This is a genomic window from Micromonospora sp. NPDC049903, assembly GCF_044460945.1.
Taxonomy (GTDB): Bacteria; Actinomycetota; Actinomycetes; order Mycobacteriales; family Micromonosporaceae; genus Micromonospora.
In genome coordinates, this window is sequence record NZ_JBITKL010000013.1 from 1 (window position 1) to 172,550 (window position 172,550).

Genomic DNA, 172,550 nt, shown 5'->3' on the forward strand with positions numbered 1-172,550 from the left:
CCGGCGGCGGGGTGGGGCGGGGCGCGCGCCCCCCCCCCCCGGGGGGCCCCGGGCGGGCGCCCCCCCCCCCCCCCCACCACCCCCCCCCCCCCCCCCGGGGGGGGGGGCCCCCCCCCCCCGGGCCCCCCCCTCGACGGCGTAGCGGCCGAGTCCAGTAGGGTGATCGTCAGCCGATCGGGATGGTGCCGATAACGCGCAACCTGAGGTGGGAATCGGTTCGTGTAAATCATCGGGCACTCCCGCGTAGCAGCTATGCGACGCACGACGTACCGGTGGTCGAGCATCCTCGACCACCGTTGGTCTTTCTCCGGCAGCGAGCCCCGCACTGCTCTGCGCAGCGGCAGGATGGAGCGTGAGCTGTGACCTCACGTACCGGCTCGTCCTGGTCCCCGCCGTCGTCCCGCCGCCGCTGCGTCCGGTGCTCCCGGCCGTGCTGCGGTGGCACTCAACCGTGGTTGGCGGCGTCCGCGAGCGGCTGCGGGCCGCTGGTGCGGTCGACCTCATCCCCGGGGTACGCCTCGCCGCCACCCTCGCGTCCACCACCGCGACCGCCCTCGCCGGCATCTGGACCACAGCCGAGACCATCGCTGGTCAGCTGCCCTGTGACCAAAGGCCAACGTAGCGAGGGCAACGCCGCCGCGGTCCCGAACGAAACGGCCGCCGGTCAGTCGAGGTGGGACTCGATCTCGGCCAGTTCCTCGGAGGTGAAGTCCGGGTTTTCCAGGGCAGCAACGTTCGCCTCCAACTGGGCGACGCTGCTCGCGCCGATGATCAGGCTGGTCATGCGCGGGTCGCGCAGCGCCCAGGCGAGCGCGAGCTGGGCCAGGGACTGCCCGCGCCGCGCGGCCACCCCGCCGAGCGCCCGGATCCTGGCCATCTTCTGCTCGTCGAGGCTGCTCTCGTTGAGGAAAACGCTGGTGCGCACCCGGGAGTCGTCGGGGATACCGTCCAGGTAGCGGTCGGTGAGCAGCCCCTGGGCGAGCGGGCTGAACGCGATGCAGCCGGCCCCCACCCGCTCCAGCGTGTCCAGTAGGCCGTCGCGCTCGGTCCAGCGGTCGAGCATCGAGTACGCCGGCTGGTTGATCAGCAGTGGCGTGCCGAGGTCGCGCAGGATCGCAGCAGCCCGCTCGGTCTGCGCCGAGTCGTAGTTGGAGATGCCGACGTACAGGGCCTTGCCGGAGCGGACGATCGCGTCCAGCGCCCCCATCGTCTCCTCGAGCGGGGTGTCGGGGTCGAACCGGTGGGAGTAGAAGATGTCGACGTAGTCCAGCCCCATCCGGCGCAGCGACTGGTCCAGCGAGGCGATCAGGTACTTTCGGGAGCCGCCGTCGCCGTACGGGCCGGGCCACATGTCGTACCCAGCCTTACTGGAGATCACCAGTTCGTCCCGGTAGTGCTTGAGGTCCGTGGCGAGCATCCGGCCGAAGTTCTCCTCCGCTGCCCCGGGCGGCGGGCCGTAGTTGTTCGCCAGATCGAAGTGGGTGACGCCGAGGTCGAAGGCGCGTCGGACGATGTCCCGCTGCCGCGCGAAGGGTCGGTCCGGCCCAAAGTTGTGCCACAGCCCGAGCGATACGGCCGGCAGCCGCAGCCCACTGCGCCCGCTGCGGCGGTAGGTCATCGTTCGGTAGCGCTCGTCCGAGGCAGGATGGGTCACGGTACCGACCCTATCCAGCGCGCCTGACCGGGTGGCGGTGGTGCGAAGGTTGTCTGTTCCAGACGTGCCGGCGTGGCCGAGCCCGCCGACGGGCGGTAGTGCAGCGGCTACCGAAGAGCTCGGATTGTCGCCCGCCTCGTGGTGGGGCTCACCGTACTCACCGACGTGCAGGATCCTGGCGACCTCGTGAGCCCATGCGTCCAGGTCGTGCATCCAGATCAGCGCACCCTTTCCGGTGTAGACCAGATCGGCGCTGGAGTCCGGTAGCGGTACGTGCGGCACGGTGGCGACGATGTACCGGCACGCGACGCCGAGCTCGTCGGCACGTCGATGCGCCGCCGTCACGGCTACCTCGCTGTAGTCGACGCCGACGACGGATCTGGCCCCGGCGTGGACGCAAACCGAGGGATCAGGACGCGAGTCACCAGACGGGCGGGGCGTGGGGGCGACCCTTCAGCTCGTGGAATCCATCGGCCTCAGCGACCAAGAGCGTGCCGTCCCACAGCCGGCCCGCCGCCTCACCGCGCGGCACACGCGACATCACCGGCCCGAACCAGGCGATCACCCGCCCGTCCTCGGGTGCCACCACGGTGATGGGGGTCCCGACGTGGGTGCCGATCTGGCGGATCCCGGCTGTGTGTGAGGCCCGCAGCACCGCGTCGTGCTCAGGCGAGTTCCAGGCGGTCGCCAGGTCCGCGGGTAGCCCAGCGGCGGCCAGCACCTCGTCGAGCGAGGTCCAGTCGCCGCTCACGGCCATCGCGCCATACCGGTCATAGAGGCGGCCCACCGCCTCGGCACCGTACCTGTCTTGGACAGCGGCGAACAGGCGAGCGGGCCCCCACAGGAATCCGTCCGGATCGTTCTCCGGATCGTCGTCGCGGCCCTCGTTCAGCACGGACAGGCTCATGATCTGCCACACGACACGTACCGGACGGACCTTCTCCACCTCACGCAACCAGCGGGAGACGAGCCAGGTGTACGGACAGCTCGGATCGAACCAGAACGTCGCGGTCAGCGGAGCCATGGCGCCAACGTACCGCGATCATCACGCCCGGCCAGATGCCGCAGCGAGTGGTCGATCGTGCTTACGGACCCGTGTCGATCCGGAAGCTGGCAGTTCAGGCACCTGACAGGAGCAGCGCGAAGGGCTCGTCTGGGGCCTCGTATCGCGGACACCCCCAAACGAGCCCCCGATGCCTTACCCAGCCGAGCCTCCAAAAGACCGCCGCTGTATACCGCCACCGGCGCCGGACTCAAGGTGAGCCTCAACCGACGCATACCCGGCGAGGACCGGTGCCCGATCCAACCTTCGAATCATCTGGAGGCCCCTCCTGGCAGTGACATCGGCATCCAGATTCGCCGGATGGGGTGCACCCGACTACGTATCGTCAGCGAGTCCATAGCGGATTTCCGGCTGCGCAGTCCCGAGGGGCTGCATGCGGCGGCGGCGACGCTGACATTGATAGCCGATCATCCGGTGTCCACGATCGGGGCGGGATCACCACGATGGAACGACCGACGGCGGAGGGAGCGATGAGCAGGTGATCGACCGACCTCCGGGCCAACCTGATCCGGGCAGGGCGCGTCGGGCCGCGGGGTGGGGCGGGGTGGCGCTGCTGATGGCGGCAGGGGCGTTCGCGGCTGTCGCCAACTTCGTACCGTGGTCCGTGGCGGCCGGGTTGGGTGCGCTGTCCGGTGCCACCGGCGTGGTGGGTGGGGTGCGGTGGCAGCGGCGGGCCGACCGCCGGTCGCGGGAAGCCGTGTGGGCGGCGGCCGTCAGCCACGGCCCGGCTGTTACGCACACCGCCGGCGTCGACGAGGACAGCGTGCTCCAGCTGCTTCTGCCCGAGCACCAGCTGGTCACGTACAGCGTTCGCCACCAATCACTCCTGCGCGAGCTGCTGCGGTGGGCCGACAACCGGGCAGAGATCAGTGATCAGGTGCTGTACGTGGACGGCCATCCAGGGTCCGGCAAGACCCGACTTCTGGTCGAGTTCACCGCGCGGGTGTCGGCACGGTGCGGCTGGGTCCCTGCCGGTGGTGGCGAAGCGGCGGTGGTGGCCGCATCGGCACTGACGGAACCGGTGGTGTTGATCGTCGACGACGCCGATACCCGAGACGATGTGCCCGCACTGCTGGCAGCCCTCACGAAAACCAGTCGGGGCGTGGTGCGGGTGGTGCTGACCGCGCGCACGTCGCAATGGTGGCCCACCGTGCGAGCCGCCCTGCCCACACACACGCTGACCGACCTGCCCTACCGGGCACAGCTCACCGTTACCCCGATCGTTGGTGGTGCCCACAATCAGCGGCAGGTCTTCGACCAGGCGCTGAGGTCCTTCACCTCGGAAGAGACCACTCCGCCATCGGCGACGCTGACGCCGCAGAACCCGCCCCCATCGATCATCCTGGTGCACGCCGCCGCAGCGTTCGCACACCAGCAACAACAGCACGGCGCGGTAGACCTCGACACCGTGGCCGCTGACGTGTTCGCGCACGAGCGGACGCGGTGGCAGCCGAGCATCCACCAGGCGGGCCTGGCTCACCTGCCGGGCGTGACCCTGCACGAGGCACTGCTACTGGCGGCGCTGGTGGGTGCCGTGGACGAGGCGGCGGCAGTGAGGCTGTTCGACTGTCTGCCCACGCTGTCCGGCCGAGCCATGGTGGACACCCGCCGCCGGGTCGCGGACTGGCTCCGGAGCGCATACCCGCAACGGAACCCGGACTGGCTGGCCCCGCACCTGCCCGCCGTCCTGATGGAACGACACGCGGCATACACGGTGGCGAACGATCGCGCCCTGGCGTCCACCCTGGCGGCGGCGACGTCCGGCGATGAGGACCGCGCCCGCCGCCTGTTCACCACGATAGGCCGCGCGCGGACCCACAGCCCGCACGCCGATGACGCGTTGGCCGCGATCATCGACGCCGACCCATACCCGATGGCTGCCGCGGCAATCACCGCCGCCGCAGCCACCGCTGTTGCCCTGGACCACGTCCTGGCCGCGAGCCTGACCAAGACCGGTACGACCCTGACCGCCGACCAACTCCAAGACCTGTACCGCCTCATCCCCACACGAGCACGGCGGCATCTGCTGGCGGCCACCGCCGTCACCCTGCTCCGCACCTACCTGAACCACCACACCGTCGACCTCAACCACCCGGACACCCTGGCCGTCCGCCACAACCTGGCCGACGTGTTGTCACATCAGGGTCGGTACGACGAGGCGGCCGACGGGTTCCGGGCAGTGTTGGCCATCCGTGCCGAGGTGCTCGGTCCCGACCACCCCGACACCCTGTCCGTCCGGCACGACCTGGCCGACGTGTTGTCAGATCAGGGTCGGTACGACGAGGCGGCTGACGAGTTCCGGCCTGGTGCTGGCGGCCCGTGCCGAGGTGCTCGGTCCCGACCACCTCGACACCCTGCGGTCCCGCTACGGCCTGGCGGTGGTGTTGGCGGAGCAGGGTCGGTACGACCAGGCGGCCGACGAGTTCCGGGCGGTGTTGGTGGCCCGTGCCGAGGTTCTCGGTCCCGACCACCCGGAGACCCTGGGTACCCGCCACGGCCTTGCCGGACTGTTGGCGGAGCAGGGGCGCTACGACCAGGCGGCCGAAGAATGCCGGACGGTGTTGGCCATCCGTGCCGAGGTGCTCGGGACCGAGCACCCCGACACCCTGGTCACCCGCCACAACCTGGCCGGCATACTGGCCCTGCAGGGCCGCTACGACGAGGCCGCCGACGAATACCGGTGGGTGTGGGCCACCCGTGCCGAGGTTCTCGGCGCCGATCACCCGAACACTCTGCAATCCCGTCACAACCTGGCCAGCGTGTTGGCGGACCAGGGCCGCTACGACGAGGCAGCCACCGAGTTCCAGGCGGTGCTGGCCACCCAGATCGAGGCCCTCGGCCCCGACCACCCGAACACTCTGCACTCCCGCCACAACCTGGCCAGCGTGTTGGCGGAGCAGGGTCGGCACGACGAGGCGGCCACCGAGTTCCAGGCGGTGCTGGCCACCCAAACTGAGGTCCTCGGCCCCGACCACCCCGACACCCTGGGCACCCGCCACGGCCTGGCCGGACTGTTTGCAGCCCAGGGCCGTTACGACGAGGCAGCCGACGAATACCGGTGGGTGTCGGCCACCCGTGCCGAGGTTCTCGGCGCCGATCACCCGAACACTCTGCAATCCCGTCACAACCTGGCCAGGATGCTGGAGGAGCAGGGTCGGTACGACGAGGCAGCCACCGAGTTCCGGGCGGTGTTGGCCACCCAGACCAAGGTCCTCGGTCCCGACCACCCGGACACCACCCAGACACGCAAATCCATAAATCTGCTCACCAAGTACCAGAAGTAGCGACCCACCAAAGACGGATGATCAACAGTCCGACGAAGCGAGCCCTGCTGAATCCCGTCCCGCTTGGATACCGCCGACTTCTGCTTTGCCCACGACAGCGAGGTCAATCCTGGATCCCGCGCCCGAGAATCGTTGATCATCGCTGCCCGTCGGGGGCTATCATCCCTGGTGATGGCGGAGTTCGTGCACGTTACCGGGGTGCGGTCGGCGCGCGGCATCCAGCGTTCGGGAATCGCGGCGCGTAGCCATGGGTGGGCTGGTGGGCGTGGCGTGTACTGCATGCCGGTGCTGTCGTCGTTCACGCTGACCTATCAGTGGGTCCGTGAGCTGAGGCGCTGGCATGCGGGCGTGTTGGTCGCGGTGCAGTTTCGGCTGTCTGACGATCAGCCGGTGACTGTCGGGCGTTTCGGTGTCCCGCCGCGTGAGGCCACCGCTTCGCAGGCTGTTGCGGCGGTGCGTGAGCTCGATGATCCGCGTGGTTACGAGGTGTTCGTGCCTCGCGCGATCAGTGTCGGTGAGGTACGTCGGGTCCGTGACGTGCCGCAGGGGGTGGGGTGGCGGTACGTGCCGGCAGCCCATGGTCGGCGGCCCTGCCCGTGCCCGGCCTGTCTGCCGCGTGGGGCGTACAAGGTGGCCACGGTGCGCCGCCGGTTCTCTGACGACGAGCCTGTCCGGCCGAAGAGCGAGTTGATGACGCGGCTGCGCGCGGCGGTCACCGTTGACGACATCATCGAGGTGCTCGTTGAGCTTGGTCGAGGTCGACGTGGCGGTGCCGAGGAACTGGCGTACCTTGCCGATCATCCCGACCCGGACGTCCGCGACACCCTCGCAGGTGTCCTGCGGTCCTACCGCGGCCGCGAAGCGCGGCGGCTCCGCGAGCAGCTACAACTCAGCGCTCCATCAGCGGCGCACCCCGACCACCGCTGATCGAAACCGCCGACCCGGGACGGCTGCACGCGGGCCTGGCGAGTCGAACACGCTGTCGCTGAACCCCGCCGACTGAATCACGATCTACCACCACAAAGCCCTGGCAGAGCCACGAGTCTGCACGCCGACAAGGCACGGGCAGGACGAGCGACCACCGGGACAATCACATGAGCCGATCACACCTCAACAGGATAATCGGGCACCGAGACCCGCAACGAGGACAGGCACGATTCACGTCGACACCGTACCGAGGCAACGTCCTCATCCAGCTGCTGAGCGAACGCTCATGCCGATGAGAGGGCGTCACGGTCGCTGTCATCCCGATGTGAGTTCGCCGAGAAGTGGCCGTTGAGTGCCGGCCTGGCCGCGCAGGTCTTGCATGGTGACCGTACTTCCCGATGATGTTCGGACCTGCTGGCGATGCTGATCGTAGGCGGGCTACAGATTGTTGATTCGGGCCAGCAGCTCTGCCTCGGTCAGGTTTTCCAGGACCGCGTCCTGCTTGCGGCCCAGGACCGCCAGCAACTTGTCCTTCTCCAGCTTCTTGGCCGCCGCCGCCTTCGCCGCCTGTTCCTCCGAGAGGCGGACGGCGATGACGTGCTTGACGACCTCCAACTTGGTCTCCAAGGTCGCCTTTGCCGGATTGGCCTCGGTAGCTACGAACGACTCGGTGTCGACGGCCTTGAGTTCTGCGTTGACCGCCTTGGCCACATCATCGAGGCTGAAGCCGGACTTGGCGGTCAGCGGAAGCTCCCACAACTGTTCCGTGGTCAGCAACCCCTTGGTCGACGGATAGCGGAAATTCTCCCGCGTGGCCTTCTCGAAAATGGTCACGGAAGCCTCTCTGAAATATCTGGTTAGGGAGTCAGAACTGGATACTGATCAGGCGGCGCCGGCCGCCGGTCATGGTCACCTTGGCGACCACAGAGCTGCGGACCGTGGAGCTGAAGCCGAGGCCGGACAGCTGATCCGGAGACGGTTCGCACTTGGTGCGGTCGCCGAGAACCTCGAACACCTTGCGGTGCGGTTGCAGGTCGCCGCGGAGGAACTCGTTATAGATCCCTCGCGTCGGCTGGTCGTTCACGCACCCCTTCAGGATGAAGAAGTAGTGCCGGTTGCCGACCTCGTTGTCGTCGAAGTAGTTCGGGGAGTACATGATGGTGGACACCGGTACGAACTGTTCGGTGGTGATTCCCCACAACTCCTTGCCCGCACTGCCCGGCTGTACGTCCTTACCCGGCCGGAAAGCGGTGATCATCCCGCCGGTAACCGTCATCCGGCCCACCTCGACGGTCTCCTTGTGGCCGACCGCGCGCTCGTGGCTGTAATGCTCGACCTTCCCGTTGCTCTCGGTCTCGATCACGAAGCCGACCTGGCTGCTGTCCCGCTTGTGGTACTGGTTCACCTCGATCCGGTACTCACCGTCGGGGACACTGTCGGTCCAGGTAACGTTCTCCACCGGCTCGCGGGAGAGCGTCCCGCCCGCGTTCATGTCGACGTCCAGCTTGTTGCGCTTCTCCTGGTACCAGATGTGGTCGCCGTTGGGTTCGAACACGTGCAGGTCGAGGTCGTCGTGGTTGAACCAGGACAGGCTTACCCGCAGCTTGCCGGTGACGTTGCCGCCGGCCCGCTTGACCTTCTCCCTGATCGAGTCGGTGACGTTGCCGCCGTACGACCAGCCGAAATCGTTGTCCCACTTGAACAACCGCGGAGCCGCAGGGTGCCGGCCGGTCGTGAGACTGACGAATTGCGGCTCGTGGGTGTTGGCGACCCACAGGTCCATGGCGGTGGCGCCGGGCAGGATGTCCTTCATGAAGGAGACCACCGGGATTTCCTCCGGCTTCGCGTCACGAAAGCGCGCACCTGCCGACTTCACGGTGGCCGCCTGCATGAGCAGCCCTTCGATGCTGTCCTTCATCTGCGGCTGTGTGTCGTTGTCAACCCACAGCACGTTGGTTACCGACACATCGGACAGTCGGGCGAACCGTCGCTGCAATGACTCCTCGATGCCCAACACGTCAATGGTCTTCATGGCAGCCTTGACCATGGCCGGGGTGATCAACGCCCTGGAACGCTGGTAATTCTGCGGTGCAACCTTCGACTCGAACGACCGGACCGCCTGCTCTAGGTCGACGCCCGCGGAGAGGTCCTGAACGAGGGTGCCGATCACCGTGTTGCGGAATCGTGCCGCCGGGTTCATGGCGTTGGCGAAGACGAAGGCCTGTCTGTCGGTCGCCTTCGCCCACCGGTTCTGCAGCGACCGGAACTCGGTCACCGCCCGACGATGCTCCGCGCCGCGGTAGAGGGCGTTGTCGTCGATAAGGTCGACGAGGGTGTCCAGAGCGTGCTGGGTCAGCTCGGCCAGGCCGCGCTGAAAGACCTGCACCGCGGCGTCAAAGTTGCCCTGTGCGGCGCCGACGTCTTCGCTGCGATGCCGCTTCTCCACCCGGCCGTGCAGGTGGTGCCACACCTCGACCTGGCCGTCGCGAAGCGTTCGGGTGGTCTTCGTCCCGTACTGCGCCTGAGTGGACCGGAAGATGGTGGACAACGGCAGCGAAAGAACGAACTCGTCCAGAGCGGCGGCGACGACGGAGAAGACCGGGTCAGAGGCCGACACCCCGGACCAGACAGTACGGACCCGTCCGGCGTGGATCTCGACGACGTTGCCGAAGTGCTTGATGAAGCCGCGGCAGGTCGAGCAGTCGTACTCGGATCGCTCGCGGAATCGCAGATTGGTGCCGGCGGGGAAGGAATCGAGAAAGGTGAGCCAGAGTGAGTCCCGGTCGAGGCCGTCGCCGACGGCGTACAACTCACCCTTGGACATGGTGGACAGACGCAAAGTCACATCCGTCACGAAATGCTGGAAATCGCCCACCGCTTCATCCCCCTTGATCGCCGGAGATCTTAACGGAGCGAACGCCAACCGGAGAAACACGTTTCCGGCTTTCCGCAGGTCACAGACGGGCGCCGGTGGCCGGCGGTCAGTCGACCGGAGCGCGTACGGCGGTCGGGTGCCGGGCCGGCGGTCAGCAATTTCGGCCAGTTGGCCGGGGGCGCTGTCGAGTACATCCCGGCTCACGCTGTGGTCGCCTTCTCGGGCACCGGCAGGCACGGGTGGTCGAACAACTTCCCAGGCACACCAGGCTCGCAGCGAGGGACCGGGAGAACGCGCGCCCGCTCGTGTCGCCGGGAGTTGTGCGAGGGCGGGTCCTTTGACTTCCCGTTGAGCGGGGGTGCCCTGTCGCGTTGCGGACGAGGCGGTTGCGCGACGATCGACTGGTGCAACGTTTCGACAGCGTCGCCGGTGATCTGGTGTCAGGCATCGCCGTCCGCGCGACGATCGTCAGTCACGAGCCTTGGGGGGTCATGGCCGAGGTTCTCGGACATGAGTCGGTGGGCGCGTCGGCCGCCGCGCGATTCATCGACAGCTCGTCGGGCTCGTCTCGGGCGTTGACTGCGGAGTACCCGCCAGTCGGCGAGCAGGTCGACGCGGTCGTCCTTGAGATCGAGCGGTACGACCCGCCCGCCTGGATACGTCTTACGACGCGTGCTGCAGATCTACGTGAGTTGCGCTGGCCGTGTGGATGCTGCGGTCAGCCCACGAACCTCAGCCCCGGCGGCGACGGCGTCACCGTCGATGTGCGCAGCAGCGACGGGCCGGGATGCGCATCGTTCGCAGCGCACCGTTCCTGCTTGGCCGAGCGTCTCGATCCGGACTTCCCGGGCGACCGCGCACGGGTCAATGCGGTGGGGCGCGTCCAACCGCCGTACCCACCGACCGGAAACTGAGTGCTCGGACAGCAGCTACGCTTCCGGACGCACATCAGGTATCCGCTCATGCCGCTGAGCGCGCGCTTGAGCTGAGACGAGCGTGTTGCCCGCTTCTGGCCAGTCGGCCACGATGACCAGCGGTATGTACTCCGGTGCCCGGTAGCCGTCTCCAGGAAGGTACTCGATGTGCTGATGCCGGTTGACTGCTCGGTCGTCGGCGGTCTCGGCTTGCTCAGCGACGCCATCGAGTGCAGCCCAAACGATGTCGAGACACTCACGACCAACGGAGAAGTGCAGTGCGGCACCGTCCAGGCTGACGAGCAGCGGGCCGACGGTTTCCGTTTGAACGACGACTCCGCCCGTGATCGTCGCCTCGACGGGCTCGGCAGGTGCACGTAACAGGCCATAGCTGAGCACCGCCAGGCCGGAGAAGTGCGCAGGGGAGAGCTCTCCTTCACCGTCCGCATCTTGACTCTCGGTGCGGTATCGCACCGGGTCCTTGGACGCGGCGTACTGTCACCGCCGACCATTCCCAGAGGCCGACACGCCGTTCGGTACTCGGGATCCTGCCAACGCCAGGCACATGTGTGCGAGGTCTCGTAGGCCGGCAGGGTCGCCGAGGATTTCGACCGATCCGTTGATGATCTCGATGGTGACGGTGCCGCCTTCGGTCGGCACCACGACGCCTACGGAGGCGTCGTACGCGGGCACGATCAGCGAGTTGTCGGTCATGGCGGGCATCTTGCCTGAGGGGATGGCTGCCGCTCATGCCGCTGACACCGGACTCGAACGACGCTCGGGAGCCCAGTTGCGTGGGTCAGCCGGATAAGACCATCGCTGGATCTGGACCGGTGGCAGAGCCGGGTTATTGCAGCACTCAAAGTCGTGGGCCGGGCACGCACGGGCGACTTGACGGTGTGTTGAGGCCGCTGCAGTGCGATGTTCCGCCGGGGCTTCACATCCCTCCGGTCCGCCGTCGTCGGATGCGCGCTCATGCCGCAGTTGCGCGCTACCCGACGGGGCACGGCCTGTTTGGCGGCCAGCGCAGGTTCCTGCCGAGTCGAGTCTGCTGCTGGAACAGCGCCGGGACTGACCGTGCCCTGAGCGTCACCCGAGTGGCTCGCCTTCACCGTCCTGCAACGAACCCGCGGCTGCGGCTAGACGCCGGTAGCGGCCACAGCTACTGAACATGGCCGTTACCAGGCGGTCTGAAGTCAGCCGCTTCGACGGTTGCCGTACTGGCGAGGACTCTGCACCGTGCCGGAACGGCCGTGAGCGCGGCTCGGGGTACGCCCGGTGTGGTTGGCGGTGGCCTTGCCCTTGGACCGGCGTGCCGCCCGGTTCTCGAAGGGCTGTGGCTGCTCCTCGGCTTCCGCTTCGGCGTCAGCGGTGGGATCGTCGCCGCTGGTGGCGTCGGTCATCGGTGTCTCCTCGTTCTGTTCAGGACTGGCTATTCGCGGCGGATCTGAAAGCGTGGCCGCCGCGATACGCAGACGGTAGCGGGCAGGCCGACCCGAGTCGGGACCGACTGCCCGGTTAAACCATCCAGTCACGCCAGAGCCCTCGCCAGGGGGATCCAACCACGACGCCGTCCGAGCACCTGGATTTGCCGCGATCGGCGTGCGGAGTGGTGCTCCACCGCTCACAGGCTGTTGGCGTGTGGCTCCGTCGATTCGATCGCGCCCAGTGTGGTCAGCCGGCCAGGCGAGCAGCCGCATCTCGGCAGGCGCGCCGAGGATTTCGCTACCAGTCAGCGCGTCGACAGTGTGCCTCCTCGGACGATGCGCAGTCACTGCGTGTGCGGCGAGCGGCGCAGGAGCATCTTGAAGGCGGGGCCCGGCCGGGAGGACTGCCAACCGGTGGCCAGTGCCTGACGGACACCGAGAGCTACCGTCCTGGGTAACACGGGTTGGCTCGGCAATCCGAACCAGTTGCCGGGATGGGCGCAGGGCAGCGATGCCACCAACAGAGCGCCTGGTTGTTCCGCCTGCTCGGCGACGAAGGTCAGCGGCGACCAGCCGTTGGCTTGGCAGTAGGTCGGTCTGCGGCGAACCGCCCAGCGGAAGGTGACGCCATCTACGGTGATCCGTCGTGAACCTTTGATAGCCAGTGTCATCCGTACCTCTGCCGGTTTCAGCCGCACGTCCGCGAGCACCGTAGCTGGGATCCGACGCCATCGCGCTATCGATTTGCGGGATCACGACGACGCTCAGGTGTCCGGATCTCCCGCGACCCGCAAACGAGGGCGAACGGTGGGAGAGCAGACTGAGCAGCATGAACCTCGTGGAGTTGACGCGTTGGTCGAGCCGCTGCGTCAGAAGTCGGTGGCCTCGTTAGCCGAGCACGGCTCAGCGCTCCTCGAGGGACGCGCCGCCACCGCCGCGGGTGCAGGTCCGCGCACATCCGAGTTCCTGACCTGTGCAGGTCAGGGTGTCGAGCGTGTTTCCAGTGCGTCGGCACGGTTGGTCAGCTCTGCGGCGATCCCGTCCCAGTCGGGGCCGTGCAGCCAGAGGTTCTGGGCAGCCTCCCGCATCAACACCGGGTCGTCGGGTCGCTGCAGCAGCGCGAGCCGATAGGCGAGGTTACGCACCCATACCGGCAGGAGGCCGTCAACGATCTGCGGGCACAACTCGTGCAGCATGGCGAGAATCGACTCCGCGTCGGCGAAGGTGAGCTTCTCGATGAAGTAGCGCTCGTCATGATCGGCGCTGCAGCGAGGCGAAGCGGCCCGGTACTCGTCGCCATAGAGACACCGCGCGTGGTCCGTCAGACTGCTGTGCACCCTCGGACCCTACGGCGTGATGAAGGTGTGGCGGGACGCCGGATCCTCATCGCCGATAACTGGTCCGCCTTGCGACGTTGCCGCGCGTGTCCGTCGACGTCATCTGCCGATCACCCCGGGCAGCGACCTGGCGTTGCCGGCTGTCGTCGCTGGCTTCGATACGTGGTGTGAAGGCCGTCGGCACCATGTTGTCGTCCCCGCCGACGGCCAGGTGGCGGTATGGAGCACGAGGGGCCCCCAGCGGCTACCGGATCTGGGACAACACGGCCCGCCGCTGGTGGGGCGACCTCTATCAACTGTGTGCGGATAACGCCAGGACATCGCCCGGATATACGTGAGCAGCGCGTCGAGGTCGGCGTGGTTGAGGGCACCGGCCCAGACCTTGCACTCCGGGTTCTTCCCACCGCCCCACTGTTGGGACTCGGGATCGGTCAACGACCGTAGCGCGCCGATCCCTCGGGCTTCGTCGCCGTACGCGTTCGGGCTGGCCTCGGCCTGCCGCGGCGCCTCGCGTTCCAGCCAGTCACTCAATGACCGCACCGCGCTGTGATCTGCCATATCCGCCTGCACCATCAAGTCCGCCACCCAGCTCACCCCGACATGCTCCTGGAACGGCGGCACCACACATGCCCGGCCGAGCGAAGCGGCATTCGTCAACCTCACACGCCGTCGGCGAGGCTGGCACGGCGACCCCGCGCCTGGTGGGCGGCAGGCGCTACCGATGTGCTGGAGATCCGGTACCACGCTGCGGTAGACAGAGCCGGAGTTACCGTCTGCTACGCACACGGCCGGTGGCGCGGCGCGATCCGTCGCCCAGCAGGCACGTTCATCAACGCCGTCGACCCAGCGGCGCTCGCCCGCCACGACATCGAGACGGCCCAGCCAGTTGGTGGTTTGGTCCCGCAAGGATGGTGCTGGCGCATTGCAGGTGCCTCAGCCTGCCGTTCGTGCGGCGGGTGGAAGCAGCGAAGCCGTCTGCGGGGTCGATGATCGGGCCGAATCGAGTGCGATCACATGTGCTGGCTCGGGCAGGATGTCGGGGTGATCTGGGGGAGACGGGGCAGCGGGGTTCAGCGGTCGACGGTGGGAGAGGACTGGCCTCTCGGGAGGGTGCGAGTCGCGGTCGACGACGCTGCCGGTGCGGGCCGGTGGGAGGCGTTGAACCATCTCGTCGGGGTTCTGCTCGAGGTCGATGCTGCCGGCGATGAGGTGACGGCGGGGTCGGCGTTGATGTTGGTGGCTGGCGCTGCGGGGTTGGTGGTCCGGCTGGACCGGCACGCGCGGCAGGCGCCGTGGTATGGCCCGTACCAGGAGTCCGCGTTGTGGCGGGTCGGGGCGCGTTTCTCGGTCGCGTCGTCGGGGCCTGTCGCGATGGCGCTGGCGAGCATGCATGGGGACGGGCGGATCCGGGAACGCGCGGTCGCGGCGATGGTCGGTCGGCCGTGCCCGGAGGTGATGCCGTTCCTGGTGCTGCGTGCCGGTGATTGGGTCAAGCCGGTACGGGACCGGGCGCGGGCCGGGCTGGCGTTGTTGCTCGCCGATGATCCAGGTCGCTACCTGCCGGCGGTGCTGCCGATGGCGTTGCGCCTCGACGCGCGGCTGCGTGGTGGCTTCGCCGTCACCCAGGTACAGGCGGCGTTGCTGTCGAGCCCGGCGGAGGTGTGGCGCGGGCTGCTGGGATCGGGTTGCCGCAGGCAGCGGCGGTTCGTGTTCGACATTGTCGTGGCTCAGGGCTGGCTGCGTCTGCCCGACTACGTGGCCTGCGCCGAAACTGATGCGGATGTGGGGATTCGGGTCCGGGCAGCTGAGGCGGCCTGTCGTGAGGCGGTCTGGACCCGCCGGCATGACGTTCTGCATCGTCTGGCCCGGTCGGTTCGTGCTGAGGTACGGGTGGTGGCGCTGACCGGGCTGGTCCGGGTTGGTCAGGACAGTCAGGTTGCCGCGTACCTGGACGATGACGCGCCGCTGGTCCGGGCGGTAGCGCGGGACGCGGCGCGTCGGATCGGCATCGACGCCCGGGCGCATTACCGGACTGCGGTCAGCGCCGGAGAGCCGGCGCTGGGTGTGATCGTTGGGCTTGCCGAGGCCGGCTCGGCAGCGGATACCCCGCTGCTGCGTCCGCTGCTGAGTCACCCGCACGCCAAGGTCCGTACCCAGGCGGTACGGGGCCTGCGCCTGCTCGATGCAGTTGTCGCGCAGGAGATGCTTCCGCTGCTGTGGGATCCGTCGCCGGCGGTGGTCCGGGAGGTGACCGCCGCGCTGCGGCCCTTGACCGGCGCCCTGCCGCTGGGCTTGCCGTGGGAGCTGCTGGCGGATGGCCGGGTGGAGTTGCGTCGGGCCGGCTATCGCCTCCTGCGTGGCCACGGCGTCGACGTCCAGTTGCGTGCTGCCCTGATGCTCACCCTCGACCCGGACCCACGCCTGGCCGAACGTGGCAAGGCCGACGTGACCTGCCTCGCCCGCGACGGCGCACGAACCACCTGGCGCCGCACCCCTCGGCCACAGCTGTCGGTCACCGCCGCCCAGCACGACGAGCTCGCCGCATTGGCGGCACAAGCGGTGTTGGCACTCGGCGAGGACACCAGCCGGATGCTCACCACGTGGCTGGCGGATACCCGCCCCGACACATGAGTGCGCTCACCGCCTCACAATGGTCAGTGACCGACCCTGGGCTGGCGGATCTGCTCGTGTGCGTTGGGGGACTGCACGAGGAAATCGCCGCCGTTGGATACTCGATGCAGATTCCGGCCGCTCGGCCAGACCACGCGCGACTTGCGGCATGTCCGTGCGTTGCCACCGCCCTAGACTCATTCCCGTCCTCGCCCAAGGCGCGTTGGCTCCGGATGACCGTGCCCATGATCCAGCAGGAGAGGGTGGCAGCCCGTTCGAGCCGGGCCGAGTCCGGAGGACGCCTTGCCGTTGGCGGGGCGTCCTCGAGCCCTTTCCAAGCGGACAGCGGCAGATCCGTGCACTTCGTCATCACCGTCCGCATTCACGGCGGTGAGGCTTTGAAGTCCGGCCCGTCGTCCGGCACGACGAACGGTGAATGCCCTGCGCGGATGATGTCAACGGCTAGGTCGGCGAAGACGAGTGAGAGGTTGTGCCCGTTTGTCTCGATGGCCGCTTCGTGGAACGGGATGCCGATGGAGCGAGACCAATGGTCGGCGTCGGTCGACTCCGTCACGAGCCTCATTCCCGGGTACAGGTTCTGCCATTTCACACCCCATACGTATCCGTCGAGGTCACGGCCGTGGTCATAGTCGATGAGCCGGTCGTCGAGCGACTCGCGCCACACCTGCGGCGGGACGGCGGATACAGCCGTGGCACGGACGCAGTACGTGAACCGGTACCGAAGGTGCTGTGAGGCGATTCCGGTACGCGGGTCGGCGGTCGCGGAGATGAAGACGTCGTAGTCGCGCATGTGATCGGCGAAGCCGTGGAACACGATGGCTTGGTCGAACACCTCGTCAAACGCGGTCTGGATGCCGGTGGTGTCCACCACCAGATCTTGCACCGACCGTCACGCTGGTGGGAACACTCACCCGGCGTTGAGGTCGGTGACGAGGGTACGCAGCCAGGACTGCGCGAGGGCCGGTTCCCGACCGATCGCGCGGGCCAGGGCGTGCCGGCCGGACTGGCTGCGGCCGTAGGCGACCAGCGCCGCAGCCTCCGCAAGAGCCTGCCGGGTGCGTTCGTCACGGCCGGGACCGTCGACCTCGGCCAGCCAGCGGTCCGGCCGTAACGAACGGGTCAACTTGGTCTGGTGGTCGCCGAAGTACGACCAGACGGCACCATCGAGGGACACGTTGACGACCGCTTGCGCCGGCAGTTGCCGCGTCCAGGCGGCTTCCTGCTGCCAGCGATAGGTGTTCGGGCTGGTCTTGCGGCGGACGGTCACGCCAACGAACCGCAGCTTGCGCCGGATCACCGGCCACGGTTCGCGCTGCTCGTCGATCCAGTCTCGTAGCAGGTCGAACAGGTCGGCGAAGGTGTTACCGCCGTCGACCACATCCACGAACGTCACCGGCCGGCGCCGCCGCGCCAGGCTGCGCGGCGTCACCTGTATGCCCGTCAGGATCTCCCGGGCCCGGGCGTGCTCGGCTGGTGTCAACGCGCGCCGTCGCCACCGGCGCCCGGTGCCGGTGGCCGCGCGCTGGAAAGACAGCGGCAGCCGCCACAACAGGCGCCTGCTGTCGCTGGCGAGAGCACCGCTGAACAGGTCGAACATCGAGTCCAGGGACCTACCGACGAAAACCAGATCACCGTTGCCGCTGCGAGCCAGCACCTTTCCAGCGCAGGCCACCAGGTCATCGAGAAACCACAGATCCGGCGTGCTCGTGCCGGCCAACAGCGAACCGAGATCGTCCGGCGAGACAAGGTTCCACCGGAACGGCACAAGACTCCTCGCTTCGGACATGTCCGCGATACTGCCATGATCAACGGCGAACATCCGAGTCCACCGGATTCCAGACAGCCTGAGGTCCAGCGGCGCATGCGCTCGTCCCCGGGCAACTCGCGTTCTGCGGCAGAAGCGGATGGCTGGCTATCACGAACTCGGCGCCTGAAGGACGAGGCGTACTGGCCGGTTGACTCTTGAGGGAATGCGTGCGAGTTGCGAGGCTTACTCGCTATGAGTGCTAAGGGGCGCAGGCGCCCGGGTCAGCCGAGCGATGAGGTCGCGGCACGACGCGAGCGACGCGACGTGCGGATTCGCGCGGAACGGATCGAACTCGCGATGGCAGAGATCGACGACAGGCCGCCGACCGACGACATCGAGTTCGGGCCTGGCCGCGATACGCGCGTTCGGCGCGGCGGGCTGCCTGGCCTTGGTCGAGGTCGGTGACCCGTCCGCCGAGTTGCTCTGGGTAAGCCCTGCCGGGCTTCGTTGTTGGCGACTCGATCGCAGGAGCCGGGGCCAGGGCGATGTCGGCCGGGGCCTGTTACGTGGTCGACGTCGGCCGTGGTGACGAGAACTTCTCCTTGAGCGGGCTCGCTGGCGCCATGATCGAGGGCGGCCTGGACGGAGCGTTGGCGGGTGGTCTCAGCCGGTTCACCGGCGGTAGCCGTCTGCTCGACGGGGTTGGCGGCAGGACTCGAGGTGGCAGCGTGAGCGGCTGCCGGTTTCGGGCTGGGATGCCGATGGGCCGGGCCGCAAGGCCCGGCCCATCGGGCGCGCGTCAGGTCGACGCGCTTATCTGTTCCGTCAGCTCAGCCGGTGGGCGAGGCCGGTGGTGGCGTCGCCGTGCTCGTAGGAGACGAGCAGCGACGTGCCGGCCGGCAGACGCCCGTTCAGTGGCAGGACAAGGGTGTGGCTCTTGCTCAGGGTGGCCGTGGTCTGTGCCAGGACCCGCTCCCCGTCCCAGATGAAGACGCGGGCGGTGCCGCGTTGCTTCACCTGGACGTCCACCGAGACCTTCGAGGAGGTCTGGACGACCTTCTTGATCTTGACCGTGTTGCCCGGTAGTGCTGCGTAACCACCTGGCGCCACTCCGTCCGAGACGGACTGCAGGATCGTCTGCGGTGATTCGACGCTCAGCGCAGCGGTGTCGGGCATGACCGGAGCCTTCGGTGCCGACGGCAGCGCCGGCAGACCCGGCAGGGTCGTGATGCCCCACCGCCACGGGTCGGCCCGCACGCCGCTCCAGGTCGACCAGCCGACCCGGGTCTGCGCGGTCAGGTCCTGCGTGTCCGAGTCGTTGACCAGGATGTTCAGGCCCATCCGCGCCGGGTCGACGGCGTCCGGCAGCACGTCGAACGGCACCTTGACCTCGATCCGGTAGCCGGTGTACGGGTTGCTGGTGACGACAGAGGCGATCTCGAGACCCGGTGCGGTCTCCGGGCCACCCTGGTGGTTGTCCCGCTCCCGGGCGAAGCACGGCGGGTTGCCGTTGGCCGGGTCGTCGGTCGTCGGGAAGAGCGCCACGTTGAACACCGTGGAGGTGTTCGCCGAGTTGCCGCGCGGGTCGATGCCGAACTCGATGTTGTCGTTGCGGCGCGGACGCTTGCAGTCCTCCGGAGGCAGCACGGTGCCGAGTACGTCGTCGGTGATGGTGAAGATGGCGTACAGGGCGTCGTCGGTGTAGGTGAGCTGCGCGGTGCCGGAGATGTCCTGCGGCGGTGCGGCGGTGCCCTCCCAGCGGGTGGAGATGTCGATGACCTCGCCGGTGTACTCGCCCGGGGCGGCCGTGCCGTCGACGGACGGCGCGGTGGTGGCCCTCGGGATCGTGGTGACCGGCACCAGGTTGAACGCCCCCGGCTCGCTGGCGCTGCCACCGTTGTAGCTGGTCTCGATCCGCACCCGGTACGCGCCGTTGTCCGGTGCCCGGTTGGCGGTCGGCAGCGAGGCGTCGGTGTTGGTGACCGTGAAGGTCACCGCACCGCGGGCACCCGGCTGCAGCCCGGTGTACGGCAGCTGCTGCTCCGCCACCGAGAAGCCGGCCGGCACGTGCAGCTTGACGGTCCCGGACTGGACCTGGGTGCTGTGGTTGGTCAGGTCGACCCGGACGCTGCGAGTGGCACCACTGGGGATGCTCAGCAGGGACTCGATGAGCGCGTTGAGCTGCTGGTTCTTGTTGCGCACGGTCCACTCGCGGAAGTCGGCGATCTCCGGCAGCGGCTCAAGGGTGCCCCGGACCGGAGCGGTCGCCTGCACCCGCGCGCTGCTGGTGCCGCTGCCGTCCTTCCGGCTGGTCATCGTGGCCTCGATGCGGAACCGCGTACCCACCTCGAGTTGCGCGGGCGGGGTGACCGTGAAGCTCTTCACGACCTGCTTGCGCGGGGTGAGCGTGCCGACGTCGCCGTTGCCGCTCACCGTCCAGCCGGCCGGAACCTTCAGGGAGACCTTGGCGCCCGGGACGGCCCGCTCGGCGTACAGGACCGTGTCCACGCGGATGGGCTGTCCGGCGAGGACCTCCCAGTTCTGCGGCCGTACGTGGATCTCGGTGCCGAGCGGCAGCCCACCGGGGGCCCGCAGGGTGGCGCCCTGCAGCGCCCCGATGCCGGCACCCACGTTGGGGTTCGGGTACGGGGTGCGGCTGTCGATCAGGTTCAGCCGGTTGCAGCCGATGCTGGCCGGGTCGGTCGTCGGGAAGGCGCTGTTGCCCCAGCCCTGCGACACGTACTCCCGGCGGGCGAAGGTCTGGACCGTGTTCCACCGCTCGCCGTCGTGACGCGCCGACTCGTAGCCCTGCCAGGTGCCGAAGATGACGTCGCTGGACTCGGTCGGCGTGAAGGTGGTCTCGCAGGCCGGGCCGCTGCTGCCGGTGCCGCTGCCGCCGGTCTGGAAGATCCGGGAGACCCGCCAGGGCTTGAGCCCTTCCTTGGTGATCTGTTCTGGGAAGGCCTTCGGGTCGGCCGCGGCGTAGAAGGCCTCCACGGCCAGCATGGCGGCCTTCTGGTGGTTGCCGTGGTTGCCCTGGGTGGCCGAGGGGTTCATCGTGAGGATGACCTCGGGCTTGGTGGTGCGCAGGACCCGCACGATCCGGGACAGGGTCTCCTCGTAGCCCCAGACCTCCTCGGTCAGGGGGGCGCTGGCGGTGTACCAGAAGTCGAGCGCGTCCAGGTTGTAGATGTGGTCGATACCGGACCAGGCCACCGCCCGCCGCTCCTCGGCCTCCCGCAGGATGCCGAGTGCAGGGCCTTCCTCGAGGCCGACGGCGTTCCCGCCGCCCTCGCCGCGGGTGGTGGTGATGACGCCGGCCTTCATCCCCTGGTACTCGTTCCAGTACCCGAGCATGCCGAGCTGGCTGGCCTCGTCGTCGGGGTGCGCGCCGATGAACATGATGTCCAGGTCGACCGGCTTGTCGGACTTCTTGGACGGGCTCTTCGAAGTGGACGTGGGCGATGAGCCCTCGGAATGGGCCTGAACCGGACTGGCCAGGCCCAGCGACAGCAGACCGCACATGGCGATCGTCGCTGTGGTGCGCCATCTCATGGGCATACCTCTCCCTGTGGGGACGAGTACTGCGTCTAGGGCGGGTACCGGCGGGCCGAAGGTCGACAGACGCTTGACTCGCGCCGGGCCTCGATCGCGGACAGCTGTCCGCTGGAGACCGGAAACGGCCTCCGTGCGTCGTGGTTGCTAGACGGTGGTGGTGCGCGTGCCGTCGCGGACCGGACGGTACGCACGATGGGGATAGCGGCTGGTCCACCGTAGAGGTTGATCAACCGGAAGGCCTTCGGGCCGTAACGCTAGGGATGCGTCAGATACATAGTCAAGAGTTTCCAGGGACTTTCTTCCTTCTCTGAATAAAAGATCGCGCTGGTGATGATGCCTGCGGCAGTCCCGCCGCGTGGGTTGATAAGCAAGTTTTGCCCGTATTGAAACCCTTTGATCCTGGGCTGATGCTCGATACGCTGTCCAGGCTGGCCGCGCGTCGAGACAATCCCGTTACTTGACGCCGCCTTTTCTTCTCAGTAGGAAGGAAGGCGTGTCCAAGGAAGCGCCGACCAGCCCGGTCAGCCGCGAACGCTCCCGGGAGATCAAACGCCTCTCGGTGATCGTGGCCGCCCGGCAGGCGCGACTGCTGTCCCGAGTGGACCTGGCCGAGACGACCGGCCTCCCCGCGGCCACCGTGACCGCCCTCGTGCGGGAACTCATCGCCGAGGGTTACCTCATCGAACGGGGGCCGGGTGCTGCCACCACCGGGCGACCCCGGGAGATGCTCGCGTTCAACCCGCGCGCCGAACTCGTCGCCGCGGTCTCACTCGAACCTCCGCGGATCAGCTGCGAGATCGCCGACAGCGAAGGCGTCCTCATCGCGCACCGCACCGCGCGGCTCGGTGACGACGTGGTCGACACCATCTGCGCGTTCGTTCTCGAACTGGTCGGCAGCAACCTGCCGGCGCTGCGCGGGGTCGCGATCGCCGTGCCCGGGGTCTCCACGAACGGTGCGGTACGACTCGCGCCATCGGTGGGACTGGTCGATGCGTGGCCGATCGGCGAGTCGGTGCAGCGGCGGCTCGGCGTACCCGTCGTCGTCGACAACGACGTCAACCTCATGGCTGCCGGCGAGTGCGTTGCCGGCGCCGGGGCGGACGTCACCGACCTGCTGCTGATCCACGTGGCCGACGGCATCGGCGCGGGGCTCGTCCTCGACGGCAAGGTCCGCCGAGGCGCCAGCGGCGCGGCGGGCGAGGTCGGCTTCCTACCCCTGGACAGCGCACCGAGACGCAGTAACCGCGGTGTCGGCGAGTTCGAGGCCCGGTGGTCGGCGAACGCCATCGCGGAACGGGTGGTCGCCCTTAATCCGGGACGCCGACCCGACTCGCCGGTACGAGAACTGATCCAGCTGGCCGCCGCGTCCGAACCGGCCCGCGACTATCTCGACGAGGTCCTCGACGCCTGGACCCGGCTCATCCTCTCCTGCGCCTGTGTGGTCGATCCCGGGCTTGTGCTGCTCAGCGGTGCTGCCGCCGACCTTGACGACGCGCGGCTCGCACAGATACAGAGCCTCGTCTCCGCCGGGACCCCGGCTCCCACCCAGGTACGCCGAGCCACCCTCGGCGACCAGGCGGTGCTGCATGGAGCGATCAGCTACGCGCTGTCGGCCGCGCTTCCCCTGCCCGCGCTGCCCTGACTGGGAGCCTCCAACGTCTCGAAGCCGGAAGGACGCTGGTGGCGGGTGCCACCCGGAGTTTCTTGAGCAGACCTGGCGCGTGCAGGTAAGGCGAAAGGACGTGCTCGCCCTGCACCTCCCGGCGACGGAGCTGCGCCCGAAGGCCGCTGAACTCTGGTCACTCGCACCCGGCGTTGCCGCACTCACCACTGGAGCCAGCCTCACCCACGTCATCGATCCCGAGCACATCGCGCAGATGGCGGCCAGCGTCGCCGCAGCCTCGCAGTCTCGTCTGGTGGCGATCCTTAGTCGGTGTCGGTGTGCGACGAGTGTTGCCGGGGCCAGCCGTTCCCTGCGGGCACGGAGCTACCCGATGAGGGTGCGATGTCGTCGGGTTGGGCTATCCTCGCCGGCGTGGATGACGGCATCTGGCACCAGGACTCCGACGCTTCCCTGGTTATCCGTACTGACTTCTCCCGTTCGCAGGAATGGGCAGAGATTCAGGCAGCGATCGCTGAACCGCAGACCAAGGAAGGGTTCACGGCGTTCGTTGCATTCGTCGATGATCGCGCCTTCGAGAACATCACGCCGCCGCAACTGGTCGAGATGGTGCCCGCAGACAGCGATCATGTCGTCGCTTTCCTCGTCGACGCAGAGACGCTGACCCACCCGGACCGCCCGATCCTGGTGGTAAACCTCGACGACGACGAGGACGACGAGGACGACATGGAGGAACAGGGCGAGGGGCCTCAGCGCAGTGCCACGTTCCGGGTCGTGCCGTCAGAGATGTGGTCGGTGCAGAACAATCTCACGATCGCGAACATGGACTGGGAGGAGTTCGCCGACAACGTGGACGGCGAAGGCATCTTCCGCGGCTTCAAGTAGCACCCACTCTGGTGCGGGCCAGGGCGATACACCAGCAGTTCTTGGTCGATGTCGACGCCAGCGGCTCGCACACGGACCCTCGTACCCGACGCCGGGGGATCTGGCCTACGGAAACGTTGCCCAACGGGCATCAACAGGTCGTCGAACAACATCCGCCATCGTTGGGCGTCTGCCTTGTGCCGGTAACCACCGCTGCGTCATGAGCTGAGCGCGGCGGTCGGTGGTGTGCGAGCTGCCCGCAGCGCGGGGTACAGGCCGGCGATGGTGCCGACCGCGAGAGTGGCCCCGATAGCGACAACGATGGCGATCGAGGGGAGAGCGAACGGCCACCCATTGAAATACGCCATGATGATCGTTGCGCCGGTGCCGAAGGCGCTGCCGAAGATTCCGCCGAGGGCGGACAGGAGCAGCGCTTCGCCGAGGAATTGGACGAGGATGTGGCGGCGGGTGGCGCCGAGGGCTCGTCGCAGTCCGATTTCCCGACGGCGTTCGATAACGGAGATGATCATGGTGTTGGCCACGCCGATTCCGCCCACCAGGAGTGCGATGGAGCCGATGCCGAGCAGCAGACCGGTGAAGGCCTGGTTCGCGGCGTGGCGCGCCGCGAGCGCGTCCGAGGGTCGGGAGACCTTCACTTCCTCGGGTGCCTGGGGCGAGATGGTCGGGGCGAGGAGGTCGCGGATGCGGTCGACGGACGCGTCGTCGGAGCGTTCGTACACTGTCGTCGGGCTGCCGTCGAAGCCGAACAGGGAAGTCGCGACCGCTTCTCCGACAAGCGCGGCGGTGTCCAGTTCGGGCGCGAGAGCGACGGGTTCGAGGATGCCGACGACGGTGAAGTAGCTGCCGCCGAGCCAGACCTGTGTGCCGGGAGTGACGATGCCGAGCCGTTTGGCGGCGGTATCGCCGAGGGCAACGGTCGGGAAGCTCCCGGTGGCGGGATTGAGCCAGGCGCCGGACCGCACTCCTCCGGAGACGACGTCGAGGAGGTTCTGCTCGGCCACCATGGCGGAGATCCCGCCGGTGGCCGCAGGGTCGGACAGTTCGCTCCGGTAGACGGACTCGGTAAGGAGAGCGGTCGAGCTCGCGTCCAGGACGTCGTCGATGAGACGGAGCTTGTCGACGGTGTCCACGGGGAGCCTCGACTGCTCTCCGGTCAAGCTCGTCCCGGCAGTGGCGGTGAGCAGGTTGGTGCCGAGGCGGTTGAGTTCGTGGTTCAAGCGGGCCTGGCTCGAGGAGGAGATGCCGACCACGGCGATCATCGCTGCGATCCCGATCGCGATCCCCAACGCGGACAGGATGGCTCGGGTCGGCCGGGCCCGGAGGCCCGTCGCGGCCAGCGAGAGGACGTCACGGCCGCGCAGGGCGGAGCGTAGCGGACCCGGGTCGCGGGGCGGGGCAGGTGGCCGCTGGGTCTCGGTGGTGATCATGAGGTGACTTCGTTCTGGTCGTTGCTGAGAATCCGTCCGTCGCGAATGGCGATCCGGCGGGGAAACTCCGCGGCGAGTTCGTTGTCGTGGGTGATAACGACGACGGTGGTGCCTTGCTGGTTCAGTTCTCGAAGGAGTTCGACGATCGCGCCGCCGGACGCCGTGTCGAGGTTTCCGGTGGGTTCGTCGGCGAGCAGCAGCGGGGGCTCTCCAAGAACGGCGCGGGCGATGGCGACGCGTTGCCTTTCGCCGCCGGAGAGCTGGTGCGGACGGTGATCCAGACGGTGCCCCAGTCCCACGCGTTTCAGTGCGACGACGGCACGTCGGCGGCGTTCGGCTCTGGGGACACCGACGTAGAGGAGTCCATCTGCGACGTTGTCGACCGTGGTGGTGCCCTCCGCCAGATGGAACTGCTGGAAGACGAATCCGATGCGGTGCGCACGCAGTGCTGACAGGGAACGGTCATCGAGTTCGTTGACGTCGACCCCGTCGATGCGGACGATTCCCGAGGTGGGTGTGTCGAGCGTGCCGATGAGGTTCAGCAACGTTGACTTGCCCGATCCGCTGGGACCGACGATGGCGACGAGTTCTCCGCGATGGATGTCGACGGTGACGCCGGCGCACGCCTGTACGGGCGGGTTGCCGTAGGAGCGATCGACATCAGTGAGGGACACGAGCGGGGTCATCGCTGCGGCACCACGACACGCTGGCCGGCCTCGATATCATCTCCGCTGATCTCGACCCGACCACCCGCAAACAGTCCCGTCTTGACCGGGGCCTTGGTCGTCGATCCGTCGGAGTCGACGATTTCGACACCGAACTGCTGCGGGGTGATCGCGATGAGAGCTTCGACCGGGACCGACAGCACACCTTCTCGCTTCTCGCTGGGGATGCTCACCGACACGGACGCCTGCTGGAACGCTGCGGCCGTGGCCGGGTTGTCCAGCGAAACCACGATCGGGATGACCGTCTGTTTTTGCCCGTTCGCCCCGTCGATCTCGGTGGGGGTACCCACGGAGCTGATCTTCCCCGTCGTGCTTCCCCCTCCGGGCAGCCGCACGGTCACGGGGGTGGCCGGCACCGCGAGCTGCTGATCGCCAAGCTTGACGCTCGCCTCGACCACCTGTGTGGTGGCCGTGGCGTCGTACAGCGTCGTGCCGGGCCCTACGCGCGTTCCTGTGCCGTTGCTGATCTCGCCTACTCGCAGGTCACCGTTGGCGAAGACCACGGAGCCCAGCGGGAGGGCGCCCGTTCTCGGCAGTCCGTTCGCCTCCTGCCACTTCATGATCGCCTCGGCCGTGGCCCATCTGAAGTGCTTGTCCGGTTCGTCGCTGAAGTGGCTCAGGTCGCGGAGGTTCTGTTCCAGCTGTGTCACGTCGGGCCCGTCCTCCATGCCGCTGGCGAAGTCACGCCAGGCCGGTAGCGCGCCGCTCAGGAGAAAGGACGGCACGTCGTCGATGGCGTACAGGCGGTCGCCGCGTTTCAGCACCGAGCCCGACTGGGGAAGGGCGGTCACCGTCCCGTCGGCGTTCGCCTGAATCGAACGCGAGCCGGAGAACTTCAGCGTGCCGGTGACCGTGGTGTCGCCCTGCAGATCGCCCAGGACGATCTCGTCGGTGGTGCGGGTGGAGGCGTGACCGTTCGCACTGTCGTCGTTCGTGGTCGCGTTGGCGGAGTACATCCAGAGCACCCCTCCGGCGATCAACGCGACGGTCGCGACCAGGCCGAGGGCGACGAAGACGCGCCGTCGTCGTGAGCGAGGCGGAGGGTGTGCGGTCTGAGTATCGGTTGCGGCGCTGCTCATCGTCAGTTGCTTCCGGTCGCGGCACCGCCAACGCCGTTGGGCGCGCAGGTCTCGAACGCGTCTACGGGCACATCGCTCGGAATCGCGAGGTCCTCGCCGGGCGCAGGGTCGGCAACGTCCACGCCGTGCTCGCGCAGGCACTTGGCGATCTTCAGGTGTTCCTCGCGCAGCGTGTCCGCCGGGTCGCCCCCGTGGCCGGGGTCGCCCTCGCGGGCCGGCGGCCGGCCGATCTCCGACTGGCAGGCCTTCGCAGCTTCCAGGAACCCATCGTCGGCTTGACTGATCGACTGGCCGCCGTTGTTCGGGTCTGCCATGTCGATGCCTTTGCCACGCATGCAGTTCGAGAACGCCAGCTGGTACTCCTCGAACGAATCGAACGTCTTTGTCTGGTTTCCCCTCGGGGCGGGAGCCGACCCGGTGTCGGCAGTGCTGCAGGCAGTCAGCCCTGCGATCAGCGGCGCGGTCAGTAGCAGGGCGGCGATGTGGCGGGACTTCTTCGAGGTCAGCACGGGTGGCCCCTTGCGGTGTAGCGCCACGGACTCTCCGTGGGCGAACACCAGTGCACCGGCCCCTCCGTTGTCAGCGCGTTCAAGGTTTCTTTTACCTTTTCCCAACGCTCGGTGTGCTTCCCTGGACGGCAGACCGGCGACGAGAGGAGCACCCGTGCGCGTCCTGATCGTCGAGGACGATCCGTACATGGCCGATGCTGTCCGGACCGGTCTGCGGCGGGAGGCGATGGCCGTCGACCTCGCTTCGACGGGCGAGGAAGCACTCGAACTGATCGCCGGGAACGGGTACGATCTGGTGGTCTTGGACCGAGACCTGCCCAGCATCCACGGCGACGATGTCTGCAGGGTCATCGCAGCAGATCATCCCCGCATACGGATACTGATGCTCACCGCAGCCCGAACCCTTGATGAACGTGTGACAGGGTTCGAGATCGGCGCAGACGACTACCTCTCCAAACCGTTCGAATTCCCCGAACTCGTCGTGCGTATCCGGGCTCTGGAACGCCGGACCGAGCCTGCGCGCCCGCCAGTCCTCGAAGCACACGGGGTGCGGCTAGACCCGTTTCGGCGAGAGGTCTACCGCAGCGGGCGCCTGGTTCGCCTCTCCCCGAAGGAGTTCGCCGTCCTGCACATCCTGATGGCCGCTCAAGGCGGCGTGCTGAGTGCGGAGACTCTGCTGGAGAAGGCGTGGGACGCCAACGCAGATCCCTTCACCAACACCATCCGCGTCACCATCTCCAACCTCCGCAAGCGGCTCGGCCGCCCCTGGATCATTCAGACCGTCCCCGGTGCCGGCTATCGATTCGGCGACTGACATGCGCGGCAGGAAGACCGATCGCAACGGGGCCCGCCGGCGGCTCACCCTCCGAACCCGCCTCACCCTCAGCTACGCCGGACTCATCACCGGCTCCGGCGCCGTACTGATCACGCTCGTCTACCTGTACATGAGGTTCGTGCCGAGCTACCACATCGTCAACGACCATGCCTCGACTCTTCCCGAGCAAGGGTCCACCGGTGCTTCCCAGCCGACCAGCGGGATCGCCGTTGCCACCGCCGACGATTTCCTCGACAACCTTCTCATCGCATCGGTCCTCGCGCTGCTCGTGATGGCGCTGATCGGCGGCATCGTCGGATGGCTGATCGCCCGACGCATCGTCAAGCCGCTCAGCGAAATCGGAGACGCCGCGCGACGTGCGACAGAAGGATCGCTCGATCATCGGGTAGGACTCAGTGGTCCGCCGGACGAGATTCAGAATCTGGCGGACACGTTCGACCAGATGCTCGCCTCACTCGAACGCTCCTTCGCGGCCCAGCGCCGATTCGCCGCCAACGCCTCCCACGAATTGCAGAGCCCGTTGGCGACAATCAAGACGATGATCGATGTCGCTCTGTCCGGGCCGGCGCCTGACGTCGACGAGTTCCGCACCGTGATCGCTCGCATTGGCGAGGTGAATCAGAGCAGTATCGAGACCGTCGATGCTCTGCTGGATCTCGCGACGGCAGAACACGCAACCGTCCTGCCAGAAGCCGTTGACCTCCGTGCGATCGCGTCGGAGATCGTGGCCAACCTGCGCGGGGACGCCGCCCGCGCCGGAGTCGAGATCGCCGGCCCGGATGGACAAGCCGTGGCGTGGGGGAGTCGCGTCCTCGTACGACAGGCCGTATCGAATCTCATACGCAACGCGATCCAGCACAACCATGAAGGCGGACGAGTGTCGATCACTTGCTCGTCGACGGAGAAGCACGCCTCCCTGACCATCATCAACAGCGGCGCGGTTCTGTCGCCGGCCGATACGCACATGCTCACCGAGCCCTTCACCCGCGGCACGGGACGCTCCTTGACGCGGGGCAGAGGCCATGGCCTCGGCCTCGCCATCGCTCGGGCGGCGCTCGAAGCTCACAGCCGCGACCTGCTGCTCGCACCGAACGCCGAAGGCGGACTCACCGTGAGGGTGGAGCTGCCAGCCACATCCGACCCGGACCGCGACAGACTGGCTACGTGACCACGATTCACTGAAGGCAGTCCGTCCGATGCCGATAGCTGGCTGCACCTCGCTCGAAGTGCGAGGCCGCCGGATTCGACGTCGTACTCGTCGCCTCATCCTGGCTCGGCGGCCTCGCCCTTCGTCGCTCTCGCGGCCGCAGCGGCCGTCACGTCGACGATCGGGCCCGGCTCGTACGTGTCCAACGCCGTGGTCCGCGAACCGATCCTGCTCGCGGCCGATGTCGCCACGCTCGACCTGGTCTCCGGCGGACGCGCCCGCCTCGGCCTCAGCGCCGGCCACGCCCCGGGCGAGTGGGAGACCATCGGGCGGCCTCGTCCCGATGTCGCCGGGCGGGAGATGACGCCGACGTCGTCGGACTCACCGGATTGACTGGCCACGCGCTTTGTGTTGATCGGCACCGAGGCAGCGATCAGGTCCGCTTGCGGCTCGCGATCTCGTCAGCGAGCTGCTGCACGCGGGCGGGGTCCGCATCCCGGGCAAGGGCGACGTAGTGGTCCATGACGGCCGGCCGGTAGCGCACGGGCATCGTCTGTCCTGGGGAGAGTCGGGCGAGCTCGGTGATCGTGAGGTCTTCGTCTGCGATGCCGCGGAATGAGGAGCCGTCGGCGGTCTCCACGTCGAACATCAGGACCACGCGGGGGCTGCCGTCGCTGCTGACCTCCCGCCAGTCGACGAGTACGCCGAGCGCAAGCGCCCCCGTACGCAGTTCCGCATTACGCTTCCGTGCAGCTCTGCTGAGGAGCGGGTTCGGCGCGACGCCCGGGAAGTCGGGCCCGACGCCGAGCGATTCCCGACTCAGGTCGGGCCTGAGCTGCGCCACCAGGTCGTTGAGCTTCTTCCGACCGAACACCCTGACACCTCTCTCACACCGGTGCCGAAATCCCGGCCTCGCGCTTCGCCCGCACCGCGATCCTAACGTCGCCGGCCATTCCCTGTTGGAGCGCGACGCGAGCAGCCTCCCGTACGCCCCGAACCCGCCACGGTGGTAGGCGCCCTCGTCCTCGGCGCATCAGGCCTCAGCCGCTGCGCATGCCCCGGTCTCGGGGCGGGATCCGATCGTTGTAGGCCCCCGGCGGACCGGAGTAGCGCCTGCCGTCGAGGTACGGCAGTCCGTTGGCCGTGCAGCCGTGCAACCCCAGTGTCTGCTGCTGCATCACCGGAGCCGGTCGGCCACGTCCCGGGCACAATTCGTGACCCATGCCGAGGCGGTGACCGACCTCGTGGTTGACCACGTACTGGCGGTAGCCGTCGATGTTCTTGCCGAAGCCGGGCGCTCCCTTGACCCACCGGGCCACGTTGAGGACGACCCGATCGCCGTTGCGGCAGGAGGTGTAGCCGTCGGGCGTGTCCTGGCACCACACGTCCCGGGTGACGGGGGTGGCCAGGTAGACGGTGAAGTCGGGCTGGCGGCCGGGGCCGACGCGACGCAGTTGCCACCGTCCGCCGGCGGTCCAGCCCTGCGGGTGGGCGAGGGCCTCGGTGACCTGGTCGGCAAACTCGGCTAGCGGAATGCCCTGGATGCCGCGTTCCATCGCGACCTGGTAGCGCAGCAGCTGCCCGGCGCCCCGCCGCCCCGAGGCCGGCTCGCCGTGGGCGATGTCCCACGTGTTGTCGCCCCTCGCCGGATAGCTGACCGGCGGCGGGGGCGGTTGCGCGAGGGAATCGGCGGTCACCGCCGGTGCGGCGGTCACCGTCGGCCCGGGGGATTCGGCGGCCCGCGCGTCCGCGTCGGCGGTCGGGGCGCATCCGGCCAGCAGTACGGCGATCAGCGGTACGGCCAACGGCGGAAACGGAATCCGGCCGGTACGCACCCCGGTGTCGAACGAGCTCATGGTCCTCCGTCCATGTGCCTGCCGCTGGTCGTGGCAGGTGGGAGAAGGACGGCCGACGATCCCGGAAAGTTGATCCGCCGGCGGCTCAACCTTTTCGCGGTCCCGTCCGTCAGAGACGTCGTGAGGCAGCATGGCCAGGGGTGACGCGGAGTTCGTCGAGTTCGTCCAGGCGGCATCGGGACGGCTGGCACACGCCGCATACCTGATGACCGGCGACCATCACCAGGCCGAGGACGCCGCGCAGGCCGCTCTGGTCCGGACGTACGCCTCCTGGTCGAGAGTGCGACGCGACGACCCCTATGCCTACACCAGACGGGTGATGACCAACTACATCGTGGACGGTTGGCGGCGTCCGATCCGGGAGCATCCCACCGACGAGGTTCCGCACCGGCATCGAGATGACGTCGCGGACGAGGTCGCCGCCAGACGGACGTTGCAGCACGCTCTCGGCACGCTCACCGCTCGTGAACGGGCGATCGTCGTGTTGCGCTACTTCTTCGACCTGCCGGAACTGCAGGTGGCCCGCGAGCTGGAGGTCTCGGTGGGCACGGTGAAGAGCACCAGTTCCCGCGCGCTGGAGAAGCTGCGCCAGACCCTTGTCGAGCTTCCGGACACGCGGGGAGGGGATCGATGACCGAGGCAGACCGCCTCCGTGCGGCCATGCAGGCGAACGAACACGCCGAGTGGGGCCGGTTCGACGTCGAGGCCATCATGCGCGATGGCCGTCGGCTGCGCCGTCGCCGCTGGGCGGTCCAGGGCGGCGCCATCGTGCTCGCGATCGTGCTGGTCGTCGGCGTCGCGGTCGCGTGGGACCGACCTCGCCCCCCGGAACCGGCCTCGCCACCGGACCCGACACCCAGCGCGACCGCCACCGCATCGACTGAGGCGACACCCACCGCCGCCGCGACACCCCCGCCGGTGATCGGCGAGGTCGTTCGGACCGGCATCCGGTACGGCGACGAGGAGCGAGTGTTCTACGTCGTCCCGGTCAGCGTGCCCCGCGCGCCCGAGGTGACGATCGGGTTGGGCGCCGGCCGGCGTACCTCCACCGGTCGATTGATCCTGGATTTCCTGGTGAACGACGTCGAGGGTGCCGACCGCCGGCCCGGTTTCCACCAGATCGGGTACGAGCCGTCGGGTGAGGTGCTGCCGGACGACCCGGTGCCCACCTTCGGATACTTCGTCGGTCCCGCCGCGCGGATCGAGGGCACGGCCGGCGGCCAGACGGTCACGGCGCGGTTGGCTCGCTGGAGCGAGGACACCGACGTGGTGATCTTCTGGTTTCCTCCGCAGGCGCTACGGCCGGGGCAGCGCTTGGACGGCATCCGCGCCTGGGACGCAGGCAACCGACGACTCCGATGATGTGCTCTGGGGTCCATATCGGACTCCTGGCGTCATAAGTACACGGATCGGGTGTGACCCTTGCCTCTTCATCGACCGTTCTCTATGGTTGTCGGAAAGCGCTTTCCCGTCCCATGTAGCAACGTCTGAAAGGTGACATCCGATGAGACGCAAAGTCGCCACACGGTGGCTGGCCGGCGGTGCCACTGTGGTCGCAGGTGCCGTCATCGCGCTGGCGCTGCAGGTCCCCAACGCTTCGGCCGCCACGAACCTGAGCCTCGGTGCCGGCGCCGACGGCTCCAGCAAGGCCAGTGGCACCAGCTATGGCAACGTCATCGACGGCAACGCCAGCACCTACTGGTCGCCGAGCGGCTCCACCGGCACGGTCTCGGTCAAATGGGGCAGCGCCACCACGGTGTCCTCGGCCGTCATCGTGCAGGCCTCGGGCGGTGGTTCGATCAGCGGCTGGCAGCTCAGAAACCACGACACGGGCACCGTCCTGGCCAGCGGCAGTAGCGCCCCGAGCACCATCAACTTCTCCTCGACGTCGCTGAAGAAGATCTCCTTCGTCATCACCAGCGGGTCCGGCACCCCTCGGATCGCCGAGTTCGAGACGTACTCCAGCGGCGGGTCGACCCCGACCTCCAGCCCCACCAGCGGTCCGACGGCCGGCCCGACCGGCAACCCAGGCACGCCGACCGGCGCATGGCCGTCATCGGCTGGCTCGGCGAGCATCTCGGGCACGGTCAGCGTCTCCGGCACCTTCGACGGCGGGATGAAGACCTACTGCTGCATCGGTGACGGTGGACAGGGCGAGTCGCAGGACCCGATGTTCAAAATCGCCAACGGCGGCACGCTGCAGAACGTCATCCTCGGTTCGCCCGCAGGCGACGGCGTGCACTGCGAGGGCACCTGCACGCTGCGCAACGTGTGGTGGAACGACATCGGTGAGGACGCCGCCACCTTCAAGCAGACCAACGGCGGCACCTCCTACGTCATCGGTGGCGGCGCGCGCAACGGCAGCGACAAGAACTTCCAGCACAACGGCAACGGCACGGTCAACATCTCCGGCTTCTACCTCAAGGGGACCGGCAAGCTGTACCGCGCCTGCGGCAACTGCTCCACCTCGCACACCCGCCACGTGCGTATCGACAACGTCCTCGTCGACGACATCGACATGCTCGCCGGAATCAACAGCAACTGGAACGACACCGCGACGATCACCCGCGTGGTCGTCATCGGCTCGGCCACCATCTGCGGCAAGTACAGGGGTGTGCCCAAGGGCAGCGAACCCAGCTACCTCGGTGAGGGCTGGAACGACGCCAACTGCAAGGTCAACAGAAGTGACGTCACCTTCCGGTAGTCACCAGACACGCTTGTTGACGAAGAGGCACCCGCCGGCCGGCGGGTGCCTCCCAGTATCTGCTGCACCAGTAGGGGAGCGGCCGGGGCGACCGGTGCCGGCGTACGCCGGTCAGCCCGGCCGTACACAGGGATCGGGGACCGTGGTGGCCGAGGTCCGAGCGGCCTGGCCGTCCACACCGGTTGCTTGTACCCACCACGTCACCGTCGCCGTCCGGAGCCGCCGCACTGTGGCCTGCGCCGAGGTTCCCTGTCCGGTCATGGCCCGACTCGCCGTACGGCCACCCGCTGGCCTCCAGTACACCTGCGCCGCCTCGACTGTGGTGCTGCCGGTGGCCTGGACGACCAAGCTGTAGCTGTCCGCGCCGCAGCGCATGTGCGCGTCGGCCGAGACTGTGAACGGCGCGACCAACCGCGCCGTGGCCGACGGTCGGGGCGCTGTCGGGCGTGGGGTGGTCGGCCGGACCGGACTCGGCCGCGCCGTGGTCGGCCGTACCGTGGTCGGTCGGAGTGCTGTCGGTCCTGCGGTGGGCGGCGTGCTCGGCGCGGGCGGCGGTTTCGCACCGACGGTTCCGCCGTCCTGCCGGGGCGGAGGTGCACCGCCGGAGAGGCCGTCGGCGTCGTCCCCTCGACGGCCCGCCGGGTCCGCAGCCCCGGCAGTCCCCGTCGGCCCGTCGGCCGGTACGCCGGCGACAGTCACCCGGTCACCGGTGAGCGGACCGGGCGTCAGCGCCCAGACACCGGATCCGACCAGGAGCGCCCCCAGGAGGGCGGTCGCGGCCACCCGACGTCGCCGACGCGACCTCGCGGACGCCTGACGACCGGAAGACCCTGCGGTACGCGCCGCCCTCCCGCCTCGGGCCGGCCCGCCGCTACGGGCCGTCGGCGGGTCCGTCTCGGCGGCGGTGTCGTCGCCCGCTTCCACGCCCTGCCCCGCCCCACCGACAGACCCCCCGGACCGCACCGCCACCTTCCCCGACGAGCCGTCCTCCGCCACGTCCCTGGAACCGTCCCCCGACGGACCCTCCGGGGAGACGTCCTCCGACGAATTCCCGGACGAACCGTCCCCCGACGGACCCTCCGGCGAGACGCCCTCCGAAGGGTCCCCGGACGAACCGTCGCCCACCGGATCGCCCGGCGAGACGCCCTCCACCGTCTCCCCGGACGAGACCGCATCGGTGCGGGTCTCGGCCGTCTCGGAGGTGGTCGGGCTCGGCCACGTCGCGTCGACGGCGACGAGGAACGCCGGTGCCGTGTAGGCCGACAGCAGTGCCGCCGGATTCAGCTGGTCCCGCCGGAGCAGCCCGCACCGCCCACAGTCGTCGACGTGCCGGGCGACCCTTTTCCGCAGGGTCGGGGTGAATCGGCCCTGCCAACCCGCCACCAGGTCGGCCAAGGCCGGACAGTCCCGGGCGCCGCTGCGCGCGACGAGCAGGGCGCCGAGCGCCCGTTCCAACTGCGAGCGGGCCCGGGACAGGCGGGCGTGGGCATGGTTGGCGGGCAGGCCGAGGGCCGCGCCGATGTCGGCGGACGACAGGTCGTGGCGGATCGCCAGGTGGACCACCTCGCGGTCACCGGGGCTGAGGGACGCCGCGGCGGCGTGGACGAGGGCGCGCACCTGGTCGGCGTTGACACCCGCCCCCGGGTCGGGAAGGTCAGCGACCGGGTCGTCGGTCTCGCCCAGCGGCCTGGAACGGGCCCCCTCGCGAAGGTGCCGCAGGCACTCGTTGCGCACGATCGCGTACAGCCAGGGGCGGAGCCGGTCGGGGTCGCGTAGTTGATCCATGCGCCGGCCGGCGACGAGGAACGCGTCGTGCAGGGCGTCGGAGGCGGCCTCCGGTTCGTGCACCATCGCCCGGGCGTACGTGTGGAGCCGGTCGGCGTAGCGCCGGTACACGCCCTCCAGCCCGGCCGGGTCACCTCGTCGTACCGCCTCGACCAGGCTCCTGTCGTCCTGAAACGCCGTATCCATCCCTGCTCCCGCCCCCGTCGACGATTCCATTAGAGCGAAGGGGAAAAGTTTCTGAACTTTTCTGTTGGCATCCCGACCTTCGGCTGCTCCTACCGGTGTCACCGCATCACCGACATCGAGGAGACACCGATGACACCGACACGTTCCGTCCACCGACGGGCACCCGTCCGCCGCCTGCTGGCCGCCGCCGTGGTGGCAGCACTCGCCGGTGGGCTCGTCACGTCCACCCCGCTGGACGCCGTCGCCGCGCCCACCCCCGACGGCCCGGCTACGGCCTCCGGCACCACCTCGGCGCAGCCCCTGGCCTTCCGGGTCGACCCGGCACTGTCCGCGCCCCGGTCACCGATCGACCCGGTGGGTCGGCTCGGCACCGACCGGGAGGTCGGGGTGGTGGCGGGGCCGAGCGGGTCCCCCGCCGGGCTGGTCCTCGACGAGGTGATGGTGCGGATGGCCGACCAGGCCGAGTTGGACGCCTTCCTGACGCGCTGGGGTGGCCAGGTCCTCGACTCGTTCGCCCCCGACGACCAGGGGCAGGACCACCTGGTCCGGGTGGACGCCGACCGGGCCGACCCGGCGGCGTTGGTCGGTGACCTGCTCGCCGCCGAGCCCCGACAGTCGGGGGTGTACCGGGTCGGTGACGAGCGGGCGCTGCGGCTGCTCGCACTGGCCGCAGCCGAGTGGCGGGTCGGCACCGAACTGGTCCTCGACTGGCTGGTGGAGCCGACCGGCATCGCCGACGGTGAGGTGTTCGAGGCGCCCGACTTCGGGCACAACGTCTTCGACTGGTCGTTCATGCGGGCCGGGGGCGCGATGGACACCGGCGTCGCGCCTGCCTGGCAGCTGCTCCAGTCCAAAGGCCGGCTGACCAAGCAGGTGAAGTACCTGGTGCTCGACGGCGGGTTCACCCACAACCCCGACTTCCCGGACAAGGTGTCGCTGCACACGGTGGAGTGGGGCAAGGCCAACACCAACGACTGCACCGGCGGTACGCCCTGCCCGTGGCACGGCACCGACGTCGTCCTCGCCGGGATGGGCCGGGTCGACAACGACTACGGCACCGCCGGACCGGCCGGACCCGTGGTGAAGGAACTCGTCGCGGTCCGCAACGGCATCGACTATTGGACGGTGCTGCGCCGGCTGGAGAAGGCCGCCGAGGCGACCCACCCGGACGTGGTCAACCTCAGCTTCACCCGCGACGTCGACCTCGGCAAGTCCCACGCGCGGACCTGGACCGACCGGCGGATGAAGCACGTGCGGGACACCGGCGCGTTGATCGTCGCCGCCGCAGGGAACAACGGTGTGGACATCGACGGCGACACCCTCTACGTGCCCTGCGAGAGCACCCACGTGATGTGTGTGGGGGGCATGCGGGACAACGCGGCGGTGGCGGGCGGGTCGAACTACGGCACCAGCGACCACACCCGCTCGGTGGAGATCTACGGTCCGATGTGCGTCAGGGGCCTCGCCGACCCCGGTACGCCGGGGAACAACACGACCCGCTCGAACGCCTGCGGCACCAGTGTCGCCGCACCGTTCGTGGGTGGGGTCGCCGCCCTGGTGCTGGCCGCCGACCCCACCCTCACCGCCGCCGAGGTCCGGGGCATCCTCAACGACACCGCCCACGTCGGTGGGCTGGGCGCCAAGGTGACCGGCAGCCAACGCCGGATCAACGCCCTGGGCGCGGTCGCCGAGGCGCTGGGAGTGAAGGTCGGCAAGCCGACGGTGACCATCAGCACCCCGAAGACCGGCCAGCAGTTCTGGGTGGGGCAGACGGTGGACCTGTGGGGTTCGGCGACCGACTTCCTCGGCAAGGAGATCCCACTGACCTGGACCAGCAGCGTCGACGGCCCGCTGGCCCAGGGGTCGCAGACCTTCGCGTCGCTGTCGGCCGGTACCCACGTCGTCACCGCCACCGCCACCGACAGCCTCGGCCGCACCGGCTCCGCCGCGGTGACCGTGACGGTGGTGGACAGCCCGACGACGGTGGCGATCATCTCGCCGCCGGTGGGATCGACCCTTCCCGCCGGGCAGTCGGTCGGCCTGGTCGGTACCTCCCACGACCCCGACGAGCCCGGGTCGGTACCCGACTCGCAGGTGTCGTGGACGGTGCGGCGCGGCAACACCGTGGTGTTCCAGAAGAGCGGACACCAGGCACTCCTGCCGGCGGCCACTGTCACGCCGGGGTCCTACACGGTGACCTTCACCGCCGAAGGCGTCAGCGCCCACCGCGCCTTCGCAGTCGTGGCGGCACCGGCCGGCAAGACCGCTCCCACGGCCACGATCACCGCACCGGCGCAGGCCCTGACGCTGACCACTGACGACGGCACTCCCCGGTCGGTCGCCTTCGCCGGTACCGGCACCGACGCCGAGGACGGGGCGATCAGCGGGATGCGCCTGCGGTGGACCGCGTACGGCGACGGAGGTGTCAAGAAGGTCCTCTGCCAGGGCAGCGGAGTGCCCACCGGCGGTCCGGTCGACGACGTCGTGCAGCCGAAGAACTGCTCCGGTTTCACCGCCCCGCTGGGCCTGTTGAACACTGGGACCACCGTCACCACCTGGGTGGTGTGGCTGGAGGTGTTCGACTCCTCCGGTCTGGTCGGGGCGGACTCCGTGCCGGTCCGGATCGAGTCGGTCACTCCCTGACCCCGGCTGCGACACCACCTGCTCCCGGTGGCGTGTCCCGTGTCGCTCCGGCGGCACGGGACACGTCCGGTACGGCCCGGGGGAGGCGTGACGTGGACGTCCACCGGCGCAGTCCAGCGCCGACCGCGACTTCGACCGGGCAAGCCACCTCAGATGTCACCTATCGGTGCAGCAGGCCCCTTTCCTGCGTGCCAAGCGAGAGCAGGCACAGCGGCTGTCCCGCGGCCGTTGTTACAGATCCGATCAACAGCGCCCACCGACGCCGAACTGCCGTAGATATGGCCCTGACCGGGCTAACGCCCGAGCTGACGGTTGAGTTCCTCAAGCAGGTCGACGATCTCCAACCTGCTGGTCGGGGCAGGCAGGACGTGTGTGGTGCCGTAGGCGAGCTCGACCAACGCCGAGCGTAGGGCCGCGAGTTCATCTGCGGTGACATCCGCCTGGTACCACGATGCGTTGGGAGCCGGGACGACCTCGGTGCGCAGTCGCGCGGCAACGGCCCGCGCTGTTCCGGCGTCCGTACCAGTCCGAGTTGCCCACTCGTCGTCGCCGAGGTCGTCCAGAACGATGTCGATGACACTCGCCAACAGGTGCAGCATCTGCGGGTCACCGCAAAGCCGGACATCGGTCGGAGGGATTCGGACGGCGGTGCGGGTGATCGGCACGTCGTCCAGGCCGGCGCTGTTCTCGCCTAGCATGAATTGGACGTTCTGACGTTGCCAGCCGCGCGCCAGCTCCAGCGCGGTCATGCCGTCGGCGCTGACCGAGTCGATAGCGGCACCGGCCAACAGCAGGGCGGCGATGACCCGTTGTTCGTTGCGTTCGACCGCGTGCATCAACGCGGTCCGCCCTTGCTGGTCGAGGGCGTCAACGGCGGCGCCGGCCTGCAGGAGTACGTCCACTGCAGCATGATCTCCGCGCCGGGCAGCTATGACGATCGCTGGCGTACCGTCGGAGCGCTGCTGGTTGACGTCCGCGCCGTTCGTCAGGAGGAGGCGCAGGACCGCGGGTGCGACAGGTTGCATGACCGCAGCGATCAGAGGTGTCTCCTCGTCTGGGTGTGGTGTTGCTCCCGCTTCCAGCAGCACCTGCAGCGTGGAAAGGGCGGCCGGTCGAGGACGGTGCCTTGTACAGGACACGGCCTCCGTCAAGACGCTCCTTCTTGTAGCGGATTCCGCCCGAAGGGCCCCGTGGGAGATGAGGTACTGCACCACGTCCGTGTGGGCTTCGAGCATGGCAACGCGCAGCGGCGTCACGTGGAAGTGTCCGAAGGGTCCGATGCGTGCGCCGGCGTCCACCAGCAGGCCGACGACTCCCAGCCTGCCGCTGCGAGCTGCTCCGATGAGCACCGATCCTTGGTACCGGTTCACCTCGGCGTTCGGGTCCGCCCCGCCAGCAAGAGCCTGTGCAACGGCCACTTCGTCACCGGCTTGCACCGCCTCGACGAGTTGCTGATCGGCAGCATGGTTCATCGATTATCACCTCCCGTCTGGTCAGCAAACGCGCGCAGGCGCAGTCGCGCCGCCACGTGGCCGGTAAACCAATCGAAGAAGTTGCTGTTCAGGCCATGGCCCTCACGGACCGCAGCGCGCCATTCCGGCCGGTCGAGTACGGCGAGGTACTGCTGCACGATGTGGTCCCGTTGTTCCGGAGTACAGCCGTACCGGTTCGGAGGCTTGGTCGTCAGATAGTCGGCGATGATCGCGGCATCGACGTATCGGTTCGCTGCCGGCGGTTGCTGGGCGAGGTGGGCAGCATGCGCGGCCATCACGGCAGGTGCCGGTGGGTAGTGCTCGAGGGTCATGCCCATGCCACCGCAGTCGGCCATGATCCTCAGTAGTCGGCCGGTGTGATCGACCAGGTCGTCGTCGACATCGGTGCCGGTGATCGCCTCGTGCAGGTGCGCTGTGGTGGCAACCTCGCCGGCGAAGTAGCCGTTGAGGTAGTCGCCGTCGCAGGCATGGCGCAGTAGCCATGCCCGTGAACTGGTGGCGCCTTGTCGGCATAGCGCCTCGACGACGTAGACCCGTCCCCAGCTGGTGACGCGCTGGGCGAGCCATATCAGCGCTTCTGCACCTCCACGGCGGCGGTGCAACGCTTCGGCGGCCAACGGCCCGAAATGGTCCGACAGCAGACCGATGGTTTGGATCAGCGGGATGTCGTCCTCGGCCCAATCGGCGGCCAGCAGCGCGAGCCCGACCGTGGCTGCATTGCGATCGATGCCGTGCCGCACCAACCACCGACCGGTTTGCCGCATGCGCCGCCGATCCGCACGCAACGCCGCGGCAACGATGTGGTCGTTGCGCTGGATCGGGACGTAGACCTCGCGAAAGGCGTTGACGAGTTCACTCGCCGTTGCGTCGGGTCGGCTGAAGTGTTCGTCGAGGATGACTGCGACATCGGCCCCATAGAGGCGTCGATCCCTCACCCGCCGGTATGACGGCTGCGTGCGGTGACGGTCTCCGTCCGGATACGGCTTACCGTTGCGAGGTAGAGCAGAGTCGGGATGTTGCTGATGAAGACGCAGAGCGTGTTCGAACAGAGCGATCTGGGGTCCGAGCAGTCCAGGCTCGGTCGTCGCGCTCACCGGCGGACGGAGGACTCGATTCTTCCGATCATGATCGCGATGATCCCACCCTCGCGCGCCCTTCAGCAAGCGGCAGCCCCGTCGAGCGCCCCTGAGCCGGTACCCCTGACGTCCGAAGAAGGCGCAGATAAGCACACGGGACCTTAACGACGTCGCCCACCTTCGGTCACCACCGAAATGCGAGACAGAGTCGAAATCTACGCAGTCCTACCACCCCGAGGCGTACGGCGGGTGCTTGGTGGATTTCGCGCTGTGTCGGCGTGGGGAGAACCGTTTCGCCGACAGATGCGTCCTAACCTGCGTGATGGACGTGGGCGATGAGGATCTGTTGCGCCTTGTCGGTGAGGGGAACTGCGAGGCGTTCGACGCGTTGTATGCGCGTAACGCGTCGTGGTTGGTGCTGCGTCTGCGGAGGCGGTGTCGCGATCCGGAGTTGGTCCGGGAGGTGCTGCAGGAGACGTTCCTGACGGTGTGGCGTGCTGCGGCCGGCTACCGAGGGGACGGTACGGCGGCGGGCTGGCTGTGGACGATCGCCGCTGGTCGGTTGATCGACGCGCGACGTCGCGCGTCGGTCCGTCCGCAGAGCGCGGGGTTGCCGGGCGAGGACGTGCTGGCGTGGTCGCCGTCGGCGGAGGACGAGGTCCTGGCCGGCATGTACGACGAGGAGTTGGCAGGTGCGCTGCACCGGCTGTCGCCGCAGTTGCGAGCGGTGTTGCAGGCGACGGTGCTGGACGGCCTGACAGTGCGTGAGGCGGCGACGCTGCTGGGGGTGCCCGAAGGCACGGTGAAGACCCGGGCGATGCGCGCCCGCCGCGAGTTGCGGGAGGCGTTGTCGTGAACGACTTTCACCCCGAGGCCGAGGTACTGGCGGCGTACGCCGAAGATCGCCTCGCCGACGTCGACGCGTGGTCGGTGGAGGCGCACCTCGACCGCTGCGAAGCCTGCCGGAGGAGCATCACACCGGACGCGACCACGGCCCGGATAGTCGAGGCGGTCGCGATGTCCCTGACTCACCGGCCGTCGGCACCGGGCCGAGTGCGGCGGGGGAGCAGGTGGCGACGCGTACGTGTGTTGGCGGGTGCGGGGCCCGCGGCGCGGACGGCCTGGTTGCTGTCGGTGGCCGTGACCGGAGCGCTCGCCACCGGTACGGCGGTCAGCTCGATGATGGTGCCGTCGTGGCTGCTCCTGCTGATCGCGCCGGTGCTGCCCGCTGTCGGGACGGCCCTGTCGTATGGGCCGAGGACCGATCCGTTGCACGAGCTGATCGCCGGGACACCGCAGGGCGGCCTGCGGATCGTCCTGTGGCGCACGCTGACGGTGCTCGCGGTGGCGGCACCCGTCGCAGTCCTGGCCGGCACGGTGACGCAGATCGGTGCCCCGGTGACGTGGCTGCTTGCCTGCGTCGCGTTGACCGTCACGACGCTGGCGCTCGGCTCGTTGATCGAGCCCACGTACGCCGCGCTCGTGGTGGCGGGGGGATGGGCGGCGGTGGTGCTGGCACCGACGGTCGGGGACCTGTCGGTCGTGTCGGCCCGCGGTCCGGTATGGCTGGGCGTCACCGCGGTCGCCGCAGTGGTGGTGTACGTGCGTCGGGACCAGGTGGGGAGACAACCGGCATGACCATGGTGAACGTCGACGGCCTGCGCGTGGGGTACGGCAAGCGGGTCGTCTTCGACGATCTGGACCTCGACTTGGGGGTGGGCGTGCACGGGTTGCTCGGTCCGAACGGCGCTGGCAAGACCACCCTGATGCGAGTCCTGGCCACGGTGCTGCGCCCCGACCGGGGTGACGTCCGGCTGCTGGGTCACCGCATCGGCGACCCCTCGGGGTTGCGGCAGGTACGCCGCCAGGTGGGCTACCTGCCCCAGGCATTCGGCTTCTACCCGCGCTTCACCGTCCGGGAATTCGTGGAGTACTTCGGCTGGCTGCGGGAGATGCCACCGGGCAGGATTCCACTGGCGGTGGATCGGGCGATCGAGCGGGTCGGTTTGCTCGACCGGGCTGACGACCGGATGAAACACCTCTCCGGTGGCATGCTGCGTCGTGCCGGCATCGCGCAGGCCATCGTGAACGAACCTCGGCTGCTGTTGTTGGACGAGCCGACTGCGGGTCTGGACCCGGAGCAGCGGGTGGAGTTGCGGGCGTTGCTGCGGGAGGTGGGGCTGGACGCCGTCGTACTGGTCAGCACCCACCTGGTCGAGGACGTCGTGGCGGCATGCTCCCGGGTGCACCTGGTCGACGGGGGGCGGATGGTCTTCACCGGACTTCCCGACGAGCTGATCGCGGCCGGCGGCGACGGCGACAGCGGCGACTCCCCGATCGAGCGGGGTTACACGGCGGTGCTGCGCGGCGCGCGGACGGCACCGCGGTGAGGCGCGTGCTGGGGGTGGAGCTACGCCGGGGTACGGCACCCGCCGCCGCGCTGGCGATGTTCGGCATCGGAGTGTGGCTGCTGGTCATCCATCCGGACGACTGGGGCGGCCGGTGGGCGGGGCTGGCGAACTACCTGCGTATGTCGATGCTGGTGCTCTGTGCCCTCATGGTCGCGGCCGGAGCGTGGCAGTCCGGTCGGGAACGGCGGCGCGACATGGACGAGCTGATCGCCTCCACCCCGCGCCCGAGATGGCAGCCGCTGGCGGTGGCCTGGCTGGCCGTGACCCTGTCCGGTACCGCTGGGCTGTTGGCCGCGTTCGCCGGGGCGGCGGTGCTGGTCGCCCGGGTCGCGACATACGCCGGTGGAGGCTGGTGGTGGACGCTGATCGTCGGTGTCCTGGCCCTGGCCGCTGCCGGTGCGCTCGGTGTCCTCGTCGGACGGCTCGTCCCCCTGCGGGTGGCGGCGCCGATCGCCGCGCTCGCCAGCTACCTCGGCCTGGCCGTCGTGGCGTACGGCGACGGCACGGCCTGGGCGTGGCTCTCGCCCCTCTACGGCGGCTGGGCGGCGCACTCCCTCATCCCCGCGCGCATCACCGTGTTGCAGGCCGCCTGGCTGGTGACAGTGACGGCTCTGCTGCTCGCCGCCGCCGCGCGGTGGCGCCGAGCCGCCCTGCTGGCCGGCGTCCTCGCCATCACCGTCGCGGTGCCGATCGTCATCGGGCGGGACACCCGCCACCTCCCGGCCGACCCGGCGGCGCTGGAGCTGGTCTGCACCAGCAGCGGCCCCCAGGTGTGTCTCTCCAGGATCAACGCCTTCCTGTTCGATGACGTCACCGCGGCCGTGCAGCCGGTCCTGGAACGTCTCGACGGGATACCCGGAGCACCTAGCAGGGCGGTCGACGAGGCCGCGAAGCCGATCGGCCAGGCCTTCGGCGAGGACGACGACACGGTCTGGCTCAGCCTCGGCCACCAGTCGACCGCGCTCGGCGGCCTGGCCAGCCCCGACCATCTGCGGGCCGACCTGCGGCAGATCACCCGCGCCGTCTGCGCGGATCCCACCGGGGTACGCAGGATCGACCAGCGGGTCTACTGGACCGACGAGCTGGCCGCCGAGTGGATGCTCGACGAGTCGGCGACCATCGCCGACGCACCCATCGCCAGGCTCCGCGCGATGCCGGAGCACGCGCAGCGAGCCTGGTTCGCCGACTACCTCGCCGCCGCTGACCGATGCGACGAGCAGACTCTGATCCGGCTCGGCCAATGGCCCTGACCCGGCGGTTTCTCCGGCTGCACCTGGCCGCCCGAGGCGCATCGACCTTCGCGGTCGGCCTCGGCGTCATCACACTGCTGGCCGGTGCCGGCGGCACGTGGCTCGCCAGCAGGACCTACTTCGACGGGGCCAACGCCCGGATCCCCATGATCGCGCTCGCACCGCTGCTGGCCGCACTACTGCTCGGGCCCACCCTCAGCGGCGCCGACGAGAACCTCGAACGCAGCACCTCCCTGCCGTGGAGAGCCTGGCGAGCCGGGCACCTTCTCGTCGCCACCCTCGTGACCGCCATAGCACTCAGCCTGGCCGGGCTACGAGAACCCGACACGTACGGTGCATACGCACTGATCCGCAATGCGCTCGGCTGTATCGGACTGGTCGCCGGCGGCGCGGCGCTGCTCGGCGTGCGGCTGGCGTGGCTGCCAGCCTTCCTCTACGTCTGCGCCGTCTACGCTGCCGCTCCGCGCCACACCGGCGGCATTGTGGGGGTCTGGGCCTGGCCGATCCAGACCTCCACCTCGCCAGCGGCGTGGCTCACCGCCATCATGATCTTCGCCGTCGGTGCCACCACCTACCTCCACCGCGGATCCCGCGCCTAGGGTGGAAACCCTCTGCGCCTCGCATTGGGCGAGCGGCCGGGCGTGGTGGCGGAGGAGTCTGGCTCGCCAAGCTCCGGCCGCCAGCTCGGCACCGGTGCGCAGCACGATGCCCGCTGCATAACCCCGAACAACTCACGACCGGGATCACCTAGCGGTCGACCGCTGCCGTCACCGACTGCTCCAGAATGTCGAGGCCCTCGGCCAGTTCCTCATCCGTCAGGTTCAGGGGCGGCATCAGCTTCACCACCTCGTCGGCGGATCCGGACGTCTCCACCAGCAGCCCACGGGCGAACGCCTCCCGGGCGACCCGTCGGGCCAGCGGCGTTTCCCGGAAGGCCAGACCCCACAACAGGCCCCGGCCGCGTGACGTCACTGCGTGCGCCCGGTGCCGACCGGCGAGTTCCGCCAGCCTCGCCTCAAGCAGGATGTCCCGTTCCGCTGTCTGCTTCTCCAGTTTGCTGTCGACCCAGAATTCCTTGAGCGCGGCCGCCCCGGTGACGAAGGCGAAGTTGTTGCCGCGAAAGGTTCCGTTGTGTTCGCCGGGCTGCCACACGTCGAGTTCGGGACGGAAGAGCGTCAGGGACATCGGCAGGCCGTACCCGCTGATGGACTTGGAGAGGCAGACGATGTCGGGAGTGATTCCGGCGTGCTCGAAGCTGAAGAACGGGCCGGTGCGACCGCAGCCCATCTGGATGTCGTCGACGATCAGCAGCACCTTGCGGCGGGCGCACAGCTCGGCGAGGTCGGCGAGCCAGATCGCGCGGGCGGGGTTGATGCCGCCTTCGCCCTGCACGGTCTCCACGATGACGGCAGCCGGTAGGTCCATTCCGCTGCTGCTGTCGGCGAGCATGGTGTCGAGCAGGGTGAGCCCGGAGACCTGGCCTCCGGCGAAGCCGTCGTACGGGACGCGCCAGGTGTTGCCGAGTGGGACGCCGGCACCTGCGCGCAAGGTGGCGTTTCCGGTGACGGCCAGTGAGCCCAGTGACATGCCGTGGAATGCGCCGGTGAAAGCGACGACGGTGTGGCGTCCGGTCACTTTGCGGGCGAGTTTGAGTGCCGCCTCGACGCTGTTCGTGCCGGTGGGGCCGGTGAACTGCACGCGGTAGTCCAGGCTGCGGGGGGCGAGGACCTGCGATGCGAACTCGGCGAGGAAGTCCTGCTTGGCGGAGGTCAGCATGTCGAGGCTGTGGGTGACCCCGTCCCGCTCCAGGTAGTCCAGCAGGGCTCGCTTGAGGACCGGATGGTTGTGACCGTAGTTGAGGGCACCCGCGCCGGCGAAGAAGTCAAGGTAGGCGCGGCCGTCGTCGGCGAACATTCGGCTGCCCCGCCCGTGGCCGAACACGATCGGCCAGCTTCGGCAGTAACTACGGACCTCTGACTCGATAGTCGGCGCCATCATGATGTCTCCTCGGAGTTGGAGCTGCCCGTCCATTACGGTTTCGGAGCCGCGTCGATGTAGCTGCCTGCGTCCACGGCCTGACCTGCCGGCCCTCGGCGACGGGACGCGGTGCTGCCGCCCCGCCGCATGCCATGTGTGGCGGGGCGGGGCGGCATGAAGGCTGGTGCGGTACGGACTTCGGCCGTCAGGCCCGGGCCATGTGCTCCCGCAGGCTTCGCGGCCGCATGTCCGACCACAACGTCCCGATGTGGTCCAGGCACTCCTGCTTCGACCCGGACGTCCCCTCGGCGGTCCAGCCGAGCGGCAGCTCCCGGTCGGCCCACCAGATCGAGTACTGCTCCTCGTCGTTGCGCACGACGCGGTAGACACCGTCGTCAGTCATGACCCCTCCGGCGTGGTCGGGTGATCCGAATAGCTGAGCCCGATGGTGCCGGGCCCACGCGTACCGCCCATAGAGACGAACACGCAGACGCGTCGTGCAGCTCCGTCCCTGTTCGATCGTCCGCACCTCGCGCAGGCTCTCAGGTCACGGCCGATCGCCACCTGGAAGGGGGCTCGGCATGACCGAGCGACGCCATCTGATCTCCATCGAGGACCTCTCCGACGACCAACTGCGCTGGATCGTGCAGCGCGGCGCCGAGTACTCGCGTGGTTCCGCGGGAGCCGACCAGCCCCTGTCCAGGGCGGTCGTCGGCGTGCTGTTCCGCAAGACCTCCACCCGTACCCGGACCGCGTTCTCCGCCGGTGCGCTGCGTCTCGGTGCTCGCCTGATCACGTACGGTCCGAACGACCTGCAGCTGGCCACCGGCGAGTCGGTGGAGGACACCGGCGCGGTGCTCTCCGGCATGCTCGACGTCCTGGTCGCCCGCACCGTCGGGCCGGAGTCCGAGCTTCGGGCGTACGCCGCCCAGAAGCGCATGTCGGTGATCAACGCGATGAGTGCGGTCGAACACCCTACTCAGGCCCTCGCCGACCTCACCACGATCGTCCGGCACTTCGGTCGGGTCGAGGGCGTACGGGTGCTGTACGTGGGGGAGGGGAACAACACCGCCTCGGCGCTGACCCTTGCGCTGTCCCGGTACCCCGGCGCCGAGCTGCACCTGCGTACCCCGCCCGGGTACGGCGTGGAGCAGCGGTACCTCGACCAGGCGGCGGTGTCCGCCCGGCGTAGCGGCGCGCGGGTCGAACAGCGGCACGACCTGTCGGGTCTGCCACCGGTGGATGTCGTCTACACCACCCGCTGGCAGACCACGGGTTCGACGAAGCCGACGCCCGATTGGCGTGACGAGTTCGCCCCGTTCCAGGTCAATGAGGCTCTGATGGCGTCCTGCCCGGGCGCGGTGTTCATGCACGATCTGCCGGCACATCGGGGTGAGGAGGTGACCGGGGCGGTACTCGACGGGCCCGACAGCATCGCCTTCGCCCAAGCCGAGAACAAGTACCACAGCGCCCGGGCGGTCCTGGAGTGGTGCGCCGCCGACCAGCCGAGCGGCGGAGCGGGGCTGTGACCACGTTTCTCGACGACATCCTGACCCACGCCACGACCCGACCCGACGCACCGGCGATCGTCACCCCGGACACCGCCCTGTGCTACGAGGACTTCGCCGCCCGGACGGACCGGCTGGCCCGGGCGCTGGTCGCCCAGGGCGTCGGACCGGAGCAGGTCTGCGCGGTCATGGTTGACCGAGGCCCGGAGGCCGTCATCGCGATGGCGGCCGTGCTTCGGGCCGGCGGCGCCTTCCTCACCCTCAACACCGAGCTGCCCGATCAGCGACTGGCGGCGATGGTCCGCACCGCCCAGGCCCGGTTCCTGGTCACCACACCGGCCCGGGCCGGGCAGCACGACCTCGCCATCGACGGCCCGACCGTGCTCGTCGACGCGCCTGACGTGCCGGCACGCCTGCGACCGTTGTCGCCACGATCGCTGGCCTACGTCAGTCACACCTCCGGTTCGTCCGGGCCGCCGAACGCGGTACTGCTGGAGCACCTCGGCGTCACCAACTACCTACGGTTCATCGTCGACGACTACCACCTCGGTCCGGACACCGTGGTGCTGCAACTCGCGCCGTTCGGGTACGACGCCTCGATCCGCGACACGTTCGCCCCGCTCGTCGCCGGCGGGCAGGTGGTCCTGGTGCCGCGCTCCACCCTGTTGCGCGCCGGTGAGTTCGTCGCGGCCCTGGGCAGGTGGGGGGTGAACACGATCCTGTCGGCCACCCCGACCTTCCTGACGTCGCTGCGGCGCAGCGATCTGCCCGACCTGCGGCTGACCGTGTCCAGCGGTGAGTCGCTGCGACCGTTCCTCGTCGCCGATGGCCGCAACCGGGTGCCCGGACGGCTGATCAACCAGTACGGCCCGACCGAGACCACGATGACCTCGACCCGCTTCGCCGTGCCGCCGGTCCCGGACACGACGCTCGACCTGATCGGGACACCGATCGACGGTGTGAGCGTGCATCTGCTCGACGACGAGCTGCACGCCGTGCCGGACGGCGGTGTCGGCGAGGTGTGGATCGGAGGATGTGGTGTCGCGCGCGGCTACAGCGGCCGACCGGGGTTGACCGCGGACCGTTTCCTGCCGGACCCACACGGCGCGCCCGGCGCGCGCATGTACCGCACAGGTGACCTGGCGCGTCGGTTGCCCGACGGTGGCCTCGTGTATCTCGGCCGCATCGATCGGCAGATCAAGGTCCGGGGCTACCGGATCGACCCGGCCGAGATCGAGGGCACGCTGCTGGCCCATCCCGCCGTCACCGGCGCGATGGTCACCGCGGGTACCGATGCGGGCGGACGGGTCTTCCTCATTGCGCACGTCGCCGCCGCGTCGGCGCAGGTGACCGACGCCGCGCTGCGCGCCCACCTGGCGATGACGTTGCCCCACTACATGATCCCGCGACGGTTCGCCCGGATCGACCGCCTACCGACGACGGTCAGCGGCAAGACCGACCGCAGGGCGGTCACCGTGGACGGGCCATGAGGACGACAGGTGTCGGGCCCACCCTCGCGGACGTGCGCCTGGCCGCCGCCCGGATCACCGGCCTGGTGGATCGCACTCCGGTGCTGCCGCTGGATTCGCGGGTGCTGGTCAAGGCCGAGCACCGCCAGCGCGGCGGCTCGTTCAAGATCAGGGGAGCGGCGAACGCGATGCTCACCCGGTACGCCGACGAGGTGGTGGCGGGTTCCTCCGGAAACCACGGCATCGCCGTCGCCATGGTCGGTGCCGCGTTGGGCATCAGGGTGACGATCGTGATGGCTGCCGGGGCCAGCGACGGTAAGGCACGCACGATCCGGGCACTCGGCGCCAGCGTGGTCCAGGTGACCGGCGGCGTGGTCGAACGCGACCGCCGGGCCGCGGACATCGCCGCGGCGACCGGGGCGGTCCTCGTGCCGTCCTCCGACGACGAGCTGGTGGTGGCCGGGGCCGGCACGGTCGGGCTTGAGGTGCTCGAACAGGTGCCGGGCGTCACGACGATCTTCGTACCGACCGGCGGTGGTGGCCTGCTGGCCGGCGTCTGCCTGGCGGCGTCGGCGCTGTCCCGGCGGCTGCGGGTCGTCGGGGTGGAGCCGATGTCCGCACGCCGCTACGCCGTCTCCGTTGCCCAGGGTGCGCCGACCGAGCTGCCACCGTCCATGACGATCGCCGACGGCCTGCGCGGGCAACGACCCGGTGCGGTTCCCTGGCCGATCATCCGGCACCGGGTCGACGACCTGATCGGCGTGACCGACGAGGCCGTCACCCACGCGATGGGTGTCCTTCGCCGAGCCGGTGTCAGCGCGGAGCCAAGCGGTGCGGTAGCGCTTGCCGGCGCGCTAGGGCGCGGATCTGCCGGCCGTGCGGTGGTGATCGTTTCGGGTGGAAACGGCGCGGCCGGCGGCAGCAGTACGAAGAAGACAGAAGAACCTCCGGCAGAACTGCTGCCGGCGTCAACCGGTGAGTCTGCATGTTCTTCCCTGCGCTGTCTCGATGGTGCGGAGGAATCTCGTAGTAGGCGCATCGCGGCGGAGGCAATTCGAGGAGCGGCTCTATGACCGAACAAACCCCCACCGGGTCAGGAGTGCTGGCGACCATCGGAGCGACACCGATCGTCGAGCTGGTGAAGCTCGACCCCGAGAGTCCGTTCAGGACTTTCGCCAAGTTGGAGTCGCACAATCCGGGCGGCAGTATCAAGGATCGCTCGGCGCTGGAGATGCTGCGAGAACGCATACACGACGGGCGGCTCGTACCCGGCAGATCGGTGGTGATCGAGTCGAGTTCCGGCAATCTCGGAATCGGGCTCGCGCAGGTCTGCGGATACTACGGAATTCGCTTCATCTGTGTGGTGGACCCGCGCACCAACAAGGACAACATCGCCATCATGCGGGCGCTGGGCGCGCAGGTCGAGGTGGTCACCGATGTCGATCCGGCCACGGGGGAGTACCTGCCCGTCCGTATCCGTCGGGTGCGTGACCTCGTCGCGACGATCGATCACGCGTACTGCCCGGACCAGTATTCGAACCCGCTCAACCCGCGAGCACACCATACGACCGTACGAGAGATCGTTCGCGCCCTGCCGGACATCGACTACCTGTTCTGTGCCACGAGTTCCTGCGGCACTCTGCGGGGGTGCGCCGAATACATCCGGACGCACCAGCTGCCGGTGACCATCGTGGCGGTGGACGCGTTGGGCAGTGCGATATTCGGCCCGGCGGTGGGGTGGCGGATGATTCCCGGCCACGGCGCATCGGTGCGTCCGAAGCTGTACCGCAGCGATCTGGCCGACATCGTGGTCCGAGTCGACGATCTCGACGCAATTGTGGCGTGCCGTCGGCTGGCCGCCCGCGAGGCGATTCTCGTCGGTGGCTCGTCGGGTGCCGTCGTGGCGGGCCTGGAGCAGATGCGCGATCAGATCCGACCCGGGGCCACCTGCGCGATGGTCTTTCCCGACCGCGGTGAGCGGTACCTCGACACCATCTACGACGACGACTGGGTCATGACGTACTTCGGTGACGTGTCGCACCTGTGGACCAAGCCTGACATGGAGGTGGCACCATGTTGATTCTCGGAGCAGGTGAGGTCCGTTCCGTCCTCGACGGGGCCGAGCGCGATGTGGTGTCCGCAGTGGAGGCGGCGTACCGGTCGCACGCGTTGGGCCGTACCCGGGTACCGCAGTCGGTCTTCCTCCGCTTCCCCCACGCAGAGCGCGAGCGGATCATCGCGCTGCCGGCCTATCTGGGAGGTGAGACGCCGACCTGCGGGGTGAAGTGGGTGTCATCCTTCCCCGGCAACCTCGACCGGGGGATACTCCGGGCCTCGGCTGTGATGATCCTGAACTCGGTCCACACCGGCGTGCCGGAGGTGATCCTCGAAGCGTCGGCGATCTCGGCCGGGCGTACGGCCGCGAGCGCCGCCCTGGCGGCGTCCACGCTCTCCTCGTCCAGCCCGGAATCCGCGGTGACGCTCGTCGGCTGCGGTCCGATCAACTTCGAGGTGCTGAGGTATCTGCGCACCGTGCTGCCGACGCTGGACACGGTGACCCTGTACGACCTCAGCGCCGAACGGGCGCAGTCCTTCGCCGCCGAGGCACGGTCGGTGTGGCCGACGTTGAAGATCGACGTGGCCGAGAACGCGGCCGACGCCATGTCCCGCCACAAGCTGGTGTGCCTGGCAACGACGGCGAGCGCCCCGCACCTGGGTACCGAGCATTGCCGCCCGGGAACGCTGGTGCTGCATCTGTCCCTGCGTGACCTCACCACCGACTCGATCCGATCCAGCGTGAACATCGTCGACGACGCGGACCACGTGTGCCGGGCCGCTACCTCGCTGGACCTGGCCCAACAGGAAGCCGGCCACCGCGACTTCATCGCCGCCTCGCTCGGCGAAGTCCTGGTGGCCGGTGAGCGATTCGTCAGAAGCGACGAAGCCGTGACGGTGTTCTCCCCGTTCGGACTCGGCTGCCTGGATCTGGCAGTGGCCGACCTGGTCCGCCGTACGGCATCCGGCCGCGGCCTGGGCACCACATTGGACGACTTCCTACCGATGAAGCAGCAGGTGTGCGCATGACTGACATCCTCGAAACCGGCAACCAGCTCCGACTGTCGTTCGAGCAGGAGCAGCTGTGGTTTCTCGACCAGGTCCGGGCCGGCACCCAGGAGTACCTGTTGCACTGGGGATTCCGGCTGCGCGGGCCGCTGGACCGGGCGGCACTGACCGCGGCCTTCACTGACATCGCCGGCCGGCACGAGATTCTGCGTACCCGCTATTCGACGGTCGACGGACAGCCGGTGCAGATCATCGACGAGCCGGCGGCGGCCGACCTCACGGTGGTGGACCTCACCGGGTACCCGGCCGCTGAACAAGACCGACGGGTACGGGAGATCGCCGAGGCGGCGGTGACCACACCGATCGACCTGCGTGCATCAGCCCCTTGGCGGCTGACCCTCGTGCCGCTTTCCCCCACTGACGCGATCTTGATGCTGGTGGTGCATCACATCGCCTTCGACGGCCCGTCGCTGGGCATCCTCGCCCGGGAACTGGGCGCGCTCTACGCGGTCCATGCCGCCAACGAAAAGTCGCCACTGGCGCCGCTTCAGCTCCAGTACGCCGACTTCGCCGACTGGCAACGCCACCGATGGGACGCGAACGACGCGGCGTTCGTCCGGCACCTGGACTACTGGCGTGAGCACCTGGCCGGACTGCCGTCACTGGAACTGCCCACGGACCGGCAGCGCCCCGCCGCCTGGGAACCGGCCGGCGACGTGGTGGCGTTCGCGGTGCCGGCCCCGTTGGCGGCCCGGATCAGCTCCGTGGGACGCGCCGCCCGGGCGACCCCGTTCATGGTGTTCCTGGCCACCTACCAGCTCCTGATCAGCCGTTACGCGGACCAACTCGACTTCGGTGTCGGGGTGTCGACCAGCGGGCGGAACCGGGTCGAGCTGGAGCCGATGATCGGCTCGCTCGCGCAGACGGTGGTGCTGCGAACCGACCTGTCCGGCGATCCCACCTTCGTCGAGTTGCTCGGCCGGGTCCGCGAAACCGCCCTGGACGCCTTCGAGCACAAGGACGTACCCCTGCAACGCCTGGCCGCCGAACTGTCGCCGGACCGCGGCCTGTCCCGCAACCCGCTCTTTCAGGTCGGGTTCGCGGTCCTGAACGGCCAGGGGGAGCCGCTGAGTCTGCCCGGCATCGAGGTCGACTGGGCGCCGACCCCCGTACGCAGTGCCACCTTCGACATGTCGCTTCAGATGACCGAGGAGCCGGACGGATCCTGGGCCGCCCGCATCACCTATCCGACCGCGCTCTTCGACCGGGCCCGGATCCAGCGGATGGCCGACAACTACGTGGCGCTGCTGGAGAACCTGGCGGAGGCGCCGGAGACGCCGCTGCGCGACGTGCCGACCGTGGCCCCCGCGCAACAGCGGCAGTTGCTCGGCTGGCACCCGGCACCGCGGGAAGCGACCGACGCGCTGCTGCCGGACCTGTTCCGGGCGCAGGCCGAGGCCACGCCGGACGCGGTGGCCGTGGTCTGTGGTGACACCGAGCTGACCTACGCCGAGCTGAGGGCCAGGGCGGACAACCTGGCCAGCCTCCTGCGCAGTCGCGGAGTCGGCGCGGAGACCGCCGTCGGCGTCGCCCTGCACCGCGGTACCGATCTCGTGGTCGCGCTGCTCGGCTCGCTTACCGCCGGCGCGGTCTACGTCCCGCTCGCACCCGACCTGCCCGACGAGCGACTCCAGTTCATGATCGAGAATGCGGGCGTCGAACTGGTGCTCACCGACACGGCGCTGCGACAGCGGATGGGGCAGCAGACCCCGGTGGTGGTGCTCGGCGAGCAGTGCGAGGACATCGCCTGCGCCACGCCACCGCCGCCGGTGGCGCTCGACGCCGCCAACGCCGCCTACGTCATGTACACCTCCGGCTCCACCGGTCGCCCCAAGGGCGTCGTGATCAGTCACGGCGGGATCCGGAACCGGGTGCTGTGGGCGGTGGACCGGTTCGGGCTCACCAGTACCGACCGGGTACTCCAGAAGACGACCATCGGGTTCGACGCGTCGATGTGGGAGTTCCTGGCGCCGCTGGTGTCCGGCGGTTGTGTGGTGATGGCGCCGCAGGACGCGCACCGCGACACCGCCGTGATGGTCGGTGCCCTCGCCGCGTACCGGATCACCGTGGTGCAACTCGTGCCGTCCGTGCTGCGCACCGTGGTCGAGGAGCCGGAGCTGGCCGCCTGCGACGGGTTGCGGCTGGTGTGCTCGGCCGGCGAGCCGCTGCCGACCGAACTGTGCGAGCGACTGCTCGGAGTGCGGGAGGTGGAGCTGTACAACACCTACGGGCCGACCGAGTCCTCGATCGACGTGACCGCGTGGCGCTACGCGCGTGGCGAGACCGACGGTACGGTTCCGATCGGTGCCGCGCTGCCCGGCGTCGACCTGTACGTGGTGGACTCCGCCGGCCGGCTCGCGCCCATCGGCGTACCGGGTGAGTTGTGTATCGGCGGTGTCGGCCTCGCCCGCGGCTACGCCGGACGCGGCGACCTCACCGCCGAACGCTTCACCCCGAATCCCTTCGCCACCCGGCCCGGCCAGCGGTGGTACCGCACCGGAGACCTCGCCCGGTGGCGTGACGACGGGGTCCTGGAGTTCGTCGGCCGCCTCGACGCGCAGGTCAAGATTCGGGGGGTGCGTGTCGAACCCGGTGAGGTGGAGGCCGCGCTGCGGGCGCATCCGTCGGTCGCGGCGGCCGTGGTCACCTCCTACCGGTCCGTCACCGGTGACCTGGAACTGGCGGGCTACGTGGTGCCGGCCGCCGGGGCGATGGTGGAGACCGACGAGTTGTCAGGATTCCTCGGCACCCGGCTGCCCGCCGCGATGGTTCCCGCCAGCATCGTCCCGCTGGCCGCGCTGCCGTCGCTGCCCAACGGAAAGGTCGACAGGTCGGCGCTGCCGCCCCCTGGCAGTCGCCCGCCCGGCGACGACCCGGATCACGTCGAGCCCGATGACGTAGCCGCCGGTCACGTCGCTCCACGGACGGAGACCGAGCGGGCCGTCGCCACCCTCATGGGCGAGCTGACCGGGGTCGAGCGGGTCGGCGTCGCCGACGACTTCTTCGTGCTGGGTGGACATTCGCTGCTGGCGATCCGGCTCGCGCACCGGTTGCGTCGCCGGTTCGGGCTGGAGCTGACGGTGGCCACCCTGTTCGAAGGACGGACCGTGGAGCGGGTCGCCGCAGCGATCGACGCGGGCACGGCACCCGACAGCGGGCCGCAGATCGTGCCCGTACCCCGCGACGGCGCCCTGCCGACCTCGTTCGGCCAGCAACGGCTGTGGTTCCTGGACCAGCTCGAACCGGGCAGCGCGGAATACCTGATCCCGATGGTGTACCGCCTCACCGGAACGCTGGACACCGCGACGCTGCGCCGCGCAGTGGAGCAGGTCAGCGACCGGCACGAGGTGCTGCGCACCCGCTACGTCGGGGACAGCGGTGTTCCGCTGCAACTCGTGGATCCCCCCGGCCCGGTGCCCTTCGACGTGGTGGACCTGACCGGCACCGCGGACGCCGCGCAGCGCGCCAGGACGATCGTCGAAGCGGTGAGCGCCCGGCCGTTCGACCTCACCCACGAGCGTCCGCTACGGGTCACGGTCGTGCACACCTCGGCCGACGAACACCTGGTCGCGATCACCCTGCACCACATCGCCTTCGACAACTGGTCGCTGGGCATCTTCCTGCGCGAGCTGAACGAGGCGTACGTGGCGGGGCTCGCCGGTACCCCCTGGTCGACGCAGCCGCTTGCGGTGCAGTACGCCGACTTCGCCGCCTGGCAACGCGAGCGGCAGGCCGACGGCACCATCGGCAACCAGATCGAGCACTGGCGACACCGGCTCGCCGGGCTCGTACCGGTCGAGCTGACCCCCGACCGGCCCCGCCAGCCCGGTCGTGACCTGCGCGGCGAAACGCTGATCGTTGATATCCCGCGGACCACCGGAACGGCAGTGCGGGAGCTGGGCAACCAGACCGGCGCAACCCTGTTCATGGTGCTGCTGGCCGCCTTCGACGTGCTGCTGAGCCGCCACACCGGCCGCACCGACGTCGCGATCGGCACGCCGGTCGCCGGTCGGACGCGGCCGGAGACCGAGGACCTCGTCGGCTTCTTCGTCAACAACCTCGTGGTCCGGGCCGACCTGGGCGGGAACCCGACCTTCCTCGACCTGGTCGACCGGGTCCGCCGCAGCGCCCTGGAGGCGTTCGCCAATCAGGAGGTGCCGTTCGAACACCTCGTCGACGCCCTGCAACCGGACCGTGACCTGTCCCGCAACCCGCTGTTCCAGATCATGTTCGAGGTGCAGCACACCGGCGCCGGTAACGCGGTGTCCACCCTCGCCGGGTGCACCGCCACCGGCCTGGACAGCGGCCTGTCGGTGGCCAAGTTCGACCTCACCCTGTCGGTCATGGAGCAGCCGGACGGCCGGCTGGAATGCTGGTTCGAGTACGCCACGGCGCTGTTCGACCGCTCGACGATCGAACGCCTCGCCGGCCAGTACCTACGCCTGCTGGGCGGCGTGACCGCCGCCCCGCAGGCTCGGATCAGCGAACTGGATCTGCTGTCGGCCGACGATCGCCACACGATCGTGCACCAGTGGGCGGATCCCGACGCGGACCGGCTGGACCTGCTCGACCCGCCCGGCGAACGGCACCTCTCGGTACCGCAACTGTTCGAACGCTGGGCGGCCCGGACTCCGGAGGCGACCGCCGTGGTGTTCGGCACCGAGCGGCTCGGCTACGCGGAGCTAAACGCCCGGGTCAACGAGCTGGCGCACCAGCTCCGTGCGATGGGGGTCGGTCCGGAGGTCGTCGTCGGCTCCTGCCATCAGCGCGGGATCGCCCCGGTCGTCGTGCTGCTGGCGGTACTCAAGGCCGGCGGAGTGTACGCGCCGTTCGACCCGGAACATCCGCCGGAGCGGCTGCGCTACATGCTCGCCGACGCCGGAGCGCACCTGGTGGTGACCACCAGCACGTTCGCCGACCGGTTCGCCGGGCACGACCGGCCGGTGCTGGTCGTCGACGACGGGGCCCGGGCGAGCGGCCGGCCAACGGCCGAACTGGCATCGGTCACCGTGCCGGACAACCTCGCCTACATCATCTACACGTCCGGGTCGACCGGCCGCCCCAAGGGCGTGATGATCTCGCATCGGGCGTACGCGCACCACTGCCGGGTGGTCGCCGACCAGTACGGCATCCGCCCGGGCGAACGGGTCGTGCTGCTCTCGGCGCTCACCTTCGACGTCGCGATGGATCAGATCGGCGCCACCCTGGCCGCCGGTGCCACGATCGTGGTGAGCGATCCGGTCTTCTGGACGCCCAGCGAACTGCCGGCCAAGCTGGCGCAGTACGGCGTGACGATCATGGAGATCACCCCGGCGTACTACCGGGAGATGATGGAGTCCGGCGTGGACCGGCTCACCGCGATGAAGACCGTCAACGTCAGCTCGGACGTGGTGACCGTCGACGACGCCCAACGCTGGGCGGCGACCGGCCTACCCGGCCGGTTCCTCTGCACCTACGGGCCGACCGAGGCGACCGTCACCTGCATGTTCAACCCGGTGTCGGGCGATCTCGCCGACGAGCGCAGCACGGCCACCCTGCACATCGGCCGCGCGGCCGCCGGTACCCGGGCGTACGTGCTCGACGCGGAGCTGCGTCCACTCCCGGTGGGGGTACCCGGCGAGCTGTACCTCGGCGGCGTGCGCCTGGCCCGTGGCTACCACGACCGGCCGGAACTGACCGCGGAGCGGTTCGTGCCCGATCCGTTCGCCACCGAAGCGGGAGCGCGCCTCTACCGCACCGGCGACCTGGTACGGCTCCGGCCGGACGGCGCTGTCGACTTCCTCGGCCGCCTGGACACCCAGGTGAAGATCCGGGGTTTCCGAATCGAACTCGCCGAGATCGAAGCCGTGTTGGCCAGGCACCCCGCGGTGTCCGCGGCTGCCGTCGTCGCGAAGGACGTCGGGCCGGGCGACAAGCGGCTCGTCGCCTACCTGGAATGGCCTCACGACACCGGACCCGACCTCGACGAGCTGCGGGCCTACCTACGAGAGTCGCTGCCGTCGTACATGATCCCGTCGGCCTGGGTCACCGTCGCGGCCCTGCCGTTGTCACCGAGCAAGAAGGTCGACCGGGCGGCGCTGCCAGATCCGAAACCATCCGAACTCGACGGCGCCCGCGGGTACGTGGCACCGCGGGACCCGGCGGAGGAGACCATCGCCGGAATCTGGTCGGACATTCTCGGCGTCGACCGGGTCGGCGTCGACGACGACTTCTTCGGGCTCGGTGGCCACTCGTTGCTGGCCACCCGGGTCCTGGCCCGGCTGCGGGCGGCCTTTGCCGTGGAGGTCCCGCTGCGCTGCCTGTTCGAGGTGACCACCGTGGCCGAGCTGGCGGTGGTGGTGACCGACCTGATCACGGCGGAACTCGACGAGTTGACCGACGCCCAGATGAGCGAACTGCTTTCCCAGGATGGTGCCCTGTGACTGAGACGATCGATCGAGCCGGTTTGCGCGCGGAGTTGCTTCGGCGCAGGCTCGGAGGTGCCGCCACCGCCGTGCCGGAGCAGGGGATCACCCGGGTCTCGCGTGAGACGTCGCCTGCGTTGTCGTTCGCGCAGCGCCGGCTGTGGATTCTCGACCAGGTCCGGCCGGGCGGTACGGAGTATCTGGCCAGCGCCGGCCTGCGCCTGTTCGGGCCGCTGGAGCCCGGCGCGCTGCGGGCGGCGCTCGACGCGATCGTCGCCAGGCACGAGGTGCTGCGCACCCGCTACGTGGTGGTCGACGGTGAACCGGGCCAGGTGATCGACCCTCCGCAGCCGGCCACGCTGCGCGAGCTGGACCTGCGTGGCCTCGACCCCGCCGCACAGGACGAACGGATCGCCGGCTGGATGACCCACGACCGGGCACCCGTCGACCTGGCGACCGGCCCGGTGCTGACCGGAACCCTCGCGCGGCTGGCCGACGAGGAGCACGCGCTGGTGGTGACCCTGCACCACATCGCCTTCGACGGCTGGTCCGAGCAGGTGCTGTGGCGTGAGCTCGACCGGTTGTACACCGCCGCGCTGACCGGCGGGCCGTCCCCGCTGGCGCCCCTACCGGTGCAGTACGCGGACTTCGCCGCGTGGCAGCGCGATGCGATGTTCGGCGCCAAGCTGGACCGTCAGCTCGACTACTGGCGGCAGGCGCTGGCCGGCGCCACCGCGGTGGAACTGCCGCTCGACCGGCCCCGCCCACAGGTCCGAGACAGCGCCTGCGGCGTGGTCCCGTTCGCGCTGTCCGCGCCGGACGCCCGAGCCCTGCACGAACTCGCCCGCCAGTCCGGCGCGACGCCGTTCATGGTGCTGACGGCCGTGTACGCGATCACGCTGGGCCGGTTCGGCCGGAGCAACGACATCACGATCGGCACCCCGGTGGCCTGTCGCGACCGGGCCGAGGTGCAGGACCTGATCGGCCTGTTCCTCAACACGCTGGTGCTGCGCACCGACCTGTCCGGCGACCCGTCCTTCCGCGAGGTGCTCCGGCGGGTCAAGGAGATGGCGCTCGGCGCCTACGCCCATCAGGAACTCCCGTTCGAACGGCTGGTGGACGAGCTGGCCCCGGTGCGCGACGCGTCCCGGACCCCGCTGTTCTCGACCATGTTCCTCTGGGCCAAAGGGGACGCCACGGCCCGCCGCGTCGGCGAACTACGCGCCGAGGAACTCCCGGTCGGCGAGAGCGACGCCAAGTTCGACCTGACCCTGGTGGTCGTCGACCAGCCCGACGGCACCCTCACCGGCTTCCTGAATTACGCCACCGCGTTGTTCGACCGGGACACCGTCGAGCGGTTCGCGAGCCACTTCACCACTCTCGTCGGCAGCATCGCCGCCACGCCGGACACACCGATCAGCCAGCTGGTCGAGTCCCCAGCGGCGGAGCGGGAGCTGGTGGTGCGGACGTGGAACGAGACCGGGGTGGCGTACCCGACCGGCACCCTGCCGGAGCTGTTCGCGCGACAGGTGGCCCGGACCCCGGACGCCGTCGCCCTCCGCTTCGAGGGCGAGGATGTCTCCTACGCCGAGCTGGACCGGCGGACCGACCGACTGGCGCGGTACCTGGTCGACGCGGGCGTCGGGCCGGAGTCGATCGTCGGCGTGTGCCGCCGACGCAGTGTCGAGCTGGTGGTGGCCCTGCTGGCGATCCAGAAGGCCGGCGGCGCCTACCTACCGCTGGACCCCGACCACCCGGCCGAGCGCCGGGACTACATGTGTGCCGACGCCGGCGTCACCATCGTGCTCACCGACGACGAACCGGCCATCACCGGCAGCGGATCGGCACCGGCGAGCACGACCCCGGCGGGGCCGGACCACCCGGCGTACGTGATCTACACGTCCGGCTCGACCGGCCGGCCCAAGGGCGTCGTGGTCACCCACCGCGCGATCGTCAACCGGCTGCGCTGGATGCAGGACGCCTACCGGCTGGACGACTCCGACCGGGTGCTACAGAAGACCCCGTACAGCTTCGACGTCTCAGTGTGGGAGTTCTTCTGGCCGCTGGTCACCGGGGCCACGCTGGTGATCGCCCGGCCCGACGGCCACCGCGACCCGCACTACCTGGCCGACCTGATCGCCACCGAGCAGGTCACCACCCTGCATTTCGTACCGTCGATGCTGCGGGTGTTCCTGGCCGAGTCGTTCGAGCCGCTGCCGTCGGTGCGCCGAATGATCTGTAGCGGCGAGGCGCTCCCCGCCGACCTGGTCGTCGCCGTCCACCAGCGGATCGGCTGCGAGCTGCACAACCTCTACGGGCCGACCGAGGCGGCCGTCGACGTCACCGCGGTGCGGTGCGTGCCCGACACGCCGGTCACCATCGGACGGCCGATCGCCAACACGCGCACCTACATCGTCGACGACAACCTGCGACCGGTCCCGATCGGAGTGCCGGGTGAGCTGCTGCTGGGCGGCGTGCAGTTGGCCCGCGGATACCTCAGCCGCCCGGGACTCACGGCACTGCGGTTCGTTCCCGACCCGTTCGAGGAGTCCGGCGGTGGAGGGCGGCTGTACCGCACCGGCGACCTCGCGCGGTACCTGCCGGACGGCCGGATCGACTACCTCGGCCGGCTCGACGACCAGGTCAAGATCCGTGGGCACCGAGTCGAACTCGGCGAAATCGAGGCGGTGGCGGCGGAGCACCCGGCAGTGTCCGCGGTCGCCGTCGCGGTACACGACGGCCAGCTCGTCGGCTACCTCGTCGCCCGGTCCACGGACGCCGGCGTCGAGGTGAGCGACGTGGCGTCGTTCCTGCGCGGTCGACTGCCCGAGGCGATGATCCCGAGCCACTGGCAGCTGCTGCCCGCGCTGCCCCTGACCACCAGCGGAAAGACCGACCGGCGTGCGCTGCCGGCCCCGACACCTGGCCGCGCCTGGGCGGCCGGAGCGTACGTCGCCCCCCGCACCGAGGCCGAAGGCGTCGTCGCCGAGGCGCTCGCGGCGGCGCTGGGCATCGAACGGATCGGTGTGCACGACCGGTTCTTCGACGTCGGCGGTGACTCGATCCGTGCCATCCGCGCGATCGGAACCCTGCGCCGGGGCGGGCTGAACCTGTCGGTGCAGGACATCTTCACGCACCAGACCGCGGCGCAGCTGTCGACGCTCGCCGACCGGCCGGCGACCGGTGCCGACGAGCCGCCGGTCGGCCCGTTCGAGCAACTCGACCCGGCCGACCGTGACCGGCTCCCCGACGGCCTGGTGGACGCCTACCCGATGGGCCAGGTGCAGGCCGGCATGGTGTACGAGATGCTGGTCAACGGCTCACACCCGGCATACCAGAACGTCACCAGCTTCGACATCGTCGACGACGGCCCGTTCTCGCCGGCCGCGTTGCAGCAGGCCGCGCAATGGCTGGTCGACCGGCACGAGATCCTGCGCACCACGTTCAACGTGTCCGGCTACACCGAGCCGATGCAACTCGTCCACGCGGAGGCGCGGTTCGAGGTGGGCTTCGACGATCTGCGCGAGCTCCCGGAAGCTGAGCAGCAGGACATCCTGGAGCGGTACCGGGAGACGATGAAGCTGGCGATGCTGCCCATCGATCACGCCCCGCAACTGCGCTGGCACGTGCACCGCACCGGGGAGCGTACGTGGGTGCTGACCCACACCGAATGCCACGCCATCCTGGACGGCTGGAGCCACCACTCCCTCATCGCCGAACTGCGGGACACCTACCGGGCGATCCGGGACGCGGACCCCGATGCGCGCAAGCCACCGCCCCCGGGGCGGTACGCCGACTTCGTCAGGTTGGAACGGCGATCGCTGTCGGCCGGGCCGGACGAACGGTTCTGGCGGAGCCGGGTCGGCGAGTACGACCGGATCGCGTTGCCGGCGGACACCGCCCCGGCCGGCCACGGCGCGGTGCCGGAGCTGCGGATGTCCTGGCGGCATCTCGAACCGGGGCTGCGTGCGCTGGCCGCGCGGACGCAGACCTCGCTCAAGGCCGTGCTGCACACCGTGCACCTCGCGATGATCGGCGCCATCACCGGCCAGCGGCGGTTCTTCAGTGGTCTGGTCGTCAACGGCCGGCCCGAACTGCTGCGGGGCGACGAAGTGATGGGGATGTACCTCAACACGGTGCCGTTCGCGGTGGACCTGCGTACGCCCCGGTGGCGCGACCTCGTGCGCGCCGTGTTCGCCGAGGAGCTTGCCGTCTGGCCGCACCGGCGCTACCCGATCCCCGCGATGCAGCGCGCCTGGGGCACCGGTACGCCGCTGATCAGTAGCATCTTCTCCTACCTCGACTTCCACGTGCTCGACGCACAGCAGGACGTGTTCGGCACGGTCGTCGACGACAGCCCCAACGAGTTCACCCTGGTCACGTTGACCTTCCCGGGCGAGCTGCGCCTGGAGTGCCGGGCCGGCTGGGCGACCCAGGAGCGGCTGACCGCCCTGGGCGAGACCTTCCTCGAACTGCTCGCCGCGATGATCGCCGACGACGGCGCGAACCCGATCGACCTCAGCTCGACCCCGGCGCACCGGTTCACCGAGCCGCAGCAGGACTGGCCCGCCCTGCCCGAGGCGTGCGTCACCGACCTGTTCACGACCCAGGCGCAGGCCCGGCCGGACGCCGTCGCACTCGAGTGCGACGACTCGCGCCTGACCTACGGCGAACTCGACGCCCGGGCCAACCAGCTGGCGTGGGCGCTTCGTGAGCACGGCGTCGGCTTGGAAACGCCTGTCGCGGTCTGCATGGACCGCGGGATCGACACGGTGGTCGCGCTGCTCGGCATCCTCAAGGCCGGTGGCTGCTACCTGCCGCTCGACCCCAAGTATCCGGGCGACCGCATCGAGTATCTTCTCGACGACTCCGGCGTCCGGGTCCTGGTGAGCGGACCGAACCACGCCCACCGTTTCGCGACGCGTCCCGGGCTGACCACGCTGAACCTGGACTCCGACTGGTGGTCGGACGGCAGCCGACCGACCACCGCGCCACAGGTGACGCTGTCACCGGAGAACCTCGCCTACATCACGTACACGTCGGGCTCCACCGGACGCCCGAAGGGCGTGCTGGTCCCGCACCGCGGCGTCGTACGGCTGGTGCACGGCCAGGACTACGCGCCGCTGGACGCCGACCAGGTCATGCTGCAAGCCGGCACGCTCGCCTTCGACGCGTCGACGTTCGAGGTCTGGGGCGCGCTGTGCAACGGGGCGCGGCTGGTCGTCTCCCCGGAGACGCCGACCGCCGACGAGCTCGACGAGCTCCTGCGCCGGCACGGGGTGACCGTGCTGTGCCTGCCCACCGGCCTCTTCACCACCATGATGGACGTTCGGCCACAGGCCCTGGCCGGGATACGGGAAGTGGTGGTCGGTGGCGAGGTGCTGCCACCGCTGCAGGTGCGCAAGGCGATGGAACACGGCGTGCTGGTGAGCAACGGGTACGGCCCGACTGAGAGCACCACGTTCGCCACGGTCCACCCACGGATCCCACTGCCGGCGCTCACCGACGTCATTCCGATCGGGAAGCCGATCCACCACACCTACGTGCACGTCGTCGACGAGAACCTCGACCCGGTTCCGTTCGGCGTGCCGGGTGAGCTGCTGCTGGGAGGTCCGGGCGTCGCGCGCGGATACCAGAGCCGTCCGGACCTGACCGCCGAACGCTTCGTACCGGACCCGTCCGGACACGCGCCGGGAAACCGGCTCTACCGCACCGGGGACATGGTCCGCCAGGATCCGGACGGCACGATCCACTTCATCGGGCGGCATGACCACCAGGTGAAGATCCGAGGGCACCGCGTCGAGTTGGGCGAGGTGGAGGCCGCGATCGCCGAGCTGCCCACGGTGCGGGCTGCCGCGGCGGCGGCGTACCAGGGCGTGGACGGCATCCGGCAGCTCGTCGGGTACGTCGTGCTCGACGAGGACGGCCCGGCCGACCCCGCCCGGCTCGGTGACGTGATGCGCAGCCGGGTGCCCGGCTTCCTGGTCCCGACGGCCTGGGTCCGCCTGGACCGGCTCCCCTTGAACAACAACGGCAAGCTCGACCGGGCCGCGTTGCCCCGACCGGTGGCGGGAACGTCGGTACGGGAGTACAGCGCGCCGCGAACGCCCACGGAGCTGGCCGTCGCCGAGGTCTGGACCGAGGTCTTCCACCTGCCCCGGGTCGGCCGTGACGACGACTTCTTCGACCTCGGCGGGCACTCGCTGCTGACGTTGCGGGCGATCGCGATGCTGCGGGACCGGCATGGCATCGAGACGACCGTTCGCACCTTCGTCGAGCACCGCACGCTCGCGGCGCTCGCCGCGTCGATCGACGGCGAGCGGCAGCCGGTCACGGCGTTGCTCTGGCTGCGCCGGACCGGCGACCAACCGCCACTGGTGTGTGTGCACCCCGGCGGCGGCAGCGCGCACTGGTACCGGCGGCTGGCCGAGCACCTCGATCCGAATCTGCCGGTGGTCGCCTTCGAATGGCCGGGCCGCGACCCGGCGACCGGCGCAGTGCCCTCCACGGAGGACATGGCGACCCGCTACCTCGCGGAGTTGCGCGAGGCGGTCCCGCAGGGGCCGTACCGGATCTTCAGCTGGTGTGGCGGTAGCGGGGTGAGCACCGAGATGGCCAGCCGACTGATGGCCGACGGCGAGCAGGTCACCTTCGTTCTGCTCGACCCGGGCCAGGACGCCTGGCAGAAGGAACACCTCTGGTCGGAGTACGGGCTGATCAAGCAGTGTGTGACGAACCTGGAGCGGCTCGACGCGGCGCCGCCGGACGAGGACACCTCGGTGCTCCGGCAGGAGACGCTGGCGCTGCTCGAACACATCGTGGACGACATCGTCGGCAACGACGGGATCACGCTCCCCGAGCGTGGCGCGGGAACGATGTGGCTGCCCGCCGCGCGGATGTGGGATGAGGTGATGGAGATGGTGCTGTCCTACCGGGACCGCCCGTACCCCGGTCACCTGGATCTGATCGTCAGCGACGAGCTGGCGCTGGGCGAGCACGAGGTCGTCAGCTCCGGAGAGAGCTACCACGACTACCTCCAACGGTGGCGCGAGCGGACCGCCGGGCTCCAGGTACACCGGGCAAAGGGTGAGCACTTCTCGGTCATGAAGGAATACGTGGCGGACCTCGCCGGCATTCTGACGGGGCTGATCGACAAGCCGGCCGGCCGACGGTGAACGGTATGTCGACCGCGCCATCTCCCGCACCGAGCACCACCAGACGGGCCCTTGCGGCGGTGTATGCCGCCGGCGCCGGGTCCGCCGTCGGGACCCAGATGACGACGCTCGCGCTGCCGTGGCTGGTGCTGGAGAGCACCGGCTCGGCACCGCGGGCGGGCCTGGTCTTCGCCGTGTCGGTGCTCCCCATGGCGGTGCTCGGATTCGCGGGCGGCGAGGTCATCCAACGGTACGGTGCCCGCCGCACCATGGTGGTCATCGACCTCGCGCAGTTCGTGACCATCGCGTCGATACCTGCGCTGGCCGCGGTGGGCCTGCTCAGCTTTCCCCTGCTCCTGACGATCGTCGCGGTGATCGGCGTACTCGGAGTGCCCTACTTCGCCGCACAACGCGACCTGGCCACCGAACTCGCCGGTCCGGACCCGAAGGCGCTGATGCGGGCGAACAGCGTGCTGGAAGGATGCTTCAACATCGCCGCGTTGGCCGGCCCGGCCATCGCGGGCGTGCTGATCGCGACGCTCGGCGCGGAGAAGGTGCTGTTGTTCGACGCCGTGACCTCGGCGGTGTCGGGTCTGCTGTTGTGGTGGTTCGTCCCGCGTGCGCGGCGGACGGAGCCGGCGACGCCGGCACCGCAGGAGCGACAGAACCCCGACCACTCGGGAATCCTGGCCGGGGTACGCGCATTGCTCCGGGACGACTTCCTGCGACGGGTGATGGTCACGACCGTCAGCTTCGGCTTCCTCATGCGGGTCCTGATGCTCGCGCTGCCGCTGCTGGCGTTCGCCCGCTTCGCCGGCGATGCCAGGGTCGGTGGGCTGCTGCTCTCCGGCTTCGGTGCCGGCGCGATTGCCGGGGCGGCCGTCAGCTATCTGATCGGCAGCCGGTTGTCCCCGACGATGGTCTTCGGGCTGGCCGCCTTCCAGCTCGTCCTGCCCTGGTGGGTGCTGCTGTTCGACGTGCCGGTGCCGGTCCTGGTCGCCGCGCTCGCGGTGTCCGGTGCGGCGCTGCCGTTGTCCAACGCTCCGTTCTTCAGCATCCTGGCCACCCGGTTCGCGGCAGACATCCGGGCCAAGGTGATCCAGGCGGTCATGACCATCAGCAACATCGCCGGCCCGCTGGGCTTCCTGGCCGGCGGGATGGCGATCGGCCGCTTCGGCGTGACGACGACCCTGCTCGTCCTCGCGGCCCTGTCCACCCTCGCTGCGGTCAACCTGGTGGTGGCACTGCGGCACTTCAGTCCGGTGGCGCTGACCAGCCCGCAGCGCGAGCCCGCGACGGCAGCTGCGCGGTAGCCCGCTCGGGCGCGGTGCCCGCGAACCAGGGTCGGGTCCTCGCGCAACGGTTCACCCGACATACGTGAAGGATGTGATGTCCGGGCCGACGTCGGCCCGGACATCACCGTGTGACGACGCGGCGGAAGCGTCCTTGTGCCTGGTCCTCCGACGACGATCGCGCGGGCGTAGCTCAAAGGAGCGGCCCACCCCGACCGCAGGCCAGCTATGCACTGATGGGCGCGGTTGCAGGTTCGCAACCGCGCCCATCAGGGTGGCCGGTGGGGTGCCGGCCGGGCTCGCAGTCTGTCGGGTCGACGCCGTCCTCAGACCGGCGTCGACGGGGTTTCCGTCTCGATCGCCGCGACGGCCAGCAGCCGACCGCCGGCGTAGTCGCGCAGTTCCAGGTCGGCGATCTCGGAGAGCGGGTCGGTGACGTTCTGCCATCTCCGGACGGTGACGGTGAACAGCGAGCCCAGGTCGGCGTTGCCGAAGAAGCCCACCTTCTGATCGATCACCCGCCGCTGGAGAAACTGCCGCTCGGTGCGGCCGAGCCCACGCCACAGACGCAACAGCGCCGTGTCGAAGATCGAGAAGTACGAGGCGAAGTAGACCAGCCCGGCGCCGTTGATGTCCCGTACGGCGTCCAGTGCGTACTCGAAGGACAGCTCGGCCCCGGCGACCGCGAATCCCGGCGGCGCCGGTGTGAGGAAGCTGCCCGCACCGCGGGCGCGGCCGACGAGCGTACGCGGTGAGAACCGATTGGGCAGTCGCGGCAGGTCGGCGTTGTCGAAGCCGTCGGGGACGGTCTCGGAGAGAACCCGGTTGCTGCCCGGATTGCCGCGCGCGATCCACCGGTTGAGCGTCTCCGCGTACATGCACTCCGGGTCCGGCGTCTCGTAGACCTCCGCCGGATCGAGGAACGCGGTCCCGAGGCCGGAGCCGGCGGGTGCGAGCCGGTGCAACGTCAGAACCGAGCCGCCGCCGAACTGGAAGACCCTCGACGTCACCTCAAGCTCGTCACCGAAGGCCAGGCCGTGCGGATGAACGGCCTTCCCGCCCAGGACCCGGTAGTAGTAGAACGAGAGGTAGGTCGGTTGGCCTTCGGCGGTACGGGCGGCGTGCACGTTGGTGCGGCAGGTCTCGGCCACCGATTCCCACGTCCAGTCGCCGATCCGCCCGAAGATCAGAGAGCCGCCGCTGCACATTCCCGGCGCGACGATCACCTTCCGGTGAAGGGCTGTGTTCTCGGGCATCATCTCAGCGCTCCAGTCGTGAGTGGTTCCGGTGCGGTGCGGACGCGCCACTGGTGTACCGCCGCGAGGAAGGCGTCGTTGTCCGAGGGCGAACCGAGCGACACCCGGACGCCCTCCCCGTCGAAGACCCGCAGCTCGATTCCGACCCGGGCACACCACCTGCCGAACGGGCCCGCGTTCTCGCCGAGCCCGAGCCACAGGAAGTTGGCCTGGCTGGCCGGGACCGCGAAGCCGTCGGCCAGCAGGGCAGCCCGCAACCGGGTCCGCTCGGCGATCGTGTGCCGGACCCGCGTCAGGAGCACGTCCTCAAGGGCGAGGGCGGTGACCGCCGCGTGCTGGGCCGGCGTGCTCACCGCAAAGGGCAGCGTCATCTCGCGCAGCGACGCCACGACGCGCGCCGCGCCGATGAGATAGCCGACCCGGAGCCCGGCCAGGCCGTACGCCTTCGAGAACGTGCGCAGGACCACCAGGTTGGGATACCTGTCGCACAGCGCGAGACCGCCGGTTCCCACCGGCTCGTCGACGTACTCGAAGTACGCCTCGTCGAGGGCGACCAGGCAGGTCGGCGGGACGCGATCGAGGAACGCGCGCAACCGGTCCAGGCCGAGCAGCGTACCCGTGGGGTTGTTGGGGTTGCAGATGACGACCAGCCGGGTCGTGGCGGTGATGCGGTCGGCCATGGCGGCGAGGTCGTGCACGTCGTCGGCGAGTGGCACCCGCTCCGAGCGGACCCCCAGATGGTCGGCGAGGACCGGGTAGTACTCGAAGGAACGCCAGGCGTAGACGGCCGTCGCACCCGGCCCGGCGAGCTGGAACACCGCCTGGAGCAACGCACAGGATCCGGCGCCGACCGCCACCCGGTCCGGTTCGACACCGTGCCGCCGGGCGAGCGCCGCGGTCAGCTCGGTACACGCCGGGTCGGGATAGCGGTTGACGTCCCGGCTGCTCGCCGCGACCGCGGCGACGATGTCCGGCATCGGGCCGTGCGGTGACTCGTTGCGCGACAGGGCCCGGGTGACGGCATGGGACGTTGCGGCGGTCGGCTCTGCGGCCTCACGCACGACAGCGCTCCGCGACCAGCTCGGCGATATCGCCGACCGTCGCGAGTTCCAGCAGTTCGTAGTCGGAGACGTGGATGTCCAGCCGCCTGCTGAGCAGGTCCGACAGCTCGACCACGGCGAGGGAGTCGAGGCCGACCTCGATGCGGTCGGCCGTGGCCACGACGTCCTCGGTGCGCATCTGCAGATCCTCGACCAGGATGGTCTTGAGTTCGTCAAACATGACGTGCCGTCCGTTCGAGCTGACCCGTGGACCCGGCACGCAACGCGAGCGCCACGTCCTCGATGAGGTCCTCCTGCCCGGCCACCGCCTGTAGGCGGCCCAGTTCGAAGAAGACGTCGCGTGGGTCGACGCCCTCGCGGGCGGCGACGTCCAGCACCCGGTTCTTGAACCCGGAGAACACTCCGGCCAGACCACTCACCACACTGATCGAGTCGATGGTGGGCGGTGCGGGCATCAGCTCCCGCTCGGCGATGTCCGCCGCGTCCAGCAGCCGATAGAGATCGATGCCGGTGTCATAGCCCAGCCGTTCGAGCACGGGTGCGAGAACTTCCAGCTGTGTGTTGCCGGCCCCCGCGCCGAACCCCCGGGCGCAGGCATCCAGGATGGTGGCGCCCGCCTCGGCGGCGGCGATGGAGTTCGCCACCGCCATGCCGAGATTGTTGTGTCCGTGGAACATCACCGGCACGCTGACGGCGGACCGGATGGCCGCGATCCGCGTGCTCACGTCCTGCGGCAGGTAGTGGCCGGAGGAATCGAGGATGCCGACGCCGGTCGCACCGAACTCGACGAGCCGCGCGCACTCCTCGGCCAGGCGCTCGGGACTGGCCATATGGCTCATCAGCAGCACGCCGTGTGCGTCGACGCCCGCGTCGCGCAGCAGCCCGAGGTGCCGTTCGGCCAGGTCGCTCTCGGTGCAGTGGGTGCCGATACGGACGAGGTCGACGTCGTACGAGGCGGCCAGCCGGATGCTTTCGGTCGTGCCCCAGCCCGGCAGCATGAAGACGCCGAGCTTGGTGGTGGTCAACGCATCCCGGACCACCGACAGCATCGCCTCGTCGCTGAGCAGGGCTCGGCCGGCTTGCAGGGACGAGGCCCCCAGGCCGTTGCCGTGTCCCACCTCGACGACGGGTACCCGGGCGGCGTCGGCGGCGGCAGCGTACGCCCGAAGTTGCTCCCGCCCGAGCTGGTGGCGGACGGCGTGGTGCCCGTCGCGCAGCGTCGGGTCGTGGATCAGGATGCGTTGTCTCGGCGAACCTTCCGCAGCCTGCTGGCTCATGACACGACCTCCATGGCCTCGATCGGTCGGCGTTCCACCGCACAACGCTCGGCGACCCGGATCGCCGCCGAGTTGATGATGTCGAGGTTGCCCGCGTAGGCGGGTATCTGGTCGCCTGCGGAGGTCACCTCCACGGCGATGAACGCCTTGTTGTCGTTCACGATGCAACTCGTCACGGTGTAGCCGGTGGCGAAGGCACGCACGTCGGCGGCGGCGGACGCCACGAGCGGGTGCACCGACTCGTGGGTCAGGCCCTCGCCGACCAGCGACATGGCCACCCTGAAGGTCGCCGGAGGACGAGCCGGGCTGACGTTGAGGATGGCCTTCACGTCCCCGACACCGGTGAACTCGCGGAGCGCGTCCTGAGTGGTCTCCACGTACTCGTCGAGGTTCAGCCTGGTCCCGCGGCCGACGCTGAGCGTCGCGGCGGTCGCGACCACCTCCACGTAGTCGATGCGGTGCGCTCGGGTGATCGCTCGTACGATCGGCACCGATGCCTGCCCACCGCAACTCACCATGTTCAGGTCGCGGTGAGCGGCGGCCTCCGCGCCGTTGACGGTCGGGACGACCATGCGCCCGATCCGGCTGGGTGTCAGGTCGATCAGCAGCGTGCCGAGCGGTGCCAGCGCCTCGGCGTGCTCGGCGTGCGAGCCGGCGTTGGTGGCGTCGAAGACCACGTCGAGCGGTTCGTCGAGGTCGGCAAGTGATGACAGACCCCGGCTGGTGGCCGGCAGCCCCAGTCGGGCGGCCCGCCTGAGGCCCGGGCTGTCGGCCGTCCGGCCAGCGACGAGGCGAAGGTCTAGTGCAGCGGACCGCTCGACTTTCACCGCCAGGTCGACGCCGATGAGCCCGGCGCCGAGCACCCCAGCTGACAGCCGTCGTTCTGAATTCATCGAGGAGATCGCCTTCCTATCCGCGTCGGGACTACGTATTGGTGACGTGCAGAGTGACCGAGCCCAGATGATCGAATTCGGCGGTGTAGGTGTCACCGGAACTCAACGGGACCGCGGCGTGCAGGGCACCGGTCATGATCAACTGGCCGGCCTCCAGCGTGACGCCACTTTCGCCGAGCAGGTTCGCCAGCAGCGCCACCACCGCCACCGGGTTGCCCAGGGCGTCAGCGCCCTGACCGGACGCGACCAACTCCCCGTTGCGACGGAAGGCCATTCGCACGAGCCGGTAATCCAGCTCCGCGCCGGCCGGGATCGAGCGTCCCAGCACGGCCGCGCCGTTCGAGGCGAGGTCGGCGACCGTGTCGCCCAGCCGGATGCGCCAATCCGTGATCCGCGAGTCGACGATCTCGAGACCGGCGATGACCTCTCCGATCGCCGCATGGGCCTGCTCCACGGTGACGCCAGGACCGGTCAACGGCCTCGCCAGCCGAAAGACGATCTCGGCTTCCACCTTCGGCGAGATGAACTCGCCGCGAGCGAAGCACGCACCGTCCGCGCGGACGGTCGAGGCGAACACCGGGCCGTAGTCCGGGGCGTGGACCCCGAACATCTCCTGCATCGAGGCGGAGGTGAGCCCGGCCTTGTAGCCGACCACCCGTTCGCCGTCGGCGATCAGCAGTTCGGTCAGCCGGCGCTGGACGGCGTATCCGCCGGCCGCGTCGAGCGTCGGGCAGGCGTCGGTGAACGGAGCGATCGGCACCCGGTTGCGCCGCGCCTCGTACAGGGCCATGGCCATGCGCTCGGCGTCGTGCTCCGCCAGCGTCGATGCTCCGCCGCTCCGGCTCATCGCGTGGCCACGAAGAGGCGGCTGCCGGGCATTCCCAGGGCGGTACTGGCCACCTCGGAGAAACCGGCCTGCCGGAAGAGTTCGCACCACCGGTCCTCGGTCGGCAGCCGTACGCCCATCGAGCTCTCGTGCAGGTAACTGAAGAGGGCGCTGAAGGCGCGCTCGCCCGGCGTGTCCACGTACGGCACCGCGTCGGTGACCACCAGGGCGCCGCCGTCGGCGAGGTGCTCGCGGCAGGCCCGCAGGACGCCTGCGAAGACCTCGGGATGCGCAGCGACATCGTGCATGACGAAGCCGGCATGGATGATGTCCGCGCCGTCGAGTGGAGCGGGGTCGTCGACGAGGGTCTCGACGGACCGGTTGACCACCGTGAGCCGGTCGTCCACCTGGGCGTGACGCCCGGCGCGTTCGGCCTCCTCGCACGCTCCCGGGCTGAGGTCCAGGGCCACGCCGGTGCTGGTGGGCAGCTCGGTCAGCAGCCGGATCAGCAGCGCGCCCGCGCCGGAGCCGAGATCGACGATGTGTCGGGGCTTGCGGCTGATGATCTCGGACAGCACTCCCGGATAGAAACCGCGCGAGCCGATCCAGCGGGACGACACCGCCACTTGCCTGCCGTCGCGCTGGTGCTGGCGGCCGGCCGCGTCCGGCTCACGCAGAAACCGCTCCGCGTGATCGATGTACGGCCGGTTCGCGCTGAGCGACCAGGAGAGGTAGCCCGCCTCGTACCGCCGGCCCGCGAGCTCCGCGCAGGGCGTGAACGGCCCGGTCTCGGCGTCGCGCTCCAGCAGCCCGGCGGCGGACATGGCGCGCAGGAAGAGGAGAGCGCGAGCTTCGGGAACGCCGGTCGCGGTCGTTGCCTCGGCCAGCGTGAACGGCGTCCCGCGATCGAGTAGCGGCGAAAGTCCCAGATTCTCGGCGATCTCCAGAAGAGTGGCGTTCGCCGCAAGGTCTGCGGCGATGTCACTGACGTCAGAACTAATCACTGGTTCACCCACGTCCTACTGATTCGGCGATCTTTCGGGTACCGACCCTTGCTTTTCCGGTTCCTGTCCGTCCAGTTGGGAGGGCCGGCGACGAGATGACGGCCTCCATCAACCGCTCCTTCCGTAACGGCGGGAATCGACGTTCTCGGCACGGACCCACAACGGTTGTCAATGTGCCACGGAAACACGAATCGCCCGCAGAGAAGAGTCGGCAGACATACGGGAAGGCTGCCGCCACCGGGTCGGCCGCCGGCGCAGCCGGCCGTCACCTCACGGTCAGGACGACCGGCTCTGACGCGACGATGGCGAGTCGACGCTGCGCTATCAGGCTGCGCCGGCGGCCGACAGCGAGTCGACAGCGAGTCGACAGCGGCCTGTTAGTCCGTCGCGGAACCATCCGCCCAGGACATTCCGACGCCACGCCACGCCCCGGCGTGACGACGAAGGAGGCGTGATGGGCGAACCGATGTGGGTCAACGTCATGGCGACCGACCCCGTGCTGGAGGCGGGCGTGACGAGCGTGATGCTCGGGTGCCCGGACATCGTGGTGGTGACGACGCGGGAGAAGGCGGCGGTCACGGTCCTGGTGGTCGACCATCTGGGCCAGGACGCGCTGGATTCGGTGCGGGCGGTCCGCACCAGCGCGGACCGCCCCGAGGTGGTGCTCGTCGTGCCCGAGGTGGAGCCGGCTGACGCGCTGCGAGCCATCGCGGCGGGTGCGCGCGGCCTGCTTCGGCGCCGGGAGGCGACCGCGGAGCGGCTCACCCGCACCGTGCTGGCCGCCGGTGAGGGGGACTGCACGGTGTCGCCGGACATGCTCGACCGGTTGCTCGCCGTGCCGGCGGTTCCGGCCGGCACCCTGGCGTCGAACATCAGCGACCGCGAGCGCGCGGTGCTGCGGCTGATCGCCGAGGGCCGGGAGACCGGTGAGATCGCCAAGGAGCTGTGCTACTCGACGCGAACGGTGACCAGTGTCGTGCATGACATCACGCGACGATTCCGGCTGCGCAACCGGGCCCACGCGGTTGCCTTCGCTCTGCGGGCCGGGATGTTGTGAACGGCGAACAGGAGATCGTGATGGCATCGACTGCACACGTGGTGGCCCCGAACGCCACCATCCGGGCCGAGGTGCTGGCCGCGCTGCGGCGTGCCGGCGTCACACCCGTGCCCGACCCGTCCGAATCACCGGACACCGTCATCGTCACGGCGGTCGACACGGTGCATGAGGCGCTGACGGCGTACGCGGCGCGGCCACCGTCCACGGCGCAGCGGACGCTGCTGGTCGCCGACCGCTTCTCACCGACGGACGTGGTACGCGTACTGCGTTCGGGGACTCTGGTGATGCTCCGCTTCGCCGACGTCACACCGAGCCGGCTGGCCGCTGCGGTGCAGGCCGCCCGGGACGGGGAGGTCCGGCTGCCGCACGAGGTGCTGGTCGGGGTGCTCGGTGGCACCGGTACGCCGAACCAGGCCGAAACGTCCTGGGCGGCCGGCCGGTCGCCGCTGACGCCCCGTCAGACCAGGGTGCTCGCGTTGATGGCCGAGGGCCAGGACAACGCCATGATCGCCCGGTCGTTGCTGTGTTCCAACCACACGGTGAAGAACGTCATCTACGACATGATGGCGCGGATGCAGGTACGCAACCGTGCCCACGCCGTGGCCTGTGGGGTAGCGGCCGGGTTGATCTGAGTCCAGTCGTCCGTGGTGCACACCGGCGTGCAGCCACGGACGACGTGTCACTCGGGTGGGGTTGGTCGTTCCCACGGTCGGCAGCGCAGCAGCGGAGGCTGCTCGGGCGAGGCGAGCGTGCCGTCGTCACCACTCGGCTGGCCGACGGCGGTCAGCGGCCGGCATCCGGTCACCGATGACCCGCAACAGATCGGCCGGCTCGGTCGCATAGCTCAATCCGGATCCGGGCAACTGCACCAGATCGGTGTCGCCGTACGCCGACCAGCCGGCCACTCCTTCCGCCTCGATGCCCTGGTCCAGCCACCGAATCGCGGTCAGCGGACAGCGCAGCGGCGCCGGGTGGGGCACTTGATAGGCCCGCAACGCGGCCAGTTCGGCCCGGAGCGCCCGTGCGCCGGCCGCGACGATCGACGGCAGCGGGATGGTGCCCATGGCCACTGCGGCCGCCAGCACCCGCTCGGTCAGTTCGTCGTCGGTCGGTTCGGTGTGCGCCTCGCCGGCATGGCGACTGAGGTACTGGGGTGCGGGACAGCCCGAGACGAACAGGCGCAGCGGTGCCGGCGCGCCCCGCCGGTCCAGCTCGACCGCGACCTGGTAGCCGAGCAGCGCGGCACCCTCGTGGCCGAACAACGCGAACTTCTCGACCCCACGGCGCTTGAGGTCCGTCACGAGTTCCGCGGCCCGCTCCGGCAACCCTGACGGGAGCTGGGCCGCAGACCGCGTTCCGGGTGCTTCGCCGCGCAGGTCGCCCACGATCGGCGGGCGGACAACGCACCATGGGCCGACGGTGTCGGGCCATCGGTCGAACTGGAAGTCACCGTTACCGGCGCTGGGTATGCAGATCAGCGTTGCGGTGCCGGCATGCGGAGCGGTCCGCTGGTCCAACCATGAGGCCATGAGGAGGGTCGCCTTCGTTGACGGAGAGTAGGCAATTCTTGCTCAACCGTCGTCCCGGGCACCTCCACACCGCTATCGCCGATCGGGTGGGCAGCGGCCGGCGAGGAAAGCGTCGTGATGGGGAGCCGAAAACGGCCGGCCATAGCTTCGTTCCTGTCGGCGGCTGCCGGCACAAGACCCGAAGCAGACAAGGGGTACTGAGTTGCGAGTTTCGATGGTTTCCGGTCCGCGCCTGATCGTCTCGTCGGCCACGTCGCTGGTCGCTGTTGCCGGCGACACGCCGTGGGGCTGATCAGTCTCTCCCGGGCAGTCCGACGGAGGGCCGCCGCAGCGGTGTCCCTCCGTCGGTCAGGTGCCACCTTCCTCACGAAGCCGCAAATGGTTCGGCCATCGCCACGGCTATCTTGCGTGGCCCGGTGAACGGCTCACGGGCGTGAGCCGCAAGCATGTTGTCGACGATCAGTACGTCGTCGCGCTCCCAGTCGAAGCGGCGCTGGGCGGCTCGGTAACAGTCGCGCAGGTGCGCCACGACCTCATCGGGGATTCGCCCGCCGTCGCCGTAGTACGTGTTGGTGGGCAGGTCCGCCTCGTCAAACATCTCCCGCAGCCCCTCGCAGTCCTCCTCGGGCAGCGTGGTCACGTGGAAGAACGTGAGGTGGTTGAACCAGACGGTCTCGCCGGTCACCGGGTGCTGGTGCACCGCCCGGCGGCGGGCCGTCGTCCGCAGGCCGTTGCGCCCGACCCACTGGACCTCCACACCGCTACGCGCGCAGTAGCGCTCGACCTCCGCCCGGTCGGTGGTGTTGAACGCCTGCTGCCACGGCACCCCGAAGCCCTCGGTGAAGTTGCGTACCACCGTCCAGCCGCGCCGGGTGAATTCCTCCAGGACGCTCGGATCGATCGACCGTAGGATCCGGCGGGTGTCGGCCAGCGGCGTGGCACCCTGCGTGTCGGGCGGGGTGATGCAGTAGAAGAACAGCGTCAACGGCCAGGTCGCCTGGTACGAGTTCTCGTTGTGCAGGAAGATCTCCTCGGTCGGTGGGTAGTCCGTCGAGGTGTAGACCTGGCCCTCGATGGTGCTACGCGGTGACGACCGCTCGGCGTAGGACAGCGGCGCTCCGGACACCTCCCGGACGACCCGTTCGAACCCGCTGACGCTGCCGATGTCGAAGCCGCGCAGCAGGACCGCGCCGTGGGTGTGCAGCTGCCGACGGACCGATTCCCGGATCCCGGCGATCTGACTCTCGGCCGGTTCGCCACTACTGGGCGCGGTCAGCACAGCGGGCAGCGTCGACTCATCGCGCGATACCGCGGGTATGAGGCGTACGGGCGTGATGTTGCTCGTGGTCACCGTCGGCTCCCTTCATTGCATCTGGTGGTCGGGTCGGATCAGCAGGGCCCCGGGTCGCCGGCTCCCACGTCTCGGCCGGATCCCTGGCGGCACACGTCGAGCCAGGCGGCCGGGTCGTCGGGGTTGTCCGGGACGCGTTCGCAGATGACGTAGCGCCGTGGTGTCATCGCCGTCGGATACGCCTTCACCGCTGCCAGGCAAGCGGCGTGGGCCTGCTCGGGGGTGCGGATGGCGTCGATCCGCGCCAGATGAGCGACCAACGGCAGGCCGTCCACCTCCGCGAAGATCCTGGCACCGGTCGACGGCAGGCTGTCGTCGAGCAACCGTTGCACCTCGTCCACCTCGATCCAGCATCCGTCCACGAACAGCCAGCCGGGGCCCCGCTGTATCGGGCTGAGCGGGATCGAGTCGCGGATCCCTCGGGCGCCGAGGTCAGCGGACCCGGCCGCGATCAACAGGTTCTCGACCGCCAGGAGCAGCGATTCGACCTCGTCGTCGGGGATACGGCCGGTGTCGCTGCTCCAACAGCCGAGACGCAACTGTCCGTCGGTGCCGTACAGATCGAAGCGGATCAGCGTGGTCCCGGCGGGCATCGGCTGCCGCCGCAGCTGCGTCGTGCCTCGCGCGGCGACCAGCTCATCCGGTGTGGGCACCGGTGCCGTGGCCCGTCCTGCCGCCCGACCGGATTCGATGACAAGGTTGTTGAACAGCGGTTCGCAATCGAATACGACGCCGCGCTCGTGCTCGATGCGGCGTGCGATGGCACTCTGCCGGTCCACGTCGTAACGGCCGTACCGGCTCGCGTCGACCACAGCAGCCCACGCCTGCCGGACCAGCCGGTCGAAGGTGGTGTCGCTGATCGTCAGCGTGATCGACGCGAGCTGCGCGAGGCTGCCGACGTGCTGCCGGAGATGCGGCTCGAAGCGATTGGCCGACAGGGTGGGGAGCACGAGTTCCCGTACGCCGGTCCGGTGCGAGAGCACCGCGCCGATCGCCGCCAGCACGACGCTGGCGCGACTCGTCCTGGTGCGCGCCGTCACCGCTCGCAACGCCATTCCGGCTGCGGTGGAGGTCATCTCGACGGAGACCGACCCGGTGGCGGCGGCGACCCGCGGGACCGAGTACAGGCACTGCGGCATGCGGGAGAACCGGTCTTTCCAGTAACTTAGCACCGATTCCTCGTGCCGTAGGGCCTTGGGCGAACGTTCCAGGGCGGCCAGGTCCAACGGCTGGATCGGTGGTCCGCCGGCCGGTCGTGCATCGCGGTCACGGATCAGGTCCGCGAACTCCCGCTTGATGATCTCCATGGCCTGATAGTCGACCGCGAGATGCGAACAGCCGATCACCGCGGCCTGCACCACCCCGGCGGAGCTGGTGGACGCGTCACCGGACGACACCGCGAGGGCGACCCGGACCGGCAGTTCGCCGATGCGGTACGCCCCCGCAGCGCGCAACCGCCGGGTCAGGTCCCTGGCCAGGCTGGCCCGGTCGACGACTGGTGGGTCAGCGGCCTCGATCGCAAAGACCTCCACGACAAGCTCGCCGGTGGCATGCACGAGCTGCTGCGGTTCGACGCCGTCCACGTAGGTCGTACGTAGCCCTTCGTGCCGCTCGATCAGGACCGCGAGTGCTCGGGCGACGTCATCGACCACGGTCGCGGCCGGAACGTCGAGTTCCCCCGCGACGGCCGCGAAGAAATGCTCCGACTCACGACGCAGCCACTGCAGAATGTTGTACTGGCCGATGTTGAGGGGCCCCTCGGCCGATCGCGTCCCGTGGAACCGCACGCTCACCGGTGGCCGTGGGACCAGGCTCATCGATCGCCCACGACGCCGGGGCGCGCGGGTTCCGGTTGCCTGGTGGGTCCACGTCGTCCGGGTGCTCGGCGCGGCACTGTCGATGTGCCCTGGTGAGACCATGTGCGCCAGACTATTGAGCGCTCCACGCCGCGCAGTAGAGAAGGACCGGCAACGACTCGGGGCTGCGTCGTGTGCGTTGTTCTGCCGGTTGTTCTCTGCGTGTGCCGGCCCCGCCGGGCCATCATCGACCTGCGTCCATCAGGTGTGCGCCGGCCAGGTCGGCCGGGCGGGTCTGCGTTTCGTCCACTCGGCCGGCGCGTCCGGCAGGTCGCCGACCGCCGGGTGGATGACGACGCACTCGATCGTGGGAGGCTCGAATGAGCGTATCGATCCGTCAGCGGATCACCGACATCGCGGAGATGTCAGCCGATCGGCCTGCGGTCGTCGGCTTCGACGAGAACTTCGTGGAGCAGGTACTGACGTGGCGGGAGCTGGCCGAGCGGAGCGGCCGGCGGGCGGACGCACTGGTGGACGCCGCCGCCCGGCAGACCGGTCCGGGCGTGGTCGCGATCGAGGCGAACAACACGATCCAGTCGGTGGTCGACATCGTGGCCGTCCTCTCCGCGGAACTGCCACTGCTGCCGCTGAACCCGGCCTCACCCCTACCCGAGCGGGAGAAGCTGCTCAACTTCATCGGTCAGACGTATGGACGGGCCCGACTCATCGACGCCGAGGCCGACGCGGGACCACCGGCGCGGTCGCCGGCGGCGATGGCCAGCCGGATCGCCTACCTGCTGCCCACCGGCGGCAGTTCCGGCCGACCGAAGATCGCGATACGGCCCGGACCACTCGGCTACGATCCGCACCAGGTGCCGTTACCCCTGCGCCGTCGCGCCGGCTGGCGAGCCGGTCAGCGGCAACTGATTCTCGGCCCGCTGCACCACGCGGCCCCGTTCACCACGCTGCTGGACGGGCTCCTCGACGGCAACACCACCATCCTGCCGCCGTACTTCCTGCCGGCCTGGACGGTGGAGCTGGTCGAACGCTACGCCGTGGAATGGATCCAACTGACCCCGGCACACATGCGCACGATCCTGATGCTCCTCCAGCCCGACCCGGCGTCCTTCGCCAGCGTGCGTACGGTGATGCACACGGCTGCGTCGTGCGACTCGTTCACCAAGAAGCGGTGGATCGAGCTGGTCGGGCCGCAACATCTGTACGAGGTGTACAGCTCGACCGAGAACATCGGCGGCACCCTGGTGCGGGGGGACGAATGGCAACAGCGGCCGGGCACGGTGGGCCGGGGATTCTTCACGAAGATCAGCATCAGGGACGACGCCGGGAACCGGCTCGGCCCGGGACAGACCGGCAAGGTGTTCATGCGCGCCGGCCGGGTCTCCAGAGGAGACGCCTACCTGGGCAGCCAGGTGCTCGAAACGACGGCCGACGGTTTCGCCAGCGTCGGCGACTTCGGATGGCTCGACGCGGACGGCTACCTGTTCCTCGCCCCTCGTCGGCACGATGTGATCAACGTGGGCGGTGAGAAGGTATACCCCAACGAGGTCGAGGCGCAGTTGCTGGAACACCCCGCGGTGCTGGACGCCGTGGTGGTGGCGGCCGAGGACCAGGTGCTGGGCTCTACGGTCGGCGCCTACGTCGTGTGCAGGCCGGGAGCCTCGGTCAGCACCGGTGAGCTGATGGCGCACTGCCGGGCTGGTCTGGTCAACTACAAGGTGCCGACGCGGGTCACGTTCGTCGATCAGGTGCCGCGCTCGGCCGCCGGGAAGCTCGAACGTTGGCGGCTGGCCGGCCAGCGGGGCTGATCGCGGTCACATCGTCACCTCGCCGGCCGGCTCGTTCTTGTTGCTCTGCGTCGTCAGCCGGCCGGCGGCCCGGCGCAACGCGCCCAGCTCGTCGATGGAACGTGAGTGCCACGGGTTGTTCTCCTGCATCGCGAAGGCGTTGGCGGCCTGCACGAAGAAGTGTTCCGCGGTATCGAACTCACCCCGGCCCAGGTACACCCGGCCGAGGCCGAACAGGGCGTGTGCATGAACATTGCGCTCCTGCGTCATCCGGCAGATCTCGACCGCCTCGCTGAAGTGAATCTCGGCAACGGTGAACTCGTTCTGCTCCAACATGGCCCCGCCGAGGCCGATCAGGGCGTAGGACTGGCCGATCCGGTCGTCCTGCGCCCGAGCCAGATCCAGTGCCGACTGGAAGACAGCCTTCGCAGCCAGCGACTGCTTTGAGTCGGCAAACACCTCGCCGAGCCGGTACAACGCCTGGGCCTGAAGGCGCCGGTTACCCAGCTGTTCACCCAGTGCGAGCGACTCCTTCGCCAGGATCTCGGCCCGCTCGGGGGCTCCGAGATCCAGGTGGCTACGCGCGAGTCCACTCAGTACGTGAGCCTGTGCGCCCAGGTCGCCGACTGCCCGGAACTTCTCCAGCGCCTGCTCGTAACGCCGCACCGCCCTGTCGGGTCGACCCTGGATCCGGTCCAGGTGCGCAAGGTTGCGCAGCGTCAATGCCACCCCGGTCTGATCGCCGACCGCATCGAACAAGCTCATCGCGTGCAGCAGGTTCTCGCCATCGTCCTCGGCGTGTTGGGCTACGCCCAGCGAGCCGAGCGACGCCAACACGGCGGCCTCGCCCCGGCGATTGCCGGCCCGGCTGGTGGCCTTCAGCGCGATGTGGTGAGTCGTACGCCATTCGGCGAACAGGCCGCGCCTTTCATGCATGGCAACCGATACGGTGGCCAACTCCCAGCACAGCTCGTCCAGTCCCAGCTCCGCTGCCTGGCGGATCGCCACTTCCAGCGTGATGCGCTCCTCGTCGAACCAGGCGGTGGGATCGCCGAGGAAGCGGTCGAATTCGGCACGTGCGCCGGCCCATCGGGGTGCCGTGCCGTGCAGAACCGCGAACCGCCCCCCGTAGATACGCTGATGAGCCTCCTCGGCGACAGCGAGCAGGGCACCGAGCGATCGGGTGACCGCCACTATGCAGGTCTCCCGGTCGTCCTGCGTCAGCCGGTGCTCGCTTGCAAACACCCGCACCAGCTCGTGGAATCGGTATCGGGGCTGCTTGGTGAGCGCGGAAAGGTGGGCCTCCAGCAGCCGGACGTCCACGAGCTCGTCGAGGAGCGCCGTGGCCTGCCTCGAATCGCAGTCCAGCAGAGCCGCCGCGGTCCAGGCGCTGAACTCGTGTAGCTCCAATGCGCTGAGCAGCCAGAACAAGGTCTGCGCCGGCACGGTGAGGGACTCGTACACGTCAGCGAGCAGCGAGCGGACCGCGACGTCACCGTGGGACAGTTCGTCCAGCCGATACCGTTCGTCGCGCAGTCGGTCCAGCAAGGTGCCAACGGCCCAGTGCGGGTGTGCAGCCAGTCGCACTCCGGCGATCCGCACGGCCAGGGGCAGGCCACCGCACATCTTGGTCAGCGCGACCGCGGCCTCGGGCGCCGCGGCGACCCGCTGCTCTCCGCAGATCTGGCCGAGCAGGCTCAGGCTCTCGTCGGCCGACATCATGTCGACGTCGACGGCTCGGGCGCCCGGGATGCCGGCGAGCCGGCGGCGACTGGTAATCAGCACCGCCGGGCCTGGCACGCCGGGGAGCAGGTCGGCGATCTGGTCCTCGTTGCCCACATCGTCGAGCACGATCAACAGCCGCCGCGTCGCGAGCTGGCTCCGTAGCAGGTTGATCCGCTGGCCGGGTGCGACCGGGATCGCCGCCGGGGCGACGCCGAGTCCGTGCAGGAGGTCGCTGAGTACGGCTTCGGTCGAGCGTGGCTGCGTGGTGCTCCCGTAGAGGCAGGCGTACAGGCTGCCGTTGACGAACGTGGCGCGCAACCGGTGCGCGACGTGCAGGGCCAGCGAGGTCTTTCCACAGCCCGGCGCGCCGGTGATGACCGCGATCGGCACCTGGTTGGTGTCCTCGCTGGTCAGCGTGGACGTCAGGGTTTCGATCAGCGCCGCATGGCCGACGAAGTCCGGCAGATCTGCGGGCAACTCCTGCGGGCGGTGCACGCTCGTGGCGGTCTCGGTTCGCCTGTCGTCCACTTCGCCGCTGATGCTGCTGTCCTGGCTGAGGATCGCGCGTTCCAGTTTGCGCAGGTACTGGCTCGGCTCGATGCCGAGCTCGCCCACCAGATTGGTGCGGGCCGTACGGTACGTCGCCAGCGCCTCTGCCTGCCGTCCCGACCGATACAGCGCGAGCATCCGGAACCCCCACAGGCGTTCCCGCAGGGGGTGCTCCGTGGTCAACGCGACCAGTTCCTCGACCAGTTCCCGATGACCGCCCAGGCCCAGACAAATCTCGGCGCGGTCCTCCAGCGCCATGATCCGCCGCTCCTCCAGACGGTGGGAGACGACTTCGGCGGCCCGGCCGGGCACTCCGCCCAAGGCCGGTCCGGACCAGATGGCGATCGCGCGGTCCAGGTGCGTCAGCGCCTCGTCCAGCCGACCTTTGGCTGCGGCGGACCGGCCCCGGGCGAGAGCGTCGTCGAACATGAGGTAGTCGAGCTGCTGGCGGTCCACCCGGATGGAGTACCCGATTGGGCTGGTGTCGATGATCTCCGGACTGCCGAGAGCCCGGCGCAACGCCGAGATGCAGATCTGGATCTGACCACGCGCGCTGGTCGGCGGGGAATCGTCCCAGACTGCGCCGATCAGCTTTTCCACGGTCACGACATGGTTGGCGGCCATCAGCAAATTGGCCAGCACTATACGTTGCCGCGGGGAGGTTATCGGCACGGGGGAACCATCGACCACGGCTTCCAATGTTCCGAGAACCCGGAACTCGACTCGCACCATGTCGGCCAGCATACGGTATCACGGAACGACGATCATCAATCACGTTTGTTCCGGAAGTTTCTCGGGCGGCAACCGGGCGCACTCGAGCGGGGTCGCGGAGCAGGGATGCCGCGAGTAGTCTCAATTCGTCGGGAGGCGATTTGACCGGTTACAGATCGTCTTACTGATGGCCTGTGATGGACGAAACCCCGCTAAATTCTGAACGATAGTTCGGTCGCTCGATGTCGTGAGGATCCGGCATATCGTGTGGGTCCGGCTTGATCGGTTTGTCCGACCCGCGGGATGAGGCAGCGGTGCTTCGGTCCCGTAGCCCACCAGGCCTGTCGTTCACCGACGCCCGATGGGCGCAATCTGTTCGGCGACAGGGTAGCCGGGCAGGGCCGAGGCCAGAGTCGCGACGGTCGGCCAGTCGAACAAGGCCCGCTCCGGCAGTTGCCGGTCCAGGGCGACGCACAACCTGGCCACGGCCTGCGTCGCGAGCACCGAGTGGCCGCCCAGGTCGAAGAAGTTGTCGTGCCGCCCGACCTCGTCGAGATTCAGTACCTCGGCCCACACCTCGGCGATGGCCCGCTCCGTGGTAGTGCTTGGCCTGTCCTCTTCGACGAGCGACGACGACTGTGCATAGCTGATCTCGTTCATCGTCCATTACCCCCTGGCCGGTGACAATATGGCGTCAAATAGCGAACAGTCGCACGTTCGCCACCCTCGAATAATTGTGGTTCACTCGGCCGGCGTAGGCAAGGACAGGCGGTAGGAAGCAACGGCAGTCAACCACTTCCGGAACTTTTGCCGGTTCTTCTCTGCGATCGCTCAAGCTTCCGTGGCACATTGGCGAATGTTGTCAATCCGCGCCGACGGCCCGGATTGCCGCCGTTACCAAAGGAGCGGTTGATGGTTGGCTTGGCAGAGTTCGCATCCACCCTGCTGGGGCATCCGGCCGTGCGTGATGCCCGGGCGACGACGATCCGCCACGACGATCGGGACGTCACGATCGGCGTGGTCGAGTTCTCCCAGTACGTCAGCGGGCCGGAGCTTCGTGGCTACGTGTGGGACCGGCTGGGTGCGGGCTGTGGATTGGACGGCGTGCTGCTCGTTGACGCCATGCCGCTCGCCGGTAACACGCTCGACACCGAATACGTCCGGTCCGCCGTCATCGCCGGCACGTGCACCCTGTTCGAAGGTCCGGTCGACGGAGTCGAAGAGCGGCTCCTGTCGATCTGGGCCAGCACCATGAACCTCAAGTGGATCGGCGTGCACGACGACTTTCTGGACCTCGGCGGCGACTCGATTGTTGCGGTCGAGGTCCTTGCGAAGATCGAGGACGAGTTCGGCACGGCGCTGGACGTCTACGACTTCATGAGCACCTACCACATCCGCGGCGTCGCCGGCCTTCTGAGCGATCCTCGGGTACTGCAGTAGCAGTAGTTCAGGAGGCGAGCCGCAACAAGTCGGAGTCTGGCTCAGCGACCGTGTATACGGCATCTACGACGGTTACACCGGCGACCACTCATTTGGCTCTGCTGTGCAGACCTCGGGTGCAGCGCCTGCCCCTGCGATTGATGGCTCCGCACTGCACCGCCGGGTCGTGAACGTGGCACAGACCGGATGGTCGTGGGTCGATCAGGCAGGGCTGGCCCTTGGTGGTGACAGCCGAGCAGCGTGCGCGCGGTCGCGCCGGGCCTTCCGGCGGCGGGGCCACCGTCTCCTCGGCCGGTGGCACCGGTGGCACCGGTGGCGTCGTGGGCGTCCGGCGCGGGTGCTCGTCGGCAGCCCGGGAGTAGAGCAGTCGCCCGGCGACCCGCCGGCTGGTGGTGGGTACCCGGACCACACCAATCGGGTCGGGCACGATCCAGGTCTTCGCGTCGTTCCAGTGAACCCAGAGCGGGATCGCAGCGGCGTCGGCCTCGCACAGCAGCTTGCGGCTGGACCACTGCTTGTCGGTGCGGTCGATCTCGATGGCGATCGGTGGTCCGTCGAGCCGTTGACAGACGACGTCCAGGTAGCCGGGTCGGTCAGGGTGTGCTCCGGGTAGACCGGCGATGCTGGGTACCTCGCGGCGCACTCGCCATCCGTGCTTCACGCCCCAGTTCACGACCTGGCGGGTCAACTCGGCGGTGACCCGGACGGCCGACCAGTCGGTGAACTCCAGTGGCGCCAGGTAGCGCCGCAGCGACGCTGTCGCCCGTCGTGACCGCTCCACCACGTCCACACAGGAACGATAGTCCCTGCCGTGACCTCTCGGACGCGCGAGCCGTTCGCTCAGATCGACGCATTGTGAGTGGGGAGCGCGTGAGTGACGGCGTGGGTGACGGTTCGGAGCGGGTTGCCCTGGCCGGCGCGGCCTTTCGAGCAGGGCAGTCGGTCAGCGGCGGCCGGTGGCCAAGGCGACGAGGTATTGTCCGCCGCCCGCGTCGACGCTCGCGGTAACCGGCAGTCCGGGCACCAGCCGGTAGAGCCGGTCGACCAGCCACTCCGCCGCCTCCTGGGCATCCTTTCGGCTTGGACAGCGGGCGACCAGCTCGCGGCCACCCTTGCGTTCGAGTCGCTCGGCGACGGCGATCAGCGATGCCGGTTCCACCACGTGCAGACGCTCCGGCCAGGCGATGACCACCTTGACCGCGCCCTTGCGGGTGTTGCAGGCACGATGCGCGAGCCGCTCGGCGACCTTGGCCTTCCTGTCGGCGGTACGGCTGTCGACGCTGGGACCACGCGGGTCGTTCACCGACATGTGCGGGTCGACCAACTCGTCGCAGACCCAGCATCGCCAACCGTCACGCCTTGCGACGTCTTCGAGAGAACTCATCCGAGCAAACTAGCCTGGCAACCCTCGGCGAACGACAGCCCGGGCCACGGCGAGCGATCAGTCGCGGCTTGTCCGCCTGTGAACTGGTGCTCGCCGTCAGCCGGTCCGCGGATGCCGTCCGGCTTACAGGAAGCGCTCCGGGTCGAAGTCCTCGAGATCGATGATGCGAACCCGCGGAAGCACATTGGTGAAGCAGTCCGCGTCCTCCTCGATGTCGAACACCTGCAGGCCCGGCAGGTCGGCGAAGCCGGCGTTGAGGAACTCCTTGAACCCGACGACCGCGACCTGATGGTCACCTCGCAGGAGTTCCCCGATCTGCGGGAGGAAGTCGCCGTCGTGGCTGGCGAGCATCACGTTGCCGGGGCGTCGGGCGATGGCGTCCAACGTCCGCTGGATGCCGATGTCCACCACCTTCTGATCCGACGATCCAGCGAGCGGGATGGGCCGGTAGTCCATGCTCAGGAGGGCCCGGACGAAGGGCATCGGCAGAGCGCCACCGGAGGCGTTGAGGAAGAACAGTCCCTTCACCGGCCGCTGCCACGTGTCCCGCGCGAAATCCCGTAGCCGCTCCCACCGAGGTCGCTCCGCAGGTGCCGGACGGCGCTCCAGAACACTGTTGCCGAGAGTGGCATCGATGTTCTCCCCGTCCACGATGAGGTACGTGACGGGTTCCGACGTGTCGGGCATAGGAGTACCTCTCGGGTCGAGCAGCGGGCGCGGACCGGTCGAGCCCGAGCGTGTGACGTGCCTGCGGAAGCTGTGCTCGTGGTCAGGGTATGCCCACCAGCGAGGGGGGAACGGAATCGGTGTGGATACTGGCGCGGTGCTCGCACCGGCCTTCTTCCACGTCACTAACTGCCGTTTCGGTGTCGCGTGCGGATCGAACTGCCATCCCCAGCCAGGCGGTCGCGCCGACGAGCGCCACCACCGGGTACGTGCGATACCCAAGGTTGAACAGGAGTATCCCGCCGCCCGCGCACACCACAGCAAGGATGACGTGATACCAAAACGCGCGACGGCCGGACTTGTCCACTACCGATGGCTCCAGATGTGACGAGGACTCGTGCCCTTCCGCCGGCCTGGGGCCTGGAGGCGTCGGGTGACAGGAGGTTGACGCCGGTCAGAGTGGATGAGGCACCGCTGGTGAGACACCCTGCAACTGGTAGCACGATGGTCGCACCGGGTATCACCGGTGCGATATCGGTCGCCGCATAGCGGCCGACCCGAAGCCGCTCGCACAGTCCGCAGGGTGCGCAGCGTGAGCTCTCGGACCGCTCGCCGGTCCTCGCCACCACGTCGTCGCTGGGCACGCGATCGACCCGAGCGGCGGGGCCGCCACACGAGCTCCGGGTGATCCTGCCCTCGTTCACCAGCGGATTGATGTGTTTTCCTGCAACGATGCAAGGCGTGGCAACTGTGAAGACTGTGACGCCCGCCATCTCGCCTCTGGCCGGTGAGCCGTTCGAGCGTGCTGATGCCGAGCGGCTGGCGGGGGTGTTGAAGGCTTTCGCTGATCCGGCTCGGCTGCGACTGCTCAGCCTGATTCAGTCGGCTCCGGAGGGGGAGGCGTCGGTCAGTGACCTGACTGAGCCTCTCGGGCTGTCTCAGCCGACGGTGAGTCATCATCTGCGGATTCTCACTGAGGCTGGTCTGCTTGAGCGTGACAAGCGTGGTGTCTGGGCGTATTACCGTCTCGTGCCGTCTGCCATCGCTGCGGTCGCCGACCTGTTGACCCCGCCCCGCAAACGCGCAACGAAGAAGACCCGCTGACCCCTTCTCTGCTCATGACGGTGGCGGCATCGGCGCATATGATCTGCGGCTCGGACGTGGTCGGCGTGCGTCCGGCACTGGAACTCCTGGCTGTGCGGCGCTGCGAACAGCATGCCCGGCGCATCGATTGACGGCAATAGCTCGACGTCGTCGACGGGTACGCCGATGCCACCGACCACACCCGCGACCACGTCACGCGGGCAGTGGCCCGTCGCGCCAGCGGTCGCGGCGGCCGGATCCTCGTAGCGGGCGGTGCGTGGGTCGAGGCTCAGGTCGCTGACCCGGTGAGGACGACGACCTTGCCTTTGGCGCGGCGGGTCTCGACGCGGGCGAATGCCTCCACTGCCTGGTCGAAGCGGTAGGCGCTGTCGATTCTCACCTGCAGGACGCCGCTGTCGATGAGCGCGCCGAGTTCGCGTAGGTCCTGTCCGTTCGGGCGCATGGACAGGAAACGGTAGGTGAAGCCTCCGGCGCGTGCGCGTCCCCGGGGCCCGAGTGTGGCGAGCCACAAGGCCGCGTCGAGGGCTACAGCGCGCCAGACCGGCATCGGGTAGTCGTGCCGGATCGATCCGGGCGTCGGGGTCGCGGTGACCGTCACGAGCCGGCCGCCCGGGGACACGACCCCCAGCAATGCGGTCAGCTGTGGACCGCCGACGAGATCGAGGATCTTGGTGAACTGCCCCGGGACTGCTTCGATTCGCCGGGATCGGTAGTCGATGACCTCGGTGGCGCCGAGGCTGCGCAGGAGCGGCTCAGAAGCGGCGGAGGCGGTGGTCACCACGTGGGCGCCGACGCGGGCGGCGAGGGTGATCGCGAACATGCCGACCACGCTGGAGCCGCCGGTGATGAGCAGCCGGTCGTCGGCCTGGATCGCGAGAGCGTCGCGGACGGCCTGGAGGGCGGTCGTACCGGCCAGCGGGACGGCCGCAGCGGCGGCGAAGTCGAGCGTGCGCGGCATCGGCGCGACCAGGTCTGCTTCGATGGCGACCTTCTCCGCCAGCGCACCGAGGCGTGCTTTGTTGGTACGGCCGAAGACGGCGTCGCCGACGGCCAGGGTCGTCACTCCGGAGCCGATGGCAGACACGACGCCCGAGAACTCGTTTCCGGGCACGACGGGGAAACGGACGGGGTTGGCGAACCGGAAGGTGCCGGAGCGTTGCAGGATGTCGATCGGGTTGAGGCCGACCGCGCGGGTGTCGACGACCACGTCGTGGGCTCCCGGGACCGGGTCGCTGCGGTCACCGAGGCGGAGAACCTCCGGGCCGCCGAATCCGGTCAACTCATACGCGCGCAATGAAGGTCTCCACATCCGGTCGGTGTCTGCCTGGTCGGGGCAGACGGCGTGCTGTCCCCGGCGGGGTCGGACAGGCGGGCCGGCGGCATGCCAGGCGCCTTTCGCGGAGCGGACGGTCAGGTGCATGGACACCGATCGCCCGACTTCAGTGCCGTCGTTGCACACCGGGCAGCCATTGCCGCAACAGCGCGTCGACATCGGCGCCGGTCGTCGGCGTGCCCAGATCGCTCGCCTCCGGCGAGGCGCGCAGACCGTCGATGAGCAGCCGCAGGTAGCGGGTGTAGGTCTCGGGACGGCTCTGTTGGCTGTGGTGCGCGACCTCGCTGATCATGGTCAGCAGCACGGGGATGTCCTCGGCGGTGACGTCCGGACGTAACGTGCCCTCGGCGCGGGCACGCGCGACCAACTGCCGGATGATCGGCATGATCCGGTCACGGATCTGCGCCAGGTACCGCTCGTCGAAACCCGCCCCCAACTCGACGTCGCGGACACCGCGGTCGGTGGCGTGCAACTCGGCAGCACGGCACAGGAAACGCACAAGGCCGTCCCAGCCGGTCGGCGCGTGCAGTGCCGCCTCGATCGCCGACGCATGCCGTTCCAAGCGCTCCTCAAGAGCGGCCGCGAGCAGCGACTCCTTGGTCGGGAAGCGCCGATGGACGGTGCCGACACCGACGCCGGCCTGCTGGGCCACGTCGTCGTAGGTCGCCGACACCCCGCGCGTGGCGAACGTCTGGCGGGCGGCCTCGATGATGCGTTGCCGGTTTGCCTGCGCATCACGCCGCAGCGCCCGGCCCGATCCCACGGACTCCTGCATGAACCTCACCGTATCAAGTGGAACGAGATATTCCACTTCTGTGGTGTACGCCGCAGCGCGACGCCGACGCCCGGACGCGTGGGCCGGTGCGTAGGCGGGACCGCCGCGGTGATGCCGCCACCGCAGACCGGACTCGGCGATGACCACGTGGGCGATCACGCCGAAGCTGACCACAGCCAGCTCCGACACGGACCCCGACCGTCCATGTTGTACCTTCCGCGGGTGATGAAGTCGTGGCGGGTGGCCGGGGCCGGGGTGTGGGCGGTCGCGGTCAGTGTGGCGGCGCAGTGGCTTGCGTGGCAGGCCGGGCAGGATACGGTCAAGGCGGCCGGGGAACAGCCCGGCGGCGGGACCGCAGTCGCCTACGGCGCGCTCGGCGCGGTGCTGGCCGCGATGCCGTCCGTGCTGCTCGCGGTCCGCAGGCGGGACGCGGTCGCCCGGGTCTGGGTGTGGGCCGCAGCGGGTGGCCTGGTGCTCGGCACGGCCCGGATCGTGCCGGTTGGCGAGCACGAGCTTTATCTGTCGGTGCTCGCCGTGCTGGCTGCGCTGGGCGCGCTCATCGCGCGGAACCGCCGGCCGGCCGAATACCGGACCGTGCCCGCCGCGATCGTCGCCGGGGTGGGCCTGCTGCTGCCCTGGCTGTGGGTGGGCGCGCTCGGCGGGCCTGTCGAGACGGCGCTGGCGGTGATCGCGGCGGGCGCGGTCGGGTGGCTGGCCGCGGCGGTGCTCGCCCCGGCGTACCCCGGGAACGGTGTGGTTCTCGGTATTGGTCTGATTCTGATCACCGCTGGTGTGGGTCAGCCAGGTCCGAGCCTGGCGCTGCCCGCGACGGCGCTGGCCGGGTTCGCGGTCGCCCGGATGCGCGGCCGGCTGGCGGTCGGGGTGCTGACCGGACTCGGCGTGCTCGGGCCGCTGGCGTTCGTGGGTCCGGAGGAGGTGACCGTGATGCTGACCGGCCGGGATGTGCCGATCTGGACCGCGATCGCCGGGGCGGGGACGGCCGCGATCGCGGTCACGGCCGGCGTGGTCTTCCGCTTCACGATTCCCGGGCGAGGGTACGCGGCAGCGCTGCTGCTGATCGGCACGGTGGTGTACGTCGGCGCCGGACAGCCGGGGTTCCATGGTGACCGGCTGTTCGTGATCCTCGCCGACCAGGCCGACCTGTCCGATATCGATACCTCGCGGATCGGCCTGTCAGGCCGGGACGCACGGGCCAGCGAAGTGCACGGCCGGCTGGTCGCGCAGGCCGAGCGCACCCAGGCCGGTCTTCGCCGCGACCTGGACCGCCTCGGAATCGGCTACACCCGGTATTACCTGATCAACGCGCTGGAGGTGGACGCCGGCCCGTGGCTGAGGCCCTGGCTGGACCGTCGAGCCGATGTCGACCGGGTGCTGCTCAGCCCGCACCTGCGGCCCCTGCCTCTGCCGCGCGACACCGACGACGGCCCGGTCGACCCGACGCCCGGCGACGGTTGGAACATCACGGCGATCGGGGCTGATCGGGTCTGGTCCGAGCTGGGGGTCCGAGGCGCCGGCGTGGTCGTCGGCGCCTCCGACAGCGGGGTGGACGGCACCCATCCAGCGCTGTCCGCGAACTTTCGGGGCGGCGACGACTCCTGGCTGGATCCATGGAACGGCACCCGGGCACCGGTCGATCACGGCGGCCACGGCACCCACACGCTCGGCTCGGCGGTAGGTGGCGGCATCGGGGTGGCGCCGGACGCCCAATGGGTCGGTTGCGTGAACATGGACCGCAACCTGAGCAGCCCGGCCCGCTACCTGGACTGCCTGCAGTTCATGATGGCGCCGTTCCCGGTCGGCGGCGATCCGATCGCGGACGGGCGACCTGGCCGTGGTCCGCAGGTGCTGACCAACTCGTGGAACTGCCCGGCGGTCGAAGGCTGCGACCTGGCCACGTTCGTCCCGGCCACCGCCGCGTTCGCGGTCGCCGGGACGTTCGTCGTCGCCTCGGCCGGCAACAGCGGGCCCGGCTGCGCGACGGTGAACCTGCCGCCGGGGCCGTACCCGGATGTGGTCACCGTCGGCGCGACCGACCACGCGGGTGCGGTGGCGGCGTTTTCCAGCCGGGGACCGGGCGCCAAGCCGGACCTGGTCGCGCCGGGCGCCCGGATCAGGTCGGCGTTGCCGGGCGGCGGGTACGGCGAGATGTCCGGCACGTCGATGGCGGCGCCGCAGGTGGCGGGGGTGGTGGCGCTGATGTGGTCGGCGGCCCCGGCGCTGATCGGCGACCTCCCCCGGACCCGGGCGCTGCTGAACTCCACGGCGACGCCCGTGACCGGGCCGGAGACTGGCTGCGGTGCGGCCGGTGCCGGCCTGGTGAACGCCCCGGCAGCGGTTCGCGCCGCCTTGCTTCCGTCCTGACGGGAGCTAGAGCAATGACGCGCCCTTGCCTACCTGCTCAGGCCCCCTCGACCACGATGGAACCGGCTCAGTGTGGATGGTACGCCGCAGCTAGCCGAACGAAGCCTTCATCCAGCGTCACCTGCGGTGACCAGCGCAGTGCCTCTCGGGTCCGGCGTTGGTCGAACCAGTGTGCGGTGGACAACTGCTCGGCCAGAAACCGGGTCATGGGTGGTTCGTCGGTCTGCCGAAGCGCCGACCACAGCCACTCCACTGCGGTGCCGCCGGCCTTCGCTGCGGCCACCGGTACCCGAAGTCTCGGTGGCGCTGTCCCGGCGGCGACGCAGATACGCTCGACGAGTTCGTACACCGTCCGTGGCTCGCCGTTGGTCACGACGAAGGCCTGCCCGTGTACGTCCGCCTCGGGCACCCGGTCGAGCGCGGCGACGAGGGCGTCGACGGCGTTGTCCACGTACGTCGTGTCGATCAGGGCGGTCCCCTGGCCGACCAGTGCCAACCGGCCGGCCTGGGCCCGCTCGACGATGCGGCCCACCAACTGGGTGTCACCCGGTCCCCAGACCAGGTGGGGGCGGATCGCCGCCACGGCGAAGTCGGGCGAGTCGGCGGCCAGTGCGAGCGACTCCGCCGAGGCCTTGCTGCGGGCGTAGTTTCCCCGGGCCCGCTCGGGGTCGGCTGCGCCGGCTCCGGCACCGACCAGACCGGTGCCATGATGAGCGACCGACGGCGAGGACACGTGCACGAATCGCGTCACGCCGGCTGCCTGGGCAGCGGCGAGCACGGTGGCCGTACCGCCGATGTTGATGTGCTCGAATTGTCGCCACGGGCCGGTCATCGACACTTTCGCGGCCAGGTGGACCACGGCGTCGACCCCCTCCGCAGCCGCCCGGACGGCTTCCGGGTCGGTGATGTCGCCGCGGCGCTCGTCGACCCCGGCCAGGCCGCTGGGTCGACGTTGCAGGACGCGGACCTCGTCGCCACGCCTCCGCAACGCGGTGGCAGTGGCACCGCCGAGCATGCCGCTGGCACCGGTGACCAGGATTCTCACAGTCCGCTGACCCTCCCGCCGGCGAGCACTCGTTCCGCCCAGTCCCGTAGCCGCGTGCGGTCGATCTTCGAGTTGTGGCGGATGTCGGTGGGCAGGGACGGGACCACCAACACGGCCGCGACCGGTGGCACGGTCGCGGCACGTACCGCGTCGGCCAGGTCTCGGCTAGCCAGTCGGGCATGGCGGGTCCCGGGCAGGGTCTCGGCGATCACCACGACCTTCGCCACACCGGGCGGTCCCACACCGACCACGGCAGCTCGCGCGATCTGCGGCACCGATTCGACCTGCTGCTCGATGCCGACCGGGGCGAGCACGCCGTCGGAGGTGAGCAGGATATGGGCCAGTCGACCCTGCACCCAGAGCCGGCCTTCGGGATCCAGGTAGCCCACGTCGCCGGTGCGGTGCCATCCGGGAGTGCGGGAGCTGTCCCGCTCGGTCAGCCAGAGCCCGTCGTACCGATCCTTCACATGCCCGGCCCTGACCAGGATCTCGCCGGTCAGCCCAGGAGCGCAACCGGCTTGCTCGGACGGCGTACCGGTCGAGTCCAGGGCCGCGATCGCCACCTGAACACCCGGCAACGGCCGGCCGACGCAGACACCGTCACCCGGCTCGGCCTCGACGATCTCGTCGAGGGTGATGTCGGTGACCGGGAGGACCTCGGTCATCCCGTAGGGCGTGTGCGGCTGCGCCTTGGGCATCAAGGCTCGCGTCTGTGTGAGCAGCGCGGCGGGCACCGGCGCGCCCGCGCTCAGCAGCAATGTCACGTCCTCCAACGCGGTGCGCTGGCGATCGTCCACCCCGTCGCCGGTGTCGACCACGTTGCGTAGCGCGGCCGGTGAGGCGAACACCGCCGAAGCGTCGACTGCGGCCACCGCCTCGGCGAGAGCGGCGGCGGTCAACGTTCGTGGGGCGGTGACCCGCATGTCCGGGATCGCCGACGGGGTGCCGAGAGCCGGTCCGAAGAGTGCGAACGGCGCGAAGGCCGCCACGATTCCGGCGTCGGCGTTCATCCCGAGGCCGAACAGCGCGTCCCGCATCGCGGCGAGCTGGCGGTGGGTGTAGACCACACCCTTCGCCGGCCCGGTGGAACCGGACGTGAACAGCACGGCCGCGTCGTCGTCCGGGTCTGGCGGGGCCGGAAGGTCCCGGACGTCGGCGCCGAGGCGGGCCAGCTTGCCCAGGGTGAGCGCCCCCAGCACGGCGGCGCCAGGTCCGGCCCCGAGCGGCCTTCCGGGCCAGCGCAGGGCGCGGGCGAGAGCGAGTCCGGGGCCGATGGCGACGAGGTGCGAGGGGTCGGCGCTGCGGAGCGCTCGGCTCATACCGCCCAGTCCCAGCCCGGGATCGGCTACCACGATCACCGCACCGATGCGAAGGCACGCATAGACGGCGGCGGTCAGATCGGCGCCGGGCGGTACGAGCAGTGCCACCCGATCGCCGCGACGCACTCCGGAGGCCGACAAACCGGCCCCGATCTCCTGAATGCGTCGCCACAGCAACGACCAGCTGATCTGCCGACCGTTGTTCGCCAGCTCCACCAGAGCGACCGACTGGTCCTCGGCACGCTCCGCCAACGCCGCCCACAGCGGACGCCACGGCGCCGCCGGTTCCGGTGGCGCGATCGGCTCGGCGGGCCGGCGGTCCAGGTCGACCAGCCACTGGGCGACCGCACCGGCGACATCAGCGTCCTCGGCGAGCAGGTGACCGGCGCCTTCGAACCGGTGTACCTGTGCGTGCGGCAGCCGGTGGCGCAGGTCGCGCAGGTGCACCTCGCCGAAGACCGGGTCGCGCGGCCCCCACAGCAGCAGTGCCGGTATCCCCGCCAGCGTGTCCAGATGCTGCGCGACCTCTTGCAGCGCCTGCCAGCTCGGGTGCTCGGGACCGAGCGGGATGTCCGCGACGAAGCCGCCGATCGCCGCCCGTCGGTCCTCACCACGGTAGGGGGCGAGATAGCCCTCGCGGACCGGCTTCGGCAGCCACGGGTTCGCCAATGCGAGGGTGGCCTGCAGGAACGTCTGCGTCCGCACGGTCACCGTCGGCAACACACCGGGTAGTCGGGCCAGGCGGATCAGTGCGGGCGCCGGCGACCCACTCGGCTGGTGCACCGCAGTGTTGGTCAGGACGACACCACGCAGCTGGTCGCGGTGACGCAGCGCCCAACCCAAGGAGATGGACCCGCCCCAGTCGTGCCCGACTGTGACGACCGGCCCGGTGATGCCGAGCGCGTCGGTGACCGTGGTGAGGTCGTCGATCCGCTGCGCCAGCCCGCGTACGGTGCCGGTGCGCTCGGAGAACCCCATGTCCAGATGGTCCACGGCGACCACCCGCCACCGGGGAGCGTCAGCCCGTTGGAACCGGGCCAGCAGGTGCCGCCACAGGTACGACCAGGTGGGATTGCCGTGCACGCACAGCAGCGTTCCCACGGGTTGGATCGCGCTGTCCGAGTCCGCAGCGGCGGTGTCCAGGACATGCCAGGTGCGCTCCACGCCCTGACTGTCCGTCGCCGTGACCCACCGGGACCACGCACTGTCCAGACCGGGCAACCCCAGCGGTGGCCCCTCCTGCCGGCTGCTCACCACACGACCTCCAGCGCGCACGTGTTCAGGCCGGAACCGACCCCCATGCACAACACCCGGTCCCCGGATTGGAGCGATCCAGCCTGCTGGGCCAGGGTCATCGGTAGCGACGCCGGGCCCACGTTTCCCCACAGCGGGAACGTCGCCGGGACCCTCCGATGGTCGAGGCCAAGCCGCTCGGCGACGCCCCGCGTGTGCGCCGCCGACACCTGATGCATGACGTAGAGGTCCATGTCCTGCCAACCCCACGACTCGGCATGCGCCCAGGTCGCCTCCGCGAGGTCCACACCCGCGTCGAGTAGGCCCTTCGCGTCGGTGCGCATCCGCGTGTTGTCCCCGACGCACAACTGGTGATGTTGAGTGGCCGCCCTGCTCACACCGCCGATCAGCCGGTGTTCCTGTGGATGGCTGCCGGCGGCGGCCAACACCATCGCGGCCGCGCCGGAACCGAGGGTCAACGTGGCGAACTGCTCCCGGACGTCGTCGCGGGTGGAGTCGGACCTCCGTAACCGCTCGATGGTCACCTGCTGGGCCTCGCGGGAACTCTCGCCCGCCACGATCAGCGCGTACCGGATCTGCCCGGCGTCGATCATGTTGGCAGCGACCTGGATCCCGTTGACGAAGCCGAGGCAGGCGTTGGCGATGTCGAAGTTCAAGGCCGACGGCGGCAGGTCCAGAGCGTGATGGATCTCGACCGCCGTCGAGGGCTCCAGATGCGCGCGGGACACCGACGTGTTGATCAACAGGCCGACGTCACGCGCGTCGACACCCGCCTCCGACAGTGCCTTGGCCCCGGCCGTCGCCGCCGCCTCGGCGAATCCGAAACCCTCCGGCCACCAGCGCCGCTCCTGAACTCCGGCGATCCGCTGAAGCATCCCTGGGCGTAGTCTCAGCCGCCGGAAGGTCTCGCTCAGCTGCTCATCGAACTCATCAGAGGTGACGATGACCGGCGCCTCCAAAGCCGTAACCGACAGTATCGCCGTGTTTGCGTAGCGATACTCAGCGTTGCCATGCGTCATCCAGCCTCCGCCCGTCGCCCACCCTGAGGGCTCGAAGTTATCCACTCGGCCCCCCACGCACCAACGGTCAGTCGGCATCGCGGCGAACGTCACTCACCCGCGCACGCCCGTCGACATGACGCGGTCCGCCGATTCGCCCGCGAGTGGCGACTGTGACCCGCAGCTGGGCCTACCGCCTCGACCACGGACGGGTCAGGCTCTGCGCGCCAGTTCCGCCTGGTAGGCCGCCTCCAACTGGGCGGCGATCGAGGTGGCGCCGGCTGGCCGGGGCTGGCCCAGGTGCGTCTCCCGCAACTCGTCCATGAACTGGTGCCACAGGTGCGGGCCGCCCTCGTCGAGTATCCGGGCTCGGATACTGAGCTCGGGGCTTACCGGTAGGTGCTGCCGCCCCCATGCGCCAAGCGTCGCGAGCACCGGGACGAGCTGGATGGATCGCTCGGTGAGGTGATAGATGCGTCGTTGTTTGTGTCGGGGGTCCGGGGCTTGCGAGAGAAGGTCGTTGGCGAGGAGGCGGCGCAGCCGGTCGGCGAGGATGTTGGACGCGATCCCTTCGTCGGAGCGTGTGAGCAGTTCGCGGAAGTGGCGGCGATTGCCGAACATGATGTCGCGGATCACCAGCAACGACCAGGTGTCCCCGATCACTTCCAAGGCGAGGTTGATCGGACAGTCCGAACGATGCTCACTCATGAAGCCTCCTGATGCCCCGCGAACTGATTGCAGACTACTCCCGGTTCCCCTAGGCTGTTCGGACCGATTGCATGTTGCAATCGGATCCATGGCCGAGTACCTAGGGAGAACCCATGTCAGATCGCCCGCAAGGAAGAGTGCTGTGGCACGCGACCGTCTCGCTCGACGGCTACATCGCCACCCCAGGAGACGACGTCACCTGGGTCTTCGACCACTTCGACCCGGAGGATCCGACAGCCGCCGCCGTGGTTGAGCGCACCGGAGCCGTGATCGCCGGACGACGCAGCTACGAGGCGGGAGAACGAGACGGCAGGAAAGTGTTCGACGGCGCCTGGTCCGGCCCGCAGTACCTGCTCACCCACCGCCCCACCGAGCGACCGCTCCATGGTGTGGCAGTCCGTGCCGGCGACGTCGAACCTGTCGTCGACGAAGCCCGGATCGCCGCGACAGGACGGGATGTGCTCATCATCGGCGCGGACGTCGCCAGCCAGTGTCTGGCCGCCGGCCTGGTGGACGAGGTCATCGTGCACATCGCCCCGATCCTGCTCGGCGACGGCGTACGCTTCCGCGGCCCCGATAAGCACATCCATCTCACACTCATCGACGTCAGCCGCCACAAAGAGATCGTCACTCTGCACTACCAAGCCGGGATGGACGGACCGTCCCGTGCGGCGCGAGCGAGCCTGGCCTGATCAGCCCAAGATCCGTGGCCGACTCGGGCCGCATGCGGCGCTTCTGCTCCTGGGACGGCACCGCTCGACCTCGTGCCGGCAGCCCATGCCCGGATCGTGTGGCCTTGCGGACAGGTTGTCCAGGAAGGCGGGGGATCGATGCTCCGTCCGGACGGGCGGCACGGATCGACGTCAGTGCACTGAGGGTGTTCGCGGCGCGCTGACGCCGTCCGACGACGTCCCGGAGTGAGAGTGCGTCAGAAACTGCTGACCAGCTTTACGAACGCCTCGTCGATCGTGGCGGGATCGGTGGCGTCGTAGGCCTTGCCCGACGACGCTTTGGCGATCTTGTCCAGGGTGGCGAAGTCCGACTCCCGGTCGAAGGCGATGCAGAACACCTTCACCGGACGCTGCGGGTCCAGGGCGACCTCGTCGAGCAGGCGGGTGAGGTCGTTGTCCTTGGTGTACTCGTTCTTGCCGTCGGTCAGCACGACGATCGCGTTGATCCGCTGCGGGTCGTACCGGTCGAGCAGCTCCCGGTGTGCGGCCCGGACCGTCGCGTAGAGCGCGGTGCCGCCCTCGACGTGCAGGCCGTCGATCTTGCGGGTGATCCGCTTCTGATCGAACGCACCGAGAGGAACCTCCTCACGGTAGGGGCTCTTCGGCCGCTCCCGGGTCTCCGAGGAGAAGGACCAGAGCCCCACCCGGTCTTCGGAGTTGAGCAACGCGAGACCCTTGCCCGCCGCCGCCGAGGCGACCTGGAAACGGGTACGGGTGCCGACCATCGCCTGCATCGACCCTGACGTGTCCAGGGCGATCAGGATGTTGGCCTTCTTGCGGAGGGTGTGCCAGCCGTCCAGCATCGCGCCGACCACCTGCGGGGCCGGGGGCTCGAAGTAGGTCAGCCCGCCGGTGGGCTCGTCGCCGACGCTGGCAAGCAACTCCGCCGAGGCTCGGCGTTCGTGGTCCCGGAAACCGAGGCGGGCGAAGCTCTCCTGCTGGGCGTCCTCGGTCAGGAAGGCATGGAAGTCGTCCGCTGCCGCGCGCTGCCCCTCATCGGCGGAGGGCAGCACCACGAACGGGTGGTCCAGGTTGAACGTGCCCTCCTTGGGGTGGACGGCGACCAGCGGGACGTTCGGCCGGAGGCCCCGCTCCTGCCCGTCCTGCCGAGGGCTCAGCGTGCCCGTGTTGTAGAGGTCCACCAGCGCCTCCTGCAGGACGATGGCACTCATGTCATCCGTACGACCCGCCAGGTCCGCCTCGGCGAGGCTGCGCAGCAGGTCCACCGAGTCGTCGCTGTAGTGCGCCACGTTGGCCTCGATCCGGCGCACGAACTGGGTGACCGCTGGGTTGGCCAAATCGGACCGGGTCAGGTCGCTGGCCCGTTGCACGGCCGCGTAGTAGGTGGCGATGGTCGCCGCCAGCCCGGAGGTGGACAGGTTCGGGTTGTCCTTGCCGAACGTGAACCGGCCCCACTCCGGCTTGCCGAAGCCCGCCCACCCGTCCCGCCCGGACAGGCCCAGGATCTCCCCCCAACCCAGCGGCCCGCGCTGGCGTACCAGCTCGGCCTTGGGCTGCGGCATCGCGATCACCAGCGGGCTGTTGGCGATCGACGGGTAGCGGTCCGGCGTCTGCGGCGCCCGCCCGGCGGCCTCGTCGAGCAGCCGCAACTGGCCGGTCCACAGGCTCGACGTCGGCAGCCAGACCTGAGGTTGCGGCAGGCCGGTGTGGGTCCATCCGGTGGCCAGCGCCTCGGTGGCCTTGCCCGAGTTCAACGCGCTGACGTGCACCTGGGCGCAGCCGCCGCCGTCGATCGACCGGGTGCTGCTGTTGTAGCGCTCAGCCAGGTCGACCAGCAGCTCCGCCTTCTCCGTGGAGGAGTTGACCTGGAGGGTGATGGCGCAGTCGGTGCGGGGCCCCTCGCTGCCTGCTTCGCGCTGTTGGACGAACACGAAGGCTCCGACGATGACCACCAGCCCGGCGGTGACGGCGGCGGTGTAGGGCAACCACTGCCGTGTACGCGTAGCGGGTGGGGTCATCGGGACGTCCTCCTCGGCAGACGGCTGGTGGCAGTCAACCTATCGATCCGGCGCCAGCCGGCGCCCAGACCTCCACCGTACCGAGTCATCCGTGGTCGGACCGTCCCCCGACCGCCGTCGCGACGAGCAGCCGAACCAGGTAGACCACGACGAAGGTGACCGCCCCGACTGCGGCGGCCGGGCCGATCGCGCTCGACGCGACGTAGCCGCCGGCGGCGCCCACCGAACCGAGGAAGAGTGCGGTCGAAAGGCCCCAGGCGTCCAGGGACTCACGCCGCAGTCGCCGCAGCGCGCCGTCGGGCTCGGCGCCGACGGCGGGCTCCGTCACGGGCACGTGTTCCGGCCGCGTCGGCCGGGCCTGGGTCGGCACCGTCGGCTGGGCCGGAGTCCGCGACGTCGTCGAGTGCGGCTGCGGTGCCGTCGGCGTGAGCTGGGGGAGCGGGTGGTTCGGTGTCGGCGCGCCCGCTGTCTCGTTGCCTACTTCGAGCAGGTTCTCCCGATGTAGCGGCTTGGTGAGCGTGGCGTCCTGTCGGAGCAGCCGTACCAGTACACGTTCGGCACCCGGCCGATCCGCCGGATCCTTGGCCAGGCACTGCCGAATGAGTTCGTCCAGTGCGGCAGGCAACGCGGGCAGCTCGGGTGGATCGTGCAGCACCCGGTGCATCACGGCGAAGAGCGAGTCATTGCCGAACGGCGGCTGACCGCCGGCAGCGAAGGCGATCGTGGCCGCCCAGGCGAAGACGTCGCACGGTGGACCGACCGCCTCGTTACGGAACCGCTCGGGCGCCATGTAGGCGGTGGTCCCCATGACTCGGCTGGACGCCGTCTCGGTGACTCCCAACGCGCGTGCGATGCCGAAGTCGATCACCCGAGGGCCGTCCTTGCCGAGTACGACATTGTCCGGCTTCAGATCGCAGTGCACCACGCCGGCACCATGGATCGCGGCGAGTGCGGTGACGGTGCCGACCGCGAGCCGGTGTAGGGAGTTACCGGTCACCGGGCCGTGCTCGCGGACGTGTCGGTGCAGGGTCGGACCCTCGATGAATTCACTGACCACATAGGGCTGCTCGCCATCCACCTCGGCGAAGAGCACCTGCGCGGTGCAGAACGGAGCGACCCGGCGTGCGGCGGCGATCTCCTTCACGAACTGCGACCGGGCCCGTGGATCACTCAGATCGGCGTTGATCATCTTGACCGCGACCCGGTCACCAGCGTCGTCCTCGCCGAGATAGACGACCCCCTGTCCACCCGCGCCCAGTCGGCCGATCAGCCGATACCGGCCGGCGGTGACCGGATCGTGCGTCCACAGTTTCGCCAATCCTGGCACCGGCGTGCCGGCCAGTTCTGACATCCCGACTCCATCAGCGTCGTGCCCGGCCACCTGCGGCGCAGGACACGGCCATCGTGCCATGTCCGCCGCTGGTGACCGAGAACTCCGACCACGGGCTGAGGTCGAGGAACGCCCATTCGCAGGGGACGGGACGCTCGCGTGCCGCATCGAGCGTGTGGAAGCCGGTACGCCCGTCGCCGTTGGTAGCCGAGCCTGGGGCCCAGAACGCGACGCCGCCGAGTGAAGCCATCGGCGGTGCCTTCCCTGCCTGCGATACGACTCGCCAAGATCAGGGTCAGGCGACGCCGAACAGCAGGGCGGCAGCGATGGTCTCGATCCAGAAATACCACCAGATCGGGTAGAACGCAGTGGCCTTGTCGGCGATCCGGGAGAACATCCGGCCGAGGGCCATTCCGGCAAGGGCCGCTGCGACGGTGATGACCGCGCCGGTCCGGATATCGCCGATGTCGAGCGCCGCCGCAGCCAGTACGGCGGAGATCGCCAGGCCGAACCCGCCGTAGACCGCACGGATCTCGGACCGGCTTTCTGCTGAATCGATGACGATGCGGAAGGGACGGGCAAGTGCCGCAGGCGCGGCGAGCGCGTAGACGCCCATGCCGAAGAAGAACATCCCGACGATGATGATGACCGTTGTCGTCATTCGCGCCCTCGAACCGCTGGCGTCGTGCGGCGCCCGCAGGGGCCGGACGCGAGCAGGGCCGTCCCCGCCGACAGGACGAGCAACGCGACGGCGTCGACCTGCGCCACCCGGACGACCTGCTGGTTCAGCGATGGGGTGGTCAGCACGAGAAGCAGGAAGGTGCCGAAGCTGGCCGCGTTGATGGCCACCGCGGCGGGGCGCAGGTGCGGGCGGAACGCCGAAACGATCACGGTGACGCCGACCAGGGCCAGCAGGATCGCCCGATGCCGCATGAGCGTCTCCAGGTCCACGCCCGTGACGTCCACGCCATAGGCCGAACGGGCCCAGGCCGGCGACACGGCGCCAGCGCCGGGCAGCACGTTGAGCAATCCGGCCGCCACAAGGAGCCCTTGCCCCAGTCGCCGTCTGATTCGTCCTGGTGGGCGCAGCCCGCGTGTTGGCCGTTCCTCTGCGGTTATGAGCACACGTGCGATCATCGGCTTCGTGGCCGATGTCCCGCTTCCAGAAACGTGTCGTGCCGAGCAGGCAAGAATTTGGATCTGGCTCGGACAGGCGGCCTATCTGGGGCCCTCACTGAGGCTGAAGGCGCACTCCGGTTCCGTGCACTGCTTCGCGTTGGGCGTCGACGGACCGTTCACGCTACAAGCCGACGACATTGGTGAACGGCGTACCCGCAGCGCCCTCATTCAGGCGCGAACACGACACCGGGTCATCGCGGACGACGGCCGGATGCTGTTCTTCTACCTCGACCCTGGCTCGGGCCTGGCGGAGGGTGTTCGCGCTCGGATGACCGAACGCACCTCCTCGGTCGGGCTCGACTATCAGCACGAGTCGTCGCTGATTGGTCACGTACAGGAAACCTCGTTCCCCGATCCGGCCCGACTGCGGGAATTCGTCGACCCTCCGAACCCTGGCGCGATGGACGAGCGGATCCGCACCGCGATCGGCATCATGCGTGCTCACCCTGACCAGAAGATGAGCGCGGCGCAGCTCGCTGCCGAGGTGCACCTGTCGACGTCACGGTTTCTGCACCTGTTCTCGGCGAACGCCCACACCAGCTTCCGCCGGTACCGGTTGTGGGCACGGATGCTGCACGTCGCGCTCGCGGTCGGCGAAGGTATGGACCTGACCCGGGCGTCCATCGAGGCTGGGTTCGCCTCGCCGGGGCACTTCAGCGACAGCTTCCACACCATGTTCGGACTGACCGCGAGCAGGCTACTTTCCGAACACACTCGGCTGGTCGTGCTCGACACGCGATGACATTCACCTGGTGTCCGTACGCCAGTTGAAGAAATATGACACAAGGTGTCAGGTTTTGCGTGGAGCATAGGTTCATCGGTCGGCGCCGGTGATGGGCGCGGACCAGGGCACCGATAGATACGGAGAGACAGGGACCTCCATGCGCGAAACCCCAGAAGATCTCGAAAAGCTCCAAGCCCTCCTTGACACCTCCCTCGCCGGCTCCACCTCCCACCTCCGCTCGATCATCAACACCGCACGCACACTGAACGCGGAGCAGCTCACCCAGGTCCTCACCGGTATGTGCACCCTTGCTCTGTCGAGCGTGACGGCGAAGGGCGAGCCGCGGATCAGCGGTGTGGACGGGCACTTCCTGCGAGGCAAGTGGTACTTCGGTACGGCGCGCGACGCCGCCAAGGCGCGCCATCTCGCGGCGCGACCCGCCGTCAGCGCCGCACATATGCGCGGTGAGGACCTCGGCGTCTTCACGCACGGCACGGTGGAGATCCTCAACCCCCGCAACGGCGACCAGGCCACGGACTGGCCGGACGTGCTCGCGTACTTGAAGGACTTCTACGGCGACGACCCCTTCGACTGGGACAACGACGTGGTCTACTACCGGCTGCATCCGCACTGGATGACCGTCTATGCCCCGGACATCGCCAAGCTCACCGTGGCGTCCCAGCCCTGATCCACAGCACGGGCCAACCGATACGCCTCCAAGATCTGCTTCGTCAGAGGTCTCGTCGCCGCCTAGCCAAGGGCGGACCGTTCAAGCCGGGAGACGGCCCGTTCGCTTCGGACAGACCGATAGCATCCGCGACGCCCTGGAACGAGCTACAGCTCGTCGGGAAAGAGAGCACTGTCAGAGGGTGCGTAACCGCGGTACCGGTAGGAGTAGATCTCACTGGCACACGCATCGGCGCTCCCAGCACGAGCCCCATGAATCGTGCTGACCTTCGACCATGCCTACGTGGCAGCTCTGCGTCCCATGAATCTGATCTTTCCCGGGCTCCCAAGCGGGCCGCCATCCGTACCTGCCGCGCAGTGCACGGCGTGGGGCCACCTACCCCTGAGGGCCAACTACGTCGTTGAGGCGGGGCGGATCGAATGCCAAGGTCAACGAGCTGTGGTAGGCGTAGGAGCTGCGCTGGGTTCGCGGCTGATCGGCCGGCTCTTCGTCACCCGTCCAGACCTTCACAGCTCGATAGGCGAAACCGTCCTGGCTCGCCACCTCGGCGCGGAAGAGAACGTGCTGCCCGCGGGCCAATTTCCGGTATCCATCCAAGGCAATGGCCGAGAAGTGGACCCAGCACCCGCCCGGCACATCCGGGCCGTCGATGACACCCCAACCTGCTTCGGCATCGAAGGTGCGTACTGAACCAACACTCGCCATTGGCCCAGTCTGCACGACACCCGTCGACGTGGTCTGCCAAGTCCGCGTCCGCATCTGCCACCGAGCGGGCGCGCCGTTGCGGCCGGGGGCCGTCATCGATCTGAGACGAGACCGTGGTCGTAGATCGACGTAACGCTGCGATTGTCGGAGCATGGCCGTTCACCCGCTGGCGACGGCGCGGCGGACCACCGCGTCGTTGAGCGCCGCTCTATTGGTACTGGCAGGATTGACGTCCTGCACACCCGCGATCAAAGCCGTCACCGGACTGACCGCGGATGCTGACGGCCGGCCGCTCGCGGCTCTAGCCTGGTGCGCGGACCAGCCGCCGGACGTCGTGGTTCTCCGTATCGCAGACGATCTGGCCTCGCCGTCCCCGTCCGATGCACCGACTCCGTCGTCCAACTGGCCGGAGTGGCGGTACGACGTGCAGCAGCGCGACGCGACCTCACCGGCCACCGTTGAGCTGACGGGCTTCCCGCCTTCGCCGGGCCCTGACCTGGGCACAGGCTTCCGAATGCGCGTACTCACCAGGAACAGCAGCTTCACCTCCCACGACGTGAGCTTCCGGCTTCCTGAACTGGCCGACCTGAAACCAGGATCGGTCTTGATCACCACTATCGAGACCAACGAAGAGGTACAGAAGACCGTCTCCCGTGACGAGTTCGCACGCCTGGGAAGGAACGCCTGCTGAACGCCGGCACAGGGCAGTCATGACACAAGTCCTGGGGCAGTTCGAACATCGGATGGGACCGGGGTGGCTAACCGAACCGGTCAGCGAGCTTCGTCAGCTTGGTGACGTACGCCGCCCAGTCGTAGTCGTGGGGGACGCCAGAGTTCTCCCGCCGCAAGCCGATCGCCCTGTCGTGCTGCTCGCGCATGATGTCGGCGTGCCCGGCGTGACGGGCGAGGTCGGTGGTCACGTGGATGATGATCCTGTGCAGCGTCACGTCCCTTTCGCCTGGGCGCCACCACGGCACATGCCCTGGCGCGTCGAGGGGTAGCTGTTCGATCGTCTGATCCGCGAACACCCCGACGCGGCGATACAGGTTGATCAGCCCATTCTTCGTCTCGCCCTCCCGCGCATACCAGTCTGCCTGCGGGTCTTCCTCGAACGCCTGCATGGGGACCAGTTCCTCAGGCATCGGGAACTCACGCCCGAAGGCAGGCCCGAAGTAGCCGGCTTCGACATTGAGGCAGTGCTTGAGGACCCCCAGCAGGTTATTGCCGGTCGCGGTGCGGGGCAGTCTGGCCTCGCGTTCGCTCAGCCCGTCGAGCTTCCAGATCAGGTTATCGCGAGTCGCCTGGAGGTAGTGGTGCAGCGCAGCCTTCGGGTCGCCCAGATCAGCCATGCCTGCCAGTCTTCCTGATGCGTCCGAGCCATTTCTGCGAGGCGACCGGGAATAGGCAGCTTGATCCGCTGGGCCATCCATCGCGGGCTGACGCGCGTACCGATCTCCACGCTGGCCTGCTGACGCCCGGTATCGGTCGGCACCGATCTCCGGGCCGTGTCGGGCACCTGTCCGGCGCGGCCCGCCCCACCGACGGCTCCGGCCTGGTCGGCAACAGCCAGTCCCGGGTGGTGATGCCGGTCAGAGGGGTGAAGCCCAGGTGGCCGGTCGGCAAGTCGCCGGGTTCGGCGATCGTGACGCCGTGCTGGACGCGTCCGCTGGTGCGTAGATCATCATGCGAGATACGGCAGAAGCGATGGGCTCCCACCCGAGCTTTGGGTGATCCTGCCCTCGTTCACCAGCGGATTGATGTGTTTTCCTGCAACGATGCAGGGCGTGGCAACTGTGAAGACTGTGACGCCCGCCATCTCGCCTCTGGCCGGTGAGCCGTTCGAGCGTGCTGATGCCGAGCGGCTGGCGGGGGTGTTGAAGGCGTTCGCTGATCCGGCTCGGCTGCGATTGCTGAGTCTGATTCAGTCGGCTCCGGAGGGGGAGGCGTCGGTCAGTGATCTGACTGAGCCTCTCGGGCTGTCTCAGCCGACGGTGAGTCATCATCTGCGGATTCTCACTGAGGCTGGTCTGCTTGAGCGTGACAAGCGTGGTGTCTGGGCGTATTACCGTCTCGTGCCGTCTGCCATCGCTGCGGTCGCCGACCTGTTGACCCCGCCCCGCAAACGCGCAACGAAGAAGACCCGCTGACCGACGCCATCGGAGACCGCCGTCAGGCAGCGGAGCCGGTGCTCGACTGCGGTCGCCCGATCCGGGGCGTCCGCCTGAGACGGCACCGAGGCGTTCGCAGATGTCAGGGTCAAGGTGTCCATCAAGGGGTGCGGCCACCAGCGGTCTGCCGCGTGCGTTCCCTTCGACCGAGCCGCCTCGTCTCCACCGGCCCGGCGGATCGGCAGCCACGGACCTGAAGTCGCTTCCATTCCAGGGATCTGCCGTCCGCGCATCGGGATGCAGCCTGCGGGACTGGCCATTCGGCTCGACTGGGGCCGAGGATCGAACGCCCTCCGAAGCTCTCGTCGACAACCGTGATTGGACGTCGGCAAAAATAGACCAGGGCGGGTGGCAGGTTGGTCCACACCGTCCGGCTGACGACGACTTCCTCGAACCGCGATCGGAGAGACGCCAGCAATCGCTGGGCCGATGGGGCCCACCGGGCGTGAACGTAGGCGAATGTGGTGAAGACGCCGGCCGGCTGCAAGACGGTTACCACCTCAGACAGTACGTTCCGTTGCAGTTCTTCGTCGAAAGCCGCCCATGGCAGGCCACTGACCACGACGTCGACCCGGTCGACGCCGCGTTGCACGAGCACCTCGCGGAGGGACGCGGCGTCCGCGACCGCGATGTCGACAGCGGGATGAAGCATGGCCAGTCGCTCGGCGAAGCGAGGGTTGATCTCGATCGCGAGGTGTCGGCCCGATCCGGCCAGGCGCTGCTGGATGGGCGCGGTGAAGGCGCCGGTTCCAGGGCCGAGCTCTAGGACGACGGGACAGCCCGTCGCCGGCACCGAGGCTGTGGCCAGCTCGGCCAGTGCCGGACCGCTCGGCCGGATCGCTCCGACAGTCAGAGGGCTGCGCAGGAACTCGAGAAGAAATGACACAGGTATTGCCCTCTATCGCTCGGTAGCTGAACCGGCTGGAGGCGTCGCCATTCACTGGGTCATGGATTGCCGCCGGTCAGGGTCTCGGGTCGTTCGTTGCGATCGAGGCTGGACCATCGTGGACGGGACAACAATGGTCTCCCGATCCCAGGATCGACAGACCTACGAGCCGCAGGAGAAGCGTGAGGTCGCCGGGCCCTGCGGTCGGGCCAGGTCGACGCGTCCTGACACCCGGTTCCGCGCTCAGGCCGTGCACGCCGACCGGAACACCACTCGACGCACTATTTGCACTCGCTGGGTGGCTTCTCCACATCGACCCTAGATTGTGGTGTTGCGCTACTTGCAAAGACTAGACCGCGATGCGCAACCATCCCTTGACAGCGTTGCATATGTCCCTACGATCGTTGCAAACATGTTAACGGTCGGGGCGGTCGGCGTGGTCCGACCGCCAACTCGATGGAGGAGGGCACATGTCCACAGCACGTCCTCGTCGTACAACTCCGCCAGGTAGCCGGCTGGGCCGGCCGCTTCTGGCCGGCCTGACGGTCGCCGGAACGCTGGCGGCCGTGGCAGTCATGGCTCCTGCGGCGGCAGCGGCGCCGTCCACACCCCTGGGGCCCGAGGTGATCAAGACCGAGCAGGCTCCGGGCGGATACGCGGTGAAGTTCCGCTACCAGGCGCCCCAGGACGTCACCGCCGTCCATGTCTACGGTGACTGGACCTACACAAAGCCCGACAGCGTCGTCTGCAACGACTGCGGCGACGGCCGTCTGCCATGGGATTGGCAACCGGGCGACATCGCGGGTACCCCGTGGCGCACGATCGCCATGGAGCAGGGCTCCGACGGCGTGTGGGAGACCACGGTCCCGCTGCCGGCGGGCACGTTCCGCTATGCCTTCACCCACAACTGCGTCAGCCCGACTGCGGGCGGCTGCACCCTGCACCACGACCCGGCCAACCCATGGGAGATCTTCCCGCAGTATCCGGGCGCCCCCGGCGCGGTGCGCAGCACCATCTGGGTGCCGAGCAGCGCTGAGTTCCCGACCTACGACACCGATTACCAGAAGCCGACGGCACCCCACCAGGCCGGTACGCTCGAATCTCGCCGCTACGCCTCACCCGGCTCGACCAACCCGCCCGGCGTCCACGACATGGTCGTCTACACACCGAACGGCTACGACCCCAACCGGGCAACCCCGTACCCGACCCTGTACCTCAGCCACGGCGGCGGCGATCACTCGACCGCCTGGACGATGCAGGGGGTCGCCCACTACATCCTGGAGAACGCGATCCGGGATGGCGTGGCGCAGCAGATGGTGATTGTCTCCACCGACTTCAACGGCCTGCCCGGCGGCAACCAGGGTTACGCCAACCACCTCCGCGACATCGTCTTCCCGTACGTGGAGCAGAACTACAACGTCTCGACCCGTTCCGTGGATCGCGCGTTCGGCGGCCTCTCGATGGGCGGGAACCGGGCCACCACGATCCTGTACGACAACACCGAGCTGTTCGGCTACCACGCCATCTGGAGTTGGCCGGCGGCGGCCGCGAACGCGGCCCAGGTCGAGCGCATGAAGACCGTTCCCGGTGGCATCCACATCGGCACCGGCCTGCAGGACCGTCTGGGCAACACCGCGCAGTTGTCGATCGCGCGGGTCGCCGCCCTCAAGGCGGAAGGCGTCGACATCACCGAGTACAACGTCGACGGCGTGCACACCTGGCACGTCTGGCGTCCGCTGGTGAACTACTACCTGCGCACCATGGCCTTCCGCACCACCACGACCGGGATCGAGGTCGAGACCGTACCGGCCGGCAAGTCCGGCAACGTGCGGGTGATCGCGACCGCGACGGTGGGCACGGTGAGCACCAACGCCGCCTCGCCGACGGGCAAGGTCGACTTCTATGCCGGCGACATTCACCTCGGTTCCGCCCCGGTCCGGCACGGCGTCGCCCAGTTCCGCAAGGCGGTCAACGGCGCGTTGCTCGACGCTCCGGTGGTCGCGCAGTATCGCGGCGACAAGCTGTTCAACGAGTCGTGGAGTGCCGCGCCGGACGCCGGCTGATCCGACCCGGTTCCGGGCCCCGAACGGCCTTCCATCATCGTTGCATATTGAGCAACGCGCTGAATGCGATGCGCAATCGGGCCTTGACAGCGTTGCATATGTCACTACGATCGTTGCAACTGCGTTAACGACTGACGTAGTTCTGGATCAAGCCGACACACAGTCCGTGAAGGAGAGGTAGATGTTCGTGGCACGTCCCCTTCTCACACACCCGCCGCATCGGCGGCTGACAAGATCCCTGGTGGCAGGTCTCGCGGTCGCGGGAACGCTCGTGGCCGGCGCGGTCGCGGCACCCGCGGCGGCGAAGCCCTCGGCACCCCTGGGCCCCACAGTGGTCAGCACCAACCAGGCACCGAGCGGGCAGGCGGTGACGTTCCGATACCGGGCTCCGGCCGGCGTCGACACCGTCCACGTCTACGGCGACTGGTTCTTCTCCCGCCCGGAGAGCGTCGTCTGCAACGACTGCGGCGACGGCCGCCCTCCCGCACAGTGGCAGCCCGGCGACATCGCGGCCACCCCCTGGCACATTCTGCCCATGGAGCTGAGGGCAGACGGCGTCTGGGAGGCCACCGTCCCGCTGCCCGCCGGCACGTACCGCTACGCCTTCACGCACGACTGCACCAGCAGCACCGCCAGTGGCTGCGCCCTGCACCATGACCCGGCCAACCCGTGGCAGATCATGCCGCAGTACCCGGGTGCGCCCGGTGCGGTTCGCAGCACCGTCTTCGTCCCGAGCAACAAGAAGTTCCCCACCTACGACACGGACTACCAGCGGCCGGTCAAGGCCAACAAGGCGGGCACGCTGGAATCGCGGCGGTACGTCTCGCCGCTGTCCACCAACCCGGCCGGCGTCCACGACATCGTGGTCTACTTGCCGCACGGCTATCGGGCCGACCGGGCCGTGCCCTACCCCACCCTCTATCTGAGCCACGGCTCGGGCGACAACTCGACCGCCTGGACCATGCAGGGGGTGGCGCACCACATCCTGGAGAACGCCATCACCGACAAGGCGGCCCAGCAGATGGTGATCGTCTCCACCGACTTCAACGGCCTGCCCGGCGGTAACCAGGGCTACGCCAACGAACTACGGAACAACGTCATCCCGTTCGTCGAGCAGAACTACCACGTCTCCACCCGGGTGGAGGACCGGGCGTTCGGCGGGTTCTCCGCCGGCGGCAGCCGAGCCTTCACGATCCTGTACGACAACACCGAGTTGTTCGGATACCACGCCGCCTGGAGTTGGGGCGGCCCGGCGGCGAACCAGGCGCAGATCGACCGAATGAAGGCCATTCCCGGTGGCATCTACATCGGCACCGGTCTGCAGGACCGGCTGGGCAACATCGCCCAGAACTCGGTGGCGCGGGCCGCCGCACTGCGCGCGGCCGGCGTCGAGCTCACCGAGCACAACGTGGAGGGCGTGCACACCTGGCACGCCTGGCGTCCGCTCCTGAACTACTACCTGCGCAACGTGGCGTTCCGCACCACCGACACCGGTCTCGACGTGGCGACCGAGCCGGCCGGTCGTTCGGGGAACGTCAAGGTCACCGCCACCGCGACCGTGGACGCGGTGACCGCCAACGCCACCACCCCCGGCGGCAAGGTCGACTTCTACGTGGGCGAGACCTACCTCGGGTCCGCACCGGTCAAGAACGGTGTGGCCCGCTTCCACAAGGCGGTCAAGGGCACTCTGCTGGACGGACCGGTGGTCGCGCAGTACCAGGGCGACAAGCTGTTCAACGAGTCCCGTAGCACTCCGGTGACCATCGGCTAGTCCGGGTCACGGACCCGTGGTGGCACCTCCTGGCAGAGGTGCCACCACGCGGATCCGTACCCGGTGCGTCCCCGGTCCCAGGGCCGAGGTGGCGCGGGTCAGTGCGCTGCGACCGCCTGTGGTGTGTAACCCATCTCCCGGGAGATCAGCGTCGCGGTCTCCAGGAGGAGCGGAAGGCTGTCCTTCAGTGTCTCCAGGCTCGCGATGACCTCGATCGCGGTCATCGAGATGGCGGCGATGACGCGCCCGCGGGAGTCCCGGATGGGTGCCGCGATGCACATGACGTACGCGTCGTGCTCACCGTTGTCCGCAGCCCAGCCCTGCTCGCCGACGTGGACCAGCTCGGCTTCGAGCGCGTCTCGGTCGGCGAACGTCGTCTCGGTGTACCGCTCGAAGACGACGTGCGAGAGCAGCCGGTCGCGTTCGTCGCGGGGTAGGTAGGCGAGGATCACCTTGCCCACCGCGCTCGCGTAGATCGAGACCGCCCGGCCGACCCGGGAGGGCAGCTTGACCGCGTCGAACGCGGGGCTGTCCACCTTGTCGATGTAGACGATCTCGTCCCCGGTCAGCTGGGCAAGATGCACCGTGTGTCCGGTCTGCCGTTGTAGCTGACGTAGATGGGCCGCGGCGAACTGGCGCAGGTCCATCGAGCCGAGTGCCAGCTCGGACAACTCGATGAGCCCACTGCCGAAGACGTACGTTCCCGCGCCGGTCTTCCGCACGAACCGGGCGGATTCGAGCGTCTGGAGGATCCGGAGCGCGGTCGACTTGTGGACGCCGAGCACCTCCGAAGCCTCGGTCAGGGTCAGCGGATGCTCCGCCGACCTGCGGATCAGGTTGATCGCGCGCTGGATCGATTGACCCATCGTTACACCCCCTCGGTTGCGACATGTGCAATGTATCGGATGTGATGCGCAACCGCTACTTGACACCGTTGCATATGTCCCTACGATCGTTGCAAGTCACCATCGAGTGCCCCGTCCCGCTAACTCCGTAACTGGGGAGTAACGATGAGAACCCACCCCTTCCGTCGCCGCACCCTCGCGGCGACCAGCATCATTGGCATCACAGCGGCCCTGCTGACCGGCTGCGGCTCTGGCAGCGGCTCCGAGGACGGCGTCACGACCGTCACGTTCGCCGCCTCGACCTTCGGCGACCCCGGGCGTGGGCCCCAGTTGCTGGAATGGCTCGACGAGTTCAACACCAGCCAGAGTTCGATCCGGGTCGCCGCCGCGGCGGTGCCCTACCCGACCTTCGGACAGACCGTGCTGACCCAGATGGGCAGCGGTCGAGGACCCGACCTGATCCGCTTCGACATGCCCGAGTTCGAGGCCGCCTCGGACGCCGGCCTCATCGCGCCGCTCGACGACGTGATCGACACCAGCGAGTACAAGCTGTTGGAGCAGCCGGACAAGTTCATGGTCCACGACGGCGTACGCCACGGCGTCATCTTCGAGGCGTCCAACTACGCCATGTTCTACAACGCCGACCTGATCCCGAACCCGCCGACCACCTACCAGCAGTTCTTCGACACGGCCCGGACCCTGACCAAGGGCGACGTCTTCGGCCTGGCGTTCCGGCAGACCGAGGCCGAAGAGGCCGGCGTGTGGCAGGACATCTTCAACTACGTCTACGGCTTCGGCGGCGCGTGGTCCGACGGCACGAACCTGACGATCAACTCACCGAAGAACCTGGAGGGCCTCCAGGCGTACAAGGACCTCTACGACGCCAACGTGATCCCGCGCGGCACCGACGCGGCGACCTTCCGCCGCATGTTCGCCGAGGGCAAGGTCGGCATGGAGCTCAACAACGGCGGCTACGTGACGGCGACCCGCGGCCAGAACGAGAACCTCAACTTCAGCGTGGCGCCCATCCCGTTCCCGGTCCGCAGCCAGGGTTCGATCCTCGCGCCCATCGTGATCAACAAGGCGAGCCCCGCGCAGGAGGCGGCAGCCACCTTCATCCGCTGGGCACTGGAGCCGGCCAACCAGGTCAAGCTGCAGGAGATCCTGGGCGCCAGCAGCGTTGCGACGGTGACCGAACGCAGTGCCGAGTCCCTCGCCGAGACGCCGTTCCTGCCGGTCTTCGACGAGCTCACCCCGTCGAGCCTGCCGCAGATCGTGCTCGGGTTCGAGGCCAAGACGCCGGACATCCGCAAGGTCGTGGTGCAGAACGTGATCGCCGCCCTCCAGGGTTCGGTGGATCTCAAGACCGCGTTGGACCGCGCCCAGCAGCAGGCAACCGAACTGGTCGGTTGACCAGCGACGCCGCCGGCGCGAGACCGTTCGCGCCGGCGGCGTCCTAGCGGACAAGGAACGAATCCGATGACTGTGCTGGAGCAGCAGACCAAGGTGCCTCGCTCCGAGGCCCGGCGTCGACGCGGCCCCCGTCGACCTAGCCCGCAGGGAAGCAAATGGACGCCGTACCTCTTCCTGGCGCCCGCGGCCCTGTTCATTTTCGTCTTCCAAGCCGTCCCGCTCGCGCAGGAGATCTTCCTCAGCTTCACGCGTACGACGTTGCTGAACCCCACCGAGAGCACCTGGGTGGGACTGCAGAACTTCGTCCGCATCTTCGGTGACGAGGACTTCCACCGCACCCTCCTCACCACCTTCGTCTACGTGGTCGTCTGTGTCGTCGGCGCGGTCGGTGCCGGTCTCGCCATCGCCCTGCTGCTCAACAGGGGGTTCCGGGGCCGGGGGATCGCACGCGCCCTGGTGACCGTGCCCTGGGCGGCGCCGGGCATCGCGGTCGCGCTCATCGCGACGTGGATGCTCAACCCGCAGTACGGCATCGTCAACCGCTTCCTGGACGCGATCGGGCTCGGCGTGCCCGGCGGCGCCATCCTCGACAGTCCGAGGTACGCCCTGCCCGCGATCCTGGCGACGACCATCTGGCAACTGTTCCCGTTCACCTCGGTGGTGCTGCTCTCCGCGTTGCAGTCCGTCCCGCACGACCTGACCGAGGCCGCGACGATGGACGGTGCGGGCCGATGGTGGACCTTCCGTGCGGTCACCTGGCAGGTCATCAAACCCACCGTCGGGCTGCTCGCCCTCCTGATGACCATCTGGTCGCTGCGACGCTTCGAACTCATCTGGCTGATGACCAAGGGCGGGCCGGTCGGCGCGACCGAGACCCTCGTCATCGACCTCTACTCCCAGGCGTTCGATTCCAAGGAACTCGGGTCCGCCGCGGCGATCGGCATGGTCGGCGTCGTCATTTCGCTCATCGTCATCATGGGCAGCCGGTTCGTCGCCCGCGCCGTCGAGAAGGAGGACTCCCGATGAGGCGGCTCCGTATCGGTCTCACCCTGCGCATCATCACCGTCCTCGTGGTGCTGGGGCTTGCGGTCTTCCCGCTCTACTGGATGTTCGTCACGGCGCTGACGAGCAACGCCGACCTCTTCGGCGAGAAGCCCCGACTCATCCCGGACTTCTCCCAGTTCGCGGTCTTCGTCGACGCGCTCGCCGACGGCAAGGCGACGGGCTGGCTGCTCAACAGCCTGGTGATCGCCGCCGGCACGACAGTCCTCTCGATCGCCCTCGGCATCCCGCTCGGCTACGCGTTGTCCCGGTTCAAGTTCCGCGGCAAGGCCGTGATGACCATCGTGCTGCTGTTCACCCAGATGCTGCCCGAGGCGCTCATGGTGGTGCCGCTGTTCGCCCTGTTCCGGCGCTTCGACCTGCTCGACTCCCTCACCGGGCTCATCCTGGCCAACTCGGCCTTCGTGCTGCCGATCGTCGCGCTGATCCTCAAGGGGGCGATCGACGGCATTCCGCACGAGTTGGACGAGGCCGGCCGGGTCGACGGAGCCCGTCCGTTCACCGTGCTGACCCGCATCAGCATCCCGTTGATCGCACCGTCGATCGCGGCCAGCGCGGTCATCGCGTTCTTCCACGCCTGGAACGAGTACGTCTTCGCGGTGACGTTCATCTTCAACCCGGAGATCCAGCCGGCCTCGGTCGGCATCGCGAATTTCATCGGTGAGCTGGGGACACCGATCCAGACGGTGATGGCGGTCGCCTTCATGTTCACCCTGCCCGCCGTCGCCTTCTACCTGTTCGCGCAGAAGTACGTGGTGGCCGGCATGACCGCCGGCGCCGTGAAGGGTTGATACCGCATGAAGATCGTTTCAGTCGACACGCTCCTCGTCGACTTCTACCGCACCAACCTCGTGATCGTCCGGGTGACCACGGACGAGGGGATCGTCGGGCTCGGCGAGGCCACCCTGGAAGGTAAGGAACGCGCCGTCCAGGGAGCGATCGCCGAACTGGCCGAGGCCGTGGTGGGTCTCGACCCGACGCACATCTCGCGCATCCTCTACGAGACCGCCCGGGACTGGTACTGGCGCGGAGGACCGGTCATCATGACCGCGTTGAGCTCGCTGGAGATGGCGCTCTGGGACATCTCGGCACGGGAACTCGGTGTCCCCGTCTCCCGGATGCTCGGCGGCGCCACCCGCGACCGGGTGCGTGCGTACGCGAACGGATGGTTCTCCCGGGCCTCCACCCCGGCGGACTACGCCGACGCCGCGCGGCGCACCGTCGCCAGCGGGTTTCGCGGCCTGAAGTGGGATCCGTTCGAGAACTACGACCTCACCATCACCAGCCGACAGCTCGACCGGGTACTGGCCCAGATCGACGCGGTCCGGTCCGCTGTCGGGCGCGACGTCGAACTGTTCATCGAGGGCCACGGCCGGTTCGACGTGCGCCACGCCATCAAGATCGCGCGCGAGATCGCGCAGTTCGATCCGGTCTGGTTCGAGGAGCCGTGCCCGCCGGACAACCTCGACGCCCTCGTCGACATCCGCCGCGCCTCGCCGGTGCCCATCGCCGCGGGGGAACGCTGGTTCGGCCGGCAGGGCTTCGCCCCGGCGCTCGCCCGCCAGGCGGTGGACTTCGTCCAACCCGACGTCACCCATGCCGGCGGAATCTCCGAACTGGTCTTCATCTCCACCCTCGCCGCGGCCCACTACGTCGGTTTCGCCCCGCACAATCCGAGCGGACCGTTGAGCACGGCCGCGACACTGCAACTCGGCGCGACCCTGCCCAACTTCAGGTACCTGGAGATCATGGCGACCGACGTGCCGTGGCGTTCGGAGATCACCAACGAACGCCTGGTGCTGACCGAGGAGGGCGACGTCCTGATCCCGGACGCCGTCGGACTCGGCATCGAACTCGACCTGGAGGCCATCGCGGAACACCCGTTCACACCGCACCCCGTGCGGATGTTCCGGGACGCCGTCTACGTCATCCGCCCGACGGACGAATGCTCCTTCTTCAACCTGGGAGCCGGTGCATGAGCCTGCACAGCGAGTCGAACTGGTTCGGCACCGCCGCAGAGGCACTGCCGGACGACGCCGAAGAGAGCATCCTGATCGGACGGATCTGGGACCCCGCCGCCGGCGGGCCGTCACCGGTGGTGGTGCGAAACGGCGACGTCTTCGACGTCAGCGCCCACTTCGCGACCGTCTGCGACATCTGCGAACTGCCGGACCCCGCCGCCGTGGTGGCCACGCTCGACGGCGAACGGGTCGGCAGCTTCTTCGAGGTGCTCGCCAACACGGGGGCGGACGTCCGTGACCAGACCCGGCCATGGCTACTCACCCCGGTGGACCTCCAGGTGCTCAAAGCCGCCGGCGTGACCTTCGCGGTGTCGATGCTGGAGCGGGTCATCGAGGAACGCGCCCGCGGCGACCTGGCTCTCGCCGCCGACATCCGTCAGCGGATGCTCGCCGACGTCGGCACCGAGCTGCACGAACTGTCGCCCGGCTCGGAGGAGGCGGCCCGGCTCAAGAACCAGCTCGTCGCCGAGGGGATCTGGAGCCAGTACCTGGAGGTCGGCATCGGACCGGACGCGGAGATCTTCACCAAGGGGCAGATACTGTCCGCCATGGGCACCGCGGTGCCCGTCGGTGTACTCGCCGCGTCGACCTGGAACAACCCCGAGCCCGAGGTGGCGCTCATCGTCGCCTCGACCGGTCGGATCGTGGGCGCGACGCTGGGTAACGACGTCAACCTTCGCGACGTCGAGGGGCGTTCCGCGTTGCTGTTGCCACTCGCGAAGGACAACAACGCCTCGTGCGCGCTGGGTCCGCTCATCCGGCTCTTCGACGAACGTTTCGGGCTGGACCGGGTACGCGGGCTCGAGATCGGACTGGAGATCCGGGGCGTGGACGGCTTCCACCTCGACGCGGTATCCGAGATGGCGCAGATGTCCCGTGAACCGGAGGCACTGGTACGCCAACTGATCGGTCCACACCATCGCTATCCCGACGGCGCGGTCCTCATGCTCGGCACCATGTTCGCGCCCATTCAGGACCGGGACCATCCCGGTGAGGGGTTCACCCACAAGGTCGACGACGTCGTGCGGATCAGTTCGCCGGCCCTCGGCACTCTGGTCAACCGCGTTCGGCACGCGGAGGAGTGCGAACCCTGGGACTTCGGGGTACGCGACCTGATGCGCAATCTCGTGAAGAGGGGACTGTTGTGAACGTCGTCAGCACCACCGACCCGAGGACCGGGCAGCGCCGGGACACCGACCTGCGCGAGACCAGCGACGCTGACCTGGCGGCGTTGGTCTCCGTCGCCGCCTCCGCCGAGGGATGGCTCGCGGGTCTCGGCCGGCTCGGCCGGGCCGGACTGCTCGAGGCGATCGCCGACTCGCTGGAGTCGCATCGCGCCGACCTGGTCGCGACCGCCGACGGCGAGACCGGTCTCGGTGCGGCCCGGCTCGACGGCGAGCTCACCCGATCGGCCGTCCAGTTCCGGATGTTCGCCGACGTGCTGCGCGACGGCGGGTACCTGGAAGCTGCCGTCGACCGTGCCGCCGAGACGGCGCTCGGCCCGGCACCGGACGTCCGGCGGATGCTCGTCCCGGTCGGCCCGGTCGCCGTCTTCGGTGCCAGCAACTTCCCGTTCGCCTTCTCCGTCGCCGGTGGTGACACGGCCTCCGCACTGGCCGCCGGCTGCCCGGTCGTCGCGAAGGCGCACCCGTCCCACCCGCTGACCTCCCATGCGTCGGCGATCGTGATCCAGTCGGTGGTGCGCAGCATGGGCGGCCCCGACGGCGTGCTGGCGCTGATCCACGGCCAGGCGGCCGGACGGTCCCTGGTGCGTGAGCCCGCCATCCGGGCAGCCGCCCTGACCGGCTCGATCGGCGCGGCCCGCGCGATCCAGGCGGCGATCGACGAGCGCACCGACCCGATCCCGCTCTACGGCGAACTGAGCAGCGTCAACCCGATCATCGTGCTGCCTGCGGCGGCCGCCGAGCGGGGAGCGCAGATCGCCGAGGGGCTGTTCGCCTCCTTCACCGGCTCCGGCGGTCAGTTCTGCACCAAGCCCGGACTCGCGTTCGTCCCGTCCGACGAAGCGGGCGACCGGCTCGTCGGGACGCTGCGGGAGAAGGTCGGCGCCGCCGCCGGAGCGGTCCTGCTCAACGAGGGCATCCGGGACGCCTTCCTGGCCGGGTCCGCGACGCTCGAACAGGCCGGTGCCCGCCTGCTCGCCCGACCCGAGGTCGACGCCACGGCCGGCTTCACCGTGTCACCGGTGCTGCTGGAGGTCGAGCTCACCGAACTGTCCGCGACCCTCGCCGACGAATGCTTCGGCCCGGCCCTGGTCGTGGTCCGCTACCCGAAGGCCGCCGACCTGGACGCGACGCTCGCGGTCGTGCCGCCGTCGCTCACGGGGTCGATCCACGTCGGCGCCGACGAGGACCGGGCCACCGTACGCGCGCTGGCCGACCTGCTCGCCGCACGGGTGGGGCGGCTCGTCTTCGACGGCTACCCGACCGGGGTGCGCGTCTCCTGGGCGCAGCACCACGGTGGCCCCTGGCCGTCGACCAACTCCCTGCACACCTCGGTGGGCGCCACCGCGATCCGCCGATTCCTGCGCCCGCTGGCCTGGCAGAACGCGCCGGAGTGGCTGCTGCCCGAGGAACTACGCGACGGTTACACCGAGATCCCCCGGCGGCTCGACGGCCGCCTCGACGCGGGCCGCCGCTGACGGGACGAGGGCGTGGTCGTCGCGGAACCGGTCGGTCCCGCGACGACCAGCGTCGGAGCAGGAGAACGTCGGGCAGTAACGGATCACCAGGCGCAGGGCGCGTAGTCCTTGAGGAAGCAGCCGTACAGGTCTTCGCCCTGTTCGCCACGGACGATCGGATCGTAGACCCGGGCCGCGCCGTCGACCAGGTCCAGCGGGGCGTGGAAGCCGTCCTCCGCCAGCCGCATCTTCGTCGGGTGAGGCCGCTCGTCGGTGATCCAGCCGGTGTCGACGCTGGTCATGAGGATGCCGTCGGCCAGCATCTCCTGGGCGCTGGTCCGGGTCAGCATGTTCAGCGCGGCCTTGGCCATGTTGGTGTGCGGGTGCCCTGGCCCCTTGTAGCCACGGCCGAACTGGCCCTCCATCGCCGACACGTTCACCACGTACTTGCGGCGGGCGGCCGCTGCGGCCATCGCCGGTCGCAGTCGGCTGACCAGCACGAACGGCGCGGTCACGTTGCACAGTTGCACTTCGAGCAGCTCGACCGGGTTCACCTCGTGCACCCGCTGCACCCAACTGTTGACCGGGTCGAGGTCCGGCACCAGACCGCCGGCGTCGATGGCGCTGGCTGTCGCGATCCGTTCCGGCGAGGCGGAGCCGCTGGTGAGCGCCAGTGCGGTGAGCGCGTGCGGGGTGATGGTGGGCGAGGTCGGTGGGGCGATCAGACTGCCCGCCGGGTCGCCCCGGCCGGCCGGTTTGGCGAACGTGATCATCTCGGGGAGTGGGCCGTCCGGCAGGGCCGCCGCCTCCGCCGCGACGAGGTGCGCGTACGCGGCGGGCGTGCGGCGGACGGTCTGCGCCGCGTTGTTGATCAGGATGTCGAGTGGTCCCTGGTCGCTGACCGAGTCGGCGAGGGCGATCACCTGGGCGGGGTCGCGCAGATCGATCCCGACGATCCGCAGGCGGTGGAGCCACTCCCCGCTGTCGGGCATCGCGGCGAATCGACGGACCGCGTCGTGGGGAAACCGTGTGGTCACCGTGGTGTGCGCGCCGTCGCGCAGCAGCCGCAACGCGATGTACATGCCGATCTTCGCCCGACCGCCGGTGAGCAGTGCGCGTCGACCGGTCAGGTCGGTACGGGCGTCCCGGCGCTCCCGGTTCAGCGCGGCGCAGGGCGGGCAGAGCTGGTGGTAGAAGGCATCCACATCGCGGTAGCGCTGCTTGCAGACATAGCAGCCGCGCGGGTTGTGCAGCACACCGGCCGTGGCACCCGCAGTGGGGGAGACGAGCGGGTTGCCCTGGGTCTCATCGTCGATCCGGCCCGGGGCACCGGTGGCGGTGGCCGCCGTCACCGCGCGGTCGGCCGCCGCGATGGCATCCCGCCGTTCCTCGCGCCGCCGCTGCTTGATCGTCTTGTAGAGCCTCGCGGTGGCCCGCTGCACCCGCACCACGTCGGGGTGATCGGGAGGTAGGTCCTCCAACGCCTCGAAGACGCTGAGACAGGTCTCCAGCCGGGACGGGTCAATGCGGTACTGACCGTTTTCCGTGTCTTTGTCTGCCGTCATGCCGTCGCTGCTCGTCCCGTTCCCTGCGCCGGATCCATCCGGCCCACCCCAAGTCCGACCCGGAACTGTACGCACCGCGCGGCCTCCGACGCATCCCCGCGCCTGTCCACCGGCCCGGAGACCGTCGAAATCACACCTCGACGAGGTGTCCTCGCCGTCGAGGAGCCGTTCACCCCGCACGGCCCACGCTGCCGGTGACCTGGCGGCGATGGACTCCGTGTCACTCAGTGCGCGCGGCGGTAGTGCATGGCCACCACGCCGCTGTGGAGCGGCTGCGCCGAGACCAACTCGAGCCGGCGGGGGCCGGGCAGCCCGCCTTCGTGAAGCGTCGGGCCGTGACCGGCGATCCTGGGATGGATGAGCAGCTTGTACTCGTCGATCAGGTCCAGCCGGTCGAGTTCGGTCGCGAGCTTGCCGCTTCCGAGCAGGACCCCGGCCGGGGTCGTGTCCTTGAGCCTCTGCACGCCCTCACGAAGATCGCCGTCGATGTGGTGGCTGTTGGCCCATGGGAAGTGGTGGCGCGTCGACGACACCACGTACTTGGGTTTGGCCTCCAGCTTGACCGCCCACTCACGCAGGGCCGGCGGCGCCTGTTCGTCGCCGCGGGCGACGGCCGGCCAGGCGCTCTCCATCAACTCGTAGGTGACGCGGCCCCACAGCATGGCCCCGGCCTCGTCCATGAGACGGGTGAAGAAGGCGTGCGTCTCGTCGTCGGCGATCCCCTCCTGGTGGTCGACGCAACCGTCCAGGGTGAGGTTGAGGCTGAAGGTGAGCAGTCCCATGGCCGGCGAGTCTAACGCCGGACATCGCCCCACCCGGGGAACTCCGGTCCGGCGACACACATGAGGCGAGTCGCGCGCAGGACCGACCGATTGACCGGCCGATCCGGCGCGGGCCGCAGCATCCGACACTCGTGACGTGGGCCTACCCGAGCGACGGTCCGCTGGTACGACCGACCACACGGAAGGACCCCATGACCGCGACGGCGATCGAGAAGCCCGACTTCACCGGGCTGCGCGCGATGTACATCAACTGCACCCTGAACCGGTCTCCCGGCCGTAGTCACACTCAGGGGGTGGTCGACCGCAGTGTGGCGATCATGGAGGCGAGCGGTGTCAGCGTGGATCAGATTCGCGCCGTCGACCACGACATCGCCACCGGCGTACGACCCGACATGACCGAGCACGGGTGGGACACCGACGAGTGGCCCGCGTTGCTGACCCGGGTGCTGGCGGCCGACATCCTGGTGATCGCGGGTCCGATCTGGCTCGGCGACAACAGTTCCGTGACCCGCCGGGTGATCGAGCGGCTGTACGGCTACTCGGGTGTCCTCAACGAGCAGGGCCAGTACGCGTATTACGGGCGGGTCGGTGGCTGCCTGCTCACCGGCAACGAGGACGGCCTGAAGCACTGTGCGATGAGCATCCTCTACAGCTTGCAGCACATCGGCTTCACTGTCCCGCCCCAGGCCGATGCGGGTTGGCTCGGTGAGGTCGGCCCCGGGCCGTCCTACCTCGACGAGGGTTCCGGCGGGCCGGAGAACGACTTCACCAACCGCAACACCGCGTTCATGACCTACAACCTGCTGCACCTCGCGTCGATGATCCGTCGCGCCGGCGGGTTCCCGGCCTACGGCAACCAGCGCACCGCCTGGGACGCAGGAGTTCATCCGGACGCCGCGAACCCCGAGTACCGCTGACGCGACGGCCGGCCACCGGGACCGACCGGGCTCTCGCGTCCGTCACACACCACGAACAGGATGGGGAACGACGATGGTCACGATCAGTGACACCTTCGACCACGGCGTCCCGTGGGAGGCCGCCTACGGCTACTGCCAGGCGCTCCGGGTCGGCGACACGGTCTACGTCTCCGGCCAGCTCTCGCACGACGACCAGGGCATCGTGGGCGAGAACGACATCCACACGCAGTGCGAGGTGACCTTCGCCCACCTCGACCGCGTGCTGGAGCACTTCGGCGCGACTCGCCGTCAGATCATCGAGACCACCGTGATCCTCACCGACCTGCGGGAGAACTTCGGCCCGGCCGCTGCCGCGCACCGCGCCTACTTCGGCGACCACCGGCCGACGAGCACGACCTTCGGGATCGTGGAACTGGCGCTCCCGGGCCAGGTCGTGGAGATCGGCGCGGTCGTTCTGCTCGACCTGCCGCGCTAGCCCGACCGTGCACCTGGTTCGACCGGGTATCCGGAGCAGGCCGCAGCGTTCGCCACGTGGGACCCACCGGACACGCCTACGCTCGGGGTGCGCTCGACGGGTGCGGCCGGCCGAACCGAGGACCCGACCACGACGACCGTCACCCTCTCGTGACAGCGCCAAGGATGTGAGTAGCGATGACAAGCCCGCACACGACGAGCTGGCCGAGCCTGCGGGTCTCGGACTGGACCGCCACCCGCGACACCCTGCACATGTGGACCCAGATCGTGGGCAAGATCCGCATGGCGCACGCCCCGTTGCTTAATCACTGGTGGCAGGTGACGCTGTACGTGAGCCCGCGCGGGTTGACGACGTCCGCCATCCCGTACGGGACGGGAGCCTTCGAGATCGAGTTCGACTTCATCAGCCACCGGCTCGACGTTCGCAGCAGCGACGGCGGCACGCGGAGCCTTCCGCTCCGGCCGATGCCGGTCGCCGAGTTCTACTCGCGGGTCATGGCCATGCTCGACGAGCTCGGGATCGAGGCACCGATCCGACCGCGCCCCAACGAGGTCGACCCGGCGATCCCGTTCGCCGAGGACCACCAGCACGCCTCCTACGAGGGGGAGGCGGCGGCCCTGTTCTGGCGACAGCTGGTGCAGGCGAACCGGGTGATCGGCGAGTTCCGGTCGCACTTCGTGGGCAAGGTCAGTCCGGTGCACTTCTTCTGGGGCGGGATGGACCTCGCCTGCACCCGCTTCTCCGGCCGGTCGGCTCCGCCGCACCCGGGTGGGATGCCCAACTGTGGGGACTGGGTCATGGTCGAGGGCTACTCCCGCGAGTTGTCGAGTTGTGGGTTCTGGCCCGGCGGTGGTGTCGAGGGCGCCTTCTACTCGTATGCCTATCCCACACCTGACGGGTTCGCCGAACAGCCGGTCCGCCCCGACGGCGCGTTCTTCAGCACCGAGTTTCAGCAGTTCCTGCTGCCATATGAAGTGGCGCGTGCGGCACCGGATCCGGACCGCGCGGTCGCCGAGTTCCTCCGCACCACCTACGAGGCCGCCGCGAACCTCGGGCACTGGGACCGCGCCGCGCTGGAAGACGACCCACTGCGCTGGCAGCGCACCGACGCACCCTGACGACCGCCGCTGGTGTCGGCACCCACCGGCGGCTCGAACGGTCCACGGCACCGCACGGCGGTCTAGCTGAGCCGCAGGTCCCCGTCGAAGTCGATCCTGGCCAGCTCGGCACGCGAGGTGATGCCCAACTTGGGAAAGACGTTGGCCAGGTGGTGGCCGACCGTACGGGGACTGATCAACAGCTGCGCCGCGATCTCCCGGTTGGTCAGACGGTCCGCAGCCAACTGCGCCACCCGCAACTCCTGCACGGTCAGCCCCGCAGCGGTCGAAGGATCGGCCCCACGCCGGTCGGTCAGCGCCAGCTCGCGCAGCGCCCGCCCCCGCAGGGGGCCCGCGCCCAGGCGGTCGAAGGTCTCGGCTGCGGCGACCAGCTGAGTACGGGCGTCGGCCCGGCGACGTGCCCGCCGCAGCCACTCCCCGTACAGCAACCGGGTGCGGGCGTACTCGAACGGCTGCGCCCCCGCTCCTGCGACGTCCAGGGCGGCTCGGAACGAGACCTCGGCCGCCGAGCCGCCCTGGACGAGGGCCCGGAGACGATGACCAGCCGCGCGGGCCCAGGTCGCCCCTGACCGCTGCGCCCACTCCTGCACCATGGCGATCTGAGACTCGGCGACGTCGCCGTCACCGACCTGCACCGCCGCTTCGACGGTGTCCACGGCGGCGAGCAACGCGAAGGTGGCATGGGATGCCTCGTGGCCCGACTCGACGAGGCACAACAGGTCGCTCAGCGCCTCCTGCGGACGACCCTCGAACAGCGCCGCCCGGCCACGAAGCCAGTACGCCGATGCACTGAGCGCCCGCACCCCACGCGGCACCGAGACCTGCAGGATCCGACTGGTGTGCTCGTCGACGGCGCGATGGTCGCCCGGGCCGCAGCCAGTACGCCCAGGCAGCTGCGGCTCTGCGTGGCGAGGTGCGCCACCCCGACCTCCTCGGCCAACCGCAGGCCCTCGGCCGCCGCCACCTCGGCTGCACCCCACCGGCCCGCCGCCGTGTCCAGGACCGCGATCTGCGCCAACACCAGCGCCAACGCAGTGAGCTCGTGTCGACGTCGCAGCTGTGCGGCCTGCACGCGCAGCACGTCGAGCAGCCGAGCCTCCACGCCCCAGACCTGGGCCAACGGTACGGGCGGAAGCAACTCCCACGCGACCGTACCGAGCCGACCGACGGCATCGCTGGCCAGCTCCGGGGACGGCGGGGGAAGCTCGCCGCTCAGGTCGTAGCAGGACCACCAGTTCCGCAGCACGGGCATCAGCCCCGACATCGTCGCGTCACCGTCGGCGTCCACGGCCCGCAGCCGGTCAGGCCCGCTCCATGGTGGCGTCCCGCGGCGGAGCCTCGGCCAGCGCCCGATGCGCCGCCTGCCGATCCGAGAAGGGGGAACCGTCGTGGACGGCTGCCGGGATCAGCGGATGCCGGAACTCCAGGCGGGCACCCGAGGCGCGGAGCAGACCCGAGCGCAGGGCCGCGTCCCAGGTGGCGGTGTCGACGCCCCAACCGGCCCCCGCCCGGTGCACCACGTGCCGGTCGCCCCGACCCTGGGCGGCAGCCAGCAGCAACGCCCGGGTCGACGGCTTCAGGGCCTCGAACCGTGCGCGGAATGCCCGCCGCAACCGTGGCCCCACCGACACCGTGTTCCCGGACGGCGACAGCGTCGCCTCGCCGTCGGTCTCGTGATCGAGGCCGGGCAGCTCGTGCAGCGCCAACGGGTTGCCTCCCGCCGCCTGCACCGTCCGCTCGACGAGCGTCGCGTCGGCCCCCGGCACGACGGCGCTCACGAGCCGGCGGGCGTCGTCGTCGGCCAGACCGCCGATCTCCAACGTCGGCAGCCCCTCCCACGGCCCCGAGGCAGGATCCTCGTGTCCGGTCAGCAGCACCGCGACGGGCTCCGTCGCCACTCGACGAGCGACGAACCCGAGGCAGTGCGCGCTCGCCTCGTCGACCCACTGCGCGTCGTCCACCACGATCAGCACCGGTCGCTCCCGCGCCAGGCCGGACAGCAACGACAGCACGGCGGCACCGATGAGGAAACGGTTGGCCGGGTCCCGGCTCAGGCCCAACGCACCCCGCAACGCCGCAGCCTGCGGGACCGCGAGCGTCTCCAGCCGATCCAACACCGGCCACAGCAGTTCGTGCAGCGCCGCGAACGCGAGCCCTGCCTCCATCCGGGTGCCCCGACACCGCAACACCGTCGCGTCGGACGCCGCCTCGACGGCGTACTCCAGCAGAGCGGTCTTGCCGATGCCCGGCTCACCCCACAGCACGAGCCCGGAACCCGCGCGATCCGCCGCCCGATCCAGCAGCCGGTCCAGCACCGCGGTCTCGGCGCGCCGTCCGAACAGCTCCATGTCCCACCCCAGAATGTCGCGCCCGGCCGTGATGGCACCGCCGTTTTCAAGGCTATAGCCCGGTCTGCCCCATCGCGGACGACCGATCGACCGACACCGCGTCGGCCACACTGCGGCACACTCGATCCGTGACCCCTTTCCGGCCGTACCGCTGCTTCTCCCGGCGGATCGGTCCGTTCGCGCTCGACCGTGTCGGGCGCGTCACCCATGACAGCGCAGACAGGTCCGAGGCGTCAGTGACGCGGTGTCACGAACGCTGGTGACGTGGTGTCACTGCTCGTAGCCGGCCCGCACCGAATACTGGAGGACGTATGGCAGTGAATGTGAAGGATGTTCCCGAAGCTAACCGGTACGAGGCTCGGGTGGAAGGTGAGTCTGCGGTTGCGGGTTTCGCGCAGTACATCCGTACCGCGGAGTTGATTGCGTTCGTGCACACGGAGGTCTCGCGTCAGTACGAGGGCAGGGGAGTGGGGGCTGCCCTGGCCCGTGCCGGCCTGGACGAGGCCCGCGCCGCGGGTCTGTTGGTGTTGCCGACCTGCCCGTTCATCGCGGGGTGGATCGCCCGGCATCCCGATTACCAGGACCTGGTGTACCAGTCCCGCAGCCACCCTCGCCACCCGTAACACCAAGGGCTTCACCGACACGGGGATCGGCGTCGTCGATCCCTGGCAGGAGCCGTCCGCCTGAAGCCACTGTTCGGTCTGCCGAGACCGCCCACTGTCCGGTCCGTGCGCCGGGCGGCGCCCATCAGGCATATGTGTCCCTTGTCGACACAGCTCCCGGCGTTGCCGGGGACGACCTGGTGGCCCGAATGGGGACTTTCGGCGGTCCGGCCGAGGGATGTCATGTTGGTCGGTGGGGAGGCGTACCGGCGTCACGCCGCTCCGGTGATGACGGCGATGAGGCGAGGTACCTGGTGCGCGGCGGGAACGTCTGCAAAGAGATCATGGTCGTACCTGGCCGGTTCGTGTTGACCGGAGCGATGACCCAGGAACGCCACTCGACTGCGTTGGCTGTGTCGATTGCCACGCCACCACCGGCCGACGGCACGCTGGTGCATCTCATCGAGGAGTCGCCGCGTTCGGCGGTGGGGTTGGACCATCTGCGCAGTCAGCCCTTTACCGATGCGATGGTGCTGGTCCCGGGAGACGTCGATCGTTGGGCGACGGGAGCACGCCCGCTTCCGGATGACCCGGAGGCACTGGGCGGCCTGGCCGATCTGTACCGGATGCAGGTGCAGGTGCCGGTGGGCAGTGCCCGTTCGCCTCAGATCGTTCCGGTCGGCGTGGATGGTCGGGAGTCGTCGTGGACGGACGCCGACGCGGTACGCGTGTTGCCGTGGTCGCAGGTCGCGGGACGGGCGGTGGTGCAGGCGGCGTACGCGCGTGTCGTGGCGGGCGAAGAACCGGGTCGGCGGCGGCTGGACGGCGTGTTGGCCGACCTGGCGAGGATTCAGCAGGGCTTGCGGGTAGCGATCCCGCCAGGGTCCCTGGCGGCCGCTGTCCACCTCGGGTGGGCCGGCACCCGAACGCAGGCGGCGGAGCTGGTGCGGCGGGTGCTGCCGGTCGCCGTCTCGGAGTTGCCGGAGGTGGTCGGTGAGGCCCCGGAGGCGGTGGACGCCACCGTGTTGCTCGACGCTCTGCGAGACAACCCGGGTTCGGCCGCCCTGACGTGGATCCGGCAGCCCGGTGGGGCACCGACGGTGGCGTGGCTGCTCGGGGACGGCGCGGAGGTGCGGTGGATCGGGGCGCTGGAGTCACAGGGTGCGGGAACCCTCATCGGATCGATCGACGACCGACGGTTGACCGCGCTGCGCGGCGGCCTCACGGCGGTGCTGCTGGACAGCGGTGGTGTGCGCCTTCGACCAGCCAGGGCGACAGAATCGATCATCGCGCAGGCCCGATCCGCTCCGGCGTCCGGTCAGGTCTCCGACGTGGTGCGACCTCGTCTCGCCGAGTTGCGTCGAATGTTGATCGAACGCTCCGGTGAGCTGACAAAGCTGCGCTCTGAGATGGTGACAACCGAAGCGGACAGGGACGCGGGGAGTGCGGCAGCCTCGGCTGAGGCTGCCGGCCTGACCGGGCGGGAGCGAACCCTGCAGGCGGAGATCGCCCGGCTGCGCGCCCGCATCACCGAACTCACCAGGATCGCGGCTGACTTCCGGGTCGAGGCGACTGAGATCGGTCTGGTCAGTCAGATCAGGGTGCGGCAGTGGAGGGACGGTGGTCCGGGTTGGCTCGTTGTGCCGGTGCTTGTCGATGGGACGGGCGTCCACGGCCTGCATCCGGAGACCCACGAGCGGACCGGGGACTTTCGCCTGGTCGACGGTGAATGGCGGGCTCGGCTGCGTGGGGGCAGCGGGATGCCGGGCGAAGACTTTCGTCAGGACGACGAATTCTGGGAGGGTATGTGGGTCGGCGACCGGGCCTCGCTGCCAGGCCCGATGGACGTGGACGCGACGGTGGATCCGGCCCTTCTGCCGGTGGTCGATCCGGTCTCTCTGCCGGTCCTCGACTCGGACAAGCACTGGCAGCCCCCGCAGAGAGCGGCGTTTGTCGGCACGCTCTCCACCACCGGGAAACTGGCGGTGATGGGCCGCCTCGTGAAGCTGAGGCCGGTGAGCCGTAGCACCACGGTCGGATACTGGACCGACGACACGAGGGTGTGGGTGCAGCTGCCGGATGGCGGTCGGGTCATGGTCGTCTACCCGCACCCGGTCTTTGGTCTGCGTGGCACCAGAACGAGAATTGTTGAGGGCTGGCGGCGGGTACCCGGCGTGGAGGCGACGGCCGTTCGGCGGGGCATTCCGGATAGCAAGGGTCGGCTCTCCGTAGACGGTCGCCGGATAACGCTGAACGGCCTCGGCGGGACTGAGGTCGAGTACCGGTACGACGCGACGACAGTGTGGCTGCTGCTGCCCGACGGCAGAAAGATCATGGCTACCCATTCACATCCGGTCTTCGACCCGGCGGCGGCCGGGCCGGTGACGGAGGCGGGCTGGTCACGCGAACCGGGCGAGACGGCCACGTGGCACAGCGGCAAGATGTCGGGGAGTCGATTCTGGGTGAACCACCGCCGAGTGGTTCTCGGGTCCGACGTCTACTCCGATGCCGATGCCGATGCCGATGTCCGGTACACGTATGACGCGACGACGGTGTGGCTCATCTTGTCGCGTGGACAGCAGATCATGGTCACCTATCCATACCCGGCCTTCTACCCGGCTGGTGCCAGCCCGGTGGTGGAGGAGGGCTGGCCGCGGGAACCGAGCGGCACGGCGGCAATGGCCCGGCTCGGGACCGCCGGTGACAGCGGATTGGATGTCGACGGGCGGGATGTTCCGTTGTGGCCGACACAGGATGAAAGCTCCATCAGAAGTCAGGTCGCGTACCGGTTTGACGAGACGACGGTGTGGGTGCGGTGGCGTGATGGCCGGAAGGTCATGGTCACCTACCCGCATCCGGTATTCGGTCCGGCGGCAGCGGGTCGGGTGGTGGTGGATGGTTGGCGTGACCCCAACTACCTGATGGTCTCTGACAACTGGCCCGAGCCGGGCGGCGGTCCGATGGAGCTGGACGAATCACTGCAGGCGACGGTGGTGCCGGTGGGCAGTGGCGAGCCGAGTCGGCTGAGGGGCGATGGCTGGATACCTCCACAGGAGGCCGCGTCCTCCGCAATGCTCCATAGCGGCACGATGAGCGTGAAGGGCCGCTCGGTGCGGCTGCCCACCACGTACGGCGATACCGAGGTCACGTACTGGGCTGACGATACGAGGCTGTGGGTCCTACTGCCGGATGGCAGAAAGGCCATGGTCGTCTATCCGAATCCAGTCTTCGGCTCCGGTTACGATCAATCAACCGTGATCGGAAGCTGGGAGTGGCAGCCGAGTGGGCTCGCGGCGGCGGCTCGTCCCGGCACTCTGGACAGGCAGAAGCGGCTCGCTGTCGACGGCCGCGTCGTGCTGCTGGCCGGTCACCTCGAGGCCAAGGCCGAGGTCGAGTACCGGTATGACGCGACGACGGTGTGGGTGCGTTCGCAGGACGGCCGGGAAGTCATGGTCACCTACCCGTATCCGATTTTCGACCCGGCGGCTGCGGGACCGCTGATGGTGGAGGGCTGGCCCCAGCAGCCGAACGCGATCGCGGAATTCAGAAGCAGCAAGCTGGTGCAGGGACAGGTGCGTGTCAACAACCGTGTCGTGCAGTTGGGGAGGAAGTACCCCGACAGCCCGCTCGACTACGCGTACGACGCGACGACCGTATGGGTGCGTTTGGCCAATGGTCGGAAAGTCATGGTCACCTATCCCTATCCCGTCTTCGACCCGGCCGACCGTAAGCCGGAGGTGGAGGCGGGCTGGCCACGGGAACCGAGCGCGCAGGCGGCGATGGCCCGGCTCGGCACAGTCAGTGCCGTCGGCCAGATCTCAGTCGACCGGCTCCTCCTGTACTTCGGGAAGAAGATCGGTGGGACATCGTCCCAGGGGCCGGTCGCGTACCGGTTTGACGAGACGACGGTGTGGGTGCGGTGGCGTGATGGCCGGAAAGCCATGGTCACCTTTCCCTATCCGGCTGCTGCCCCGGCTGCTGCAGGCCCGGTGGTGGTGGATGGTTGGCGTGATCCCAACTACCTGATGGTCTCTGACGACTGGGATGGTGGTCCGGCGGATCGGGGTGAGAACCCGGTCTCGCTCGATGTGCTTCGCCGGGACGAGGAGTTCCGGGCGGACGTGTGGCACGGCAATGAGGAGGAGTCACTGCCCGTCCCGATGGATGCCCCCGCAACACCCGCGGCGAGTGTGAGCGACGCGGAAGCCAGCGATGACGAGCCGAGTCGACTACGCGAGGATCCGTGGCAGCCGCCGCAGAGCGCACCGTCCACCGGCAAGATCCGCAACCGGAACTTGCCGGTCAAGGGCCGCGACGTGCGGTTGAGATCGAGTCACGCGGGCGCCACAGTCGACTACTGGGCCGACGGCACGACGGTGTGGGTACGGCTGCCGGGTGACGAGCGGGTGATGGTCGTCTACCCGAACCCGATCTTCAGCCCGAGTAGCGACAAACCGAGAGTCCTGCGGGGCTGGCTCCGGCAGCCGAGTGAGCTGGCGGCGGTCCGGACCGGCACGGTGACCGCCCAGCAAGACCTGGTCGTCGACAATCGCCGGGTAGCGCTGCGCGGACATATCGCGGCCAAGGCCGAGGTCGAGTATCGGTACGACGCGACGACGGTGTGGGTGCGGTCGCAGGATGGCCGTGAGGCCATGGTCGCGTATCCGTACCCGACGTTCGACCCGGCTGCCGCCGGACCGGAGGTGGTGGCAGGTTGGCCCCGGCAGCCGAGCCTGACGGCGGAGTTCGACACCACCAAGCTGTCGGGCGGACGCCTCTGGGTGAACAACCGACGGGTGGATCTGGGATCGAAGAGATTTCCGGATGTCGAGGTCGAGTACACGTATGACGCGACGACGGTGTGGGTGCGGTGGCCGGACGGCAGCACCGCCATGGCCACGTCCCCATCTCCGATCTTCGATCCGGCCGGTGCGGGACGGGTGGTGGTGGAGGGCTGGCTGTGGGAGCCCAGTGCGACGGCGAAGCTCAGCTCGGGTCGGCTGTCGAAGGGACGATTGCGGGTGGACAACCGCGTTGTGCGGATAGGAACGAGCTACCCGGATGCGACAGTCGAGCTCTGGTCTGACATGAATGCGTTGTGGGTGCGTTGGACCGATGGCAGAAAGGTCATGGCCACGTATCCGTATCCGGTCTTCGACCCGACCGCCGGGCGGCCAGTGGTCGTGCAGGGCTGGCCGCGTGAGCCGAGCGGGCAGGCGACGGCGGCCCGGCTCACCACGTTGGAGCACAACGGACGGCTCCAGGTCGGTGGGCGTCGGGTAGAACTACGGCAGGTCGGCGGCGAACTGACCCCGGGTCTGGTCGCCTACCGGTATGACGCGACGACGGTGTGGGTGCGGGCGCGCAATGGCAGGAAGGCCCAGGTGACCTACCCCTACGCGGCCTTCGATCCGGGTACCGCGGGTCCGGTGCTGGTGCAGGGCTGGCGCGACCCCAACCATCTGATGGACGACCCGGTGGGCCCGGACGGCCTGCTGGACTGGGACGGAAGTCCGGTGGACCCGGCTGAGGATCCGGTGTCGTTCGACGTGCTTCGCCAGGACGACGACTATTGGAACGGTATGTGGCAGGGCGGCGAGACCGCGTCCTCCGCCCCTACGGATCCGGGCGGCACGATGGACCCGGCCGCCATGTCCGTGGTGAGTCTGGCTGACCTATCGATGGCGGACGCCCCGACAGCGCCGGCGGCGGGTGTGGGCGACGCGGAAACGGTGGTCGGCGAGCCGAGTCAGCCGAGGGATGAGCGGTGGCAGCCGCCGCGGGAGGCTCCGTCCGTCGGCAAGCTCCGCAACGGAAATCTGTCGGTCAGGGGCCGCGACGTGCGGATGGGGTCGCGGGTCGGCGGCGTCACGGTTGACTTCTGGGCTGACGGTACGACCGCCTGGGTGCGTCTGCCGAATGACAAGAAGGTCATGATCGTCTACCCGAATCCGGTCTTCACGTCGATGAGCGTCAGACCGAGAGTCCTGGAGGGCTGGCTGCGGCAGCCCAGTGACCTGGCGGTGGCTCGGACCGGCACTGTGACTGCCAATGGTGCGCTCACCATCGACGGCCGCAGGATCGAGCTTGCCAAGCGCGTCCCGGCGAAATCCGAGGCGGAGTATTGGTATGACGCGACGACGGTGTGGGTGCGTACGCCGGATGGCAGCAGGGTCATGGTCGTGTTTCCGTACCCGGTCTTCGACCCGGCCGCAGCCGGGCCGGAGGTCGTGGAGGGCTGGCCCCGCCAACCGAGCCCGACGGCGGAGTTCGACACCACCAAGCTCTCGGCAGGGCGCTTCTGGGTGAACTTCCGACGCATCGATCTCGGACTGAGGAGATTCCCGGACACCACGATCGAGTACACGTTCGACGACACGACGGTGTGGGTGCGTCTGCCGGACGGCAGGCAGGCCATGGTGGCGTACCCGAAACCGGTTCTCGATCCGGCGAGTGCGGGCCGGGCTGTGGTGGAGGGCTGGCCGCGATTTCCCGGTGTGACCGCGAATTCCAGCTTCAGTCTGTTGTCGAACGGACGTCTGCGGCTGAACAACCGAGTCGTGCCGCTGGGCGTGAACTATCCGGACGGGTTTGTCGAGCTCTGGTCCGACGCGGACACGGTGTGGGCGCGCTGGCCTGACGGCCGAGAAGTCATGGCCACCTATCCGTACCCGATCTTCGACCCCACCGCCGGGCGAGCGGTGGTGAAGGAGGACTGGTCGCGCGAGCCTGACGGGCAGGCAACGGCGGCCCGTCTCGGCACGATCGACAAGACCGGGCGGCTGCAGGTCGACGGGCGTCAAGTACATCTACGCGGACTGGCCAGTGGCGATCTGCCCTCAGGTCCGGTCGCTTACCGATATGACGCGACCACGCTGTGGGTGCGGGCGCGCAACGGCAAGAAGGCCCAGGTGACCTACCCCTACGCAGCCTTTGACGCGGGGACTGCAGGGCCGGTCATCGTCAATGGCTGGCGCGATCCCAACCATCTGATGGACGACCCGGTGGGCCCGGACGGTCTGCTGGACTGGGACGGAAGTCCGGTGGACCCGGCTGAGGATCCGTTGTCGTTCGATGGGCCTCTCGAAGATGACGAGTTCTGGGATGGCATGTGGCTTGGCGGTGCGGAAGTGCCGTCGGCCCCGGTGGATCTGGGCGGGACGATGGGTCCGACCCGTCTGTTGGTGAATCCGCTCGATCTGGTGATGGCGGATGCCTCGGTAGTGCCTGCGGTGGGTGACGAGGAAGCGGTGCCGGATCAGGTGCGGGATCGATGGCAGCCGCCGGAGGGGGCACCGTCTAACCGCAAGATCAGCTCCGGGAGACTGCCGGTCAGGGGCCGCGATGTGTGGGTGAGGTCGCACTACGGCGATGTCAGGGTCGACTACTGGGCTGATGGTACGACCGTGTGGGTGCGTCTGCCGGGTGACGAGCAGGTAATGGTCGTCTATCCGAACCCGGTCTTCCGCTCGAGTGGCGTCCGCCCGAGAGTGGAGCAGGGCTGGCCGTCGCCGCCGAGTGAGTGGACGGTGGCTCGGACCGGCACTCTGAACGTCGAGCAGGAACTTGTCGTCGACAATCACCGGGTCGGGCTACGCGTAGGCATCGCGGCCAGGTCCGTGGTCGAGTATTGGTACGACGCGACGACGGTGTGGGTGCGCTCGCAAGATGGCCGGAAGGCCATGCTCACTTATCCGTCCCCCACGTTCGACCCGGCTGCCGTCGGACCGGAGGTGGTTCGGGGCTGGCCCCTGCAGCCGAGTGTGACGGCGGAGTTCGACACCGCCACGCTGTCGGCGGGGCGCATCGAGGTGGACGGCCGACGCGTGCAGCTCGGGTCCTTGAGAAGTTTTCCAGCTGGGACGGTCGAGTACACGTACGACGCGACCACAGTGTGGTTTCGGTGGCGTGATGGCCGGAAGGCCATGGTCGCATACCCATCTCCGGTCTTCGATCCGGCTTACGCCGGGCAGGCGGTGGCGGAGGGCTGGCCGTGGGAGCCCACCGCGACGGCGAAGGTCGGCTCTCACCGGCTGTCGAATGGACGACTACGGGTGGACGGCCGTCTCGTCCAGTTGGGGAGGATCTTGCGGGACGGCGACGTCGATGTCTGGTCTGAGGCGGATACGTTGTGGGTGCGCCGGACCGATGGCACTGAGGTGCTGGCGATGTACCCGTATCCGGTCTTCGACCCGACAGCGGGGCGACTGGTGGTGGAGCAGGGCTGGTCGCGGGAGCCGGGCGAGCAGGCGACGGCGGCCCGGCTCGGCACAGTGGGGCGAAGCGGGCGGCTCCACATCGGTGGGCGTCGGGTGGAGTTGCGGCAGCTCGCTGACAGCGTGCCCCCGGGTCCGGTCGCCTACCGGTTCGACGCGACGACGGTGTGGGTGCGTGGGCGCAATGGCCAGAAGGCCCAGGTGACCTACCCCTACCCGGCTTTCGACCCGGCCGATGTGGGGCCGGTGCAGGTCGATGGCTGGCGCGACCCCAACCATCTGATGGACGACCCGGTGGGCCCGGACGGCCTGCTCGACTGGGACGGTAGTCCGGTGGACCCGGCTGAGGATCCGGTGTCGTTCGACGTGCTTCGCCAGGACGACGACTACTGGGACCGTATGTGGCAGGGCGGCGAGATCGTGTCCTCCGCTTCTACGGGTCTGGGCGGCACGATGGACCCAGCCGCCATGTCCATGGTGAGTCCGGCTGATCTATCGATGGCGGATGCCCCGGCAGTGTCGGCTGTGGGAGTGGGCGACGCGGAAGCAGTGGTTGGCGAGCCGAGTCAGCTGAGTGAGGAGCGGTGGCAGCCGCCGAAGGAGACGGCGTCCGCCGGCAGGCTCTCTACCACCGGCACCCTGATGGTGATGGGCCGTGAGGTGCGGACGAAGTCGAGGTACGCCAACGTCTGGGCCGAGTACTGGACCGACGACACCACCGTGTGGGTGCTTCTGCCGGACGGTGATCGATTCATGGTCGTCTACCCACAATCGGTGTTCGGCCCGCCCGGCGTGAGATCGACGTTCGTTCAGGATTGGCTACGGGAGCCGAGCACGCAGGCGACGGCCGCTCGGCGCGGCTTGACGAATAGTGCGGGTCGACTTGTCATCGACGGCCGCAAGGTGTCGGTGGGTAGATACCGTCATACCGAGGTGGAGTACCGGTATGACGCGACCACGGTGTGGTTCGCTCTGCCGGGTGGAAAAAGGGCCATGGCCACCTATCCGTATTCGGCCCTCATCCCGGCTGCTGCCGGACCTGCGGTGGAGGATGGCTGGCCACGACAGCCGGACGCGACGACGGAGTGGGGCACCGGCAAGCTGTCACGAGGAGAACTGTGGGTCAACGACCGGCGGGTCAAGTTCGGGGATGAGAAGTACCCCGATGCGCAGGTCCTGTACGCGTTCGACGCGACGACGGTGTGGCTGACTCTGCCGGATGGCAGACAGGCGATGGCCACCTTTCCGTACCCGGCCTTCTATCCGATCGGTGCGGAGCCGGTGGTGGTGCAGGGCTGGCCGCGGGAACCGGGCCCAGGGGCAGCGACGGCCCGGCGCGGCACCGTGACGCACGGCGGTCATCTGTCTGTGGACGGGCGCACGATTGCGCTGGGAGAGACAATCGATGGGACGTCGACCGAGGGCTTGGTCGGCTTGCGATTCGATGCGACGGCGGTGTGGGTGCGGTGGCGTGATGGTCGGAGGGCCATGGTCACATTCCCGTACCCGGTCTTCGATCCCGCTGCTGCGGGCCCGGTGCTGGTGGATGGTTGGCGTGATCCCAACTTGTTGATGTCCTCTGACCGCTCGCCCGAGTGGGACGGCGGCCCGGCGACATCGTTGCCCGTCTCGATGGATTCGGACGAGCCGCTGAACGCGACCGTCCGGCCGGCGGTGAATTGGGCGGGCTGGCCGCCTCCGGAGGAGGCAGCGGCCACCGGCGAACTCCGCAACGGAAAATTGACCATCCAGGGTCGCGTCGTGCAGCTGAGATCGAGGCACGGCAGCGGCACCGTCGAGTACTGGACTGACGACAAGACGGTATGGGTACGGCTGCCGGATGGCGACGAGGCCATGGTCGTTTACCCGAACCCGACTTTCGGCACGAGTGGTGCCGTGCCGACCCTGGCGCAGGGCTGGCCGCAGCAGCCGGGTGACCTGGCGGCGGCAACTCGTTCCGGCAGGCCGGACAGCGGTGGCCAGCTGCGTCTCGACGGCCGCCGCGTGTCGCTGGGCGCACACTTCGCGGCCGGGGATGAGGTCGAGTATCGGTACGACGCGACGACGGTGTGGGCGCGTTCACCTGGTGGCACAGAGGTCATGGTTTCCTATCCGTTCCCGGTCTTCGATCCGGCTGCTGTCGGTCCAGTGGTGGAGGACGGCTGGTCACGCCAACCGGATCCGTCGGCGCGGTTCATCCGCGCCGCCCTGAAACAGAAGACTCTGAAGGCGAACAACCGGTTCGTGCGTATCGGGGAGCGCTATCCCGATGCCACGGTCGACTACACGGTGGACGCGACGACGGTGTGGGTGCGGTGGCCCGATGGTCGAAAGGCCACGGTCACGTTCCCGTACCCGGTCTTCGATCCGGCGGAACGGAAGCCGGTGGTCGTGGAGGGCTGGCCGCAGGAGCCGAGTGAGCAGGCGACGCCGGCCCGGCTCGGCACGATCAGTGCCGCAGGTCAGATGTCAGTCGACAAGCTCATGGTGTATTTCGGGCAGCGGATCGGTGGAAGATCGCCGCAGGCCGTGGTGGCGTATCGGTTCGACGCGACCACGGTATGGGTGCGGTGGCGTGATGGTCGAAAGGCCATGGTCGCGTACCCCTATCCGGCTCTTACCCCGGCTGCCGTAGGCCCGGTGGTGGTGGATGGGTGGCGTGATCCCAACTACCTGATGGTCTCCGACGACTGGCCTGAGCACGACGGCGGCCGAGTAAATCCTCGTGAGGAGCCAGTCTCGCTCGGCCCGCCCGTGAGCGCTCAGTCGGCGGCAGCCGTTCACGAGAGTGCCGCTGTCGCCGAGGTGTCGGTCGGCCGTGGTCGCCGTGGGGTAGCCGACGACCGGGGTGTGGTGGTGGTGGGTGAGATGGCTCGGTGGCGGGAGTGGTCGCAGGCTTCGGCGGTGGTGGCGGCGGCGCGGTCGTCTGCGCGTCCGGTGGTGGTGGTCGATGCGGGCGAGGGCCTGGGGCCACGCAGTGCGGTGCTGTCTGCCCTCGGCATGGTGTTGTTGCAGTTCGGCCGCCGTCGACAGCAGCCGCTGGTAGTGGCGACGGGGCTGGTCTCCGAGGTGACGACGGTGGTCGGTCGTTACGGGTTGCCGGTGATCGGTCCGGATGGTGCGGGTCCCGATGCGAGGTGGCAGGTTGTCGGTCCGGATGGGGTGGTGCACTGGTCGGCCCGGGCGTTCAGCATGGCCTCGTTCGCAGCCGCCGGTGAGGTGTCGTCGAATGCGGTGCAGCGCGCCGATTCCGAGGTGCTGACGCAGTGGTTGGCGCAGCCCGACTGGCCGGCGGCGGAGAGTTTCCTCCGTGAGAACACCGGCGATCTGCTGCATCCGCAGATCCGGCAGGAACTGGTGCAACTGGGTGAACAGGATCCGGCCAACCGGTTGCTGCCGGTCTTCACGACCATTCTTGACATGGTGGGGGAGAACAGCCGCGCGGTCGATCCGGCCGACTCCCGGTATCGCGCTCCGATGGCGTTGGGGCCGTACGCGGTGGAGCCGTTCGACGGGGTGCGGGGGCCGTTGTCGGTGACCTTCGCTCTTGACTATCTGGAGCCGAAGCCCGATCCGGCGCACCGCAAGCCCTGGGACGACCGGCTGCTGCGGCTGATGTATCTGGACCCGCGAGCTCGTGATCGGGCAAGGCTCCTGGCTGCGGGGGTGCTCGGTGAGCAGCGGGGGCGAGTCGATGACGGCAGGTGGAACGCGACCGTGTTCGGTGCGGTGACCACTGCGCTGGGAATGACCGTGGAGCAGGCCGAGAAGCCATGGCCCGTGGGTGCCTGGGGGAAGGCGTTGGAGGAGGTGGCCTGCTGCGAGGCGAACCCGGAACACCGGACGTACTGGATTCCCCGGATGGACGAGTTGCGTGACCTGGTCTCGGTGAACGGAATTCCTGGGTGGATCGACGGTCCGGCGCCGGCACATGGGCAACTGTTGGAGGTGCTGACCGAGACGCTCGCCAGCTGTTGAGGCGCCTGCGCCGTACCGTCTGCCCGTTCGTGGGCGACCGAGCCCCCGTGGCGGGACGAGGGTCGGCGGAGCGTATCGATCAGAGATAGACCACCCGGCTGCGGCGGTCGGCGGTGACCGCGTCCAGTCCGGGCGCGTCGAGGTCCACGTAGAGCTGGAGCAGTTGCACCACCGGGTCGAGGTTGACCCCGGCCGGGAGCGGAAGGTTGATGGTGTCGTTGTTCGGCCGGCTCGGTGAGCTGGAGGCGTCCCACACCGCGCGGACCACGTTGCCGTCCGGGCCGGTCGCCTCGACCTGGGCCCGCAGCGTCTTCGGGGTGCCGGTGGCCTCGATGACCGCGGTGAACGATCCGGTCGCAGGGTCCTTGGTCACCGAGAGCTTGACGCCACCGACGACCTGCACCACGGCCCCGATCGTCAGGCCGCGCACCGCGAAACTCAGCGTGCGGGCCAGCCCACCGGTGAACCCGGTGGAGGCCGGGTTGGGGGCCACGAAGACCTGGCCGTCGGTGAATGCGTGCAGGTCGGACTCGCACTTGTACGCGCCGCCCTTGGGCAGCGGCTGGTACACGCTGGTGTTCGTCGCCGGCTCCGACTGGGTCAACGTGTAGGAAAGTCCCACGTCGTCACCGGAGACGTTGTGCGCGTACAGGTTCGGTTCACCATCAATGTTGATCACCTCGAACTGCACGCCACCGGTCTGGTACGGGTCGGAGGTCTGCCCCCGCTGCGCGAGCACGAGCATCGGCAGGACGTTCGCCGCCACGCTCGCCACCTGCACCAGGGAGCCCAGCCAGTCGTCGAGCCCGGCCAGGCTGGCCCGTGCCGGCTGCACCGCTGCGGGGCCGGGAGCCGCCGTCGCGCTGCCCGGTGCGGCCAACCCGACCGTTGCGGCGGCACCGCCGAGCACGGCCGCGCCCCGCATCACGTCCCGGCGACTCACCGACCGACGACGGTGCTGTTCGTCCTGCATCTCCGACCTCCGCATCCGGCTGTGGTGTGCCGCGAGGCCGGTGTCGCACCCGTCGCCACACCGTGGGTAAAGGTGATGTTACTTGCGGTAAATATTGAAGTCCATCGTTCGACGGGGTGGGTTCGTGTTCCACCACGGGACGATGAACCACGGCACCACGGTCGACCAGGATGCCGGTCACTCGCCGGCGCGGAGCACCTCGCTCAGCCGGTCGCGTCGCCGCAGCGTCGCCTCGACAGGTACGACTGCGGCGGCCGCCGCCACCAGCGCCACACCTACCAGGCCGAGCAGCCACCACGGCAGGACCGTCGTCGGGTCGGCGGCTTGGCCGGTGAGCATCCGCAGTTCGAGCGGGCCGAGCGTCAGGTGCGCGAGCAGGGCCCCGAGTAGCGGGCCGCACACCGCGGTGACCACGACCGGCGGGAGCACCTCTCCGGCGGCGACCCAGCGTGCGTCGCGTGGCCGCAGGCCGAGGGTCCGCAGCCGACTCAGGGTCTGCCACCGTTCCGAGGCACCCGCGGCGGCGGCGAGTGTGAGGCCGAGCAGCCCCAGCGCCAGCACCATAACCGCAGCCGTCCACGCCAGCCGTAGTGTCCCTGCGGTCAGCGGCGCCTCTCGCTGCGCACGCTGCACGTCCGTGCGCAGGACGACGTCGGCGGCGACGCCGCTGTTCGACACGGCCTGCGCCGCACCGGGGCCGGTCACCCAGACGGTGTTGGGAACGGCGGACAGTCCCGCCTCGGCGAGGGCGGCGGCGTCGACGATGACGACGTCGCCGGCACCGCCGACGGGGGGAGCGGTACCGACCGCGGTGAGATGGATCGTCGGAGCGTCGTCGCGTGACAACTGCAGCCGGGTTCCGGTGGGCAGGTCGCCGGTGCCCGATCGGACCAGCGCGGGGACGCCCGTGGGGCCGGCCCCGGATGTCGTGAGCCGGGCCAGCGCGGGCGCGTCGGGCAGCGGGGTGGAGGCCAGCAGACGCTGGAACGCGGCGGCATCCACGATGACCAGGCGTGGAGTGAGTGGAGTCGATTCGGTGAAGACGCGTGCCGATTCGGTCACCTGCGCGACGACGACCTGCCCGACCCCGGGTGCGGCCGCGATGCGTTCGGCGAGTGCGGGCGTCGCGGCCGCGGCCGCGGCGTCGGCGCCGACGTCGAGACGGGCGTCGGCACCGACGGTGCTCCACGCGCCGTCGGTCAGCCCCCGGGAGATGGTGGCGCCGACGACAAGCGCGAACGACGCCAGCGCCATGGCGCTGACCAGCACCAGCAGCGGCAGCGCCCGACCAGCGGTGGTGGCCGCCCGGGCGGCGGCGAACACGGCCAGCGGGCGGCGTGACCGCAGGGCCTGTCGTAGCCCGAACCGCGCTCCGACGGGCACCAGCCGCAGCACGACCAGTGCGCCGGCGAGCGCGCCCAGCGCGACGGCGCTGATCGGGAGGACCAGGTCGCCGGTCAGCTCACCGGCCTCGCCGTCGGCGGCGACGGGCAGGAGCCCGCGCTGGTGCAGTGTCACGACGGCGGCGAGTGCGGCGATCACCACGGCGGCCTCCACGGCGGCGCGACGAAGCCGGCCAGTGGCCAGGATCCAACGCCGCGCGGCCGGGTTGGCGGGTTGGCGCCGGTCGCGACTGGCGCGGGCAGCGGCGAGGATGCCGAACACCGGCCCGGCGACGACACCGGCCAGGACCACAGGGACGGCCCAGGTCCAGGACACACCCGGTACGGCCGCGCGGGCGAGTGCGAGCCCGACGGCGGCGGCCGACACGGACACCACGGCGGACTCCATGATCAGTTCCGCACCGAGGTCGGGGAGCGCCGCACCGCGCTGCCGGGCAGCGGCCAACGCCGGGGTACGGCGGCGGACCAGCAGGTCGGCGGCGAGCAGCAGGACCAGTACCGTGGCGGTCAGGACGCCGGCGAGCAGGACGGCGGCCTGGACGGAAGCGGCGCTGATCTGGGTACGGGTGTCGCGCAGGACGCTGTCGAGCGACGATTCCCACTTCAGGGAGTCGTCGCGTACGGCTGACGAGCCGGAGGCTGCCTTGAGCTTGACCACCTGGCTGGCGAGCGTCGCGGTGGCACCCCAGGTCAGCGCGTCGGGTTCGGGGGCGAAGTGGACGGTGCGCCGCAGCTGGTCCTGGTCGAAGGCGAGCCGGGCGTCCGGCAGCGACTCGGGTGACAGCAGTCCGGCGAACCGGGTGGTGCCCACGCCGTCGGCACCGGGCAGGGGGCGCAGCAGCGCCGGGGCGAGTCGCCAGGCGGGGTCGGCGCTGTCGGTGGGCCGGTAGATCCCGCTGATCCAGATGTCCTTGTCGTTGCCCTGGCCGTCCTGGGCCGGGAGGCGATCGCCGGGGCCGAGGCGGAGTGCGGCGGCGTCGACCTCGGAGAGGCCGACCTGCACCGGCCAGGGCGGCCCGTCGTAGGGGATCTCGATGGACCGTTCGGGGACCGTGGGGCCGGGCGCGCTGCCGGCGATCCAGGTCACGTCCGGGCCGCCGCCGTCATCGGCCAGGTAGGTGAGCTGGAAGGTACGCGGCAGGTTGCCGCCGGTGATGGTGAGGACCGGGCTGTTGACCACGGCGATGGGCGGCAACAGCGCCGCGTCCAGGTCGGGCCCGAGCGCGGAGGCCGCCCGGGCGCGGAAGTCGTCGACGTCCTCGGCGAGGCGGGATATCCGGAACCGGCCGCCGGTCGGCCCGTCGTCGCGTTCCCAGTCGGCGTGAACGAGAACGTTCGCGTCGGTGCCGGCGCGGCGGACCGTGTCCTGGACCGCGTCGTCGGCGGCGGCACGTACCAGCGCCGGTACGGCCCCGGCGAGCAGCGCGACGGCCGCGATGACGGTGGCGGTGAGCAGCAGCGCCCCGGCGTCGGTACGGCCCCGGCCACGGACGCTGGGCCAGTGCGGCGCCGGCCGCCGCAGGGTCAGCCACCGGGTCACGGTGCCACCCGCAGGTGCGCGGCGTCGGCCCGTCGAACCTGGACGCTGACCACCGCGGCGACCGCCAGCAGGCAGCCGGCCAGCAGGACGGCGAGCAGCGCGGCCTCGGCCGGCCACGGCCAGTGCGGCTGGACGGCCGGGATCGGCGCGGCGCCGGTGTCGGAGCGGACCAGCAGGGGAGCGACGAGGCCGGTGCCGAGCGCGCCGACGGCCGCGCCCACCGCGAGCAGGGGTAGCAGGATGACGGTGTGCTGACCCAGGAGCACCATTCGGATGCCGCGCCGGGTCATCCCCAGGCCCCGCAACCGCGCCACCTCCACGGCGCGGACCTGCAGATCGCAGGTCACGTGCAGCACGACACCGGCGAGCAGCAGCAGCGCCGAGGCTCCGACGAGGAGCCGCAGCGCGGCGGGCAGCGCGGCCTGCAGCGGGCCGCCGGTGAGACGGGTCGTCTCTGCCTCGCGGGTCGTGACGGTGCCCAGGTGCAGGGCGGCGGCCCGCTCGGCGACATCGGGACCGGCGGGGTGACCGACCCACCAGGCGTCGACCGGGAACGTCAGGTCACCGGTGACGGCACGGGCGCGCGACAGCATGTCCAGGTCGGCCAGGACGGCGACGGCGCCGGGGGCGGACGGCACGGTCGGCACGACCTCGGTGACGACGATAGGGACCGGCGTGGTGCCGACCGTGACGCTGAGCCGGCTGCCGATGCCGCCGACCGCGTCGGCGAAGCGGGCGGAGACAGCGACGGGCACCGGACCGGGGTCGGGGAAGGCGGTGGCAACGAGGGTGCGGGCGGCGTCCGCCCCGCTGAGGTCGACGGTCGCCGCCAGCCGCAGCGCGGTCTGCGTCGGCGTGGCGGCGAGCACGACGCTCGGGTCGCGCAGCTTGGTCGGGATCGGCGGCGCGGACGTGGCGGTCCACCCCGATCCCTGCGCCGATCCGGTGGACGGCACGGTGAGGGTGACGGCGAGGGCGATGCGATTGCCCACTGCGGCGTCGGGGTCGGCCGTGACCGGCAGGGACACCGCGACGAGGTGCAGTCCGTCGGTGGCCGCGCACGCGGGCAGCCGGTGTGCCCGGCCGTCGAGCGGCACCGGGGGACCGGTGCAGGGCAGGCGTAGACCGGTGGCGTCCTGCAGCAGCAGGTGCGGTGTCACGGCGAGGGGAGTGTCGCCGGTCGCGGTGCCGCTCAGCAGCAGCGGGGCACCGGCGGCGACAGGGAGGCCGGTGGTGCGGGTCGGCGGGGCGAGTCCTGCGCCGACGTCGGTCCAGGTGCGGTCGTGGTCGAGCCGTCCGCGCAGCAGCGTGTCGGCGCGGGTGGTGTCGACGGCGACCAGGCGCGGCGCGTCGCCGGCGGTGCCGAGCCACTGACCGACGGCGGTACCCCGGTCGAGGACGGGACTCACCGCCCCCGAGGTGGCCGCGACGACGTCCGCGCCGTCTCCGGGCGACGGCGTCGCACTGAGGGACAGTGTCAGGTCGGTGCCGACGGAGAGCGCGGCCTGGTCGCGCTGCGACTGGTGCCACGTGGTGTCGAAGGCGAGGCCGAAGGTCGCCGCCGCGCAGGCCAGCCCGACGAGGAGCCCGGCGGCGACCGCCTGGGGTCGGCGGGCGGCCTCGGCCACCGCCAGCACCACGGCCAGCCCACGGGCGCGGTACGCCAGCCGGTCGGCGCCGCGCAGGGCGGGCAGGACCACCCGCAGCGCCAGGGCGGCGCCGGTGGCGAGCAGCAGCGCCGGTGCGAGCATCCGGACCGCGTCGGCGCGGGGGCTGGCGGTGGTGGGCTGCGCGTACAGCTGCCACCACGCGGTCGCGGCGAGGGCCGCGAGCATCAGGTCGGCACTGGATCGGGCCAGCAGTTCGCGGCGGGTGCGTCGGTCGCCGGTCGCCGGGTCGGGCCGGATCGCCAGGACGGTGAGGACGGCGGCGAGCGCCAGCGCACCGCCGGCGACAGCGAGAATCTGGGCGCCGGTGACGGCGGGCCGGGCGGTCAGGCCGGCGGCGTCCAGGGCAGGCAGGTGGGTCAGGCCGGCGTGCAGGGCCGACGAGGCCGGGACTGCGAGCACGGCGGCGACGGCGGCGACGAACCCGGCGTCGAGTGTCGCGGTGGCCGCGAGTTGGCCGCGGCTGGTGCCGAGGGCGGTCCGCAGGGCGGTCTCGTCGGCGCGTATGCCGGCGGTGAGCCGGCCGGCGAGGACGAGTGCCGTCGCGGTCAGGACACCGCCGAGGACGGCGATGGCGAGCACGAGAGAGGCGGTGGCATGCCGTTGCGCGTCGGCGGAGCGCAGGGTCAGCGGCAGGTCGGAGGCGACCCGGGCGAGCCGGACGCGCTCGCCGAGGGTGCCGGCCAGCCGACCGTCGGCACTGCGGACGGCCCCGGCCACGATCTCCAGGTCACGGCGGGTGGCGTGGGACAGGTCCGGATGGGCGGTGACCTCCATCCGGTCGACGGTGGCACCGGTGGTGAGCAGGTCGCCGAGGTCGACGAGGAAGGGGCCGTAGGCGTTGACCGGCTGCCGGAACCGGCCGTCCTGGTAGCCGGTCGCGGCGCCTGCCGCAGCCAGCGGATCGCGGTCCCAGCCACGCCCCGGCACCGGGCGCACCACACCGACGACGGTCACGTCGACGGCCGGGACGGGATCGTGGGCCAGCTCGGCGCCGAGACGCACCCGGCGACCGGGGGTGAGGCCGAGCAACTGCGCGGTGGACTCCAGCACCACCGCGTCCCCACGCTCGCGCGGCCAGCCCCCGGTGACCAGCTCGGCTCGGGTCGGTAGGTCGTCGAGCCCCGACAGGTACGCCTGGGCCGGCACGGAGGTGCCCGGAGCGAGCCCGGGCGGCAGTGCCCGCAGCACCGTCGACGCTCGCGCGGTGGTGGTCACCGGGAACGGGGCGAGCGCGGCGGTCACCACGGTGCGGGTGTCGGCGGCGACGGACCGCGCGTCCGGGCCCTCGACGGTGCCGGTGTAGACGGTCACGTCGACGTCGGCGGGGACGGCGCGGGCCATGGCGACCTCCAGCGCCCGCTCGGTGGTGCGGGTGCTCAGCAGGGTGCAGGTGCCCAGCAGGGTCGCGCCGACCGTGACGACCCCGATCAGGGCCGCCAGCAACGGCCACTGCGCGCGGGCGCGCCGGCCGACCAGCCTCAGCATCGGCGCGTCACCCGGCGTCCGGCCCGGGCTCGTCCGGCTGCCCGGCCGCCTCGTCGTGGAGCTGCCCGTCGTGGATCCGGACCACCCGGTCGGCCAACGCCATCATCACGGGATCGTGGGTGGACACCAGGGCGGTGACGCCTTCGGACTCGACCACCCCGCGCAGCAGGGCCATCACCGACAGGCCCGTCTCCGCGTCCAGTTGCCCGGTGGGCTCGTCGGCGATCAGGAGCCGGGGCGAGGCGGCCAGCGCGCGGGCGATCGCCACCCGCTGCTGCTGGCCGCCGGAGAGCTCGGCCGGCCGCTGCCGGGCGTGATCGCCCAGCCCGACCAGCTCCAGCAGCAACGCGACCCGTCGCTCGCGCTCGGCCGGGGCGACGCGTGCCAGCCGTAGCGGGGCGGCGACGTTCTCTGCGGCCGACAACACCGGGATCAACCCGAAGCTCTGGAAGATGTACGACACCTTCTCGCGCCGAAGCCGGGACAGACCGTCCTCGTCGAGCGCGGTGACGTCGGTGCCGTCGACGTGCACGGTGCCGGCGTCCGGGCGGTCCAGTCCGCCGATGGCGTTGAGCAGGGTCGTCTTGCCCGACCCGGACCGGCCGACCAGCGCCACCATGGACCCGGCGGCCACGTCGAACGACACGCCGCGTAGGGCGTGTACGACGCTCGGCCCGGTGCGGAAGCGCCGGTGCACGTCGCGTACGCGCAGCAGCGGCTCACCGCTCATTCGTCGTCTCCCGAGGGGCGGATCGTGATGTGGTCGGGTTCCAGGGCCAGCCTGACCCGTCGGGTCAGCGCCAGCGCCTGACGGAAGTCACGGGGTACCTGCACCCGCCCGGCGCGATCCATCACGGCGTACTCCTCGGCGATCATGTGCGTGTCGCCCACCGCGTCGGTGGTGGCGCGGCGCAGCACCTCGCTGCTGGTGCGCCCGTCCCGGATCGCGACGGTCCGCTCGACCTGGCCGCTGACCTGCGGGTCGTGGGTCACCACGACCACGGTGACTCCGTAGCGCCGGTTGACGTCACGCAGCACGCCGAAGACCTCCGCGGACGTGGCGGCGTCCAGCTCGCCGGTCGGCTCGTCGGCGAGCAGCACCCGCGGCTGGTTGGCCAGCGCCACCGCGATCGCGACCCGCATCTGTTGCCCGCCGGAGAGTTGCCCGGGTCGCCGGTCGGCGCAGTCGGCGACACCGAGGCCGTCCAGCAACTCGGCCGCGCGGTCCCGGCGCTCCGCCTTCGCGGTACGCGCCGCCGTCATCGGCAGGTCCACCATCTCCCGTGCGGTGAGGTACGGGATCAGGTTGCTCGCCGTCTGCTGCCGCACGAACCCGACGGTGCGCCGGCGGTAGTGCACCCGGTCCGCGCGGGACATGCTGAGCAGGTTCCACCGGTCGACCCGGACCCGCCCGGCGGTCGGGGCGTCGATGCCGGCCAGGATGGACAGCAGCGTCGACTTGCCCGACCCGGAGGCACCGACGACAGCGACCATCTCCCCGCTGTCCACGGCCAGGTCCAGTCCCTGAAGTGCCTGCACCTCGATGGAACCGGTCTGATAGATCCGCACCAGGTTCTCGCAGACGATGAGCGCGTCCCGACCGAACTCGGGCGCCCGCGCGGCTGGCTGCGGCAGGGACAGCGGCGTACTCGACATTCCTTCCTCCGTCCCGGTCGTGCCGACGTCGAGCCGGCCCCGGGACCCCTCTCCGGCCCACCGTTGGGCACGTGGTGTCGCCCGGTCGGTACGCATGGGCCGATGTGTCGAGAGCCCCGATTGCCCGCGTTGACGCAGATTGAAGCAGTCTCGCAACCGGCGGCGGCGTTGACCATGCCCCGGGGCGTCGTTCCTGCGATCCCGGACGAGGATTCGACCGCGAATGCGTCAACGGGCCGACGGCACAGGGGATTGCGCCTTCGTGCGCCGAGTTGTTCGCGGCCGGTGAGCGCGGCTACGACCACCTGCCAGAAGGCGCTCCACCGGCCGTCACCCGAGCAGGTCCGCCTCGCGGTATGCCAGGGTGCGCTTGTCCGGCTTGCCGCTCGGCCCCACCGGCACCCGTTCGATCGTCTGGATCGTCTGCGGGGTGGAGGGCGCCCCGAGGGTCTGCGCCACCAGGTCACGCAGCCGTGCCGCGTCGGGTGTGTGGCCGGCGGCCGGCACCACGTAGGCGTGCACCGCCTCTCCGGTGAGGTCGTCGGGGCGGCCGACGACGTAGGCCTCGGCGACCGTGGGGTCGGCGGCGAGGACTCGCTCGATGGGGCCGGCGTACACGAGGGTGGCGTGCACGATGATGACGTCCCGGATGCGGCCGAGCAGGTGCAGGTAGCCGTCGCTGTCCAGGCGGGCCAGGTCACGGGTGCGGACCCAGCCGTCGACGAAGACGTCGGCGGTCTCGACCGGGTCGTTCCAGTAGGCGGCGGCCTGCGCCGGTGTGCGCACGAAGAGTTCCCCTTCGGTGGCGGGGCGGCCGTCGGCGTCGCGGATGGACAGGTCGGTCACCGGAGGTGGTCGGCCGACCGAGGCGAGCGCGGTGGGGGAGGCCAACATCTCGGCTGGTGTCACCATGGTGATCATGCCGGTCTCGGTCTGGCCGTAGCCGTGGAAGATCACCGGGCCGAGGACGTCGAGTGCTTCGGTGAGCCGGCCCGGCGCGAGGGGGGAACCGGAGACCAGCAGTGCCTGCAGGCTGCTCAGGTCGGTCGGGTCGGCGCGGTGGTCCTGGACGAGCTGGTGCAGTTTGCCGACGGTGATCACACTCGCGGTCGCCCGGTTGCGGCTGATCATGTCGGGGAAGCCGGGGGACCGGTCGGCGATCAGGGTGCCACCGGCGGTCAGGGCGAGGATGGCGTACTCCAGCATCACCTGGCTGCTCAGCGAGCCGAAGACGAGGTAGCGCTGGAGGCGGGGGGCGAGGTCGGCGATCGCCGGTGGCCAGCGGTCCGGGTACGGGACCCAGGCCGCGCTCATCGCCGCGTACGTCTGTGCGCAGCCCTTCGGGGTGCCGGTGCTGCCGCTGGTCCAGGTGATCCGGGCGATGTCGCTCAGGCGTCCGGCGGCGACCAGCCGGGTCCCGGGGTCGGGTGTGGCCGCCAGGTCGGCGACGTGGGCGTCGGTGACGAGCAGCGGGTTGTCGTGGAGTTGGTGGGCGAGTTGCGTCGCAGGCAGGTCGGGGCGGATTCCGGAGACCCGGGCGCCGACGGCGAAGGCCGCGATGATCGTCGCGAAAGCCTCGGCGGTGACCCCGAGTCGCAGGGCCACTCCGACGCCGGGGCCGGCTCCGGCGGCGCGTAGTCCGGCGGCGATCCGGTGGACCAGTCCGGACATCTGCGCGGCGGTGACCGTCCGGTCGCCGTCGTGGAAGACGGGCCGGTCGCCGCCGGTGGCGAGCAGGTCCAGGACGGGCTGTGGCCAGATCTCAGTCGGCATCGGACAGGACGCCCTTGAGGAAGAGCACGAGTGGCTGGTGGTGGACGGCGGGAAGGTCCCAGTGGTTCTCGAGGTTCTCGGCGAGGTGGTGCACCGCGACGAGCCGGCCATCACGGTGGACCCGGATGACCGGGTGCAGGTAGCTGGCGTCGTGAGCGCGTTCGGCGTCGTTCTCGGCGATCCGGGGGACCGTGACGTCGAAGGGGTCGACCTGGTCGTGGTCCGGTCCGTACTCCAGGGTGGCCACGATGGCGAACGGTGCGGGCCCCAGGCCGCCGTCGTGCAGGTAGTCGACCGGTACCTCCTCGTGGTAGCGCGCGGTGTCGCCGGAGACGGTGACGACGTCGCCGAGCACGGCGAACTGTTGCCACAGCGCCGAGGTCCGGTTGAGTCGGGTGATGACGGCGTCGGCGATCGCCTCGGGGGTGCTGTCCAGCGGGGTGGACGGCCAGGGCGTGTCGTGGTGGCGGGCGGTGAGGATCCGGTGCAGGGCGCGGACGCCGTACCGGAAGCCGTGGATGAATCCGCTGGTGGAGCGTTTGAAGTCGCGTTGTTGGGTGAGGGTGCCGGCGAAGTGCAGGCCGGGGACGTTCACCGACTCGTAGGCGGAGGTCTGTTCGGGGAAGCGGTCGTTGTGCACGAGTCGCGGTCGGGCGGAGGGGTCGAAGATGCTCGCGTCGAACCGGAATCCGGTGCAGAGGATGATCCGGTCGTAGTCGAGGTGCCGGGTCGACTCGACGGTGCGGGCGTAGCGGAAGTCGATGCGGTAGCCGCCGCCGTCGCGTCGGGTGATCCGTTCGATCGTGCCGTCGAGGACCGCGTTCTGCGACTTGAGTTGGTAGGTGTCGAGGAAGTTGTTGTTCACCGCGCGCAGGTGCCCGACGTAGTGGGACTGCCAGGCCAGTTTGATCGAGTGGGGGCCGGCGACGTGGATGACCGCGGCGGTCTCGACGAGCGCGTCGGCGGTCTCGAAGGCCGAGTTGCCCTTGCCGATGATGAGCACGCGCTGGTTGACGAAGTCGTCGGGGTCGACGCTGACGGTGTCGTACCGTTCGGCGAGTGCGACGCCCTCGATCGGCGGAACGTAGAGCTGGGAGACGCCGGTGGCGACCACGACCCGGTGGGCGGTCAGGGTGTCCCCGTCGGTGGCGACGGTGAACAGTTGACCGTCGCGTGCGACCCGGGTGACCCGGGTGTCGTATCTGACCCGTAGGCCGCGGGCGAAGTCGGCGAGGTATCGCAGCAGGTCGTCGGCGTCGGGGAAGTAGCGCCGGCTGTAGTTCTTGAACAGCAGCGCCGGGTCGTCGGTGAGCAGCGAGTTCCAGTCCGCGCGCAGGTTGAACTCCGGATCCTCGGAACCGGTCCAGATCTTGTTGATCGAGATGAGTTGCCGGTGCCGGGGATAGGTGGCGAAGAAGGTGCCCGGTGCCCGGCCGGCCTCCAGCACCAGATAGTTACGACCGTCGCGCTCCAACAGGGCGGCGAGCTGGAGTCCAGCCGGTCCGGCTCCGATGATCAGGTAATCGAGCGGCATGCGGCGCACCGTAACGAGCTGATCTCAGAGCGTTCTGAGATTCCGTCTCTAGGGTCCGGTCGCATGACGAGAGAGGTAGATCTCGCCGCCCCGCTGCGGATCGCCGACCTGATCGCCGCGCGCGACCCGGTCACGGTCGTGGTCGGGCCGCAGGTCCGGCACCGGGTCGCGACCGCCCGCGCGTTCCTGTCCGACGTGCTCGGCGACGACCGCGCGGTGTACGGCGCCACCACCGGCTTCGGTGCCCTCGTGGGGTACGCGGGCCGGGCCGAGCTGCGCGACCAGGCCGACAACACGCTGGCGCATCTCGGCGCGGGGCAGGGCCCGGACCTGGCACCCGAGGTCGTCCGCGCGACCCTGCTGATCCGGGCCCGGTCGCTGGCCAGAGGCGCCTCGGGGGTGTCCCCGCACGTCATCGACGCCCTCACCGCGATGCTCGCGACCACGTTCGTCCCTGCCGTGCCCCGGCTGGGGTCGGTCGGTGCCAGCGGGGACCTGATCCCGCTCGGTGCGGCCGCACAGGCCCTGCGTGGTCGCGGACACGCCTATCTCGACGGGGTACGACTGCCCGCCGCCGAGGCGCTGGAGAAGGCCGGTCTGACACCACTGCCCCTGGACGGCCGCGACGCCCTGGCCCTGGTCAACGGCACGTCGCTGACCACCGCGGCGGCGGCGCTCGCCCTGGACTCGGTGCGCGCCTCGCACCGGGCGGTCCAGGTGCTCACCTGCCTGCTCGCCGACCTGCTCGGCAGCGACCCGCAGTTCCTCGACGCCCGACTCCTCCGGGCCTACGGCCATCCGGGCGCGATCGACGTGGGCGCGTACATGCGCCGGGTCAGCGCCGGGCTCGTGCCGTCCGGCACACGCCCACTACAGGAGCCCTACAGCATCCGCTGTGCACCGCAACTGCTCGGCGCGGCCGAGGACGCCCTGCGCTACGTCGACTCCGTCGTCACCGCCGACCTCGACGGCGTCAGCGACAACCCGTTGTTCTTTCCCGACGAGGACCTCGTCGTGCACGGCGGCAACTTCTTCGGCCAGCCGGCCGCGTTCGCCGCCGACCTGCTGTCGATGGTCGTGGCGCAGGTCGGCAACCTCGCCGAACGTCAACTCGACCTGCTCGTCGACCCGCACCGCAACGGCGGTCTGCCACCGATGCTGGCCGCCGGACCGGGACAGCAGCACGGACTACAGGGCGTGCAACTGGCCTCGACCGCGATGGTCGCCGAGATCCGCCGTGACGCCGTGCCCGCGAGCATGCAGAGCCTGCCGACCAACCTGCACAACCAGGACGTCATCCCGCTGGGCACCCAGGCCGCGCTGCGGGCGCTGGACCAGGCCCGGCTGCTGCACCTGCTCGTCGGGTCGCTCGCGGTAGGGCTGCGCCAGGCCGCGTACGTCGGTGCGCGTGCACCCACCGCGCCTGGCTGCGCCGAGGTGCTGGCCGCGCTGGTCGCGGCCGTACCGCCGATCGACCCGGACCGGCCGTTGGACGGTGACGTACGGCGCGCCGCCGAGGTCATCGCGACTGTCGACGTTTCTCTGAACTCTCTCACCTGAGGTGGCCGCTGTGACGCTTGACTACCTGATCATCGGGGCCGGGCCGGCCGGCCTGCAGCTCGCCGCCCGGCTGGAGGCCGACGGTAAGCACGACTATCTGGTGCTGGAGGGCGCGGACATCCCGGGGGCGTTCTTCGCCCGCTATCCCCGCCACCGGCAACTGATCTCCATCAACAAGCCGCACACCGGCTCGGACGACCCCGAGGCGAACCTGCGGCTGGACTGGAACTCGCTGCTCAGCGATGATCCCGCGCTGCGGTTCACCGGCTACACCGAGCGGTACTTCCCGGACGCCGAGGTGATGCTGCGCTACCTGGCCGACTTCGCCGCGAAGACGGGCGCAAAGGTCCGCTACGACTCCCGGGTGACCTCGGTCGCCAAGGTCGACGGCATCTTCGAGGTCCAGGCCGGGCAGACCTACCGGGCGCGGCGCCTCATCGTCGCCACCGGTGTCTCCCGGCCGTACACCCCGCCGATCCCGGGCCTGGAACTCGCCGAACAGTACGCGGACATGTCCGTGGACCCGCGCGACTACCTCGACCAGAAGGTCCTGATCATCGGCAAGGGAAACTCCGCGTTCGAGACCGCGGACAACCTGATGGAGACCACCACGCTGATCCATCTCGCCGGGCCGAGTTCGGTCCGGATGGCCTGGCGGACCCATTACGTGGGGCATCTGCGCGCAGTCAACAACAACTTCCTGGACACCTACCAACTGAAGTCGGCGAACGCGATCCTGGACGGCGACGTTCGACGCATCGAGCGCGACGGCACCGGCTTCCGGGTCACGTTCGCGTTCTCCCGCGCCGACGAGGTGACCAAGGAACTCTGGTACGACCGGGTGCTCGCCTGCACCGGATTCGCCTTCGACCCGTCGATCTTCGACGACACCTGCCGCCCGGAACTGACGATCAAGGACCGCTTCCCGGCCCAGACCTCCGCCTGGGAATCGGTGAACGTCCCCGACCTCTACTTCGCCGGTACCCTCACCCAGCAACGCGACTTCAAACGCTCCACCAGCGGATTTATCCACGGCTTCCGGTACGCCGTCCGCGCCCTGCACAAGATCCTCGAACGGCGGTACGACGACACGCCCTGGCCGTCGGCGGCGCTGGACGCCACCGCGCAGTCGATCACCGACGCCGTCATCGCGCGAGTCAACCGCACCTCGGCCCTGTGGCAGCAGTTCGGCTTCCTCGCCGACGTGGTCACCGTGGCCGGACCGCACGCGCGCTACCACGACGAGGTACCGGTCGACTACTTCACCGAGACCGGCCTGCGCACCGCCGACCACGACTACCGGCACGCCTTCGTCGTGACCCTGGAGTACGGCCCCGAGCACGACCAGGTCGATCCGTTCGACATCACGGTCAGCCGAGTGGCCCAGAACGTCGTCGGTCAGGCCCACGCCGCCGCCTACCTGCACCCCGTCGTCCGCTATCACCGGGACGGGCAGGTCGTGGCCACCCACCACCTGGCGGAGAACCTGGAGAACCAGTGGGACCGACCCGACGTCCACGTCGCGCCGCTGACCGCGTTCCTCGACCGCTGCCTGAGCAGTGCACAGGGCTGACATGCTCACCCTGGACGGGACGCAGCTCAACCTGGCCGACGTGGCCGACGGCGCGCGGCGTCGCCTGGACCCCGTGCACTGGGACTTCTTCGCAGGCGGGGCCGGCGACGAACGGACGCTGCGCGCCAACGAGGACGCCTTCACCCGACGCTGGATCCTGCCCCGGATCCTGCGCGGGACGCGCGACCGCGACCTGCGGATCTCACTTCTGGGCAGTCGAGTCTCGATGCCGGTGCTGATTGCGCCGACCGCCTTCCACCGGCTGGCCCACCCCGAGGGAGAGGCGGCCACCGCGCGCGCCGCCGCCGACGCCGGCACGATCATGGTGGTCAGCATGGCCGCCACCCGGCCGATCGAGGAGATCGCCGCCGCCGGCGGGCCGCTGTGGTTCCAGCTCTATCCACAGTCGGATCTCGGCTTCACCGCGGCCCTGGTCCGGCGGGCCGAGGCCGCCGGCTGCCGCGCCCTGGTCGTCACGGTCGACTCGCCCGTGTTCGGCCGACGCGAACGCGACCTGCGGCATCGCTTCGTCGACCTGCCACCCGGACTGGTCTGCGAGAACATGCGCGACCCGAGCGGCCGGGTCCGCGACATCGAGATGAACGCCGGGCTCGACTGGGAGCGCATCGGCCGGCTGCGGGAACTGACGACGCTGCCGATCCTGCTCAAGGGCGTCCTGCACCCGGCCGATGCCCGGCTGGCCGTCGCACACGGCGTCGACGGTGTGCTGGTCTCCAATCACGGCGGCCGACAACTCGACGCGGCGGTCGCCACCCTCGACGCGTTGCCCGGGATCGTGGCCGCCGTCGAAGGCCGACTACCGGTGCTGCTCGACGGCGGCATCCGCCGGGGAACCGACATCCTGGTGGCGCTCGCACTCGGCGCGACCGCAGTGCTGATCGGACGCCCGGTGCTCTGGGGCCTCACCGTGGGCGGCACCGACGGCGTACGGCACGTCCTCGACCTGCTGCACGCCGACCTCGACCGGGCGATGGCGCTGGCCGGCGCCGCGCGGCCCGGCGACCTCACCGCCGACCTCGTCACCACGGCGGCCCCCGGATGAGCACCCCGACCGTCCTGACCGTCCTGGCGGTGGGCGGCGCGGCCTGGACCGTCCCATACTGGCTGCCACCGGCCGTCGTCCGGCTCCGGGAATGGGTCTTCGCCAGAGTCAACGGCAGCGAGGGCATTCCGATCCCGGGCCCCACCGTCGGCATGGACCACTTCGAGCGGGTGTACGCGGACCCGGCCGCCGACGGCCGCAGCCGGGGCGCCGGGCTGTCGGACCTGTTCTGGTACTGGCTGGCACCTGGGCCGCACATGCACCAGGAACACCTGGAGCCGGGCGAGCGCTACCGGACGGTCGCCGCCACCACCAGACGGGTCCTGGCCATCCGCCGAGAACGCGCCGACGCCCTCGCCACCGCCGCCACCCGCCGAGCGCTCGACGAACTGCCCACCGACCGGACCAGCCACGTCCGGCTGCGCGACCTGATGATGCCGGTGTGGGCCGAGGTCTACCACGAGCTGGTCTTCGACGAGGTGGCCACACCCGCCGCCCGGGCGCTGATCGTCGCCAACGCCGACGACGTGGTCACCGCGCTCAAGTGCCTCGGGCCGCGCCACATGCACCGACGCGACCGGTTGACCCGACACCTGCGCGACCGGATCGAGGCGGGCACGTGTCCGGTGACGCTGCCACCCCCGTTCTCCGCCCAGGACACCGCCTGGTACCTGCAGGGCGCCTTCTTCAACACCGCGATCGTGCAGATGTCCGAGGCGATGGCGCACGTGCTGCTGGCGCTGGCCACCCATCCCGAACTTCAACACGATGCCGACGACGACGCGCTGGATCGGGTCATCGACGAGACACTGCGGGTGTACCCGCTCTTCGGCGTCGCCCACCGGATCACCTCGGCGCCGATCACGCTGCCCACGGGGCTGTCCCTGCCCACCGGGTCGGTGCTGCTGTTCAACTACCCGGCCTTCCACCGAGGGGGAGCCGCCGCCGACGGCCGGTTCGCCCCGGACCGCTGGCGCACGCTCGCCCGCGGCGACGCACACTTCATCCCGTTCGGCGTCCCCGCCAACCGGGCCTGCCCGGCCCGCGGCACCGCGCCGGTGATGATGCGCGCCGCGACCCGCGAGGTCCTGCGCCGGTACGCCCTGACCTCCTCGGCCTCCCACACCCGGTCGTTGCCCAGCCGGGGCCCGGCCTACCTGACCCCGCACGGACACCCCGGCCCGGGGCGGCTGCGGCTGGCCGCCATGCGGCTGCGGGACCGGTGGGCCGACGTGGGCCGCAGTGTCCGACAACTGGTCTTCGGCACCTTCATGGTCGTCGACGCCCGCCGGAAACGGTTGTGCACCACCTACTTCGAGAAGGCGGTCCGATGACCCCCACAGAGCTGGCACCACGGTTCTTCATCGCCGTCACGGTGATCCTGATCTTCTGCAAAGGCGTCGCCTGGCTTCTCGGCAAAGCCGGCCAGCCCGCCGTGGTCAGCGAGATGCTCGCCGGCGTACTCCTCGGTCCGTCGCTGCTCGGACTCCTCCTGCCCGACGTGCAGAACGCCCTGTTCCCGGCCCCCCTGCTGCCGGTCCTCTACATCGTCGGTCAGGTCGGCCTGGTGCTGTTCATGTTCCAGGCCGGCTACGCCTTCAGCGCCCACCGCGTCACCGGCCTCGCCGGCACCGCCGGAGTGATCTCCCTGGCCGGGGTCGCCGCGCCGCTCCTGCTGGGGGTGCTGCTGGTCCTGGTGACCGCCGACGCCGTCCCGATCAGAGCCGACGGCACCTCACTCGGGGTCTCCGCCGCGTTCGTCGGCGTCGCCCTGGCCATCACCGCGTTCCCGATGCTGGCCCGCATCATCACCGAGCACGGCCACGCCGGCACCCGGCACGGCACACTCTCCCTGGCCAGCGGCGCGATAGACGACATGGCCGCCTGGATCATGCTCGCCGCCGTCCTGGCCGTCGCCTCCGGCCGAGCCGGCCCGGCGATCGTCACCGCCGGCGGCACACTCCTGTTCGGACTGCTGCTCTGGCTCGGCGGACGTCCGCTCACCACCGCGCTGATGACCCATCGTGGCCTCAACGACCGCGCCCGACTGCTCGGCACCGTCGCCCTGCTCTTCCTGGTCGCCTGGTACACCGACGAGATCGGGCTGTACGCGGTCTTCGGCGCGTTCGCCGTCGGCGTGGTGATGCCCCGCACCGACAACACCGACACGGTGGTGAACACCCTCACCCCCGTCGCGGCGACGCTCTTCCTCCCGCTGTTCTTCACCTACTCGGGACTGCGCACGGAATTCGGACTCCTCGGCTCACCGCCGGTGCTGCTCTTCGCGCTGGCCTGCGTGACCGCGGCGATCGTCGGCAAGTTCGGCGCCTGCTGGGCCGCGGCCAGACTCCGCGGAGAGCCGTCGGGTGTCGCGTTACGCGTCGGCGCGCTGATGAACGCCCGCGGCCTGATGCAGCTCATCGCGCTCAACGTCGGGTTGGAGGCGGGCATCGTGAACCCGGCCCTGTTCACCGTGCTGGTCCTGGTCGCGCTGGTCACCACCCTGATGACCACGCCGATGCTGAGCTGGATCGCACGCCGGGAAGCCCGACGCTCCGACACCACACACCCGTCCGCGATGGCGGTTTCACATAGTTGAAGAGACAACTATTGGTTATTGCATCGGCACTGATCTATGGGATCGTGGACATATGCGGGGGGAAAGATCGAACCGGCTACTTCTGGTCGAGGACGACGACGACCTGACCGAGTTACTCACCGAGACGCTGGGCCACGAAGGGTACCTCGTCGACCGGGCCTCCGACGGCCACCGCGGACTCCATCTCGGGCTCACCCGACCCTACGACGTGATGGTCATCGACCGTAAGCTGCCCGCACTCGACGGCCTCGACCTCGTCACCCGGCTCCGCGCCCGTGCGATCCCCGCCCGGACCCTGATGCTCACCGCGCTCGGCACCGTCGGCGACCGGATCGCCGGACTCGACGCAGGCGCCGACGACTACCTGATCAAGCCCTTCGACCTCGACGAACTCAGCGCCCGCGTCCGGGCACTGTGCCGACGCGCGACCGAACCGACCCACGTACTCCGCATCGGCGCCGGGCTCCTCGACCTCGCACCCCGCGACGCGGTCCTGCCCGACGGCACCCGGGTAGCCCTGTCCACCCGCGAATTCGAGCTACTGCGGGTCCTGGCAGCCCAACCGACCACCGTCCACCCACGCACCACACTGCGCCGCAAGGTCTTCGAAGAAGCCGCCGCGGCATCGATCGTGGACACCTACGTCTACTACCTCCGACGCAAACTCGGCCGCGCGGTCATACGCACCGTGCACGGCCTCGGCTACCGCCTCGGCACGCTCTGATGGACGCAACCGACCACGCGATCCTCCGACGGACCCGACTCCGCATCGGCCTGCTCGTCGGCCTGACCATCGGTGCCCTCCTGCTCTTGGCCGGCGGCATCTCCTACGCACTGCTGGTCCACAGCCAGGAAGCACAGATCCAGCGCGAGCTGGCGTGGGGCACCGCACACGGCACGATCGCCGGCCCACCCGCCTGCAGCTGGATCTTCCACTACGACGGCATGACCGTGCAGACGGGCCTCAACCCACCACCACCGGGCTTCCCGTTGACCGACGCACTGGACACCGTGGCGACCACCCGGACCACCGAGACCACCACGCTCACGCGCAACGGCACCACCTACCACATCCGCACCGAAGCCCGCGGCGACCGCGTGATCCAGGCGGTGTTCGACGCCCGCTTCCAACTCTCCGACCGCCGGCACCTCCTGCTCGCCCTCAGCCTCGCCGCAGCGGTCGGACTACTCGCCGCCATGCTGACCGGGGTCATCGTCGGACGCCGAGCCGTCGCACCACTCGCCGAAGCACTGACCCGGCAACGCCGCTTCGTCGCCGACGCCAGCCACGAACTGCGCACCCCGATCGCCCAGGTACACACCCGAGCCCAACTGATCGCCCGACGAGCCCGCAACGACGGCGCCACCACGAACCTCGACGATCTGGAACGGCTGATCGGCACCACCCGCCGACTCGGCGAAGTCGTCGACGACCTGCTGCTCTCGGCCCGCCTTGCCGCAGCCCCCGCCGACCGGCCACCAGACCCGCCGGTCGACCTCACCTCAATGATCACCACGACGGTCGCCGCCGAGACCGAACGCGCCGCCGAACGACAGGTCACCCTCACTTTGGACACCCCCACCGACCCACTGCCGGTGCCCGGTGTCGAGTCGGCCCTGCGCCGCGTCGTCGGCGAACTTCTGGCGAACGCGCTGACCCACACCCCCGCAGGAGGCCGGATCACCGTGACGCTGCGGACCGTCGACAACTGCGCCGAACTCGTCATCGCCGACACCGGAAAGGGGTTCGACCAGGCGGACGCCAGACGGATCTTCGACCGGTTCCACCGCGGCCCAGGCTCCGGAGACCGCCGATTCGGCCTCGGACTGGCCCTGCTCCAGGAAGTCGTCACGAGCCACCACGGCACCATCGAGGCCGAGGGCCATCCGGCCCGAGGCGCCCGCTTCACGGTGCGCCTGCCGATGCGATGGCCGATCTCCACGGGCAGAGCCTCGCGGATCAGGAACCTTCGGACCCGGCAGCTACGAGTCGGTACGTGAGCACCGGATCGCGGAACTGTCTCTCCGCCGTCCTACCCGGCCGTTACAACGGAACTGACGAACCAGGCACCTGACCCGACATCGATGGGCTCGTCGACCCAGGGTTGCGTGACGACCGCGATGTGCGACGTCATCGGCCACACGTTCATGATCCAACCATCGGGCGTCATGTCGACGTGCGCCCGTAGTGGCTCCACGACATCCGGCGGCAGGCCCCACGACCGCTCCAGGAGGTCGTCTGCGCCGAACTTCTCCACCAGGTTGACCACCAGCACGGTCACAACCTAATGGCGGCAGCCGGTCATTTCATGATCGGCAGGACGCGGCACCGTACAGCAGCTCGATCTTGGCCCTTGAGGTCGAGACGCCGCGGCGCAAGCCGTGGTCGTGTCGTCCTCACGATTCCTGGTCGCGAGCGAGGCGATGCATCCAGGCTGCCCGGGGTAGACCGCCCGGTCAGGGCCTGCCCGCCTGGTAGCTTCCTACGGCAAAGCCGGCCCCACCGATGGAGATTGATGATCGCCGAGTACGTCCGCGATGCGGCAGCCACCGCTGTCGTCTTCGGATTCTTCGCCTCCAGTTGGTTCGGGTGGGCACAGGAAGCACCTCCACCGCGCTGGCGTAAGCCACTCGTCGCCGCCTCGATCGCGGCCGTGCTCGTGCTGGTGGCCGGGGCGCTCGTGACCTGGCGGCACTGGTCGGATGGGACGGCGTTCACCGCGGAGACCAGCCGCACCTTCGGCATCGTGGTCGGCATCGAATTCGGGCTCGCGGCGCTCGGCGCCGGCATCCTTGCCGCCGTACGCCGCCGCGACATCATCCCGGCCTGGATCGCGTTCGTCGTCGGCGTACACCTGTTCCCGGTTGCCGCCATGATCGGCTACCCGCTGATCCACGTGGTGGCGGCGCTGATCACGTTGGTCTCGCTCGCAGCCGTCCCGGTGGCCCGCCACCGAGCCCTGCCGGTCAGCGCGGTCACCGGGGTCGGCACCGGCAGTGTGCTCCTCACGGCTGCCGTCTCCTCCCTGATCATCGCCCTGCTCGGCTACTGAGCCGTGTCCCGCTCATAGGGCTCCACGACGAGTCGGATACCGGGACTTCTACAGGCGCGCCACGATCATGTGGGCACACCGGATCGACTCGGTATGCGTGGTGTCGACCTCCAGGTCGTACACCACGCCCCGGTGAACCATGTCGGCCTGCGCGACGGCCATCCCTCGAATCCGGTCGCCACGGGCGATCTCCCGGCCGGCGGCGACCTCCGCATCGCAGCGGACACCGACCCATCTCACGTCCAGGCCGTCGAGTACGGCCCGCCACCGCTGCTGAGACCCGGCACCGCCGAGAAAGACGTCATCGATGATGACCCGGGCACCGGCCCCAGCAGTCGCGGCGACCCCGGCCATCCACGCCTCCTGGAGCCGGTCGAACTCCGGCCCGACGATGACGGTGCCGTCTGCGGCAAGCTCGATACTCTCCGGCGAACGCCTGGTCGCGGGCATCGCCTCGATAAGCCGGTCGACCCCCGTGGCGAGCCACGGATCCGGCAGGATCGCCTGAAGACACCGGATGATCCCCGACTTTCCTGAGCTCGATCCGCCGTTGAGCACGATCACCTGCGTGGGCATGTGCTCACGGTACGGTCCCGCACATGCAGTGTCGCTGGATATCTGGGAGTGCCCGCGATCAGTGCCCTACCGCCGGGCCGCGGTGGCCCGCTGGCGTGCCGATTCGTACAGCACGACAGTCGCGGCGGTCGCCGCGTTCAGGGAGCTGGCGGACCCGACCATGGGGATCCGGACGAGCTGGTCGCATGCCTCGCGCCAGCCGGAGCTGAGGCCGGTGGTCTCGTTGCCGATCAACGCCAGGGTGGGTTGTGTGAAGTCGTACTCGGCGGCGTCCAGATTGCCGCGCTCATCGGTTCCGATGATGCTCATGCCGATTCCCTCGGCCCGGACGTCGGCGACCCAGGACAGGACGGCCTGGTGGGAGGGCACCCGGACCACGGGCAAGGCGAACAGCGAGCCGGTGCTCGCCCGGACCGCCTTCGGGTCGTACACGTCTGCGGCGTGGCCGGTGACGATGACGCCGCCGGCGCCGAAGGCGTCCGCCGACCGCACGAGGGTCCCGATGTTGCCGGGGCTGGTGGGTCGATCGAACACGACGGTGAGCATGGTCGGAGCGACCGGGATACGGCGCAGATCGTCCTCCGGCAACGCGACCACGGCCAGCAGCTCGGGAACCGTGTCCGCCTTGCCTCCCAGGTCGTGCATCAGGTCATGGGAGACGGCGAACTTCTCGGCCCGGACCGCGTCCAGGGTCTCGCGTGCCCAGCCGGACAGTTGAGCACTGGTGTCATAGAGCAGCTCCCGGATCTGCCAGCCGTGTTCGACGGCCATGGTGATCGGGCGTACGCCCTGCACGAGGAACTCGCCACGCCGCTGCCGCTTGGTCCGGTTGCCGAGGAGAGCTTCCCACTGCTGGAACCGCGCATTGCGGCCACTCACCCGCAGCACCATCGCCTACCCCGCCTCCGTGCTCGCCCATGCCCTGCCTGCCACACGTCACCGGCCTCTGGCTCCCCGAGGAGACCTTCGGCCAGGCGCTCAGGACCGGACGGAACGAGTCGCCACGGCGTCGCGGTCGGTGCCGTCCCCGTCCGGACCGAGGGCATCCTGTCCGAGACCCCGACGAATCGCGATCTCCACGGGTGAGTATGCGCCATCAGCCCGCTCCAGCTCGTATGGTGCGGCTGGCATCAGCGGCGGCTGGGCCATGAAGCGAGGCCGCGCGCCGTGGTGTGGTTGCGCCGCGTGCACCAGGAACGGGTGGCACAGGAAGACGTCGCCCGGAGATCCGGTGGCGAGGGCGAGCGGCCGGTGCTCGGACGCCGCCACCAGGTCAGGCGCGAGGGCCAGCCCGCTCGCGCCGTCCTCCCCGTACTTCTCCAGCACTTTCGGCACGTCGAGGTGGGAGCCGACCCGGATCCGGGTCGGGGCGTCCTTCTCACCGACCTCACTGAACAGGAACAGCATCAGCAGTGCCCGGCCATGGGAGCGCACATTGGTGAAGTACCAGCTCTCGCCCTCCGGGAGATAGCTGCCTTCGATGTGCCAGCCTGCGTCGTCCGGCTCCTCTTCGTGCGGGAAGCGCAACGGGAACGTGCCCAGCGAGTAGCGCGGCTCCCAGCGGCCCGCGCCGACGAGCAGGTCGTACGCGTGATGGAGGAACGGCGAGTTGGGAGCGGCGGCGAACGGCCCCTGCGCCATGCCGGGCACCCAGTGCACAGGCTGCGTCCACGTCACTGGATCGTCCGGGTCGCAGCCCGTCTCCCGCCACAGCAGCCGCGCGCAGTCCGCTGCCACGCGCGGCGCGACGGCGCCCTCCAGCTTGACGAAGCCGTCGCGAAGAAAGCGGGATACCAGGGTCGTGTCATCCATACCCCCATGGTGCGGCGGTGCCGGTCCCGGTCACCCGACACATTCCGCACCGCTTGTGTCGGGTGCTGCCCGGGGCGCCGCGAGAAGGGTTGTCGGACAGAGGCTCGATGATCTCGACACTGCGTCCGACCGTCGGAGGGAGCGAACACGTGGAGACCCGCATCGTCGACCATCCCGAGTTCCGGCTCGTGGGGCACGCGGCCCGTGTCCGGCTGGTCCATCACGGCATCAACCCGCACATCGAGCGGCACATCACCGCACTGGCGATGGAGGAGCACCTGCGCTTGAAGGCTCTCGGCAACACCGAGCCACGCGGCCTGCTCGCGGTCAGCGACGACCTTGACCCCGACTACGCCGAGGGCAGCGAGCTGACCTTCCTCCACGGGGTCGCCGTGTCGACGGGTACGCCGGTCCCCGGCGACCTCGACATCATCGACGTTCCGGCCGGCAGATGGCTGGTCATCCGGACCACGGGGCCGCATCCGCAGACCCTGCAGGAGGCATGGGCCACGGCCGCGACAGCGTGGTTCCCGTTCAACCCGTGGCGCATGCGGCCAGGTCCCGAGATCGTCGCGGTGCACGGGCCCACGAGTGACGTCGGCACCGTGACCTCTGATCTCTGGCTGCCCGTCGAACCGTCGTAACGACCTGCTCAGCATCCAGACAGTGCCAGGGGCCCGGCCCGGCTGCCATCAGGATGACCCGGCTGCGGCAACGGAGCAGCCGCTCTCGCGTTGCGCAGTGCTCTGCCGGTTCCTGCGGACGGATCGCTCCCGGGGGTGCAACGAAAGGGCCCTCCGGTTCCGTTCTACCTCCGTACCGGTAGTTCTTCGAAGGGTGTCAGATGCGCGTGAAACGACTCCTGATCGCCGTGGTGGCGCTGGCCGCCGTGCTGGTGACGGCCGCTCCGGCCGCCGCTATCAGCGGCGGTGGACGGGCCGGGCCCGGTGAGTTCCCGTGGATGGTCCGGCTCCTGCCGGTGGGTTGCGGTGGAACCCTCATTCACCCGCAACTGGTGCTCACCGCCCAGCACTGCATCGATGAGCAGCCCGGAAACAGCGTGACCGTCGTCTCCGGCACCGTCGACCTCAAGCACCCACGCCGGACGATGACCAGATCCACCGCCCATCTCGGCGGAGCCGAGTGGTGGAATGGACCGGACTGGGCGGTGATCAAGTTGGAGCGGCCACTTGACCTGCCGGTCGTGCGGCTGGCCGCCGAGCCCCGTCAGTTGCAGACGCTGACCGTGACCGGTTGGGGCACGAAGAAGTCGGGCGGCCCTCAGGAACGCTTCCTCAACAAGGTGGAGTTGCCGTTCCTGCCGGACGAGCAGTGCTTCGACGACCCCTGGTGGCAGGAACACCCCGAGTACCCGAGGTCGACGATCTGTGCGAAGTCGGTGAACCAGAAGAGCCACTGCCCAGGTGACTCCGGTGGGCCGGCCCTGCACCGGCTCCCCAACGGCACCTGGGAACAGGTCGGCATCGTGAGCGCCGGCTCGGACTGCGACTGGGACATCGGTGAGGAACCGGTCCCCGTCTACACCGACGTCGCCTATTTCAGCCAGAGCATCCAACGCGCCGCCGACCACCTGCTCTCAAGCTCCAGCTGATCACCACCGGCAGTGTCAGCCCGACCGGTCACGGCGCTGACGCTCGCGGCGGCGCCGTGACCGGTTCAACCCTGAGGCCGAGTACGGGTTGCTCACGGCCCATCGTGGCCGTGTAGATGGCGCTCGTCGTGGTGGCGTGCGATCAGTTGGTGTTCATCGGTGGGCTGGATCCTGATGACCGCGGTTGTCGTCGTGCCGGTCTCCGCCGTATCGCTCGACGAGCGTGTCACCGATCGAAGCCAGGTGGGCTCGCACACCCGGAGGGCCGGTCACCTCGATCCATTCGACCAGCCCGGCGAGCTCGCCGGCGAGTGTGTGTTCGTCGTTGCCGCGGATCACGACCTCGATGCGGCCGTCGGTCCTGGGACCTCGGACCTGGAGTCGACTGCCGAACCCCATCCGGAGCACGCCTATCCCTTGGGGCGTGCACACTGCCTGGACTTCGAGGGGCGTACGTCTGCGGTCGATCTCGTCGGCGATCGCGCGCCAGCTCTCGGCGAGGTCGAAGTCCTCGGGCCGGTGTACGGGGTCGTTGGTCGGGTCGGCGGACGACACGCGGTCGATTCGGAAGGTACGCCGACCGGCCTCGGTGTCGGCGACGAGGTACCAGGAGGGGCCTTTGACGACGAGGCCCAGCGGGTGGACGGTGCGCTCGGTCTCGGTGCCTTCGCGGTCGACGTAGCCGAGCCGCACCTGGACGCCGCGGATCACCGCGTCCTGGAGGGCGCCGAGGAAGCGAGGCGGTCGAGGCTCGACCCGGCTCGACCCCCATCGCTGCGGGTCCGTGACGAGCGACGACGCTGCCGCCTCGGCCTGCACCCGGAAGGGTTCCGGCAGCGCCCGGAGAAGCTTGCGCAGCGCCGCTTTCACGGCTGGCGTCGCGGACGAGGCCGGACCGGCGACCAGGAAGAGGGCGCGGGTCTCACCTGCGGTCAACCCGGTCAGGTCGGTGCGGGCACCGCCGACGAGGCGCCAGCCGCCGCCTCGGCCCTGCACGGAGTACACCGGGACCCCGGCCATACCCAGGGCGTCGAGGTCGCGGCGGGCGGTGCGCTCGGAGATCTCCAACTCCCGGGCGACCTCCGCTGCGGTCACCTGCTCGCGCTGTTGCAGCAGCAGGAGGATGGCCATCAACCGGTCGGCTCGCACTCCGGCAACACTTCCACGAAAACCGGTCAGGAGGTGACCGGTATCGGTCGGCATGATGCCGGCATGACGATCGATTTTCCCGAGCCCACCCGCGTTTCGGTCAACGGTGTGGAACTCGAAGTCTTCGAAGCCGGCCGGCAGCACGCGGGGAACCCGATCGTGCTCTGTCACGGCTGGCCGGAGCACGCCTTCTCCTGGCGCCATCAGATGCCCGCCCTCGCGGCAGCGGGCTATCACGTCATCGTTCCGAACCAGCGGGGCTACGGCAACTCGTCCCGACCCACCGAGGTCACCGACTACGACATCGCACACCTGTCCGGTGACCTCGTCGCACTGCTCGATCACTACGGATACGACGATGCCACCTTCGTCGGCCACGACTGGGGTGCCGCCGTCGTCTGGGGCCTGACCCTGTTGCACCCGAAGCGTGTCAACAGGGTGATCAACCTGAGCCTGCCGTACCTCGAGCGCGGGGACAAGCCATGGATCGAGTTCATGGAGGAGGTGCTCGGTAGCGACTTCTACTTCGTCCACTTCAATCGGCAGCCGGGCGTCGCGGACGCCGTGTTCGAGGAGAAGACGTTCCAGTTCCTGCGGAACATGTACCGCAAGGACGTGCCTCTCGCGGCGCCGCAGCCGGGCAACGTGTGGATCAATCTCGCCAGAATGGAAACCCCACCCGGTGAGCCCATCCTGAGCGACGGCGAACTGGCCGTCTTCGTCTCGGCCTTCGAATCGACGGGATTCACCGGCAGCCTGAACTGGTACCGGAACCTGGACCGCAACTGGCATCTGCTGGCGGACGCGGACCCGATCATCCAACAGCCCGCCCTCATGATCTACGGCGACCGCGACATGATCGCGAGGTCTGCAAGACTGACGGAATTCGTGCCGAACGTGGACGTGGTCAGTCTGGATTGCGGCCACTGGATCCAGCAGGAAAAGCCGGAAGAAACAAACGAGGCGATCCTTACGTGGCTGAACCAGCGATATCCATCGGCGCAGTGACTCTGGATCATTCGGGTCCGCCGCACCTGGGCCGGGATACCGTCATCTGCCGCCTCCCGCGCGCCGTGCAGGGGTTGCGGGTTGTTCACGACAGCGGTGGGGACCGCCGAGCGGGCGGTACGGTTCGACGATGCCTGCCAGCGTCACACAACCGATGATCTTTGTCGACATCGACGGCGTGCTCATTCCACTGCGGTCTCGACCGGCTGATCCCGCTCATGATGGGGGTGGCTTGGTCGGCGACGGGCCCGATTGTCGCGGGAATCCTCTGCTGGAGCGCCTCGATCCCGAGGACGGTCAACGGCTACTCGCTCTCTCCGGTGAACTGGTCTGGGCCAGCACCTGGATGGATGAGGCGAACGATGTCGTGGCACCCCGGCTTGGCCTCCCGTCTCTGCCCGTGGTCGACTGGCTCGACGACGACGGGGAACCACCGCGCGGCGTGCACTGGAAGACCGCATCGGTGGCGCGGTGGGCGGCAGGGCGACCATTCGTCTGGCTCGACGACGAGACCACCGATGCCGACCGGCGTTGGGTCGATGCGCACCACCGGCAACCGGCACTGTTGCACCGCGTCGATCCCTTCCTGGGACTGACCCACATCGACCTTGCAACGGTGCGTCAGTGGCTCGACCGCCGAGCCGAGTGACCGACTGGAGGTGCATCTGCCGCGACGTACTCGGTGCCGCAGCTGAGTTCGGTGCCTGTCACTAAAGGCCGAGCGTTGTGATGGTGCGGCACCGCGAGGCGAGGCTCTTCTGAGGGCATGTGCCTGGGTGCCCCAAGGCACCCAGGCACATGCCTGCGCTGTACCGCGTCCGGGCGGTGTTCAGGTCTGTCGGATTGACTGCGCGGCGGCGATCACGGTGTCGAGTTGCTCGGTGCTGAGTCGTCGGGCTTGCCAGGCCAGCGCGGCGATTTCCGAGCTGGCCGGGTGCACCCGCGCGTCCTCGACGACCGGTCCGATCCCGGTGAGCGCGACCATGTCGCTGGGAAGGTAGCCGAGCAGGTGCGCGAACGCCGTCACGTACTGCGGGGTGATGACGACCCTGCCTCGGCCCAAGCCGAAGATGGTTGCTTCGGAGACGTACGGACCGTCCCCGACCTCCTTGAGGAGCCGCGCGGTGGACGCGCGGATGTTGCGATTGCGTAGGAGGCGCAGCAGTAACGCTGCCGGTGTGTCCGGGTAGTCGTCGTAGCTCGGCGCAGGCTCGGTCCCCGGTGGGGTGGGCAGCGACCCGATCAGCGCCTGGAGTTGACGGCGTTCGTCGGTGGTCATCCGGATGACGTGCCGCAGGACCGTGCCGACGTCCCACGGCGCCATCGGCCAGGCGGAGGCCAGATCGCCGGGTACGGGCAGCCCGGCGATGACGAAGAGGTCGGCAGTATGGATGCCGAGCACCGGCGCCAACTTCCGGACCAGGTCGGGACCGGGCACCACACCGTCTCTGATGACCGCGGCGAGTTCTCGACCGGACACGTCGGCGTCTCGAGCGAGAACCGCCCGCATCTGCTCGATCGATGTGTCGAAAGTCGGCCGACGCTGCGACAACAGACGCCACAACCGCACACCGAAAGGCGACTCTGCCATGCCGTGCGACACTACCGTCACCGGCACGTACCAGCCCGGCCGTACCCCGACCCGGCCGTACCCCGATCTGCCGGTGGCAGCGCGATGTACGCGGCGGCGGGTGAGCTACCGCCGGAGTTTCTCCGGCCAACGTCGCTGTTGGTCAGTCTCCGGGACCGGCGTACCTCGGGCCTCACCGATGACCTGCCAGTCGGCGTCGAGGGGAACGCCTAGTCGGGCGAGGCAGGCTGCGGCGATCAGTGATGCCCGTCCGATACCGGCGCGGCAGTGCACCGAGACGTGTTGTCCCTCGGCCATCCGGTGATTCCGGAGGTCAAGGTTGGTGAGGTACTGGAAGCTGAGAGCACCGCCGGTGGCTGTCCTGATGAGATGGACTCTCTTCGAGTGCCTCGTGATCATCGCCTCGACCTGGGCATCACCACCCTTGCGCAGCTACTGCCGGGACTGCTGGCACCCGTCGTCAACTCGGTGCGTCTTGAGAGCCTCGGGGCCGTGGCCCGGACGGTCTAGCCTGAAGACATGTCCGGCTTGCCAGACTCGATAGAGGACACCGCGCGCGAGATCGGGTTCGGTCGGGTGGAGCGGGCCTTCCGGCCGACCTACTCGCTCACCATCACTTCGACATTGGCGTTCCTCGGTTTCGGAGTGCTCTTCGGCTTCGCCATGACCGCGGTCACCACAACGGTGGGGATCGTGGTCATGGGCGGCCTGACCGGCGCTGCCATGCTGGGTGTCGGATGGGGGGCGGTGGACACCTGGCGGCTGATCCAGCGCCGGTTCTACCTGTGCGAGGGCGGCCTGCTGGCCGCCGAGCATCACACCCGACTCACCCACGCGATCGCCTGGACCGACATCGCCGAAATCTGGCGTTACCACCTTCGCTTCTACTCCGAGGGCGGCGCGACGACGATGCATCGCTGCCGGCTGCGGCTCACCGACGGCACCAGAATCAATCTGGAGAAGCCGCCGCTGGTCGACGGTGAGGAACTCTGCGAGCAGGTAGAACGCCGCTCGGCGTCGGCCCGTCTCCCGCAGATGCTCGCCGAATTGGAGTCGGCTGGCCGGGTCGAGTTCGGTCCGCTCACGGTGACCCCCGACGGGATCGCCTCGGCCGGGGCGTACGCGGCCTTCTCCGACATCGCCGTGGTGCGACTGCGTCGGGTTCGGCTCACGATCTCGACCCGCGACGGACAGAAGCCGGTCTCGGTCCCGGTCCGTAGGGTACCGAACCTGTGGATGCTGTTGTTGATCCTCGAACGCAACGGCCTGCCGCTCGACATTCATCTGTACCGGACAGCCTGAGCACCTCGGGCGGAACCAGACTTACCGACAGGAGACGTTCCGGGGGCTCGCTCGGGGGTCGTCGCTGGGCGATAAGCTCGCCGCCGGCCTAATACTCCAACGTCACTTGGCTTCGGCGTTGGGCGTGGCGTGGGCATGAAGACGGCCACCGCGTTGATCATCGATGGTTTGTGAGGACAATCGAAGA

The 172,550-nt window shown here is 69.4% G+C and carries 139 protein-coding genes and 2 pseudogenes; 66 read left to right on the forward strand and 75 right to left on the reverse strand.

What is annotated here, in order from left to right; translation table 11 throughout:
• The first annotated feature begins 352 nt into the window (after nt 1–352).
• Nucleotides 353–622 (forward strand): hypothetical protein, encoded by a 270-nt coding sequence (locus ACIBO1_RS19970; protein WP_396748543.1) that lies wholly within the window; start codon nt 353–355, stop codon nt 620–622.
• 42 nt (nt 623–664) lie between these two features.
• On the opposite strand, the gene mgrA is transcribed toward ACIBO1_RS19970, so the two are convergent.
• The 5 genes and pseudogenes from mgrA to ACIBO1_RS19995 form a co-directional block, all read right to left on the reverse strand.
• A complete protein-coding gene (gene mgrA / locus ACIBO1_RS19975) occupies nt 665–1,654 on the reverse strand; it encodes an L-glyceraldehyde 3-phosphate reductase (protein WP_396748545.1) in 990 nt (329 codons plus the stop codon).
• Between the two features lie 171 nt (nt 1,655–1,825).
• Nucleotides 1,826–2,029: pseudogene (locus ACIBO1_RS19980) on the reverse strand (class I SAM-dependent methyltransferase); the annotation flags it as partial.
• A gap of 46 nt (nt 2,030–2,075) precedes the next feature.
• Nucleotides 2,076–2,678, reverse strand: a complete 603-nt coding sequence (locus ACIBO1_RS19985) for a disulfide bond formation protein DsbA (protein ID WP_396748547.1) — start codon at nt 2,676–2,678, stop codon at nt 2,076–2,078.
• An 859-nt stretch (nt 2,679–3,537) separates the two neighbouring features.
• Nucleotides 3,538–4,197, reverse strand: a complete 660-nt coding sequence (locus ACIBO1_RS19990) for a hypothetical protein (RefSeq protein WP_396748549.1) — start codon at nt 4,195–4,197, stop codon at nt 3,538–3,540.
• Nucleotides 4,198–4,227: 30 nt separating this feature from the next.
• Nucleotides 4,228–4,809 carry a hypothetical protein gene (locus tag ACIBO1_RS19995; RefSeq protein ID WP_396748551.1) on the reverse strand — a complete coding sequence of 194 codons (582 nt, stop codon included), beginning with the start codon at nt 4,807–4,809 and terminating at the stop codon, nt 4,228–4,230.
• A gap of 9 nt (nt 4,810–4,818) precedes the next feature.
• Between ACIBO1_RS19995 and ACIBO1_RS20000 the strand changes: the two are divergent.
• The 3 genes and pseudogenes from ACIBO1_RS20000 to ACIBO1_RS20010 form a co-directional block, all read left to right on the forward strand.
• Nucleotides 4,819–5,001 (forward strand): annotated as a pseudogene (locus ACIBO1_RS20000) (tetratricopeptide repeat protein); the annotation flags it as partial.
• A 22-nt stretch (nt 5,002–5,023) separates the two neighbouring features.
• The gene (locus ACIBO1_RS20005) at nt 5,024–6,001 is read left to right on the forward strand and encodes a tetratricopeptide repeat protein (RefSeq protein ID WP_396748553.1); all 978 of its coding nucleotides are present in this window, start codon (nt 5,024–5,026) and stop codon (nt 5,999–6,001) included.
• Nucleotides 6,002–6,172: 171 nt separating this feature from the next.
• Nucleotides 6,173–6,928 carry a HEAT repeat domain-containing protein gene (locus tag ACIBO1_RS20010; RefSeq protein ID WP_396748555.1) on the forward strand — a complete coding sequence of 252 codons (756 nt, stop codon included), beginning with the start codon at nt 6,173–6,175 and terminating at the stop codon, nt 6,926–6,928.
• Nucleotides 6,929–7,366: 438 nt separating this feature from the next.
• Here the strand turns inward: ACIBO1_RS20010 and ACIBO1_RS20015 are convergent, their stop codons facing one another.
• A complete protein-coding gene (locus tag ACIBO1_RS20015; RefSeq protein ID WP_396748557.1) occupies nt 7,367–7,762 on the reverse strand; it encodes a hypothetical protein in 396 nt (131 codons plus the stop codon).
• A 31-nt stretch (nt 7,763–7,793) separates the two neighbouring features.
• A complete protein-coding gene (locus tag ACIBO1_RS20020; RefSeq protein WP_396748559.1) occupies nt 7,794–9,803 on the reverse strand; it encodes a hypothetical protein in 2,010 nt (669 codons plus the stop codon).
• Between the two features lie 404 nt (nt 9,804–10,207).
• On the opposite strand from ACIBO1_RS20020, the gene ACIBO1_RS20025 reads away from it, so the two are divergent.
• The gene (locus tag ACIBO1_RS20025; RefSeq protein ID WP_396748561.1) at nt 10,208–10,717 is read left to right on the forward strand and encodes a hypothetical protein; all 510 of its coding nucleotides are present in this window, start codon (nt 10,208–10,210) and stop codon (nt 10,715–10,717) included.
• A gap of 15 nt (nt 10,718–10,732) precedes the next feature.
• Here ACIBO1_RS20025 and ACIBO1_RS20030 read toward each other — a convergent pair whose 3' ends face one another.
• The 5 genes from ACIBO1_RS20030 to ACIBO1_RS20050 form a co-directional block, all read right to left on the reverse strand.
• Nucleotides 10,733–11,191, reverse strand: a complete 459-nt coding sequence (locus tag ACIBO1_RS20030) for a hypothetical protein (RefSeq protein ID WP_396748563.1) — start codon at nt 11,189–11,191, stop codon at nt 10,733–10,735.
• Nucleotides 11,192–11,215: 24 nt separating this feature from the next.
• Entirely contained in the window at nt 11,216–11,431 is a 216-nt protein-coding gene (locus ACIBO1_RS20035; protein WP_396748565.1) for a hypothetical protein, read from the reverse strand.
• A 482-nt stretch (nt 11,432–11,913) separates the two neighbouring features.
• Nucleotides 11,914–12,120, reverse strand: coding sequence for a hypothetical protein (locus ACIBO1_RS20040; RefSeq protein ID WP_396748567.1), 207 nt, complete (start codon nt 12,118–12,120; stop codon nt 11,914–11,916).
• A gap of 368 nt (nt 12,121–12,488) precedes the next feature.
• A complete protein-coding gene (locus ACIBO1_RS20045; protein ID WP_396748569.1) occupies nt 12,489–12,842 on the reverse strand; it encodes a hypothetical protein in 354 nt (117 codons plus the stop codon).
• 282 nt (nt 12,843–13,124) lie between these two features.
• Complete coding sequence (locus ACIBO1_RS20050) at nt 13,125–13,481, reverse strand: hypothetical protein (RefSeq protein ID WP_396748571.1); 357 nt, start codon at nt 13,479–13,481, stop codon at nt 13,125–13,127.
• 1,110 nt (nt 13,482–14,591) lie between these two features.
• Between ACIBO1_RS20050 and ACIBO1_RS20055 the strand changes: the two genes are divergently transcribed.
• Nucleotides 14,592–16,112 (forward strand): hypothetical protein, encoded by a 1,521-nt coding sequence (locus tag ACIBO1_RS20055; RefSeq protein ID WP_396748573.1) that lies wholly within the window; start codon nt 14,592–14,594, stop codon nt 16,110–16,112.
• A 361-nt stretch (nt 16,113–16,473) separates the two neighbouring features.
• Here ACIBO1_RS20055 and ACIBO1_RS20060 read toward each other — a convergent pair whose 3' ends face one another.
• From ACIBO1_RS20060 to ACIBO1_RS20070, 3 genes are all read right to left on the reverse strand, one after another.
• On the reverse strand, nt 16,474–16,980 hold the full coding sequence (locus tag ACIBO1_RS20060) for a hypothetical protein (RefSeq protein WP_396748575.1): 507 nt from the start codon (nt 16,978–16,980) through the stop codon (nt 16,474–16,476).
• A gap of 39 nt (nt 16,981–17,019) precedes the next feature.
• A complete protein-coding gene (locus ACIBO1_RS20065) occupies nt 17,020–17,898 on the reverse strand; it encodes a hypothetical protein (protein ID WP_396748577.1) in 879 nt (292 codons plus the stop codon).
• Nucleotides 17,899–18,684: 786 nt separating this feature from the next.
• Entirely contained in the window at nt 18,685–21,414 is a 2,730-nt protein-coding gene (locus ACIBO1_RS20070) for a PIG-L family deacetylase (protein WP_396748579.1), read from the reverse strand.
• Between the two features lie 496 nt (nt 21,415–21,910).
• On the opposite strand from ACIBO1_RS20070, the gene ACIBO1_RS20075 reads away from it, so the two are divergent.
• Both ACIBO1_RS20075 and ACIBO1_RS20080 read left to right on the forward strand, forming a co-directional pair.
• The gene (locus ACIBO1_RS20075; protein ID WP_396748581.1) at nt 21,911–23,059 is read left to right on the forward strand and encodes an ROK family protein; all 1,149 of its coding nucleotides are present in this window, start codon (nt 21,911–21,913) and stop codon (nt 23,057–23,059) included.
• Nucleotides 23,060–23,452: 393 nt separating this feature from the next.
• Entirely contained in the window at nt 23,453–23,923 is a 471-nt protein-coding gene (locus ACIBO1_RS20080) for a DUF6924 domain-containing protein (protein ID WP_396748583.1), read from the forward strand.
• Nucleotides 23,924–24,120: 197 nt separating this feature from the next.
• Here the strand turns inward: ACIBO1_RS20080 and ACIBO1_RS20085 are convergent, their stop codons facing one another.
• The 4 genes from ACIBO1_RS20085 to ACIBO1_RS20100 are packed head-to-tail and all read right to left on the reverse strand — an operon-like array spanning nt 24,121 to nt 27,663.
• The gene (locus ACIBO1_RS20085) at nt 24,121–25,350 is read right to left on the reverse strand and encodes an ABC transporter permease (protein WP_396748585.1); all 1,230 of its coding nucleotides are present in this window, start codon (nt 25,348–25,350) and stop codon (nt 24,121–24,123) included.
• The gene (locus ACIBO1_RS20090; RefSeq protein WP_396748587.1) at nt 25,347–26,036 is read right to left on the reverse strand and encodes an ABC transporter ATP-binding protein; all 690 of its coding nucleotides are present in this window, start codon (nt 26,034–26,036) and stop codon (nt 25,347–25,349) included. The genes ACIBO1_RS20085 and ACIBO1_RS20090 overlap by 4 nt, the downstream gene beginning before the upstream one ends.
• Complete coding sequence (locus ACIBO1_RS20095; RefSeq protein ID WP_396748589.1) at nt 26,033–27,154, reverse strand: peptidoglycan-binding protein; 1,122 nt, start codon at nt 27,152–27,154, stop codon at nt 26,033–26,035. The genes ACIBO1_RS20090 and ACIBO1_RS20095 overlap by 4 nt, the downstream gene beginning before the upstream one ends.
• A gap of 2 nt (nt 27,155–27,156) precedes the next feature.
• Nucleotides 27,157–27,663: a hypothetical protein gene (locus tag ACIBO1_RS20100; protein WP_396748591.1), complete on the reverse strand. Its 507-nt coding sequence runs from the start codon at nt 27,661–27,663 to the stop codon at nt 27,157–27,159.
• Between the two features lie 154 nt (nt 27,664–27,817).
• Here ACIBO1_RS20100 and ACIBO1_RS20105 point away from each other — a divergent pair, with 154 nt between their 5' ends.
• The 3 genes from ACIBO1_RS20105 to ACIBO1_RS20115 are packed head-to-tail and all read left to right on the forward strand — an operon-like array spanning nt 27,818 to nt 30,038.
• A complete protein-coding gene (locus ACIBO1_RS20105; RefSeq protein WP_396748593.1) occupies nt 27,818–28,477 on the forward strand; it encodes a response regulator transcription factor in 660 nt (219 codons plus the stop codon).
• Between the two features lies 1 nt (nt 28,478).
• Nucleotides 28,479–29,666 (forward strand): sensor histidine kinase, encoded by a 1,188-nt coding sequence (locus ACIBO1_RS20110; protein ID WP_396748595.1) that lies wholly within the window; start codon nt 28,479–28,481, stop codon nt 29,664–29,666.
• A 42-nt stretch (nt 29,667–29,708) separates the two neighbouring features.
• Complete coding sequence (locus ACIBO1_RS20115; protein WP_396748836.1) at nt 29,709–30,038, forward strand: LLM class flavin-dependent oxidoreductase; 330 nt, start codon at nt 29,709–29,711, stop codon at nt 30,036–30,038.
• A 40-nt stretch (nt 30,039–30,078) separates the two neighbouring features.
• Here ACIBO1_RS20115 and ACIBO1_RS20120 read toward each other — a convergent pair whose 3' ends face one another.
• Both ACIBO1_RS20120 and ACIBO1_RS20125 read right to left on the reverse strand, forming a co-directional pair.
• Nucleotides 30,079–30,519, reverse strand: a complete 441-nt coding sequence (locus ACIBO1_RS20120; protein WP_396748597.1) for a hypothetical protein — start codon at nt 30,517–30,519, stop codon at nt 30,079–30,081.
• A 166-nt stretch (nt 30,520–30,685) separates the two neighbouring features.
• The gene (locus ACIBO1_RS20125) at nt 30,686–31,501 is read right to left on the reverse strand and encodes a DUF3152 domain-containing protein (protein ID WP_396748599.1); all 816 of its coding nucleotides are present in this window, start codon (nt 31,499–31,501) and stop codon (nt 30,686–30,688) included.
• Nucleotides 31,502–31,631: 130 nt separating this feature from the next.
• Here ACIBO1_RS20125 and ACIBO1_RS20130 point away from each other — a divergent pair, with 130 nt between their 5' ends.
• The 3 genes from ACIBO1_RS20130 (at nt 31,632) to ACIBO1_RS20140 (ending at nt 34,205) form a co-directional block, all read left to right on the forward strand.
• On the forward strand, nt 31,632–32,135 hold the full coding sequence (locus ACIBO1_RS20130; protein WP_396748601.1) for a SigE family RNA polymerase sigma factor: 504 nt from the start codon (nt 31,632–31,634) through the stop codon (nt 32,133–32,135).
• Nucleotides 32,132–32,863, forward strand: coding sequence for a hypothetical protein (locus ACIBO1_RS20135; RefSeq protein ID WP_396748603.1), 732 nt, complete (start codon nt 32,132–32,134; stop codon nt 32,861–32,863). Before ACIBO1_RS20130 ends, ACIBO1_RS20135 begins: the two co-directional genes overlap by 4 nt.
• Before the next feature lie 142 nt (nt 32,864–33,005).
• The gene (locus ACIBO1_RS20140; protein WP_396748605.1) at nt 33,006–34,205 is read left to right on the forward strand and encodes a pectate lyase; all 1,200 of its coding nucleotides are present in this window, start codon (nt 33,006–33,008) and stop codon (nt 34,203–34,205) included.
• Nucleotides 34,206–34,316: 111 nt separating this feature from the next.
• On the opposite strand, the gene ACIBO1_RS20145 is transcribed toward ACIBO1_RS20140, so the two are convergent.
• Nucleotides 34,317–36,176 carry an RNA polymerase sigma factor gene (locus ACIBO1_RS20145; RefSeq protein ID WP_396748607.1) on the reverse strand — a complete coding sequence of 620 codons (1,860 nt, stop codon included), beginning with the start codon at nt 36,174–36,176 and terminating at the stop codon, nt 34,317–34,319.
• A gap of 129 nt (nt 36,177–36,305) precedes the next feature.
• On the opposite strand from ACIBO1_RS20145, the gene ACIBO1_RS20150 reads away from it, so the two are divergent.
• Nucleotides 36,306–38,819 (forward strand): S8 family serine peptidase, encoded by a 2,514-nt coding sequence (locus tag ACIBO1_RS20150; RefSeq protein ID WP_396748609.1) that lies wholly within the window; start codon nt 36,306–36,308, stop codon nt 38,817–38,819.
• 293 nt (nt 38,820–39,112) lie between these two features.
• Here ACIBO1_RS20150 and ACIBO1_RS20155 read toward each other — a convergent pair whose 3' ends face one another.
• Both ACIBO1_RS20155 and ACIBO1_RS20160 read right to left on the reverse strand, forming a co-directional pair.
• Nucleotides 39,113–40,291, reverse strand: a complete 1,179-nt coding sequence (locus tag ACIBO1_RS20155; protein WP_396748611.1) for an ankyrin repeat domain-containing protein — start codon at nt 40,289–40,291, stop codon at nt 39,113–39,115.
• Nucleotides 40,288–41,406 carry a hypothetical protein gene (locus ACIBO1_RS20160; protein ID WP_396748613.1) on the reverse strand — a complete coding sequence of 373 codons (1,119 nt, stop codon included), beginning with the start codon at nt 41,404–41,406 and terminating at the stop codon, nt 40,288–40,290. Before ACIBO1_RS20160 ends, ACIBO1_RS20155 begins: the two co-directional genes overlap by 4 nt.
• A 304-nt stretch (nt 41,407–41,710) precedes the next feature.
• Between ACIBO1_RS20160 and ACIBO1_RS20165 the strand changes: the two genes are divergently transcribed.
• Genes ACIBO1_RS20165 through ACIBO1_RS20185 form a run of 5 tightly spaced genes read left to right on the forward strand, consistent with a single transcriptional unit; the run spans nt 41,711 to nt 45,648 of the window.
• Nucleotides 41,711–42,244 carry an RNA polymerase sigma factor gene (locus ACIBO1_RS20165; protein WP_396748615.1) on the forward strand — a complete coding sequence of 178 codons (534 nt, stop codon included), beginning with the start codon at nt 41,711–41,713 and terminating at the stop codon, nt 42,242–42,244.
• Complete coding sequence (locus ACIBO1_RS20170; RefSeq protein ID WP_396748617.1) at nt 42,241–43,026, forward strand: zf-HC2 domain-containing protein; 786 nt, start codon at nt 42,241–42,243, stop codon at nt 43,024–43,026. The genes ACIBO1_RS20165 and ACIBO1_RS20170 overlap by 4 nt, the downstream gene beginning before the upstream one ends.
• A complete protein-coding gene (locus ACIBO1_RS20175) occupies nt 43,023–43,778 on the forward strand; it encodes an ATP-binding cassette domain-containing protein (RefSeq protein ID WP_396748619.1) in 756 nt (251 codons plus the stop codon). The genes ACIBO1_RS20170 and ACIBO1_RS20175 overlap by 4 nt, the downstream gene beginning before the upstream one ends.
• Nucleotides 43,775–45,049, forward strand: coding sequence for a hypothetical protein (locus ACIBO1_RS20180; RefSeq protein WP_396748621.1), 1,275 nt, complete (start codon nt 43,775–43,777; stop codon nt 45,047–45,049). The genes ACIBO1_RS20175 and ACIBO1_RS20180 overlap by 4 nt, the downstream gene beginning before the upstream one ends.
• Nucleotides 45,046–45,648, forward strand: a complete 603-nt coding sequence (locus ACIBO1_RS20185) for a hypothetical protein (RefSeq protein ID WP_396748838.1) — start codon at nt 45,046–45,048, stop codon at nt 45,646–45,648. Before ACIBO1_RS20180 ends, ACIBO1_RS20185 begins: the two co-directional genes overlap by 4 nt.
• Nucleotides 45,649–45,796: 148 nt before the next feature.
• Here the strand turns inward: ACIBO1_RS20185 and ectB are convergent, their stop codons facing one another.
• Together ectB and ACIBO1_RS20195 are read right to left on the reverse strand one after the other, a co-directional pair.
• Nucleotides 45,797–47,044, reverse strand: a complete 1,248-nt coding sequence (gene ectB / locus ACIBO1_RS20190; protein ID WP_396748840.1) for a diaminobutyrate--2-oxoglutarate transaminase — start codon at nt 47,042–47,044, stop codon at nt 45,797–45,799.
• Nucleotides 47,045–47,231: 187 nt separating this feature from the next.
• Complete coding sequence (locus tag ACIBO1_RS20195; protein ID WP_396748623.1) at nt 47,232–47,429, reverse strand: MbtH family protein; 198 nt, start codon at nt 47,427–47,429, stop codon at nt 47,232–47,234.
• A 178-nt stretch (nt 47,430–47,607) separates the two neighbouring features.
• On the opposite strand from ACIBO1_RS20195, the gene ACIBO1_RS20200 reads away from it, so the two are divergent.
• The 8 genes from ACIBO1_RS20200 to ACIBO1_RS20235 are packed head-to-tail and all read left to right on the forward strand — an operon-like array spanning nt 47,608 to nt 67,997.
• Entirely contained in the window at nt 47,608–48,555 is a 948-nt protein-coding gene (locus tag ACIBO1_RS20200) for an ornithine carbamoyltransferase (protein WP_396748625.1), read from the forward strand.
• Nucleotides 48,552–50,024: an amino acid adenylation domain-containing protein gene (locus ACIBO1_RS20205; RefSeq protein WP_396748627.1), complete on the forward strand. Its 1,473-nt coding sequence runs from the start codon at nt 48,552–48,554 to the stop codon at nt 50,022–50,024. The genes ACIBO1_RS20200 and ACIBO1_RS20205 overlap by 4 nt, the downstream gene beginning before the upstream one ends.
• Nucleotides 50,021–51,076: a threonine/serine dehydratase gene (locus tag ACIBO1_RS20210; RefSeq protein WP_396748629.1), complete on the forward strand. Its 1,056-nt coding sequence runs from the start codon at nt 50,021–50,023 to the stop codon at nt 51,074–51,076. Before ACIBO1_RS20205 ends, ACIBO1_RS20210 begins: the two co-directional genes overlap by 4 nt.
• Nucleotides 51,073–52,083, forward strand: a complete 1,011-nt coding sequence (sbnA, locus tag ACIBO1_RS20215; RefSeq protein ID WP_396748631.1) for a 2,3-diaminopropionate biosynthesis protein SbnA — start codon at nt 51,073–51,075, stop codon at nt 52,081–52,083. The genes ACIBO1_RS20210 and sbnA overlap by 4 nt, the downstream gene beginning before the upstream one ends.
• Complete coding sequence (sbnB, locus tag ACIBO1_RS20220; protein WP_396748633.1) at nt 52,077–53,087, forward strand: 2,3-diaminopropionate biosynthesis protein SbnB; 1,011 nt, start codon at nt 52,077–52,079, stop codon at nt 53,085–53,087. The genes sbnA and sbnB overlap by 7 nt, the downstream gene beginning before the upstream one ends.
• Nucleotides 53,084–59,548 carry an amino acid adenylation domain-containing protein gene (locus ACIBO1_RS20225; protein ID WP_396748635.1) on the forward strand — a complete coding sequence of 2,155 codons (6,465 nt, stop codon included), beginning with the start codon at nt 53,084–53,086 and terminating at the stop codon, nt 59,546–59,548. Before sbnB ends, ACIBO1_RS20225 begins: the two co-directional genes overlap by 4 nt.
• Nucleotides 59,545–66,705, forward strand: a complete 7,161-nt coding sequence (locus tag ACIBO1_RS20230) for an amino acid adenylation domain-containing protein (RefSeq protein WP_396748637.1) — start codon at nt 59,545–59,547, stop codon at nt 66,703–66,705. The genes ACIBO1_RS20225 and ACIBO1_RS20230 overlap by 4 nt, the downstream gene beginning before the upstream one ends.
• A gap of 5 nt (nt 66,706–66,710) precedes the next feature.
• Nucleotides 66,711–67,997, forward strand: a complete 1,287-nt coding sequence (locus ACIBO1_RS20235; protein WP_396748639.1) for an MFS transporter — start codon at nt 66,711–66,713, stop codon at nt 67,995–67,997.
• 305 nt (nt 67,998–68,302) lie between these two features.
• Here ACIBO1_RS20235 and ACIBO1_RS20240 read toward each other — a convergent pair whose 3' ends face one another.
• From ACIBO1_RS20240 to ACIBO1_RS20270, 7 genes are read right to left on the reverse strand one after another with little or no spacing between them, the layout of a single operon-like run.
• On the reverse strand, nt 68,303–69,235 hold the full coding sequence (locus ACIBO1_RS20240) for an LnmK family bifunctional acyltransferase/decarboxylase (RefSeq protein WP_396748641.1): 933 nt from the start codon (nt 69,233–69,235) through the stop codon (nt 68,303–68,305).
• The gene (locus ACIBO1_RS20245; RefSeq protein WP_396748643.1) at nt 69,232–70,293 is read right to left on the reverse strand and encodes a histidinol-phosphate transaminase; all 1,062 of its coding nucleotides are present in this window, start codon (nt 70,291–70,293) and stop codon (nt 69,232–69,234) included. The genes ACIBO1_RS20240 and ACIBO1_RS20245 overlap by 4 nt, the downstream gene beginning before the upstream one ends.
• Nucleotides 70,286–70,513 (reverse strand): acyl carrier protein, encoded by a 228-nt coding sequence (locus ACIBO1_RS20250; protein ID WP_396748645.1) that lies wholly within the window; start codon nt 70,511–70,513, stop codon nt 70,286–70,288. The genes ACIBO1_RS20245 and ACIBO1_RS20250 overlap by 8 nt, the downstream gene beginning before the upstream one ends.
• Nucleotides 70,506–71,570 carry a 4-hydroxy-2-oxovalerate aldolase gene (gene dmpG, locus ACIBO1_RS20255; protein WP_396748647.1) on the reverse strand — a complete coding sequence of 355 codons (1,065 nt, stop codon included), beginning with the start codon at nt 71,568–71,570 and terminating at the stop codon, nt 70,506–70,508. Before dmpG ends, ACIBO1_RS20250 begins: the two co-directional genes overlap by 8 nt.
• Nucleotides 71,567–72,463, reverse strand: coding sequence for an acetaldehyde dehydrogenase (acetylating) (locus tag ACIBO1_RS20260; protein ID WP_396748649.1), 897 nt, complete (start codon nt 72,461–72,463; stop codon nt 71,567–71,569). Before ACIBO1_RS20260 ends, dmpG begins: the two co-directional genes overlap by 4 nt.
• 31 nt (nt 72,464–72,494) lie before the next feature.
• A complete protein-coding gene (locus ACIBO1_RS20265; protein ID WP_396748651.1) occupies nt 72,495–73,310 on the reverse strand; it encodes a 2-keto-4-pentenoate hydratase in 816 nt (271 codons plus the stop codon).
• Nucleotides 73,307–74,305, reverse strand: a complete 999-nt coding sequence (locus tag ACIBO1_RS20270; protein ID WP_396748653.1) for a class I SAM-dependent methyltransferase — start codon at nt 74,303–74,305, stop codon at nt 73,307–73,309. The genes ACIBO1_RS20265 and ACIBO1_RS20270 overlap by 4 nt, the downstream gene beginning before the upstream one ends.
• A gap of 442 nt (nt 74,306–74,747) precedes the next feature.
• Between ACIBO1_RS20270 and ACIBO1_RS20275 the strand changes: the two genes are divergently transcribed.
• Nucleotides 74,748–75,350, forward strand: coding sequence for a response regulator transcription factor (locus ACIBO1_RS20275; RefSeq protein WP_396748655.1), 603 nt, complete (start codon nt 74,748–74,750; stop codon nt 75,348–75,350).
• A gap of 20 nt (nt 75,351–75,370) precedes the next feature.
• A complete protein-coding gene (locus ACIBO1_RS20280) occupies nt 75,371–75,982 on the forward strand; it encodes a LuxR C-terminal-related transcriptional regulator (protein ID WP_396748657.1) in 612 nt (203 codons plus the stop codon).
• 126 nt (nt 75,983–76,108) lie between these two features.
• Here ACIBO1_RS20280 and ACIBO1_RS20285 read toward each other — a convergent pair whose 3' ends face one another.
• The 3 genes from ACIBO1_RS20285 to ACIBO1_RS20295 form a co-directional block, all read right to left on the reverse strand.
• Complete coding sequence (locus ACIBO1_RS20285) at nt 76,109–76,879, reverse strand: thioesterase II family protein (protein ID WP_396748659.1); 771 nt, start codon at nt 76,877–76,879, stop codon at nt 76,109–76,111.
• A gap of 364 nt (nt 76,880–77,243) precedes the next feature.
• Nucleotides 77,244–78,215 carry a TauD/TfdA family dioxygenase gene (locus ACIBO1_RS20290; protein WP_396748843.1) on the reverse strand — a complete coding sequence of 324 codons (972 nt, stop codon included), beginning with the start codon at nt 78,213–78,215 and terminating at the stop codon, nt 77,244–77,246.
• 53 nt (nt 78,216–78,268) lie between these two features.
• A complete protein-coding gene (locus ACIBO1_RS20295) occupies nt 78,269–80,047 on the reverse strand; it encodes a condensation domain-containing protein (RefSeq protein ID WP_396748661.1) in 1,779 nt (592 codons plus the stop codon).
• 359 nt (nt 80,048–80,406) lie between these two features.
• On the opposite strand from ACIBO1_RS20295, the gene ACIBO1_RS20300 reads away from it, so the two are divergent.
• The gene (locus ACIBO1_RS20300) at nt 80,407–81,852 is read left to right on the forward strand and encodes a class I adenylate-forming enzyme family protein (RefSeq protein WP_396748663.1); all 1,446 of its coding nucleotides are present in this window, start codon (nt 80,407–80,409) and stop codon (nt 81,850–81,852) included.
• A 6-nt stretch (nt 81,853–81,858) separates the two neighbouring features.
• On the opposite strand, the gene ACIBO1_RS20305 is transcribed toward ACIBO1_RS20300, so the two are convergent.
• Both ACIBO1_RS20305 and ACIBO1_RS20310 read right to left on the reverse strand, forming a co-directional pair.
• On the reverse strand, nt 81,859–84,837 hold the full coding sequence (locus tag ACIBO1_RS20305) for a BTAD domain-containing putative transcriptional regulator (protein WP_396748666.1): 2,979 nt from the start codon (nt 84,835–84,837) through the stop codon (nt 81,859–81,861).
• Nucleotides 84,838–85,164: 327 nt separating this feature from the next.
• A complete protein-coding gene (locus ACIBO1_RS20310) occupies nt 85,165–85,476 on the reverse strand; it encodes a phosphopantetheine-binding protein (RefSeq protein WP_396748669.1) in 312 nt (103 codons plus the stop codon).
• A 252-nt stretch (nt 85,477–85,728) separates the two neighbouring features.
• Between ACIBO1_RS20310 and ACIBO1_RS20315 the strand changes: the two genes are divergently transcribed.
• Nucleotides 85,729–86,256 (forward strand): phosphopantetheine-binding protein, encoded by a 528-nt coding sequence (locus ACIBO1_RS20315; protein ID WP_396748671.1) that lies wholly within the window; start codon nt 85,729–85,731, stop codon nt 86,254–86,256.
• Nucleotides 86,257–86,344: 88 nt separating this feature from the next.
• Here ACIBO1_RS20315 and ACIBO1_RS20320 read toward each other — a convergent pair whose 3' ends face one another.
• The 4 genes from ACIBO1_RS20320 to ACIBO1_RS20335 all read right to left on the reverse strand — a co-directional run bounded on the left by ACIBO1_RS20320 (nt 86,345) and on the right by ACIBO1_RS20335 (nt 88,673).
• Nucleotides 86,345–87,046 (reverse strand): hypothetical protein, encoded by a 702-nt coding sequence (locus ACIBO1_RS20320; RefSeq protein ID WP_396748674.1) that lies wholly within the window; start codon nt 87,044–87,046, stop codon nt 86,345–86,347.
• 153 nt (nt 87,047–87,199) lie between these two features.
• Nucleotides 87,200–87,640, reverse strand: coding sequence for a hypothetical protein (locus ACIBO1_RS20325; protein ID WP_396748677.1), 441 nt, complete (start codon nt 87,638–87,640; stop codon nt 87,200–87,202).
• Nucleotides 87,641–87,763: 123 nt separating this feature from the next.
• Nucleotides 87,764–88,327 (reverse strand): NYN domain-containing protein, encoded by a 564-nt coding sequence (locus ACIBO1_RS20330; protein WP_396748680.1) that lies wholly within the window; start codon nt 88,325–88,327, stop codon nt 87,764–87,766.
• 82 nt (nt 88,328–88,409) lie between these two features.
• Nucleotides 88,410–88,673: a hypothetical protein gene (locus ACIBO1_RS20335; RefSeq protein ID WP_396748682.1), complete on the reverse strand. Its 264-nt coding sequence runs from the start codon at nt 88,671–88,673 to the stop codon at nt 88,410–88,412.
• A 365-nt stretch (nt 88,674–89,038) separates the two neighbouring features.
• Between ACIBO1_RS20335 and ACIBO1_RS20340 the strand changes: the two genes are divergently transcribed.
• A complete protein-coding gene (locus ACIBO1_RS20340) occupies nt 89,039–89,410 on the forward strand; it encodes a metalloregulator ArsR/SmtB family transcription factor (RefSeq protein WP_350698278.1) in 372 nt (123 codons plus the stop codon).
• Nucleotides 89,411–89,678: 268 nt separating this feature from the next.
• Here ACIBO1_RS20340 and ACIBO1_RS20345 read toward each other — a convergent pair whose 3' ends face one another.
• Both ACIBO1_RS20345 and ACIBO1_RS20350 read right to left on the reverse strand, forming a co-directional pair.
• Nucleotides 89,679–90,617, reverse strand: coding sequence for an NADP-dependent oxidoreductase (locus tag ACIBO1_RS20345; RefSeq protein WP_396748684.1), 939 nt, complete (start codon nt 90,615–90,617; stop codon nt 89,679–89,681).
• Nucleotides 90,618–90,849: 232 nt separating this feature from the next.
• Nucleotides 90,850–91,665, reverse strand: a complete 816-nt coding sequence (locus tag ACIBO1_RS20350) for a TetR/AcrR family transcriptional regulator (RefSeq protein ID WP_396748686.1) — start codon at nt 91,663–91,665, stop codon at nt 90,850–90,852.
• Nucleotides 91,666–91,722: 57 nt separating this feature from the next.
• On the opposite strand from ACIBO1_RS20350, the gene ACIBO1_RS20355 reads away from it, so the two are divergent.
• A complete protein-coding gene (locus tag ACIBO1_RS20355) occupies nt 91,723–93,900 on the forward strand; it encodes a S8 family serine peptidase (RefSeq protein WP_396748688.1) in 2,178 nt (725 codons plus the stop codon).
• A 67-nt stretch (nt 93,901–93,967) separates the two neighbouring features.
• On the opposite strand, the gene ACIBO1_RS20360 is transcribed toward ACIBO1_RS20355, so the two are convergent.
• The 4 genes from ACIBO1_RS20360 to ACIBO1_RS20375 all read right to left on the reverse strand — a co-directional run bounded on the left by ACIBO1_RS20360 (nt 93,968) and on the right by ACIBO1_RS20375 (nt 99,224).
• Complete coding sequence (locus ACIBO1_RS20360) at nt 93,968–94,945, reverse strand: NAD-dependent epimerase/dehydratase family protein (RefSeq protein ID WP_396748691.1); 978 nt, start codon at nt 94,943–94,945, stop codon at nt 93,968–93,970.
• Nucleotides 94,942–97,518 (reverse strand): alpha/beta fold hydrolase, encoded by a 2,577-nt coding sequence (locus tag ACIBO1_RS20365; RefSeq protein WP_396748693.1) that lies wholly within the window; start codon nt 97,516–97,518, stop codon nt 94,942–94,944. The genes ACIBO1_RS20360 and ACIBO1_RS20365 overlap by 4 nt, the downstream gene beginning before the upstream one ends.
• Nucleotides 97,515–98,537 (reverse strand): 3-oxoacyl-ACP synthase III, encoded by a 1,023-nt coding sequence (locus ACIBO1_RS20370; protein WP_396748696.1) that lies wholly within the window; start codon nt 98,535–98,537, stop codon nt 97,515–97,517. Before ACIBO1_RS20370 ends, ACIBO1_RS20365 begins: the two co-directional genes overlap by 4 nt.
• 192 nt (nt 98,538–98,729) lie before the next feature.
• On the reverse strand, nt 98,730–99,224 hold the full coding sequence (locus ACIBO1_RS20375) for a winged helix-turn-helix transcriptional regulator (protein WP_396748699.1): 495 nt from the start codon (nt 99,222–99,224) through the stop codon (nt 98,730–98,732).
• Between the two features lie 113 nt (nt 99,225–99,337).
• Between ACIBO1_RS20375 and ACIBO1_RS20380 the strand changes: the two genes are divergently transcribed.
• Nucleotides 99,338–99,916: a dihydrofolate reductase family protein gene (locus ACIBO1_RS20380; RefSeq protein WP_396748702.1), complete on the forward strand. Its 579-nt coding sequence runs from the start codon at nt 99,338–99,340 to the stop codon at nt 99,914–99,916.
• 236 nt (nt 99,917–100,152) lie between these two features.
• Here the strand turns inward: ACIBO1_RS20380 and ACIBO1_RS20385 are convergent, their stop codons facing one another.
• The 5 genes from ACIBO1_RS20385 to ACIBO1_RS20405 all read right to left on the reverse strand — a co-directional run bounded on the left by ACIBO1_RS20385 (nt 100,153) and on the right by ACIBO1_RS20405 (nt 104,305).
• A complete protein-coding gene (locus tag ACIBO1_RS20385; protein ID WP_396748704.1) occupies nt 100,153–101,934 on the reverse strand; it encodes a substrate-binding domain-containing protein in 1,782 nt (593 codons plus the stop codon).
• Between the two features lie 85 nt (nt 101,935–102,019).
• Complete coding sequence (locus ACIBO1_RS20390; protein WP_396748707.1) at nt 102,020–103,285, reverse strand: serine/threonine-protein kinase; 1,266 nt, start codon at nt 103,283–103,285, stop codon at nt 102,020–102,022.
• A 10-nt stretch (nt 103,286–103,295) separates the two neighbouring features.
• Nucleotides 103,296–103,514: a hypothetical protein gene (locus ACIBO1_RS20395; protein WP_396748709.1), complete on the reverse strand. Its 219-nt coding sequence runs from the start codon at nt 103,512–103,514 to the stop codon at nt 103,296–103,298.
• Between the two features lie 45 nt (nt 103,515–103,559).
• Nucleotides 103,560–103,925, reverse strand: coding sequence for a DUF4345 family protein (locus ACIBO1_RS20400; RefSeq protein ID WP_396748710.1), 366 nt, complete (start codon nt 103,923–103,925; stop codon nt 103,560–103,562).
• Complete coding sequence (locus tag ACIBO1_RS20405) at nt 103,922–104,305, reverse strand: hypothetical protein (protein ID WP_396748711.1); 384 nt, start codon at nt 104,303–104,305, stop codon at nt 103,922–103,924. Before ACIBO1_RS20405 ends, ACIBO1_RS20400 begins: the two co-directional genes overlap by 4 nt.
• A gap of 76 nt (nt 104,306–104,381) precedes the next feature.
• Between ACIBO1_RS20405 and ACIBO1_RS20410 the strand changes: the two genes are divergently transcribed.
• Both ACIBO1_RS20410 and ACIBO1_RS20415 read left to right on the forward strand, forming a co-directional pair.
• Complete coding sequence (locus ACIBO1_RS20410) at nt 104,382–105,185, forward strand: helix-turn-helix domain-containing protein (RefSeq protein WP_396748718.1); 804 nt, start codon at nt 104,382–104,384, stop codon at nt 105,183–105,185.
• 139 nt (nt 105,186–105,324) lie between these two features.
• Nucleotides 105,325–105,855, forward strand: a complete 531-nt coding sequence (locus tag ACIBO1_RS20415) for a pyridoxamine 5'-phosphate oxidase family protein (protein WP_396748720.1) — start codon at nt 105,325–105,327, stop codon at nt 105,853–105,855.
• A gap of 375 nt (nt 105,856–106,230) precedes the next feature.
• Here ACIBO1_RS20415 and ACIBO1_RS20420 read toward each other — a convergent pair whose 3' ends face one another.
• Nucleotides 106,231–106,560, reverse strand: a complete 330-nt coding sequence (locus tag ACIBO1_RS20420) for a cold-shock protein (RefSeq protein WP_396748723.1) — start codon at nt 106,558–106,560, stop codon at nt 106,231–106,233.
• A 151-nt stretch (nt 106,561–106,711) separates the two neighbouring features.
• Here ACIBO1_RS20420 and ACIBO1_RS20425 point away from each other — a divergent pair, with 151 nt between their 5' ends.
• A complete protein-coding gene (locus ACIBO1_RS20425; RefSeq protein WP_396748725.1) occupies nt 106,712–107,251 on the forward strand; it encodes a hypothetical protein in 540 nt (179 codons plus the stop codon).
• A 67-nt stretch (nt 107,252–107,318) separates the two neighbouring features.
• On the opposite strand, the gene ACIBO1_RS20430 is transcribed toward ACIBO1_RS20425, so the two are convergent.
• On the reverse strand, nt 107,319–107,909 hold the full coding sequence (locus tag ACIBO1_RS20430; RefSeq protein ID WP_396748727.1) for a DinB family protein: 591 nt from the start codon (nt 107,907–107,909) through the stop codon (nt 107,319–107,321).
• Between the two features lie 426 nt (nt 107,910–108,335).
• On the opposite strand from ACIBO1_RS20430, the gene ACIBO1_RS20435 reads away from it, so the two are divergent.
• Complete coding sequence (locus ACIBO1_RS20435; protein ID WP_350698278.1) at nt 108,336–108,707, forward strand: metalloregulator ArsR/SmtB family transcription factor; 372 nt, start codon at nt 108,336–108,338, stop codon at nt 108,705–108,707.
• 121 nt (nt 108,708–108,828) lie between these two features.
• On the opposite strand, the gene ACIBO1_RS20440 is transcribed toward ACIBO1_RS20435, so the two are convergent.
• On the reverse strand, nt 108,829–109,614 hold the full coding sequence (locus ACIBO1_RS20440; protein ID WP_396748729.1) for a class I SAM-dependent methyltransferase: 786 nt from the start codon (nt 109,612–109,614) through the stop codon (nt 108,829–108,831).
• Nucleotides 109,615–110,189: 575 nt separating this feature from the next.
• Here ACIBO1_RS20440 and ACIBO1_RS20445 point away from each other — a divergent pair.
• The gene (locus ACIBO1_RS20445) at nt 110,190–111,677 is read left to right on the forward strand and encodes an alpha/beta hydrolase-fold protein (RefSeq protein WP_396748845.1); all 1,488 of its coding nucleotides are present in this window, start codon (nt 110,190–110,192) and stop codon (nt 111,675–111,677) included.
• Between the two features lie 241 nt (nt 111,678–111,918).
• Nucleotides 111,919–113,448, forward strand: coding sequence for an alpha/beta hydrolase-fold protein (locus ACIBO1_RS20450; protein ID WP_396748732.1), 1,530 nt, complete (start codon nt 111,919–111,921; stop codon nt 113,446–113,448).
• 98 nt (nt 113,449–113,546) lie between these two features.
• Here the strand turns inward: ACIBO1_RS20450 and ACIBO1_RS20455 are convergent, their stop codons facing one another.
• The gene (locus tag ACIBO1_RS20455) at nt 113,547–114,314 is read right to left on the reverse strand and encodes an IclR family transcriptional regulator (RefSeq protein ID WP_396748734.1); all 768 of its coding nucleotides are present in this window, start codon (nt 114,312–114,314) and stop codon (nt 113,547–113,549) included.
• Nucleotides 114,315–114,458: 144 nt separating this feature from the next.
• Here ACIBO1_RS20455 and ACIBO1_RS20460 point away from each other — a divergent pair, with 144 nt between their 5' ends.
• From ACIBO1_RS20460 to ACIBO1_RS20485, 6 genes are all read left to right on the forward strand, one after another.
• Nucleotides 114,459–115,706 carry an ABC transporter substrate-binding protein gene (locus ACIBO1_RS20460; protein ID WP_396748735.1) on the forward strand — a complete coding sequence of 416 codons (1,248 nt, stop codon included), beginning with the start codon at nt 114,459–114,461 and terminating at the stop codon, nt 115,704–115,706.
• 66 nt (nt 115,707–115,772) lie between these two features.
• Nucleotides 115,773–116,732: a carbohydrate ABC transporter permease gene (locus tag ACIBO1_RS20465; protein WP_396748737.1), complete on the forward strand. Its 960-nt coding sequence runs from the start codon at nt 115,773–115,775 to the stop codon at nt 116,730–116,732.
• Nucleotides 116,729–117,559 carry a carbohydrate ABC transporter permease gene (locus ACIBO1_RS20470; RefSeq protein ID WP_396748739.1) on the forward strand — a complete coding sequence of 277 codons (831 nt, stop codon included), beginning with the start codon at nt 116,729–116,731 and terminating at the stop codon, nt 117,557–117,559. Before ACIBO1_RS20465 ends, ACIBO1_RS20470 begins: the two co-directional genes overlap by 4 nt.
• 6 nt (nt 117,560–117,565) lie before the next feature.
• Entirely contained in the window at nt 117,566–118,747 is a 1,182-nt protein-coding gene (locus tag ACIBO1_RS20475) for a mandelate racemase/muconate lactonizing enzyme family protein (RefSeq protein WP_396748741.1), read from the forward strand.
• Entirely contained in the window at nt 118,744–119,937 is a 1,194-nt protein-coding gene (locus tag ACIBO1_RS20480) for a fumarylacetoacetate hydrolase family protein (RefSeq protein WP_396748744.1), read from the forward strand. The genes ACIBO1_RS20475 and ACIBO1_RS20480 overlap by 4 nt, the downstream gene beginning before the upstream one ends.
• The gene (locus ACIBO1_RS20485; RefSeq protein WP_396748746.1) at nt 119,934–121,451 is read left to right on the forward strand and encodes an aldehyde dehydrogenase (NADP(+)); all 1,518 of its coding nucleotides are present in this window, start codon (nt 119,934–119,936) and stop codon (nt 121,449–121,451) included. The genes ACIBO1_RS20480 and ACIBO1_RS20485 overlap by 4 nt, the downstream gene beginning before the upstream one ends.
• A gap of 83 nt (nt 121,452–121,534) precedes the next feature.
• Here ACIBO1_RS20485 and ACIBO1_RS20490 read toward each other — a convergent pair whose 3' ends face one another.
• Both ACIBO1_RS20490 and ACIBO1_RS20495 read right to left on the reverse strand, forming a co-directional pair.
• Complete coding sequence (locus tag ACIBO1_RS20490; protein ID WP_396748749.1) at nt 121,535–122,995, reverse strand: SDR family NAD(P)-dependent oxidoreductase; 1,461 nt, start codon at nt 122,993–122,995, stop codon at nt 121,535–121,537.
• Nucleotides 122,996–123,219: 224 nt separating this feature from the next.
• Nucleotides 123,220–123,777 (reverse strand): dihydrofolate reductase family protein, encoded by a 558-nt coding sequence (locus ACIBO1_RS20495; RefSeq protein ID WP_396748751.1) that lies wholly within the window; start codon nt 123,775–123,777, stop codon nt 123,220–123,222.
• Nucleotides 123,778–123,968: 191 nt separating this feature from the next.
• Between ACIBO1_RS20495 and ACIBO1_RS20500 the strand changes: the two genes are divergently transcribed.
• From ACIBO1_RS20500 to ACIBO1_RS20510, 3 genes are all read left to right on the forward strand, one after another.
• Entirely contained in the window at nt 123,969–124,694 is a 726-nt protein-coding gene (locus tag ACIBO1_RS20500) for a flavodoxin family protein (RefSeq protein ID WP_396748753.1), read from the forward strand.
• Nucleotides 124,695–124,767: 73 nt separating this feature from the next.
• Nucleotides 124,768–125,169, forward strand: a complete 402-nt coding sequence (locus ACIBO1_RS20505; RefSeq protein ID WP_396748755.1) for a Rid family hydrolase — start codon at nt 124,768–124,770, stop codon at nt 125,167–125,169.
• A gap of 176 nt (nt 125,170–125,345) precedes the next feature.
• Nucleotides 125,346–126,287, forward strand: coding sequence for a DUF5996 family protein (locus ACIBO1_RS20510; RefSeq protein ID WP_396748758.1), 942 nt, complete (start codon nt 125,346–125,348; stop codon nt 126,285–126,287).
• Between the two features lie 62 nt (nt 126,288–126,349).
• Here ACIBO1_RS20510 and ACIBO1_RS20515 read toward each other — a convergent pair whose 3' ends face one another.
• Genes ACIBO1_RS20515 through ACIBO1_RS20525 form a run of 3 tightly spaced genes read right to left on the reverse strand, consistent with a single transcriptional unit; the run spans nt 126,350 to nt 128,635 of the window.
• Nucleotides 126,350–127,090, reverse strand: a complete 741-nt coding sequence (locus tag ACIBO1_RS20515) for a LuxR C-terminal-related transcriptional regulator (RefSeq protein ID WP_396748761.1) — start codon at nt 127,088–127,090, stop codon at nt 126,350–126,352.
• Nucleotides 127,012–127,539: a hypothetical protein gene (locus ACIBO1_RS20520; protein WP_396748764.1), complete on the reverse strand. Its 528-nt coding sequence runs from the start codon at nt 127,537–127,539 to the stop codon at nt 127,012–127,014. Before ACIBO1_RS20520 ends, ACIBO1_RS20515 begins: the two co-directional genes overlap by 79 nt.
• A 49-nt stretch (nt 127,540–127,588) precedes the next feature.
• A complete protein-coding gene (locus ACIBO1_RS20525) occupies nt 127,589–128,635 on the reverse strand; it encodes an AAA family ATPase (RefSeq protein ID WP_396748766.1) in 1,047 nt (348 codons plus the stop codon).
• A gap of 311 nt (nt 128,636–128,946) precedes the next feature.
• Here ACIBO1_RS20525 and ACIBO1_RS20530 point away from each other — a divergent pair, with 311 nt between their 5' ends.
• Complete coding sequence (locus tag ACIBO1_RS20530; protein ID WP_396748769.1) at nt 128,947–129,258, forward strand: GNAT family N-acetyltransferase; 312 nt, start codon at nt 128,947–128,949, stop codon at nt 129,256–129,258.
• Nucleotides 129,259–129,551: 293 nt separating this feature from the next.
• A complete protein-coding gene (locus ACIBO1_RS20535; protein WP_396748771.1) occupies nt 129,552–141,431 on the forward strand; it encodes a hypothetical protein in 11,880 nt (3,959 codons plus the stop codon).
• 79 nt (nt 141,432–141,510) lie between these two features.
• Here the strand turns inward: ACIBO1_RS20535 and ACIBO1_RS20540 are convergent, their stop codons facing one another.
• The 7 genes from ACIBO1_RS20540 to ACIBO1_RS20570 all read right to left on the reverse strand — a co-directional run bounded on the left by ACIBO1_RS20540 (nt 141,511) and on the right by ACIBO1_RS20570 (nt 153,465).
• The gene (locus tag ACIBO1_RS20540) at nt 141,511–142,404 is read right to left on the reverse strand and encodes a hypothetical protein (RefSeq protein ID WP_396748773.1); all 894 of its coding nucleotides are present in this window, start codon (nt 142,402–142,404) and stop codon (nt 141,511–141,513) included.
• A gap of 177 nt (nt 142,405–142,581) precedes the next feature.
• Nucleotides 142,582–145,347 (reverse strand): FtsX-like permease family protein, encoded by a 2,766-nt coding sequence (locus ACIBO1_RS20545; protein ID WP_396748776.1) that lies wholly within the window; start codon nt 145,345–145,347, stop codon nt 142,582–142,584.
• Nucleotides 145,344–148,502, reverse strand: a complete 3,159-nt coding sequence (locus ACIBO1_RS20550; protein WP_396748778.1) for an FtsX-like permease family protein — start codon at nt 148,500–148,502, stop codon at nt 145,344–145,346. The genes ACIBO1_RS20545 and ACIBO1_RS20550 overlap by 4 nt, the downstream gene beginning before the upstream one ends.
• Nucleotides 148,503–148,509: 7 nt before the next feature.
• Nucleotides 148,510–149,232, reverse strand: a complete 723-nt coding sequence (locus ACIBO1_RS20555; protein ID WP_396748781.1) for an ABC transporter ATP-binding protein — start codon at nt 149,230–149,232, stop codon at nt 148,510–148,512.
• Nucleotides 149,229–150,158, reverse strand: a complete 930-nt coding sequence (locus ACIBO1_RS20560; RefSeq protein ID WP_350698172.1) for an ABC transporter ATP-binding protein — start codon at nt 150,156–150,158, stop codon at nt 149,229–149,231. The genes ACIBO1_RS20555 and ACIBO1_RS20560 overlap by 4 nt, the downstream gene beginning before the upstream one ends.
• Nucleotides 150,159–150,488: 330 nt before the next feature.
• Nucleotides 150,489–151,931, reverse strand: a complete 1,443-nt coding sequence (locus ACIBO1_RS20565) for a class I adenylate-forming enzyme family protein (RefSeq protein ID WP_396748784.1) — start codon at nt 151,929–151,931, stop codon at nt 150,489–150,491.
• Nucleotides 151,921–153,465: an NAD(P)-binding domain-containing protein gene (locus tag ACIBO1_RS20570; protein WP_396748788.1), complete on the reverse strand. Its 1,545-nt coding sequence runs from the start codon at nt 153,463–153,465 to the stop codon at nt 151,921–151,923. Before ACIBO1_RS20570 ends, ACIBO1_RS20565 begins: the two co-directional genes overlap by 11 nt.
• Nucleotides 153,466–153,528: 63 nt before the next feature.
• Between ACIBO1_RS20570 and ACIBO1_RS20575 the strand changes: the two genes are divergently transcribed.
• From ACIBO1_RS20575 to ACIBO1_RS20605, 7 genes are read left to right on the forward strand one after another with little or no spacing between them, the layout of a single operon-like run.
• Entirely contained in the window at nt 153,529–155,025 is a 1,497-nt protein-coding gene (locus tag ACIBO1_RS20575; protein WP_396748791.1) for an aromatic amino acid ammonia-lyase, read from the forward strand.
• Nucleotides 155,026–155,035: 10 nt separating this feature from the next.
• Complete coding sequence (locus ACIBO1_RS20580) at nt 155,036–156,598, forward strand: NAD(P)-binding domain-containing protein (protein ID WP_396748794.1); 1,563 nt, start codon at nt 155,036–155,038, stop codon at nt 156,596–156,598.
• Nucleotide 156,599: 1 nt separating this feature from the next.
• Nucleotides 156,600–157,661 carry an alpha-hydroxy acid oxidase gene (locus tag ACIBO1_RS20585; protein WP_396748796.1) on the forward strand — a complete coding sequence of 354 codons (1,062 nt, stop codon included), beginning with the start codon at nt 156,600–156,602 and terminating at the stop codon, nt 157,659–157,661.
• On the forward strand, nt 157,658–158,995 hold the full coding sequence (locus ACIBO1_RS20590; protein WP_396748799.1) for a cytochrome P450: 1,338 nt from the start codon (nt 157,658–157,660) through the stop codon (nt 158,993–158,995). The genes ACIBO1_RS20585 and ACIBO1_RS20590 overlap by 4 nt, the downstream gene beginning before the upstream one ends.
• Entirely contained in the window at nt 158,992–160,260 is a 1,269-nt protein-coding gene (locus ACIBO1_RS20595; protein ID WP_396748802.1) for a cation:proton antiporter, read from the forward strand. The genes ACIBO1_RS20590 and ACIBO1_RS20595 overlap by 4 nt, the downstream gene beginning before the upstream one ends.
• A 52-nt stretch (nt 160,261–160,312) precedes the next feature.
• Nucleotides 160,313–160,984, forward strand: a complete 672-nt coding sequence (locus ACIBO1_RS20600) for a response regulator transcription factor (protein ID WP_396748803.1) — start codon at nt 160,313–160,315, stop codon at nt 160,982–160,984.
• The gene (locus ACIBO1_RS20605; RefSeq protein WP_396748805.1) at nt 160,984–162,261 is read left to right on the forward strand and encodes a sensor histidine kinase; all 1,278 of its coding nucleotides are present in this window, start codon (nt 160,984–160,986) and stop codon (nt 162,259–162,261) included. Before ACIBO1_RS20600 ends, ACIBO1_RS20605 begins: the two co-directional genes overlap by 1 nt.
• Before the next feature lie 32 nt (nt 162,262–162,293).
• On the opposite strand, the gene ACIBO1_RS20610 is transcribed toward ACIBO1_RS20605, so the two are convergent.
• Nucleotides 162,294–162,536, reverse strand: coding sequence for a hypothetical protein (locus ACIBO1_RS20610; RefSeq protein ID WP_396748808.1), 243 nt, complete (start codon nt 162,534–162,536; stop codon nt 162,294–162,296).
• Nucleotides 162,537–162,776: 240 nt separating this feature from the next.
• On the opposite strand from ACIBO1_RS20610, the gene ACIBO1_RS20615 reads away from it, so the two are divergent.
• On the forward strand, nt 162,777–163,313 hold the full coding sequence (locus tag ACIBO1_RS20615) for a hypothetical protein (RefSeq protein WP_396748810.1): 537 nt from the start codon (nt 162,777–162,779) through the stop codon (nt 163,311–163,313).
• Between the two features lie 48 nt (nt 163,314–163,361).
• Here the strand turns inward: ACIBO1_RS20615 and cpt are convergent, their stop codons facing one another.
• The 3 genes from cpt to ACIBO1_RS20630 all read right to left on the reverse strand — a co-directional run bounded on the left by cpt (nt 163,362) and on the right by ACIBO1_RS20630 (nt 165,701).
• Nucleotides 163,362–163,889: a chloramphenicol phosphotransferase CPT gene (gene cpt / locus ACIBO1_RS20620; protein WP_396748813.1), complete on the reverse strand. Its 528-nt coding sequence runs from the start codon at nt 163,887–163,889 to the stop codon at nt 163,362–163,364.
• 66 nt (nt 163,890–163,955) lie between these two features.
• Nucleotides 163,956–164,780, reverse strand: a complete 825-nt coding sequence (locus tag ACIBO1_RS20625; RefSeq protein ID WP_396748815.1) for an RNA methyltransferase — start codon at nt 164,778–164,780, stop codon at nt 163,956–163,958.
• 87 nt (nt 164,781–164,867) lie between these two features.
• Nucleotides 164,868–165,701 (reverse strand): phytanoyl-CoA dioxygenase family protein, encoded by an 834-nt coding sequence (locus ACIBO1_RS20630; protein ID WP_396748818.1) that lies wholly within the window; start codon nt 165,699–165,701, stop codon nt 164,868–164,870.
• A gap of 149 nt (nt 165,702–165,850) precedes the next feature.
• Between ACIBO1_RS20630 and ACIBO1_RS20635 the strand changes: the two genes are divergently transcribed.
• The gene (locus tag ACIBO1_RS20635; protein ID WP_396748820.1) at nt 165,851–166,345 is read left to right on the forward strand and encodes a GyrI-like domain-containing protein; all 495 of its coding nucleotides are present in this window, start codon (nt 165,851–165,853) and stop codon (nt 166,343–166,345) included.
• 206 nt (nt 166,346–166,551) lie between these two features.
• Complete coding sequence (locus ACIBO1_RS20640; RefSeq protein ID WP_396748822.1) at nt 166,552–167,313, forward strand: S1 family peptidase; 762 nt, start codon at nt 166,552–166,554, stop codon at nt 167,311–167,313.
• Between the two features lie 153 nt (nt 167,314–167,466).
• Here the strand turns inward: ACIBO1_RS20640 and ACIBO1_RS20645 are convergent, their stop codons facing one another.
• Nucleotides 167,467–168,444, reverse strand: coding sequence for a helix-turn-helix transcriptional regulator (locus ACIBO1_RS20645; protein ID WP_396748824.1), 978 nt, complete (start codon nt 168,442–168,444; stop codon nt 167,467–167,469).
• On the opposite strand from ACIBO1_RS20645, the gene ACIBO1_RS20650 reads away from it, so the two are divergent.
• The gene (locus tag ACIBO1_RS20650) at nt 168,421–169,470 is read left to right on the forward strand and encodes an alpha/beta fold hydrolase (RefSeq protein WP_396748827.1); all 1,050 of its coding nucleotides are present in this window, start codon (nt 168,421–168,423) and stop codon (nt 169,468–169,470) included. The two genes, ACIBO1_RS20645 and ACIBO1_RS20650, sit on opposite strands and share 24 nt — an antisense overlap.
• A 154-nt stretch (nt 169,471–169,624) precedes the next feature.
• Nucleotides 169,625–170,119 carry an HAD domain-containing protein gene (locus ACIBO1_RS20655; RefSeq protein WP_396748848.1) on the forward strand — a complete coding sequence of 165 codons (495 nt, stop codon included), beginning with the start codon at nt 169,625–169,627 and terminating at the stop codon, nt 170,117–170,119.
• A gap of 180 nt (nt 170,120–170,299) precedes the next feature.
• Here the strand turns inward: ACIBO1_RS20655 and ACIBO1_RS20660 are convergent, their stop codons facing one another.
• Nucleotides 170,300–171,061 carry a hypothetical protein gene (locus ACIBO1_RS20660; protein WP_396748829.1) on the reverse strand — a complete coding sequence of 254 codons (762 nt, stop codon included), beginning with the start codon at nt 171,059–171,061 and terminating at the stop codon, nt 170,300–170,302.
• A gap of 384 nt (nt 171,062–171,445) precedes the next feature.
• Here ACIBO1_RS20660 and ACIBO1_RS20665 point away from each other — a divergent pair, with 384 nt between their 5' ends.
• Both ACIBO1_RS20665 and ACIBO1_RS20670 read left to right on the forward strand, forming a co-directional pair.
• Nucleotides 171,446–171,571: a hypothetical protein gene (locus ACIBO1_RS20665; RefSeq protein WP_396748831.1), complete on the forward strand. Its 126-nt coding sequence runs from the start codon at nt 171,446–171,448 to the stop codon at nt 171,569–171,571.
• Nucleotides 171,572–171,580: 9 nt separating this feature from the next.
• Complete coding sequence (locus tag ACIBO1_RS20670) at nt 171,581–172,363, forward strand: DUF6585 family protein (protein ID WP_396748833.1); 783 nt, start codon at nt 171,581–171,583, stop codon at nt 172,361–172,363.
• Nucleotides 172,364–172,550 lie beyond the last annotated feature (187 nt).

Bases quoted from the DNA above. Each gene is read 5' to 3' on its own strand.
- ACIBO1_RS19985 (WP_396748547.1), bottom strand. From the start codon at position 2,678: ATGGCTCCGCTGACCGCGACGTTCTGGTTCGATCCGAGCTGTCCGTAC.
- ACIBO1_RS20010 (WP_396748555.1), top strand. From the start codon at position 6,173: ATGGCGGAGTTCGTGCACGTTACCGGGGTGCGGTCGGCGCGCGGCATC.
- ACIBO1_RS20035 (WP_396748565.1), bottom strand. From the start codon at position 11,431: ATGACCGACAACTCGCTGATCGTGCCCGCGTACGACGCCTCCGTAGGC.
- ACIBO1_RS20040 (WP_396748567.1), bottom strand. From the start codon at position 12,120: ATGACCGACGCCACCAGCGGCGACGATCCCACCGCTGACGCCGAAGCG.
- ACIBO1_RS20065 (WP_396748577.1), bottom strand. From the start codon at position 17,898: ATGTCCGAAGCGAGGAGTCTTGTGCCGTTCCGGTGGAACCTTGTCTCG.
- ACIBO1_RS20070 (WP_396748579.1), bottom strand. From the start codon at position 21,414: ATGAGATGGCGCACCACAGCGACGATCGCCATGTGCGGTCTGCTGTCG.
- ACIBO1_RS20085 (WP_396748585.1), bottom strand. From the start codon at position 25,350: ATGATCACCACCGAGACCCAGCGGCCACCTGCCCCGCCCCGCGACCCG.
- ACIBO1_RS20090 (WP_396748587.1), bottom strand. From the start codon at position 26,036: ATGACCCCGCTCGTGTCCCTCACTGATGTCGATCGCTCCTACGGCAAC.
- ACIBO1_RS20095 (WP_396748589.1), bottom strand. From the start codon at position 27,154: ATGAGCAGCGCCGCAACCGATACTCAGACCGCACACCCTCCGCCTCGC.
- ACIBO1_RS20110 (WP_396748595.1), top strand. From the start codon at position 28,479: ATGCGCGGCAGGAAGACCGATCGCAACGGGGCCCGCCGGCGGCTCACC.
- ACIBO1_RS20125 (WP_396748599.1), bottom strand. From the start codon at position 31,501: ATGAGCTCGTTCGACACCGGGGTGCGTACCGGCCGGATTCCGTTTCCG.
- ACIBO1_RS20130 (WP_396748601.1), top strand. From the start codon at position 31,632: ATGGCCAGGGGTGACGCGGAGTTCGTCGAGTTCGTCCAGGCGGCATCG.
- ACIBO1_RS20135 (WP_396748603.1), top strand. From the start codon at position 32,132: ATGACCGAGGCAGACCGCCTCCGTGCGGCCATGCAGGCGAACGAACAC.
- ACIBO1_RS20140 (WP_396748605.1), top strand. From the start codon at position 33,006: ATGAGACGCAAAGTCGCCACACGGTGGCTGGCCGGCGGTGCCACTGTG.
- ACIBO1_RS20145 (WP_396748607.1), bottom strand. From the start codon at position 36,176: ATGGATACGGCGTTTCAGGACGACAGGAGCCTGGTCGAGGCGGTACGA.
- ACIBO1_RS20150 (WP_396748609.1), top strand. From the start codon at position 36,306: ATGACACCGACACGTTCCGTCCACCGACGGGCACCCGTCCGCCGCCTG.
- ACIBO1_RS20155 (WP_396748611.1), bottom strand. From the start codon at position 40,291: ATGAACCATGCTGCCGATCAGCAACTCGTCGAGGCGGTGCAAGCCGGT.
- ACIBO1_RS20165 (WP_396748615.1), top strand. From the start codon at position 41,711: ATGGACGTGGGCGATGAGGATCTGTTGCGCCTTGTCGGTGAGGGGAAC.
- ACIBO1_RS20175 (WP_396748619.1), top strand. From the start codon at position 43,023: ATGACCATGGTGAACGTCGACGGCCTGCGCGTGGGGTACGGCAAGCGG.
- ectB (WP_396748840.1), bottom strand. From the start codon at position 47,044: ATGGCGCCGACTATCGAGTCAGAGGTCCGTAGTTACTGCCGAAGCTGG.
- ACIBO1_RS20195 (WP_396748623.1), bottom strand. From the start codon at position 47,429: ATGACTGACGACGGTGTCTACCGCGTCGTGCGCAACGACGAGGAGCAG.
- ACIBO1_RS20200 (WP_396748625.1), top strand. From the start codon at position 47,608: ATGACCGAGCGACGCCATCTGATCTCCATCGAGGACCTCTCCGACGAC.
- ACIBO1_RS20210 (WP_396748629.1), top strand. From the start codon at position 50,021: ATGAGGACGACAGGTGTCGGGCCCACCCTCGCGGACGTGCGCCTGGCC.
- sbnA (WP_396748631.1), top strand. From the start codon at position 51,073: ATGACCGAACAAACCCCCACCGGGTCAGGAGTGCTGGCGACCATCGGA.
- sbnB (WP_396748633.1), top strand. From the start codon at position 52,077: ATGTTGATTCTCGGAGCAGGTGAGGTCCGTTCCGTCCTCGACGGGGCC.
- ACIBO1_RS20225 (WP_396748635.1), top strand. From the start codon at position 53,084: ATGACTGACATCCTCGAAACCGGCAACCAGCTCCGACTGTCGTTCGAG.
- ACIBO1_RS20235 (WP_396748639.1), top strand. From the start codon at position 66,711: ATGTCGACCGCGCCATCTCCCGCACCGAGCACCACCAGACGGGCCCTT.
- ACIBO1_RS20240 (WP_396748641.1), bottom strand. From the start codon at position 69,235: ATGATGCCCGAGAACACAGCCCTTCACCGGAAGGTGATCGTCGCGCCG.
- ACIBO1_RS20250 (WP_396748645.1), bottom strand. From the start codon at position 70,513: ATGTTTGACGAACTCAAGACCATCCTGGTCGAGGATCTGCAGATGCGC.
- dmpG (WP_396748647.1), bottom strand. From the start codon at position 71,570: ATGAGCCAGCAGGCTGCGGAAGGTTCGCCGAGACAACGCATCCTGATC.
- ACIBO1_RS20260 (WP_396748649.1), bottom strand. From the start codon at position 72,463: ATGAATTCAGAACGACGGCTGTCAGCTGGGGTGCTCGGCGCCGGGCTC.
- ACIBO1_RS20265 (WP_396748651.1), bottom strand. From the start codon at position 73,310: ATGAGCCGGAGCGGCGGAGCATCGACGCTGGCGGAGCACGACGCCGAG.
- ACIBO1_RS20275 (WP_396748655.1), top strand. From the start codon at position 74,748: ATGGGCGAACCGATGTGGGTCAACGTCATGGCGACCGACCCCGTGCTG.
- ACIBO1_RS20280 (WP_396748657.1), top strand. From the start codon at position 75,371: ATGGCATCGACTGCACACGTGGTGGCCCCGAACGCCACCATCCGGGCC.
- ACIBO1_RS20285 (WP_396748659.1), bottom strand. From the start codon at position 76,879: ATGGCCTCATGGTTGGACCAGCGGACCGCTCCGCATGCCGGCACCGCA.
- ACIBO1_RS20295 (WP_396748661.1), bottom strand. From the start codon at position 80,047: ATGAGCCTGGTCCCACGGCCACCGGTGAGCGTGCGGTTCCACGGGACG.
- ACIBO1_RS20300 (WP_396748663.1), top strand. From the start codon at position 80,407: ATGAGCGTATCGATCCGTCAGCGGATCACCGACATCGCGGAGATGTCA.
- ACIBO1_RS20305 (WP_396748666.1), bottom strand. From the start codon at position 84,837: ATGGTGCGAGTCGAGTTCCGGGTTCTCGGAACATTGGAAGCCGTGGTC.
- ACIBO1_RS20310 (WP_396748669.1), bottom strand. From the start codon at position 85,476: ATGAACGAGATCAGCTATGCACAGTCGTCGTCGCTCGTCGAAGAGGAC.
- ACIBO1_RS20315 (WP_396748671.1), top strand. From the start codon at position 85,729: ATGGTTGGCTTGGCAGAGTTCGCATCCACCCTGCTGGGGCATCCGGCC.
- ACIBO1_RS20325 (WP_396748677.1), bottom strand. From the start codon at position 87,640: ATGAGTTCTCTCGAAGACGTCGCAAGGCGTGACGGTTGGCGATGCTGG.
- ACIBO1_RS20330 (WP_396748680.1), bottom strand. From the start codon at position 88,327: ATGCCCGACACGTCGGAACCCGTCACGTACCTCATCGTGGACGGGGAG.
- ACIBO1_RS20340 (WP_350698278.1), top strand. From the start codon at position 89,039: ATGCAAGGCGTGGCAACTGTGAAGACTGTGACGCCCGCCATCTCGCCT.
- ACIBO1_RS20355 (WP_396748688.1), top strand. From the start codon at position 91,723: ATGTTGTACCTTCCGCGGGTGATGAAGTCGTGGCGGGTGGCCGGGGCC.
- ACIBO1_RS20370 (WP_396748696.1), bottom strand. From the start codon at position 98,537: ATGACGCATGGCAACGCTGAGTATCGCTACGCAAACACGGCGATACTG.
- ACIBO1_RS20375 (WP_396748699.1), bottom strand. From the start codon at position 99,224: ATGAGTGAGCATCGTTCGGACTGTCCGATCAACCTCGCCTTGGAAGTG.
- ACIBO1_RS20380 (WP_396748702.1), top strand. From the start codon at position 99,338: ATGTCAGATCGCCCGCAAGGAAGAGTGCTGTGGCACGCGACCGTCTCG.
- ACIBO1_RS20385 (WP_396748704.1), bottom strand. From the start codon at position 101,934: ATGACCCCACCCGCTACGCGTACACGGCAGTGGTTGCCCTACACCGCC.
- ACIBO1_RS20390 (WP_396748707.1), bottom strand. From the start codon at position 103,285: ATGTCAGAACTGGCCGGCACGCCGGTGCCAGGATTGGCGAAACTGTGG.
- ACIBO1_RS20395 (WP_396748709.1), bottom strand. From the start codon at position 103,514: ATGGCTTCACTCGGCGGCGTCGCGTTCTGGGCCCCAGGCTCGGCTACC.
- ACIBO1_RS20400 (WP_396748710.1), bottom strand. From the start codon at position 103,925: ATGACGACAACGGTCATCATCATCGTCGGGATGTTCTTCTTCGGCATG.
- ACIBO1_RS20410 (WP_396748718.1), top strand. From the start codon at position 104,382: ATGAGCACACGTGCGATCATCGGCTTCGTGGCCGATGTCCCGCTTCCA.
- ACIBO1_RS20415 (WP_396748720.1), top strand. From the start codon at position 105,325: ATGCGCGAAACCCCAGAAGATCTCGAAAAGCTCCAAGCCCTCCTTGAC.
- ACIBO1_RS20420 (WP_396748723.1), bottom strand. From the start codon at position 106,560: ATGGCGAGTGTTGGTTCAGTACGCACCTTCGATGCCGAAGCAGGTTGG.
- ACIBO1_RS20425 (WP_396748725.1), top strand. From the start codon at position 106,712: ATGGCCGTTCACCCGCTGGCGACGGCGCGGCGGACCACCGCGTCGTTG.
- ACIBO1_RS20430 (WP_396748727.1), bottom strand. From the start codon at position 107,909: ATGGCTGATCTGGGCGACCCGAAGGCTGCGCTGCACCACTACCTCCAG.
- ACIBO1_RS20435 (WP_350698278.1), top strand. From the start codon at position 108,336: ATGCAGGGCGTGGCAACTGTGAAGACTGTGACGCCCGCCATCTCGCCT.
- ACIBO1_RS20445 (WP_396748845.1), top strand. From the start codon at position 110,190: ATGGCTCCTGCGGCGGCAGCGGCGCCGTCCACACCCCTGGGGCCCGAG.
- ACIBO1_RS20455 (WP_396748734.1), bottom strand. From the start codon at position 114,314: ATGGGTCAATCGATCCAGCGCGCGATCAACCTGATCCGCAGGTCGGCG.
- ACIBO1_RS20460 (WP_396748735.1), top strand. From the start codon at position 114,459: ATGAGAACCCACCCCTTCCGTCGCCGCACCCTCGCGGCGACCAGCATC.
- ACIBO1_RS20465 (WP_396748737.1), top strand. From the start codon at position 115,773: ATGACTGTGCTGGAGCAGCAGACCAAGGTGCCTCGCTCCGAGGCCCGG.
- ACIBO1_RS20470 (WP_396748739.1), top strand. From the start codon at position 116,729: ATGAGGCGGCTCCGTATCGGTCTCACCCTGCGCATCATCACCGTCCTC.
- ACIBO1_RS20475 (WP_396748741.1), top strand. From the start codon at position 117,566: ATGAAGATCGTTTCAGTCGACACGCTCCTCGTCGACTTCTACCGCACC.
- ACIBO1_RS20480 (WP_396748744.1), top strand. From the start codon at position 118,744: ATGAGCCTGCACAGCGAGTCGAACTGGTTCGGCACCGCCGCAGAGGCA.
- ACIBO1_RS20490 (WP_396748749.1), bottom strand. From the start codon at position 122,995: ATGACGGCAGACAAAGACACGGAAAACGGTCAGTACCGCATTGACCCG.
- ACIBO1_RS20495 (WP_396748751.1), bottom strand. From the start codon at position 123,777: ATGGGACTGCTCACCTTCAGCCTCAACCTCACCCTGGACGGTTGCGTC.
- ACIBO1_RS20500 (WP_396748753.1), top strand. From the start codon at position 123,969: ATGACCGCGACGGCGATCGAGAAGCCCGACTTCACCGGGCTGCGCGCG.
- ACIBO1_RS20505 (WP_396748755.1), top strand. From the start codon at position 124,768: ATGGTCACGATCAGTGACACCTTCGACCACGGCGTCCCGTGGGAGGCC.
- ACIBO1_RS20510 (WP_396748758.1), top strand. From the start codon at position 125,346: ATGACAAGCCCGCACACGACGAGCTGGCCGAGCCTGCGGGTCTCGGAC.
- ACIBO1_RS20520 (WP_396748764.1), bottom strand. From the start codon at position 127,539: ATGCCCGTGCTGCGGAACTGGTGGTCCTGCTACGACCTGAGCGGCGAG.
- ACIBO1_RS20525 (WP_396748766.1), bottom strand. From the start codon at position 128,635: ATGGAGCTGTTCGGACGGCGCGCCGAGACCGCGGTGCTGGACCGGCTG.
- ACIBO1_RS20530 (WP_396748769.1), top strand. From the start codon at position 128,947: ATGGCAGTGAATGTGAAGGATGTTCCCGAAGCTAACCGGTACGAGGCT.
- ACIBO1_RS20540 (WP_396748773.1), bottom strand. From the start codon at position 142,404: ATGCAGGACGAACAGCACCGTCGTCGGTCGGTGAGTCGCCGGGACGTG.
- ACIBO1_RS20550 (WP_396748778.1), bottom strand. From the start codon at position 148,502: ATGCTGAGGCTGGTCGGCCGGCGCGCCCGCGCGCAGTGGCCGTTGCTG.
- ACIBO1_RS20555 (WP_396748781.1), bottom strand. From the start codon at position 149,232: ATGAGCGGTGAGCCGCTGCTGCGCGTACGCGACGTGCACCGGCGCTTC.
- ACIBO1_RS20560 (WP_350698172.1), bottom strand. From the start codon at position 150,158: ATGTCGAGTACGCCGCTGTCCCTGCCGCAGCCAGCCGCGCGGGCGCCC.
- ACIBO1_RS20565 (WP_396748784.1), bottom strand. From the start codon at position 151,931: ATGCCGACTGAGATCTGGCCACAGCCCGTCCTGGACCTGCTCGCCACC.
- ACIBO1_RS20570 (WP_396748788.1), bottom strand. From the start codon at position 153,465: ATGCCGCTCGATTACCTGATCATCGGAGCCGGACCGGCTGGACTCCAG.
- ACIBO1_RS20575 (WP_396748791.1), top strand. From the start codon at position 153,529: ATGACGAGAGAGGTAGATCTCGCCGCCCCGCTGCGGATCGCCGACCTG.
- ACIBO1_RS20585 (WP_396748796.1), top strand. From the start codon at position 156,600: ATGCTCACCCTGGACGGGACGCAGCTCAACCTGGCCGACGTGGCCGAC.
- ACIBO1_RS20590 (WP_396748799.1), top strand. From the start codon at position 157,658: ATGAGCACCCCGACCGTCCTGACCGTCCTGGCGGTGGGCGGCGCGGCC.
- ACIBO1_RS20595 (WP_396748802.1), top strand. From the start codon at position 158,992: ATGACCCCCACAGAGCTGGCACCACGGTTCTTCATCGCCGTCACGGTG.
- ACIBO1_RS20600 (WP_396748803.1), top strand. From the start codon at position 160,313: ATGCGGGGGGAAAGATCGAACCGGCTACTTCTGGTCGAGGACGACGAC.
- ACIBO1_RS20605 (WP_396748805.1), top strand. From the start codon at position 160,984: ATGGACGCAACCGACCACGCGATCCTCCGACGGACCCGACTCCGCATC.
- ACIBO1_RS20615 (WP_396748810.1), top strand. From the start codon at position 162,777: ATGATCGCCGAGTACGTCCGCGATGCGGCAGCCACCGCTGTCGTCTTC.
- cpt (WP_396748813.1), bottom strand. From the start codon at position 163,889: ATGCCCACGCAGGTGATCGTGCTCAACGGCGGATCGAGCTCAGGAAAG.
- ACIBO1_RS20625 (WP_396748815.1), bottom strand. From the start codon at position 164,780: ATGGTGCTGCGGGTGAGTGGCCGCAATGCGCGGTTCCAGCAGTGGGAA.
- ACIBO1_RS20630 (WP_396748818.1), bottom strand. From the start codon at position 165,701: ATGGATGACACGACCCTGGTATCCCGCTTTCTTCGCGACGGCTTCGTC.
- ACIBO1_RS20645 (WP_396748824.1), bottom strand. From the start codon at position 168,444: ATGGCCATCCTCCTGCTGCTGCAACAGCGCGAGCAGGTGACCGCAGCG.
- ACIBO1_RS20655 (WP_396748848.1), top strand. From the start codon at position 169,625: ATGATCTTTGTCGACATCGACGGCGTGCTCATTCCACTGCGGTCTCGA.
- ACIBO1_RS20660 (WP_396748829.1), bottom strand. From the start codon at position 171,061: ATGGCAGAGTCGCCTTTCGGTGTGCGGTTGTGGCGTCTGTTGTCGCAG.
- ACIBO1_RS20670 (WP_396748833.1), top strand. From the start codon at position 171,581: ATGTCCGGCTTGCCAGACTCGATAGAGGACACCGCGCGCGAGATCGGG.